219 protein-coding genes, 3 tRNA genes and 2 riboswitches (2 of these 224 running past the window's edge) are annotated in these 224477 nt (G+C 66.9%); of the genes, 150 read left to right on the forward strand and 72 right to left on the reverse strand.

Translation table 11 applies throughout. The features are described 5' to 3' along the window. Window positions 1–365: the 3' portion of a YceI family protein gene (locus EGY25_RS09040; protein ID WP_135194664.1), read on the forward strand. It extends 262 nt beyond the left edge of the window; 365 of the gene's 627 nt are visible here — the last part of the coding sequence; its start codon lies beyond the left edge, outside the window; its stop codon occupies window positions 363–365. A 15-nt stretch (window positions 366–380) separates the two neighbouring features. Here the strand turns inward: EGY25_RS09040 and EGY25_RS09045 are convergent, their stop codons facing one another. Genes EGY25_RS09045 through EGY25_RS09060 form a run of 4 tightly spaced genes read right to left on the reverse strand, consistent with a single transcriptional unit; the run spans window position 381 to window position 5152 of the window. Continuing rightward, the gene (locus EGY25_RS09045; protein ID WP_135194665.1) at window positions 381–662 is read right to left on the reverse strand and encodes an RNA-binding S4 domain-containing protein; all 282 of its coding nucleotides are present in this window, start codon (window positions 660–662) and stop codon (window positions 381–383) included. Next, window positions 659–3148, reverse strand: coding sequence for a helicase-related protein (locus EGY25_RS09050; protein ID WP_135194666.1), 2490 nt, complete (start codon window positions 3146–3148; stop codon window positions 659–661). Before EGY25_RS09050 ends, EGY25_RS09045 begins: the two co-directional genes overlap by 4 nt. Before the next feature lie 34 nt (window positions 3149–3182). Continuing rightward, entirely contained in the window at window positions 3183–3794 is a 612-nt protein-coding gene (gene fixJ, locus EGY25_RS09055) for a response regulator FixJ (protein WP_135194667.1), read from the reverse strand. Beyond that, window positions 3791–5152, reverse strand: a complete 1362-nt coding sequence (locus EGY25_RS09060; protein WP_245159410.1) for a two-component system sensor histidine kinase NtrB — start codon at window positions 5150–5152, stop codon at window positions 3791–3793. Before EGY25_RS09060 ends, fixJ begins: the two co-directional genes overlap by 4 nt. A 362-nt stretch (window positions 5153–5514) precedes the next feature. Here EGY25_RS09060 and EGY25_RS09065 point away from each other — a divergent pair, with 362 nt between their 5' ends. The 25 genes from EGY25_RS09065 (at window position 5515) to EGY25_RS09185 (ending at window position 35766) form a co-directional block, all read left to right on the forward strand. Continuing rightward, entirely contained in the window at window positions 5515–6192 is a 678-nt protein-coding gene (locus tag EGY25_RS09065) for a TorF family putative porin (RefSeq protein ID WP_135194668.1), read from the forward strand. A gap of 69 nt (window positions 6193–6261) precedes the next feature. Beyond that, the gene (locus EGY25_RS09070; RefSeq protein ID WP_167762561.1) at window positions 6262–8160 is read left to right on the forward strand and encodes a methyl-accepting chemotaxis protein; all 1899 of its coding nucleotides are present in this window, start codon (window positions 6262–6264) and stop codon (window positions 8158–8160) included. Then, window positions 8160–8435 (forward strand): STAS domain-containing protein, encoded by a 276-nt coding sequence (locus tag EGY25_RS09075; protein ID WP_135194670.1) that lies wholly within the window; start codon window positions 8160–8162, stop codon window positions 8433–8435. Before EGY25_RS09070 ends, EGY25_RS09075 begins: the two co-directional genes overlap by 1 nt. Further along, a complete protein-coding gene (locus EGY25_RS09080; protein WP_135194671.1) occupies window positions 8432–8797 on the forward strand; it encodes a response regulator in 366 nt (121 codons plus the stop codon). The genes EGY25_RS09075 and EGY25_RS09080 overlap by 4 nt, the downstream gene beginning before the upstream one ends. Before the next feature lie 22 nt (window positions 8798–8819). Continuing rightward, window positions 8820–11024, forward strand: coding sequence for a chemotaxis protein CheA (locus EGY25_RS09085; protein ID WP_135194672.1), 2205 nt, complete (start codon window positions 8820–8822; stop codon window positions 11022–11024). A gap of 3 nt (window positions 11025–11027) precedes the next feature. Beyond that, window positions 11028–11483 (forward strand): chemotaxis protein CheW, encoded by a 456-nt coding sequence (locus EGY25_RS09090; RefSeq protein ID WP_135194673.1) that lies wholly within the window; start codon window positions 11028–11030, stop codon window positions 11481–11483. Beyond that, window positions 11480–12343, forward strand: coding sequence for a CheR family methyltransferase (locus tag EGY25_RS09095; RefSeq protein ID WP_135194674.1), 864 nt, complete (start codon window positions 11480–11482; stop codon window positions 12341–12343). Before EGY25_RS09090 ends, EGY25_RS09095 begins: the two co-directional genes overlap by 4 nt. Window positions 12344–12351: 8 nt before the next feature. Further along, window positions 12352–13389 carry a protein-glutamate methylesterase/protein-glutamine glutaminase gene (locus EGY25_RS09100; protein ID WP_135195584.1) on the forward strand — a complete coding sequence of 346 codons (1038 nt, stop codon included), beginning with the start codon at window positions 12352–12354 and terminating at the stop codon, window positions 13387–13389. 15 nt (window positions 13390–13404) lie between these two features. Next, window positions 13405–13794 carry a response regulator gene (locus EGY25_RS09105; RefSeq protein WP_008262387.1) on the forward strand — a complete coding sequence of 130 codons (390 nt, stop codon included), beginning with the start codon at window positions 13405–13407 and terminating at the stop codon, window positions 13792–13794. After that, window positions 13791–14333, forward strand: coding sequence for a chemotaxis protein CheD (locus EGY25_RS09110; protein WP_135194675.1), 543 nt, complete (start codon window positions 13791–13793; stop codon window positions 14331–14333). The genes EGY25_RS09105 and EGY25_RS09110 overlap by 4 nt, the downstream gene beginning before the upstream one ends. Before the next feature lie 2 nt (window positions 14334–14335). After that, a complete protein-coding gene (locus EGY25_RS09115; RefSeq protein ID WP_135194676.1) occupies window positions 14336–14680 on the forward strand; it encodes a hypothetical protein in 345 nt (114 codons plus the stop codon). A 4-nt stretch (window positions 14681–14684) separates the two neighbouring features. Beyond that, window positions 14685–15275, forward strand: coding sequence for a response regulator (locus EGY25_RS09120; RefSeq protein ID WP_135194677.1), 591 nt, complete (start codon window positions 14685–14687; stop codon window positions 15273–15275). A 10-nt stretch (window positions 15276–15285) separates the two neighbouring features. Further along, window positions 15286–15744 (forward strand): hypothetical protein, encoded by a 459-nt coding sequence (locus EGY25_RS09125; protein WP_135194678.1) that lies wholly within the window; start codon window positions 15286–15288, stop codon window positions 15742–15744. A 219-nt stretch (window positions 15745–15963) separates the two neighbouring features. Further along, window positions 15964–16040, forward strand: a tRNA-Arg gene (locus EGY25_RS09130). Between the two features lie 281 nt (window positions 16041–16321). After that, complete coding sequence (locus EGY25_RS09135) at window positions 16322–16990, forward strand: hypothetical protein (protein WP_135194679.1); 669 nt, start codon at window positions 16322–16324, stop codon at window positions 16988–16990. 410 nt (window positions 16991–17400) lie between these two features. Further along, window positions 17401–21384 (forward strand): DUF4365 domain-containing protein, encoded by a 3984-nt coding sequence (locus EGY25_RS09140; protein WP_135194680.1) that lies wholly within the window; start codon window positions 17401–17403, stop codon window positions 21382–21384. 1264 nt (window positions 21385–22648) lie between these two features. Beyond that, on the forward strand, window positions 22649–22885 hold the full coding sequence (locus EGY25_RS09145) for a DUF2188 domain-containing protein (RefSeq protein WP_135194681.1): 237 nt from the start codon (window positions 22649–22651) through the stop codon (window positions 22883–22885). Window positions 22886–23442: 557 nt separating this feature from the next. Then, a complete protein-coding gene (locus EGY25_RS09150) occupies window positions 23443–24708 on the forward strand; it encodes a metallophosphoesterase family protein (protein ID WP_135194682.1) in 1266 nt (421 codons plus the stop codon). Then, a complete protein-coding gene (locus EGY25_RS09155; protein WP_135194683.1) occupies window positions 24708–26831 on the forward strand; it encodes a hypothetical protein in 2124 nt (707 codons plus the stop codon). Before EGY25_RS09150 ends, EGY25_RS09155 begins: the two co-directional genes overlap by 1 nt. After that, window positions 26824–27846 (forward strand): hypothetical protein, encoded by a 1023-nt coding sequence (locus tag EGY25_RS09160; protein WP_135194684.1) that lies wholly within the window; start codon window positions 26824–26826, stop codon window positions 27844–27846. The genes EGY25_RS09155 and EGY25_RS09160 overlap by 8 nt, the downstream gene beginning before the upstream one ends. 1658 nt (window positions 27847–29504) lie before the next feature. Continuing rightward, window positions 29505–29675, forward strand: a complete 171-nt coding sequence (locus EGY25_RS16950) for a helix-turn-helix domain-containing protein (RefSeq protein ID WP_135195585.1) — start codon at window positions 29505–29507, stop codon at window positions 29673–29675. A 359-nt stretch (window positions 29676–30034) separates the two neighbouring features. Continuing rightward, complete coding sequence (locus EGY25_RS09170; protein ID WP_135194685.1) at window positions 30035–30709, forward strand: hypothetical protein; 675 nt, start codon at window positions 30035–30037, stop codon at window positions 30707–30709. After that, window positions 30706–32922 carry a DDE-type integrase/transposase/recombinase gene (locus EGY25_RS09175; RefSeq protein WP_135194686.1) on the forward strand — a complete coding sequence of 739 codons (2217 nt, stop codon included), beginning with the start codon at window positions 30706–30708 and terminating at the stop codon, window positions 32920–32922. The genes EGY25_RS09170 and EGY25_RS09175 overlap by 4 nt, the downstream gene beginning before the upstream one ends. Continuing rightward, complete coding sequence (locus EGY25_RS09180) at window positions 32897–33868, forward strand: TniB family NTP-binding protein (protein ID WP_245159411.1); 972 nt, start codon at window positions 32897–32899, stop codon at window positions 33866–33868. The genes EGY25_RS09175 and EGY25_RS09180 overlap by 26 nt, the downstream gene beginning before the upstream one ends. 725 nt (window positions 33869–34593) lie before the next feature. Next, window positions 34594–35766 carry a hypothetical protein gene (locus EGY25_RS09185; protein ID WP_135194687.1) on the forward strand — a complete coding sequence of 391 codons (1173 nt, stop codon included), beginning with the start codon at window positions 34594–34596 and terminating at the stop codon, window positions 35764–35766. Between the two features lie 322 nt (window positions 35767–36088). Here the strand turns inward: EGY25_RS09185 and EGY25_RS09190 are convergent, their stop codons facing one another. The 6 genes from EGY25_RS09190 to EGY25_RS09215 all read right to left on the reverse strand — a co-directional run bounded on the left by EGY25_RS09190 (window position 36089) and on the right by EGY25_RS09215 (window position 46158). After that, window positions 36089–39094 carry a TonB-dependent receptor gene (locus EGY25_RS09190; protein WP_245159413.1) on the reverse strand — a complete coding sequence of 1002 codons (3006 nt, stop codon included), beginning with the start codon at window positions 39092–39094 and terminating at the stop codon, window positions 36089–36091. 72 nt (window positions 39095–39166) lie between these two features. After that, window positions 39167–40156, reverse strand: coding sequence for a FecR family protein (locus EGY25_RS09195; RefSeq protein WP_135194688.1), 990 nt, complete (start codon window positions 40154–40156; stop codon window positions 39167–39169). 87 nt (window positions 40157–40243) lie between these two features. After that, the gene (locus EGY25_RS09200; RefSeq protein ID WP_245159414.1) at window positions 40244–40825 is read right to left on the reverse strand and encodes an RNA polymerase sigma factor; all 582 of its coding nucleotides are present in this window, start codon (window positions 40823–40825) and stop codon (window positions 40244–40246) included. Window positions 40826–40870: 45 nt separating this feature from the next. Beyond that, window positions 40871–43636: a TonB-dependent receptor gene (locus tag EGY25_RS09205; RefSeq protein WP_135194689.1), complete on the reverse strand. Its 2766-nt coding sequence runs from the start codon at window positions 43634–43636 to the stop codon at window positions 40871–40873. Between the two features lie 140 nt (window positions 43637–43776). Next, window positions 43777–45612, reverse strand: a complete 1836-nt coding sequence (locus EGY25_RS09210) for a Ca2+-dependent phosphoinositide-specific phospholipase C (protein ID WP_135194690.1) — start codon at window positions 45610–45612, stop codon at window positions 43777–43779. A gap of 171 nt (window positions 45613–45783) precedes the next feature. After that, window positions 45784–46158 (reverse strand): hypothetical protein, encoded by a 375-nt coding sequence (locus EGY25_RS09215; RefSeq protein ID WP_135194691.1) that lies wholly within the window; start codon window positions 46156–46158, stop codon window positions 45784–45786. A 217-nt stretch (window positions 46159–46375) separates the two neighbouring features. Here EGY25_RS09215 and EGY25_RS09220 point away from each other — a divergent pair, with 217 nt between their 5' ends. Genes EGY25_RS09220 through EGY25_RS09230 form a run of 3 tightly spaced genes read left to right on the forward strand, consistent with a single transcriptional unit; the run spans window position 46376 to window position 48827 of the window. Then, window positions 46376–46708, forward strand: coding sequence for a hypothetical protein (locus EGY25_RS09220; RefSeq protein WP_135194692.1), 333 nt, complete (start codon window positions 46376–46378; stop codon window positions 46706–46708). Next, window positions 46708–47388, forward strand: coding sequence for a response regulator transcription factor (locus EGY25_RS09225; protein WP_135194693.1), 681 nt, complete (start codon window positions 46708–46710; stop codon window positions 47386–47388). The genes EGY25_RS09220 and EGY25_RS09225 overlap by 1 nt, the downstream gene beginning before the upstream one ends. Then, complete coding sequence (locus EGY25_RS09230; RefSeq protein WP_135194694.1) at window positions 47385–48827, forward strand: sensor histidine kinase; 1443 nt, start codon at window positions 47385–47387, stop codon at window positions 48825–48827. The genes EGY25_RS09225 and EGY25_RS09230 overlap by 4 nt, the downstream gene beginning before the upstream one ends. Here EGY25_RS09230 and EGY25_RS09235 read toward each other — a convergent pair. Then, on the reverse strand, window positions 48824–49519 hold the full coding sequence (locus EGY25_RS09235) for a Crp/Fnr family transcriptional regulator (protein ID WP_135194695.1): 696 nt from the start codon (window positions 49517–49519) through the stop codon (window positions 48824–48826). The two genes, EGY25_RS09230 and EGY25_RS09235, sit on opposite strands and share 4 nt — an antisense overlap. 107 nt (window positions 49520–49626) lie before the next feature. Then, window positions 49627–49827: a hypothetical protein gene (locus EGY25_RS09240; RefSeq protein ID WP_135194696.1), complete on the reverse strand. Its 201-nt coding sequence runs from the start codon at window positions 49825–49827 to the stop codon at window positions 49627–49629. A gap of 131 nt (window positions 49828–49958) precedes the next feature. Here EGY25_RS09240 and EGY25_RS09245 point away from each other — a divergent pair, with 131 nt between their 5' ends. Together EGY25_RS09245 and EGY25_RS09250 are read left to right on the forward strand one after the other, a co-directional pair. Then, on the forward strand, window positions 49959–50840 hold the full coding sequence (locus EGY25_RS09245) for a DUF1206 domain-containing protein (RefSeq protein WP_135194697.1): 882 nt from the start codon (window positions 49959–49961) through the stop codon (window positions 50838–50840). Between the two features lie 66 nt (window positions 50841–50906). Next, window positions 50907–51578 carry a DsbA family oxidoreductase gene (locus tag EGY25_RS09250; protein WP_135194698.1) on the forward strand — a complete coding sequence of 224 codons (672 nt, stop codon included), beginning with the start codon at window positions 50907–50909 and terminating at the stop codon, window positions 51576–51578. Window positions 51579–51763: 185 nt separating this feature from the next. Here the strand turns inward: EGY25_RS09250 and EGY25_RS09255 are convergent, their stop codons facing one another. After that, window positions 51764–52657 carry a hypothetical protein gene (locus tag EGY25_RS09255; protein ID WP_135194699.1) on the reverse strand — a complete coding sequence of 298 codons (894 nt, stop codon included), beginning with the start codon at window positions 52655–52657 and terminating at the stop codon, window positions 51764–51766. A gap of 177 nt (window positions 52658–52834) precedes the next feature. Then, window positions 52835–53011 carry a hypothetical protein gene (locus EGY25_RS16535; protein WP_167762525.1) on the reverse strand — a complete coding sequence of 59 codons (177 nt, stop codon included), beginning with the start codon at window positions 53009–53011 and terminating at the stop codon, window positions 52835–52837. A 230-nt stretch (window positions 53012–53241) separates the two neighbouring features. Between EGY25_RS16535 and EGY25_RS09260 the strand changes: the two genes are divergently transcribed. Beyond that, window positions 53242–54636, forward strand: coding sequence for an HD domain-containing protein (locus EGY25_RS09260; protein ID WP_135194700.1), 1395 nt, complete (start codon window positions 53242–53244; stop codon window positions 54634–54636). Further along, window positions 54633–55154 carry a hypothetical protein gene (locus EGY25_RS09265; RefSeq protein WP_135194701.1) on the forward strand — a complete coding sequence of 174 codons (522 nt, stop codon included), beginning with the start codon at window positions 54633–54635 and terminating at the stop codon, window positions 55152–55154. The genes EGY25_RS09260 and EGY25_RS09265 overlap by 4 nt, the downstream gene beginning before the upstream one ends. A gap of 31 nt (window positions 55155–55185) precedes the next feature. Here EGY25_RS09265 and thiC read toward each other — a convergent pair whose 3' ends face one another. The 4 genes from thiC to EGY25_RS09285 all read right to left on the reverse strand — a co-directional run bounded on the left by thiC (window position 55186) and on the right by EGY25_RS09285 (window position 59350). Beyond that, the gene (gene thiC / locus EGY25_RS09270) at window positions 55186–57015 is read right to left on the reverse strand and encodes a phosphomethylpyrimidine synthase ThiC (RefSeq protein ID WP_432417377.1); all 1830 of its coding nucleotides are present in this window, start codon (window positions 57013–57015) and stop codon (window positions 55186–55188) included. 136 nt (window positions 57016–57151) lie between these two features. Beyond that, window positions 57152–57260: riboswitch (TPP riboswitch) on the reverse strand. A gap of 47 nt (window positions 57261–57307) precedes the next feature. Beyond that, window positions 57308–58063, reverse strand: a complete 756-nt coding sequence (locus EGY25_RS09275; RefSeq protein ID WP_135194703.1) for a DUF4019 domain-containing protein — start codon at window positions 58061–58063, stop codon at window positions 57308–57310. A 51-nt stretch (window positions 58064–58114) separates the two neighbouring features. Beyond that, complete coding sequence (locus EGY25_RS09280) at window positions 58115–58504, reverse strand: hypothetical protein (RefSeq protein WP_245159416.1); 390 nt, start codon at window positions 58502–58504, stop codon at window positions 58115–58117. A 6-nt stretch (window positions 58505–58510) separates the two neighbouring features. Continuing rightward, window positions 58511–59350, reverse strand: a complete 840-nt coding sequence (locus EGY25_RS09285) for a TIGR02587 family membrane protein (RefSeq protein WP_135194704.1) — start codon at window positions 59348–59350, stop codon at window positions 58511–58513. A gap of 86 nt (window positions 59351–59436) precedes the next feature. On the opposite strand from EGY25_RS09285, the gene EGY25_RS09290 reads away from it, so the two are divergent. From EGY25_RS09290 to EGY25_RS09325, 8 genes are all read left to right on the forward strand, one after another. Next, entirely contained in the window at window positions 59437–60444 is a 1008-nt protein-coding gene (locus EGY25_RS09290) for a D-cysteine desulfhydrase (protein WP_135194705.1), read from the forward strand. Window positions 60445–60467: 23 nt separating this feature from the next. After that, window positions 60468–60689: a DUF3253 domain-containing protein gene (locus EGY25_RS09295; protein WP_167762563.1), complete on the forward strand. Its 222-nt coding sequence runs from the start codon at window positions 60468–60470 to the stop codon at window positions 60687–60689. A gap of 201 nt (window positions 60690–60890) precedes the next feature. After that, window positions 60891–62117, forward strand: a complete 1227-nt coding sequence (locus tag EGY25_RS09300; RefSeq protein WP_135194706.1) for a hypothetical protein — start codon at window positions 60891–60893, stop codon at window positions 62115–62117. A gap of 70 nt (window positions 62118–62187) precedes the next feature. Then, complete coding sequence (locus EGY25_RS09305) at window positions 62188–62865, forward strand: aspartate/glutamate racemase family protein (RefSeq protein ID WP_135194707.1); 678 nt, start codon at window positions 62188–62190, stop codon at window positions 62863–62865. A gap of 225 nt (window positions 62866–63090) precedes the next feature. Then, window positions 63091–64032, forward strand: coding sequence for a nucleoside hydrolase (locus tag EGY25_RS09310; RefSeq protein WP_135194708.1), 942 nt, complete (start codon window positions 63091–63093; stop codon window positions 64030–64032). Then, window positions 64029–64874, forward strand: a complete 846-nt coding sequence (locus tag EGY25_RS09315) for a ribokinase (protein ID WP_135194709.1) — start codon at window positions 64029–64031, stop codon at window positions 64872–64874. The genes EGY25_RS09310 and EGY25_RS09315 overlap by 4 nt, the downstream gene beginning before the upstream one ends. A 141-nt stretch (window positions 64875–65015) precedes the next feature. After that, complete coding sequence (locus tag EGY25_RS09320) at window positions 65016–68372, forward strand: autotransporter domain-containing protein (protein WP_135194710.1); 3357 nt, start codon at window positions 65016–65018, stop codon at window positions 68370–68372. Between the two features lie 166 nt (window positions 68373–68538). Continuing rightward, entirely contained in the window at window positions 68539–71013 is a 2475-nt protein-coding gene (locus EGY25_RS09325) for an alpha/beta hydrolase family protein (protein ID WP_135194711.1), read from the forward strand. 29 nt (window positions 71014–71042) lie between these two features. On the opposite strand, the gene EGY25_RS09330 is transcribed toward EGY25_RS09325, so the two are convergent. Continuing rightward, window positions 71043–72173 carry a zinc-dependent alcohol dehydrogenase family protein gene (locus tag EGY25_RS09330; RefSeq protein ID WP_135194712.1) on the reverse strand — a complete coding sequence of 377 codons (1131 nt, stop codon included), beginning with the start codon at window positions 72171–72173 and terminating at the stop codon, window positions 71043–71045. Window positions 72174–72306: 133 nt separating this feature from the next. Here EGY25_RS09330 and EGY25_RS09335 point away from each other — a divergent pair, with 133 nt between their 5' ends. Further along, window positions 72307–72741, forward strand: coding sequence for an acyl-CoA thioesterase (locus tag EGY25_RS09335; protein WP_135194713.1), 435 nt, complete (start codon window positions 72307–72309; stop codon window positions 72739–72741). Between the two features lie 459 nt (window positions 72742–73200). Here the strand turns inward: EGY25_RS09335 and arsH are convergent, their stop codons facing one another. From arsH to EGY25_RS09350, 3 genes are read right to left on the reverse strand one after another with little or no spacing between them, the layout of a single operon-like run. After that, complete coding sequence (arsH, locus tag EGY25_RS09340) at window positions 73201–73944, reverse strand: arsenical resistance protein ArsH (protein WP_135194714.1); 744 nt, start codon at window positions 73942–73944, stop codon at window positions 73201–73203. Then, complete coding sequence (gene arsC, locus EGY25_RS09345) at window positions 73941–74366, reverse strand: arsenate reductase (glutaredoxin) (protein WP_135194715.1); 426 nt, start codon at window positions 74364–74366, stop codon at window positions 73941–73943. Before arsC ends, arsH begins: the two co-directional genes overlap by 4 nt. A 7-nt stretch (window positions 74367–74373) precedes the next feature. Beyond that, window positions 74374–74709 (reverse strand): ArsR/SmtB family transcription factor, encoded by a 336-nt coding sequence (locus tag EGY25_RS09350; protein WP_209308025.1) that lies wholly within the window; start codon window positions 74707–74709, stop codon window positions 74374–74376. A gap of 82 nt (window positions 74710–74791) precedes the next feature. Between EGY25_RS09350 and EGY25_RS09355 the strand changes: the two genes are divergently transcribed. Continuing rightward, on the forward strand, window positions 74792–76072 hold the full coding sequence (locus EGY25_RS09355; RefSeq protein ID WP_135194717.1) for an arsenic transporter: 1281 nt from the start codon (window positions 74792–74794) through the stop codon (window positions 76070–76072). A gap of 24 nt (window positions 76073–76096) precedes the next feature. On the opposite strand, the gene EGY25_RS09360 is transcribed toward EGY25_RS09355, so the two are convergent. Next, window positions 76097–76297 carry a hypothetical protein gene (locus EGY25_RS09360; RefSeq protein ID WP_135194718.1) on the reverse strand — a complete coding sequence of 67 codons (201 nt, stop codon included), beginning with the start codon at window positions 76295–76297 and terminating at the stop codon, window positions 76097–76099. Window positions 76298–76433: 136 nt separating this feature from the next. On the opposite strand from EGY25_RS09360, the gene EGY25_RS09365 reads away from it, so the two are divergent. From EGY25_RS09365 to EGY25_RS09530, 33 genes are all read left to right on the forward strand, one after another. Continuing rightward, window positions 76434–77207, forward strand: coding sequence for a YebC/PmpR family DNA-binding transcriptional regulator (locus EGY25_RS09365; RefSeq protein WP_135194719.1), 774 nt, complete (start codon window positions 76434–76436; stop codon window positions 77205–77207). 36 nt (window positions 77208–77243) lie between these two features. Further along, window positions 77244–77525 (forward strand): hypothetical protein, encoded by a 282-nt coding sequence (locus EGY25_RS09370; protein WP_135194720.1) that lies wholly within the window; start codon window positions 77244–77246, stop codon window positions 77523–77525. After that, on the forward strand, window positions 77522–77797 hold the full coding sequence (locus EGY25_RS09375) for a type II toxin-antitoxin system RelE/ParE family toxin (RefSeq protein WP_135194721.1): 276 nt from the start codon (window positions 77522–77524) through the stop codon (window positions 77795–77797). The genes EGY25_RS09370 and EGY25_RS09375 overlap by 4 nt, the downstream gene beginning before the upstream one ends. A gap of 78 nt (window positions 77798–77875) precedes the next feature. After that, window positions 77876–78394 (forward strand): hemerythrin domain-containing protein, encoded by a 519-nt coding sequence (locus EGY25_RS09380; protein WP_135194722.1) that lies wholly within the window; start codon window positions 77876–77878, stop codon window positions 78392–78394. 96 nt (window positions 78395–78490) lie between these two features. Further along, complete coding sequence (locus EGY25_RS09385; RefSeq protein WP_135194723.1) at window positions 78491–78787, forward strand: hypothetical protein; 297 nt, start codon at window positions 78491–78493, stop codon at window positions 78785–78787. 177 nt (window positions 78788–78964) lie between these two features. Beyond that, window positions 78965–79663: an MgtC/SapB family protein gene (locus EGY25_RS09395; RefSeq protein ID WP_135194724.1), complete on the forward strand. Its 699-nt coding sequence runs from the start codon at window positions 78965–78967 to the stop codon at window positions 79661–79663. Between the two features lie 47 nt (window positions 79664–79710). After that, entirely contained in the window at window positions 79711–80229 is a 519-nt protein-coding gene (gene ruvC, locus EGY25_RS09400; protein ID WP_135194725.1) for a crossover junction endodeoxyribonuclease RuvC, read from the forward strand. Window positions 80230–80398: 169 nt separating this feature from the next. After that, complete coding sequence (gene ruvA, locus EGY25_RS09405; protein WP_135194726.1) at window positions 80399–81031, forward strand: Holliday junction branch migration protein RuvA; 633 nt, start codon at window positions 80399–80401, stop codon at window positions 81029–81031. A gap of 157 nt (window positions 81032–81188) precedes the next feature. After that, window positions 81189–82226 (forward strand): Holliday junction branch migration DNA helicase RuvB, encoded by a 1038-nt coding sequence (gene ruvB, locus EGY25_RS09410; protein WP_135194727.1) that lies wholly within the window; start codon window positions 81189–81191, stop codon window positions 82224–82226. Then, window positions 82223–82483 carry a BrnT family toxin gene (locus EGY25_RS09415; RefSeq protein WP_135194728.1) on the forward strand — a complete coding sequence of 87 codons (261 nt, stop codon included), beginning with the start codon at window positions 82223–82225 and terminating at the stop codon, window positions 82481–82483. Before ruvB ends, EGY25_RS09415 begins: the two co-directional genes overlap by 4 nt. Next, a complete protein-coding gene (locus EGY25_RS09420; RefSeq protein WP_135194729.1) occupies window positions 82476–82751 on the forward strand; it encodes a BrnA antitoxin family protein in 276 nt (91 codons plus the stop codon). The genes EGY25_RS09415 and EGY25_RS09420 overlap by 8 nt, the downstream gene beginning before the upstream one ends. Window positions 82752–82827: 76 nt before the next feature. Beyond that, on the forward strand, window positions 82828–84294 hold the full coding sequence (locus EGY25_RS09425) for an alpha/beta fold hydrolase (RefSeq protein WP_135194730.1): 1467 nt from the start codon (window positions 82828–82830) through the stop codon (window positions 84292–84294). Beyond that, window positions 84291–84677 (forward strand): hypothetical protein, encoded by a 387-nt coding sequence (locus EGY25_RS09430; RefSeq protein ID WP_245159418.1) that lies wholly within the window; start codon window positions 84291–84293, stop codon window positions 84675–84677. Before EGY25_RS09425 ends, EGY25_RS09430 begins: the two co-directional genes overlap by 4 nt. Window positions 84678–84686: 9 nt before the next feature. Next, complete coding sequence (gene ybgC, locus EGY25_RS09435) at window positions 84687–85148, forward strand: tol-pal system-associated acyl-CoA thioesterase (RefSeq protein WP_135194731.1); 462 nt, start codon at window positions 84687–84689, stop codon at window positions 85146–85148. Between the two features lie 203 nt (window positions 85149–85351). Next, entirely contained in the window at window positions 85352–85783 is a 432-nt protein-coding gene (locus EGY25_RS09440; RefSeq protein ID WP_135194732.1) for a hypothetical protein, read from the forward strand. A 139-nt stretch (window positions 85784–85922) separates the two neighbouring features. Next, complete coding sequence (gene tolQ, locus EGY25_RS09445; RefSeq protein WP_135194733.1) at window positions 85923–86675, forward strand: protein TolQ; 753 nt, start codon at window positions 85923–85925, stop codon at window positions 86673–86675. A gap of 3 nt (window positions 86676–86678) precedes the next feature. Beyond that, window positions 86679–87146, forward strand: coding sequence for an ExbD/TolR family protein (locus EGY25_RS09450; RefSeq protein WP_135194734.1), 468 nt, complete (start codon window positions 86679–86681; stop codon window positions 87144–87146). A 5-nt stretch (window positions 87147–87151) separates the two neighbouring features. Beyond that, window positions 87152–88003: a hypothetical protein gene (locus EGY25_RS16540; protein ID WP_167762526.1), complete on the forward strand. Its 852-nt coding sequence runs from the start codon at window positions 87152–87154 to the stop codon at window positions 88001–88003. Between the two features lie 124 nt (window positions 88004–88127). Continuing rightward, complete coding sequence (gene tolB, locus EGY25_RS09460) at window positions 88128–89459, forward strand: Tol-Pal system beta propeller repeat protein TolB (protein WP_135195592.1); 1332 nt, start codon at window positions 88128–88130, stop codon at window positions 89457–89459. A 141-nt stretch (window positions 89460–89600) separates the two neighbouring features. Further along, window positions 89601–90161, forward strand: coding sequence for a peptidoglycan-associated lipoprotein Pal (gene pal, locus EGY25_RS09465; RefSeq protein ID WP_135194735.1), 561 nt, complete (start codon window positions 89601–89603; stop codon window positions 90159–90161). A 126-nt stretch (window positions 90162–90287) separates the two neighbouring features. Continuing rightward, complete coding sequence (locus EGY25_RS09470; protein WP_135194736.1) at window positions 90288–91430, forward strand: DUF3667 domain-containing protein; 1143 nt, start codon at window positions 90288–90290, stop codon at window positions 91428–91430. Between the two features lie 41 nt (window positions 91431–91471). After that, window positions 91472–92317 (forward strand): tol-pal system protein, encoded by an 846-nt coding sequence (locus EGY25_RS09475; protein ID WP_135194737.1) that lies wholly within the window; start codon window positions 91472–91474, stop codon window positions 92315–92317. Continuing rightward, window positions 92308–93567, forward strand: coding sequence for a tRNA lysidine(34) synthetase TilS (tilS, locus tag EGY25_RS09480; RefSeq protein WP_209308026.1), 1260 nt, complete (start codon window positions 92308–92310; stop codon window positions 93565–93567). The genes EGY25_RS09475 and tilS overlap by 10 nt, the downstream gene beginning before the upstream one ends. An 86-nt stretch (window positions 93568–93653) precedes the next feature. Further along, the gene (ftsH, locus tag EGY25_RS09485) at window positions 93654–95612 is read left to right on the forward strand and encodes an ATP-dependent zinc metalloprotease FtsH (protein ID WP_135194738.1); all 1959 of its coding nucleotides are present in this window, start codon (window positions 93654–93656) and stop codon (window positions 95610–95612) included. 296 nt (window positions 95613–95908) lie between these two features. Then, complete coding sequence (locus tag EGY25_RS09490; protein WP_135194739.1) at window positions 95909–97126, forward strand: acyltransferase family protein; 1218 nt, start codon at window positions 95909–95911, stop codon at window positions 97124–97126. A gap of 62 nt (window positions 97127–97188) precedes the next feature. Continuing rightward, window positions 97189–97842 (forward strand): hypothetical protein, encoded by a 654-nt coding sequence (locus EGY25_RS09495; RefSeq protein WP_135194740.1) that lies wholly within the window; start codon window positions 97189–97191, stop codon window positions 97840–97842. A gap of 3 nt (window positions 97843–97845) precedes the next feature. Next, a complete protein-coding gene (locus EGY25_RS09500) occupies window positions 97846–98148 on the forward strand; it encodes a winged helix-turn-helix domain-containing protein (protein WP_135194741.1) in 303 nt (100 codons plus the stop codon). Then, window positions 98145–98948, forward strand: a complete 804-nt coding sequence (gene folP / locus EGY25_RS09505) for a dihydropteroate synthase (RefSeq protein ID WP_135194742.1) — start codon at window positions 98145–98147, stop codon at window positions 98946–98948. Before EGY25_RS09500 ends, folP begins: the two co-directional genes overlap by 4 nt. A 65-nt stretch (window positions 98949–99013) precedes the next feature. After that, on the forward strand, window positions 99014–99370 hold the full coding sequence (locus tag EGY25_RS09510) for a DMT family protein (protein WP_135194743.1): 357 nt from the start codon (window positions 99014–99016) through the stop codon (window positions 99368–99370). Window positions 99371–99412: 42 nt separating this feature from the next. Next, window positions 99413–99757 (forward strand): DMT family transporter, encoded by a 345-nt coding sequence (locus tag EGY25_RS09515; RefSeq protein WP_135194744.1) that lies wholly within the window; start codon window positions 99413–99415, stop codon window positions 99755–99757. Beyond that, on the forward strand, window positions 99754–100572 hold the full coding sequence (gene thiD / locus EGY25_RS09520) for a bifunctional hydroxymethylpyrimidine kinase/phosphomethylpyrimidine kinase (RefSeq protein WP_135194745.1): 819 nt from the start codon (window positions 99754–99756) through the stop codon (window positions 100570–100572). The genes EGY25_RS09515 and thiD overlap by 4 nt, the downstream gene beginning before the upstream one ends. A gap of 74 nt (window positions 100573–100646) precedes the next feature. Continuing rightward, on the forward strand, window positions 100647–101414 hold the full coding sequence (locus EGY25_RS09525) for a hypothetical protein (RefSeq protein ID WP_167762527.1): 768 nt from the start codon (window positions 100647–100649) through the stop codon (window positions 101412–101414). Window positions 101415–101541: 127 nt separating this feature from the next. Further along, entirely contained in the window at window positions 101542–102060 is a 519-nt protein-coding gene (locus tag EGY25_RS09530; RefSeq protein WP_245159420.1) for a nucleotidyltransferase family protein, read from the forward strand. Here EGY25_RS09530 and EGY25_RS09535 read toward each other — a convergent pair. Beyond that, a complete protein-coding gene (locus EGY25_RS09535) occupies window positions 102057–102446 on the reverse strand; it encodes a DUF983 domain-containing protein (RefSeq protein WP_135194747.1) in 390 nt (129 codons plus the stop codon). The genes EGY25_RS09530 and EGY25_RS09535 overlap by 4 nt on opposite strands. A 342-nt stretch (window positions 102447–102788) precedes the next feature. Between EGY25_RS09535 and EGY25_RS09540 the strand changes: the two genes are divergently transcribed. Further along, on the forward strand, window positions 102789–105605 hold the full coding sequence (locus EGY25_RS09540) for a tetratricopeptide repeat protein (protein ID WP_245159421.1): 2817 nt from the start codon (window positions 102789–102791) through the stop codon (window positions 105603–105605). Between the two features lie 191 nt (window positions 105606–105796). Here the strand turns inward: EGY25_RS09540 and EGY25_RS09545 are convergent, their stop codons facing one another. From EGY25_RS09545 to EGY25_RS09555, 3 genes are all read right to left on the reverse strand, one after another. Next, window positions 105797–106075 carry an HU family DNA-binding protein gene (locus EGY25_RS09545; RefSeq protein ID WP_087120554.1) on the reverse strand — a complete coding sequence of 93 codons (279 nt, stop codon included), beginning with the start codon at window positions 106073–106075 and terminating at the stop codon, window positions 105797–105799. Between the two features lie 114 nt (window positions 106076–106189). Next, on the reverse strand, window positions 106190–107173 hold the full coding sequence (gene fliP, locus EGY25_RS09550; RefSeq protein ID WP_245159422.1) for a flagellar type III secretion system pore protein FliP: 984 nt from the start codon (window positions 107171–107173) through the stop codon (window positions 106190–106192). Next, window positions 107170–107445, reverse strand: a complete 276-nt coding sequence (locus tag EGY25_RS09555; RefSeq protein WP_135194749.1) for a FliO/MopB family protein — start codon at window positions 107443–107445, stop codon at window positions 107170–107172. The genes fliP and EGY25_RS09555 overlap by 4 nt, the downstream gene beginning before the upstream one ends. 144 nt (window positions 107446–107589) lie before the next feature. Between EGY25_RS09555 and flgB the strand changes: the two genes are divergently transcribed. The 3 genes from flgB to fliE are packed head-to-tail and all read left to right on the forward strand — an operon-like array spanning window position 107590 to window position 108752. Next, window positions 107590–107994 carry a flagellar basal body rod protein FlgB gene (gene flgB / locus EGY25_RS09560; RefSeq protein ID WP_135194750.1) on the forward strand — a complete coding sequence of 135 codons (405 nt, stop codon included), beginning with the start codon at window positions 107590–107592 and terminating at the stop codon, window positions 107992–107994. A 13-nt stretch (window positions 107995–108007) separates the two neighbouring features. Beyond that, entirely contained in the window at window positions 108008–108427 is a 420-nt protein-coding gene (flgC, locus tag EGY25_RS09565) for a flagellar basal body rod protein FlgC (protein ID WP_197458415.1), read from the forward strand. 10 nt (window positions 108428–108437) lie between these two features. Beyond that, a complete protein-coding gene (gene fliE / locus EGY25_RS09570) occupies window positions 108438–108752 on the forward strand; it encodes a flagellar hook-basal body complex protein FliE (RefSeq protein ID WP_135194751.1) in 315 nt (104 codons plus the stop codon). Between the two features lie 177 nt (window positions 108753–108929). Here the strand turns inward: fliE and EGY25_RS09575 are convergent, their stop codons facing one another. The 3 genes from EGY25_RS09575 to EGY25_RS09585 form a co-directional block, all read right to left on the reverse strand. Beyond that, entirely contained in the window at window positions 108930–109466 is a 537-nt protein-coding gene (locus EGY25_RS09575) for a polysaccharide biosynthesis/export family protein (RefSeq protein ID WP_135194752.1), read from the reverse strand. A 56-nt stretch (window positions 109467–109522) separates the two neighbouring features. After that, the gene (locus EGY25_RS09580; protein ID WP_135194753.1) at window positions 109523–110854 is read right to left on the reverse strand and encodes an FAD/NAD(P)-binding protein; all 1332 of its coding nucleotides are present in this window, start codon (window positions 110852–110854) and stop codon (window positions 109523–109525) included. Between the two features lie 99 nt (window positions 110855–110953). Continuing rightward, a complete protein-coding gene (locus EGY25_RS09585; RefSeq protein ID WP_135194754.1) occupies window positions 110954–111823 on the reverse strand; it encodes a WecB/TagA/CpsF family glycosyltransferase in 870 nt (289 codons plus the stop codon). A 224-nt stretch (window positions 111824–112047) separates the two neighbouring features. Between EGY25_RS09585 and EGY25_RS09590 the strand changes: the two genes are divergently transcribed. From EGY25_RS09590 to ptsN, 8 genes are all read left to right on the forward strand, one after another. Further along, a tRNA-Leu gene (locus tag EGY25_RS09590) sits at window positions 112048–112134 on the forward strand. Window positions 112135–112351: 217 nt separating this feature from the next. Continuing rightward, window positions 112352–112966: a ribonuclease D gene (locus EGY25_RS09595; RefSeq protein ID WP_135194755.1), complete on the forward strand. Its 615-nt coding sequence runs from the start codon at window positions 112352–112354 to the stop codon at window positions 112964–112966. A gap of 7 nt (window positions 112967–112973) precedes the next feature. After that, complete coding sequence (gene lptC, locus EGY25_RS09600; RefSeq protein ID WP_135194756.1) at window positions 112974–113633, forward strand: LPS export ABC transporter periplasmic protein LptC; 660 nt, start codon at window positions 112974–112976, stop codon at window positions 113631–113633. 2 nt (window positions 113634–113635) lie between these two features. After that, a complete protein-coding gene (locus EGY25_RS09605) occupies window positions 113636–114124 on the forward strand; it encodes an LptA/OstA family protein (protein WP_245159423.1) in 489 nt (162 codons plus the stop codon). Between the two features lie 27 nt (window positions 114125–114151). Continuing rightward, a complete protein-coding gene (lptB, locus tag EGY25_RS09610) occupies window positions 114152–114946 on the forward strand; it encodes an LPS export ABC transporter ATP-binding protein (protein WP_135194758.1) in 795 nt (264 codons plus the stop codon). A 252-nt stretch (window positions 114947–115198) separates the two neighbouring features. Further along, a complete protein-coding gene (gene rpoN, locus EGY25_RS09615) occupies window positions 115199–116698 on the forward strand; it encodes an RNA polymerase factor sigma-54 (RefSeq protein WP_135194759.1) in 1500 nt (499 codons plus the stop codon). Between the two features lie 62 nt (window positions 116699–116760). Then, complete coding sequence (gene hpf / locus EGY25_RS09620; RefSeq protein ID WP_135195595.1) at window positions 116761–117423, forward strand: ribosome hibernation-promoting factor, HPF/YfiA family; 663 nt, start codon at window positions 116761–116763, stop codon at window positions 117421–117423. A 78-nt stretch (window positions 117424–117501) separates the two neighbouring features. After that, a complete protein-coding gene (ptsN, locus tag EGY25_RS09625) occupies window positions 117502–117966 on the forward strand; it encodes a PTS IIA-like nitrogen regulatory protein PtsN (RefSeq protein ID WP_135194760.1) in 465 nt (154 codons plus the stop codon). A 44-nt stretch (window positions 117967–118010) separates the two neighbouring features. Here ptsN and EGY25_RS09630 read toward each other — a convergent pair whose 3' ends face one another. The 5 genes from EGY25_RS09630 to EGY25_RS09650 all read right to left on the reverse strand — a co-directional run bounded on the left by EGY25_RS09630 (window position 118011) and on the right by EGY25_RS09650 (window position 126160). Further along, entirely contained in the window at window positions 118011–118262 is a 252-nt protein-coding gene (locus EGY25_RS09630; protein WP_135194761.1) for a DUF1150 family protein, read from the reverse strand. Window positions 118263–118326: 64 nt separating this feature from the next. Next, complete coding sequence (locus EGY25_RS09635; RefSeq protein ID WP_135194762.1) at window positions 118327–118749, reverse strand: Hsp20 family protein; 423 nt, start codon at window positions 118747–118749, stop codon at window positions 118327–118329. A 126-nt stretch (window positions 118750–118875) separates the two neighbouring features. After that, window positions 118876–120189, reverse strand: coding sequence for an ammonium transporter (locus EGY25_RS09640; protein ID WP_135194763.1), 1314 nt, complete (start codon window positions 120187–120189; stop codon window positions 118876–118878). Between the two features lie 35 nt (window positions 120190–120224). Beyond that, a complete protein-coding gene (gltB, locus tag EGY25_RS09645) occupies window positions 120225–124736 on the reverse strand; it encodes a glutamate synthase large subunit (protein ID WP_135194764.1) in 4512 nt (1503 codons plus the stop codon). Next, on the reverse strand, window positions 124733–126160 hold the full coding sequence (locus tag EGY25_RS09650; protein ID WP_135195596.1) for an NAD(P)-dependent oxidoreductase: 1428 nt from the start codon (window positions 126158–126160) through the stop codon (window positions 124733–124735). Before EGY25_RS09650 ends, gltB begins: the two co-directional genes overlap by 4 nt. A gap of 228 nt (window positions 126161–126388) precedes the next feature. On the opposite strand from EGY25_RS09650, the gene EGY25_RS09655 reads away from it, so the two are divergent. Then, on the forward strand, window positions 126389–128818 hold the full coding sequence (locus EGY25_RS09655) for a membrane-bound PQQ-dependent dehydrogenase, glucose/quinate/shikimate family (RefSeq protein WP_135194765.1): 2430 nt from the start codon (window positions 126389–126391) through the stop codon (window positions 128816–128818). A gap of 166 nt (window positions 128819–128984) precedes the next feature. Here the strand turns inward: EGY25_RS09655 and EGY25_RS09660 are convergent, their stop codons facing one another. Both EGY25_RS09660 and proB read right to left on the reverse strand, forming a co-directional pair. Further along, window positions 128985–130262, reverse strand: a complete 1278-nt coding sequence (locus tag EGY25_RS09660) for a glutamate-5-semialdehyde dehydrogenase (RefSeq protein ID WP_135194766.1) — start codon at window positions 130260–130262, stop codon at window positions 128985–128987. Beyond that, window positions 130259–131428, reverse strand: a complete 1170-nt coding sequence (proB, locus tag EGY25_RS09665; RefSeq protein WP_135194767.1) for a glutamate 5-kinase — start codon at window positions 131426–131428, stop codon at window positions 130259–130261. Before proB ends, EGY25_RS09660 begins: the two co-directional genes overlap by 4 nt. A gap of 67 nt (window positions 131429–131495) precedes the next feature. Between proB and EGY25_RS09670 the strand changes: the two genes are divergently transcribed. From EGY25_RS09670 to EGY25_RS09685, 4 genes are all read left to right on the forward strand, one after another. After that, window positions 131496–132275 (forward strand): ZIP family metal transporter, encoded by a 780-nt coding sequence (locus EGY25_RS09670; protein ID WP_167762528.1) that lies wholly within the window; start codon window positions 131496–131498, stop codon window positions 132273–132275. 235 nt (window positions 132276–132510) lie between these two features. Beyond that, window positions 132511–134748 carry a glycoside hydrolase family 3 N-terminal domain-containing protein gene (locus EGY25_RS09675; RefSeq protein WP_135194768.1) on the forward strand — a complete coding sequence of 746 codons (2238 nt, stop codon included), beginning with the start codon at window positions 132511–132513 and terminating at the stop codon, window positions 134746–134748. A gap of 82 nt (window positions 134749–134830) precedes the next feature. After that, window positions 134831–135991, forward strand: coding sequence for a glutamine-hydrolyzing carbamoyl-phosphate synthase small subunit (gene carA, locus EGY25_RS09680; protein WP_135194769.1), 1161 nt, complete (start codon window positions 134831–134833; stop codon window positions 135989–135991). 4 nt (window positions 135992–135995) lie between these two features. Then, a complete protein-coding gene (locus tag EGY25_RS09685) occupies window positions 135996–136940 on the forward strand; it encodes a hypothetical protein (protein ID WP_135194770.1) in 945 nt (314 codons plus the stop codon). Window positions 136941–137086: 146 nt separating this feature from the next. Here the strand turns inward: EGY25_RS09685 and EGY25_RS09690 are convergent, their stop codons facing one another. From EGY25_RS09690 to metX, 4 genes are all read right to left on the reverse strand, one after another. Then, a complete protein-coding gene (locus EGY25_RS09690) occupies window positions 137087–137353 on the reverse strand; it encodes a hypothetical protein (protein WP_135194771.1) in 267 nt (88 codons plus the stop codon). A 204-nt stretch (window positions 137354–137557) separates the two neighbouring features. Further along, window positions 137558–137632 (reverse strand) — tRNA-Glu (locus EGY25_RS09695). Between the two features lie 52 nt (window positions 137633–137684). Next, entirely contained in the window at window positions 137685–138881 is a 1197-nt protein-coding gene (gene metB / locus EGY25_RS09700) for a cystathionine gamma-synthase (RefSeq protein ID WP_135194772.1), read from the reverse strand. Further along, window positions 138878–139918 (reverse strand): homoserine O-succinyltransferase MetX, encoded by a 1041-nt coding sequence (gene metX, locus EGY25_RS09705; protein WP_135194773.1) that lies wholly within the window; start codon window positions 139916–139918, stop codon window positions 138878–138880. The genes metB and metX overlap by 4 nt, the downstream gene beginning before the upstream one ends. Window positions 139919–139993: 75 nt before the next feature. Next, window positions 139994–140110, reverse strand: a riboswitch (SAM riboswitch). Between the two features lie 418 nt (window positions 140111–140528). On the opposite strand from metX, the gene EGY25_RS09710 reads away from it, so the two are divergent. From EGY25_RS09710 to EGY25_RS09720, 3 genes are all read left to right on the forward strand, one after another. After that, window positions 140529–142265, forward strand: coding sequence for a Gfo/Idh/MocA family oxidoreductase (locus tag EGY25_RS09710; protein WP_135194774.1), 1737 nt, complete (start codon window positions 140529–140531; stop codon window positions 142263–142265). Between the two features lie 4 nt (window positions 142266–142269). Next, the gene (thrB, locus tag EGY25_RS09715; protein ID WP_135194775.1) at window positions 142270–143223 is read left to right on the forward strand and encodes a homoserine kinase; all 954 of its coding nucleotides are present in this window, start codon (window positions 142270–142272) and stop codon (window positions 143221–143223) included. 498 nt (window positions 143224–143721) lie between these two features. Continuing rightward, a complete protein-coding gene (locus EGY25_RS09720; RefSeq protein ID WP_135194776.1) occupies window positions 143722–144036 on the forward strand; it encodes a CsbD family protein in 315 nt (104 codons plus the stop codon). 6 nt (window positions 144037–144042) lie between these two features. Here the strand turns inward: EGY25_RS09720 and thrC are convergent, their stop codons facing one another. Beyond that, complete coding sequence (thrC, locus tag EGY25_RS09725) at window positions 144043–145437, reverse strand: threonine synthase (RefSeq protein WP_135194777.1); 1395 nt, start codon at window positions 145435–145437, stop codon at window positions 144043–144045. A 267-nt stretch (window positions 145438–145704) separates the two neighbouring features. Here thrC and EGY25_RS09730 point away from each other — a divergent pair, with 267 nt between their 5' ends. Together EGY25_RS09730 and EGY25_RS09735 are read left to right on the forward strand one after the other, a co-directional pair. Further along, window positions 145705–146730, forward strand: a complete 1026-nt coding sequence (locus EGY25_RS09730; protein ID WP_245159424.1) for a retropepsin-like aspartic protease — start codon at window positions 145705–145707, stop codon at window positions 146728–146730. A gap of 47 nt (window positions 146731–146777) precedes the next feature. Continuing rightward, window positions 146778–147566, forward strand: coding sequence for a TSUP family transporter (locus EGY25_RS09735; RefSeq protein WP_135194778.1), 789 nt, complete (start codon window positions 146778–146780; stop codon window positions 147564–147566). Window positions 147567–147569: 3 nt separating this feature from the next. On the opposite strand, the gene EGY25_RS09740 is transcribed toward EGY25_RS09735, so the two are convergent. The 4 genes from EGY25_RS09740 to EGY25_RS09755 form a co-directional block, all read right to left on the reverse strand. Further along, window positions 147570–148028, reverse strand: coding sequence for a hypothetical protein (locus tag EGY25_RS09740; RefSeq protein WP_135194779.1), 459 nt, complete (start codon window positions 148026–148028; stop codon window positions 147570–147572). A 4-nt stretch (window positions 148029–148032) separates the two neighbouring features. Beyond that, the gene (pgm, locus tag EGY25_RS09745; protein WP_135194780.1) at window positions 148033–149670 is read right to left on the reverse strand and encodes a phosphoglucomutase (alpha-D-glucose-1,6-bisphosphate-dependent); all 1638 of its coding nucleotides are present in this window, start codon (window positions 149668–149670) and stop codon (window positions 148033–148035) included. A gap of 36 nt (window positions 149671–149706) precedes the next feature. Further along, window positions 149707–150558, reverse strand: a complete 852-nt coding sequence (gene ypfJ / locus EGY25_RS09750) for a KPN_02809 family neutral zinc metallopeptidase (protein ID WP_135194781.1) — start codon at window positions 150556–150558, stop codon at window positions 149707–149709. Window positions 150559–150646: 88 nt separating this feature from the next. Next, a complete protein-coding gene (locus EGY25_RS09755; RefSeq protein ID WP_135194782.1) occupies window positions 150647–151036 on the reverse strand; it encodes a hypothetical protein in 390 nt (129 codons plus the stop codon). A 106-nt stretch (window positions 151037–151142) separates the two neighbouring features. Between EGY25_RS09755 and EGY25_RS09760 the strand changes: the two genes are divergently transcribed. Next, window positions 151143–151697: a type 1 glutamine amidotransferase domain-containing protein gene (locus tag EGY25_RS09760; protein ID WP_135194783.1), complete on the forward strand. Its 555-nt coding sequence runs from the start codon at window positions 151143–151145 to the stop codon at window positions 151695–151697. Here EGY25_RS09760 and EGY25_RS09765 read toward each other — a convergent pair. Together EGY25_RS09765 and EGY25_RS09770 are read right to left on the reverse strand one after the other, a co-directional pair. Beyond that, window positions 151694–152344, reverse strand: coding sequence for a class I SAM-dependent methyltransferase (locus EGY25_RS09765; RefSeq protein WP_135194784.1), 651 nt, complete (start codon window positions 152342–152344; stop codon window positions 151694–151696). The genes EGY25_RS09760 and EGY25_RS09765 overlap by 4 nt on opposite strands. Beyond that, window positions 152341–153288, reverse strand: a complete 948-nt coding sequence (locus EGY25_RS09770; protein ID WP_135194785.1) for a fatty acid desaturase family protein — start codon at window positions 153286–153288, stop codon at window positions 152341–152343. The genes EGY25_RS09765 and EGY25_RS09770 overlap by 4 nt, the downstream gene beginning before the upstream one ends. A 127-nt stretch (window positions 153289–153415) precedes the next feature. Here EGY25_RS09770 and EGY25_RS09775 point away from each other — a divergent pair, with 127 nt between their 5' ends. Genes EGY25_RS09775 through EGY25_RS09785 form a run of 3 tightly spaced genes read left to right on the forward strand, consistent with a single transcriptional unit; the run spans window position 153416 to window position 154986 of the window. After that, window positions 153416–153823: a hypothetical protein gene (locus tag EGY25_RS09775; protein WP_135194786.1), complete on the forward strand. Its 408-nt coding sequence runs from the start codon at window positions 153416–153418 to the stop codon at window positions 153821–153823. Continuing rightward, window positions 153820–154020: a helix-turn-helix transcriptional regulator gene (locus EGY25_RS09780; RefSeq protein ID WP_039244155.1), complete on the forward strand. Its 201-nt coding sequence runs from the start codon at window positions 153820–153822 to the stop codon at window positions 154018–154020. Before EGY25_RS09775 ends, EGY25_RS09780 begins: the two co-directional genes overlap by 4 nt. A 39-nt stretch (window positions 154021–154059) precedes the next feature. Continuing rightward, complete coding sequence (locus EGY25_RS09785) at window positions 154060–154986, forward strand: alpha/beta fold hydrolase (protein WP_245159425.1); 927 nt, start codon at window positions 154060–154062, stop codon at window positions 154984–154986. Window positions 154987–155191: 205 nt separating this feature from the next. Here the strand turns inward: EGY25_RS09785 and EGY25_RS09790 are convergent, their stop codons facing one another. The 5 genes from EGY25_RS09790 to EGY25_RS09810 form a co-directional block, all read right to left on the reverse strand. After that, window positions 155192–156016 carry a DUF3298 and DUF4163 domain-containing protein gene (locus EGY25_RS09790; RefSeq protein WP_135194787.1) on the reverse strand — a complete coding sequence of 275 codons (825 nt, stop codon included), beginning with the start codon at window positions 156014–156016 and terminating at the stop codon, window positions 155192–155194. A gap of 14 nt (window positions 156017–156030) precedes the next feature. After that, on the reverse strand, window positions 156031–157059 hold the full coding sequence (locus EGY25_RS09795) for a UbiA family prenyltransferase (protein ID WP_135194788.1): 1029 nt from the start codon (window positions 157057–157059) through the stop codon (window positions 156031–156033). Between the two features lie 269 nt (window positions 157060–157328). Further along, on the reverse strand, window positions 157329–158111 hold the full coding sequence (locus EGY25_RS09800) for a GIN domain-containing protein (protein ID WP_135194789.1): 783 nt from the start codon (window positions 158109–158111) through the stop codon (window positions 157329–157331). Continuing rightward, on the reverse strand, window positions 158108–158707 hold the full coding sequence (locus EGY25_RS09805) for a DUF1700 domain-containing protein (RefSeq protein WP_135194790.1): 600 nt from the start codon (window positions 158705–158707) through the stop codon (window positions 158108–158110). The genes EGY25_RS09800 and EGY25_RS09805 overlap by 4 nt, the downstream gene beginning before the upstream one ends. Then, window positions 158704–159048 carry a PadR family transcriptional regulator gene (locus tag EGY25_RS09810; protein WP_135194791.1) on the reverse strand — a complete coding sequence of 115 codons (345 nt, stop codon included), beginning with the start codon at window positions 159046–159048 and terminating at the stop codon, window positions 158704–158706. The genes EGY25_RS09805 and EGY25_RS09810 overlap by 4 nt, the downstream gene beginning before the upstream one ends. 254 nt (window positions 159049–159302) lie before the next feature. On the opposite strand from EGY25_RS09810, the gene coxB reads away from it, so the two are divergent. The 18 genes from coxB to EGY25_RS09895 all read left to right on the forward strand — a co-directional run bounded on the left by coxB (window position 159303) and on the right by EGY25_RS09895 (window position 176423). Further along, window positions 159303–160310 (forward strand): cytochrome c oxidase subunit II, encoded by a 1008-nt coding sequence (gene coxB / locus EGY25_RS09815; protein ID WP_209308072.1) that lies wholly within the window; start codon window positions 159303–159305, stop codon window positions 160308–160310. Between the two features lie 15 nt (window positions 160311–160325). Continuing rightward, window positions 160326–162011 (forward strand): cytochrome c oxidase subunit I, encoded by a 1686-nt coding sequence (gene ctaD / locus EGY25_RS09820; protein WP_135194793.1) that lies wholly within the window; start codon window positions 160326–160328, stop codon window positions 162009–162011. A 91-nt stretch (window positions 162012–162102) separates the two neighbouring features. Beyond that, a complete protein-coding gene (cyoE, locus tag EGY25_RS09825; protein ID WP_135194794.1) occupies window positions 162103–163068 on the forward strand; it encodes a heme o synthase in 966 nt (321 codons plus the stop codon). A gap of 3 nt (window positions 163069–163071) precedes the next feature. Continuing rightward, a complete protein-coding gene (locus EGY25_RS16545; RefSeq protein WP_167762529.1) occupies window positions 163072–163245 on the forward strand; it encodes a hypothetical protein in 174 nt (57 codons plus the stop codon). Further along, window positions 163242–163778, forward strand: coding sequence for a cytochrome c oxidase assembly protein (locus EGY25_RS09830; protein ID WP_135194795.1), 537 nt, complete (start codon window positions 163242–163244; stop codon window positions 163776–163778). Before EGY25_RS16545 ends, EGY25_RS09830 begins: the two co-directional genes overlap by 4 nt. After that, a complete protein-coding gene (locus tag EGY25_RS09835) occupies window positions 163775–164191 on the forward strand; it encodes an NUDIX domain-containing protein (protein WP_135194796.1) in 417 nt (138 codons plus the stop codon). Before EGY25_RS09830 ends, EGY25_RS09835 begins: the two co-directional genes overlap by 4 nt. Before the next feature lie 222 nt (window positions 164192–164413). After that, the gene (locus tag EGY25_RS09840; RefSeq protein ID WP_135194797.1) at window positions 164414–165106 is read left to right on the forward strand and encodes a hypothetical protein; all 693 of its coding nucleotides are present in this window, start codon (window positions 164414–164416) and stop codon (window positions 165104–165106) included. Between the two features lie 114 nt (window positions 165107–165220). After that, window positions 165221–166129 (forward strand): cytochrome c oxidase subunit 3, encoded by a 909-nt coding sequence (locus EGY25_RS09845; protein ID WP_135194798.1) that lies wholly within the window; start codon window positions 165221–165223, stop codon window positions 166127–166129. Beyond that, window positions 166129–166527 (forward strand): DUF983 domain-containing protein, encoded by a 399-nt coding sequence (locus tag EGY25_RS09850; protein ID WP_432417378.1) that lies wholly within the window; start codon window positions 166129–166131, stop codon window positions 166525–166527. Before EGY25_RS09845 ends, EGY25_RS09850 begins: the two co-directional genes overlap by 1 nt. Continuing rightward, window positions 166524–167225 (forward strand): SURF1 family protein, encoded by a 702-nt coding sequence (locus EGY25_RS09855; protein WP_135194800.1) that lies wholly within the window; start codon window positions 166524–166526, stop codon window positions 167223–167225. The genes EGY25_RS09850 and EGY25_RS09855 overlap by 4 nt, the downstream gene beginning before the upstream one ends. A 50-nt stretch (window positions 167226–167275) precedes the next feature. Further along, window positions 167276–168490, forward strand: a complete 1215-nt coding sequence (locus tag EGY25_RS09860; RefSeq protein ID WP_135194801.1) for a M16 family metallopeptidase — start codon at window positions 167276–167278, stop codon at window positions 168488–168490. 251 nt (window positions 168491–168741) lie between these two features. Then, window positions 168742–169719: a LacI family DNA-binding transcriptional regulator gene (locus tag EGY25_RS09865; protein ID WP_135194802.1), complete on the forward strand. Its 978-nt coding sequence runs from the start codon at window positions 168742–168744 to the stop codon at window positions 169717–169719. A gap of 63 nt (window positions 169720–169782) precedes the next feature. Beyond that, complete coding sequence (locus EGY25_RS09870) at window positions 169783–170925, forward strand: fumarylacetoacetate hydrolase family protein (protein ID WP_167762530.1); 1143 nt, start codon at window positions 169783–169785, stop codon at window positions 170923–170925. After that, complete coding sequence (locus EGY25_RS09875) at window positions 170922–171680, forward strand: SDR family NAD(P)-dependent oxidoreductase (RefSeq protein ID WP_135194803.1); 759 nt, start codon at window positions 170922–170924, stop codon at window positions 171678–171680. The genes EGY25_RS09870 and EGY25_RS09875 overlap by 4 nt, the downstream gene beginning before the upstream one ends. Before the next feature lie 52 nt (window positions 171681–171732). Next, the gene (locus tag EGY25_RS09880; protein ID WP_135194804.1) at window positions 171733–173166 is read left to right on the forward strand and encodes a sugar porter family MFS transporter; all 1434 of its coding nucleotides are present in this window, start codon (window positions 171733–171735) and stop codon (window positions 173164–173166) included. Between the two features lie 81 nt (window positions 173167–173247). Continuing rightward, the gene (locus tag EGY25_RS09885; RefSeq protein ID WP_135194805.1) at window positions 173248–174690 is read left to right on the forward strand and encodes an aldehyde dehydrogenase family protein; all 1443 of its coding nucleotides are present in this window, start codon (window positions 173248–173250) and stop codon (window positions 174688–174690) included. Between the two features lie 3 nt (window positions 174691–174693). Beyond that, window positions 174694–175563 carry an SMP-30/gluconolactonase/LRE family protein gene (locus EGY25_RS09890; RefSeq protein ID WP_135194806.1) on the forward strand — a complete coding sequence of 290 codons (870 nt, stop codon included), beginning with the start codon at window positions 174694–174696 and terminating at the stop codon, window positions 175561–175563. Continuing rightward, window positions 175560–176423, forward strand: coding sequence for an aldose 1-epimerase (locus EGY25_RS09895; protein WP_135194807.1), 864 nt, complete (start codon window positions 175560–175562; stop codon window positions 176421–176423). The genes EGY25_RS09890 and EGY25_RS09895 overlap by 4 nt, the downstream gene beginning before the upstream one ends. A 110-nt stretch (window positions 176424–176533) precedes the next feature. Here the strand turns inward: EGY25_RS09895 and EGY25_RS09900 are convergent, their stop codons facing one another. From EGY25_RS09900 to EGY25_RS09915, 4 genes are all read right to left on the reverse strand, one after another. After that, window positions 176534–177415 carry a hypothetical protein gene (locus EGY25_RS09900; protein ID WP_135194808.1) on the reverse strand — a complete coding sequence of 294 codons (882 nt, stop codon included), beginning with the start codon at window positions 177413–177415 and terminating at the stop codon, window positions 176534–176536. A gap of 80 nt (window positions 177416–177495) precedes the next feature. Then, on the reverse strand, window positions 177496–178662 hold the full coding sequence (locus EGY25_RS09905; protein WP_135194809.1) for a glutathionylspermidine synthase family protein: 1167 nt from the start codon (window positions 178660–178662) through the stop codon (window positions 177496–177498). Window positions 178663–178665: 3 nt separating this feature from the next. Beyond that, entirely contained in the window at window positions 178666–179406 is a 741-nt protein-coding gene (locus tag EGY25_RS09910; RefSeq protein ID WP_135194810.1) for a PspA/IM30 family protein, read from the reverse strand. Window positions 179407–179421: 15 nt separating this feature from the next. Continuing rightward, window positions 179422–180102, reverse strand: coding sequence for a YjfI family protein (locus tag EGY25_RS09915; RefSeq protein WP_135194811.1), 681 nt, complete (start codon window positions 180100–180102; stop codon window positions 179422–179424). Window positions 180103–180178: 76 nt separating this feature from the next. Between EGY25_RS09915 and EGY25_RS09920 the strand changes: the two genes are divergently transcribed. The 15 genes from EGY25_RS09920 (at window position 180179) to EGY25_RS09985 (ending at window position 196835) form a co-directional block, all read left to right on the forward strand. Continuing rightward, on the forward strand, window positions 180179–181222 hold the full coding sequence (locus tag EGY25_RS09920) for a potassium channel protein (protein WP_135194812.1): 1044 nt from the start codon (window positions 180179–180181) through the stop codon (window positions 181220–181222). A 7-nt stretch (window positions 181223–181229) separates the two neighbouring features. Then, the gene (locus EGY25_RS09925; RefSeq protein ID WP_135194813.1) at window positions 181230–181877 is read left to right on the forward strand and encodes a DUF2491 family protein; all 648 of its coding nucleotides are present in this window, start codon (window positions 181230–181232) and stop codon (window positions 181875–181877) included. A 25-nt stretch (window positions 181878–181902) separates the two neighbouring features. Then, a complete protein-coding gene (locus tag EGY25_RS09930) occupies window positions 181903–182316 on the forward strand; it encodes a DUF350 domain-containing protein (protein WP_135194814.1) in 414 nt (137 codons plus the stop codon). 5 nt (window positions 182317–182321) lie between these two features. Then, window positions 182322–182942, forward strand: coding sequence for a DUF1190 domain-containing protein (locus EGY25_RS09935; RefSeq protein WP_209308028.1), 621 nt, complete (start codon window positions 182322–182324; stop codon window positions 182940–182942). Between the two features lie 262 nt (window positions 182943–183204). After that, window positions 183205–183294 (forward strand): potassium-transporting ATPase subunit F, encoded by a 90-nt coding sequence (locus tag EGY25_RS09940; RefSeq protein ID WP_135194816.1) that lies wholly within the window; start codon window positions 183205–183207, stop codon window positions 183292–183294. Window positions 183295–183312: 18 nt separating this feature from the next. After that, on the forward strand, window positions 183313–185022 hold the full coding sequence (gene kdpA / locus EGY25_RS09945) for a potassium-transporting ATPase subunit KdpA (RefSeq protein ID WP_135194817.1): 1710 nt from the start codon (window positions 183313–183315) through the stop codon (window positions 185020–185022). An 18-nt stretch (window positions 185023–185040) separates the two neighbouring features. Beyond that, on the forward strand, window positions 185041–187122 hold the full coding sequence (gene kdpB / locus EGY25_RS09950) for a potassium-transporting ATPase subunit KdpB (RefSeq protein WP_135194818.1): 2082 nt from the start codon (window positions 185041–185043) through the stop codon (window positions 187120–187122). Next, complete coding sequence (locus EGY25_RS16550; protein ID WP_167762531.1) at window positions 187122–187277, forward strand: hypothetical protein; 156 nt, start codon at window positions 187122–187124, stop codon at window positions 187275–187277. The genes kdpB and EGY25_RS16550 overlap by 1 nt, the downstream gene beginning before the upstream one ends. Beyond that, complete coding sequence (locus EGY25_RS09955) at window positions 187270–187986, forward strand: TorF family putative porin (protein WP_135194819.1); 717 nt, start codon at window positions 187270–187272, stop codon at window positions 187984–187986. The genes EGY25_RS16550 and EGY25_RS09955 overlap by 8 nt, the downstream gene beginning before the upstream one ends. A gap of 10 nt (window positions 187987–187996) precedes the next feature. Then, window positions 187997–188575 (forward strand): K(+)-transporting ATPase subunit C, encoded by a 579-nt coding sequence (gene kdpC / locus EGY25_RS09960; RefSeq protein WP_135194820.1) that lies wholly within the window; start codon window positions 187997–187999, stop codon window positions 188573–188575. Further along, window positions 188576–191263, forward strand: a complete 2688-nt coding sequence (locus EGY25_RS09965; protein ID WP_135194821.1) for a sensor histidine kinase — start codon at window positions 188576–188578, stop codon at window positions 191261–191263. Continuing rightward, window positions 191263–191952 (forward strand): response regulator, encoded by a 690-nt coding sequence (locus EGY25_RS09970; protein ID WP_135194822.1) that lies wholly within the window; start codon window positions 191263–191265, stop codon window positions 191950–191952. Before EGY25_RS09965 ends, EGY25_RS09970 begins: the two co-directional genes overlap by 1 nt. Window positions 191953–192034: 82 nt before the next feature. Continuing rightward, on the forward strand, window positions 192035–193000 hold the full coding sequence (locus EGY25_RS16665) for a flavin reductase family protein (protein WP_135194823.1): 966 nt from the start codon (window positions 192035–192037) through the stop codon (window positions 192998–193000). 58 nt (window positions 193001–193058) lie between these two features. Then, the gene (locus EGY25_RS09980) at window positions 193059–194240 is read left to right on the forward strand and encodes an acetyl-CoA C-acyltransferase (protein ID WP_135194824.1); all 1182 of its coding nucleotides are present in this window, start codon (window positions 193059–193061) and stop codon (window positions 194238–194240) included. A 426-nt stretch (window positions 194241–194666) separates the two neighbouring features. Beyond that, window positions 194667–196835 (forward strand): phage infection protein, encoded by a 2169-nt coding sequence (locus EGY25_RS09985; RefSeq protein WP_135194825.1) that lies wholly within the window; start codon window positions 194667–194669, stop codon window positions 196833–196835. Between the two features lie 85 nt (window positions 196836–196920). Here the strand turns inward: EGY25_RS09985 and EGY25_RS09990 are convergent, their stop codons facing one another. From EGY25_RS09990 to EGY25_RS10010, 5 genes are all read right to left on the reverse strand, one after another. Then, window positions 196921–199305 (reverse strand): sensor histidine kinase, encoded by a 2385-nt coding sequence (locus EGY25_RS09990; RefSeq protein WP_135194826.1) that lies wholly within the window; start codon window positions 199303–199305, stop codon window positions 196921–196923. Window positions 199306–199395: 90 nt separating this feature from the next. Next, on the reverse strand, window positions 199396–199965 hold the full coding sequence (locus tag EGY25_RS09995) for a hypothetical protein (RefSeq protein WP_135194827.1): 570 nt from the start codon (window positions 199963–199965) through the stop codon (window positions 199396–199398). A gap of 76 nt (window positions 199966–200041) precedes the next feature. Then, on the reverse strand, window positions 200042–200449 hold the full coding sequence (locus EGY25_RS10000; RefSeq protein WP_135194828.1) for a CBS domain-containing protein: 408 nt from the start codon (window positions 200447–200449) through the stop codon (window positions 200042–200044). 90 nt (window positions 200450–200539) lie between these two features. After that, entirely contained in the window at window positions 200540–202354 is a 1815-nt protein-coding gene (locus tag EGY25_RS10005) for a vWA domain-containing protein (RefSeq protein ID WP_135194829.1), read from the reverse strand. Between the two features lie 110 nt (window positions 202355–202464). After that, entirely contained in the window at window positions 202465–204039 is a 1575-nt protein-coding gene (locus EGY25_RS10010) for a carboxylesterase/lipase family protein (protein ID WP_135194830.1), read from the reverse strand. Window positions 204040–204134: 95 nt separating this feature from the next. Between EGY25_RS10010 and EGY25_RS10015 the strand changes: the two genes are divergently transcribed. Next, window positions 204135–205997, forward strand: a complete 1863-nt coding sequence (locus EGY25_RS10015) for a monovalent cation:proton antiporter-2 (CPA2) family protein (RefSeq protein WP_135194831.1) — start codon at window positions 204135–204137, stop codon at window positions 205995–205997. A 3-nt stretch (window positions 205998–206000) separates the two neighbouring features. Here the strand turns inward: EGY25_RS10015 and EGY25_RS10020 are convergent, their stop codons facing one another. Continuing rightward, the gene (locus EGY25_RS10020) at window positions 206001–206627 is read right to left on the reverse strand and encodes a DUF4168 domain-containing protein (protein ID WP_135194832.1); all 627 of its coding nucleotides are present in this window, start codon (window positions 206625–206627) and stop codon (window positions 206001–206003) included. A 215-nt stretch (window positions 206628–206842) separates the two neighbouring features. On the opposite strand from EGY25_RS10020, the gene EGY25_RS10025 reads away from it, so the two are divergent. Genes EGY25_RS10025 through EGY25_RS10035 form a run of 3 tightly spaced genes read left to right on the forward strand, consistent with a single transcriptional unit; the run spans window position 206843 to window position 209007 of the window. Continuing rightward, window positions 206843–207862 carry a S1/P1 Nuclease gene (locus EGY25_RS10025; RefSeq protein ID WP_135194833.1) on the forward strand — a complete coding sequence of 340 codons (1020 nt, stop codon included), beginning with the start codon at window positions 206843–206845 and terminating at the stop codon, window positions 207860–207862. A 5-nt stretch (window positions 207863–207867) separates the two neighbouring features. Beyond that, window positions 207868–208674 carry an RNA methyltransferase gene (locus tag EGY25_RS10030; RefSeq protein ID WP_135194834.1) on the forward strand — a complete coding sequence of 269 codons (807 nt, stop codon included), beginning with the start codon at window positions 207868–207870 and terminating at the stop codon, window positions 208672–208674. A 9-nt stretch (window positions 208675–208683) separates the two neighbouring features. Beyond that, window positions 208684–209007 carry a YnfA family protein gene (locus tag EGY25_RS10035; protein ID WP_135194835.1) on the forward strand — a complete coding sequence of 108 codons (324 nt, stop codon included), beginning with the start codon at window positions 208684–208686 and terminating at the stop codon, window positions 209005–209007. Window positions 209008–209412: 405 nt separating this feature from the next. On the opposite strand, the gene EGY25_RS10040 is transcribed toward EGY25_RS10035, so the two are convergent. Further along, window positions 209413–210249, reverse strand: coding sequence for a hypothetical protein (locus EGY25_RS10040; protein ID WP_135194836.1), 837 nt, complete (start codon window positions 210247–210249; stop codon window positions 209413–209415). 375 nt (window positions 210250–210624) lie between these two features. On the opposite strand from EGY25_RS10040, the gene EGY25_RS10045 reads away from it, so the two are divergent. Then, a complete protein-coding gene (locus EGY25_RS10045) occupies window positions 210625–211176 on the forward strand; it encodes an OmpA family protein (protein ID WP_135194837.1) in 552 nt (183 codons plus the stop codon). A gap of 62 nt (window positions 211177–211238) precedes the next feature. Here the strand turns inward: EGY25_RS10045 and cobB are convergent, their stop codons facing one another. Then, complete coding sequence (gene cobB / locus EGY25_RS10050) at window positions 211239–211949, reverse strand: Sir2 family NAD+-dependent deacetylase (RefSeq protein ID WP_135194838.1); 711 nt, start codon at window positions 211947–211949, stop codon at window positions 211239–211241. 216 nt (window positions 211950–212165) lie between these two features. On the opposite strand from cobB, the gene EGY25_RS10055 reads away from it, so the two are divergent. Continuing rightward, entirely contained in the window at window positions 212166–213272 is a 1107-nt protein-coding gene (locus EGY25_RS10055; protein ID WP_135194839.1) for an S-(hydroxymethyl)glutathione dehydrogenase/class III alcohol dehydrogenase, read from the forward strand. 63 nt (window positions 213273–213335) lie between these two features. Further along, a complete protein-coding gene (locus EGY25_RS10060; protein WP_135194840.1) occupies window positions 213336–213719 on the forward strand; it encodes a VOC family protein in 384 nt (127 codons plus the stop codon). A gap of 1 nt (window position 213720) precedes the next feature. On the opposite strand, the gene EGY25_RS10065 is transcribed toward EGY25_RS10060, so the two are convergent. Both EGY25_RS10065 and EGY25_RS10070 read right to left on the reverse strand, forming a co-directional pair. After that, window positions 213721–214011 (reverse strand): hypothetical protein, encoded by a 291-nt coding sequence (locus EGY25_RS10065; protein WP_135194841.1) that lies wholly within the window; start codon window positions 214009–214011, stop codon window positions 213721–213723. A 53-nt stretch (window positions 214012–214064) separates the two neighbouring features. Continuing rightward, window positions 214065–214751 carry a glutathione S-transferase family protein gene (locus EGY25_RS10070; RefSeq protein ID WP_135194842.1) on the reverse strand — a complete coding sequence of 229 codons (687 nt, stop codon included), beginning with the start codon at window positions 214749–214751 and terminating at the stop codon, window positions 214065–214067. 84 nt (window positions 214752–214835) lie between these two features. On the opposite strand from EGY25_RS10070, the gene fghA reads away from it, so the two are divergent. Together fghA and EGY25_RS10080 are read left to right on the forward strand one after the other, a co-directional pair. Then, window positions 214836–215675, forward strand: a complete 840-nt coding sequence (gene fghA, locus EGY25_RS10075; RefSeq protein WP_135194843.1) for an S-formylglutathione hydrolase — start codon at window positions 214836–214838, stop codon at window positions 215673–215675. Window positions 215676–215715: 40 nt separating this feature from the next. Next, on the forward strand, window positions 215716–215943 hold the full coding sequence (locus EGY25_RS10080; protein ID WP_135194844.1) for a hypothetical protein: 228 nt from the start codon (window positions 215716–215718) through the stop codon (window positions 215941–215943). 10 nt (window positions 215944–215953) lie between these two features. Here EGY25_RS10080 and EGY25_RS10085 read toward each other — a convergent pair whose 3' ends face one another. Next, window positions 215954–216244, reverse strand: coding sequence for a hypothetical protein (locus EGY25_RS10085; RefSeq protein ID WP_135194845.1), 291 nt, complete (start codon window positions 216242–216244; stop codon window positions 215954–215956). 148 nt (window positions 216245–216392) lie between these two features. On the opposite strand from EGY25_RS10085, the gene EGY25_RS10090 reads away from it, so the two are divergent. Then, a complete protein-coding gene (locus EGY25_RS10090) occupies window positions 216393–217004 on the forward strand; it encodes a superoxide dismutase (protein WP_135194846.1) in 612 nt (203 codons plus the stop codon). A gap of 100 nt (window positions 217005–217104) precedes the next feature. After that, entirely contained in the window at window positions 217105–218043 is a 939-nt protein-coding gene (locus tag EGY25_RS10095) for an MBL fold metallo-hydrolase (RefSeq protein ID WP_135194847.1), read from the forward strand. On the opposite strand, the gene EGY25_RS10100 is transcribed toward EGY25_RS10095, so the two are convergent. Continuing rightward, window positions 218040–218261 carry a hypothetical protein gene (locus tag EGY25_RS10100; protein WP_135194848.1) on the reverse strand — a complete coding sequence of 74 codons (222 nt, stop codon included), beginning with the start codon at window positions 218259–218261 and terminating at the stop codon, window positions 218040–218042. The genes EGY25_RS10095 and EGY25_RS10100 overlap by 4 nt on opposite strands. Before the next feature lie 260 nt (window positions 218262–218521). On the opposite strand from EGY25_RS10100, the gene rpsD reads away from it, so the two are divergent. The 3 genes from rpsD to EGY25_RS10115 all read left to right on the forward strand — a co-directional run bounded on the left by rpsD (window position 218522) and on the right by EGY25_RS10115 (window position 222111). Beyond that, window positions 218522–219139: a 30S ribosomal protein S4 gene (rpsD, locus tag EGY25_RS10105; protein WP_135194849.1), complete on the forward strand. Its 618-nt coding sequence runs from the start codon at window positions 218522–218524 to the stop codon at window positions 219137–219139. Window positions 219140–219273: 134 nt separating this feature from the next. After that, window positions 219274–219654, forward strand: coding sequence for a hypothetical protein (locus tag EGY25_RS10110; protein WP_135194850.1), 381 nt, complete (start codon window positions 219274–219276; stop codon window positions 219652–219654). A 96-nt stretch (window positions 219655–219750) separates the two neighbouring features. After that, window positions 219751–222111 (forward strand): bifunctional diguanylate cyclase/phosphodiesterase, encoded by a 2361-nt coding sequence (locus EGY25_RS10115; protein ID WP_135194851.1) that lies wholly within the window; start codon window positions 219751–219753, stop codon window positions 222109–222111. Window positions 222112–222124: 13 nt separating this feature from the next. Here the strand turns inward: EGY25_RS10115 and EGY25_RS10120 are convergent, their stop codons facing one another. Next, complete coding sequence (locus EGY25_RS10120) at window positions 222125–223228, reverse strand: NADH:flavin oxidoreductase/NADH oxidase (RefSeq protein ID WP_135194852.1); 1104 nt, start codon at window positions 223226–223228, stop codon at window positions 222125–222127. Between the two features lie 277 nt (window positions 223229–223505). On the opposite strand from EGY25_RS10120, the gene EGY25_RS10125 reads away from it, so the two are divergent. Further along, on the forward strand, window positions 223506–223886 hold the full coding sequence (locus tag EGY25_RS10125; protein ID WP_167762532.1) for a hypothetical protein: 381 nt from the start codon (window positions 223506–223508) through the stop codon (window positions 223884–223886). On the opposite strand, the gene EGY25_RS10130 is transcribed toward EGY25_RS10125, so the two are convergent. Together EGY25_RS10130 and grxD are read right to left on the reverse strand one after the other, a co-directional pair. Continuing rightward, on the reverse strand, window positions 223870–224310 hold the full coding sequence (locus EGY25_RS10130; protein WP_135194854.1) for an acyl-CoA thioesterase: 441 nt from the start codon (window positions 224308–224310) through the stop codon (window positions 223870–223872). The genes EGY25_RS10125 and EGY25_RS10130 overlap by 17 nt on opposite strands. Continuing rightward, window positions 224310–224477: the end of a Grx4 family monothiol glutaredoxin gene (gene grxD, locus EGY25_RS10135; protein ID WP_135194855.1), read on the reverse strand. The gene runs 186 nt beyond the window's last position; the window shows 168 of its 354 coding nt (coding positions 187–354); its start codon lies off the right edge, out of view; its stop codon occupies window positions 224310–224312. The genes EGY25_RS10130 and grxD overlap by 1 nt, the downstream gene beginning before the upstream one ends.

Here is a 224477-nt window from a genome sequence, read left to right on the forward strand (position 1 = left end):
CCACCATTCCGCTGACCGACGTGGCGCCGAACGACGACCGGCTGAAGGCGCATCTGCAGACCGCCGACTTCTTCGACACCGCCAACCATCCGACGGCGACCTTCGTCTCGCGCTCGGTGACGGTGGATTCGGATGACGCCAACGAGGCGACCGTGGTCGGCGACCTGACCCTGCGCGGCGTGACCAAGCCGGTCACCATCGAGGTCGAGTTCAACGGCGCCGGAACCGTCATGGGCGCCTACAAGTCCGGCTTCGACGGCGAGGCCACGATCAAGCGCTCGGACTTCGGCATCAACTACGCCCTGCCGGCCGTCTCCGACGAAGTGAAGCTGCACATCGAAGGCGAGTTCGTGCTGAAGCAATAGGACTATCGCGCCGCCTTATGGCGTGATGATCAGAGAATAGAGGGCGCGGGCTTCTTCAGGCGGCCCGCGTCTTTCGCCTATGGCGTCCACCGTCAGGGTGGTGACCCGTCCCGCCTGGACGAAGGTCAGCAAGTCGCCGGGGCGGACGCAGCGGCTGGGCTTGTCCAGCCGCGTCTCCCGCCCCTGATGCGTCAGCCGCACCGCCCCTCGCTCGACCAGATCGGCGGCCAGCCCCCGCGTCTTCACGAACCGCGCGCGCCACAGCCACAGATCGATGCGACAGGCGTCCTCGCTCAAGTCGTCGCCTTCCGACGCGGACGCCGCCGCTTGGGCCGCGCAGGCGGGGCTTCCGTCAGAACCGCAAGCGCAGCGAACGGCGAATCCTTCACCGGTTTGGGCGCGGCGCCCGGCTTGTCGGGCAGGCGGGCGCGTTCGGTCTTCAGCGCGGCGATGACCTGTTTCGCCTGATCGGCGATCCAGCCCAGGTCGGTCAGGGCTTCGTCCGACAGCCTGCCGTGGTTGGCAGCGCGCAGATCGGCCATCTTCTCCAGCGTCTCGACCGGGACCAGCCAGCGGCCGGCGACGCGCAGGCCGTGGGCCGAGAGCAGGCGGGGCGAGGGTGGTTCGGGCGGCGCGGGGATCAGGTCGGGCGTCGCGGGGATCAGCGGCGTGTCCAGGAAGGCCTGGGCGAAATGGCGGGCGCGGGGTTTTTGCAGGCCCGGCAGCCAGACCGAATGAGCTCCGACGCGAATGGCGAAGCTTTTCAGGGTGCGGCGCTCGACCTGGCTGAGCGCCGCCAGATCGCGCTCCACGTCGCGACGGTCGATCAGGCCGCCGGCCTCGATCAGGCGGAAGGCGATGCCGCGCGGCAGGCCCTTCAGCGCCCCCGATTCCACGGCCTGGCGCAGGCGGCGCAGATCGCGAAGCGCCCGACCCGCCTCGAACGCCAGCCAGGCCTCGATCCGGCGTTTGGCGCGCTCGCGGGCGGGCGTCGGACCCAGTTCGCCCAACAGGCGGACGACGGGCGAGAACGGATCGGCCCCTTGCGGCGTCGCGATGATCTGCGCCGTCAGCACGCCGCGCCACAGGACGGCGCCGTCCGGCGTGACCGAAAAAGCCTCGTCGGTCTCGGCAGCCAGTCGGCCCAGCCGGCGGTTGATCTCCGGCGTCACGGCGCGCACGGCCGCCTGGCGCAGGGTTCGGTCCTCCAGGGCCGAGGCGCCCTTTTCCATCTGGAAGCGGACGCCTTCCAACTGGCCCACCACCTGACCCTCGACCGTGACCTCGCCGTCGTCGGCGACGCCCGCGAACGTATCCTCGCGAACGTTCAGAGCGCGCATCAGGGCGGTGGTCCGGCGATCCACGAACCGGGCGGTCAGCCGCTCGTGCAGCACGTCCGACAACCGGTCCTCCAGCGCCCGGGTCTTGTCGCGCCAGCCTTGCGCGTCGTGAACCCAGTCGGGGCGGTTGGCGATGTAGGACAGGGTGCGGACGGCCGAGAGCCGGGCCGACAGCTGGTCGATCTGGCCGTCGTCGCGATCCACGAAGGCGAAGCGCGGTCCCATCCAGTCGTCGTTCAGCCGTCCGCGCTTGCCGGTCAGGGCATGGAAGACGTCCTTGGCCAGCCGCGCGTGTTCGTCCAGCGTCGTCTTCTGGAAGTCGGGCAACTGGCACGCCTCCCACAGCCGCATGATGGCCCCGCGCGACCGGCCGATGCGGGCCACCTCCTCGTCCTTGATCAGGCGCCGCAGCAGGGTCTCGTCCAGGGCTTCGGCGGTCAGGCTGACACCGCTCCGCTGGGGCGTGACGGTCAGGGACCGTAGCAGGTCGGGTAGGGTGTCGAAATCCAGCTTGGCGTTGCGCCATTCGGCCGCCTCGACCGGATCGAACCGATGCTCGACCACCTGTTCGACCAGGTCGGCGTCCAGATCCTCCGCCTCCGCGGTGACGCCGAACGTCCCGTCGCGAAGGTGACGCCCGGCGCGTCCGGCGATCTGGCCGATCTCGTGCGCGTGCAGCCAGCGGGTCCGCCGGCCGTCGAACTTTCTAAGACCCGCAAAGGCGACATGGTCCACATCCATGTTCAGCCCCATGCCGATGGCGTCGGTGGCGACCAGGAAATCGACCTCGCCGGACTGATAAAGCGCGACCTGGGCGTTGCGGGTGCGGGGCGAGAGACTGCCCATGACCACGGCCGCGCCGCCCCTCTGGCGCCGGATCAGTTCGGCGATGGCGTAGACGCGCTCCGTGCTGAACGCGACGATGGCGCTGCGGCGGGGCAGGCGGGTCAGCTTCTTGGAGCCGGCGTAGGACAGGGTGGACAGCCGGTCCCGCGTCACGATCTCAACGTCCGGGACCAGGCGGCGGATCAGCGGCTCCATGGTTCCGGCGCCCAGGAACATGGTCTCGAACCGGCCGCGCGCATGCAGCAGCCGCTGGGTGAAGACGTGGCCGCGCTCGGGGTCCGCGACCAGCTGGATCTCGTCGATGGCCAGGAACTCGACTGACCGCTCCAGCGGCATGGCCTCGACGGTGCAGACGAAATAGTGGGGGCGCGGGGGGACGATCTTTTCCTCGCCCGTGATCAGGGCGACGGCGGCGGCGCCCCGCTGTCGCACGATCCGCTCGTAGATCTCGCGGGCCAGCAGGCGCAGCGGCAGGCCGATCATGCCCGAGGCATGGCCCAGCATCCGCTCGACCGCCAGGTGGGTCTTGCCGGTGTTGGTGGGCCCCAGGACCGCAGTGACGCGGGATGGGGCGAGGCCTGCGGACCGGTCGCTCATTGCCGCCCTAAGGTGGAGACGATTCTCTCCCGGCTCAAGCGTCGCCGGCGCGCATTCCCATGCGAACCAGGGTGGACAGGTTCGACGCCTGCATCTTGGTCATCACCTTGGCGCGGAAAATCTCCACAGTGCGCGGGCTGATCTCCAGCCGCAGCGCGATCTCCTTGTTCGAACAGCCGTCGATCAGGGCGTCGAATACCTGGCGCTCGCGAGTGGTCAGGGTGGCCAGATGGCTTCTGGCCTCGTCCCGCGCCGACCGGTCCGCCTCCAGGCTGGTCAGCGAAGCGATGCAGCGGCTGACGCAGTCCAGGATCTGTTCGGGATCGAAGGGTTTTTCAATGAAATCGACCACCCCGGCCTTCATCAGCTGAACCGCCAGCGATACGTCGGCATGGCCGGTGATGACGATCACGGGCCAGGTGTCGCCCCTCAGCACCTTCAGCTTGCGAACCAGTTCCGGCCCTTCGACGCCGGGCATGCGCACGTCGCTGACGACGCAGGCGCTCTTGTCTGTGGGCAGGTTCGCCAGAAATTCGTCGGCGCTGGCGAAGGCGCGCGCCCTGAGGCCGGCCCCTCGCAACATGAGGACAAGCGCGTCCCGCATGGCTGGGTCGTCATCGACGATGAAGACGGAATGCGGGTTCATGCGGCGTCGAGCTCCGATCTGTGGGGCAGGCGAAAGGTGAAGGCGGCGCCGCCAAGTCTGCTGCTGCCGACGGTCAGGGCGCCGCCGTGGCTTTCGACGATGGATCGGGTCACCGAAAGGCCCAGGCCCATGCCGCCGGCCTTGGTCGAAGTCATGGGGTGAAAGATGCTTTCGCGCTGATCCATGGGGATGCCGCGCCCGTTGTCTTCGACCGCGATTTCGTACCCTTCGGGGCCCAGTGAGCGACCCGTGATCAGCACCCGGCCGTCTTCCCGCCCCATGGCCGCGTCCACGGCGTTCTTGACCAGGTTGGCCAGGGCCTGCTGCAGCTGAATTCGATCCGCCATCACGTGGTCGTCCTCGGTATCGGCGTCTATGTCGATGACGACGTCGGTGTCGCGCCCGATCAGGGTGAAGACCGGGGCGAGATCCTGGATCATCTGGGATGCACGCTCCTCGGTGAAGGTGCGCGATCCGGTCGAGAGGAGTTCGCGCATGCGCCGGATGATGTCGCCCGCGCGCAGCAACTGAATCCTGGCCAGGTCCAGTGCGCGAGCCGCCTCTTCGGCGGCGGGCCCAATCTTGGCCAGATCGGCCTGACCGGCATGCAGATAGACGGCGGCGGCCGTCAGGGGCTGGTTCATCTCGTGCGCCAGGGTCGCCGCCATCTCGCCCATGGAGTTCAGGCGCCAGACGTTGTTGAGCCTTTCGGTCAGGTCGCGCTCGCGCTGACGGATCGCTTCGGCCTGGCTCTGATCGGCGAGCGCCAGGACCACATGTTCCGGCCAGATGTCGTCCGGCAGTACATTGGCGTGGATGGTCAGCGGCACAGGAGAGGCGTCAGCGCGGCTGACCGTCCAGGAGCCCGGAGACGGCGTCAGAACCTCGCCGCCCTGCCGGGCCGACTCCAGGGCCAGGTCATCGAAACCGGGCACCAGCGTGTGAAAGGGCAGGGCCATCGCTTCGTCGCGTCTCACGCCCAGAACCGCAGCTGCGGCCGGCGTCACGCGCTGCGTTCGGCCTTCGCGATCCAAGGTGACGACCGGAACGGACGTCAGGATGGTGTCGAGCAGCATCTCCCGCATGGCCAGATCCCGCGATAGCGCCCGAGCGGTCCTCAGCGCGCCGCCCAGGCGTCGGCAGACTTCGGCGATGGTCCAGGAAACGGCGGCGAAGAGGGCCGCGTTGACCGCCGAGTCCAGTGCGTCTTCGCGCTGCACCATCAGTTCGTTGGCCGTGATGGACAGACCGATCGCCAACAGCACGGAGAGCCGCCGCCCTAACAAGGCCGTGACCATCACGGCGACAATCATCGGCAGATAATAGAAATGACCGAAGGGTTCGAGCGCCAGACGCACGGATACAGCAACCAATACTGATACAAAGGCGACAAAAACGCCGCCCCACCAAGTCTTTGTGCGCCGCAGCATATAGACTGGGTGTTCAGAGCTTTTCAGAACGGCGCACTCTAATTGCGCCATAGAGCATATTGCCTGCGCAAAACCACCCGAACGCGTCCCTGACGTTTTTCCGCCTTATTTTGTATAGGCGATTTTTTTATGCGTGAAAATACGTAATTCACAGCGCCGACGGACTGGTCCAGGCACCCAAGGCAAGCTCTGCCGTTCCTACGCATTCCTACCTAGGGCGTGGTTCAGAAATAATATTAATCATCGCCTCATCCTTGGTCATGCAGAATGCAGATGCCTCAAGGATCACCATGTTTCGTTCGTCTCTCTTCTTAGTTGTCGCGGCAGTAGGCCTCGCAGCGCCCATCGTCACCCAGGCTCAATCGTTCAGCCTCGATCTGGGGCTCGCCAGCCAGTACGTCGGCAAGGGATTGGGCAAGAGCAACGAGAATATCGCGCCCTCCGCTAAGGCTGAGGTCGGCTTCGGCGACGGTTACGCTAGCGTCTTCGTCGCCGACGCCGCCGGGTCGCAGGGCTACGACATGGAGATCGTCAGCATGGCCGGCTGGCGGCCCAAGGCGGCGGGATTCGCCTTCGACCTGGGCGTCATGAACCGCGACCTGCCAGGCTCGCGCGCCGGCGTCGACGACAACTATTGGGAATATCAGGCCGACGCCTCGCGCAAGCTGGGGCCGGTCGCCACGCGCTTGCGCGTCAACTATTCGCCTGACGGTTTCGCCGCCACCAAGGAAGCCTGGTGGCTTGAGCTTCAAGGCACAGTCGCCGTCGCCGGCAACACCAAGGTTTCGGCCGCTGTCGCCAACCGCATGGCGGACGGCGGGGTCGACTACAATGCCTGGAACATTGGGGCCAAGCACAAGCTGACCGACGCCTTCGCCGTCGATCTGCGCTGGTACGACACCGACCGCCACAGCGTGGGAGAGCCCTATGAGGGCCGTCTCGTCGCCGCCGCCACCTATTCGTTTTGAGTAACCGATCCATCGGGGGATGCTGAGTTGAAGATCATCGAGAATATACCGGTCGGCCGTAAGCTGCTCATGGCCTTCGGTCTGGTGCTGGCGGCGATCGCCGTCATGGGCGCAGTCGTGGTGACAAGCTTGCTGAAGCTGGAAACTGCGGGCGAGGCGCGCAGCGTCGAGAACAAGGCGAACCGTACGACCGCCACCGCCGAGTTCTACATGACCCGTCAGGAGAACGCGTTCCGTGGCTATCTGCTGTCGCAGGATTCCTACTACATCGAACGCGTCGATGCCCACCGCGCCAAGTTCCTGGCGGCGATGGAAGAGTTGCGGACGGACCTGCCTGCGGAACGCGCCGCGCCGATCGAAAAGGCGCTTGCTGCAAACGCCACCTGGTACAAGAACGTCGTAGAAGCCGGCGCCGCCATGGTGCGGGAAGGCCGCGGCGCCGAGGCCGTCCAGATGGTTGGACGCACCGGCGTGGCCGACACCTACGTCGCTCCGCTGGAGGAGGCGATCGACGAGATCAAGGCGTCGAACGACGTCGCACTGAACGCCGCGCGTGAGGCTCAGTCCGCCGCCAGCCGCAGCGCGATGATCGCGGTCGTGGTCGGCCTCATCGCGGCCCTGTTGATCGCCTTGGCTGCCGGCTTCGTCGCGACCCGCGCCATCACGCGGCCGATCTTCTCTATGATCGGCTATATGCAGAAGCTGATGGCGGGCGACACCGCCATCCAGATCGTCGGCGCCGACCGTAAGGACGAGTTCGGCAAGATGGGCCAGGCTATCGTCGCCTTCCGCGACGCCGCCGTCGACAAGGTCCGCGTCGAGCAGGAAGCCGCGTCGCATCGCTCGATGAGTGAACAGGAACGCGTCGCCAACGAAGCCGAAAAAGCCCGCGTCGCCGCCGAGGACCAAGTTGCTCTGGACGCCTTGGCCGACGGTCTGTCCGCCATGGCCAATGGCGACCTGACACACCGGTTCACGGTGGAAGTCGCGCCGCGTTCGGAATCGCTGAAAGCCGACTTCAACGCCGCCATCGCCCAACTTCAGCAGGCGATCTCGGTCGTGGTCGGCAATGTGTCCGGGATCCGTTCCGGCGCCAGCGAGATCAGCCAGGCCGCCGACGACCTGTCGCGCCGCACCGAGCAGCAGGCCGCCTCGCTTGAGGAAACCGCCGCCGCCCTGGACGAGATCACCGCCACGGTGAACAAGACCGCCTCGGGCGCGCGTCAGGCCTCCGACGTGGTTCAGGCTGCGCGCGGCGACGCCGAAAAGAGCGGCATGGTCGTTCGCGACGCCGTCTCCGCCATGCAGGCAATCGAGGGCTCGTCCAACCAGATCAACCAGATCATCGGCGTCATCGACGAGATCGCTTTCCAGACCAACCTGCTGGCCCTGAACGCGGGCGTCGAAGCCGCCCGTGCGGGTGATGCGGGTCGTGGCTTCGCGGTCGTGGCCTCGGAAGTCCGGGCCCTGGCGCAACGTTCGGCCGAAGCGGCGAAAGAGATCAAGACCCTGATCTCGGCCTCGACGGGCCAGGTCGGCGCCGGCGTCAAACTGGTCGGCGAGACCGGCGAGGCCCTGCAACGGATCGTGGACCGGGTCGCCGAGATCGACAGCCTGGTCACGGAAATCGCCGCCTCGGCCCAGGAGCAGGCCGTCGGCCTGGCCCAAGTCAACACGGCCGTGAACCAGATGGACCAGGTCACTCAGCAAAATGCGGCGATGGTCGAGCAATCGACGGCCGCCAGCCACTCGCTGGCCCAGGAGGCCGAAAGCCTGCAGGCCTCGGTCGCCCAGTTCCGCGTCGGGTCGCACCAGCAGGCCTCTCACGCGCCCGCTGCGGTTCGCAAGCCTGCCCCTGCTGCCAGGCCCGCCAACCGCATGGTCGCCGCGCTGAAGACCATCGGTCGCGGCGGCGCGGCCCTGAAACCGCAAGCCGCCGCCGTCGAAGACGGCTGGGAGGAGTTCTGATGAGCGAGACCCTGATCCTGGCCGAGGTGCTGGACCTGAATGCAGCCCAGCCTTTGAAGGCTGAACTGCTGGCCCTGCGAGGTCACGCCCTGACGCTGGACGCCTCGGCCGTCGAGCGGCTGGGCGGGCTGTGCCTGCAAATCCTCATGTCGGCCCGCAAGACCTGGGCCGCCGACGGCGTCAACCTAAGTTTAGGGTCTGTGTCCCAATATTGGACAGAACAGTGGGCAGCTCTAGGCGCGCCTGACTTCAACAACGAGGGGGCGTTGGCATGACCAAGACCGTTCTGACGATCGACGATTCACGCACCATGCGCGACATGCTGCTGATGGCGCTGGAAGACGCGGGCTATACCGTGATCCAGGCCGTCGATGGCGTGGACGGGCTGGAGACGCTGGCCGCCAGGGGCGCCGATGTCATCATCACCGACATCAACATGCCCCGCATGGATGGTTTCGGCGTCATTGAGGGCGTGCGCGCCGATCCGAACCACCGCACCACGCCGGTGCTGGTGCTGACGACCGAGAGCGACGTCGAGAAGAAGGCGCGCGCCCGCGCCGCCGGCGCCACCGGCTGGATTGTCAAACCCTTCGACCCCGCAAAACTGGTGGACGCCGTTCGCCGCGTCGCCGCCTGATCGCCCGCCGGACCCGCACCTAATGGACGCCTTCGAAGCCATCAAAGTCACCTTCTTCCAGGAATGCGACGAACTGCTCGCCGACCTGGAAGCGAAGCTGATGCTGCTGGAGCAGGGTCAGACCGACCTGGAGACGATCAACGCCGTCTTCCGCGCCGTGCATTCGGTCAAGGGCGGGGCAGGGGCGTTCGGGCTGGAGGCGTTGGTCCGGTTCGCCCACGTTTTCGAGACCCTGATGGACGAGCTGCGCTCGGGCCGTAAGCCGTGCGACACGATCACCATCAAGACCCTGTTGCGCGCCTCCGACGTGCTGGCCGACCATATCCAGGCGGCCCAGGGTCTGATCCCGCAGGTGGACGAGGGCCGTTCCGCCGCCCTGGTTGCCGAGCTTGAAATGCTGACCCACGGCGGCGAGGCGCCGCCCGCCGTCGAGGACGAAGACGACGATTTCGGCTTCATGCCCATGGCCTTCGACATGGCGCTGGACGAACCCGTCGCCGCACCCGAGCCTGAACTTGAAGCCGTCGGCTGGCGCATCGTGTTCAAGCCGATGGGGCGGATGTACGCCAACGCCAACGAGACCGGCCTGCTGCTGCGCGAACTGGGCCGCCTCGGCCCGACCACGGTCGTTCTGGACGACAGCGAGACGCCGACGCTGGACGCCCTGTCGGTCGAGGACGGTTGCCTGACCTGGACGGTCGATCTGGACGCCGCCGTCGACGAAGCCGCCTTGCTCGAAGTCTTCGACTTCGTCGAAAGCGACTGCGAACTGGCTATCACCCCCCTTGGAGGTGCATCGAACATGAACGCACCGTTCGAAGACGAGCCGGCGGCGGTGTTGCCGGCCAGCGACGATCTGGACATCGCCGCCCTGTTGGCCAAGGCCAGCGGAGCGGTCGCGGACCCTGTGCCGGAGACGATCCCGTTCGCGGCCATTGAGCCCGAGCCCGCGCCTGCCGTCGCAACGCCTGCCCCTACGCCCGTCGCCGCCGCTCCTGTCGCCGCCTCTGCGTCTGTCGCGCCGGCGCCGGTGACGATCCGCGTCGATCTGGATCGGGTCGATCGCCTGATCAACGTTGTCGGCGAGCTGGTCATCCAGCAGGCCATGCTGTCGCAACGCGTTCTGGAAAGCGGCCTCGCCCGTTCGTCGGGCATCGCCCTGGGTCTTGAAGATCTTGAGCTGCTGACCCGCGAGATCCAGGACAGCGTTATGGCCATCCGCGCCCAGCCGGTGAAGTCGGTGTTCCAGCGCATGCCGCGCCTGGTCCGCGAAGTCGCCGACATGGTCTCCAAACAGGTGCGCCTGGTCACCGTCGGCGAGGACACCGAGGTCGACAAGACCGTGGTCGAACGCCTGGCCGAGCCGATCACCCACATGCTGCGCAACGCCATCGACCACGGGCTGGAAACGCCCGACGAGCGTATCGCCGCCGGAAAGTCGGCCGAAGGCACGGTGCGCCTGGCCGCCCTGCACCGCTCGGGCCGGATCGTCATCGAGATTTCCGACGACGGGCGCGGCATCAACCGCGAACGCGTCAAGAAGATCGCCATCGACAAGGGACTGATCGCCGCCGACGCCCCCCTGACCGACGAGCAGATCGACAATCTGATCTTCGCGCCCGGCTTCTCGACCGCCGCCGTGGTGTCCGACATCTCGGGCCGGGGCGTGGGGATGGATGTGGTCAAGCGCTCGATCCAGGCCCTGGGCGGCCGGATCTCCATCAGCTCGGTTCCGGGCAAGGGATCGACCTTCACCCTCAGCCTGCCGCTGACGCTGGCGGTGCTGGACGGCATGGTCGTCGCCGCCGCCGAACAGACGCTGATCGCGCCCCTGCCGACCATCGTGGAAAGCCTGACGCCCCAGGCCGCCGACCTGCATTTCGTCGGTGGCGTAGACCCCGTCATCCGCTTCCGCGACCGCTTCCTGCCGCTGATCGACGTGGCCCTGATCATGGGCTTCCGCGAGCAGCCGATGAACCCGACCGACGGCGTCGCCGTGGTCGTCGAGACTGAGGGCGGCCAGCAGGCGGCCCTTCTGTTCGACGCCATCCAGGGCCAGCGCCAGGTCGTCATCAAGAGCCTTGAGACCAACTACCAGCAGGTCGAGGGCGTCGCCGCCGCCACCATCCTTGGCGACGGCCGCGTGGCTCTGATCCTCGACGTGGACGTCATCGTCACCGACATGCGCCGCAAATCCATCCGTCCCGATTTCAAGCTCGCGAGCTGAACCATGACCGAAGCCAAAGACCCCCAGCGCGAACTCATCGCCTTCCGCATCGGCAGTCAGGAATTCTGCGTCGACATCATGTCGGTGCGTGAAATCCGCGGCTGGACGCCGGCGACGCCCCTGCCGCGCTCGCCCGGCTACATGAAGGGCGTCATCAACCTGCGCGGCACCGTCCTGCCGATCATCGATCTAGGCGCGCGCTTCGGCCTGACGACCTCGGAACCGACGGCGCGTCACGTCATCATGGTCGCCCATATCGGCGGCCGGATGGTTGGCCTTCTGGTCGACGCCGTGTCCGACATCCTGCAAATGAGCGAGGCCTCGGTCCAGCCGACGCCCGACGTCGCCAGCGATCAGGTCAAGACCTTCGTCAAGGGCATCTTCTCGATCGATGGCCGCATGATCAGCCTGATCGAACTGGATTACATCCTGCCCCAGATCGAGGCCGAAGCCGCATGAACGCCGCCGCCGGTCGGGGATCCATCGTCGAGGGCGAGTTCGTCTTCACCGCCGATGATTTCCGCCACATCGCCGAAATGCTGCATGCCCACGCCGGCATCGCCCTGAACGAGGGCAAGGCCGCGCTGGTCTATTCGCGGCTGGCCAAGCGCCTGCGCATTCTGGGCCTGACCAGCTTCCGCGACTACTGCGCCCTAGTCGACGGCGTGGACGGCGTGGACGAGCGTCAGAAGATGACGGCGGCCCTGACGACCAACGTGACGCGCTTTTATCGTGAGCCGCACCATTTCGACGACCTGCGCGACCGGGTCATGCCGGAACTGGCCGCCCGTGCGCGGGCCGGCGGCCGGGTGCGCCTGTGGTCGGCCGCCTGTTCGAACGGACAGGAGCCCTATTCGATGGCGCTGACGATCCTTCAGGCCCTGCCCGAGGCGGCGGACCTGGACGTGCGGATCTTGGCCACCGACATCGATCCCAATATGGTCGCCCAAGGCCATGACGGCACCTATTCCGAAGAGGCGCTGGAGCCGGCGCCCGTCACCCTGTGGCGCAAATATTTCGACCGCGCCGACCGCGGCCAATGGACGGCTGGCCAGCAGCTGAAGCGTCTGGTCAGCTTCAAGGAGTTGAACCTGATCGGCGACTGGCCGATGAAGGGCAAGTTCGACGTCATCTTCTGCCGCAACGTCGTCATCTATTTCGACGACGCGACGCAGGAGCGGGTGTGGAAGCGGTTCACGCCCCTGATGAACCCCGGCGCGACCCTGTATATCGGCCATTCTGAGCGCGTTTCCGGTCCCGCGACCAGCCAGCTTCAGACCGCCGGCCTGACCACCTATCGTCTGGGTGGACCGGCATGAGCCCCCCGCTGAATCCAGTCCGCGTCCTCGTCGTCGACGACAGCCTGACCATGCGGGGCCTGATCTCGGCCGCGCTGAAGTCGGACCCCGAGATCGAGGTCGTCGGCACCGCCGCCGATCCCATCGAGGCGCGCGCCGCGATCAAGGCCCTGAACCCCGACGTCATCACCCTGGACGTCGAGATGCCCAACATGAACGGGCTGGAGTTCCTGGAAAAGATCATGCGGCTGCGGCCCATGCCGGTGGTCATGGTCTCGACCCTGACGGCGGCCGGCACCGACGTGACCCTGGCTGCGCTGGAAATCGGCGCCGTGGACGCCGTGGCCAAGCCGGCGGTGGCCAGCGTGGACGCCTTCCATGATCTGATCGGCAAGGTGAAGACCGCCGCCCGCTCGCGCGTCCGCGCCCGTGGCGACACTCCCGCCGCCGCCGTGGCGCCGAGCACCTATCGCCCCGATCCCAATCATATCCTGGCCATCGGATCGTCCACCGGCGGCGTCGAGGCCCTGCTGACCGTGCTCAGCGGTTTCCCCGCCAACTGTCCCGCCACGATCATCACCCAGCACATGCCGGCGACCTTCACCGCCAGCTTCGCCGCCCGTCTGGACCGCGTCTGCGCCCCGACGGTGACTGAAGCTGTGGACGGCGCTCCGCTGAAAACCGGCCACATCTATCTTGCCCCCGGCGGCGCGACCCATTTTGAGATCGCGTCCGGCATGTCGCCCCGCTGCCGACTGGTCGCCAGCGATCCCGTCAACGGCCACCGTCCCTCCGTCGATGTGATGTTCGAGTCCGTCGTGCGCCTGAAGCGTCCGATGACGGGCGTCATCCTGACGGGCATGGGCAAGGACGGCGCCAAGGGCCTGCTGGCCATGCGCGAAGCCGGCGGCCGCACCCTGGGCCAGGACGAGGCCACCTGCGTCGTCTACGGCATGCCGAAAGCCGCCTTCGAACTTGGCGCCGTGGAGCGGCAGTTGCCGCTGCACCGCCTGTCCCCCGCCATCCTCGAACTGTGCGCCGATCCGGCCGCGCGGTCAGTCGCCTAACCGGGAGCGTACCCTATGCCCGCCGCCGCCTCTCTCCACTGTCTGGTCGTCGACGATCAGATGACCATGCGCTCGCTGGTCCGCACCAGTCTGCAACAGCTCGGCGTCCGCGAGATCCGCGAGGCCGCCGACGGCGAGATCGCCCTGCGCGACATCATCTCCAAGCCCGCGCACCTGATCATCTCGGACTACAACATGCCGAACCTGGACGGACTGGGCCTGCTGCGCGCCGTGCGCGCCCACCCGCCCACGTCCAAGACCGCCTTCATCATGCTGACCGGCCGGGCCGACCGCGAACTGGTCCAGCGCGCCGTGCAGTTCGGGGTCAACAACTACTTGGTCAAGCCTTTCACCGTCGCCCAGTTGAAGGGCAAGCTGGAAGCCGTCTTCGGTCCCCTGACATGAGCTTCGTCGCCCTGAAGGATAGCGTGGAAAAGCGCGTACACGTCGGTCAGGGCGAGCACCACATCACGTCCGATCCCAACGTCGTGCTCAGCACCATCCTGGGCTCGTGCGTCGCCATGTGCCTGCGCGATCCGCTGGCCGGCGTCGGCGGCATGAACCACTTCCTGCTGCCGGAAGGTTCGGGGGCGGGGACCGACGCGGGGCGTCGCTACGGCGCCTATGCGATGGAGCTGCTGATCAACGACATGCTCAAGGCCGGCGGTCGTCGCGAGCGGATGGAGGCCAAGCTGTTCGGCGGCGGCCGCATGTTCGACAGCTTGCGCGACGTGGGCCGCGCCAACGCCGACTTCGCCGAGAAGTTTCTGCGCGACGAAGGCATTCCGGTCGTGGGCGGCAGCCTGCGCGGCGACGGCGGACGACGCCTGCACTACTGGCCCGTCTCCGGCCGCGCCATGCAACGCGCCGTGACCGACGTCGTCGCGCCCAAGCCCGTTCCCGTCATGGCTCCGGTCGATACCGGCGCGCTGGAACTGTTCTGACCATGAGCGCCCCTCCCGAACATGCCGATCTTCTGGCCGCCGTCGCCGACGAGCTGATGCTGGTCCGCGAAGGCATCGACGGGATCGAGGCCCTGGTCAGCGACCTGGTCCGGCGCGCCCCGCCCGAGGAACGCCCCAACGCCCTCACCCAGGCCCAGGCCCTGGACGCCCTGACCCAGCGGCTGGAGGCCCTGTCCGGCGTCCTGCGCATGCTGGGCGGCGGCGCCAGCCCGTCCGAGGCCGTCAGCCGACTGTCGCTGGCCGACATGGCCGGCCGCCTGCGGCCCGCCGCCGGCGAACATCGCCCGGCCTCCACCGCCGACGCCGGCGACCTGATGCTGTTTTGATGTCATGGCCAAGGGCGATCGGGTCAATCTGGCGCACACCACGGTCCTTCTGATCGATGATCAACCCACGTCGCTCGACATGCTGGGCTCCATCGTCCAGGGCTTCGGCTGCAAGGAGCAGATCAAATGCGCCTCGGCCCAGGCGGCGGTCGAACTGTTGGCCCGCCGCGCCGTCGATCTGATCCTGATCGACTGCATCATGCCCGACATGGACGGCTATGAGTTCGTGCGCTGGCTGCGACGCGACGCCCCGACGCCGACCCGCTACGTGCCCGTCATCATGATCCTGGGTCACGCGTCCCAGGCGAAGGTCCAGCAGGGACGCGACTGCGGCGCCAGCTTCGTGGTCGCCAAACCCCTGTCGCCCTCGCTGCTGCTCAAGCGCATCATCTGGCTGGGCGCCGAGGATCGCGATTTCGTCGAGGCCGAACACTACGTCGGCCCCGACCGCCGGGTGCGCAACTATGGCCCGCCGGCCGGAACCGACGGTCGTCGCGAGAGCGACCTGTCCGGCGAACTGGGCGCTGCCGTCGAGGAGAATATGGATCAGGACGACATCGACATGCTGCTGAAACCGATGAAGGTCAGCCTGTGAGCCGCGCCCGATGACCAAGCCGACCATTCGCAAGGTCCACACCTCGCTCCAGCGCCAGATGGCCCGCCCCGGCGGACGGCTGATCGTCGAGGCCGAATCCCGCGCCAATCAGGCGCTGGAGGGCCAGCGCGATCATGTGTTCGATCTGCTGGCGACCAATATCGACGCCATCGACGCCCTGTGCGTCAGCCGTCCCGACGACGCCCCGACCCAGATCTACGCCTTCGCCTCCGCCATGGTCGACATGGCCGGCTATCTGGACGTCCCCGCCTTCTTCGAGGCCGCCTTCAGCCTGTGCGAGATCGCCGACCGGATGCGCGCCGCTGACGCCTGGTCCTGGCCCTCGATCGAGGTCCACGTCCGTGTGCTCAGACTGACCCTGGCCGACGGCGGCAAGGCCACGCCCGGTTCCGAACGCCTGCTGGAGGGCCTGCGCGCCCTGACCGCCCACGTCCCGCCAGCGGGTTAACGGCCAAGCCCCATGCCGCGGAACAAGCGTGAAACGAATCAGGACCGAATCGCCGACACAGCCCCATTCGTCCTTTGTTCACCGCGACATCTGGTAGGTTAAGGGGCCTTAACCACAAGCTGGTTTGAACCGGCAGGAACCGCCGACATCGGACTTTTTCGCCTCCGACGACCACACCCCCTTTTTCAAATCCCCCCAAGACGCTAGGTCACCCCCCGTGGCCCCGTAGCTCAGCTGCATAGAGCAAGGCTTTCCTAAAGCCGAGGTCGGGGGTTGGAGTCCCTCCGGGGTCGCCAACTACTGTCGTGCCCACTTAAGAGTGGGTACGAAACCATCTAAAGTTGGCCGATACCCAGTTTGGATGCGACACAGAGCACGCTCTTCCGGTCGAAGCAGCCGCTTATCTACGACTGTAGCCGCGCGGATGACTACCAAGCGCCAAGAGGAGACTGTGGGTCCTGGGCGGAAAGCGGATATTCGCGAGCCAGCGTTGGTCGAACCTGCAGCTATCGCGGCCGTCGAAGCATTGAACGCCGCAAGTACACGTGCCACCGTTGTGCGAATGCGGGGCGAACGGATGTCTGAGAGCTTCGAACTGGAACCCCGTGATCTACGCCACATGGTTCAAGACCACTGGCGCAGCCTCATTCGGCTCGCAGGCGTCAGTCCGCAGATGGCAGGCGAGGAAGTGTTTCGGTTTGAAGCCCTCATCGAGCAGATGGCGGCACGGTATCCGCCTTCAGCGGCGATGAATTTTCGCGACACACTAAAAGCTTTCCGCGCCGAGTACGCAGAGCGCGAACTGACCGATCCAGACGGGTTACGTCAGAGCTTGCAGATCACGGGCGGTGCCAGCGGCGCGGCCACGGCGTGGCTGGCCAACCTCGAGACGCCGGCCAGCGTGGACCTTAGAGATCAGCAGGACGCCTTTTTCCGGGATTTGCTCACGAAAGGAATTCCGGACCCGAAGCGGTTTCAGCTCCGTTGGGAACAATTTATCGCGCACCTGCAATCTCAGATCAATCACCTCCCGAAGGCTGAGCAGGACGGGATCATGACGCGTGTTGTGCTGCGTAACGCCGAATATATGGCGCTCGCGAAGAGCAATCGAGAAGCTTTGAAGGCCCGGTTGGGTGTTGACTCGTTCTCGTCGGGCTCTGCGCCGATCGCAGATATGGTTGTCGAGACTACCGTGAGAGCGACGATCTGGCAGGGGATCGGCGCTCTCTTACGGGGGGTCCGGTAGACAAAGCAGCAGTAAGCGGAGGGTTCTGGCCGCCTCGCGCCACGAGCGGACCTGAGCACTCGACCGATAACCGGACGTCCATCGAGCTAACAAATTCCTTGTAGGCCGCGTCCGTCGAATTACCGTAGAACGACACGCGTTGACCGCTAAAGCGTCGCTGCGACAGCCCGAAGGGGTTTTGGGCCAAAGTTGTTTAGCCGGAGGACAGGCAAAGAGGAGCAATCGTTCGACCCCGGCCACACGGATCATCTACGTGATGGAAACTTTTCTCGCACCGCCGTGCAATCCCAACGATTATTGGCCCGCGCAGAATCAGCGGTATCTAGTGGTCTGGAGCACGATGACCGTTTCCCATTCCAAGATTAAAAATCAAAAGCTCACTCTCCCGATGAGCTACGTCGCCGTGCTCTATGGGTAGCGGCAAGGGCCGCAAGTTCGATCCCACCGAAGAGCTGGGGATCAACGCGGTCCAGAAGGCCGTTCTCACCTACGGCTGGATTTTTCGCGACAAGCGACAAGCGGATTTCGGAATCGACGGTGAGATCGAAATCGTCTCGGACGACCAAACCGTCACCGGGAAGCTTCTCGGCGTCCAGATCAAAAGCGGCCGCTCCTTCTTCAAAGATGCCCCCGGCCGCGACCTCCGTTTCTACGCCACGCCCGAGCATCGCGATTACTGGCTGGGTTACGCCGTGCCCGTCGTCATCGCCTTCCACAACCCGGACGATGACGAGACGATCTGGCAGTTTACCCATAGCGCCACGTCGAGCGGCAAGAACTGGCGGATAGACGTTCCTCGTACGAACAAATTCAACGCCGACGCAAAGACTTCGCTCGCCCAGGCCGCGGCGGCCGGGAAAACACTCAATCAGGTCAGCGCGTCGCGCATGGCCGACTCCATCGTCGGCGACGTCTCCAAAGGGCAGCAGGCAGCCAGACCGAAAGAGGTGACGCTCGCGACGGAGCAGGTCGAAGGCGTCGCGCCACTCCTTCAGGCAGAGTTCGGCGAGGCGGGCCTGTCCGCCGCCGCGCTCTCCCAAATCTCCAAGCTGCTCGACGAGAAGCTGGCACCATCCCGACAAACGCCCACGCCAGCCTCGGTCGATGCAGGCGTCGATCCCCGGCGCGCATCCGAAGACCCCACCCTGCACGCGAAAATCGACCAACTTCGAGACATCAAGAACGAGGGCGACCCTGCCGTCGCTTACAGGAAACTCGAAGCGCTTCTCCCCCAGATCGACCGAGAGACGAATCCGTTCGCCTACTTCCGAGCACTGTCCACACGCGCCGCCGCCGCCCTGGATCTCGGCAGGACTGAAGAGAGCTGTGAAGGGTTCGAAGAGGCCTTCGCTCTTGAACCCCACAACACGAACGCGCTGGCGAATATGGGGCTGGCCGCACTGATCCGACGCGAGCACGTGAAAGCCCGCGAATATGCACAGGCGTCCATCGATCTCCCCGATCACCCAGGTCATGTGCTGACGATCTTGCTCGCGGCCGTCGCACGTCTCGATTACGAGGGCGATCCGCGCGAACTCATCCCGGAAGCGGATCGCGACAAGCCGGAAGCCACCCATGCCGTGCTGGAGTTTCTGCGCGTCCGCGACGACCCGAGTTGGCCCCGTGAAGCCATAGCCGCTCACGAAGCCAAGCCGGACGATCGGGGCGTCAAACGGCTCTGGGCTTTAGGCGTTCTAGAGCTCGCCACCACCGACGGACGTTTCGTAACCGGCGGTCAGTCCGACGTGCCCGTGGAGGAGGTGAGGCGCGTCGCCGAGTTCCTTCGCGATGAAGTCGAACACAAGATCATCAACGGCTATGCCGACATCGACGATGTGGCGAACGAGGCGACAAACGCGGCCATAGCGTTCCGAATTATCGACGACTATCCCTCCGCAGTCGCCTTCCTGAAACGTGTTCAGGTCCACGTTGGCCACAACCCCAACATCATGCGCATGCTCGGTTTGAGCCAAGCGATGAGCGGCGACAAAGCCGACGCGCTGGAGACGCTTGCCACCATTCCAGAGGATGGAGAAGCACAGCTTCTTAGAGGGGAAATTCTAGGGCGCGACGACGCGAAAGCCGGACTCGAACTCGTGCGTGGCCTAGCCGCCGAGATCATACCCGAACACCACACGAAGAGCCGGCTGATCCTAACCGCCAGCCTCGCGCAACGCGCATCCGACCCTGGGCTGGCAGACGCGCTGAACGCGTTGAGAGCCGATGAAGAGGTCGCGCCCTACGCAACGATCATCGAAGTCAGGCATCGTTCGGCCTCCGGCGAAGACGACGAGGTTCTGGCCGCCGAACTGTCGTCGCTCGCCGACCAGATCAAACCCGACGCTCCGTTTTCTCTTCGCCTGACCCTCGCGGAAAGCCTCAAGCGCCACGGTGCGTTCATCAAAGCCTCGCGACTTCTCGACGGTCACATCGACACCGAACGCGATAGTGATGCCGCGCGCCTCTATTTGACGCTTCTAGCGTCCGCCGGTCGCGACACCGATTTCTTCAAGACGCTCAAGGCGCTGCCCGAGGCTGTGCGCCAAGACCAAGAAACCATCTGGCTGACGACCATCCACGCCTTCAACCGAGGAGATCTGGACAAAGCCGAACGCCAGTCGAAAAAACTGGCCGAGCGCGACCCGAAAAACCTCAAACCCTTGCTGCTTCATCTCGAAGCCTTGGTTCGCCGCAGGCGCGACAATGCCATCCGCGAAATCCTTGCCGGGGATGTCGAGAGTCTGGAGGCCGAAAGCATCGGCGACCAGACGCGACTCGCGCGGCTTCTCGTAGGGTTCGGCTATCCCGAACGGGGCCTGGCGCTTTTATATCGATTGATGCTGGAGAACCGGGATAATCCCCGCCTTTGGACGAACTTCGGCGGGCTCGTTCTGAGTGCAGAAAGAGCACCGGATTTCACGCTCGACGTCACCGGCGTTGCGGTGGACACATCCGTTACGCTCTCATTCGAAGGTGGCGGATCGAGCGAGATCGTCGTCGAGCCGAACGCATATCTGCGAAAACTGGACCCCGACTCTCGCGAGCCGGAGCACCAAGACGTTGCTGCACTCATGGGTCTCAACACCGGAGATACGTTCACCTTGCCGGATGGAAGAGGCGGCCGCATCGCAAATGTCCGGCACAAATTCGTCGCGCGGATGCAGACGGTCCTCCAAGATTTTGAGTCTCGCTTCCCATCCGCAAACGGCTTCAGGAGCATCAGGGTCGATGTCGAAGCCGAAGGTGGTCTGGATGCGATTAAAGCAATCCTGAAAGACCGACGGGATTTCATGGTGTCCGAAGCGGATGCCTACGAAAAAAACCAACTGCCGCTCGCGATCTTCGCCCATCGCGTCGGCATCAGCCCCATCGACGCCGCCGGCGGCTTGGCCGAGAGCGGGCGATCTTTCCAAGTCGCCTTCGGCAACGAAGCCGAGCGTATCGCCGCAAAAAAGAGCATCGACTCGAACGCTCAGGCAGGCGCTGTGGTCGACGCGCAGACGTTTTGGACCATCTGGGATCTGGGCGTTACCGAAGTCGTCCAGGCGACAGTCGGCAAGCTCCACTACACCGCTGCCTGTCTCTACGAATTGCACGAACGATTGGAGCGGCTGACCGACCAAAAGCAGGACGAAGGTCAGTCAGCGATGTCGATCGACAACGGCCAGATCGTGATGAGGGAATTCGGTCCCGACGAGGTCCAGGCCGCAGCCGATATCCTCCGAAGCGCCATCCAATGGCTTGAGGAGAACGCCACGCTCGCGGCCGTCGAGATGCCAGACGCTCTGCCGGATGAAATCCGTCAGAACCTAGCCGATCTCCCGAAACCGATCTTCGACGAGGTGTTCGTCGCGAAAAAGCTGAACATTCTCCTCCTTGTCGACGACCTTCGCATGCGTCTCTTCGGCAGAGCGCTGGGCGTCGAGAAATCAAGCTGGCTGCATTGGATTCTCGGTCACGCTGTGGACAAGGGCATGGCCGATATGTCGTCCTACGCGACGTGGAGCGCCAAGCTCATCGCTAGACGTCAAAACTATATTGGCCTGGGGCCCCAGGTGATGGTGGACGCGCTTCGGGCAGATGCGGCGTTCGGCTTAAGACAGCCGGGAGAGATCTTCCTGATGCTGGCCCGCTGCTTCGGCGGCAAAGCGGCTGACGTCGAATCCCACATCCGGGTTGTCGCCCAAGCAATCTATCTGATCTGGGGCGACATGAATCTCCGCCACGTACGAGAGGCAGCGACGGGCGTACTTCTCGACCAACTCACTACCGGGCGTCGCGACGACTACCAGTGGATTCTGACCGCTCTCATTCGGGTGTTTCGCAAGCTGAATCGCTCAGTGTCGAACTACATTGTCGGTTGGATCAAAGGCCATTTCATATCTCTGAATTGATCTCAAGCTGGCTCGACTTACGCGCAGAATGCGGACATTTCTCAATGGCGGGTAAGTCGACGCGCCGTCCGTCGCAGGTCCCGGGACATCCAATCTTCGCGTAAGGGATCCGTCTTTCACCCCGCAAGCTTCAGCGACTTTCTATGGCTTTTCGCGTTCTCTAGCTTGCGCCCAGTACGTCCGTCACAACGCTCGAAGAGATGATTGAACCAATCGACCCTCCCATGGTCTGCCGAAGCTGGGACCTCCATTCCGGCGACGTAAGACTTCCCGTGCCAGCAGAACCCAAACCGCCGCGCGGGGCCCTTACGCCAGAGGCCGACCAATTGGGGTGGTCCTCCGGACAGAGGATCGGCTCCGGAATGCAGAGCCTGACAAAACGCATGCATGGCCGCCCGGCTGGTGCCACCAGCCGCCGTTTTAGACACCTCTACGATATGAGCCTCGACTTCGGTCTTACCGGAGCCGTCAGCAAGAGCGACGTACGAGGTGCCGAAAGCTAGAGGGAGCTCCCGATCGGTCCAGACTTCTGACCGGACGTCATACTGGCTGCGCCAAAGCCGGAACCGCGAGCCCATAAACTCACCGTCCCGTGCGCCATGAAAGAAAGTCAGGCTCGCAATGTTCGCTGTCTGAACTTTTGCGACGGCCGCCCTCAGAAGCCCGATAACCGCAATATGGCGCTCGTCTGCCGACGCGTGTTCAAGGTTCAAGGCACCCCGAGATAACAACTCCAGCGCTTGGCTCAAAGCGATCGGAACAAAATAGGCATCCCCGCAGAAGCCGAAAATGTCCGCTGTGTTGGGAGACGCAAATGTCTTCAACCCCGCGTCCCATCGTTCGGCTGCCGTTCCCCAAGTGATTCGGCTGTCGGTTACTAGATACAGCGAACATGGGCCGCGGGCATCGCTGGCAACGGCTACGGCGAGTGATGTCATTGCGCTTTCTGAAGTCCCCGACTAGATGTCGAGATAGGCGAATGAATCGCCACTCTGCAACTCCTGGCCGCCCCTCAATATTCACTATGGGGTGCTCGAGGTGGGGGCCCGTCCGTTTCGGCGGACGGGCTGTCAGGTCACGATAACAGCGGGAGCCGGCCTCCTTGCGAGAACTAGGCGTGCCAAATGACCTTGCAGGCACGCATCGCGGTCGGTACGCATCATACGGCCTTTTCACCTAACTTCGTTCGTCGGAGGCCTTGAAGCCAAGCTGTTAAACCTTACCTGTGGTTGGCAGGTAAGCCGAGCAACAGGAGGGTTTCGCGGTGGCTATCGACAAATACACTCTGCACAAGGATGCCGAGACTGAAAAGTGGCGCTTGGAAAGGGAAGGTTCTGATCGCGCGAAGCGTGTGTTCGAGAACAAGGGAGACGCCTTGAAAGGGCTCCGCGCCGCAGTCGGGCCGGCAGGCGGTTCGGTGCGAATTCGCAAGGTTGATAACACTATCCAGGAAGAGCGAACTTACCCGCGATCGAAGGATCCCAATAGCACGCCGGGATAAGGCAGATGGCGATCTTCGCAGTCAGCTTCCGCCTCGCGCATGGCGCGGACCACGCCAGACGTTGGCAGTCGGTTGACGATGCAGTTCGACGCTTGTCTATTGGTCCTCCCTTCGATGAGACGACATCGTTCTATATTCTCCTGGCAAACACCTCCGCAGACGCGCTCTGGAACGCTCTCGTTTCTGGATCGGAGTTAGACATGCGTCGGGACGCGCTGGTCGTGGTCAACCTTTCGGCCGACGACTCGCAGTTCGGCGGGACCTCAGCGCCCGCTCGACTCAACGCCCTACTAGCTGCGCGATGAACAAACCGATGTAGCGTCGGAGTGGTTCTCCTCCCTGCCAGAAGCAGTAACTGCTTGCCGCCCGCGAACTTACCGCCGGCTAGCGTTTTCTTCTGAGCTGGTCGGCGCGCGGCTAAGTTTTGTGATTCAGCCGGAAGCGGCTTCCCTGGTGCGGGATCGCGGTTATACCCTTCTAACCTGCGAGGCGGGTTGGTAGAGTGAAGTTTCAACTTCGGGTGGCCAGTCGCCTCCGTTTCAATCGGCGGCGAGACCATGCTTCCACGTTTGCGCATTCTGCAGGTCGGGGATGTCCACTATCCCACGGCCTCGAAGGCCAATCGGGCGATCGACGATAAGGACGTGAAGTTTCCGGCTAATCTGAAGGGCAGTCTGTCGTCTCTTCCCATTAAGGCAGTCATCCAGCGTATCCATTCCGAGCTGTCGGCGGGCCGGGTCGACGCCTTGATCTTCATGGGGGACCTGACGGATCAGGGGGATCTGGCAGGCTTCAAGACCTGCGCGGACTGGCTGATGACCGCTCTCGAACTGGGCCCGGGCGCACGGTTCGCCAGTCTACCGGTTGGCTTCGTTCCGGGAAACCACGATGTCGATCGGACCCTTGCGACGACGGCCGGTCTGGACGCCAAGTTCAAGCCACTCGAGGCGGCCATGGCGGCGGCGGGTGCGACTCATTTCCCCACGGCCGTTCCTCTGTCCTTCGCCATCGGCGAGACTGGTGCATCGGCCACTGTCCATCTGCTTAACAGCTGCTGGGGGTGTGGGGAGCCGGAGAATATTCCGCTCGAGTTCCGTGACGCTATCAAGACGGCGATCGACGGCGTCATCGTCGCCGATCCCCGGGCGGCATCGGTCTATTACGACAGGCAGTTGGACACGCCCGCATTTGATGCGGCAACCATCACGACGGTGGCCTCGGCAGTGAGCGACTGTCCGCCGACCTCTCTCTCGATCCTTGTCGCCCACCACAATCTGCTGCCGCAGCGAACGCCGCGCCTTGCCCCTTATACGGAGCTGGTCAACTCCGGGTCGTTGCGCGGCGCCTTGGTGAACAGCGGCCGCCCCTGCCTGTACCTGCATGGCCATATACATGAGGATCCGGTCGAGATCGTGCATATCGGCCGCGGCCCCCCTCTGGTCGTCATCTCCTCCCCGGAAGCTTCTGCCGGGTTCAACATTGTGGAGGTCACCTTCATGAGAAGCGGCCTCCCCCTGACGTGCGAGGTCATTCCCTTCCGCTACGAGGCAGGCTCGATCCGGCGCGGTGCCAGCCAGTCCATCCCCTTGATGGGCGAGCGTCGGCGGTCCACAGACCGCAATATGGCCAAGGTCTACGCTCATGTGCTGGAAGCTGGCGAGGTCTATTGGGGCGAGCTAAAAACCTTCGCCGAGACCCTGTCGACTACCCCTGACGATGATATCCTTGCCGAAATGGTCGAACTCTTGGCCGCCGACGGCCGTTTCCAGGTCGAAAACCGCGATCTGGCGACCGACGCGTGGATTGTGAAGGCAGTCGTCTGATGGCCAGCCAGATCAACCCGTTCCGTCCCACGCGCTGGGAGCATCATAGCGAGGGCCGCCCACTTATTTGGTTCACGCCGACCGCAGAAAACTTGGCTCAGGAGAAGTCGACCTTCGTGCGCGGCAGCCGAGGCAGCGGCAAGACGACCCTGCTCAAAAGCATCTGCTGGGATGATTTAGCGCACAACGAATCGCTTCAGTTGCAGCACGTCATCGGCGACTTCCAGCACATTGGCGTCTATCTTCGCTTCCCCGACCACATCTCCTCCTCCATGGGGCTAGTTGACTGGGCGGCGCTGTTTCCGGAGGCACCAGAGCCCGAGCTGGAGTTCTACCGCTTCTTCTCGCTCGCGGTGGAGCTGTCCTGCCTTGAGCGTGCGCTGACGGCCTGTCACGAGTTGCGGCTCTCTGGCCATGTCGCCCTCGCCGCCGGACAGGAGCTGGCTTTAGTCGCTGAGCTCTTCGAGGAATTCCCAAAACTGGCGGCATTCGCCGAAGTGCCGCCGAAAACCTTCGTGGCGACGGCGCGGCTATTCCGCGAGGTGGTGCGGAGAATGAACGAGGCCAGCGGCCGGGGCGCGCTGAAGCTCTTTATTGAAGCGCTGCCGGCCCGCGAACCAAACGAACTCCTGAGCTTCGTCACGAGCCGGCTCTCGAAGTGCGCCCGTCTTCGCACTGTCCGGTTCGGTGAAAAGCCGCCGGGGTTCAAATTCTGTCTTGACGATTGCGAGGTGCTTAGCCCCGCGCAGCAGCGTTCCGTCAACTCCTTGGTTCGCAAGGCGCGGTTCCCGATCTCTTGGGTGGTCAGCTCAGTTGGCTCCTTCCTGGAGAGTCGGAGCACCTATATCCCACAGCAGCAGCTAACGGACGCCGATAGACGGGTCGTGTCCCTTGACGACAGGGAGCCAAAAGATTTCCGCCAGCTCTGCCAAGCGGTCGTGGGGCTGCGCCTGCTCTACGCTTTGCCGGCAGACGCACGAGGCGAAAAGGGACGGGACATCCAGCGCGTCTTCCCCATGGACATTCGTCTCGGCCAACAGGATGTCAACGAGACCATCCGCGTGATCGTCAATCGTTCAACGAGCCCGGAGGCTGAAATCTTGCGGGTCGCCGCTCGGTTGGTCCGCGACGGCATGGAGCGCTTCGCCCCCAAGCTGATTGAGCCGGCACCGCCGGGTGTGCCGGAATGGTTGCCCTGGTACCAGGCCTGGATACTCCTGCACTGGCGGGGACGGCACGACAACTTCATCGCCCGGCTCGGACCCGACGCGCTGGAGCAGCTGGAAATTCACGTCCAAGATCTGCGGTTCAAGCGCACCCAAGCCTGGATTCGCCGCAAACAGGTGGGAGCCTTGCTCCATCTCAGCGCCACTTTAGGCTTCCGCAAGCTTCCGCTCGCCGGCCGCAGCATCATCGTCACCCTCGCCGACGGATCGATCCGTGACTTCTTGGAGATAATGGGCGAAATTTATGCGGCCCAGGTGCGTGGCGGCGGCGATCCGGCCGATCCGCGCCAGCTCGCCCGATTCATCTCGTCTGGATCGCGGATCTCCGCAGCGAACCAGACGGATGGGATCTACCGGGCCAGCGAGGCCTATTTCGAGGGGATCGCCAACCGGATCGACATTGAGCCCAACGCTGTGACACGGCTGGTGGAGGGTCTGGGCATCTATACCTCGATCCTCCAGAGCAATCCCAATGACGCCAGTGTGCTCGGCCGGTCCGAACGCGGTGTGTTCGTGATGCGCGGGGGGCGACAGGACGGGGTGGCAAGCAAGGCACTAGAGTATCTGCGCGAAACCATCAGACAAGCGGAGTTGGCTGGCTATCTCCGTCAAGTGCCTGTCCGTCAGCGGGACGAGGAGGACCTCGATCTGCCAGCCCACGCCTCGAGCGCCGCTCGCACCATTGCTTTCCGGCTACACAGACGCCTGGCACCGCATTTTATGTTCTCCTATCGCGGTGCATACGAGGCGATCGGCATCGACGCGATCGACTTGGCGGCACTGTGCATGCCCGGCTCCCGGATCGCTCCGCGTCAGTGGGCGACCGAGCTGGCCGAGGTTGCGCCAGTCCAGGAGTTCCAGCTGTCGCTTCCGTTCGATGGAGTCGAGGATGACTGACGCCCGCGCTTCGTTCGGTCCCTTGACAGTCCGCCAAGGCGAGCTGGCCTCGACCCCGCTTCGCGATGCCTATGATCTGTGTATCGCTGTCTGCAGCTGGGAGACACGGGCCAGCGCCGCCTTCGAGCAAGTCGGGGACGTTCAGGGCGTCTGGGAGGTCTGGTCATTTGCATCCGGCGATGCTGACAAGGCCGAGGCCAAAGCAGCTTGCTTTGATCGGCTCACGTCGGTTCGAAACGGTCCGCTCGCCAAGATAGAGCTGGATGGGTCTCTCAAGTACGAGCGGAACTTCGAGCTGATCGAGGATTATTTCCGGAGCCGCAGCCAAGCCAAGGGCGGCCCGCTCGACGTACTGCTTGATATGACCTGCCTGCCGAAGAAATACATGCTCTTCGTGCTGGGCATGGCATTACGGAACGAGTTCGTTCGGGCGATCGACTTCGTCTATTCCGAGGGCCGATATCGCGCCCCGGTGACCGAGGAAGTTCACGGCCCCATGACTTGGAGCCGCAGCGACGGGGACTGGGCCTCGGTGCAGGTGCCCTATCTGGAGGCCGACAACTTCATTCCGGACGCGCGCGGTCTAATCGTTTCCTTGGGAGCCGAGATCAGCGCATCCGTTCCCTTCATCGAACGTTATGAGCCTCTTCAAATCGCCCTGGTCTCTGTGAAGGACGAGGCGTCGCGGATCGATCCGGTAGCGATAGAGGCGGAACGCCGGCTGCTGCGGGAACTGGAAACACTTCCCATCACCACGTCAGTCGATGCGGCGCTTGAGGATGTACTCGGCGTGGCTCGCCTGTGCCGGTCGTTCTGTGAGGACCAGCCCGACATGGCCGTGACCGGTTTGGCAATCGGCTCGAAACCCCACGCCTTGGGACTTGGGCTGGCCGCGCTCGCCGCGCCGAATTTAGAGATCGTGTGCCGTCTGCCCTCTCGGTACCTGTCTGGCGATGTGGTCGCGACGGGCCGCACCTTCGTTTATGCGGTCGAGGATCGTTTCGAGCCACGCTGATCGATGGACCGTGAATGGTGGGCACCAGCAGGACAATGCCCTCTCGGAGATCACTCTAAAGCAAGGTCTTGCAGGACAGGATCTTGCTCTCAACAAAGCACGTGCGGCCATGGCTGGCACGGCCACGCCCGCCTGGCCGTGCAAAGAGGTTTTTCACAGGGACAGGCGTTCGCCTGATTGATTTGATCGGGTTCCCGCTTCTTTGTGTCGAGTGTGAACGCTGTCGTTTGAGCTATCAGATGCGATTAAGAAAAGACTTGCACCCGCAACAGTAGACGTTCCCAACCCGCCATGAGTAAAATCCTTTCTCGTCGCCGACGCTGACGCTGACCATTCAACGGGTCCATTCCCTATGCGCGCGCGAGCGCATAATGTGGCTTATTCCGGGAGCGCTACAGGTAGATTGTAGCGACGCCCAGCGCTGATACTCCTGTTTGAAATCGTGAAACTCCGACAGCGCTTGATTATCCAGCTCGTTGAGCTCGCGCACCGCATCTGAGCGGGCCGTCAAGAGCGCGGACACCGTGCTAGGCCGGCCGAGCCGCGACTGAATGATGTGCGACCAGATTGTGCGTTTGGAAAATCCGGCACTTCCAAGGATGGACTGCAGGGACTTGTCACGGTGAGAGATGGAGGTTGTGTCTCGCAGCAGGCGAACCGCTTCAATCTCTCGCGAGGGCCAATTCGGTATGGCGTCGCACGCCGAGACGAATCTCGCAGCTTGTGGGCTGAGCTCTGCGATCTCTTCCAAAGTCGTGCTGGCCGCTAGGCGACTCTCAAGCCCAAACCATGGTTCAAACTCCTCAGAGCAGCGCTCAATGAGTGACTGATCTGTACACGCTGGTAGTTTTTCGGGGGGTGAAGTCGGCGAGAAGCCGGGTTGTAGTTTCTCCCAGAGCGCTGAGCCCGCACCCAACATTGCGGAGGAGGGTAGGACCTCAAATCCGCACGATTTCACCATCCCGTAGATCGACGAAGCCGTGCCAATTCTTCGGAAGGCCTGATCCACGTTGACCTGGTACATGCTCCAACGTTCAGGATCGATTAGGCGTTCGCTGACCTCAAATCCGTGCCGATAGAGTATTGCATATCCGATCTTTTGATTGCCTCGTCGGGCCTCCACTTCGATGCGGTCTTTGCGAATCTTCGTCGCGGGAGCTGCGTGGCTGGAGCACTCTCTCCCGCCACGCAGAGAAATCTGGATTGGCCCGGTCGATGTTTTGAAACGCCCGAACGCAAACTGCTTCCCGCTCCGCTCCCTCATAAGTGCGGTGCGCGACTCGGGTTTCGGAGCGTTTGGCAGTGCTTCTCGATCGTGGGGCACGCAGATCCAGCCGTTCATTGTCAGCGCAAGTTTATCGCGATTTTGACGTGTGGGCAGAGGCACATCTGCGATGCGCCACACAATAGAAATTGGCGAGATTCCCGAAGGTCGGTTTTTCCAGGTTAAACAATCAAATGGAGAGTAGATTATCAGTTAAAACTGATAATCTATGTAATCGACCTGTGTTAAAATTCGCTTTGTTTGGTGGACAGTTGTGAATTGTTGGATTTAGACTTGCTGCAGAACTTCCGGGAGGAGATCTGTGCGCACGTTTGAACGGCAACATCACCGGCTGAAGGCGCGGCTAGCGGCGCGCAATCTAACCCTTTAGGATATCGCCAGAAGCTTGGATGTGGCGCCCAGCACCGTGACCATCGTGAGCAAAGGTTTCCGCCGCTCGCGCAGGATCGAGATGGCGCTTGCCGAGGCTGTAGGGACGACGCCGGACAGACTCTGGCCGGCACGATACCGGTTGCAAAAGGAGGGCGATTTGATCGTGACCTAAACCCCTCTTCCTCCACGACCGGAAAAGGCAAAGCCCCAGGCGTTGGCGCGCCCAGGGCTTAGTCCGAGAGATCACTCGGTGTCTGGTATGACCCCGCAACTCTCTCCCCACGCAGCACGCATGTCAACCGTTCAAGCAGCTTGGGCGGCCGCGAGCGCGCGTCGGTTTTCCGTCTCAACGGCAAACCTACCGAGAGATTTGAAACCATGAATAATTCAGTTGCGGTGTCGGCAACGCCGACATCCGCCCACCAACAGCGCGGGCTAATGCCCAGCCTAGATGCCGCTATTCACGGCGCGCTTGTGAAGCCGAAGCCAGGACCGAACGGAACTGCTCTACTGGCTGCTGGTCGATTGGTGATGACCGAAGACGGCCGACCCATTCGCTCGATCGTGACCGGGCGCCGGCGCATCGTCACGGGGAGTTACGCCAGCCGAAAGGCGGGCCGAGCGCAAGTGTTCGAAAGCATGAATGAACACGCTCATTTCATGCATTGCGAGGTCGATCCTTGGATCGTGGACTACCGAGCCCAGCCGTTTCGATTTGAAATGGTCCTGGACGGCCGCAAACGGATCTACATCGCCGACTGCGTGAGGCTTACGGCGGCCGGGATCATTGAGGTGGTCGAAGTTAAGGGCGATCCCCGTTCGCTGCGTGATCCGGACTACGGGGCAAAGCTGGGGCGTGTGCGGCAGCTCTGCGAGCTGGTTGGTTGGTCTTTCGTCACGCTTACGCGCCAGCAGATCATGAAGCCCCAGGTTCGCCACCGCAATGTCGAGCTCGTTCAGCAGCAGAGAATGACGCGCTTCGATGAGGGTCATGTCTACGCCGTCCAAAACCATCTGGCGCGGCGCGGCGGATGCGCGGAGCTGGACGACCTAGCGGGTCGGCTAGGCGTCCTGGCGATTGGTCGATCCATCATCAGTGCGATGATGGTCGGGAGGATCGTCGCGATCGATCTTTCGGCAAAGCTCGGGCCGGCGAGCGTGGTCGAGGAATTCGATGCTGAAGGCGCATCGGGTATGCGCTCATGACCGCGTCCATTAAGATGCGTTCTGGCGAACTTTGGGAGTTCCATGGCTTAGGCATAAGATTCGAGCGGGAGATTGCAGGCGGCCTCCTGCACTTCCAGATCGAGCGCACCCTTACGCCGTTCCACATTGATGACGGGGATGGGCCCCGCGTCCCGGATTGGACGTGGGTGCTGAAGATGTTCGCTGAAGGCTACCTCGTTCGCCCGAGGGAAGCTAAGGGGCCAAGAGCCAGGCAGGTCGCCGAACGTCAGGACTTAGATCCAGAAACCATCGACCAGATGGACAAGCGCGCGAGGCTGCGCCTGTTTGTCCTCCGTGGGTTCGACGCCGCCTGCGTGTCGCCCACGACCAGGGCTGGAATAACTAAGGCGCTTCGCGAGCTTTGGCTGAACAGTCCGGACGACGCTGCGCGATTCGGTCGAAAGCCGTCGCCAAGCTCTGTTGCACGGTGGATGTCTGAGCGGGGTGAGCCTGGCGACCGTCGCCTGAAGCACATGGTATCGATGACCGGAAGGGTGCCGCGTCGGCGACGTCTGAGGCCGGAGATCCATCGCCTCATGGATCGCTTTGCGCTTCGTTATTGGGCGCGTCGGGGTTGGTCCCAGTCTGACGCCTACGCGATGATGGCCTGTCTCATAGAATACCTCAATGAGCGGGCCCGCCGATATACTTCTGCGGGGGCTGAGTTGAAGCTGCCAGCCAAGGAGCTCTTTCGCCGGCGGCTGAAGACGTTGGAATGTTACGACACCTACGCCGCCAAGTTCGGAGAGAAGAAGGCGGCCGCTCGGTTCAAGCCCACGGGGCGAGGCTTGGAAGCGGCTCGTATTCTTCGGTTGGGGTGCATGGACCACACGCTGCTGGATGGCGTGGCCGTTATAGACGCTGATGAGATGCTTCCGCTTGGCCGCCCATGGCTCACCGCGCTTCTAGACGTAAAGAGCCGCTGCGTGGTGGGCTTTGTCCTAGGGTATGAGCCGCCCTCGATCTATTCGGCAATGGAGTGCGTCAAGCGGGCAAACCAGCCCAAAGTCAGGCTCCTGGGGCACTCTCGCTACGAACAGTTTGTCGGCATACACGGTCGTTTCGATGAGATCGTCGTCGACAATGGATGGGAGTTTTCGGGCGTCTCCTTTGAAGACGCTATGGCGGATTTGGGGACGTCGGTCCGATGGGCGCCGGTTGCGTCTCCCACCTACAAGGCCGTCGTCGAGCGCTTCTTCGGTACGCTGAACACCCGCCTAAACCGGAAGCTCCCTGGGGCGACCCTTAAGCCTGAGCTGCTGAGAGAGCTGGGCTATGATCCCTACAAAGAAGCCGTGCTTACGATTGAGGAGCTCGACGAGCTCATCTGGGAAGCGGTCGGGCTGTATCATCTCGACCTTCATCGCGGTCTCGAACAGCCGCCGGGGCTAGTCTGGCAGCGCGACGCGCGGGCGCACGGCGTCGCGGTCATCGGCGACGTGACGGAGCTCGACAAGATGCTCGGCGCGGTTCGCAAGGGGTGTGAACTCAGTCGCTCCGGAGTCCGAATGCTGGGGCTGCAGTTCCACGATCAAGCGAAGGTCGGGGCGCTGTTGCATGACCTAATCGCTGGAGAACCCGTCAAAGCGCAACGAAGGACGGGCTCGGCGACGGCCAAGGTGAAGGTGAAGTTCAATCCCGCGAATCTTGCGGAGATCCATGTCTGGAACAGTCGCCGAAATCGGTACGTCACGCTGCCGTGTACGGACGAACGGTACGCTTGCGGCATCTCCCTCTGGCACCATGAGCGCCTTAGAGATTGGACCAAGCTGCGGGGCCTGGCGTTCAGCTCTGAGATGGAGCGCCTTCAGGCGAAGGCCGATCTAACGCGCAAAATCGAAACCATGGCGCCGGAGCTCAAGCAAAGGCAGCGCCGCTCGATCGCGCGACTGATTACCAAGCCTGTGATTCAAGATAAGCTCCAAGGTGTGATTGAACTTCACCATGCGCCTGCCCGGCACGACGGCTTGGCGCCAACGATAGAGTCCGTGCCGCTGGCATTTGAGCGGACCGATAAGGGGGCGGCGTCCTCTCGGCCCGCTCGGAAATCCAAGCCGCAGCAGCAGCCGAAAGACTCGCCGCCTCACAAAGCCAAAAACGCGGCGAGCATGAAAACGCAGCTTTCGTGGTGCCCGCCGGCGTGTCCAAGGGCTGGAAGGACTTCGAATGACCTCTGCTCCCTTAGAGGCTGATGTTCGGTCGCCCGTAACGGGTGGTGTGGAGGAGCGATATAGTCGCGAGGCCAATGCCGTCGTCGCCAAGATGATCGGCAAGTTCGAAACCATCTTCATCCGCTATCCGCCTCATATCGAGTTCCATGGTCGATGTGACTACCTCCAGCAACTCGGCCGAGAGACGAAGGGGCTCCCTCAAAAGGGAATGCGTGTGCTGGCCCCCTCGGGCTCAGGCAAAACGACCGCAGCGGACGCCTACATTCGCATGGCGTTGACCACTCGATCCCCCGGGGGAAGCGCCAAGCCGATCGTAAAGGTCTCGCTCGCGAGCGCGACGACCGTGAAGAAGCTGTTCCAATCGATACTCGATCAGTTCCAGGACGGCTTTAGCGACCGGGGAACCGAGCACGGCCTTAGGAAGCGAGCGATGGCGTGTTTTGAACGGTTTGAGAGCGAGCTGCTAATCATCGATGAGGTTCAGCATCTCAACTTCCGTAGCACCGCAAGTAACGATGTAACGGACGCACTAAAGGCTCTGCTGGATATGGGCGTCGTGCCCATCGTGTTCCTCGGGACCGAGGACGCCCAGCCGATGTTCGAGCGGAACCTACAGCTCAACGGAAGACTCCTTCCGCCGTGTGACTTCAAGCCTCTATTTGCGGCCAATAAGGGCGACATGACGCTGCTCGGCGGATACGTCGAAGAGCTCGATGCGGAGATTTGTAGATTGGGGCTAATGCCTGAGGTCGGGCGGCTGAACACCCCATGGGTTTTGGCTGCGCTTCAGCAGGTCTCAGGAGGCATGGTTGGGCGTGTGTCGCGACTTGCGCAAGCGGCGTTGGAAATCGCCATCCGTCGCGGTGCTACCCGCCTTGAGCCGTACGATCTCGCCGAGGCGGTTGATCGTTGGGCCATCCCGCAGGCCTTCGTCGAATTCAATCCCTTTCGCGTCGGCCTTCGATGAAGAGCATTCCGAGGGGGCGCTCGCGAACCGTCGCTATGACGCTAGCGCCAGAGAATGGTGAGAGCTTCCCCGGCTATCTTTGGCGGTTGGCGGACTGGAATCTCATAGATAAGCCGCGTGACTTGATCTTGGCGGCCGACCTTCGGGCAGACAACGGCCGAGATTTCTCGGCGCTTTCGGATATGCGCCTGCGCCGATTTTCCGAGGTTGCGCGACTAGATTTCGAGACCGCTCGAACCTTGTTCCTGGGGACCTATAACCAAGGGGTCCCACCACAATGGCTAAGGCACCAGCGGCCAAGCGTCGGGCGAACGCTGCTGAATGATTTCAGCCACCACAGGGCTCTTTGGATGCTCTCGCCGATCAACTTCTGCCAAGAGACGTGGTCGCATTTGCTCGACAGGTGTCCCTCGTGCTCGACGCCTTTTGACTGGATGGTGGTGACGAGAAAATGTTGTCTCAGCTGCGATAGGGCGCTCTCAGTCGAAGATTTTCCAGCCGTTGCCTTAGAGCTTAGGCCGCCATTACGGCGAGCTATTTCCTGGTTGCGAGCGCAGGATCTACCAATCGACAAAGATGATGTTCCAGGAAGCTCAACGCTTGCCGGTCTGACCAAGGGCGACCTGTTTCAGCTCGCAGTCTTAGTAGGGCGCGCTCTAGCTAAGCAGAATGCTGCTGCGGATTTGCGAATAGGGCAGGGCGCGGCAGGAGTGTCAGAGCTGTCTATGGGCGTAGAGGCCGTTATGACGCTAGATGAATTCCTGGCAGACATGTCGCCGACGCAGAAGAACCAAAAAGTCCCTCCTTTCTTTCGGCAACTTGCACTTTCAAAGCGGCTGGTTGAGGGCCCTCTGTCTGTGTTTCTAGATAATATCGTCGCCCCGTACGACGACGCATCGCGTGGAGTGCAGCGCCTTAAGGCTGAGCGCGAGAAAGCTGGCGCTATGACCGCCCGACAGCTCGCGCAAAAGCTCAAGGTGGAACGGTCAACGCTTAAGCTCATCGTTGACCGAGATAAGATAAAAGTTTCCAAGAAGCGCGGTGTATCCCGGCGGCATGTCTGGTTCACCCAAGAGAATTTCCAGCAAGCGAACGAGTTTCTTGGTAAAAGAGTCTCCGCTCGCGTGTGGATGCGTTCCCACCACGTAACAACAATAGAGATGTTGCAGCTCGCGGATGAGGGGCTTCTAGAAATTCTCCCGCCGGAGGAGGCGTTAGAGCCGACGAAGGTGGACCTAGATCGAGATGTTGCCATCGCGACCATTCAAGCGATCATGTCACAGGTGGTCGTTGGCAAACCCGACCGGCAATGGGTGCGAATCGAGAGGCTTTTCACATGCCTAGGAGACAATCATAAGCCCTGGGGATCGCTTCTAGTTGCCGCAAAACAGGGAAAGCTAAAAGGAGAACTCCTTTCGCGCGAGGACCATTTCAGTATGAGCGGGCTCTACATACATAGGGAGCTTGCGGACGATTTTCGTTTGGCGATTCTGAATGAAACGGAGCCGATGTTTGTCGCAGCCGGAAACCGATCTGTAGACTGGTACCCTGAGATGTTACGGGGGGAGGCCGAGTGCTATCTGAACGTATCCTGCCCTGAGATCACTTGGCTGGCTCGCCAAGGATATTTCGGTGATGATGCCAGAGAAGGTGGGCCCTTACGTCGCTCGGATGTCGAGTCCCTCGGTCAGGAGTTCATAGGCACCCGTGAGATTGCAACTCTCGCAGGCTGCACGACTGCATCTGTTTTGGGCGCGTTGAGAAAGTTCGGCGTCAGTCCTGTCATTGCTGACGTCCCATTTTGGCGTAGGCGAGCGGTAGTGGGGGATGGCGGCGCTATCCATCAGATTGCATTGGCGAGGGGGAGGTGGGGGCTATGGGCAAGCAGCCAGCGGTGAAGCATTGGATGTCCTCTGGCGATCCCCGGGCGCGAGCTTGGCGTCGAGAGCAGATGGAAATTAGTAATGATATTTCGGGTCTTCCTCGCGATCCCGAAGTCGACGCCCTAGTGGCAAACTTGGATCTGATGAAGCTATCTGATGAGGAACGTATTCTGGCACTGACGCAATACTTCACTCAGCTGGCGTCAGGGGGAAGGTAGCTGTTAAGTGGGGTGCGGATTTAACCGGCCATTTTTAAGTGTTCATCACCAGTGGTGACCATCAAGCATATCGATGCAATTCAAGCTGTTGCGAAAATGCCTTTGAATGGTCGCGACAACTACCAACTCACCTCCAATCCCACCGAAAGTTGTCGGCCGGCGGAGCCGATCTGGAGCAGGCGGGCGGGCGTGCGTTCGTAGGCCAGGTCACGGGTGTCGGTCAGGTTGGTGGCGGCGATGGACAGTCGGGTGCGGGCGTCGATCCGGTAGGTGGCCTGCGCGTCCAGATAGCCGGCGGGGCCGACGATGAAGGCCGATACGCCGCCGCCCTGCAGGTCGGCCTCGGAGCGGAAGGCGGATCGCCACGACCAGGACAGGTTGAGCGCGAAGGGGCCGCGTTCCAGGTAGGGATTGATCGACCAGGCGAGGTCGGAGACGCCGGTCAGGCGCTCGCCGCCCGCCAGGCGGCTGTTGGTCCAGGTGGCGCTGGCCCAGACGCCTAGTCCGCCGCCCAATCGGTGGTGCAAGCCCGCTTCCAGTCCGTCGATCCGGGCCCGGCCGACATTGCGCGGGCGCGACATCAGGACCGGCGCCTGGACCGCCGCGCCGGTTCGGGTCTCGAACGTCAGGGTCTCGACGGCCCAGGTCGCCTGGATGAAGTCGCGGATCGTCTTGTGGAACAGGGCCAGGCTGAAACTGGTCCGGCGGCCGGTGACCTCGTATGAGAGATCCAGATTGGTCGAGACATAGGGCGTCAGTTCGGGGTTGCCGCCGATCCCGCTGAAGATGACGCCCGGTTCGGGGCTGTCGACGGCCGCCTGCCCGTATTGATAGATGGCCGAGACCAGGACGCTGGCGGGCACCGTCGAGGCGCGCAGGTCGGCCAGGGATGGGCGGGTTATGGTGCGCGACGCCGCCAGGCGCACGACGGCGTCGTCCGCGATGTCGAAGGCGAGGTTCAGGCTGGGCAACAGGATCGCATCCTCGCCATCGTGGGTCAGGGGCGTGGCCTGCGCCACGCCGCCGACCCCGGCCATGCGCGCGCCCTCGACATGGGTGCGTGTCCCGACCAACCGGAGACCCGCGTTGCCGAAATAGGACAGGCCGCCCCCGCGCCCGTCGAAGTCCGCCCGCACATAGGCCGCCGCGACCCGCTCCTCGACGCCGTAGGAGTTCTGCAGGTCCGAGCCGGTCGGCGTCAGGTCGCCCGGCCGAAACACCACGTCGTCGCGTTCGCCGGGCAGGACGAAGGCGGCGCGCAGCCGGTCGAACGCCGGCGTGATCCAGGGGCCGGGACGCGCCGCGATCAGGTCGGAAAAGACGTCTCCCGGCGTGGCGCCGTCATAGATGCCGGCGATGTCGCCCTGGCCTTGGCGCAGGGCCGCGCGTCGGTCGCGGCGCTGATAGTCGCGGCTGCGCGCGCTGAACTGGCCCCCCATCTGAACGGCCGAAAGCCGAAGGCCGCCCCAGGTTTGATCCAGGGTGCGGCGGGCGTTCAGGACGGCGGTCACGTCCTCGTCGCGAGACTGGACCGCCCTGATGTTCAACTGGGCCAAGACGAGCCGGGAGGGATCGCGCAGGTCGAAGTCGGTCGTCAGTCGGTCCGTTCGACGGGCGTCGGCGGCGCCCTCCAGATCGAAGGCGTAGGCGACGCCTTCCGGCGACTGGGCCGACAGTCGCTCCAGCGGCGTGTCGAGCACGGAACGGGCGCTGGAGACGCTGAGGCGTGGGGTCAGCCGCCAGTGCCCGCGCCGCAGTTCGGCGCCCAGCGAGGCAGCGACGTTCAGGTGCGACTGGTCCGAGAACTCGGTGTTGTTGTCGATCCGGCCGGCGGCGATCCGGCCCGCCGTGACGACCCCGTCCTGAACCCGCTGAATCGCCTCCGGCGCCGCCAGCCGCTCGCCCAGGCCGAAGACCAGCCGGTCCTCACGTATGGCGTTGTCGAAGGTCGAGACCAGGGCGTCGAGGTCGAGGCGGAGGTCGGGCGAAACCTGCCAGTCCGCGCCGACGAAGCCGCTGCGGCGGCGTCGATCCTCGCTTTCGACCGTGGTGCGCAGATCGTTGGGAACCGCCAGGGTGCGGCCGTCCAAGACGATCTCTCCATAGCGCATGACCTGAAACCGGTCGTAGCGGACCGATCTCTGCTCCTGCGAAAGACCGGCGACCAGACCGGCGGAACCGCCGGGCGACACCCATCGTCCTCCCACGGACAGATCAGGGCTGATGCGTCCATCGCGCGTCGTGGTCTCGCCGCCCAGCCGCAGCGTCAGGAACCGATCGCCGTCCAGCCCGCCGGCCGTCTCGATGTCGATGTTGGAGCCGATGCCGCCCTCGGTCAGGTCCGCCGTCGCGGACTTGGTCAGGCGCGCGCCCGCCAGCAGATCGACGGACAGGGCGCGAAACCGGAACTGCCGCCCGCTCTGGGTCGAGTTGCGGATGTTCTCGTTGAAGGCCACGGGCGCGCCGTTCAGGGTCACGGACTGGAACAGCGGCCCCAGACCCCGCACGCTGACGAACTGACCCTCGCCGACCTCGCGTTCGATGGCTACGCCCGGCACGCGCTGCAGGGCCTCGGCCAGATTGGCGGACGGCAGGTCGCCGATCCGTTCGGACGACAGGCCGTCGGAGATGACGTCGGCGTCGCGCTTTCGCCGTAAGGCTTCGTCGATCCGGTCCGACAGGCGGCCGACGACCTCGACCGCTTCCAGTTCGGTCGTTTCGGGCGGGGGCGGCGCGGCCGGGCGTACTGTCGGGGCGACGGCCCAGATGCGCACGCCCCGCGACCCGATGAAGCGATAACGCAGGTCGGTCCCCTCCAGCATCCGCACCAGGGCGGCGCGCCAGCTCATCCGTCCGTTGACGGCGCGCGTGCGCACGTCCCGGCCGGGACGTTGGACGAAGGCCAGTTCGCACCCCGCCTCCAGGCACAGGCGCAACAGGGTGGAGGAGGCGTCCTGGCCGGCGATGTCGAAGGCCTGAACGCGCGACCCGGATTGGGCCCAAGCCTGGTGTGCAAAGGCCGGCTGGGCGAGCGCCGAGATCACGGCGACGGTCGCAAATCCGCAGACGACGCGCCATGGCTTGCGTTGCACGCCGGCGGGCAGCGATGCAGCGAGCGGTTTCAAACAGCGAGCCTCGGGGAGATGGTCCGTGAAGCCCTTAGCGCAGTCCCATGACAGGTCTGCGATACGGCCGCCTCACTCCGCGCGGATCAGCCGTCGGCCGTCTTCGTCCTGCACGATGCGGATCGGCAGCAGGGCCGCCATCCGGTCCTCCAGCGCATCCTCGCCCTCAAGCGGCAGGATCACCGTCACGCGCGTCCGGCCAAGCGCAGGATCGGCCAGGACCAGGGGATGGTCCGAGTAACGGGCGACGGCGACGACCACGGCCGACAGGGGCGCATCCTGGAACACCAGGCGACGCTTGCGCCAGGCCGTCGCCATCTCGACGTCGGCGGCGGTCTTGCGGATGCCCGGCTTGCCCGGCTGGAAGTCCGCGCGTTCGCCTGGCGACAGCGTCAGGGCGCCGTCCAGCGCACCTTTGGCCGTCGCGTCGCGCGTCCCGACCGCGACGCGACCCTGCAACAACGAAATCTGCGCGCCGTCGCCGGTCAGGGCTGTGACGAAGCGCGTGCCGGTCACGATCACCCGACGATCCCCGACCGCCACCTGGAAGGGACGGGCGGCGTTGTGGGCCACCTCGAAATAGGCTGCGCCCCGCTCCAGCGTCGCACGGCGCGCGTCGTCGCCCAGGTTCACGCGAATGGCGGACCCGGCGTCCAGCGTCACGCGCGATCCGTCGTCCAGGGCGATGTCGGTGATCCGGCCGGGCGCCGCCTCGTAAAGCCGACCCTGTTCGGCGCCCTTCAACATCGGGACCAGGACGACGGCGGCGGCGACGGCCGCCACGGCGAGACCCGACGCCAGCAGGGGGCGGCGCGTCACCGACTTGCGCTCGGGGCGACGCAGGGCCGCCAGATCGCCGGCGAAGGCGCTGCGCAGGGGCTCCAGCGCGGCGTGGTCGGCCTTGGCCTGTTCATACTGACGCAGATGGTCGGGGTCGGCCTCCAGCCATGCCATCAGGCCCGCCTGTTCGCGCGCGCCCGAGCCCGGCCGCGCCATGCGGGCCAGCCACGCCTCGGCCGTCCTTGGACGAGCGGCGATCAGGATGTTCAGGCGCTCCAGCATCAGCGTGGCGATTTCCTTTTACACGCGCGGCGCAGGTCGCCTTTGCGGCCTGCCTCAAAAAGCACAACGATCCAGCGGCGAGACACCTCAGTCGCCCCGCGATTTCTTCAGTTGACGGAGGGCTTCGGCGATATGTTTTTCGACCATGCTGACCGACACGCCCAGTCGTCCGGCGATTTGGCGATAGGTCAAAGCCTCGAACCGATGCAGCAGGAAGGCGTCGCGGGTCTTGGGCGGCAGGGCCCGGATCACGGCGGCGGCGGCGGCCAAATCCTGTCGGCGGATCAGGCCCGTCTCGGCGTCGGGCGTCTCGCTGGCGATCGCGCGCGGGCCCTTGTCCAGGTCGTGGATGTCATGGGCGCTGCGTCGCGCGCTCTCGCGTCCGTGGGCCTTCCAGCGGTCGAGCTGGATGTTGCGGGCGATGACGAACAGCAGGGGGCGGGCGTCGGCGCTGTTCAGGTCGTGGCCGGCGCGGTGGAAGCGCACGAAGGCCTCCTGAACCACGTCCTCGGCGTCGCCGCCGCCGCGGGTCTTGCGCAGCAGATAGGCGACCAGATCGGCCCGCAGACGGTTCACCTCGGCCTCGATGTCGGTGTCCGGCGCACGCGCAAAGACGCCCCCTCCTGAGAAGGAGGAGGCGTCACGGCGAGGCGAACGCGCGGGGATCACGCGCTCGCCTGACAGTCAGGGCAGGGGTTCAGGTCCACGAACGGATCAGAACTCCATCCGCAGGCCCAGATTGATCCGGCGTCCCGACATTTCGTACATCGTGGGGAAGGACGGATCCATCGTGTAGCCCTTCGTCGCCTCGTCGGTGACGTTGATGCCTTCCAGGTTGATCTGGATGGCGTCGGTCACGCGATAGCTGGCCGACAGATCGACCTGGCCGTAACCCTCGCGCCAGATCGGATACATTTCGTAGCCGATGGCTTCGACGTATTTGTCCTTGAAGTTGTAGGACGCCCGCGCCTGGAACCTGGCGTTCTCGTAGAAGAGGGTGACGTTGTAGGTGTTGTCGGCCAGGCCGACCGGCGGGGTGGGAATGCCCAGCTTCGACGTGCCGGTCAGCGAGCTGTCCAGAACGGTGTAGTTGGCGTTGATCCCGAACCCTTCCAGCGGCGCGTAGAACTGTCCGAACGGCACCACGGCGACCAACTCGACCCCGCTGACCTCATAGGAGCCCGCCTCGTTGATCGGCTGATAGACGTCGAAGGTATAGACGCCGTCGATCGTGCCGTTGGCGTTGTATTTGGTCACGTTCGGCACGGCGCCCGTCAGGGCCTGACGCACCACGCCCTCGATCTCCTTCCAGAAGTACGAGACTGCCAGCAGGCCGCCGTCGCCCAGATATTGCTCCAGCCCGACTTCCCACTGTTTGGCGTAGGTCGGCTTCAGGTTGGGGTTGCCGTCGGTGAAGCGGAACGAGTTGAAGCTGGCCGTGCGCTTGTAGGCCAGGTCGGTTAGGGCCGGGCGGATCAGGGTCTCCGACGCCGCTGCGCGCAACACCAGGCTGTCGGTCAGTTCGGCCGTGACGTTCAGGCTGGGCAGGACCTTGTCATAGCCGCCGTCGCTGGAAATCGGGGCGGGGGTGAAGCCGGTCGTGCCGTTCGGGTTCTGGATCTGGTGATAGCCCGACGAGGTGATCGCGGTGTCGACATAGCGCGCCCCGCCGTTGACCGAGACCGGTACCGGGCCGATGTCAAAGTTCAGGTCCGCCATGGCGTAGAGCGACAGGACCTTTTCCGACACCTCGTAGTAGTCGCCGGGCGTGAACGGCGTGGAGAAGCCGTCGTAGCGGAAGGTGCGACGGGCATAGTCGTTCGACACCTGGCTCCAGTTCAGATCTCGAATGCTGAAGGCGCCGCCGGGAACCAGTTCGCCGATCGGCGTCAGTTCGCTTTGCGACATCGGACGGTTCAGATAGTCGACGCGGCCCGGTCCGGTCCCCTGGATGTTCAGGGCGCCGTACTGCCGCTCCTTGGACTTGTCGGTATAGCGCGCGCCGAACTGGACGCTGGTCAGGGCCGGGAAGACGTCCAGGCCCAGGTATTTGGTGAAGTCGATCTGAGCGGCGTATTTGTCGTCGGTGATCTGTTCAAGCGACGTCTCATAGGCCTCGAACAGATAGCTCTGAGGCGAGTTGTACATGTCGATCGAGGCGGAGTTGGCGCTCTGGATCGTCTCGCCGCCGTCGGCGGTCCAGCGCGTCCGCGACGGCGCATAGGCGACGTGCTTCAGGTTTGAGTAGTCCAGCGTCTTCTCGGCGCCGGAATAGCCGGCCAGGGCGTGCAGCTTCCAGCTGTCGCCGCTCCAGTTCAGCTCGGTCCCGAACTGGCGATAGTCCGTCTCGTTGATCTGCTCCTTGCTGAGCATCTCGTGCTGGGTGGCGGTGTATGAAACGTCGCGCAGCACCACCATGCCGTAGTCGGCCAGGGTGGTCTTGTCGTACTCGTGGATCGTCTCCAGCGTGGAGCGGCTGGAGGCCGAATAGGCGGCCGCATCATACTGGTCTTCGGTGGTCTCGTAGCGGCCGATCAGGGCGTCGAACGCCAGGCTGAACTCAGCCGACGGCCGATACTGCAGCGAAAGAGAGCCGCCCCACTGGTCCTGGGTGTTCAGATAGGCGCGATCGCCGACCTTGTCCTGGAAGATGATCCGGTCGGTCTCGGCGGCGTTGGCGCGGTTCTGGACGATGACGCCGGCGTCGCGCGCCAGGACGGCCTGCGCCTGGGTTCCTCGCGTGCCGCTGGCGCTGAGGAAACGCGTCAGGGGACGGAAGTTGATGCCCGATTCCGAGTCCGTGCGGTTGGTCCGGCGTGCGGTCGAGAAGGACACCAGCGCGCCCCAGTCGCCCCAGGTGTCGCTGGCCAGGAAGGACAGTTTCGGATCGGTCTTTTCCGAGATGGAGTTGTAGGCGCCCTCGGCCGCGGCCACGACGCGACGCCCCTCGTAGTCGAACGGACGCGCGGTCGAGATATTGACCGAACCGGCGATGCCGCCTTCCTCGTCCGCTGCCCGAGGGGACTTCTGGACCGTGACCTGCTGGATGATTTCCGAGGCGAAGATGTCGAACTCGACATCGCGGCCGCCGCTGCCCGAGGCGGTCGCCAGGCCGTTGATGGAGACAAAGGTGAACTCGCTGGGCAGGCCGCGCACCGACACGCGCTGGCCCAGGCCCCTGTTGCGTTCGATGGTCACGCCGGGGATGCGCTGCAGCGCCTCCGCCAGGTTCTGCTCGGGGAAGTTGGCCACGTCGGTCGCCACGATCGAGTCGGAGAAGCCGACCGTCTTGCGCTTGATGTCGACGGCCTCTTCCAGGCTGCGGCGATAGCTGCCGGTGACGATGATCTCGTCGACCTGAGACACATCTGCCTGAGCCGGGGCCTGGGTCGAGACTTGATCGGCCGTTTGCGCAAACGCGGCGAATGGCGAGACGGCCGCGACGACCAGCGCCGTCGTGCCGAGAATTCGGTTCTTCATTTGGACTACCCCCAGAGAGCTTGACGCGTTTCACCCGCGAAACACATCGACCGGCCATGGCGTCACGCCGGCCGATCTACCGCCCTCAACGACGGCGTCACCCCGCCCCTCAGCGTGTGACAGCCGATTTCATCCAATGTTCACGGCGCTGTCGCGTTCGACCCCGGAACCGGCTCTGGACGGGCTTGGGCGAGCGCCGCCTGCACCTCGGCGCGCGCTGCCTCCATGTCGCGACGGAAGGTCTCCGAGCGCTGTTCGGCGCCATAGATGACCGCGCCCGACAGGATGCCGGCCTCGGCGGCGCTGTAGCTGTGCGAACCGCAAACGAAGCGGCTCTCGGCGAACTCGCGACCGCGCGCATAGAGGGCGTCGGCGCGCTGGGGCGCCAGTTCGGCCAGGATCATGGCGATGTGCATGCCGTGCGCCGAATGGCCCGACGGATAGTCGGGATTGCCCGCCAAGTGATCGCTCTTGGCCTCGCAGATCGGCAGGTCCGTGCCGATGTAGGGACGCTTGGTGCCCCAGTGTTCCTTGGCCACGCCGATCACCGACCGATCGTTGCCCGACCGGTCCAGCAGGGCCGTCAGCACCGGCGCCTGCTCCGGCGTCAGGCGCACGCCCAGCGCCTGGGCGAAATGGTCGTATTTGTCGCCCGTGACGTCGCCGGTCGCCACGTCCCAGCGGGCCGTGCCTTGAAGCGCGCGGGTCTCGCGGAACACCCCGGCGTTGGCGATGTCGCGGGGCGAGCCCGGCTCGGGGGGCGGGGCCAGCACGGTGGTCAGGTCCGGTCGATCCGCCGGCGCCAGATAGCCGCGCACGGGCGCGCCCGAAACCATCTCGACCGCCAGCCCGTCGCACCGCGCCGCCGTCCGCACCGGATTGCACGCCGCCGCCTGGGCGCCCGGCAGACGCACCTCATAGGTCGCAAAGCGCGGATCGGCCCAATAGTAGTCGGTCGAGACATATTGCGCCCCGCTGGCGAAGGCGGCGGTGCGGCGGCCCACATCTGCGGTCCTCGCCTCGACCGTGTCGGCGTCGGCGCGGGTGCGCACGATGAAGCCCTGGCGCACGGCCGCCCGGATGCGATCCTGCTGGGCCACCGGATCGTTCAGCGTCAGATAGGCGGCGGCGGGGCTGGCCTCATCGGTGTTGACGAACATCGCCCGGTCCTGAAGCGACGGCCGTCCCGCCGCATAGGCCGCGACCTTCTCCGAGCCTTCGTCCAAAGCAAAGAAGACCTTGCCGCGCGCCTCGCCGACCGTCGGCCAGCCGCCGGCCAGCACGCCCTCGCGAAGAGTGGCGTGGTCGCCGCGCACCTGGTCCGGGGTGATCAGGCGACCGGCGTCGAAGACCGAGCGGATCTCGGCGTCCAGCGCGTCCCAGGCCGGCGCGTCGAAGTCCATCGGCGCTGCGCCGCCCGGCATCGAGGCCGCGCCCGTCTTGGCGTTCAGCATGATCAGGATCGGCGCGTGATCGGGATGGGCGGCCGACCAGTCGCGGATCTGGGTCAGACAGGCGACGAAGGTCAGGCAGGAACTGCGGAAATCCACGTCGGGCATATGCAACACCTTCATCCCCGGCCGCGCCATGGCGTCCTGGAAGCCCGCGCTTGTCGGTGCGCCCTGGCCTGCTCGACCCAGGGCCGAGGCCGGACGCGCATAACGCCCGCCCCGGGGGTCGTTCAGCACGTCGATCTCCAGCTGGCGCGCGCCGGCGTCCAGCTGTTCGACCAGGGGCCGATGGGCGTAATCCAGCCCCGCCGCGCCGGGATTGACCGCCGTCATCGCCGCCAGTTCCGCCTCGGGAATGGCCAGCTTGTAGCTGTTGTGGGTGCCGACCACGGCGATGTCGTTCATCCGCAACGACCGATCCATCCACGCCCGCGCACAGGCGTCGCCGCCCGCTGCGCCCACATCGGCGGCGGTCGGATCGCAGGACGACGCACCCAGAAGCAGGGCGATGACAAGAGCGCTCATGATCGATCTCCGTTGGACGCGCGCGTGCTGTCGGCGTCTCTTCGACAACGACGGAGAAGCACGCTTCCTCAACAGCGGCGTGACACGCCCAGGCCAAATGACGCGGTCGGCCAAACGAAAAGAGCGCGGCCTTTCGACCGCGCTCTTCAGCGTCAGGATTGAACCAGGAGGTTAGCCGCGACGGTTGTCGCGGTCGTTGCGCTCGCTCCTGACCTGGGCCGACAGGCGGTCGAAGCGGCGGTCCAGATCGGTGCGCTCCCAGGCGGTCAGGCCGCCACGGCGATAGTTGGCCTCCAGGCGCAGGATGCTGCTGAACTCGCCCCGCAAACGGGTGGCTTCACGGCGGCTGAGCTGACCGTTGCGGACGCCTTGGTCGATGCGGCGGTCCAGGTTGGCCTGGCGGGCGTTGATCGACTGCCACGATCCGTAGCCGGCGTGCTGGGCGCCGTGATGCGGCGGGGGCGGGCGGTGATAAGATTGGGCGAAGGACGGCGCGGCGACCGAGGCGGCGGCCAGGACGATGGCGGGAACGATGAGCTTGCGCATGGCGATCTCCTCAAATGTTCTGCCGGTCGGGGTGACCAGCGATGAGGAGAGTTGACCATCCGGCGGCTGAGCCGGTTCTGAACAGCGCCGATCAGATTCGGTTCATGTCGGTGACAACTTCGACAGGATCGGCGTTCGCCCGTTTGGCGCGAGGGTCGCTTTAAACTATACGACGTATTCAGCGCCCGTTCAGATGATCGGGCCTAGATCGGTCGCCATGTCCCGCAAACCCGTCAGCCTCATCTTCGCCCCCCCGGCCCTGGCCTTGGCCCTGGCCCTCGCGCCCGTCCTGTCGACGCAGGCGGTCGCCCAGTCGCGCGATCAACGCCAACAGTCTCAGGAACGACCTGCGCCGCGCGTCAGTCCGGACGAGGCGCGTCGCCGTGGAGGCGCGGCCGGCGGCGGCCGCCCCATCGACACCCAGCCGCGCCGCGACGGCAACTACTCCGTCCTGGTCGAACGTGACGGCCGCGTGCGCGAGGTCGTGGTCGACGGCCGCACCGGCCAGGCGCGCCCTGACAACAACAACCAACGTCGCAGGCCTGACTGATGCGCGTGCTTCTGGTCGAAGACGATGCGGACCTGTCGCGTCAACTGAAGGCGGCGCTGGGCGACGCGGGCTATGCCGTGGATCACGCCCCTGACGGCGAGGAAGCCCATTATCTGGGCGAGAACGAACCCTATGACGTCGTCGTGCTGGACCTGGGCCTGCCCAAGATCGACGGCGTGTCGGTGCTGGAGCGCTGGCGGCGCGACGGCAAGACCACGCCGGTCCTGATCCTGACGGCGCGCGGCGCCTGGTCGGACAAGGTGGCGGGCTTCGACGCCGGGGCCGACGACTATCTGACCAAGCCCTTCCATACCGAGGAGCTGCTGGCGCGCCTGCGGGCCCTGCTGCGCCGCTCGGCCGGCATCGCCTCGGCGACCCTGGCCTGTGGCGGCTTGCGGCTGGATCCGCGTGCGGCGCGGGCCAGCGTCAACGGCGAGCCCCTGCGCCTGACCTCCCTGGAATACCGGCTGCTGCATTACATGATGATGCATCAGGGCCGGGTCATCAGCCGCACGGAGCTGGTCGAGCATCTGTACGACCAGGACTTCAATCGCGATTCCAACACCATCGAAGTCTTCATCGGCCGGGTGCGCAAGAAGGTCGGGTCCGACCGGATCGAGACCGTGCGCGGCCTTGGCTATCGGCTGACGCCTTTGGCGGGCGAATCCGAAGCGGCGTGACCGAGGCGTCGGCTTCCAGGCGTCAGGATTGGGGCCGCTGGTTCGGGCGGCCCGGTCGTTCGCTGACGCGGCGGTTGATCTGGCTGGCCTCGGCCTGGATCCTGGTGGCCCTGGTGGTCGCCGCCCTGGTCCTGACCCAGGCCTTCCAGGAATCGGCGCTGCGGCGTCTGGGGGCCATGCTGAACGAGACCATCGACGAGATCGTGGTCGGCGCCAGCCGCACGCCCCAGGGCGACGTGGTGGCCCAGATCCAGGACGCCCGTACCCTGCGCCTGCTGTCGGGAAAATACTGGCAGATCATGGAGGTGCGGCCAGACGGGCGGCTGGTCAGCCTGGCCCGGTCCACCTCGCTGTGGAGCTATGACCTGACGCTGCCGCCCGACCTGCCCGACCGGCTGGATGCGGCCTTCGGCGACGTCATCACCTTCAACACCACCGGCCCCAAGGACGACGACGAGACGCGCGAGCCCTTGCGCGTGGCGGCCAGCATGAAGTCCATTCCCCGGCACGAACATCCGGTCATCTTTATCGCCGCCATCGACCGGTCCGAGGTGGACGCCGACACGCGTCAGTTCGCCCGCGTCACCTGGACGGCCCTGTTGATCCTGGGCCTGGGCCTGGTGTCGGCGGTCTTCATCCAGGTGCGGATAGGCCTGCGTCCCCTGTTCGACCTGCGCGACGAGATCGCCGATGTGCGCAAGGGCAAGTCGGCCCGGATCGGGCGGTCCTATCCGCTGGAGATCCAGCCCCTGGCCGAACAGGTCAACCGCCTGCTGGATCATAACCAGGAGGTGGTGGAGCGCCAGCGCACCCACGTCGGCAACCTGGCCCATGCGCTGAAGACGCCGATCTCGGTCATGCTGGCCGAGGCGGGGACGACGCAAGGGTCGCTGCCCGAACTGGTGCGGCGCCAGACCAAGGTCATGCAGGGCCAGGTCGATCACCATCTGCGCCGCGCCCGCGCCGCTGCCCGCGCCGCCCACGGCCTGGGCGAGACCACGCCCGTCGCCGAAGTGCTGGACGAGCTGGCGGTCATGATCGAACAGGTGTTCCGCGCCAAGGACGTCGAGATCGACTGGCGCGCACCCGACAGCCTGTCCTTCCTGGGCGAGCGTCAGGACCTGCAGGAGATACTGGGGAATCTGATCGAGAACGCGGCCAAATTCTCCAAACGCCGGGTCCGCGTTTCGGCCGGCGGCAGCGGCCTGGGACAGATGATCCTGGTGGTCGAGGACGACGGGCCGGGCCTGCCCGCCGACCAACGCGACACGGTCATGCAGCGCGGCGCCCGGCTGGACGAAAGCGCGCCGGGCTCGGGCCTGGGCCTGTCGATCGTGGACGACCTGACCCGCGCCTATGGCGGGCGGCTGAACCTGGCGGACAGCGACATGGGCGGGCTGAAGGCTGTGCTGGAACTGCCGGCCGCCCAGGCGGACTAAAGCGGGGCGCCGCCCCGGCGGTGGCATTCGCAGGCGGCCCGCTCCAGCGCCGCCCGATCCAGCACCGTGATCCGGCCGCGCGAATAGGCGATGGCGCCGGCCTTCTGAAGCCCCTGCGCCGCCTCGTTCACCGTGGTCCGCTGCGACCCCAGCATCGAGGCCAGATACTCCTGCGTCAGGTTCAGCGTGTCGCCCTCGACCCGGTCGTGACAGCGCAGCAGCCATTTGGCGAACCGCTGACCGGCGTGGTGCAGGGCATTGCAGGCGGTGGACTGCTCCAGCTCGCCCTGAAGCCGGGCCATATAGTCGCCGACGGCGTCGCGCACGCCCGGACGCTGGGCCGACAGGGCGCGAAAGCGGGCGGCGTCCACCCGCCGCGCCGTGCCGGCGACCTGGGCCACGCTGCGGGTATGGGCGTGGTGCGGCACGACCGAGGCGACGACGCCCAGCACCCCCTCGCGACCGATCATGACCGTCTCCACCGTTCGTCCGTCCTCCAGCACCGCCACCGAGGAGCAGAAGCCGCTGTCGATGAAGTGCAGGTGTTCGACGGCGTCGTCCGGCTCGTTGAACACATGCCCCAGGGCGAATTCGACGGGGACGGCGATCGCCAGCAGGGCGTCGCGGTCTTCGGGATTCAGGTCGTGGATCAACCGGTTGCCCGGCGGGAAGCTGCGCATGAGTTCGCGCATAAGGCGATCTGCTTCGCGCGTCTGTCGAAACTCGACACAGCGTAGCTGTATCCGGCTCCGGTTTCTGGGGAAAAGCCCTGATTTTACCGCGATATGTACGAAACCGATCAGCCGGTGTCGGTCGCGGGACGTTCCAGTCGGGCCACGAGACGTTCCGCCTGGTGAACCTCGACCCCAATGCAGGAGGCGTGATCGGCCAGGCGCTTGCGGGCGGCGGCGACGGCCATGGCGTCGTCGGCCCCATCGAAGAAGTCGAGCAGGGGGCGGCGGTCGGCCTCGTCGAAGAAATGAAACTCGTAGATACGCAAGCGAACGGCTCCCAGACCGCGAACCTTAGCCTTGAGGCTGCGGGCCTGTCTGTCGGATGTCGACACAGCGCAGGTTCGGGAGCCTTTGCCGTGGCGGAGGCGTTAGGCAGCTTCTCGCCGCCGGGGATGCGATGACCGCCGCCAAGACCCTTCTTAGACGCGCCCCTGTCCTGCGGCGCCTGCCGCCGCTGGCGACGCTGGTCGAGTGGGCCGCGCGGGTCGGATACGGCGCGCGGGGCTTCGTCTATCTGTCGGCCGGGGCGCTGACCCTGCTGGCGGCGACCGACCGGATCGGCGAGGCGGTGGGGACCAGCGGGGCGGCGGGCTGGCTGGCGGCCCAGCCGTTCGGCAAGGTCTGGCTGGTGCTGCTGGGCCTGGGTCTGTGGGCCTTCGTCGGCTGGCGGGTGCTGCAGGCGGTGTTCGACGCGGACCATGAGGGGACCGACCTGAAGGGCTGGGCGACGCGGGCGGGGCAGGCGGCCAGCGGCCTGTTCTACGGCGTGCTGGCGTCGGGGGTGTTCGAGTATCTGGACGAGTTCGGCGAGGCGACCAGCGCATCCTCCGCCCAGGCCGAGAGCGTCGCCGAGAACCAGGAGAAGGCGGCCGCGCTGCTGGGCCTGCCGTTCGGCGAGGCCCTGCTGATCGGGGCGGGGCTGGTGGTGCTGGGCGTCGGGATCGGCAATATCGTGCGGGCGTTCAGGGACGACTTCGACGACGCCCTGGCCTGTCCCAAGGCCTTCTGCGGGACGGCGACGGCCCTGGCGCGGGCGGGCTATGGGGCGCGGGGCTTTGCTTATCTCCCGCTGGGGGTGTTCGTGGTTCTGGCGGGGCTGCATGCGCGCTCGGGCGAGGTGACGACGACGGCGGCAGCGCTGGACGCGCTGGAGGCCCAGCCGGGCGGGTCGTGGATCCTGGGGCTGACGGCGGCGGGGCTGATGGCCTTCGGCGCCTTCGCCTTCGTGGAGGCGCGCTGGCGGCGGATCCGGCCGCCCAGGGATCTGAAGCTGGGCTAGGGCTTGTCGCGCGGCGCGGCGTCGCCATATCCTTAAGCAACACTCTCTGTTCCAGAAGGCCGCGCCATGACCCAAGCCGTTCCGACCAAGACCCTGAAGATCGACTTCGTTTCCGACGTGGTCTGCCCCTGGTGCGTCGTGGGCCTGGGCGGGCTGGAGACGGCGCTGGACGCCCTCAAGGGCGAGGGGATCGCCGCCGACATCGCCTTTCAGCCGTTCGAGCTGAACCCCCAGATCGCGGCTGAGGGCGAAAACATCGTCGAGCACATCGGCCGCAAATACGGCGCGAGCCCCGAGCAGTCCGCCGCCAACCGTGCCATGATCCGCGAGCGGGCCGGCGAGGTCGGCTTCGACATGCGGATGACCGACGACAGCCGCATCTGGAACACCTTCGACGCCCACCGCCTGCTGCACTGGGCGCACGAGATGGCGCCCGACAAGCAGAAGGCCCTGAAACAGGCGCTGTTCACGGCCCACTTCACCGAGAACCGCAACCTGACCGACGCCGGCGTCCTGACCGCCGCCGCCGAGGCCGCCGGGCTGGACCGGGCCGAGGCGGGCGAGGTGTTGGCCTCGGGCCGCTACGCCCAGGCGGTGCGGGCGTCCGAAGATCTGTGGCGCTCGCGCGGCATCACCTCGGTCCCCGCCGTGGTGGTGGAGGGCAAATACCTGATCAGCGGCGGCCAGCCGGCCCAGACGTTCGAGGACGCCCTGAGAAAGATCGCGTCGGAGGTGTGAGCCTCCCTTTCGTCATCCTCCGGCAAGCCGCGCAGCGGCGCAGACCGGGGGACCCAGCGGCGCGCGGGAGCGCGAACCTGTCGCGGAACAGGTGTTCCGAGGTCGGTTAGGCGGATGGATTTCGCCTGACGGCGCCGCTGGGTCCCCCGGTTCCGCTGCGCGGCCCGGAGGATGACGAAAGAAAATCACGGCGGGTCGGGTTCCGACTCCCCCTCCGCAAAAACACCGTCTGAATGGTGCAATTCGTCTGAAATCGGGGGCGGTTTCAGGTCGTCGAGCGCGTCCACACGGGCCATCAGGGCGTCGCGGCCGGCATAGTCTCCGGGGGTCAGGGCGGCGGCCTCCAGGGCGATGACGCCGATCTCCCGCGCGACGGCGGTGGCGCGTTCGGCCATGTCGGGTTCTTTCGGTTTGGGCTCGGGCTTTGGAGCAGGCGGCTCCGCCTCGCGCGCCAGGCGGGTCAGGTGGGCGTGCAGCCGCACCCACCGCGCCGCTTCCATCGCGCGCCCGGCCTGGACCGCCCGACCCATCCGCACCAGGGCGTGGGCCGCCATCTCGGCGAAGTCGGGCAGGCCCTGCGCCGTCTCGAACGGCAGGTCGATCGGCCCATCCATCGACACGGGATCGGGATCGTCCTGGTCCTGCCGCCGCCAACCCTCGTCGCTGGCGCGGGCGCGGAAGGTGCTGAGCCCCATGCCGTAACGGGCGCAGACTGTCTCGGCCGTGTCGCCGGCGAGGTATTCTTTGCGGGCGTTCTCCCAGACCGTGTCGGACGCCAGGCGATAGCCGCCGCGCGCGCCCGGCGTCGGTTCGCCCCTCGCCGGTTCGCCCCTTGCGGCAGCCTCCTTCTCGGCGCGCATCGAGGCCAGGGCCTCGGTGATGCGCGGATCGGTCGGGTCGCCAGGGATATATTCGTCGACCGGCAGGTCGTCGGGATCGCGCCCCTCTTGCCGAGGGCCGATATTGCCGCGCGCATCGCCCATCGGCGGCGCCTTGTGGCGGGGGATGTAGAGCAGGTCGCCGTACTCGTTCTGCTCCCACTCGCCGCGCGCGATGATGCGGGCTTGATACTGTTCCATGCTCTCCCAGGCCCCGGCCGCCGCCCCCGACATGGGACGCGCCCCAGTCTAACCCCGCCCCAGGGGGCGTTAGGGTAGAAGGTATAGATTCAGGGAAAGGCGAGGGATTTCAACGGTCCCGGAGGGGACATGTTGTATAGGAAGCCTTCATTCCTCCCCCGTCGGGGGAGGATCACGTCAGGCCCGCTTCTTCTTCGGCGCAGCCGGGGCGTCAGCGGCGGTGACCAGATGCCCCTTCCAGCCGGGCGGCGGCAGGAACTTGCCGGACTGCTCCTCGCGCGTGCCTTCGCGCGCGATCCGGGCGGCGTCGCGCCCGGCCTTCAGGACGGTTTCGGTGTCGAAGATATTGCTCATCGCGGTTCCCAATCTAGCAGAAGTCGCCACGACCTGTCCCTCTCCCAACGGGAGAAGCAGGCCGTTTCCGGGTTCACGAACCGAAGCGCCTTCGCCCTCGTCTGTGTATGCAGGAAGCGGTTGATGCCCTTCAGCGCCTCAGAGCGCGTGAGAAAATGAGACATACCATTGCATGCGTGGGTTGAAAGGCTAGGCTAGATTGAATCCATGATTTGTTCACGGTATGTTCTATGGTCAGCGAAATAAGAACCCAGCGAGTCAGGGACCCTGTGCACGGGCTAATCACGTTCAACAAAACCGAACCGGTTGACCAAGTGGCGTGGGCTTTGCTCGACAGTAGGGAGTTCCAACGACTTCGCCGGATCAAGCAACTCGGCGTGTCAGAGTTTGTTTACCCAAGCGCCACGCACACGAGGTTTGCCCATTGCATAGGTGTGTTCCACACCGCGCGAAAACTCATCGAGATCATCAGGAAGGAGATCGAGCCTGTCGGTGAAGAATTTGATCAACGTCGAGCGGAAACTGCGTTGATAGCCGCGCTTTTGCACGACCTAGGGCATGGTCCGTTCAGCCACACATTCGAGGGTGTTCAAAAGGCTAGAGGAGCAAAAAAGCGCCACGAGCAATGGACTGCAGAAATTATTAGAAACCCCAAAGGCGAGATACGCCCTCTTCTGGAGGCGTTTTGGCCAGACGGGACCTTCTGCGAAGCTGTCGCTCACCTCCTAGAAGTCGAAGACCCTGATGATATTTATCACGCTGTGGTTTCAAGTTCGTTTGACGCGGATCGGCTTGATTACCTGCGCCGCGACCGACTCATGACCGGGACTGGAGCAGGTGCAATCGACTTCGATCTCCTGATGGAACACTTGCGAGTGAGATCGATCGACTTAGAGGCTGCAGAGTCGGATGACGATCCAGACGAGCAGGTACACGTCGCGACTTTTTGCCTGGACGCCAAGGCATTGCCGGCCGCTGAGCAGTTTCTACTCGCGAGATACACGCTCCATGAGCAAGTCTATTTTCATAAAACAACGCGGTGCATCGAACATTTGATCGCAAAAGTCCTAGGCAAAGTCGCCGATTGCTCAACGAAACCAGGCTGCACCAAAGCGACAGGCCTTCAAAAGGATCATCCTCTCCTTCGTTTCTTTGGTAAAGATGGAGAAACGGTCGATAATTATTTGGAGCTCGATGATGTTCTGGTTCTCTCAGCGTTTGAAAGCATGCAAACGGCCGACAATAAAGAAATTGCAGAGCTAGCTCGGCGGTTGAGAGAGCGTGATCTTTATAAAACCCTTGATCTTCGCTCATTTGGTTTCGACGAAGGGCGCCAACAGCGGGCTGCACGGAAAATCGATGCGGATTTCAAGACTCACACTGTGGCAGGGACTGTCTCCAAGGACGAAGGAGCGGCTATCGGTATTTACACGCAGATTGGGGGCGACGACGAGCGCGCCCACAAAAAATTGCACATCCTCGATGAGGCAACCGGGCCGACCGAAATAAGCAAAGTTTCAAAGGTTGTCGGTGCGCTCGCCCCGAAGGCGCAATTTACGCGTTACTATTTCGAAAGCGAATCAGACCGCGATCAGGCGAAGCGTCGCAAGAAGGAAACCACATGACCGAACGGGAGGACATCGTAGCAGCTGTAGTTACAGCTGCCGGAGGATCACTTATCGGCCGTGTGAGGCTGCAAAAAACTCTGTATTTGCTAGACAAATTGGGTTTTGAGAGTGCTTTCCAATACGAATATCACCACTATGGCCCATATTCCCGTGATCTAGACTTAGCTGTAGCTGACGCGAAGGCATTCGATAAAATCGACGAGGAATTTGGATTCCGTTCGAGCGACGGAGCTCGGTTCAGTATTTTTAAATCGAAAAATGGCGATGTACCTGCCGACGCTTTCGGCACGTTAGGCGACGCTCGAACATCTCAGTTTGTCGCAAAATTTGCGGGCACAAACGTCACAATCCTCGAATTAGCTGCGACAGTAGATTGGCTTTGGCGGGTTGAGGCTATTTCGAATTGGCGAGCTGAAATCACCAAACGTAAGGGGGCAAAAGTTCAGAATGGCCGTTTAGATAAAGCCGTTGCTCTTCTGAATGAATTGGGCCTCGCGCCCCCTGCGTCCGCCTAAAATATTGTGTGAGCGGTAACCCGCCTTCCGCTCACACCTTCACCTCCACCACCCCGCCGCCAGCCCGGAACTTCGCGCTCATCTCCGCCATGCCGGCTTCCGCCTCCGCCAGCGAGCCGCCCGCATCATTCTGGGCCTGGGCGTCGCGGCGGATGTCCTGGCTGATCTTCATGCTGCAGAACTTGGGGCCGCACATGGAGCAGAAGTGGGCGGTCTTGTGGGCCTCCTTGGGCAGGGTGGCGTCGTGGTATTTGCGGGCGGTTTCGGGGTCGAGGCCCAGGTTGAACTGGTCCTCCCAGCGGAACTCGAACCGGGCGCGGCTCAGGGCGTCGTCGTGCAGGCGGGCGGCGGGGTGGCCCTTGGCCAGGTCGGCGGCATGGGCGGCGATCTTGTAGGTGATGACGCCGTCCTTGACGTCCTGACGGTCGGGCAGGCCCAGATGCTCCTTGGGCGTGACGTAGCAGAGCATGGCCGTGCCGAACCAGCCGATCATGGCCGCGCCGATGGCGCTGGTGATGTGGTCATAGCCGGGGGCGATGTCGGTGGTGAGCGGGCCAAGCGTATAGAAGGGCGCCTCGTGGCAGTGTTTCAGCTGCTCATCCATATTGGCCTTGATCTTGTGCATCGGCACATGGCCGGGGCCTTCGATCATGACCTGGCAGCCCTTGGCCCAGGCGATCTTGGTCAGTTCGCCCAGGGTGCGAAGCTCGGCGAACTGGGCCTCGTCATTGGCGTCGGCGATGGAGCCGGGGCGCAGACCGTCGCCCAGGCTGAAGCTGACATCATAGGCGCGCATGATGTCGCAGATGTCCTCGAAATGCTCGTAGAGGAAGCTCTCCTTGTGGTGCGACAGGCACCATTTGGCCATGATGGAGCCGCCGCGCGAGACGATGCCGGTGACGCGTTTGGCGGTCATCGGCACGAAGGGCAGGCGCACCCCGGCGTGGATGGTGAAATAGTCCACGCCCTGTTCCGCCTGTTCGATCAGGGTGTCGCGGAACACCTCCCACGTCAGGTCCTCGGCGACGCCGTTCACCTTCTCCAGCGCCTGATAGATGGGCACGGTGCCGATGGGGACGCTGGAGTTGCGGATGATCCAGTCGCGGATGTTGTGGATGTTGCGGCCCGTCGACAGGTCCATGACATTGTCCGCGCCCCAGCGGGTGGCCCAGACCAGCTTGTCGACCTCGTCGTCCACGCTGGACAGGACCGCACTGTTGCCGATGTTGGCGTTGATCTTCACCAGGAAGTTGCGGCCGATGATCATCGGCTCGACCTCGGGGTGGTTGATGTTGTGCGGGATGATGGCGCGGCCGCGGGCGATCTCCTGACGGACGAACTCGGGCGTCACGAAGTCGGGGATGGCGGCGCCGAAGTCTTCGCCGTCGCGGATGCAGGGGGCGGACTGCTCGCGGCGCAGGTTCTCGCGGATGGCGACATATTCCATCTCGGGCGTGATGATGCCGGCGTTGGCGTATTCGTACTGGGTGACGGGGCGGCCCTCGACGCCCTTGAACACCTTGTGGTTCGAGACGTCGAAGCGGGGGGCGAGGTTCTTGCCGGAGGCGTGGCCGTTGTCCTCGGGCTTGACCTCGCGGGGGTTCAGCACCGGGGCGATGTCGCCGCGATCCAGTTGCCAGCTGGACTTGACCAGGGGCAGGCCGCGCTTGATGTCAATGGTCACGGTCGGGTCGGTGTAGGGGCCGGAGCTGTCGTAGATGGTCACCGGCGGCTCGTTCGCCGACGGGTGGACGGCGACCTCGCGGAAGGGGACGCGGATGTCGGGGTAGAGCTCGCCGGCGACATAGACCTTGCGGCTGCCGGCCCGTTCGCCGGTCGGGATGGTTCCTGTCTCGCGCATGACCTCATCGCGCGCGTCCTTCAGCGCCAGATCCACATTGGGTTCTTCGGGCAGGGCGGGGGGCGTGACTTGGATGTTCATGGCGGCCTCAAACGGTTGAGGTCTGCCGACGTCGGGCGGAACGGTCCTGTAGCGTGGACCAAGGCGTTTCCCATCCCTTCGCCGGCATGACCCGGATCAGGTTCGACGGGTCAGGCGGCTACGCCAATCTCAGCCGCTCGATCGCGACCCCCCGGAGAACGAAGGGACCATACTCGCATCACTGCTGAGGCTCAACGGCCGTTAGCGCGCGTCAAAGAAGGATGCAGTGCGCCTTCCGAATCGCGTCTCGGCTTTCGGGCGATAGGTTGGGAGACAACAGAGTCGTTTCCTGCCGTGTCAGCTTGAAGGGCGCGCCGACCTTGGGGCGATACCAGATCAGATAGCCGCACTCCTGCTGAAGAGTGCGAGAGGCGACGTAATCGACTGCGCCATAGTGGCCGAACGGGACGCCGGCTGGATTTGAGTACCACGTAAGGCGGCCGATCTGTCGTTCGGTCACAGCGCCGGCGGAGGCGGCGAACTGCTTCTCACGCTCAGTCCACTGTTCGAGAGTGGCGCCGCCGGTCATCGCTGCATCGGCCATGGCGAAAGAGTCGGCGTAGCGGCCTTGGTCCAAGGCGGCAAAGTAGGCGGCGGTCAGCGCCTCCAGTTGCGGGTTCAAGGCCTCCGCATCGGCATCGCTGAGAACGGGCGCTGGCGCGGGTTCAGGAGGCGCGGCGGCCGACGCACCACAAACGACATCCTGAACCACTGTCAGCTTGTCGCTCGGCTTGCCGGCGCCGGGCTGGTCGGGAAGGCGTTGTTCCAGAGAAAAAGTGTAGTGATCGAAATAGTAGCCCTGCGCGCTGCAAATGTCGGCTGCACGCGGGCGCAGTCGGTCAGCGAGGCGCAGAGGATCGGTTTCGTCGGCAGCGGTGATCGTCATTCGCCAACGACCCGGACCATCAGGCTCGACCTTGATGACATCCTGCGTCACAAACAGCATCAGAGCGATAAGAGCCAGCACCAGACGTTCCCCCGATTGTCTGCGAACAGGAGGCGGGTGCGGCTGAGAGAGTCAAGGCGCGGACCAGCCCTTGACCGAGACGGTCGCCGTGCGCGGGTCGGCGTCGAAGCGAAGGTAGGCCTCGGCGTGGCCATGGCGCGGGACGTAGTCGAGGCTGGCGGTCGCGGTCTGGTCGCCCAGCACGCCCTCGACCTCGACCGCGGCGGCGGTGTCGTCGCCGTCGTTCTGGACGCGGATGGTGGCGACGTGGCCGGCGGCGGTGGCCTCGACCGCGACGATGCGGGCGCTGAGGGCCGGGGGCGCGGCGGGTTGCAGGGCCTCCCACACCACGATGCCGATGGCCGACAGGGTGACGACGGCACCGACCACGGCCATGACCCATTGCAGGACGGGGCGGCCGGGGTCTGAGGACTTGGCTTTGGCGGTCGATTTGGCGGGCATGGATCCTCAGACCAGAAGGCGGGCGGCGGCGGCGCCGATGGCGGCGGGAAAGCCCAGCACGATGGCGATCTGGGCCACGCCCTGCACCGACAACCCGTCCGTGCGACCGAAGATATAGAGGGCGAACAGGCTGATCCCCAGGGCGATGGCGTAGCCGGGCAGGGTGAAGTGAAAGAAGGCGTGCAAAGGCCGATCCGCCTCTTCCTGACCGGCGAACCCGGCGTTGAAGACGATCAGGTGCAGCAGCAGCAGCGACAGGGCGATCAGGGCCAGGACATGCAGGGCCGTGGCCTTGTAGGCGATCAGGATGATCTCCTCGGTCGGGGCGATGTTCAGGGCGAAGAAAAGCGCGCCCGCCGCCATCAGGAACAGTTCGCCGAAATAGGAGGCCGCGTCCTCGTCGGTGTCGCCGCCGCTAGACTCCGAACTGGCCCCGCTGAGTTGACGCCGGGCCAGAAGCGCGCCCATGGCGCCGGGCACGGCCTGAAGCGCGACCATGCCGATGGCCTCGTGCGGCGGGGCGTTCCACTGGACCACGCCGAACAGGATCAGCAGCACCGAGGCGGTCACGAAGCCGACGGCCAGGGCCACGGCGGTGTCGAGAATGTCGTTTCGAAACCCGCGCCGCTTCGAGAAGCCCGCATAATAGGCCAGGCCGTACAGCAGGGGCAGGCCGGCCAGGATGAAGGTCAGCAGCCGCCAGCGCTCCATGGCCACGCCCTGCTCCCACATCTCCATCGTCATCAGCAGCGGGATGTTGAACACCAGGGCGCCGGCGAAGGCGCGGGCCAGATCGCGGACGTAGGCGCGCTCCTTGCGCAGGTCGAAGGGGACGGCGGCGGTCATGGGGCGGCAACGCTTGGCGCTCCGTTTTGGCTCCTTGGGCCTGTCATGCAGGCGCGCTATCAAGGCCGGGAACAGGAGCCGTCCCCATGCATCTCGCCCGTTTCGCCCGCGTCCGCTTGGCCCATCTGCCGACGCCGCTGGAGCCGTTGCCCCGGTTGTCGGAAGAGCTGGGCGTGGATCTGTGGATCAAGCGCGACGACTGCACGGGCCTGGCGGGCGGCGGCAACAAGACGCGCAAGCTGGAGTTCCTGCTGGGCGCCGCGTTCGAGCAGGACGCCGATACGCTGGTGACGCAAGGGGCGGTGCAGTCGAACCATGTGCGCCAGACAGCCGCCGCCGCGGCCGCGCACGGCCTGGCCTGCGACATCATTCTGGAGGAGCGCACAGGGTCGAAGGCCAGCGACTATGTCGGCAAGGGCAATGTGCTGCTGGACCGGCTGTTCGGGGCCAGCATCCGCACCGTGCCGGGCGGGACGGACATGGTCGCCGAGCTGGAAAAGACGGCGGAAGACGTGCGGGCGCGCGGCGGCAAACCCTATGTCATCCCCGGCGGCGGTTCGAATCCTACGGGTGCTTTGGGCTATGTCGATTGCGCGCGCGAGATCGTGGTCCAGGCCGACGAGATGGACCTGGAGGTCCACCGGATCGTCACGGCGACGGGCAGTGCGGGCACCCATGCCGGCCTGGTCGCCGGGCTGGCGGTCATGGGGGCGGACATTCCGGTGCTGGGCATCGGGGTGCGGGCGCCGAAGGAAAAGCAGGAGGCGAACGTCTTCAAGCTGGCCGAGGAGACGGCCGCCCTGCTGGGCCAGCCGGGGCGGGTGAAGCGCGAGAGGGTGGTCGCGGACTGCGACTATGTGGGCGAGGGCTACGGCCTGATCGATCAGGGGGTGATCGACGCCCTGACCCTGGCGGCGCGCACGGACGGGATCGTGCTGGACCCGGTCTATTCCGGCAAGGCGATGAAGGGTCTGATCGCCCTGGCGCGCGCCGGACAGTTCCGGGGCGAGACGGTGGTCTTCCTGCACACCGGCGGGGCGCAGGGGTTGTTCGGCTATCAGAGCGAAATCGAAGGGGCGCTGTCGGGTCGGTGAGCCAGGTGAATGCGCGCGAGGCGATGCTGGCGTTGCTGGCCGCCCGTGCGGAGGACGCGACCGTCTGTCCCAGCGAGGTGGCGCGGACGGTGGCTGGTCCGGCCGGGGAATGGCGGGAGGCGATGCCCGAGGTTCACGCGGCGGTCGATCAGATGGTGAGCGACGGACTGGTGCGGCTGAGTTGGAAGGGCGGCAGGCTGTCAGTCAGGGCTGGGCCGTATCGGATCGGGCGCGGTGGGGGTTGATCGATCGGCGCCGTCTCCACGGTCTCTATGATCATGGGTTCAACGCTATTCTTAGGGAAACCCTATCAAGCAACGAAGGCGTTGTGACCACGATTTAACTTGTGATTTTCGGCGATCACCGCGAGACGCACTCATATAGCGGGGGTGTTTGATATGAAGCTGAAATCGATTGCGGCGGCGTTGTCGCTCACAAGCCTATGTGTGGCTTCCGCTCACGCCCAGACCGTTGCGCCACCCACCTTCGCTGAGCGTCTGGCGCAGGCAGGATCGTCGTTGACCGTGCGGCCAGAGGGCTTCGCGGGTCCGGCAGCCGCGATACTATCGGACGCTATAGACGCCAGCCGCTACGTCCTCATCGGCGAGAGCCATTTTTCGCGCGAGATTCCAGCCTTCACGACGAACGTCTGCCGATTGATGGCGGCGGAGACGGGCGGCCTGACGGCCATGGCCGTCGAGATCGGGCCGGAGGCCGCCGTAGCGGTCAATGAACGGCTGAGGGCGACGGACAGGGAACAGCAAATTTCTGACTTCGTGCGCGCCCATCCCGACGTCATGGCCTTCCTCAACAGCCGCGACGAGGGTCAGACGGCGGCCGATTGCGCGGCCGTCGCAGGGACGGCCTTCGAGCTGTGGGGGCTGGACCAGGAATTCTTCGGCGCGAGCGGTTATCTGTTCGAACAGATGCTGGCTGCCGGGCCGGGACCGCTCGCGCGCGCCCAGATCGAAGCCCTGGCCGAACAAGAGCGGACGGCGACGCAGGCCGCGCTGGCTTCCGGCTCACCGTTCGACCTGTTCCTGTTCAAGGTCACCGATGCGGCGCTGGATCAGGCGGGGACAGCCATCGATCAGGACGGCGGCGATCGGGCCAAGGCGCTGTTCGCCGCCTTGCGCGAAACCCGCGCCATCTATCAGGCTTCGCAGGCTCGCCGTGGCGATCCAAACGGGCGAAGGGCGCGGTTGATGAAGCGAACGCTGGCGGCCCGTTTCGCCGAGACGCCGCAGGCGCGCGTGCTGATGAAGTTCGGCGCCTACCATCTCTACAAGGGCTTCAATCCATTGGGTCAGCGCGACGTGGGCAACTTCGTCGCTGAACATGCCGACGGAGAGGGCGTTTCGTCGCTCAACCTGATCGTGGTCGGCGCGAGAGGCACGCAGGCCGGCTACAGCGGGGTCGGCCGTCAGAAGACGGTGCACGACTTCGACGTGATGACGGACGAAGAGGCGGACTGGCGCAAGGATGTGACGCTGGCCCGCCCTATGGACATGCCGCAGGGCGACTGGCTCCTGGTGGATCTGCGCCGTTTGCGCGACGCCGATCTGGAAGCCCTGACGCCTGAATGGCGCGAGATCATCCGCGGCTACGACCTCGCCGTTGTGGCGCCGGAACTGTCGGCATCCACCTTGCTGGGGGTTCATGACGCCCCTTAGCGAATGGGGTGGCGCGACGACGAAATTTCGTTCGCCGATACCCTGATCAGCCTCGGTTTGGAGTGATGGAATGACCAAGATTCTGGGCGTCATCGGGGGCATGGGGCCGGCGGCGACGGTGGCGTTTCTGGAGCGGGTGCAGGCGCTGACGCCGGCGCAGGGGGATGCGGATCACATCAGGGTTTTGATGGATATGAACCCGCAGGTTCCCGATCGGAACACGCGGCCGGGCGAGGCGGAGGTGGTGCTGGGCCAGATGGCGGCGCGGCTGGCGGCGGCGGGAGCGCACGTAATCGCCATGCCGTGCAACACCGCCCATGCCCAGGCGGGCGCGATCCGCGCCGTGTGCGAGGCGCAGGGGTTGAGCTTCATCGACATGATCGCGGCGACGGCGGATGTAGCGGTCGTGGCGGGTGCGAAGCGGATCGGGGTGTTGGCGACGCCGGGCGGGGAACGGCTGTACGGGCACGCGCTGGTGACGCGCGGGGTCGAGGCGGTGCTGCTGGACGGCGCGGATCGCGAGGCCTTCATGGGGCTGGTCTATGGGGTCAAGCGCGGCGACATCGGCGAGGCGGCGCGGGCGGGGATGTTGCGCCTGGCGGGCGTGTTGGCGGCTGCGGGGGCGCAGGCCTTGATCGCGGGGTGTACGGAGGTTCCGTTGCTGCTGCGGGCGGAGGATGCGCCGGTCGCGCTGACGGACTCGGCCGAGGTGCTGGCGCGGGCGTGCGTGGGGGCGTGTCTGGGTTAGATGTCGTTTTCTTTCGTCATTCCGGGCGCAGCGTAGCGGAGACCCGGAACCCAGCGGCGCGCGAGAGCGCGAACCTGTCGCGGATTAGATGTCCCAGCATCCTGCGGCGAAAGCATCGCCTTCGGCGCCGCTGGGTTCCCCGGTCTCGCTACGCTCGCCGGAGAATGACGAAAGAGGATATGAACGGGGCTTGCTACCCAGCCCTTGGGGCGGCAAACGAAGCGGGTGTCTATTCAGTCCCTTATCATCGATTGCGACCCCGGCGTGGATGACGCCGTGGCGCTGTTCCTGGCCTTTGCGGCGCCCGAGTTGAACCTGCTGGCGGTCACCACCGTGGGAGGCAATGTTCCCGGCGCCCTGACCCAGCGCAATGCGCGCATTGTGCGCCAGATCGCCGGGCGCGAGGATGTGCCGGTGCATGGCGGGGCCGAACGGCCGCTGAAGCGTCCGCCGGCGGGGGCGGGCGCGTTCCATGGGCCGGAGGGTCTGGGCGATCTGGAGCCGTTCCAGCCGACGGGCATCGTCGGCGACGGCCCGGCCGCCAACGCCATCGTCGACCTGGTCATGAGCCGGCCGCAGGGGTCGGTCGCCGTCGCCGTCATGGGGCCGATGACCAATCTGGCCCTGGCGATGCGGCGCGAGCGGCGGCTGGCCGACTGGCTGGGGCCGGTGGTGATCATGGGCGGCGCGCGGTCGGAGGGCGGCAACATCACGCCGTCGGCCGAGTTCAACATCTGGGCCGACCCGGATGCGGCGGCGGTGGTGTTCGGATCGGGGTGCGAGGTGATCGCCCTGGGGCTGGATGCGACCCATCAGGTGCGCGCGACCGAGGACCGGATCGCCGCCATAGAGGCCATCGACAGCGAGGCGGCGCGGACGACGGCGTCGATGCTGCGGTTCTCGCAGCGGGTCGAGCGCGAGGTCGTGGGCTGGGATTCCGCCCCGCTGCACGATCCCTGCACCATCGCCTGGCTGATCAGGCCGGACCTGTTCGAGACGCGGCCGTGCCGGATCGAGGTCGAGACGACGTCGGAGCTGACGCGCGGCCATACGGCGGTGGAGTTCCGGGTCGATCCGGCGACGGCGCGGCATCGCTGGGCGACAGCGGCGGACGGGCAGGGGGTGTTCGACCTGATCGTCGGCAAGTTGAGGGCGGCTGCGACATGAGGATCACCGTCGTCGGCTCGATCAACCTGGACCTGGTGGCCACGGCGCCCAGCCTGCCGGCGCCGGGCGAGACGGTGACGGGGGCGACGCTGGCGCGCCACCCCGGCGGCAAGGGCGCCAACCAGGCGCTGGCGGCCGAGAAGCTGGGGGCCGAGGTGTGCCTGATCGGGCGGGTCGGCGACGACGCCATGTCGGGCGAGGCCCTGGCCCTGATGGCGGACATGGGCGTCGATCTGTCGGGTGTGGAGACGGACGTGGCGGCGCCGACGGGCGTGGCCCTGATCGCCGTCGATCCGTCGGGCGAGAACCAGATCGTGGTCGCGGCCGGCGCCAATCATTTCGTGACGCCCGAACAGCTGCCGCAGCGGATCGAGGGGGCGTTGATCGTTCAGCTGGAGCTGCCGCTCGCGACCGTGGAGGCGGCGGTCGGCCGGTCGACCGGCTTCGTCTGCGCCAATCTGGCGCCCGCCGGGCCGGTGTCGGAGGCCCTGCTGCGTCGCGCCGACCTGATCGTCGTCAACGAGATCGAGGCCGCCTACTATGGCGACAGCCTGCACCGGGGCGGCGGCCGGGTGGTGGTGACCAAGGGCGCCAAGGGCGCGTCCATGTATCAGCGCGGCGTCGAAATGGCCTGGGCGACGCCGCCCGCAGTCGAGGCGGTCGATGCGACCGGCGCCGGCGACGCCTTCGTGGCGGCGATCGTCGTGGCCTTGCTGGAAGGGATGGACCCCGCCGAAGCGTTGAAGTTCGCCTGTGCGGCCGGCGCAGTCGCCGCGACGCGCGCGGGAGCCCAGCCGTCTGCGCCGGAGCGCGAAGAGGTCGAGGCGCTGCTGGCGGGTTAAGGCGAGCCACAAATCGCGTTCAAGCTGTGCCGTTATGGTGTATCTGCACTGACACAAATGTGCCTTGATCGGCCAATCTTCTATTGCGGATCGGAAATAATCGGGCACGTTGACCCTCAGTTTTTGTGGGGAGTGCACGGTATGATTGAGCGTAACGGGATGGCGCGGCGGCGCTGGTTGGCGACGGCTTCGGTGATCGGGCTGATCGCGGCGGCGGGCCCGGCGGCGGCCGAGGTGCCGAACGACAACTTCAGTCCCAACGCTCCGCCGGTCCTGGCCGATCCCAATGCGATCAACGGCATCGGCAACATCATCACCGACACCGGCGGCGGATCGGTGGGCGTCTGCACCGGCAGTCTGATCAATCCGCGCACGGTGCTGTTCGCGGCCCACTGCGTCAACGACATCCCCGACTTCGCCTATGGCTCGCTGGGCCTGGGCGTGCCCATCAGCATCGGGTTCAAGGGCGACGCCTTCGACGGCATCCTGAACTGGATCACCAGCGGCGAATACGCCACCAGCTATATCGATCAGCACTACAATATGAGCCGGGTCTTCTATGATCCGCGCTCGCTGGAAGACGCCCGGGGCGGCGGCTTCTATGAAGCGGACGTGGCCATCGGCGTGCTGGATTCGCCGGCCAAGGGCGTGCCGACCTGGGCCATGCTGTTCTCGCCCCTGACCGGGGACGAGGACCGGCATGTGATCACCGGCGGGTACGGGGCCAGCGGGACCGGATCGCTGGGCGCGGTCCAGGGGATCGATTTCCGTCGTCGCGCCGCCGAGAACATGATCGGCGCCCTGACGTCGCTGGACGACATCGACCTGTTCCTGTTCGGGGACGGCGCCCAGGGCGGGCTGAGCCAGAACCTCTATATGGTCGATTTCGACGACCCGGCGGGCACGGCGACCTTCGACTTCAACATCTTCGGCGACGACGTCGCGCTGGAGAACGAGGGGATGACGGCGGGCGGCGATTCGGGCGGTCCGCTGATTCTGGACCGAGCCTTCGACACGCCGGTGATCGCAGGGGTGTTGTCGCTGGGCTCGCGTTATTTCAACGGCCAGGGATCGGCCAGCTACGGCACGACGGCGGGCTATCAGCCGCTGTATCTGTTCACCGACTGGATCGTCGCCAACAACCCCTACAAATACGTCACCACGACCGGCGGGAACGGCGACTGGTTCGATGCGACTCACTGGGTCCAGATGATGGATCCCAACTACAAGGTCATCGACGCGAACGGGAACCTGATCACGGGCCTGCCCGACACGCCAGCGGAGGGCGTGGACTCGCGCGGCGGCGAATGGGGCGGCATCTGCTTCTTCGGCGATTGCGTCGACGCCAGCGAATTGGCGCAATACAACAACGAGCGCGAGGACGCCCTGGCCGGCGGCGCCCAGCCGGTGAGCGCCGAGGTGACGGGCGGGCGAACCATCGTCGACATGAGCGGCATTGTCGCGGGTGGAGCGGCCGGCAGCTCGCGGGACGGTACGGGCTCGGGCCTGACCGTGCGGCACGAAGCCTCGGCCGTCGGCACGGCGCCAGGAGCCACCCAGCCGTTCGAGATCGTGCCCGGCGGACCGGGCTCGACCAATTTCGTGCCGTTCAACGTCCAGGGCGATGTCTTGGCGGGTGAGAACCCGCTGTTCTACGACGTGAACCTGATGTCGGCCGGGAGGACGACGCTGAACGACGCCGCCATCATCGACCGGCTGACCATCGGAGCCAGCGGGGCGGTGCTGGACATCGGCGCAGACGGCCTGCTGTTCGCCGAGAACGACGTCAGCGTCTGGGCCGGGCAGTTGAATGTCGACGGCGCCCTGCTGACCTATGAGATGCTGCTGGCCGGCGGGGTTCTGAGCGGTTCGGGCGTGATCGATTCCACGGTCCTGACCTCGGTCATGGGCTCCATCGCGCCGGGCGGTCAGGGTGAGATCGGCGAACTGACGCTGCTGAGCGACCTGGTGCTGGCGTCGGGCTCGCGCCTGTTCATCGACATCGGCGGGGATGAATCCGACCGTCTGACGGTGCTGGCCGACAGCTTCGAAGGCACGACCGGCATCGCGTCGCTGGGCGGGCTGCTGGGCCTGAACTTCATCAGCGCGCCGCGCTTCGGCGAGGCCTATACGGTGCTGACGGCCCAGGGCGGCATCGACGGCGAATTCGACGCCGTGACCGACATCTCGGGCGTGCTCTATCCGGTGCTGGACTATACTGCGACCAGCGTGGAGGTGGCGATCGAGGCGGCGTCCTACATGGACTTCATCAACCCGGACTCGCCGGCGCAGCGGACCGTGGGCGGCATTCTGGATGCGGCGCGCGCCACGAATTATGGCGCTCTGGGCGACATCTACGCCCAGACGGACCTGCTGGAAGGCGAGGCGCTGGAGGTCGGGCTGGAAAGCCTGTCGCCCTTCGCCGCCCACTCGGGCGTGACCCTGCTCAGCGCCCAGACCGAGGCGCTGCGCGCCGTGGTGGACGGACGGATCGCGCGGGATCGTTCGGCCGGACCTGCCGAGGGTCTGACGCTGATCGGATCGGGTATCGAGGTCGCTTCTCTGAATCCGGCGGCGACCGCATCGGCGGCCGGCATGGCGACGCGCCAGGCCCAGGCCGAGGCTCAGGAACGGGCGCGTTGGGGCGGCTGGAAACAGGGCGTTTCGGCCTATTTCGGCGCCGGCGCCATCGAGGGCGAAGCGGGCCAACTGCGCGGAACCCTGGCGGACAGCCGCAGCGACGACCAGAGCGCCTGGTATGTCGTCGGCGGCGTAGAGCGGACGATCGACGCCGTGACGTTCGGCGCCAGCCTGGCCTATGCCGAAGGCGAGTCCGACTTCGCCGAGGGGATCAGCACGGCCGACACCCGTCAGGTTCAGGCGAGCCTGTACGGCGCGGTGGACCTGGCCTACGGCGCCTATCTGGGCGCCAAGGTCGGCTATGGCGCGGCGGATCTGGACACCGAACGGGCCTTCGCCATCGGCGGCGCCAGCTTCCGTGCTGACGGCGAGACGGACGGCAGGGTGATCAGCGGCGGGGCCGAGCTGGGCTTCAACCTGAAGAGCGGCGGGCTGACGCTGCAGCCGAACATCGGGCTGAACGCCTATTCGGTCGATCTGGACGCCTATGAGGAAACGGGCGGGGTCGCGGCCCTGAGCATCGCCGACCAGTCGTTCGATTCGCTGCAACACCACATCGGACTGCGGGTCGGCGGCGAGACCCGCAGCGGACGCTGGACCATCAAGCCGGCGCTGGACGTGCGCTGGGTGCATGAGCTGGCGGGCGACGACCGCAATGTCGAGGCCGCATTCGTCGCGGCCGACGCCTTCGGCGGGGTCTTCGCCGGCGCCAGCAACGACAGCGAATGGGCCGAGATCGGCGGTTCGGTGGCGATTGAAGGCGACCGGTTCGGCGTGACGCTGAAGGCCGCCTCCATGGTTGATCGCGAGGACCTCGACTACCAGACCTATAGCGCCACGGTGACGATGAAGTTCTGACCCTGAAGGGTTGGAAGCGGGAACGGCGGCTCCGAAAGGGCCGCCGTTTTTCGTGGCCGGCGGCGCAAGGATTGAGCGCCGTGTGACACGGTAACCCCGAAACGGGTTGGCGCCGGGCGCCGTGTATCGTTAGGTCTGAGGCTCCAGGTTTTGTGGGGTTCGGACAATGATGATGCGTGTGCGTGGAGCCGGTCTGGCGCTGGCGACTGTGTTAATGGCTTCGGCGGCGGGCGGGGCTTTTGCCCAGACGGCGGCCCCGGCGGTTTCGGTCTATCAGCAGCCGCCGTCGCCCATCGCCGACATCCTGGACGCCAAGCCGACGCCGGCGCCGATGTTGAGCCCGGATCGCAAGACCCTGGTGCTGCTGGACCGGTCGAACCTGCCCAGCATCAAGGCCTTGGCCGAACCGATGCTGCGGCTGGCGGGGGCGCGGATCAATCCGAGGAACAATGGCCTGGCGGAGAGCCGGGTGTCCTGGCTGACGGGGCTGAGCTTGCAGGCGGTGGACGGGGGACCAGATCAGCTAGGACGGGCGCGGGTCGTGGCCCTGCCGGCCGAGGCGCGGTTCACGGCGGCGCGGTTCTCGCCGGATGCGAAATCGCTGGCCCTGGTGCTGGATCGGCCGACGGGGCTGGAGCTGTGGGTCGTGGACGTGGCCTCGGCGCGGGCGCGCAAGCTGACCGATCCGGTGGTCAATATGACGGGCGGGTCGGGTTATGAGTGGCTGCCCGACAGTTCAGGCCTGCTGGTCGAGGCGGTGCCGGCGGGACGGGGGCCGGCGCCCGACGTGACAGCGGCGCCGACGGGGCCGAACATCGAAGAGACCGCCGGGCGTCTGGCGCCGGTGCGGACCTATCAGGACCTGCTGTCGAACCCCGGCGACGAGGCCCTGTTCGACCATTATTTCACGTCCCAGCTGACCCTGGTTCCGCTGAACGGCCGTGTACGGACGATCGGCGCGCCCGCCGTCTATCTGGACAGCGCCGTGTCGCCGGATGGCCAATACATCCTGCATGAGATCGCCAAGCGGCCGTATAGCTATGTCGTGCCGGACGACCTGTTCCCGACCGAGATCGTGGTGACGGATATGGCTGGGCGGGTGGTGCGGACCATCGCCGACCTGCCGTTGCGCGACGACGTTCCGACCGCCTTCGACGCCGTGGCGCCGGGGCCGCGTTCGGTGAGCTGGCGGGCCGATGCCCCGGCGACCCTGACCTGGGTCGAGGCGCTGGACGGCGGCGACCTCAAGCGCGAGGTCGAGTTCCGGGACCGGGTCTTCATGCAGGCGGCGCCGTTCACGGACGAGCCGGTCAAGCTGATCGACCTGAAGGAACGGTTCGGCGGGATCGTGTGGGGTCGCGACGCCCTGGCCATCGTCAACAGCCGCTGGTTCAACACCCGGCACGAGACGCGGTTCGTGGTCGATCCGTCGAACCCCGGCGAGGGTCGGGTGCTGCTGCAGCGAAACTATCAGGCGCGCTACGACAATCCGGGCCAGCCGGTGACCCAGCCGAATGCGCAGGGACGGCCGGTGATCCGATTCGATCCGCAGGGGCGGATCCTGATGTCGGGCGCGGGCGCGACGCCGCAGGGCGAGTTCCCCTTCCTGGCCGCCATGGACCCGGCGACGGGCGAGAGCCAGCGCCTGTGGACCTCGGCCGATACGGATTACGAGGCGGTGGTCGGCTTCCTGGATGCGGACGGCAAGCGGGTGGTGACGCAGCGCGAGACGCGGCTGGACCCGCCGAACCTGCAGATCCGCGATCTGACGACGGGGCAGACCACGGCCCTGACCCAGTTCCCCGATCCGGCGCCGCAGCTGGCCGGGGCGACGCGCCAGTTGGTGACCTATGAACGGGCGGACGGGGTGAAGCTGTCGGGGACGCTGTATCTGCCGGCCGGTTACGACAAGGATCGTGACGGGCCGCTGCCCATGCTGATGTGGGCCTATCCGGCCGAGTTCACCGATGCGGCGGTGGCGGGCCAGACGGTGGATGTGCAGAACCGGTTCGTGCGACCGGGCGGGTCCAGCCACCTGTTCCTGCTGACGCAAGGGTACGCGATCTTCGACAACCCCTCCATGCCCATCATCGGCAAGGACGGGGCCGAGCCGAACGACACCTATGTCGAACAACTGGTCGCCGACGCGAAAGCCGCGGTCGATGCGGTGGTGGCGATGGGGGTGGCGGATCGCGACCGGATCGCGGTCGGGGGCCACAGCTACGGCGCCTTCATGACCGCCAACCTGCTGGCGCACAGCGACCTGTTCAAGACCGGCATCGCGCGGTCGGGGGCCTATAACCGCACCCTGACGCCGTTCGGATTCCAGGCCGAACAGAGGAACTACTGGGAGGCGACCGAGGTCTATACCGAGATGTCGCCCTTCACCTATGCGAACAAGCTGAACGAGCCGATCCTGCTGATCCACGGCGAGGCGGACGATAATTCCGGCACCTTCCCGGTCCAGTCCGAGCGCTTCTATGCGGCGTTGAAGGGGCTGGGGGCGACGGCGCGTTACGTCACCTTGCCGCTGGAGGCGCACGGCTATCGCGCGCGGGAATCGGTGGGCCATACCCTGTGGGAGATGACCCGCTGGATGGACCAGTATGTGAAGAACGCCCCGCCGAAACCGGCGGAGTGATCCAGGGGCTGGTGGTCAGGGCCTAACGTTCAGGGCCTGACCACCAGCCGCACCACCTCGCCGGCGTGCAGACGGTCGAAGCCGGCGTTGATGTCGTCCAGAGGGATGACGCCGCTCATCAGCCGGTCCACCGGCAGGCGGCCCTGGCGGTAGAGGGCGACGTAGCGGGGGATGTCGCGGCTGGGGACGCAGGTGCCGATGTAGGAGCCTTTCAGGGTGCGCTCCTCCCCGACCAGGGAGACGATGTTGACGGCGAGCGCCGCGTCGGGCGGGGGCAGGCCGGCGGTGACGGTGGTTCCGCCGCGCCGGGTCATCCGCCAAGCGGTGTCGAGGGCGCGGGCCGACCCGGCCATTTCGAAGGCGAAGTCGGCGCCGCCGTTCGTCAGGGCGCGGACCTGATCGACCGCATCGGGGTCGGCGCCGTTGACCGTCTGAACCGGTCCCAGGGTGCGGGCCAGGGCCAGCTTGTCCTCGGACAGATCGACGGCGATGACGGGCGACGCGCCGCTGGCCAGGGCGCCCAGGACGCTGGCCAGACCGACGCCGCCCAGGCCGATGACGACGACGCTCTGGCCCGCCTTCACCCCCGCCGTGTTCACCACGGCGCCGACGCCGGTCAGGACGGCGCAGCCGAACAGGGCCGCCTCCTCGAACGACAGGGCTGGGTCGATCTTCACCAGGGAGCGGCGTGAAACGACGGCGCGTTCGGCGAAGACGGAACAGCCGAGGTGGTGGTTGACCGGTTCGCCCTCGCGGAAGATGCGGCGGGCGCCGGACAGCAGCTCGCCCTTGCCGTTGGCGGCGGCGCCCGGCTCGCACAGGGCGGGACGGCCGCCGGCGCAGGGATCGCAGTGTCCGCACGAGGGCATGAAGACCATGACGACGTGATCGCCGATGCTGAGGTCCGTGACGCCGTCCCCCAGCGCCTCGACTACGCCGGCAGCCTCGTGGCCCAGGGCCATGGGCAGGGGGCGGGGGCGGTCGCCGTTGATGACGCTGAGGTCCGAGTGGCACAGGCCGGCGGCCTTGATGGCGACCAAGACCTCGCCGGGGCCGGGCGGGTCCAGCGTCACGGTCTCGACCGACAGGGGGCGGCTGTCGGCATAGGGGGGAGCGGCGCCCATGCGGGACAGGACGGCGGCGCGGGTCGGGATGCTCATGCTGTTGTCCTCATGTCCGAAAAGACCAGCGCGTTCGTGATCAGGCATCTACCGATAGGCGCTTGACGCAGCGTCGTCCAAGCTAGAGCGTCGGTATCGAGAGCGACGGTTCGCGTCGCCGAGGGAGACGACGATGCCGAAACGAGACGAGGGCGCCCTGGCCCAACGCGCGACCTACAAGGCCTTTCACATGGTCTCGACGCGCTGGGCCGACAACGACCAGTACGGGCACATCAACAACGCCAAATTCTACGAGTTCGTCGACTCGGCGGTGAACGCCCACCTGCTGATCGCCAATGCTCTGGACGAGTCCATCGGCCTGGTGGTGGATTCCGGCTGCCGCTACACCTCGTCGCTGAAGTTCCCCGACGTGATCGAGGTCGGGATCAAGGTCGACAAGATCGGCACCTCCAGCGTCAGTTATGGGTTCGCCGTGTTCAAGCGCAGCGCCGACGTCCCCGCCGCCATCGGCCATTTCGTCCACGTCTATGTCGACGCCGAAACCCGCCGGCCCAAGCCGCTGCCGGCCAAGCTGAAGGCGGTGGTGGAGAACTTGCGGGCGGGGTGAGGGTGGTGTCGCTCGACAAGCATCCAAGGGTGATATGGGCTACGGCCCTGGGTCTTGTCGCGCTAGCAGTAGCGCTGTCCGCTCTGGGCGGGCGGATGTCCGGCCAAGCTCACACCCTCTTCGGTGCGGGGATCGGGTTCTGCTTCATGATGCTGATCCTACCGGCAATATTCCTAGCGCCCTCGCCAATATCTTTCTGGAGGGAATGCTTGAACGTGGCGGTGCTGGGGGCGATCGGAGGGCTCTGCCTTAGCCTGTTCCTCGTCTCGGGTGCGGGACCAGTGGCGATTGCAAAAAACATGGTCTTGGCTGGGGCGGCCTCAGCGTTCGTCTGGGGTATGAGAGATATTCGTCACAGGGCTGTTTTCGCCTGGGGCCGATAGCGAAGCGCAGTAGCTCGCCTCCCCCCAAGTTGAAGGCCGTGGTGGAGAAACTGCGGGTGGGTAAGGGGCGCGGTGTCTACGAACCGCCGGCGATTGAGGACAAGTCCTTTGAGCGGTCTATCGGCGTCTGCTCCGCCTTTCGCTCGGAGTAGCGGTCCACAAGCTGCGTGGCGTGAGGCCGGGTCAGGACCGTGAACCGCACCAGTTCCTCCATCACATCGACGATCCGGTCGTAATAGGCGGACGGCTTCATGCGGCCGGCGTCGTCGAACTCCATGAAGGCCTTGGAGACGCTGGACTGGTTTGGGATGGTGATCATCCGCATCCATCGACCGAGCAGGCGCAGGGTGTTGACGGCGTTGAAGCTCTGCGAGCCGCCCGATACCTGCATCACCGCCAGGGTGCGGCCCTGGGTCGGGCGCATGCCGCCCATGTTGAGCGGCAGGTGGTCGATCTGGAGCTTCATGATCGCCGAGATCTGGCCGTGCCGTTCCGGGCTGCACCAGACCATGCCTTCGGACCACATGGCGTGTTCACGCAGTTCGTGCACGGCCGGATGGTCGTCGCCGGCGACCTGATCGGTCAGCGGCAGGTCGCACGGATCGAAGATGCGGGTCTCGCACCCCATGACCTGGAGCAGCCGCGCCGCCTCCTCGACGCACAGGCGAGAGAAGGACCGCTCACGCAGGGAGCCGTAGAGCAGGAGGATGCGCGGCGCGGGATCGGTCGGCCCCAGGCCCTGCGCGGGCGTGGTCGAGAGATAGGCCGGATCGAGGGCCGGCAGATGATCGGGATCGGGCAGGTCGCGAAGGCGGCTCATCCGATCACGCGGCGCCCGTCGGCGTCGACGACGACCTCGCCGTCCTCCTTGGCGAAGGGCTTCAGCCCCTCCTGGGGCAGCAGGTCCAGCACCGCCTCGGACGGGCGGCACAGTTTCACACCCAAAGGCGTGACGACGATGGGGCGGTTCATCAGGATCGGGTGAGCCTCGATCGCATCCAGCAGCTGGTCGTCCGACAGGGCGGCGTCGTCCAGGCCCAGTTCGGCATAAGGCGTGCCCTTCTCGCGCAGGATGTCGCGCACCGATCCGCCCATCCGTTCGACCAGTTGCGCCACCAGCGTCCGGCTGGGCGGGGTCTTCAGGTATTCGACGACGTGCGGTTCGATCCCGACGTGGCGGATCAGGGCCAGGGTGTTGCGCGACGTCCCGCAGGCGGGGTTGTGATAGATGACGACGTCCATTGAAGCCTCAGTCGCAGCACGGGGCCAGTTCGGCCAGCAGGGGTTGGCAAAGCTCGGCGCGGCCCTGGCAGCAGTCCTTGAGCAGGAAGAGGACGACCTCGCGCAGCCGATCCAGATCGGCGCGATAGATGATCGAGCGGCTTCGTCTTTGCGACGTGATCAGTCCCGCGCGGGACAGCACGGCTAGATGCGCCGACATCGTATTGGTCGGGACGGCGAGCCGGTCGGCGATCTCTCCGGCAGGCAGGCCGTCCGGCTCGTGGCGGACCAGCAGCCGAAAGGCGTCCAGTCGCGTGGACTGTGCCAGGGCGGCGAGCGCGAGGATGGCGGGTTCGGATTCCATTATTCCGAGATACTGGAAATATGGTCGAGTGCAAGCTAGAGGGCTCGCTGAGGTCGCAGGTCGGCCTCTGCGGAGCCGCCCCATGATCGTCGCCCTTCTGATCTTCGCGGTCACCATCACCCTGGTGATCTGGCAGCCAAAGGGCTTGCAGATCGGCTGGAGCGCGATGGGCGGCGCGGCGGTCGCGCTGTTGCTGGGCGTCGTCACCCTGAACGACATCCCCGTGGTCTGGGGCATCGTCTGGAATGCGACGGCGACCTTCATCGCCATCATCGTCATCAGCCTGTTGCTGGATGAGGCCGGCTTCTTCGAATGGGCCGCCCTGCACGTCGGTCGCTGGGGCGGCGGCCATGGGCGCAGGCTGTTCGTGCTGTTCGTCCTGCTGGGGGCGGCGGTGTCGGCCCTGTTCGCCAATGACGGGGCGGCGCTGATCCTGACGCCCATCGTCATCGCCATGCTGCTGGCGCTCGGCTACGGCCCAAAGGCGACCCTGGCCTTCGTCATGGCGGCGGGCTTCATCGCCGACGCCGCCAGCCTGCCGCTGGTGGTGTCCAATCTGGTCAATATCGTCTCGGCCGACTTCTTCGACATCGGCTTCGACCGCTATGCGGCGGTCATGATCCCCGTGGACCTGGCGGCCATCGACGCAACGCTCGTGGTCCTGTTCGCGGTCTTCGGGCGCGACATCCCCAGGGCCTATGACATCGACCGTCTCGCCCTTCCGGCGACGGCGATCAAGGACCGGGCGACCTTCCTCGCGGGGTGGATCGTGCTGGCCCTGCTGCTGGTCGGCTTCTTCGTGCTGGAGCCCAGGGGCGTCCCCGTCTCGGCCGTCGCGGCTGCGGGCGCGGCCATGCTTCTGGTGGTCGCGGGTCGGGGCGCGGTGATCAGCACGACCGTATTGCGCGAGGCGCCCTGGCAGATCGTGATCTTCTCCTTGGGCATGTATCTGGTGGTCTATGGGCTGGGCAACGCCGGCCTCACTCGCCATGTCGCAGGGCTGCTGGACGAGTTCGCGCAAGGCGGCGTGTGGGGCGCGGCCTTCGGGACCGGCTTCCTGACCGCCTTCCTGTCGTCCATCGCCAACAACATGCCGACTGTCCTGATCGGCGCCCTGTCCATCGACGCCTCGTCGGCGACGGGCGCGGTCAAGGAGGCGATGATCTACGCCAATGTCATCGGCAGCGACCTGGGCCCCAAGATGACGCCGATCGGCTCGCTCGCCACCTTGCTGTGGCTGCACGTCCTGGCGAAGAAGGGCGTGAAGATCGGCTGGGGCTATTACTTCAAGGTCGGGGTCGTCATGACCTTACCTGTGCTCGCCGTGACCTTGGCGGCCTTGGCCTTGAGACTGACCGTGTGACGGCGGCGACCGGTCTCCCGGCCTTCAGTCGTCCAGGCGGCCGATCAGGAACAGGGCGCCGACGGCGGTCAGGGCGCCCAGGGTGAAGGCGGTGACGATGGCGCCGGTGGCGACGGCGGTCGAGACGGTGACCGGGCGGGTCTCGTACCATTCGACGATGTCGGCCTCGTGCAGGTCTTCGTCCGTGTAGCCTTGGGCTTCGTAGATGGTGTCGTCTGCGGTCATGGCTGCGCTCCGTCTGTCTGCGGGGGATCAATACGCGCAAAAGGTCGAGGTTCCACCCCTGTCGTCCATCGTGACAGGATGACGCTGGTGGTTTAGGACCGCCCGCTCAGGTTCCAGAACGCACGAAGACGATCCCATGGCCGGCCACTCGAAATTCAAGAACATCATGCACCGCAAGGGGCGCGCCGATGCGCAGCGCTCCAAGCTGTTCTCCAAACTGTCGCGCGACATCACCGTGGCGGCCAAGAACGGCATGCCCGATCCGGCGCTGAACCCGCGCCTGCGTCTGGCGGTCAACAACGCCAAGGCCGAGAGCCTGCCCAAGGACGTGATCACCCGCGCCATCAACAAGGCCTCGGGCGGCGACGTCGATACGATGGAAGAGGTCCGCTACGAGGGCCGGGGACCGGGCGGGGTCGGCATCATCGTCGAGGCCCTGACCGACAACCGCAACCGCGCGGCGTCGAACATCGGCGCAGCCTTCAAGAAGAACGGCGGCGCCCTGAGCGAGATGAACTCGGTCGCCTTCATGTGGGACAAAGTAGGGCAGATTAGATATGCCGCCGAAGCCGGTTCGGAAGACGCCGTGATGGAGGCCGCCATCGAGGCCGGCGCCCAGGACGTCGAGAGCGACCTGGTCAAGCCCGACATCTACGAAGACGCCCCGGGCCACACGATCTGGACCGCCTTCGAGGACCTGAACGAGGTCGCCGAGGCCATGTCCAAGGTGCTGGGCGACCCCAAGTCGACGGCCATCGTCTGGAAGCCGCAGTCGGAAGTGCCGGTCACCGGCGACGCTGTCGGGACGCTGTTCAAACTGCTGGACGCCCTGGACGCCGAGGACGACGTGTCGGCGGTCTATTCCAACGAGGATGTCTCGGACGAGGACGCGGCGAAATACGCGGGCTGATTTCCGCTGAGCGGGGGCTGTGATACGGTCCCCCGCATGACCGTGCACGTGACCATCGCCCTGGACGAGGCCGTCAAGGCCAAGCTGGATGCCCTGGCGGACGCCAGGCAGGCGCCGATCGACGACATCGTCGCGATGGCGGTGCTGGATATGGCGGTCGAGGACGAGGCGGTTCCCTTCCTGTCCGCTGAAGAAGAAGCGGCCTTCCAGGCGGCCATAGACGAGGCGCTGAGGTCGCTGGACGCCGGAGAAGGCATCCCGCACGAGGTGGTCGTCGCCGAGTTGCGCGCGCGTCAGGCGGCGCGGACCCAGCGTTGAAAATTATCTGGTCGCCTGCCGCCCGTACGGATCTTGAAGAGGTCTGGCGGTATATCGCGACCGATAGCGTCAATGCCGCGACCCTGGTCGAAAACCGCATCATCGACGCCGTCGACGGCCTGAGCGTTTTTCCCGAAACAGGGCGACGTCTCAGGGGCGGCTTGAGACAGTTCGTCGTGGCCAAGACCGGTTACCTGATCATCTATCGGGTCAAGGCGGCTCACATCGAGATCGCTCGGGTGTGGCACGGCGCACGCGAACCGTTCGCCTGACGACCAGCGAGTCGTTCGCACGGAACCGGGGGGCGGCGAAGGCGTAACGAGGCTTCACCGTTACGCCTGGAGCGCCCCATGGACATCACCCAGCTGATCCTCGACGACCATGCCGAACAGCGTCGGCTGTTCGCGATCATCGAACAGATCGATCCCAAGGACGTGGATGCGCTGAGCGCCGTGTGGCTGAGGCTGTCGGCGTTTCTGGACGTGCACGCCGAGGCCGAGGAACGGTTCTTCTATCCCGAGCTGCTGAAACAGGGCGAGGGCGCCAACGACGCCGAGGACGGCACGGTCGAGGGCGAGACCGAGGACGCCATCGAGGATCACAACAAGCTGCGAAACGCGGTCAAGGCGGTGGAGCAGCACGAGGTCGGGACCAAGGCCTGGTTAGACGCCGTGGGCGAGGCGAACGTGGTCAACTCCAAGCATATGGGCGAGGAGGAGCGGCAGGGGCTGACCGACTTCCGAATGAATGCGGACATCGAGACGCGCCATGCGCTGGCGGTGAAGTTCGCCGCCTTCGAGGCCGAGCACATCACCGGGGTCAAGCCGGTCAACAAGGACCCTGAGGCCTATATAGAGAAGCACGGCTGAGGCGGGGAGCGACGGACGATGCCGCAGGATGGCGATCCGAGATCCGATCTGCCAGGCGCCGCCAGTCCGCCTATCGAGGGACGACGGTGGGCGTGGGTGAAGGTTTGCGCCTGGGCAGGGGCGGTCGTCGTGCTGTTGTGCGCCGCCGCCGTGGCGACCTGGCTGGTCTCGCGGGTTCAGACGGCGCTGGTGGATCGACCGGAGGAGGCAGCGCCTGAACGGGTTGTCGTCGAGGCCCCGCCGGTCGTGGTGACGCCGCAGCCGGAGCCAGCGTCTGTGAGTGTCCCTGCAGATGTCGAGACGGTCGTCGTCGAGCAGGCCCCGGCAGAGCCGCCATCTCCGCCAGCGGCGCCGGAAACCGAGCGTCGGCGGCCTTTGTTGATGCAGCACTGAGGCGACCTGGCGGTCAAGTTCGCCGCCTTTGAGGCCGAGCACATCACGGCAGGCAAGCCGGTGAACAAGGACCCGGTAGCCTATATCGAAAACACGGCTGATAGCCGGCCTGCGAACAGGGTGTCGCAGGACTTTCCGTCCAAGGAACATCCTGCTGCGCCCCGTCGTTGAGGGGGGATGAATCTGGGCAGTCTCGAAGGCGCGGTGTTGCCGATTCTGGGCGCGGTGATCGCGGGCGGGGTGATCGGCTTCGAGCGGGAATGGCGCGGGCGAGCGGCGGGCCTGAGGACGCATATCCTGGTCAGTCTGGCTTCGGCCCTGCTGATGCTGGCGGCCATGTCGCAGGCGGATTGGGCGTTCCGCGCTCTGCCCGACGAGAATATCGTCACCGATCCGACGCGGATGGCGCACGGCGTGCTGACGGGCATCGGCTTCCTGTGTGCCGGCGTGATCTTTCGCACCGGGTTTTCGATCCACGGCCTGACCACGGCAGCGTCGCTGTGGATCACCTCGGCGATCGGCATTCTGTTCGGAGCGGGCCTGTATGCGCTGGGCTCGGCGGCGACGGTGGTGACGGCCGTGATCCTGATCGGGCTGAAATTGATCAACGGCCGGCTGCCGGCGCGAACGGTGGTGGACGCCGAGGTGTGCTGGGAGCGGCGCGAGGCGTCGCCTGAGCCGGCCATCGAGGCGGCCTTGAGGGCGATCGATGCGGAGGTGCGGCACGATACGTTCGAACTGATCGACGAGGGGCGCACCGTGCGGCGGACGTGGCGGTTGAGGGCGGCGGAGGAAAGCCAGCTGAAGCGACTGGCGGAGCAGCTGTGCGCGATACCCGGCGTGGTCGCCTACAGCCTGGACCCGCGCGACGACTGAAAACCGTTCATTGCCCGATAACCCTCTTTGCGGCATGAGGGGAACGGATGGCGAACGAACCTGTCAGAATCATCGGCCTGGACCCCGGTCTGCGACGCACCGGCTGGGGGGTGATCGTGTCCGACGGTGCGCGGCTGAGGTGGGTGGCGCACGGGGTGGTCAGCCCGCCGGAGACCGCGCCGTTCAGCGAGCGGCTGCTGCATCTGTTTGAGTCGCTGGGCGTGATCTGCGCCGACCACGGCTGCGAGGAGGCGGCGGTGGAAGAGGTGTTCGTCAACGTGAACCCGTCCTCGACCCTGAAGCTGGGCCATGCGCGGGCGGCGGTGATGCTGGCGCCGGCCAAGCTGGGGCTGACGGTGGCGGAATATTCGCCCAATCTGATCAAGAAGGCCGTGGTCGGGGCGGGCCATGCGGACAAGAGCCAGATCGCCTTCATGGTGAAGCGGCTGCTGCCGACTGCCGGCGACGTGAAGGCGGATGCGGCGGACGCCCTGGCCGTGGCGGTCACCCATGCGCAACTGAGGAAACGGGCCTTGCTGGAAGCGATGCATCGGGGGGCAGCGTGAGGGGGGTGTATCCGGTCTCCTCCCCATTGCTCGCAATGGGGAGGTGGCGCGGCGCGGCTTCGCGCCGTGACGGAGGGGTTCTTTCCGCGCGGCAGGCGCGGGTGGGGCGTCAAGAGCCCCTCCACCGCTTCGCGGTCCCCCTCCCCATCAAGATGGGGAGGAGACAGTCATGATCGGACGTTTGCGGGGCGTGCTGGCCGAGGTCGGGGAGGCGGAATGCCTGATCGACTGTGCGGGCGTGGGCTATGTCGTGTCGTGCGGGGCGCGGACGCTGGGACGGTTGCCGGCGCCGGGCGATGAGGCCACGGTGCATGTGCATTCGCAGTGGAGCGAGGACGCGGGGCCGCGCCTGTACGGATTTTTGACGCGCGACGAGCGGCGGGCCTTCACCACCCTGCTGGCCATCCAGGGGGTGGGACCGAAGGCGGCGCTGGCGGTGCTGGACGTGTTGCCGCCCGGCGAACTGGCGGGGGCGGTGGCGCGCGAGGACAAGGCGGCGGTGGCGCGGGCCAACGGCGTGGGACCGAAACTGGCGCTGAGGATCGTGACCGAGCTGAAGGGCAAGCCGCTGGGCGACGTCAGTTTCGCGCCGACCGCGCCGGGCATGCATGTCGAGATCGCGCCGCCGCCGCCGTCCATCACCGGCGAGGCGGTGTCGGCCCTGCTGGGGCTGGGCGTCGCCGAGGTCAATGCGCGCCGGGCCGTGGATCAGGCGCTGATCCGGCTTGAGTCGAAAAACGGGGGCGACGAGGCGGAACTGCCCGCCGTGATCCGGGCGGCCTTGCAGGAGTTGGGGCGGTGAGAGAGTGGCGAGTGGCGAGTGGCGAGTGGCGAGGCGTGAGAAGTGCTAGTGAGCAAGAGGTGAGCTGCGACCGGTCTAGGTTCACACAGACTCGCTCACCCCTGCGCTCACTATTCACTCGCCACTCGTCACTCGTCACTCGCCACTCGGGCGCCCGATGACCGACGACCGCATCATCTCCCCCGACGCCGCCCCCGGCGAAGCCTACGACCGCGCGCTGCGGCCGCAGACGCTGGCGGAGTTCGTCGGACAGTCGCAGGCCAAGGGCAATCTGAAGGTCTTCATCGATGCGGCGCGGGGGCGGGCCGAGGCGCTGGACCACGTGCTGCTGTTCGGGCCGCCGGGGCTGGGCAAGACGACGCTGGCGCAGATCGTGGCGCGCGAACTGGGCGTGGGGTTTCGGGCCACGTCCGGTCCGATCCTGGCCAAGGCCGGCGATCTGGCGGCGATCCTGACCAATCTGGAACCGCGCGACGTCCTGTTCATTGACGAGATCCACCGGATGAGCCCGCTGGTGGAGGAGATCCTGTATCCGGCCATGGAGGACCATGTGCTGGATCTGATCATTGGCGAGGGACCGTCGGCGCGCTCGGTGCGGATCGATCTGGCGCCCTTCACCCTGGTCGGGGCGACGACGCGGGCGGGCCTGCTGGCGACGCCGCTGAGGGACCGGTTCGGGATTCCGCTGCGGCTGGAATTCTACAGTCCCGAAGAACTGACGGCGGTGGTGCGCGGCACGGCGCGCAAGATGGGGGCGGCCATCGACGAGGAGGGTGCGCGCGAGATCGCGTCTCGGGCGCGGGGCACGCCGCGCATCGCCGGGCGGCTGCTGCGTCGGGTGCGGGACTTCGCTTCCGCCGAGGGGGCCGAGACCATCTCCAAACTGGTGGCGGCGCGGGCGCTGGCGCGGCTGGAGGTGGACGAGGCCGGGCTGGACAGTCTGGACCGACGGTTCCTGAAGGCGCTGATCGAGAACTACGGCGGCGGGCCGGTGGGGATGGACACGCTGGCGGCCGCCATCGCCGAGGCGCGCGACGCGGTCGAGGACGTGATCGAACCCTATCTGATGCAACAGGGCTTCATCATGCGCACCCCGCGCGGACGCGTCGCCTGCGCCAAGGCCTATGCCCACCTGGGGCTGGGCGAGCCGCCCAAGGTTCCCGGCAATCCGACGCCGGGCGACCTGTTCGAGTGAAGGTCGCCGTCGATCCGGGCAAGGATGCGAGCAATCGCGAGAAGCCTGGATTGTCGTTGGCCCGTGCCGACGAAATCGATCTCCGCGCCGCCTTCGTGCTTGCGGACGACCGTCAGGATTACGGCGAGCCACGCTGGCGGGCCTATGGTATGATGGACGGGCGGCTGCACATGCTGGCCTTCACCTTCCGGGACGGGACGTTGAGGGCCATCAGTCTGCGGCGAGCGAACGCCAAGGAGAACAAACGCTATGGCTGATCCGAAACTCAGCCTTGATCAGAGCGATTACGAAGACGTCGAGATTGACGATCAAGACAATCCGGAATGGACGGACGAGGACTTCGCCAAGGCGCAGCCTTTGCGGGACGTGCTGCCCGACCTCTATACTCAACTCGACGCCGAACGGGAGGTGGCGCTGAAGCTGTCACCGGACACCATTTGCGCCTTCGCCGAGGAGGGCGAGGATTGGCGCGAGCGGATGGCGGATGCTCTGACGGAAGCGGCGCGGAAAAAGCACGCGGCCTGACGGGGGCCTAAGCTCGAATAGGCGGTTGCCAAGCGGGGCGGGCGAGGGTTTGGTGGCGTCGAACCGGAGCCGTCCCATGATCCTGCGCACCCTGGCCGTTCTGGCGTTCGCGTCCGGCCTGACCGTTCTGGCGCCGCCCGCCCGCGCGGCGGCGCCGGTGTTCACCGACAAGGCCTGCCCCAGCGACTGGCCCTCGGGCCTGCGCGAGGTTCGCTGCGGGACCCTGACGGTGGATGAGGCGCGCGACGGGTCGATCAGCGACCGGCGCATCGACGTCGCCGTGGTGATCATCAAGGCCAGCGCGCCGTTCAAGGACGCTTCGGGACAGGCGCTGCCACCGATGGTGATGTTCCACGGCGGGCCGGGCGGGGCGTTGACGCCGGGGGCGGGGCGGATGCTGGGGGCGTTGCGCCGCAATCCCGAGGCCTTCGCGGTGAATCAGGACGTGATCCTGTTCGATCAGCGCGGCGGCGGGGCGAGCACGCCGTCGATGGACTGTCCGGGCGTGCAGCTGACCGACGCGGGGCCGCCGTCCGATGCGGATCGCGACGGGCTGATCGCCTGTCTGAAGGGGTATCAGGTGCAAGGCGTCGATCTGAACCAGTACAACGCCGCCGCCATCGCCGACGACGTGAAGGACATGGTCCAGGCGCTGGGCCTGACGACGATCGACCTGTGGGGCGGATCGTACGGGCCGCGCATCGAGGCCGCCGTCATCACCCATCAGCCCCAGATCGTGCGCGCCGCCGTGATGGACAGCCCCTGGCCGCCCGAGAGCAACTGGGCCGTCGGCACGCCGGAACAGGTGTCGGCGGCGGTGAAGATCATCCTGGCCAAATGCGCGGCCCAGACGGCTTGCGCGGCGCAACATCCGGACCTGCAGGCGCGGTTCGAGGCCGAGGCGCGCAAATGGCTGGCGGGGCCGGTGACGGGCAAGGACGGGCGGACCTTCACCGTCGACGACCTCTCGGCCTTTCTGATGGACAAGACCTATAGCGCCACGGGGGTGCGGGGGCTGCCGGTCGATCTGGACAAGATCATCGCCGGCGACCTGAGCCCCGTCGCCGAGATCGCTGAGGACCGGACCTATTATTTCGAGGGCCAGCATATGGCGCACCTTTGCAAGGAGGAGCTGCCGTTCGAATCCAGGGCGCGGCTGGTCGCGGGCGCGGCGGGCGATCCGGTGGCCGAGGTGCTGGTCCCGTCGCTGTCGCGTCTGTTCGACGTCTGTGCGGCCGTGGGCGAGCGGCCGGCCAAGCCGATCGAGAACCTGCCGGTCCTGACCGACATCCCGACCTTGTTCGTCGCCGCCGAGATCGATCCCGGCTGCCCGCCGCCCCTGACTGAGGCGGCGGCCAAAGGCTATTCCCACAGCCAGGTGGTGATCGTTACCAACGCCACCCACGGAGTGATCAACGCCAGCGCCTGCACCCGCAAGATGGCGCGCGACTTCCTGCGCGATCCGTCCAGGCCGGTGGATCGCAGCTGCCTGCCGGCCGCCGACACGCCGCTGGACTTCACCCTGGATGCGCCCGCCGCATGAGGATGACGCCGCATCGCAGCCCGCGACAGCGGTGGACGATGATCGCGGCGGCGGTCGTTCTGGCCCTGTGCGCCGTCGCCGCCTGGGTCGCGATGCGGCCGGCGAACACGCCCTCGCCCGAGCCGGCCTCGACGCGGGTCACGCGCCAGATCCGCATCCAGGCGGGCCCCGGCGCCGAGTTGCGCTATGCCGAGGCCGGCCAGAGGCGGGCGGTGTGCGGCTATATGGGGCGGGTCGCGGGCGGGCCGGCGGTCGGGTTCGTGTCCATCCCCAACCGCATCCTGTTCAGCGACGATCCGTTGCCGACCGAGTTTCGCGAGATGCGTCAGCGCTATTGCCCCGGTTTCATGCAGGGGCCTACGCAGCCGTCTCCGGTGCGCTAGACTGCACGGATGAGCATCGACCTTCCCACCGCCGGCCGTTTCGAGGGGCGCGATCACCTGTTGCCGGTGCGCGTCTATTACGAGGACACCGATTTCACCGGCCTGGTCTATCATGCCAACTATGTGCGCTATTTCGAGCGGGGACGATCCGACTTCCTGCGCGCCATCGGGGTGGGGCACGCCGACCTGCTGGCAGAGGCCGAGCCCCTGGCCTTCGTTGTGGCCGAGATGACCATCAAATACCTGAAGCCCGCGCGGATCGACGACGCCCTGGTGGTGCGCACGCTGTATGAAGAGGTGAAGGGGGTGCGGCTGATCATCCGCCAGAGCGTCGAGCGGGCGGGCGAGGTGCTGTGCCGCGCCGAGGTGACGGCGGTCTGCATCCACCTGGACGGACGACCACGCCGGCCCTCGAAGGGGCTGATCGAGAAGGTGACGCCGTGGCTGGCGGCGAGTGCGGGCAAGGCTTAGACCTTCCCCTCCCGCTCATCCCGGCGAAAGCCGGGACCCAGTTCTGTCGCATCTTCAGTGCGCCGGATGACCATCGACTTTTGATCTCAGACAACTTTCGCCCAAAACACTGGGTCCCGGCTTTCGCCGGGATGAGCGGAAGAGAGGGGGCTGTGGGGCGTCGCAGATTCCGCTAAAATCGTTCCGAAACGAGGGGAAACGTCATGGCTGCCGAAACCTACAAGATGTCCACCAGCGCGGTGATCGTCACGGTCCTGCTGTTCCTGCTGCTGATCGGCGGCGGGCTGGTGGGCTGTCCCTATTACAAGGTCTGGGAACGCAAGATGGCGGGCCAGGCCGAGCTGCAATACCAGCAGGGGGCGCGTCAGGCCCTGATCGCGCAAGCCGCCGCAGAAGACGAGGCGGCGATCAAACGGGCCGAGGCGGCGACGCGCCGGGTGCTGGGCTGGACCGATGCGGCCAAGCGCGGCTGCGCCGAACTGGGCCGAGCCGGCGACCGTCTGTGCGAGGAACAGCTGCTGCGCGACGCCGCCACCTATTCCATCGCCAAGGAAGGCCACGAAGGCGTGATCATCAGCGTCGGCGCGCCCGTCTCGGTGGCGGTCGATCCGAGCCGCAGATCGGGCGCGGAATAACCCTCTGTTAACCCTTATGACGTGCCTGTCAGATGACGGGCGGTCGGGTCGGAGCTAAACGGGCCGGACGCCACACAATGGTCACGTCCGCTGGGTCGAAGAGGGCGTGAACGAACTCGATTCCGCCCGGAGCGCCTGAATGACTATGCCCGTCGACGCCTCGATGATGAACCCCGTCGAGCTGTTCATGACCGCCGACTGGGTGGTGAAGACGGTGATGATCGGTCTGGCGGCGGCCTCGATCTGGTCGTGGACCATCATCATCGACAAGGCGGTGCGGTTCACGGCGCTGAACAAACAGGCCGACGACTTCGAAAAGGCGGTCCAGTCGGGCCGGTCGCTGGAGGACGTCGCGGCCCAGGCCGGGCCCGCGCCGGACCACGCCCTGCCGCGCATGCTGGTGATCGCCCTGTCGGACTGGCGTGAGGCGCGTCAGCGCGGGGCGCTGAACGAACACCAGGGCGACCTGCTGATGACGCGGATCGACCGGGCGATGAACAGTCTGATCACGCGCGAGAGCCAGCGGATCGAGAACGGTCTGGGCGTGCTGTCGGTCGTGGCGACGGCCTCGCCCTTCATCGGCCTGTTCGGCACGGTGTGGGGGATCATGAATGCGTTCGGCCGTATCGCGGCGGCGGGCAACACCAATCTGACGACCGTGGCGCCGGCCATTGCGGAAGCTTTGTTCGCCACCGCCATCGGCCTGGCGGCGGCCATTCCGGCCTATATCGCCTACAACAAGTTCTCGATCGATGCGGGCAAGTTCTCGAACCGGCTGGAGGCGTTCGCGGACGACCTGCAGGCCGCCGTGGCGCGCCGCCTGGGCAGCCCGTCTGCCCCGCCGCCTCCGCCCGTGGCGTCCAGCGACCTCAGCCTGAAGCGGGGCAGCTGAGCCATGGCGCTTGGTGGCGGTGGGGGCGGTGGTTCGAGCGGCGGCGGCGGTCGTCGCGGACGGCGGGGGCGCAAGGGCCCGCTGACCGAGATCAACGTCACGCCCCTGGTGGACGTGATGCTGGTGCTGCTGATCATCTTCATGATCTCGGCGCCGTTGCTGACGGTCGGGGTGCCGGTCGAGCTGCCCAAGACCGAGGCCAGCGCGGTCGAGATCAAGAGCGAACCCCTGTCGGTCAGCATCGACCAGCAGGGCGCCATCTTCGTCGGCGACAGCGAGACGGCCTTCGACGCCCTGTCGGCGCGGTTGCTGACCGAGGCGGGCGGCGCGGAACAGGCGGCCGAGCGGCCGGTGTTCGTACGGGCCGACGGGCGCGCGCCCTATCAGGCGGTGGCGCGGGGTATGGCGCGGCTGAGCGCCTCGGGCTTCACCAAGCTGAACCTGATCACCGACACGGCGCCGGAGGCCTGAGCCCCTTGCGTCGTCCGAGCCCCGCGATCCTCGGATCCCTCGCCCTGCACGCCGGGGCAGTCGCGCTCGCCTTCGTGACGTTCTCGCACAAGGTCGACGAGGACGAGACGCCGCTGGTGGCCTCGGTGCCGGTGACCATCGTCTCGGAAGAGGTGATCCAGGCCGCGCCGGCCGACAATCCGCAGCCTGAACCCTCGCCCGACGACGCCGCGACCGCGCCGGTGCAGCAGCCCGATCCGGTTCCGCCCACGCCCCAGCCGACGCCGCCCCAGCCCGCGCCGCGTCCCACGCCGACGCCCCCTCGACCCACGCCGGCGCGGCCGACGCCTGCGCCGACGCCGACCCCCACGCCGCGTCCGACACCGCCTCGCCCGACGCCGCCCCGGCCCCAGCCGCCGACGCCTGCGCCGCCGACCAAGGCCCCGACCAATCCACGTCCGGCGACGCCCGCGCCCGCCCGCCCGGCGCCGCAACGCCCCGAGCCGAGCCTGGACCTGGACGCCCTGGCCGGACCCACGCGCCCGACCAACAATCGCGGAAGGCCGGCGACGGGTCAGCAGGGGGCGGGAACGGCGTCTCAGGCTGTTGGCAGAGCCGACCTTCAAGCTTTGGGGGCTCAAGTTCGTCCGCCGCAACTGAACTGCGATTTGCCGGGAGCAGACTCAACATTGGTTAGAGTTCTGGTTCGACTAAACAGCAGGGGGCGGATTGTCGGTTCGCCTCGCATCCAGGGGGCGCGCAATCCAATTTCTGAACGCGTTGTTCAAGCGATTTTGGCGTCTCAGCCCTTCAACATGCCGAACGGCTATGAAGAGCAAGATTTGCCGTTCGTATTCAATACCTCAACGTGGTGCTGATTTGCTGTTACGGCTCGAAAACGCCTTATTGGCCGTCAAGCTGTCTGCGGATGTTCCGCGCTTGCCGTTCGTCTGATTGAAGAGGGAGATTCTGGTGAAGCTAAGAACCTGCATCGGTATCGCAATGATGGCGATAGTTGCGCCTGTGAGTGCGGTCGCCCAAACAAATCCACCATCTCAGACTGCTGACATCGTTATCAACCAAGCAGATTTGCGCGCCCTTCAGATCGCGGTCGTGCCGTTTGCGGGGACGCATGGGGCGGACATCTCAAACGTGGTCAGCGGCAATCTGAAACGGTCGGGCTTCTTCGAGCCGTTGAGCCCGTCCAGCTTCATCGAGACCGGCCTGACGCTGGCCAATGCGCCCAACTTTCCGCAATGGACCCAGATCGGGGCGCAGGCGGTGCTGTATGGCGGTGTGACGACCCGAGGCGACGGGCGGCTGGACGTGGGCTTCCGCCTGTATGATCCGTATCGCCAGTGCCAGCTGGTCAGCTATCAGTTCACGGCGACGCAGGAACAGTGGCGCCGGATCGCGCACAAGATTTCGGACGTCATCTATCAGCGCATGACGGGCGAGAGCGGCTTCTTCGATTCTCGCGTGATCTTCGTGTCCGAAGAGGGCACGCAGCTGAACCGGATCAACCGCCTGACCATCGCCGATCAGGACGGGTTCAACCCGACCTATCTGACCCAGGGCGACGAGGTGATCATGTCGCCGCGCTTCTCGCTGTCGCAGCCGGACGAGATCACCTATGTGGCGCTGGGCAAGGATTACAGCCGCATCTACCTGTACAATCTGACGACCGGCCGGCGCGAAAGCCTGGGCGAGTTCGACGGGCAGGTGCTGGCGCCGCGCTTCTCCAACGACGGCAACAAGATCGCCTTCTCGATCATCCGGGGCGGCAACACCGACGTCTATGTGATGGATCTGAGAAGCCGCCAGATCACGCGCCTGACCAATGATCCGGGCATCGACACCTCGCCCTCGTTCAGCCCGGACGGCAGCCAGATCGTCTTCACCTCGGACCGTTCGGGGTCGGCGCGGCTGTATGTCATGCGCTCGGACGGATCGGGCCAGCGGCCGATCTCGCGCGGGGGCGGCCTGTATACGGCGCCGTCGTGGAGCCCGACCGGCAATCTGATCGCCTTCACCAAACAGGGCGGCGGCCAGTTCTCGACCGGGGTGATGAACGCGGACGGATCGGGCGAGCGCATCCTGTCGTCCAGCTATTTCGAGGAAGGCCCGAACTGGGCGCCCAACGGCCGTTACGTCATGTTCGCGCGCCAGACGCGCGGCGGCGACACGCGTCTGTGGACCGTGGACCTGTCGGGCCGGGTGGTGTCGCAGGCCGGCTATAACGGGCGCGGTACCGACCCCGCCTGGTCGCCGCTGCTGGACCGCCCGCCGACCAATCTGGGCATGAACCAGGGCGCGGACGCCTGTCCGTCGTAAACACTGCGCCGATCACTTCGGAGCCTTAAAGCTGAACTGTGCGTTATCGCCTCTGGCGCCGAAAAATCGCCCAAGGCAGACAGTAACGCCAAGCTTGAGGGCTGCGGCCTCGCATAAGAAACACCGTCAGGAGACGACCTCATGAAGACTTCCCGCATTCTCAAGCTGGCGATGGTGGGCTGCGCCGTCGCCGCCATGGCCGCCTGCACCCGCAAGCCGCCCGTGGACACCGGCGTGCCCGGCCCGGACGCCGGCACGATCCCGAGCGGCCCCGCCTATCCGACCGCGCCGACGGGCCCCGTCACCGGTGGGAACATGGGCTCGGCCGCGCCGGGAACCGAGCAGGACTTCGTCGTCAACGTCGGCGACCGCATCTATTTCGACCTGGACAGCTATGAGGTTCGTCCCGAGGCCATGCCGCGCCTGGACGCCCAGGCGCAGTGGCTGCAGCGCTATCCGTCGGTGACGATCCGCATCGAAGGTAACGCCGACGAACGCGGGACGCGCGAATACAACCTGGCTCTGGGCGCCCGCCGCGCCGAGTCGGTACGGACCTATCTGATCAACCGCGGCATTCCGGCGGGTCGGATCGACACCATCAGCTTCGGCAAGGAGCGTCCGATCGCGGAAGGGTCGAGCGAGGATTCGTTCGCGCGCAACCGCAACGCCCACACCGCCATCGTGTCGGGCGCGCCGCGCTAAACACCGAAAGACGACTGATTATCGAGAGAGGCGTCGACCCCGGTCGGCGCCTCTTTTCGTTTCCGCGCTTGTCCTGACGCCGGGCGGGCGGCAAGAACGTCGCCGTAAGGATCGGGGGATCAGGACATGGACATCGAAGGGGCCGGCGGCGCCGTCACGGGCGGCCTGATCGCAGGCGCGATCGAGAAGCCCGCGGGCAAGGCGGGCGAGGCGCATGCCCACGGCGTCTGTTCGGACTGCGGCGCGCAGACCAGCGGCAACTTCTGCGCTGAGTGCGGCCAGCCGACCCACGTCCACCGCACCCTGCTGCACCTGGGCGAAGAGCTGCTGCACGGGGTCATGCATTTCGACGCCCGGATCTGGCGCACGCTGCCGCTGCTGTGGCTGAACCCCGGCCGGCTGACGCGCGAATGGGTCGAGGGCAAGCGGTCGCGCTATGTGTCGCCACTGGCGATCTTCCTGTTCACCCTGTTCGTGATGTTCTTCGCCCTCAGCTTCATGCCGCACCCCGAATCGAAGACCGGCGAGGCGGCGGAGATGAGCGAGCGGATCGCCGCCCAGCGCGTCGGCCTGGCCGAGGCCGAAAAGGCGCTGGTCCAGCTGCGCGCCGAGAGCGCAGCCCAGCCTGCCCCGACGATGCAGATGGCGATCGACGCCGGACAGAAGCTGGTCGACGACCGACGCGCAGCCTTGGCCCGGCTGGAGGTCGAACAGCGCGACGGCCGCGCTGATGGGCTGAAGCCTGGAAGCTGGCAGGCCAGCATCAAGGACATGGCGACCGGCGAGAGCGGCGAGACCAAGCTGAAGGTCGTCGGCCAGGACGCGAACAAGGAAGGTCACGGCGTCGGCGCCACGGTGTTGAAGAAGCTGCAGAACCCGGACCTGGCGTTCTATAAATTGCAGCAGACGATGTACAAGTTCGCCTTCCTGCTGGTGCCGTTGTCGATCCCGTTTGTAGCCCTGCTGTTCTTGTGGAAGCGCGGGTTCACCCTGTACGATCACGGGGTGTTCGTCCTTTATTCGCTGACCTTCATGGCCATGCTGCTGATGCTGATGGTGTTGTCGGCGACGCTGGCGGGGTGGCTGGGTCAGATCGTCATCACCCTGGGGGTGCTGGCCGTGCCGGTGCATATGTTCGCCCAGATGAAGGGCGCCTATTCGCTGTCCTGGTTCTCGGCCGTGTGGCGGACGACGGCGCTGTTGGTGTTCTGCAACATCGTGGTGGGCCTGTTCGTCACGGCCATCGTCTATCTGGGGCTGGGGCATTAGCTCGGCCTTGCGGCGGCCCCAAATCGGTGAAAGCTAGAGGTATGACCAAGCTCTCGATCTCTCGTGTTCACCTTCTCGCCGCCGCCGCCCTCGGCGTGGTCCTGATCGGCGGCGCCGCCGTCGCGCAACAGGCCCAGCCCAACATCATGGAGCGGACCCAGTGGGACAATCGCCGCCTGGACCAGCTGGACCGCAATGTGCGCCGGCTGGAGCGCGCCCTGACCCAGAGGAACGCCGCCGGCCAGCCTGTGCTGGTCGAGCCGGACCCCGAGGTGGTGACCCTGCAGGGGCAGTTCGCCCTGATGGATCGGCGGCTGGGCGACCTGGAGGCCACGGTGCGCCGCATCAATGGCGACAACGAGCGGCTGACGTTCCAGCTGGACGAGGCCACGCGCGACAACCAAGCCCTGACCGCACGGCTGACCGAGACCGAGGCGCGTCTTCAGAAGCTGGAGACGGCGGCCGAGCTGAATGCGCCGATCGAGGCGACCTCGCCGACCGGCGATGCGACGCGCGACCTGGCGGCGGCTGTGGCCCTGTTGTCCAGCGACCGGCCGCGCGGCGAGCGGGCGCTGGAGACGGTGATCGCGGCCTGGCCCGATACGCCGCAATCGCGCGAGGCCAACTCTCGCCTGGGCGACCTGCGGGTCGCGGCCAACGACAAGGCGGGGGCGGTGCCCTATTACGCCGCCGCGCTGAAGGACTGGCCGCGCATCGGCTGGGCGGCGGACACGACGCTGAAACTGGCCGACGCCCTGTTTTCGACCCAGCGCAAGCCGCAGGGCTGTGCGGCCCTGGGCGAGTTCACCCGTCGCTATGCGCCCGCCGCCTCTGACCCGCAGAAGGCGCGGGCGGCCCAGTTGAAGACCACGGGCGGGTGCGCCTGAAGCCCGACAATGATCTGACGGCGCGAGCGTTCGCGCGGCTGGATGCACGACTGACGCCAGAGACGGAGCGACCGCTGGCGCTGGCCCTGTCGGGGGGCGGGGATTCCGTGGCCCTGTTGCGGCTGGCGACCGATTGGGCGCGCGGGTGGGGTCGGCGCGTGCTGGCCCTGACCGTGGATCATCGGCTGAATGCGGAGAGCGGCGGCTGGACGAAGTTTGCTGGAGAGGCCGCGCGTGCGGCGGGGGCGGACTGGCGCGGGCTGAGCTGGGACGGGGACAAGCCGAAGACCGGGCTGACGGCGGCGGCGCGGGCGGCGCGACATGAATTGATCGCCGATGCGGCGCGCGAGGCCGGGGCGCGGGTCGTGCTGTTCGCCCATACCGCCGACGACATCGCCGAGGCCGATCTGATGCGGGCGCAAGGCTCGACCCTGGGGCGGGTGCGCGAATGGTCGCCGTCGCCGGCCTGGCCGCAGGGGCGGGGGCTGATGCTGCTGCGGCCCCTGCTGGGCGAGCGGCGCGGGGTGTTGCGGGACTGGCTGGCCGGGCAGGGGGCGGACTGGATCGAGGACCCCGCCAACGCCGATCCGAGATTTGGGCGCAGCCGGGCGCGGCATATCCTAAAGGAACGGGCGCTGGCGGGGGCGGTCCCGGAAACGCCGGATGTGGTGCGGGGCGGCGCGGGCGGACGTCCGACGATGGACGAGCAGGCGATGGCAAGGGTGGACCGCGACATCGGGGCGCGGGCGCTGGCGGCGGCCCTGGTCTGCGTCGGCGGCGGAGGGACGCCGCCGCGTGGGGCGCGGCTTCAGGCTTTGACGGCGCGGCTGAAGACGGGCGCGGATTTCGCTGCGACCCTGTGCGGCGCGCGGATCGAGGCGGCGGGTGATGGGGTGCGGGTGATGCGCGAGGCGGGCGAGCTGGGGCGGCGCGGGGCGGCGCCGCTGGTGCTGGCGCCCGGCGTCGAGGCGGTGTGGGACGGGCGGTTCGCGTTTCGCGCCGAACGCCCCGGCTGGTCGGTCGTGGCGGCGCGGGGGCGGTTGTCTAGCCTGTCGGACGCGGACCGGGCCGAGATCGGGCGACTGCCGGCCGCCACGCGTGGGGCCTGGCCTGTGTTGATCAGGGACGCAGGCTTGGCGCCGGTTCTTGCAGGCGAAGGGGTCGAACGGCGCGCGCTTGTCGCGGAACGGCTCAGGCTGGCGCTGGACGAAACGACGCACGAAGACGACCTGATTTCCGCCACCCGATAGCGTAACGCTGATTAAGCTCCTATTTTCCCAGACAGACACATCCAGACCGTCGACCCATCCGGGTTCGCGGACGACCGAGGACCTCAATGAACCTGCGTAATCTGGCGATCACCGGCGTGATCATCCTGGCGCTTCTGGCGGGCTATGCGGCCCTGTCCCAGGGCGGGGCCATGAACGGCGTGGCGGGCCAGCCGCCCGGCGGCAAACCCGAAGTGATGAGCTATTCCGAACTGGTGCAGCGGGTGAACGCCGGCGACGTCAAGCAAGTCACCATCCGTCTGGACAAGGTGAACGGCGAGCTGAAGAACGGCGACCGCTTCACCTCCACGACCGTCTATCCCAACGAACAGCTGGTGGCCCAGATGCTGGCGGCCAACGTCGAGATCGACGCCAAGTCGGGCGGCCAGTCGATCTGGATGAGCCTGCTGCTGGGCATCCTGCCTATCGCGCTGCTGATCGGGGTGTGGATCTTCTTCATGCGCCAGATGCAGGGTGGGGCGAAGGGCGCCATGGGCTTCGGCAAGTCCAAGGCCAAGCTGTTGACCGAGCACAAGGGTCGCAAGACATTCGACGACGTCGCCGGCGTGGACGAGGCCAAGGACGAACTGCAGGAGGTCGTCGATTTCCTGAAGGATCCGGGCAAGTTCCAGCGTCTGGGCGGCAAGATCCCCAAGGGCGCGCTTCTGGTGGGCCCTCCCGGCACCGGCAAGACGCTGCTGGCCCGCGCGGTCGCGGGCGAGGCGGGCGTGCCCTTCTTCTCGATCTCGGGTTCGGACTTCGTCGAGATGTTCGTCGGCGTCGGCGCGTCGCGGGTTCGCGACATGTTCGAACAGGCCAAGAAGAATGCGCCCTGCATCATCTTCATCGATGAGATCGACGCCGTCGGTCGCCATCGCGGCGCCGGCCTGGGCGGCGGCAACGACGAGCGCGAACAGACGCTGAACCAGCTGCTGGTCGAGATGGACGGCTTTGAAGCCTCCGAGAACATCATCCTGATCGCCGCCACCAACCGTCCCGACGTGCTGGACCCGGCCCTGCTGCGTCCCGGCCGTTTCGACCGTCAGGTGGTGGTGCCGAACCCGGATGTCTCGGGCCGCGAACGCATCCTGCGCGTCCACATGAAGGACGTGCCCCTGGCCGCCGACGTGAACACAAAGACCATCGCGCGCGGCACGCCCGGCTTCTCGGGCGCCGACCTGGCCAACCTGGTCAACGAGGCGGCCCTGACGGCGGCCCGCAAGGACCGTCGCATGGTCACCCAGCGCGACTTCGAGGACGCCAAGGACAAGGTGCTGATGGGCGCCGAGCGTCGCTCCATGGCGATGAACGAGGAAGAAAAGCGCCTGACCGCCTATCACGAGGCCGGTCACGCCATCGTCGCCATGAATGTGAAAATGGCCGACCCTGTCCACAAGGCGACCATCGTTCCGCGCGGCCGCGCCCTGGGCATGGTCATGCAGTTGCCGGAAGGCGACCGCTATTCGATGAAATACCAGCAGATGATCGACCGGATCGCCATCATGGCCGGCGGCCGGGTCGCGGAGGAACTGATCTTCGGCAAGGAGAACATCACCTCGGGCGCCTCGTCGGACATCGAACAGGCGACCAAGCTGGCGCGCGCCATGGTCACGCGCTGGGGCTTCTCCGAGAAGCTGGGCACGGTGGCTTACGGCGAGAACCAGGAAGAAGTGTTCCTGGGCCACTCGGTCGCGCGCAGCCAGAACGTCTCGGAAGAGACGGCGCGCACCATCGACGAGGAAGTGCGTCGCCTGGTGTCCGCCGGCTGGGACGATGCGCGCCACATCCTGACGACCAAGGCCGAGGACCACGAGAAACTGTCCCAGGCCCTGCTGGAATACGAGACCCTGTCGGGCGAGGAGATCAAGGACCTGCTGGAGAAGGGCGTCGCGCCGAACCGCGACGAGAACAACTTCCCCAACGCCGGACCCTCGGTTTCGGTGCCGGTGACGCCGGTGTCGGACGGCACCGACATCGAGGTGCCGGTCGCTGCGCCCGCTGCAACCAGCGTGCCGACGGTTCACTGAACCCAGGTTCAGGTTTGAAGACGATGAACCCGCCGGGAGAGCGATCTCCCGGCGGGTTTTTCTTTGGGACGATGCCCTCTCTCTCTACGCCGTCATCCTAGGTCTTGTGCCTAGGATCCAGAGACTCAGGCGGTGGGGACGGCCGCACATCGCCGCCCATGCCTCATTCGACGCAACGGGAGTCTGGATCCTAGGCACAAGGCCTAGGATGACGGCTGTATAATGATTTGGCGAACAAGTTTGCATTACAGACTAGCCTGTGAGATACGGCGACTTCAATCTGAGGAGGGGTCGTCATGTCGGTGTCTGGAATGGATCAATCCGAGCGCCTGCACGGGCTCGATGCGCTGCGGGCGGGTGCGCTGTTGCTGGGGGTGGTGCTGCACGCCAGCCTGTCGTTCTTTCCGCAGCAGATCTGGATCGTGGCGGACGACAGTCGATCAATCGGCGCGGCGTGGCTGTTCTTCACCATCCACCTGTTTCGGATGACGGCCTTCTTCCTGATCGCCGGCCTGTTCGCCCATATGATGCTGGCGCGACGCGGATGGGTCGGGTTCGCCAAGGACCGCGCGATGCGGATCGCCGGGCCGCTGGCGGCCTTCTGGTTTCCGGTCATGGCGGGGATCGTCACGGCCCTGGTCTGGAACGCCCATGCCAACGGTCTGGTCACGCCGGGCGCGCCGCCGCCCCCGCCGCCGACCTATGACTGGACCAACTTTCCGCTGACCCATCTATGGTTCCTGTGGGTGCTGACGCTGTTCTACGCCGCCGTGATGATCCTTCGCGCGGTCCTCGTTTGGGTGGATCGCGAGGGTCGGTTGGGCTCGGTCGCAGACAGGATCACCGGCGCCCTGATCGGACCCTGGACGCCCGTCGTCCTGGCCGCCCCGCTGGCTCTGGCCCTGTGGCTGGATCCGAAATGGATCGCCTTCTTCGCCGTGCCGACGCCGGATGCGGGCGTGATCCCCCACACATCGGCCCTGGTCGGGTTCGGCCTCGCCTTCGGTCTGGGCTTCATGCTGGATCGACGCCGCGACCTGTTGGGGCGGATCGCCAGATGGTCGCCGCTGTTCCTGATCGTGGCGGCGATCTCGGGCGTCGCCGCCTATGTCCTGGCGGGCGGACCGAACATCGCGCCGATGACCGCGCAGACCGGCGCCAAGGCGCTGGCCGCCGCCGTGACGGCCCTGGCGGTCTATGCCTCGGCCCTGGCCGCCATGGGGCTGTGCCTGCGGTTCCTGTCGGGCCATAGCCCGGTCCGGCGCTACCTCTCGGACGCCTCCTACTGGGTCTATATCGTGCACCTGCCGCTGGTCATGCTGGCCCAGGTCTGGGTGCAGGACTGGGCTGGCCCGTGGGGGCTGAAACTGGCCGGCGTTTCGCTGGGGGTCTTCGCCGTCTGCCTGGTCTCGTACGAACTGCTGATCCGCCACGGTTTCATGGGCCGCTGGCTGAACGGGCGGCGCGTGCCGTGGCGCAACAAGCCGACGCCCGCCCTGGTCCCCGCCGAATAGCTTGCCAACCCCGACGGCGGCGTTCATCCGAGAACGTGCGCCGGTCGCACAGGAATCACCCGATGTCCGACAAGTCTCGCAGCACGCCCGAAGCCGACCTGGCCTTCCTGAAGGCCATCGTCCAGGGCGGAAACAATCCCAAGGCGACCCTGACGCTGGGCGTGGCCTATCTGGCCGGCGGCCTGCTGTACGGGCTGCAGTGCCTGTTCCACGTCGGCCAGGCCGTGGGCTGGGTGCGCTGGCCGGGCCTGGCCAATCTGGCCTTCGTGACCGGGATCACCGTCGCCTTCCTGATCGTGTTGACCTGGGCCATCCGAGAGGATCGCAAGATCGGGACGGCGGGGCCCATCGTGACGCGGACCCTGAATGCGGCCTTCAGCGGCGCGGGCATGGCGAACCTGGCGATCATCATCGTGTTCGGCGTCGGCGCGGCGCGGGACAAGGATTTCGCCGTCTGGCTCTATTATCCGGCGATGATCTTCGCGCTTCAGGCGGCAGCCTGGTTCGTGGCCTGGAACCTGAAGAAGAAGGGCTGGATGCTGGCGACGTCGATCGGCGGCTGGGTCACGGCGGTGGCGCTGGGGCTGCTGGTGCGCGAGCCGGTGATCTACCTCTATGTCTGCACCGCCGCCCTGTTCGCCCTCTTCGCCGGGCCGGGCTGGATCATGACGCGCGCGGCCTTGCACACGCGCGTCGTCGATGCGGACGCCGGCTGATCCATGGGGCTGAACGATCTCGGCAAGATCGACGAGGTCATCCACGGCCGCATGCGGCTGGGGATCATGGTCTATTTGGCCGACGCCGAGGCCGCCGACTTCACCGAGCTGAAGACGGTGCTGGAGGCGACGCAGGGCAATCTGTCGGTCCACATCAAGAAGCTGGAGGAGGCGGGCTATGTCGCCGTGGCCAAGAGCTTCGTGAATAACAAGCCCCTGACGCGCGTGTCGATCACGCCCGCCGGCCGCAAGGCCTTCGCCGCCTATCTGGAGGCGCTGGGCGGACTGATCGGGAGGACGCCATGACGGTTCAGGTGATGGGGATCGTCAACGTGACGCCCGACAGTTTCTCGGACGGGGGGCGGTGGGCCTCGACGCAAGGCGCGGTGGATCAGGCCATGCGGCTGGTCGCGGACGGCGCCGACGTGCTGGACATCGGCGGGGAGAGCACGCGGCCGGGCGCCGAGCCGGTCAGCGAAGCCGAGGAGATCGACCGGGTCGCGCCGGTGATCGCTGCGGTTCGCGCGCGGTGGGATGGGGCGATCAGCATCGATACGATGAAGCCCGGCGTGGCCCGCGCCGCGGTCGCGGCCGGGGCGACGATGTGGAACGATGTGACGGCCCTGAGCCAGGCGGCCGACAGCCTGGCGGTCGCCGCCGAGCTGGGCTGCGACGTGGTGCTGATGCACATGAAGGGCGAACCGCGCACGATGCAGGCGGACCCGCGCTATGACGACGTGGTGGCCGAGGTGCGGGACTATCTGCGCGGCCGGGCCGAGGCGGCGATGGCGGCGGGGGTGGCGCGCGAGCGGATCTGGCTGGATCCCGGCATCGGCTTCGGCAAGACGCTGGCGCACAATCTGGCGCTGACGGCGGGGTTGGGGGCGCTGGTCGATCTGGGCTTTCCGGTGCTGTACGCGGCCAGCCGCAAGCGGACGATCCAGGCCATTGATCCGACGGCAATCGAGGCGACGGACCGGCTGGGCGGGTCGCTGGCGCTCGCGCTGGAAGGGGCGCGGCGCGGCGCGCGGATGGTGCGGGTCCACGACGTGCGCGAGACGGTGCAGGCGTTGAAGGTTCAGGCGGCTGTGATGGCGGCGGATTGAACCCCCGCGACGGACGGTCGCAGCCGGTGTAGAGGCGACGACAGCAACAACCTCGGTCTGCCGCCATGAACCTCGGTTCCTATATCGCCCCCATCGTCATGCTGGCCCTATCGAACGTCTTCATGACCTTCGCCTGGTACGGGCATCTGAAGTTCGATCACAAGCCGCTGTGGCTGCTGGTGACGGCCAGCTGGGGCATCGCCTTCTTCGAATACTGGCTGGCGGTGCCGGCCAACCGGATCGGCATCCAGGTCTATTCGCCGGCCGAGCTGAAGACGATGCAGGAGGTGATCACCCTGCTGGTCTTCGCCGGCTTCTCGGTGCTGTATCTGGGCGAGAAGCTGACGGTGAACCATCTGGTCGGGTTCGCCTTCATCGGCCTGGGCGCCTTCTTCATCTTCAAGGGGCCGCTGGGCGGTTGATCGCGGCTTGCTCATGACGGCGGCCTGTTCCATCTGGTCGTTATGTCCTGGGTGATGTCGATCAATCCGTGGGCGACGCTGGTCGTCGCCGGTCTGCTGGAGGTCCTGTGGGCCTCGGGCCTCAAGAACGTGGGCGTGAGCCGGCCGTGGACCTCGCTGGGGGTGCTGGTCGCGCTGGCGGGCAGCATGGTCCTGTTGTGGGTCGCCACGCAGAAGCTGCCGATCGGCACGGCTTATGCGGTCTGGACCGGCATCGGGGCCGTGGGCGCGGCCGTGGTGGGCATCCTGGTCTATGGCGAGCCGGCGACGGCGGTGCGGGCGGTTTGCATCCTGCTGATCGTGGCGGGCATCGTTGGGCTGAAACTGTTTTCGGGAGCCCACGCATGAGCGCGCTTCATCAGGGGCGGGTGCTGATCCTGGCCGGGTCCGACTCGGGCGGCGGCGCGGGCATCCAGGCCGACATCAAGGCTGTGACGATGATGGGTGGTTTCGCCGCCACCGCCATCACGGCCATCACGGTGCAGAACACCCTGGGGGTCCACGGGGTCTATCCGTTGCCGCTGGATCTGATCGCGGCCCAGGCGCGTGCGGTGCTGGAGGATATCGGGACCGACGCCTTCAAGACCGGCATGCTGGGCTCGGTCGAGGTGGTCGAGACAGTCGCCGCCCTGCTGGACGAGGCGGATGCGCCGGCCGTGGTCGATCCGGTGATGGTGGCCAAGGGCGGCCATCCGCTGTTGCCCGATGCGGCGGTGTCGGCGGTGAAATCGCTGATGATCCCGCGCGCGGCCCTGCTGACGCCCAATGCGCCCGAGGCCGAGGCCCTGACCGGGTTTTCCGTTCATGATCTGGACGGCCAAAGGCGGGCGGGCGAGGCGCTGCTGGCGATGGGCGCGCGCGCGGTGCTGATGAAGGGCGGCCATGTGTCAGGGCCGACGGTGATCGACCTGTTGATGACCGGCGACGGCGAGACGGTGCTGGAGGCCGAACGGATCGACACCCGCCACACCCACGGCACCGGCTGCACCCTGGCCAGCGCCTGCGCGGCCGGGCTGGCGCTGGGCCGGCCGCTGGAAGTCGCGGTCGCCGAGGCCTGGGCCTATGTCGGCGAGGCGATCCGCCGCGCGCCGGGCCTGGGCGGCGGCCACGGGCCGCTGGACCATGGCTGGCCGGTGCGGGGTGAAGCAAGGATTGTGACCTAGTCTATTCCATGGCTCGGCCTGTCGTATGCGGCCGAGGATGACGCGATGTCATAAGCGATGCTATTCGACCAAGTATGGCTTACCTCGACCCGGAAACGTCCAAACGTCTTGTCCCGATCGGCCGCTTCATGGGCGAGAAATTTACCGGGGCGCACTGGAATGAACTCGGTTTTCTGACCGGGAGTGACGGCCTTGTGCAAGGCCACGGACGCCTTCTTCGATCCTTGAGCTTCGGCGATGATGACTACCCGGAAGCTTGTCTTGCCGTGCTGGGAAGCATCGTCCGCAACGATCCTGCGAACCTTAAGATTGTGGAAGATTATATTGCTGACACCTTCGAAGAAGTGGGTCGCAACGTTTCCACAAAGCCAGGGATCGGCGCCACTATCCGTTTCACCCCTTCCGTTTTCGAAGTCCCTGTGGAGCCGTTGGATTCAAAAATGATCGCGGTCATGATGCCGTTCGGTCCCGGCTTCACCCCCATATATGAAACTATCAAACGCGCTTGTTCAGACACCAACTGGTTCTACGCCCGTAGGGCTGATGATATTTGGGAACATACTACCGTCATCCAAGACGTGTTCAGTCTGATTTTTCGAAGCCACGCAGTGATCTGTGACTACACAGGTAGAAATCCCAACGTTTTCTATGAGGCCGGGATTGCACACACGCTTGGCAAGACAGTTATCCCAATCACCCAAAGCGCTGCTGACGTACCGTTCGATGTTAGCCATCATCGCTACCTCAGCTATCATCCCAACGGTGAAGGGTTAGCCGCCCTTGGTCAGAAGCTGACCGACCGGTTGATTGCGCTCGACCCGGTAAACGCGGCCTATTTCTAGTCTGCTGGAGACCTAGACTTTGGTTGCGCACCGGAGGGGCGGCTACATTTTCGAACGCGCCTGATATACGCCGAGTATGATCCACGAATCGCGCCTAGCGAAAATCGTCCGCAACGATTCCGATCTCATGACCGTCCTGACGACCGTCCGGGGGTTAGGCCTGAACGATTGGCTGGTGTTCTCCGGGGCTGTTTATCAGGCTGCCTGGAATGACATTACGGGCCAGGCACCCGGCTACGGCGTGAAAGACTTTGACGTCGGTTATTTCGATGAAGACGTGTCTTGGGACGCAGAAGACGCGGTGATCAAATGCGTGGCCGCCGCCTTTGAAGAGCCCCTTCGGAGCCGGGTCGAAGTTCGTAACCAGGGCCGGGTTTCGGAATGGTTCGAAGCCAAGTTTGGCGAACCCTATCCGCCCATCAAGGATACCCCCGAGGCGTTGACCCGGTTTGTCGCGCCAGCCTTCGCTGTGGGGGTCAGGTTGGAGGACGATGATCAGATCACTGTGGTCGCCCCCTTTGGCTTGGACGACGTGTTCGACATGCGGATCAGGCCAAACCCTCACCGCCCGGTGGCCAAGGACTGGGAGCGGATAACCGCCAAAGCCTTGGAACGCTGGCCCGAGCTGACGGTGATCGAACCCTAGAAGGGGCCGTGCTTGCCGTTCGAGGAGAACTCGGGCGGGGCGGCCTTGTGGACATATTGTTCGGCGACCAGCCAGGCCTTGAAGGGGCGCAGGCAGCCCAGGCACATGGCGATCAGGATCGGGAGGGTGACGACCAGATGGACCCAGATCGGGGGGTGAACGGTGAAGTCGAACACCATCAGCAGGATCATGCCCACGATCCCCACCGCCGACATGACGAAGAAGGCCGGGCCGTCGGCCGGGTCGGCGAAGGCGTAGCTGAGGCCGCATTCGGGGCAGTCGGTCTGAAGCGTCAGATAGCCCTTGAACAGCGGACCCTTGCCACAGCGAGGGCAACGACAGGCCAGGCCGGTCTTGAGGGTGCTGAGGCGAGGATAGTCGGTCATGGGACCACTATATGCGCCCTGAAGGCGGTCCTGTCGCGTGGACCGGTTGTCCTATTTTCCTTTCGTCATCCTCCGGCGAGCGCAGTGAGACCGGGGGACCCAGCGGCGCGCGAAAGCGCGAACCTGTCGCAGACGCAGTCGTTCAAACATTGTGCAGTGGACGTATCGCCTTCGGCGCCGCTGGATCCCCCGGTCTGCGCCGCGAAGACGCGGCTTGCCGGAGGATAACGAAAGAAATGGGCAGTGAATCCGTAGAACTACGGTCAACGTCGGTTAACCGCGATTAAAGGCCTTGTGGGGCATGGGTCGGGAGATATGTCCGGGGCCTCGCCGACCAAGCGCATGCTGAAGACGACTGTGGCCGCGGCCACGGCGGGCGCCGTCGTGTTTGCGCCCATGGCGCCGCTGGCCCAGGAAGTCGGCCGGTCGCGCGATCCGCTGTCGATCAGCATCGGCCAGAACGACACCTTTACCCGCGTCGAATTCGGCGGCGTCATCGGGGTGCGTTCGCGTGTCAGCCGCGAGGGCGACAAGGTGGTGGTGCGGATGGGCACGACGGCCGCGCCCGATGTCTCGCGCCTGAGGGTCGATCCGCCGGCGGGGGTGAAGTCGGTCGAAACCCGCATGGCGCGGGCGGGCGGCACGGACCTGATCTTGACGCTGGAAGAGGGGGCGGACGCTCGTTCCGGCGTCGCGGATGGGGCGGTGTGGCTGAACCTGTATGCGCCCGGCAAGGCGCCGGAAGGCGCCGACGCGGCTGCGCCGCAGACGACCAAGGCCGTCGTGCCGGTGCGGGCCGAATCCAGCGAACAGAAGACCGTCCTGACCTTCGACTGGGGCGCGCCCGTGGGGGCCGCCGTCTTCCGTCGGGGCGATGCGGTGTGGATCGTGTTCGACACGGCCGCGCGCATGGACATGACCGGGGCGAAGGCTCTGGGGCCGGCCAAGGACGCGCACTGGGCGGCGGGGCCGGGCTATACCGCCATGCGGATCGCGGCGCCCGAGGGGTTGGGCGTCTCGGCGCAGGGTCAGGGCGGTACCTGGACCGTGACCATCGGCGGAGTTCAGGCCGGCGCCTCTGGCGTCGAGGTGGATCGTTCGGAAGACGGCGCGCCGGTGCTGGTGGCGCAGATGGCCGGGGCGACCAAGGCGATCTGGCTGACCGATCCGCTGGTCGGTGACCGATTCGCCGCCGTGACGGCGCTGGCGCCCGGCAAGGGGTATGCGGGCGGACGCCGCACGGTCGATCTGACGCTGATCCCGACGGCGCAAGGCCTGGCGGTCGAGACCGGGGCCGACGATCTGAAGATCGAGGCGGCGGGCGATCTGGTGACTCTGAGCCGGCCCAAGGGGCTGACGCTGTCGGCGCCGACAGCGGGGCTGGAGACCGGCGACCATGCGGCCGACGCGCCCAAGCGGGCGGCCCATCCGGCCCTGATCGACGAGACCTGGGCGACGACGGGCGAGGCCGGGTTCTCGGATCGCTATCGCCGGCTGCAGGATGCGGCGGGGCTGGAGACGATCGCGGCGAGCGACAATCCGCGCGCGCCGATCGAGGCGCGGATGGCGCTGGCGCGGTTCCTGGTCGGGTCGGGCCTGAACTATGAGGCCATCGGGGTTCTGAACGCCCTGATCGCCAAGGCGCCCAATCTGCAGGGCGAGCCCGAGGTGCGGGGCCTGCGCGGCGTGGCGCGCGTCGGCATCGGGCGGCTGGAAGAGGCCCAGGTCGATTTCTCGGGCGCCGCCCTGACCAACGACCCGGCGACCAAGGTCTGGCTGGGCTATATCGCCTCGGAGATGGGCGATTGGGAGGGGGCGCGTCGCAACTTCGCCGCCGGGGCCTCGGTCATCGACGACTTCCCCAAGGAATGGCGTGCGCGGTTCGGCGCGGCCCATGCGATGGCGGCCATCCAGTTGAACGACCTGCCCGCCGCCCAGCAGTTGCTGGCCTATGTGTTCAGCCAGGATGCGCCGGCCGTCGATCAGCTGACGGCGCGGCTGGTGCAGGCGCGGATGTTCGATCTGAACGGGGACAAGGACCGGGCGCTGGCGGTCTACAAGGCCGTGGCGCGTGCGCCGCTGGACGGGATCGCCACGCCGGCGAAGCTGGGCGCCATCAGTCTGGAGCTGGACAAGGGCGCGATCACGCCGGATCAGGCGACGGCGCAGCTGGAACAGCTGAAGTGGCGCTGGCGCGGGGATGCGACCGAGATGGCGGTCGTGCGCAAGCTGTCGGGCATCTATCTGCAACAGGGGCGATACCGCGAGGCGCTGGACGCCCTGCGCGGGGCCGGCAAGCGGATGGCGGGCGTGCCGGGCGCGGCCGAGGTCCAGGCCGATCAGTCCAACGCCTTCCGCGCCCTGTTCCTAGAAGGGGCGGCGGACGGGTTGCAGCCGGTGCAGGCGCTGGCCCTGTTCTATGATTTTCGCGAGCTGACGCCCATCGGGGCGGACGGCGACGAGATGGTGCGCCGCCTGTCGCGCCGCCTGATCGACGTCGACCTGCTGGACCAGGCCGCCGAACTGTTGAAACACCAGGTGGACGAGCGGCTGGACGGGGTGGCCAAGGCCCAGGTCGCCACCAACCTGGCCACCGTCTATCTGATGGATCGCCAGCCCGAGAAGGCGTTGCAGGCCATCTGGGGCTCACGCACCACCCTGTTGCCCGCCGCGATGAACAGCGAGCGCCGGGCGTTGGAGGCCCGCGCCCTGATGGACCTGGGCCGGTTCGATCATGCGCAGGAGGTGCTGGACCGAGACCAGTCGAACCCTGCTCGGGAAGTGCGGGCCGACATCTTCTGGAAACAGCAGAAATGGGCCGACGCGGCGCCGGTCTATGAGGCGCGGCTGGGCGAGCGATACAAGGCGGCGGGCGCGCTGACGCCGGCCGAGGAAAGCTGGCTGATCCGGGCGGGCGTGGGTTATTCGCTGAGCGGCGACCGGGCGGCGCTGCAAAGGTTGAACGCCCGCTATGCGCCCTTCGTCGCCGGGGCGCGATCGGGTCCAGCGATGCGTGTGGCGCTGGACGACAGTCTGTCAGGCGTGGCGGGGGCGGGGGACTTCGCCAACCTGTCCAGCCAGGCGGACACCTTCGTCGGCTGGGTCAACAGCGCCAAACAGGCGTTCAGAAAAGAAGCGGACGCCAAGCCCGCCGCCTGAAATTGAAACGGGCGAAGATCGCGTCGCGACCTCCGCCCGTCGAAGCATCTATTGATCCTCCCCCGTGCTTTACGGGGGAGGGGGACCACGAAGTGGTGGAGGGGGCGGACCCAGGCACCGGTGGTGCGGCAGCCCCCTCCACCGCCTGATGGCGGTCCCCCTCCCCCGCGATGCGGGGGAGGATCTAAGGCTTAGCCGTTGACGGCGTCCTTCAGAGGCTTGGAGACGCGGAAGCGCACGGCCTTGGAGGCGGCGATCTTGATGGTCGCGCCGGTGGCCGGGTTGCGGCCTTCGCGCTCGGCGCGGGCGGCGGTGTCGAAGACGCCCAGGTTCGAGATGCGGATGTCGCCGCCCGACTTCAGGGTCGAGTGGATGTTTTCGACGATGGCGGTCAGCACCTTGCCGGCGTCGGCCTGCGAGACACCGGCGTCTTTGGCGACGGCGGCGATCAGTTCGGCTTGAGTGGTCATAAGAAGCGTTTCCAGTGTTAGTCGCCCGATTCCGAGCGAGGACCGGGGGATCAACACGGATTTTGACGGGCTTTGCAAGCGTCTATGACGCTGAAAGCCATATGGGGCGGGGGATTATCCGGTACCGGACGCTCGCTGGAAGCTCTCGACCAGGCTTCCGGCGACCAGTCGCCAGCCGTCCACCAGCACGAAGAAGATCAACTTGAACGGCAGGGACACCACCACCGGGGGCAGCATCATCATACCCATGGACATCAGCACGCTGGCCACCACCAGATCGATCACAAGGAACGGAACGAAAAGGAGAAATCCGATTTCGAACGCCTTCTTCAACTCGCTGATCATGAAGGCCGGGGTGACCACGCGCAGGGGCAGTTCCTGGACGTTCTGAGGCGGCTCGATGTTGCTGAGGCGGGTGAACAGGGCGAGGTCGCCGCGGTCCACCTGGGCCAGCATGAAGGTTTTCACGGGCTCCGACGCCAGATCGAAGGCCTGGGGCAGTTCGATCTGCTGATCCATCAGCGGTCGGATGCCCGAATCATAGGCGTCCTGCCAGGTCGGGGCCATGACGATGGCGGAAAGGAACAGCGCCAGGGACACCAGAACCGCGTTCGGGGGGGACTGCTGCATGCCCAGCGCCGTGCGCAGCAGCGACAGGACGACGATGATCCGCACGAAGCTGGTGGTCATGATGACGATGGACGGCGCCAGGGACAGCACGGTCATCAGGCCGACCAACTGGACCACGCGCTGGGTCAGGCCGGCGCCGGTGCCCAGATCGATGTTGAGGGCCGAACCGCTTTGGGCCGCCTGCTGGGCCAGGGCCGCGACTGGCCAGGCCAGGCAGACCAGGGTGGTGAACAGCGACAGCAGGGCCGCGCGTTTGATCTCTGCGCCCGTGGGGGTGTTGAAGATGCTCTCCCTCCCCCGACGGGGGAGGGTGGCCGAGCGGAGCGAGGTCGGGTGGGGGCGGCAGGGCGACGCCCCACCGACCTTTCCGGCATCCGGCAGTGCGGCCTTGCCAGGCCGCCCCCACCCCGTCGCTGCGCGACGACCCTCCCCGGAGCGGGGAGGGAGAGGGTTGATGCGGCGGCTCATTTTTCTGACCCCTGCTGGCGCGGTTCGATCAACTCGCGGCCTTCGCCCAGCAGGATCAGCCGTTCCTCGTCGTCGACGCGGACCAGGACCAGGCGGCGGGCGGGATCCAGGACCAGGGTCTCGACCACCTGAAGCCGGCGGGCCCCGCGTTCGGCGCTGAGCTTGGCCAGCAGCTGGGGCGCATAGCGGCGCGCGGCCCAGGCCACGATCCCGATCAGGCCGAGGGTGAAGGCCAGGCCGAAGACCGCCCGGACGAGATCGAGGAAATTCATGACGCTTTGAGGCCCCGCGCAGTCGGCGCTTAGAAGGCGAATGTTAACCACCACGGTTAACGAGGCGTTGAGATAAGAGGTTATTAACCATGCAGGCGGCATTTTCTGCCCATTGCGCGCATCCGCGTCGCACGGGAGATCGCCATGGGCGTCGCCGACATACCGCTGCTGGGGCAGATCAAGGGCCGGCTGGGCTGGCTGGACGAGCGTCAGCGCGTGATCGCCGAGAACGTCGCCAACGCCGATACGCCGGGCTTCGTCGGCCGCGACCTGAAGCAGCCGACCGACTTCGCCGCCGCCATGCGGTCGGGCGGGGGGCTGCAGATGGTGCGCACCAACGCCGCCCATATCGCGCCCGCCGGTTCGCCTGTGCGGTTCGATCCGACCAAGTCGCCCGATTCAGAGACCACGCTGGACGGCAACTCGGTCGTGGTTGAGGAGCAGATGCTGAAGATGGCCGAGAGCCGCATGGCCTATGACGCCGCCATCGGCTTCTACCAGAAATCCATGTCCATGATCCGCATGGCCGCCAAGCGGCCCGGCGGCTGAGGAGGACTGAAAAATGCCTGATCCCATCGCGCCCTCGAACAGCACCATGGCCGTAGCGGCCTCGGCCCTGAAGGCCCAGCAGTCGCGCATGCGCGTCATCGCCGAGAACATCGCCAACGCCCAGTCGACGGCCCGCACCCCGGGCGGCGAGCCCTATCGCCGCCAGATTCCCGTCTTCCAGGCGCGCGAGGTCGATGGGGCGACCGGGGTGACTTTAGCCGAGGTCCGGCCCGATCAGGGCGACTTCAAGATGGACTACGATCCGTCGCACCCGGCCGCGAACGCCCAGGGCTATGTGATGCGGCCGAACGTGGACACCCTGGTCGAGGCGATGGACATGCGCGAGGCGCAGCGCGCCTATGAGGCCAATCTGAACGTCATCGAGACGGCGCGGTCGATGGACAGCCGCACCCTCGACATCATCAAACGCTGAGGACTAGGCCATGAACCCGATGATGGCCGCCAAGGCCTATGCCGCCGTCCAGGGCGGCGCCATGCCGACCGCGCTTTCCGGGGCAGCGCAAGCGCCCGGCGCCGGCGACGGCGGCTTCGCCGACCTGGTCAAGAACGCCATGACCGACATGACGCAGCAGTCGCGCTCGGCCGAGACCCAGATGACGAAGTCGGTCCAGGGCCAGGGCAATCTGATCGACGTGGTGACCGCGCTGAGCTCGGCCGAGGCGTCGCTGGAGACGGTGATCTCGGTGCGCGACCAGGTGATTTCCGCCTACAAGGAAATCATGGCGATGCCGATCTGAGGCAGGGTTCCCGAGGGGGTTTTCGCCGCCCTTCTTAAGCCCGTCATCCTAGGCCTTGTGCCTAGGATCCATTCGCTCGATGTCGAAGGCTGCGCTCCCTCCGTCCACCACCGGGATTCTGGATCCTAGGCCTTGTGCCTAGGATGACGATTGGGTGAGGGGCGGACGGACTGAACGTCAGAAATACCGCTCGCCGATCCGCAAAGTATCGCCGGGCGAGACGCGCGTGTCGGCGGTCAGCGGCTGGGGCTCTTCGGTCTGCGAGCCTGCGCGGCGCACGAAGATGCGGCGGGTGTTGGCGCGGTAGGTGAACCCTTGCGCCGTCGCCACGGCGTTCAGCGCCGTCAGGTCCGGGACATAGGGGTATTCGCCCGGCCGATTGACCTCGCCCAGGATGTAGATGGGGCGGTAGGTCATCACATGGGCCGTGACGCGGGGCTGGTTCAGATAGCCCTGGCGCAGGGTCTGGGCGACGGCGTCCTGAAGCTGGGCGACGGTCAGGCCGGCGGCCGGGATCTCGCCGATCAGGGGCAGGGCGACCTTGCCCTCGGCATTGACGACGAACTCGCCGCTGAGCGCCTCCTCGCCGAAGACGTCGATCCGCACCTTGTCGGCCGAGGCCAGGCGATAATCCGAGACGGTTTGCGGCGCGAAGCCGGCGAGCGCGAACGCCAGGGTCAGGCCCATCATGCCGGTGTACAGTCCTTGCCGCATGTCAGCCCTCCCCCGATTGTCTGGGTGTGGAGGCTAAACGCGTCGGTTGTTCGGGTCTAGGACCGATCCGACAGAATACGGTGGGCCAGATCGCGGGCCTGGCCGCGCAGGTCGGGGACGGCGGTCATCTCCCAGAAGGCGCCGCGCGTCAGAGGACCGATGGCGTGCAGGCCTTGGGCCGGATCGCCCGCACCGTTCAGCAGGCCGCCGTCGTCATCGACCTGAAGACCCAGGCCCAGGGGATCGGGGCGGCCGTAACCCTTGTCCAGGATGTCGCGGATCATCGGCTCGGTGCTTTTGGAGATCACGCCCAGCGGTCCGGTGCAGTTCACCACCAGATCGAAGCGGTCGCGGATGGCGCGCTTTTTCCCGCGCGGACGCCAGGAGACCTCGATCACGTCGGTGGTCTTCAACTCGGTAAGCTTGCCGGCCAGGATCGTCAGTTCGCCGCCGGCCAGCATGGAGTGGATGTCGCGGGCCGAGCCGGGCGACAGGCGGTGGCGATGCACGTCCCACAGGGGGCGAAGGTGTCGCAGGAAGCGGCTGCGCTCCCCCTGCGACCAACTGCGCCAGATGTCGCGGGCCGAGTGGCGCAGCGTATCGAAGACGGCGCGCCAGTCGGCCTGCGCCGTCGCGGCGCGGACCTGTTTCAGAATCTGGGCGGGGCCGCCGGAAAAGGTCCCGGCATAGGCGCCGGGCGGGACGGTGGCGTGGGCGCGGGGCAACAGGCCGTGGCGCGACAGGGCGGTCAGGCGGCGGCCTGGTCGGCGCAGCGTCAGGGCCGCATCCACCATCGTCAGGCCCGAACCGATCAGCAGGACGTTGCGAGCTTCGCCTACCGTCTGGGGATCGAACCGCCAGGGGTTCTCGACATAGGCGGGCGAGTTCCGAACCTCGGCCTCGACGCCGGGGGGCGAGGCGGGTTCCAGATTGCCCAAAGCCAGCACCACCTGATCGGCGGTGACCTCCCCGTCGGTGGTGCCGATATGCCAGCCGTCGTCCTGACGGTCGGTGGAGCGGGCCTCGGCGCCGATCAGGTTCAGCCGGTCGGGCGAGTCGTCCAGCGCTTCGTCCAACAGGAAGCGCAGATATTCGCCATAGACGCCGCGGGTGATGAAGCCGTCCTGGGCGCGCCACGACGGCTGTTCCGCCAGCCAGTCGGCGAGGTGGCCCGGCCGGTCTGGAAAGGCGCTCATATTGTCCAGACGGACGTTCAGCAGATGGCCGGGATTGCCGGTGTCATAGGCGGTGCCGGGACCAAAGACGCCGCGCCGTTCGATCAGGGTGACCCGCACCTGAGGCGAGGCTTTCAGCAGATTGACGGCGGTCAGCAGGCCGCTGAAACCCGCGCCGACGATCGCGACATGCGGTCCATTCTGCTGTGGCATTCGCGCCCCCGTTCCGGTTTCCGTCCGCGTCGATAGCACACGGCCGGCGAGGTCCGATCATGGCGATAAATATCTATCTGACCAGTAGGAATAAAGTGATCAGGCGGGGGGAGACCGGCGGCGTCGGGCGTCGCGGATGTCGCGCAGGGCCAGGGGCAGCAGGGTCCAGGGCTCGACGCAATAGCGGACGAACAGGCGTTTCGGATCGTGGATCAGGCGATAGGCCCATTCGATTCCGGCCCGCCCCATCCAGCGCGGCGCGGCGCTCTGGACGCCCGCCTCATAGTCGAAGGCGGCGCCGACCGACAGGATGACGCAATCGGGCAGGCGTTCGAAATTGTCGTCGATCCACAGCTCCTGACGCGGCATGCCCATACCGACGAACAGGATGTGAGGCTGGAAGGCTTTGATCTGGGCGAGGACTGTAGCGTTCTCGGGCGAATCGGAACGGGCGTCGAAGAAGCCGTGATGGATGGCGATGTCGGCGTCGGGATAGCGGGCCTTCAGCCTTCGGGCCGCCTCGTCGCCGACGCCCGGCGCGCCGCCGATGGACATGACGCGCCAGCCGTTGCGGTTCGCCACGCTCCAGAAATGGTCGCGCCAGTCCAGATAGGTGCAGCGGTGAAAGCCCCGGCTGTGCAGGCCCAGCGTGCGCGAGAACCACAGCAGGGGGGTGGAATCGACCTCGATCAAATCGGCCCGGTCGTAGAAGCCGGCCAGTTCCGGGCGTTTCTGGATCAGATACAGGCTGTGCAGATTGTGGTTGGCGATCAGGCTCTTTCGGCCCTCAAGCACCGCCTGCCGTACATGATGCAGAACCTCTTCCGGCTTCACCAAATCGACCGGCTGGCCGAGCATGGACACGCGTTCGTGGGCGCGGCGGCGCTGACGAAACGGCGCGCGGGGCGCGGCGCGGCGTTCGGGCGCGCGGTGTTCGGCGACAGGAGGGTTGAGGGACGGGTCCGCCATGGGGCGCTTGTAGGCGGCCCGCCCTCAAGACGGGGTTAGAAAACAGGCTTAGCAGGCGTTAAGTCGCCGCCAAACGCGGGTCCGAAAGGTCATGCGGCAAGGCTTGAAGCGCCGCCTGCGGAATAAAACGACACGCGGCGAAAAACCTCTGTTGACCCCGTCGTTTCGCTGCCTTAGAGGTCCGCGCCTTCCCGATGGAAACGCCGCAAGGCGCTGCCGACGGGGCCCAGATGGCGGAATTGGTAGACGCGCTGGCTTCAGGTGCCAGTGGCTTAACGGCCGTGGAGGTTCGAGTCCTCTTCTGGGCACCATATTATTGAAAGCGTCGCACCGAACGGTGCGGCGCTTTCATTCTTTTTGGTCTATCGCATCGCGCACGGCGCTCTGCTGCTTGAGGCCGTGTTTTTGCCCTACCGGAATGCGCGCGGCGCATTACCTGCTTGAGGCCGTTTCTTGAATGCGGCACGCGGCGTTCAGCATTGCTGTAGCCCGTTTCGCCCGTCGCGTTCGCCGTGTAAGAGCCAGAGCATGACCGTTTACCTGCACGAGGGCGACCTGCCCGACGATCTGGACCTTGGGTCCGAGGTCGCCATCGATTCCGAGACCATGGGCCTGCGTTTTCGCCGCGATCCGCTGTGCGTGGTTCAGCTGTCGTCCGGCGACGGCGACGCCCATGTCGTGCGGATGAGACGGCCGGATTACGACTGTCCGAACCTGAAGCGGGTTCTGACCGATCCGGCGGTGACGAAGATCTTCCACTTCGGCCGGTTCGACATCGGCATGTTCCTGCTGCACCTCGGCGTCGAGACGCGGCCGGTCTATTGCACCAAGATCGCCTCCAAGCTGGCGCGGACCTACACTGATCGCCACGGATTGAAGGACGTGGTGCGCGAGACGGTGGGCGTGGACCTGTCCAAGGCCCAGCAGTCGTCGGACTGGGGCGCCGAGACCCTGACCCAGGCGCAGCTGGACTATGCCGCCTCGGACGTTCTCTATCTGCACGCGGCCAAGGCCAAGCTGGACCTGATGCTGGCGCGCGAGGGGCGCGCCGAGTTGGCCGCCAAATGTTTCGACTTCCTGCCGACCCGTTCGGCGCTCGATCTCGCCGGCTGGGACGAGACCGACATCTTCGCCCATAGCTGAGGCGCGCTTGACCGAACCCGGCGAACAGTCCCGCATCGAGGCCGACGAGGCCAGGGTCGCCCTGGCCGGCGCCCGCTGGCGTGCGCGCTCGCGGCGGGTGAAGCTGTATCGCCGGGTGCTGCCCATCATCATTCTGGTGCTGGCGGGCGGCGCCCTGACCTGGACCGTGTTCCGCACCGTCATGTCGGGGGTGGAGCGCAAGGCCAGCCAGAGCCAGGAGGTCCGTCTGGACGCCCCCCTGTTCCACGGCCAGGACGCGCAGGGCCGCGCCTTCACCGTCGGCGCCCAGGGCGCGGTGCGCGATCCGGCGACCGGCCATTTCCGCCTGATCGGCCCGGCGCTGAAGCTGAACCTGGGCGGGCGCAAGGTGACCGAACTGACCGCCGACGGCGGCACCTATAACGAGCAGGCCAAGACCGTGACCATCGGCCCGAACGTGCGGATTTCGGACGGCGGGACGGGCTTCGTCCTGACCACGCCCGAGGCGTTGGTGGACACCTCGACCGGAAACGTCACCGGTTCAAAGGGCGTTCAGGGTTCCGGCCCTATTGGAACCATCAACGCATCGTCCTATGCGATCTATGATCAGGGACAGCGCGTCGTGTTCGACGGCGCGGGCGACAACAAGGTGATGGGCGTGCTGACGCCCAAGGGGTCTGGCGGATGATCATGACGAAGATTTCAAAGACTCTGGCGGCGGTCGCGGCCGTGGCGGTCGTGGCCCTGCCGGCCGTCGGCGACGCGCAATCACAAACGGGCAACCAGCCCGTGGCCTATGGCGCGGACTCGGTCGAATACGGCCCCAACCGCATCATCCTGAGAGGCCGGGCCGAAGCGACGCAGGGCGGCAACCGCTTCCGCGCCGACACCCTGACCCTGGTCAGCGGCGCGGGCGGCGATCTGGAGCGCGCGGAGGCCGCCGGCACCGTCTATTTCGTCACCCCGGATCAGTCGATGCGCGGCGACCGCGCCGTCTATAATCTGGGCAATGGCGAGATCGTGGTGACGGGCAATGTGGTCCTGACCCAGGGCAAGAACGTCCTGACCGGCTCGCGCCTGGTCTACAACATCAACACCGAGGCCGCCCGCATGGACGGCGCGCCGCGCGGCGCAGCCGGAAGCCGCGTGCAGGGCGTCTTCTACCCCAACGCAAACTGAGGCCGTCGGCCGTCTGGACTTGAGCATTTGGCGCGCAAGGAACTGTCAGCCCTGAACCTGGACGACCGGCCGGCGACGACGCCGCAGCCGGTGGTCTCGCCTGCGGAAAAGGGTCTGCGGGTGCTGAACCTCGCCCGGTCGTTCGGGGCGCGTCAGGTGGTGCGCGACGTGTCTCTGACGGTGCAGCGGGGTGAGGTCGCGGGCCTGCTGGGCCCGAACGGCGCGGGCAAGACGACCTGTTTCTACATGATCACCGGCCTGATCCCGCCGGACTCGGGCACGATCTGGCTGGACGGCGAGGACATCACCGGCCAGCCGATGTATCAGCGCAGCCGCATGGGCCTGGGCTATCTGGCGCAGGAAGCCTCGATCTTCCGCGGCATGACGGTGGAGCAGAACGTCAAGGCGGTGGTCGAGCTGAACTATCCGCGCGACCAGATCCGCGCCGAGACCGACCGGCTGCTGGACGAACTGCATATCGACCACCTGCGCCATGCCGGGGCGACCGCCCTGTCGGGCGGCGAGCGTCGGCGGGTGGAGATCGCGCGGGCGCTGGCCGGGCGGCCGTCCTTCATGCTGCTGGACGAACCCTTCGCCGGCATCGACCCCCTGGCCATCGCCGACATCCGCACGGTGATCCGCTACCTGGCCAGCCAGGGCATCGGCGTGCTGATCACCGACCACAATGTGCGCGAGACCCTGGACATCACCGACCGGGTGTCGATCATCTCGAACGGCGCCGTGCTGTTCGAAGGCACCTCGGACGAGGCGGTCCACGACGCCGAAGTGCGCCGGGTGTATCTGGGCGAAAACTACGTTTGATCCGCCTAGTCTCCTCCCCACTTGTGGGGAGGGGGACCGCGCAGCGGTGGAGGGGCTGTTTGAAGTCCCCCAGACGCCTGCGATGCGTTGAAGAGCCCCTCCGTCACGGCGCGAAGATGCGCCGCGCCACCTCCCCATCGCTGCGCGACAGGGAGGAGACGATTCGGCGTTCGTCTCGCGTTAACCGTTTAGGCGACATTCTGCCCCAGCAAGTTCCGGGCCACTTGGCGGACGGGCGGGAAGATTTCGAACGTGATCGGGCAAAGGTTAGAGGTCAGGCAGGGGCAGGGGCTGGTCATCACGCCCCAGCTGCAGCAGGCGATCAAGCTGCTGCAACTGTCGAACCTTGAGCTGGACGACTTCGTCGAGGCCGAGCTGGAACGCAATCCGCTGCTGCAACGCGAGGAGCCGGAGGGCGAGACGCCCGAGCCGGTCGAGCGGGTCGAGGCGACGTCCGACAGCGAAATGTCTTTCGGCGACGGGGTGGGGCATGAGTCCGTGTCCGGCATGGATGCCGGATCCGACGATGTCTATGGCGACGCGGCGCCGGGCGAGCGCACCAGCGACCGGATGACCGACGAGGCCCAGCCGGGGCTGTCGGACTGGTCCAGCGCCGGCAAGGGCGGCCAGATGTTCGAGGGCAACGGCGAACGGCCCGACACGCACGAACTGACCCTGTGGGAGCATCTTCAGGCCCAGGCGTCCTCAGCCGGGTTTTCGGTCGCCGATCACGGCGTCGCCATGACCCTGATCGATGCGACGGACGAGGGCGGCTATCTGCGCGGCGAGTTGAGCGAGTTCGCCGACCGGCTGGGCGTGTCGCTGGAACGGATCGAGGCGGTTCTGGCCGTCTGTCATGGATTCGAGCCGACCGGGATCATGGCGCGGTCCGTGCCGGAATGCCTGAAGCTGCAGCTGATCGAGCGCAATCGGTTCGATCCGGCGATGGCGGCCTTGCTGGACAATCTGGACCTTCTGGCCCGGCGCGACCTGGCGGGACTGAAGAGGGTCTGCGACGTCGACGGCGAAGACCTGACCGACATGATCGCCGAGCTGAAGGCGCTGACGCCGCGCCCCGGCGCCGGCTTCGGCGGCGAACCGGCCCAGACGGTGGCGCCCGACGTCCATGTGCGGCCCGACCCGGCCGGCGGCTGGCGGGTCGAGCTGAACGCCGACACCCTGCCGCGGCTGCTGGTGGACAAGCGTTATCACGGGCTGGTTCAGGCGGGCGCGCGGTCCGATACGGAAAAGACCTTCGTCGCCGACTGCGCCGCCCAGGCCAACTGGCTGGTCAAATCGCTGGACCAGCGGGCCAAGACCATCCTGAAGGTGTCGTCCGAGATCGTGCGCCAGCAGGACGCCTTCCTGGCCTTTGGCGTCGAGTTCCTGAGACCGCTCAATCTGAAGACCGTCGCCGACGCCATCGGCATGCACGAATCGACGGTCAGCCGCGTCACCTCGAACAAATATATCGCCACACCGCGCGGGGTGTTCGAGCTGAAATTCTTCTTCACCGCCGCCATCCAGTCGGTGGACGGGGCGTCGACCCATTCGGCCGAGGCCGTCCGTCACCGGATCAAGTCGATGATCGACGGCGAGGGCCTGGAGGGCGACGTCCTGTCCGACGACAAGATTGTGGAAATCCTGAAGGAAACGGGCATCGACATCGCCCGCCGAACCGTCGCCAAATATCGGGAAGCCTTGAGAATTCCATCGTCCGTCGAGCGCCGCCGGATGATGAAGACCGCCTGAAGCGTAACCACAAAACGGTGATCCCGATTGACACCAAATCCGGTCGGGAGCGTTCTATGCGTATGCAAGTCCAAGTGAGCGGCAAGCAAGTGGATGTCGGCGAAGCGTTAGGCTCGCGCATCTCCCAGGAACTCGAAGACGGGGTCGGAAAATACTTCGCCCGAGGCGGTGAAGACGCCGAGGTCGTGGTGTCCAAGGACGGCCACAACTTCAAGGTGGACTGTTGGGTCCGCCTCGCGTCGGGCCAGACTCTGGTGACGACCGGCATGGGCGGCGACGCCCATTCCGCCTTCACCGAGGCGCTGGATCGGCTCGAAAAAAGGGTCCGTCGCTACAAGCGTCGGCTCAAGGATCACCACATCGGACCCAAGGGTCTGTCGCCCGAGAAGACCGAGAACGCCGCCCGCGAAGTCGCACGCAGCATCGTGCTGCGTGATCCCGACAGCGTGGAGGATGATGTCTTCGGCGACACGGGCGAGAACGACGGCCCGCCGCCGGTGGGCATGGTCATCGCCGAGACCGAGCACGAAATCCGCACCATCACGGTCGGACGTGCGGTTCTGGAGCTGGATATGACGGGCTATCCCGTCGTCCTTTTCCGCAATGCGGCCCATGGCGGGCTGGCGGTGGTCTATCGTCGCCCGGACGGCAATGTGGGCTGGATCGACCCTGAAATCGCCAGTGCGACCAATGGCAAGTCTAAGACCAACGGCTCAGTGAACTGAACAGCCAAGTTTGACTTCGGCGCGGGAGCCTCTAAACGGGCGCCCACGCCGTGTCTCTGCGTGTATCGAGGTTGTCTGATGGACATCGGTGATCTGCTCGCGCCCAAGGGCGTGGTGCTGCGCGGCGGCGCGTCGTCCAAGCGACAGGCGCTGCATGCGCTGGCCGAGGCGACGTCTCACGCCCTGGGCATCGACGAATCGCGGATTTTCGACGCCCTGATGGAGCGCGAGGCGCTGGGATCGACCGGGCTGGGATCCGGCGTGGCCGTGCCGCATGCGCGTCTGGACGAAGTCAGCCAGGTAACGGCGGTCTTCGTGCGGCTGGATACGCCTGTGGCCTATGACGCCGTGGACGATCGTCCGGTGGACCTGATCTTTGGGCTGTACGCCCCGTCCAAGGCGGGTGCTGAGCATCTGCGGGCGCTGGCGGCGGTGTCGCGCGCGCTTCGGTCGCCGGAACTGCGCGAACAGTTGCGTCAGGCGCGCACGACGGATGCGATCCGGGCCCTGTTCGTCAAGGATACGGCCGCTACCGCCGCCTGAGCATAATGAAGGCGGCGTTCGTCACGCCCCGCCCATCCTTGCAATCAGTGAACCGAAACCGGCTCCAACTCGTGCGCCACGGCGGCGGCGAAGGCGGTGTCGCGGTCGATCATGACCGCGAGACGTTCACCGTCGGCGCTGTGAACGGCATAGAGGGACTGGCCGGGATTGAGGTCCACGTCCTTGATCTCGACCGCTTCTTCAAGCAGGTCGGCCGCCTTGATCTCTCGCACATAGACGAGGTCGGGGGCGCCCAGTCCTGCAAAATCTTCCTTGGTCATCGTCATCGGCGTCATTAGGACCGCCTCCTTTGAGTTTTACAACGCCCGGATCGCCGGGCGGTTCGAACGGCTGTGCTTTTCAGCCGACCGTGATCGGAATGCGCCGCACCTGGCGTTCGGCCTCGGGGCGGATCAGGTCGACGTGCAGCAGGCCATGCTCCAGCCGGGCGCCCTCGACTTCCAAACCGTCGGCCAGCACGAAGTTGCGCACGAAGCCCCGCGCCGCGATGCCGCGATGCAGGAAGGCCTGTTCCCCCTTGCCGGCGTCGTCGCGCTTGCCCGCGATGGTCAGTTGGCGGCCGTCCAGGGTGATGGCCAGTTCGTCGGGCGCGAACCCGGCGACAGCCAGACTGATGCGCACGCCCGCCTCGCCGATCTGTTCGACATTGTAGGGCGGATAGCTTTCGGCCGTCGCCTTGGCGGCGCGGTCGATCAGGGCGCGGGTGTGATCGAACCCCAGCAGGAAGGGGCTGTCGAACAGGATGGTGCGCGTCGTCGTCATCTGGGTCCTCGAATAAAGCGACCGAGCGGCCGGTCTCCCGCAATCGGCAAGACCTTCCGTCACAGATGAAGATGGGGGCGGACGGGGGCGGGATCAACCGCCCGCGCCCCGCGCCCTGTGGGCCGGTTAGTGGATGGCCTCGCCGTGCTGGGTATAGTCCAGCCCCTCGACCTCTTCGTCCTTGGTCACGCGCAGGCCGGTGGTGAACTTGCAGATCATCAGGACGACGAAGGTGCCGGCCGCGCTCCAAACAATGACGCCGCCCAGGCCGATGGCCTGTTTCCACACCGTGGCGCCGTCGGACAGGGCGTTGACGGTGGTGGTGGCGAAGACGCCGGTCAACAGGGCGCCGACGATGCCGCCCACGCCGTGCACGCCGAAGGCGTCCAGGGTGTCGTCGTACTTCAACGCGCGCTTCAGCCAGACCGCGCCCGCATAGCAGGCCGGGCCGGCGATCAGGCCGATGAAGAAGGCGCCCTTGGGATCGACGAAGCCGGCGGCGGGGGTGATGGCCACCAGGCCGCCGACGACGCCGGACAACAGGCCCAGCAGGGTCGGGCGCTTGCGGTCGAACCATTCGATGGTCATCCAGCCCAGCGCCGCAGCGCCGGCGGCCAGGATGGTGTTGAAGGCGGCCGTGGCGGCCAAGGCGTCTGCCGCGCCGGCGGATCCGGCGTTGAAGCCGAGCCATCCGACCAGCAGCAGGCCGGTGCCGATGGCGCTGTAGACCAGGTTGGCGGGGGCCATGTTGTCGCGCCCGAAGCCGTGACGCGGCCCCAGCACCAGGGCGCAGACCAGGCCGGCGATCCCCGCATTGACGTGGACCACCGCCCCGCCCGCGAAGTCGAGCACGCCCAGTCCCCCCAGATAGCCGCCGCCCCAGACCTGGTGACAGATCGGCGCATAGACGATCAGGTGCCACAGGGCGAAGAACAGCAGGCTGGCCGAAAACTTCATCCGCTCGGCGAAGGCGCCGGCGATCAGGGCCGGGGTGATGATGGCGAAGGTCATCTGGAAGCTGACGAACAGCAGTTCGGGCAGGCCGGGCAGCAGGCTGTGGGCCGTCTGGGCCGTCACTCCGTTCAGGAAGGCCGCCTGGACCCCGCCGATGAAGCCGTTGATCGCGTCCGGCCCCTTGCCGAACGACAGGCTGTAGCCGACCAGGAACCACAGCACCGAGACGATGGCGAAGGCGGCCGCCGACTGGGCGATGACGCTGATGATGTTCTTCTTGCGCACCATGCCGCCGTAGAACAGCGCCAGGCCCGGCAGGGTCATCAGCAGCACCAGCGCCGTCGAGGTCAGGATCCAGGCCGTCGCCGCAGTGTCGATGACCAGCGGCGCCTGGTGCGCCAGCAGGGCGGGGGCCGCCAGGACGGGAGACGCCAGCGACGCCGCCCCCGCGACGAGTGTGGCGGCGAGGGCGGCGTGTCGGGTCATGGATTCGTCTCGGGGAGGAGAGGAAGAAAACGAGGTCAGGCGGAAGTCTTAAGCCGTTCCGACCGGGGGACAATGTCCGTCAGCGGAACGATCCGCACGAACCTTTGCAGCGTGTTGCCCCAGTCGCCCAGCAGGCGTCGAGCCAGCGGGGATGCGGTGGCCGCCAGGTGCGCCTCGACCAGGCCGCGCAGCCGTTCGGCCGCCGCCGCGTCGATGTCGGACACGCCCGCCAGGTCGCCGTTCAGAGCCCGCTCGGCAAAGCCCGGCTGGTCCAGCACGAACAGCTCGCCGCCGCTCATGCCCGCCGCCAGGTTCCAGCCCACCGAGCCCAGCACCACCACCCGGCCGCCGGTCATATATTCGCAGCCGTGCGCCCCAAGGCCCTCGACCACCGCCTCGGCGCCCGAGTTGCGGACCGCGAACCGCTCGCCCGCCGCGCCGGCCACGAACAGTCGGCCGGAGGTGGCGCCATACAGGGTGGTGTTGCCGCAGATCAGCTGGTCCTCGCGCCATTCGGGCGTGCGGACCGAGATCTCGGCGCCCGACAGGCCCTTGCCGACATAGTCGTTGGCCTCGCCCGTCAGATGCAGTTCCAGACCCTTGGCCGCAAAGGCGCCGAAGCTCTGGCCGGCGATGCCTTCCAGACGCAGCTTCAGACGACCGGCCGGACCCTGAGGGCCGAAGCGCCGCACGATGGCGGACGACACGGCGGCGCCGACCGTGCGCTGGGTGTTGTTCAGCGGATAGCTGAGTTCCAGCGTCTGGCCGCGATCCAGGAAGCGGACCGCGTCCTGCAGCACCCGGGCGTCCAGGCTGTCGGCGATGGGCTTGCGGGTCGTCTTGTCGGCCCATTTGCCGGCCGCGCCCTCGTCCACCTGAACCAGCAGCGGGTTCAGGTCCAGGTCGTCCAGGTGCGACCCGCCGCGCCGGACCTGACGCAACAGGTCGGTGCGGCCGATGATCTCGTCCATCGTGCGGGCGCCGATGGAGGCCAGGATCTCGCGCGTCTCCTCGGCGATAAAGGTGAACAGGTTCACGACCTTGTCGGGTGTGCCGGTGAACTTCTCGCGCAGGCGGTCGTCCTGGGAACAGACGCCGACGGGGCAGGTGTTCGAATGGCACTGGCGCACCATCAGACAGCCCATGGCGATCAGGGCGGCGGTGCCGACGCCGTATTCCTCGGCCCCCAGCATGGCGGCGATGACCACGTCGCGGCCGGTGCGGACCCCGCCGTCGGTGCGCAGCGTCACCGTACCGCGCAGATTGTTCAGCGTCAGCACCTGGTGGGCCTCGGCCAGGCCGATCTCCCACGGCAGGCCGGCGTGTTTGATCGAGGTCTGGGGCGAGGCGCCGGTGCCGCCGTTGTGACCGGCGATCAGGATGGCGTCGGCGTTGGCCTTGGCCACCCCCGAGGCGATGGCGCCGATGCCCGAGGCCGACACCAGTTTCACCGTCACCCGCGCATCGGGGTTGATGGCCTTTAGATCATAGATCAGCTGGGCCAGGTCCTCGATCGAATAGATGTCGTGGTGCGGCGGCGGAGAGATCAGGGTGGTGCCGGGCACGGCGTGGCGCATCCGGGCGATGAACTCGGTCACCTTGAAGCCGGGCAGCTGACCGCCCTCGCCGGGCTTGGCGCCCTGGGCCACCTTGATCTCGATCTCGCGGCACTGGTTCAGATATTCGGCGGTGACGCCGAACCGGCCCGAGGCCACCTGTTTTACCGCCGAGTTGGCGTCGTCGCCGTTGGCGCGCGGGTGATAGCGTTCGGGATCCTCGCCGCCCTCGCCCGAGACCGAGCGGGCGCCGATGCGGTTCATGGCGATGTTCAGCGTCTCGTGCGCCTCGGGGCCGAGCGCGCCCAGGGACATGGCCTGGGTCAGGAAACGGCGGCGGATGTCCGACACGCTCTCGACCTGATCGACTGGAATGGCGACGCCTTCGCGGAAGTCCAGCAGGTCGCGCAGGGACAGATCGGCCTGGGCGCGGACGGCGTCAGAGAACTGCTTGAAGCGGCGATAGTCGCCCCGGTTGCAGGCGTCCTGCAACAGGTGGATGGTCTTGGCCTCGTGGGCGTGGGCCTCTCCGCCCGAACGGATCTTGAAGAAGCCGCCGATGGCGGGGGAGGGCAGGGCCTCGCCCCAGGCCACCTTGTGCCGCTTCATCGCCGCCTGCTCCAGACCGGCCAGGCCGATGCCGGAAATGCGTGACGGGGCGCCGGGGAAGAACTCGGCGGTCAGGGCGCGCGACAGGCCCAGCACCTCGAACTCGCAGCCGCCGCGATAGGCGGAGATGACGCTGATCCCCTTGCGGGCCAGGGTCTTCAGCAGGCCCGCCTCGATGCCGGCCTTGTAGTTCAGGCAGGCGTCGCGCAGCGTCAGGCCGGGATACAGACCCCGGTCCAGACGCTCCTGGAACAGGTCCTGGGCCAGCCAGGCGTTGACGGTTGTGGCGCCGACCCCGACCAGGACGGCGAACCCGTGCGGGTCCAGCGTCTCGGCGGTGCGCACCACGATGGAGCAGTAGGAACGCAGACCCGCCTTGGTCAGGCGTCCGTGGACCCCGGCTGTGGCCAGGATCATCGGCGCGGCCAGACGCTCGGCCGATCCGGCCTGGTCCGTCAGCACGATCAGGGCCGCGCCGTCGCGGGCGGCGGCCTCGGCCTCGTCCATGATCCGGTCCAGCGCCGCGCGCAGGCCGGCGCCCGAGCGGGCGTCTTCGCCCGGCACGTCATAGCTGCAGTCGATGACCACGGTCGAACCGGCGCCGACCGTCTCGACCATCCGCTCGTACATGCCGTTGGTCAGGACCGGGCTGTCCAGCACGAAGACGTCGGTCTGGGCCTCTTCCTCGGCCAGGATGTTGCCCAGGTTCTTGAACCGGGTCTTCAGGCTCATCGCGCCCGCTTCGCGCAGCGGGTCGATGGGCGGGTTGGTGACCTGGCTGAAGTTCTGGCGGAAATAGTGCGACAGCGGACGCGGCAGGGCCGACAGCACCGCCGGCGGGGCGTCGTCGCCCATGGAGCCGACAGCCTCCTTGCCGTCGCGCACCAGGGCGTCCAGCAGCAGGTCCAGGTCCTCGCGGCTGTATCCGGCGGCGATCTGACGGCGGGTCAGGGCCTCGCCCGAGGCCGAGCGCGGTTCGGGTCCGGGGCCGATGATCGGCTCCAGGTCCACCATATTGTCCAGCCACTCGGTATAGGGGTGGGCGGCGGACAGGGCGTCGATGGCCTCGTGCTCGTCGTACAGACGGCCGTGCTTCATATCGACGGCGATCAGCTTGCCGGGGCCGATGTGCAGGCGACGCTTCACCCGGCTTTCGGGAATGGGCACCAGACCGGCTTCCGACCCGGCCATCAGCAAACCATCGACGGTCTCGACGGCGCGCAGGGGGCGCAGGCCGTTGCGGTCCTTGCCCGCCACGATCCAGCGGCCGTCGGCGGCGCAGATGGCGGCAGGGCCGTCCCACGGCTCCATGACGGCGTTGCAATAGGCGTAGAAGGCCCGGTGCTCGGGCGGCATGACCACGTCGTCCTTGGCCCAGGCCTCGGGGATCAGCAGGGCCTTGGCCATAGGCGCGGGGCGACCGGCGTGGACCAGCACCTCCATGACATTGTCCAGGGCGGCCGAGTCCGATCCGCCCGGCTGAACCACCGGCTTCACCTCGCGGTCACGGTCGCCGAAGGCCTGGGCGGCCATGCGGATCTCGTGCGACTTCATCCAGTTCAGATTGCCCTTCAGCGTGTTGATTTCGCCGTTGTGGGCCATCATGCGGAAGGGCTGGGCCAGCTTCCATTCCGGGAAGGTGTTGGTCGAATAGCGCTGGTGGAAGACGGCGTAGGCCGAGACGAAGCGTGGATCCTCCAGATCGGGATACAGGTCGCCCAGCAGCTCGGCCCGCACCATCCCCTTGTAGGCGATGGAGCGCGCGGACAGGGTGCAGATATAGACGGCGGCCAGGTTCTCGGTCTTGACCGTCTTCTCGATGCGGCGGCGGCACAGGTACAGCTCGCGCTCCAGCGCCTCGCCGTCCAGCGGCTGGCCGGCGTCGTCCAGCGGCGGGGCCAGCATGATCTGTTCGATCTCGGGCCGGGTCGCCCCGGCCTTGGTCCCCACGACCGACAGGTCTATGGGCGTCTGGCGCCAGCCATAGATCCAGAAGCCGGCGCGCAGGGCCTCGGTCTCGACGATGGCGCGGGCGCGGTCCTGGGCGCCCAGGTCGGTGCGCGGCAGGAAGACCTGGCCGACGCAGATCGGGCCGGGACGCAAGGACTGGCCGATGGAGGCCACCTGTTCTGCGAAGAAGCCCTGGGGCAGTTCGCACATGATGCCGGCGCCGTCGCCCGACAGGCCGTCAGGATCGACGGCGCCCCGGTGGGCCACGGCCTTCAGGCTGCGGATCGCATATTCGACCACGTCGCGGCGCGGCGTGCCGTCGATGGAGCAGACCAGGCCCACGCCGCAGGCGTCGCGCTCGGAGGCGCGGTCATAGGCGTTGCCGGCTTCCAGTCGGTCGCGGGTCTCGTTGTACTTGGTCAGCCAGGTCATGCCGCGACCTCCTCGGTGCGGGTCTTGAAGTAGCGGTCGATCTCGGCCGCGGCGTCCTGGCCTTCGCGGACGGCCCAGACGACCAGGGAGGCGCCGCGCACGGCGTCGCCGGCAGCGAACACGCCGGGCAGGCTGGTGGCGAAGCTGACGGAGCCGACCTTGATCGTGCCGTCGTCGCGCAGGCGAAGATCGGGCTCGTGCGCCGCGAACGGCTCGGGCGAGAAGCCCAGGGCCTCGATGACGATGTCGGCCGGGATGTCGAAGTCGGCGCCGGGGACGGGCACGATGTCGCGACGTTGGCCGGGGGCGGCTTCGGTCAGCTGCATGCGCGCGGCGCGGACGCCGGTGACGGTGTCGCCCTGGGACAGCAGGGCCTTGGGCGCGCCCAGCCATTCGAAGACGACGCCTTCCTCCTCTGCGTTGACGACCTCGCGGGCCGAGCCGGGCATGTTCTCGCGGTCACGACGATATAGGCAGGTGACCGAGGCCGCGCCCTGACGCACAGCGGTGCGGACGCAGTCCATGGCGGTGTCGCCGCCGCCGATCACGACCACCCGCTTGCCGCGCGCCTCGTGCCAGCCGTCTTCCTCGGCGTCGCCCAGGTCGCGACGGTTCTGGTGCGTCAGATAGGACAGGGCCGCGACGGTCGAATCCGGACCCCGTCCCGGCGCCGACAGGATGCGCGGCTGATAGACGCCCATGGCCAGCAGGACCACGTCGTGGCGCTGACGCAGTTCGCTCAGGGTCACGTCCTTGCCGATCTCGCAGCCCAGCACGAACTGGACCCCGCCGTCGATCAGCCGGTCCACGCGGCGCTGGACGACGTGCTTCTCCAGCTTGAAGCCGGGGATGCCGTAGATCAGCAGGCCGCCGGCGCGGTCGTGCCGGTCATAGACGGTGACCTGATAGCCTTCGGAGCGCAGCCGGTCGGCGGCGGCCATGCCGGCCGGGCCGGCGCCGACGATCCCGACCGTTTCGCCGCGTTCGGCCGCCGGACGGATCGGTTCGACCCAGCCGTTGGCGAAGGCCTGGTCGCCCAGCCAGGCCTCGACCGAGCCGATGGTCACGGCGTCCCAGCCGGACTGGTTTAATGTGCACGCCCCCTCGCACAGCCGGTCCTGCGGACAGATGCGGCCGCAGATCTCAGGCATAGTCGAGGTCAGGGACGCGACGCGCCAGGCCTCGCGCGGTTCGTTCTCGGCCGACAGGCGCAGCCAGTCGGGGATGTTGTTTTGAAGCGGACAGGCGTTCTGGCAGAACGGCACGCCGCAGTCGGTGCAGCGCGACGCCTGTTTCTCGGCCGTCTCGGTGGACGGCGGAATCGTGATCTCGCCGAAGCCGCGCGCGCGCAGTTCGGCTGTGGCCTTCGAGAGGCGGCGTGGTTCGACGACGAAAGTCCCGCCTTGCTTCAGGGTCTTATGCATACCGCGCATATGCCGCAAACGCTCGGTTCAAGGCAAATATTATTGCCGCGGGCGGTTCTCGGGCGCTGAAAAAGAAAAAATCATCCAATTGCGGATGTTTCGTCGTCAAAAGTTGCTCTGATGAGCGGTGTGCAGCGCAACGGCTTTTGGTTCCTGGGTGCGACAATTAGGAACCTGAGCGGAGCCCGAGCGTTGCCGAGGCTCAATATGCAGCCAGAGAGTGCGATCATGCCGCGATGGACAACCCCGACCGGACCGGGAGGGTGGCTGACGCTGCTTCTCGGTCTTTTGCTGGCCGTGATCGGTCTGGTGCTGACCGTCGGCGGCGTCCAGCTCGTGATGTTGGGCGGCTCCTGGTACTATCTGCTCGCGGGTCTGGCGCTGATCGCAGCAGGCCTTTTGCTTGTCTATCGCGACGTTCGCGGGGCGTGGGTCTATGGGGCGGTCTTCGTCGCCACGGTGATCTGGGGGCTGTGGGAAAAGGGCCTGAACGGCTGGGCCCTGGTGCCGCGCCTGGTCGGCCCTCTGGTGCTGATGTTCCTGGTTCTGGCGACCCTGCCGGTGCTGCGGTCGCGGGGCGGGGGCAAGACGGCGGGCTTCGGGGCGCTGGGGCTTGCGGTTCTCACCGTGGTGTTCGGTTTCGCGGTCGCCCAGGCCAATCAGGCCCAGGTGATGAGCCCGGTTCCGGGCGTGCGCGGCGGCTACAACGACCCGGCCCTGCTGAAGACCGGCGCCGACTGGCCGGCCTATGGCGGCACCGACAGCGCCCAGCGCTATTCGCCGCTGACCCAGATCAACAAGGACAATGTCGGCCAGCTGGAACGGGCCTGGACCTTCCGCACTGGCGATCTGCCCGGCGAGCGATGGGGTGCGGAGACCACGCCGCTGAAGGTCGGGAACACCGTCTATCTCTGCTCGGCGCGCAACAAGCTGTTCGCTCTCGATGCGTCCACCGGCAAGCAGATCTGGACCTACGACCCCCAGGTCGCCGACGACCAGATCCCCTATACCGCCGCCTGCCGCGGCGTGACCTATCATGCGCGGCCCAACGCCAATCCGGCCGAGCCCTGCGCGACCAAGATCGTCGAGGGCACGCTGGACGGCCGCATCGTCGCGGTCGACGCGCGGACGGGCCGTCCGTGCCCGGCCTTCGGTCAGAACGGCGCCGTCAGCATCAAGACCGGCATGGGCGATCCTTATCCGGGCATGGTGTCGATCACCTCGGCCCCCGTCATCGTGCGCGGGATCATCGTCACCGGGCATCAGGTTCTGGACGGCCAGAAGCGCTGGAATGCGTCCGGCGTGATCCAGGGCTTCGACGTCGAGACCGGCGCGTTGCGCTTCGCCTGGGACATGATGCGCCCCGACCGCAGCGGCCTGCCGCCCGAGGGTGAAACCTATACGCCGGGCACGCCGAACATGTGGACGACGGCGACGGGCGACCAGGCCCTGGGCCTGGTCTATCTGCCGATGGGCAACTCGGCCGCCGACTACTGGTCCAGCTCGCGCCGTCCGCTGGAAAAACAGTATTCGACCTCGCTGGTCGCTCTGGACGTGACCACCGGCAAGCCGCGCTGGCATTATCAGACGGTGCATAACGACGTCTGGGACTTCGATCTCGGCTCGCAGGCGACGCTGATCGACTATCCGACCGCGAACGGCGTGGTGCCCGCCGTGCTGCTGCCCTCCAAACAGGGCGATATGTATGTGTTCAATCGCGCCACGGGCCAACTGCTGCACGGTGTCGAGGAGCGTCGCGTTCCGACCACCGGCGGCACGGAACAGGGTCAGCGTTCGCCGACCCAGCCGTTCTCGCTGTTCGCCACCCTTCGCAAGCCGAACCTGGTCGAGGCGGATATGTGGGGCATGTCGCCGATCGATCAGATGATGTGCCGCATCAACTTCAAGAAGGCGAACTATCAGGGCTACTACACCCCGCCCTCGACCAACCACTACATCAACTATCCGGGCTACAACGGCGGCTCGGACTGGGGCGGCGTGGCGGTCGATCCGGCGCGCGGCGTGATCGTCGCCAACTATAACGACATGCCCAACTATAACCGGCTGGTGCCCCGCGCCGAGGCGAACGAAAAGGGCTGGTTCCCGCGCGACGACCCCCGTTACATCCAGCAACAGAAGGAAGCGGCCGAACGCGGCGGCAGCCTGTCCAAGGGCGAAGGCGCAGGCGATCCGCAGATCGGCGTGCCCTACGCCATCGACGTCAACGCCGGCTGGCGCGTGAAGTGGACCGGCCTGCTGTGCAAGGAGCCTCCGTACGGCGGCATCACCGCCATCGACATGCGCTCTGGCAAGACCCTGTGGGACCGCCCGTTCGGGACGGCGCGCAAGAACGGCCCGTGGGGCATCGCCTCGCATCTGCCGCTTGAGATCGGCACGCCGAACAACGGCGGCTCGGTGGTCACGGCGGGCGGCCTGATCTTCATCGCCGCGGCGACCGACGACCTGATCCGCGCCATCGACATCGAGACCGGCAAGACGGTCTGGTCCGACGTCCTGCCTGCGGGCGGCCAGGCCAACCCGATGATCTATGAACAGAACGGCCGCCAGTATCTGGTCATCATGGCCGGCGGCCACCACTTCATGGAGACGCCGGAGGGCGATTACGTCATCGCCTATGCTCTGCCGCAACGCGGCTGAGGCGTTTTATCCCTCCCCCGGCGGGGGAGGGTGGTCGCGCCTGCGACCGGGTGGGGGCGGCTCGGAAACGAGCCGCTTTTTTTCGTTCGGGGATGCTTTACCGGGCCGTCCCCACCCGGCTTCGCCTGCGGCTCAGCCACCCTCCCCGGAGCGGGGAGGGAGAAGGTCAGGGTCTGATCTGGCCGCGGCCGCGCACGACGTATTTGTAGGTCGTCAGCTGTTCGGCGCCGACCGGGCCGCGGGCGTGCAGGCGGTTGGTGGAGATGCCGATTTCGCCGCCGAAGCCGAACTCGCCGCCGTCGGCGAACTGGGTCGAGGCGTTGATCAGGACGATGGCGCTGTCCACCCGCGCCGCGAACCGTTCGGCGGCGGCCGTGTCGGTGGTGACGATGGCCTCGGTGTGGCCCGAGCCGTAGCGGGCGATGTGGTCGGTGGCGGCGTCCAGATCGTCCACGATCCGCACCGCCAGGATGGGCGCCAGATATTCGGTGATCCAGTCGGCCTCGGTCGCCGGGATCATGGCGGGGACCAGGGCGCAAGCCTCGGCGTCGCCGCGCAGTTCGCAGCCGGCGGCGATCAGGTCGGCTGCGACGGCGGGCAACAACCGTTGGGCCCCGGCCCGGTCCACCAGCAGGGTCTCGGTCGCGCCGCACACCGAGACGCGCCGCATCTTGGCGTTCAGGACGATGGCGCGGGCGGCGTCGAGGTCTGCAGCTTCGTGCAGATAGGTGTGGTTCAGGCCTTCCAGGTGGCTGAGCACCGCCGTTCGCGCCTCGGCCTGGACGCGGGCGACCAGGCTCTTGCCGCCGCGCGGGATGATCACGTCGATGGCGCCGTTCAGGCCGGTCAGCATCAGGCCCACGGCCTCGCGATCGGGCGTGTCCACCAGCTGCACCGCGTCAGCGGGCAAGTCCGCCTCGGCCAGGGCTTCGGCGATCAGGGCGGCGATGGCGAGCGACGACTGGAGGCAGTCGGACCCGCAGCGCAGGATGGCCGCATTGCCCGAGCGGATGCACAGGGCGGCGGCGTCTGCCGTGACGTTGGGTCGGCTCTCGTAGATCACGCCCAGCACGCCGATGGGGGTGCGGACGCGGGCGATGTCCAGGCCGTTGGCGGGGGTCCAGCGTTCGGTCTCGACGCCCAGAGGGTCGGGCACGGCGGCGATGGTCGCGACAGCCTGAGCCATGCCGGCGACGCGGGCGGGCGTCAGCGACAGCCGGTCGATCAGGGCCTCGGTCATGCCGTTGGCGCGAGCGGCGTCCACGTCACGGGCGTTGGCGGCCAGGAGGGCGGGCTCGGCCGCCGCCAGCTTTGCGGACAGGAGTTCGAGCGCGCGGGTGCGGGCGGCGGCGGGAGCTTCGCGCAACGCGGCTGCGGCGGCGCGGGCGCGCTGGCCCATCTCCAGCATTTGGGGGTCCAGCAGTCGGGTCTTCAGATCGGTCATCGGTCGTCCAGCACCATGTCGTCGCGGTGGATCAGCACCGAGGCCCCGCGATAGCCCAGCAGGGTCTCGATCTCGTCGGAACGGCGGCCGCGAAGGCGCGCGGCCTCGTCGGCGGCGTAGGCGGCGAGACCCACCCCGACCGAGCGTCCGTCCGGGTCGGTCAGGCGCACGCAGTCGCCCTTCTCGAAATCGCCGGACACGCCCGTGACCCCGGCGGGCAGAAGGCTCTTGCCCGCCTTCAGCGCCGTGACCGCGCCGGCGTCCAGCGTCAGGGTTCCGGCCGGCGACAGGCTGCCGGCGATCCATTGCTTGTAGGCGGCCATCGGTCCGTCGGGCGCGGCGATCAGGGTAGCGCGCGCGCCGTCGCGAATAGCGCTCAGCGGCGACAGGAGCTGCCCGGAGGCGATGAGGGTGGCGCAGCCGGCCGAGCGCGCGATCTGGGCCGCCGCCAGCTTGGTCGCCATGCCGCCGGTGCCCACGCCCGCATCGGCGTTGGCGCCCCCGCCCATGGCCAGGATGTCGGTGCTAAGGGTCTCGATCAGGGGCAGGTGGGCGGCGTTCGGGTCGCGGCGCGGATCGGCCGTGTAGAGACCGTCTACATCCGACAGCAGGATCAGTAGATCGGCCCGCGCCAGCTGGGCCGTGCGCGCCGCCAGCCGGTCGTTGTCGCCGTAGCGGATTTCCTCGGTGGCGACCGTGTCGTTCTCGTTGACGATGGGGATGACGCCGTGGGTCAGCAGGGCCTGGATCGTGGCGCGGGCGTTCAGCCAGCGACGGCGGCGTTCGGTGTCGTCGCGCGTCAGCAGCACCTGGCCTGCGATCAGGCCGTGGGGCGCCAGCGCCTCCGACCAGGCGGCCATCAGCAGGGACTGACCGACGGACGCCGCCGCCTGCTTGTCCTCCAGCCGCGCGCCCAGGTTGGGCAGACGGCCTCGGCCCAGGGCGATGGAGCCGGACGAGACGACGATTACTTCGCGACCTTCGGTCTTCAGCGCCGCCAGATCCGAGGCGACGGCCGCCAGCCAGTCGCGCGTCGGCCGACGCGTTGCGGCGTCGATCAGCAGGGACGAACCGATCTTGACCACGACGCGCCGCGCGGCCGCCAGGGCCGACGCAGCGTCAGCTCCACGGCTTGGGCTCGGGGGGAGGGCGACGGCCTGGGACATGACGGTTTCTCTAACGCGAGTATTCGGGCTTGTCTCTTGCCGCATCGCGCCGCAATGCAGGCGAATGATGGAATCTCTTTCCCCCATTGCGGCCGGCGGTCTCGGTAGTCTGGCGGCGGGCATGATGACGGCGGTCGGCGCCGTGCCGTTGCTGTTCTTCCGCAAGGCGGGTGTCCAGACCCAGAGCGCCCTGCTGGGCTTCGCCGCCGGGGTCATGCTGGCGGCGTCCTTCTTCTCGCTGATCATTCCCGGCGTGGACGTGCTGCAGGCCGGCGGGGCCAGCCAGGCGGCGGCGGCTGGCGTGATGGCTGCGGCGGTGCTGATCGGGGCGACGGTGATCGGCCTTATGAACCGGTTCGCGCCGGTGGACATGCTGGCCATCGGCCCGGCGGGGTCGCGCGACCTGTCGCGGCGCATCTGGCTGTTCATCATCGCCATCACCCTGCACAACTTCCCAGAGGGCGCGGCCGTGGGCGTCAGCTTCGGCGGCGGCGACATGCATCAGGGCCTGTCCACCGCCATCGGCATCGGCATCCAGAACATGCCCGAGGGGCTGGCGGTGTCGGCGGCGATGGCGACCCTGGGCTATGGGCGTTGGCCCGCCTTCCTGGCCGCCGTGGCCTCGGGCCTGGTCGAGCCGATCGGGGGCCTGATCGGGGCCAGCGTGGTCGATGTGCTGCCGGGCGCCCTGCCGTGGGGCCTGGGTCTTGCGGCCGGGGCCATGATCTATGTCGTCACCGCCGAGATCATTCCCGAGACCCGCGAGAAGTCCAAGGGCGAGGGGTCGATGATCGGCCTGATGATCGGCCTGGTGGGGATGATGTTCCTTGATATCGCCCTGGGATGAAGCCCTTGCATGAAACGCGGCGTGACCGCGCACCGGGGCGTTACATCGATTTACATGGCCGGCGGGGGTTGAAGCCGTCGGGCGCGAAGGGCTAGGCCTGCGCTCTCGCTGCTCGATTAGTCCCCCGCAAGGAGCGCCAGCTTAAATGACGCGACCTCTCAAGCCTGCGGCTTCCCGTAGAAATTTCTTGTCTGGCCTGGGGCTTTTGGCCCTGATGGGCGCCGGAGTGTTCCCAATGCCTGTATCCGCCCAAGCGTCCCGCACCGTCGCGCGTCACCGCCAGAAGATCGAGGATCTGATCGCGGCCATGACGGTCGAGGAGAAGGCGGGACAGCTGAATCTGCTGGCCGACCCGTTCCGCTGGATGCCTACGGCGGTGAACCCGCTGGACGGCACGGGGGATCCCGCGCGCGTCACCGCCCTGATCCGCGAAGGCAAGGTCGGCAGCCTGTTCAATGGCATCGGCGCCGAGACGGGCCGCCGCATCCAGCAGGTGGCGATGGAAGAAAGCCGGCTGAAGATCCCGCTGCTGTTCGCGGCGGACGTGATCCACGGCCTGTCCACCATCTTCCCCGTGCCGCTGGCCGAGGCTGCGGCCTTCGACACCGAACTGGCGCGGCGCACCGCGCGGGCGGCGGCCATCGAGACGGCGGCCTCGGCCGTACACCAGACCTACGCCCCCATGGTGGACGTGGCGCGCGACCAGCGCTGGGGCCGCAACGTCGAGGGCGCCGGCGAGGACGTGCTGCTGAACAACCTGCTGGCCGCCGCCCGCGTGCGCGGCTTCCAGGGCGACAAGGGGCTGGACGACCGCGACGCCGTTCTGGCCACCGCCAAACACATGGCCGCCTATTCCGCCGCCGTCGGCGGGATGGAATACAACACCACCGACATGAGCGAGCAGACGCTGCGCGGGGTCTTCCTGCCGCCGTTCAAGGCGTCGGTGGACGCCGGCGCCCTGTCGATCATGAGCGCCTTCAACGACGTGAACGGCGTGCCGGCGTCGGGCAGCCGCAAGCTGCTGACCGACATCCTGCGCGGCGAATGGGGCTTCGAAGGCTTCGTGGTCTCCGACTACACCTCCGAGCAGGAACTGGTGGCCCACGGCTTCGCCGAGGACGGCCGCGACGCCGCGCGTCTGGCGTTCAACGCCGGGGTGGACGTGTCGATGGTGTCGGGCCTGTATCTGGAGCATCTGCCCGGCCTCGTGGCCTCGGGCGAAGTGTCGATGGCGCGTCTGGACGAGGCGGTGCGCCGCGTCCTGAACACCAAGGCGGCGCTGGGCCTGTTCGACGATCCCTATCGCGGCACCGATCCGGTGCGCGAGAAGGCCGTGGTGGGCGCGCGCGAACATATCGAACTGTCGCGCGAGGCGGGCCGCAAGTCGGTCGTGCTGCTGAAGAACGACAATGGGCTGTTGCCGCTGAACAAGAGCCAGAAGATCGCCCTGATCGGTCCGTTCGCCGACGACGTGGACAATGTCTGGGGGCCGTGGACCATCTGGGGCGCGCCCGAGCGTCGCGTCTCGCTGGAGGCCGGCTTCCGTGCGGCCATGAGCGATCCCCAGCGTCTGACCATCGCGCGTGGTTCGGGCGTCGAGACGCCGCTGGACGGCGGGATCGACCAGGCCGTCGCGGCCGCCCACGACGCCGATGTCATCGTCCTGGCCATCGGCGAGGCGACGAACATGTCGGGCGAGGCCCAGTCGCGCACCGAGATCGTGGTGCCTGCGCCGCAGGTCGCGCTGGTCGACGCCATGACGGCCCTGGGCAAGCCGATCGTCATCCTGCTGCGCAACGGCCGGGCCCTGGCGCTGGAAGGCAATGTCAAGAACGCCCAGGCCATCGTCGTCACCTGGTTCCTGGGCGAACAGATGGGTCATGCCGTCGCCGACGTCCTGTTCGGCGATCACGGTCCGTCGGCGCGTCTACCGATCAGCTTCCCGCACAAGTCGGGCCAGCAACCCTATTCCTACGACCGCAAGACGACCGGCCGCCCGGCCAATCCCGATCTGGCGACCGAGGAATACAAGTCCCGCTATCGCGAGACGCCCAATACGGCCCTGTATCCGTTCGGCTATGGTCTGACCTATGGCGCGATCAGCTATGGGCCGATCGAGATGCAGAGCGACAAGCTCCAGTGGGCCGGTACGCTGAACGTCGCGGTGACCGTGACCAACACCGGATCGCGCGCGGCCGAGGAACTGGTTCAGCTCTATATCCACGACCGGGTCGCCAGCCTGACCCAGCCGGGGCGGCTGCTGAAGGACTTCAAGCGGGTGTCGCTGCGTCCGGGCCAAAGCGAGAAGGTGACCTTCACCCTGAACCCCCGCCAGCTGGGCTTCATCGGGGCGGACGAGACCTGGCGCATCGAGCCGGGCCTGTTCGATGTGTGGCTGGCGCCGCACGCCCAAGGCGGGGCGACGGCGACTTTCCAGCTGATCGGACCGGCTTCCATCACCGATGGTCGTTGACCCCGGCGACGGCAGGGCTTAACGACGCCGCCGTTTGCCTCCGGCCTTCGTATCGGCCGGATTCGGTTTTAGGAGCGCGCCCATGACGACCAAGCTACTTCCGGGCGCCACCGGCGTCCTCGCGCTCGCTGACGGCACGGTCCTGCAGGGGATCGGCGTCGGCGCGGTCGGTTCGGCCCTGGGCGAGGTGGTCTTCAACACCGCCATGACCGGCTATCAGGAAATCCTGACCGACCCGTCCTATATGAGCCAGATCCTGGCCTTCACCTTCCCCCACGTCGGCAACACCGGCACGAACGTGGAAGACATCGAACAGATCGGCGGCGGTTCGGACACCTCGGCGCGGGGCGCCATCTTCCGCGACGTGCCGACCGATCCGGCCAACTATCGCTCGGACGCCAGTTTCGACGACTGGATGAAGCGGCGCGGCGTGGTGGGTCTGGCCGGCGTGGACACCCGCGCCCTGACCAAGATCATCCGCGACAAGGGCGCCCCGCACGCGGTCATCGCCCATGATCCGAACGGCGAATTCGACCTGGACGCTTTGATCGCCCAGGCCCGCGCCTGGACCGGCCTGGTCGGTCTGGACCTGGCCAAGCCCGCCTCGACGCTTCAGGCGTTCGAATGGGACGAGGGTCTGTGGGAATGGCCGGAAGGTCATCCGAAGACTGAAGGCCGCAAGTCCGTGGTCGTCATCGACTATGGGGTGAAGCGCAACATCCTTCGCGCCCTGGCCTCGACCGGCGCCAAGATCACCGTGGTCCCGGCGACCACGACGGCGGAAGAGGTTCTGGCCCGCAATCCTGACGGCGTCGTCCTGTCCAACGGTCCGGGCGATCCGGCCGCGACCGGCGAATACGCCGTGCCGGAAATCCAGAAACTGGTCGCCAGCGGCAAGCCCCTGATGGGCATCTGCCTGGGCCACCAGATGCTGGCCCTGGCCCTGGGCGCCAAGACGGTGAAGATGGAACAGGGCCACCACGGCGCCAACCATCCGGTCAAGGACCTGACCACCGGCAAGGTCGAGATCGTGTCGATGAACCACGGCTTCACCGTCGATCGCGACAGCCTGCCCGACGCCGTGACCGAAACCCACGTCAGCCTGTTCGACGGCACCAACTGCGGCATCGCGGTCAAGGACAAGCCGATCTTCAGCGTCCAGCACCACCCTGAGGCCTCGCCCGGCCCGGCGGACAGCCTGTATCTGTTCGACCGGTTCGCCGACCTGATGGGCCCGCGCTGACGCGATGAAACAGGGGGCCGTCCGGTCGGACTATCTGGACTGGCTGGCCCAGGCGCTGGAGGTCGGACGCGGCATCGCGCCCCTGCCCGACGGCGACGTGGTGGTCGGCTACGCCACCGGATACGACGCCGCCGACATCGCGCCCTTCGTCCTGTCGTTACGGGCCGTGTTCGGCGGTCCGGTCGCCTTGGTCGTGGATGCCGAGCCGGCCCTGCGCGCCTTCCTGGCCCAGCACGACGTGATCGCCGTCGATGCGCCCGTCTGGCGCGGATGGGCGCCCCATCCGGTGATGCAGCGGTTCGTCGCCTTCGCCGGTCTGCTGGGGGATCGTCCGGGCGCGTCCCTGGCCTGCGACGTGCGCGACGTGATCTTTCAGGCCGCGCCCTTCTCGCCGGCGCCCGAGGGTCTGGAGGCCTTCGTCGAGGCCGAGGCGCCGCTGGCCGATCACGCCTTCAACATGAAATACCTGCGCGCCCTGTTCGGCGAGGGGATCGCGGCGTCTTTGGCCGAAAAGGCCTGTCTGTGCGTCGGCACGATCCTGGGGCCGCGCGCCGAGGTGTCGCGCCTTTCGCGACTGATCCTGTCGCTGGCGGGCGCGCCCCGTTCGGATATAGGCGGGGCGTTCGGCGCGGACCAGGCCGCCTTCAATATGGCGATCCATCAAGGGCTGGTCGGCGCGTCGATCCGACCCAACTACGGCCGCGTGGCGACCCTGGGCCTGACGGCGGGCGACACTCTGACTTTTGCAGACGGAAAGGTGATCAATCCCGACGGCGGGTTCAGCCCCATCGTCCATCAGCACGACCGCCATCCGCATCTGGATGCGCCGGTCCATGCCCTGTGGGGCGGCGGGCTGGAGCATCGTAAGCGCGTGCGGCCCAAGTCGGCGGGCCAGAAGCTGGAGAAGCTGAAGGCCTCTCTGAGGCGCCGGACGCCCGAACTGCGATAGGTTTTCCCCTGCAATTCCGTCATCCTAGGCCTAATGCCTAGGATCCATACGCCCGGCATCGACGATGGCGCACCCTGCGGACGCACCGGGAGTCTGGATCCTCGCCACAAGGGCGCGGATGACGGGCTGTGGTGTTGGCCGGCGTCTTACGGCAGGGGCGCGAAGCTGCGCTCTTCGCGCAGGGCGCTGGCTTTGCGAACCGCCATGGGCGCGGCGTGCAGCCAGTAGTCGGCGTCTTCGAGCCGCTGTTCGCGGCGGCGTTCCAGCCCCCGCATCCGGCGCAGGGCGGCGTTTTCCAGCAGGCGCGCGTGCAGGGCGCGGGGCGATATCTCGACGATGGCGGGGGAGCCGGGGACGGCGACGGCGTCGGGGCCTTGAGGCTCCACCGCCGGACGGGCGATGGCGATGAACATTCAGTGTCTCGGTTCAGGAGGGGAGAGGCGCTTCTGCGCCGAGCTAACGACGGGTTAACCACAGGCTCTGTGGATAGTTCCTGAGTGCGTCCGAAAAAAGTCCATGAATCGAAAGGCTTACTGCCCGGTTCCGAACAAAATAGTTACTGAAATCTTAATCCGGGTCCGGAGCGATCGCTCGACGGTCCGTGATCTAAAGTCCGGTGGCAGTCCCTAGGGGAGTCGAACCCCTCTTTTCAGGTTGAAAACCTGACGTCCTAACCGATAGACGAAGGGACCGCGGCCGGGGCGGCGCATTTGCCCCGGTTCGGCCCCTCCTGCAAGCAAAAAGTTACGCCGCCTCCGCCGTCGCCGGGATGACGGCGTCCAGGGCCGGGAAGAGGTCGGCGATCAGATCCTCGACATGCTCCAGCCCGACCGACAGCCGCACCAGGCCGTCGCCGATGCCGGCGGTGGCGCGCTGTTCCGGGGTCATGGCGGCGTGGGTCATGGTGGCGGGGTGGGCGATCAGGCTTTCGACCCCGCCCAGGGATTCAGCCAGGGTGAAGATCTCCAGCGCCTCGACCAGGTCGCGCACCGCGTCCGTGCCGCCTTCCAGTTCGAAGCTGAGCATCGCGCCGGGGCCGGCCTGCTGGGCGGCGACCAGGGCGTGGTTGGGGTGGGACTTCAGGCCGGGATAGTGGACGACCTTCACAGCCGGGTGGGCGTCCAGCAGCTCGGCGATCTTGCCCGCCGTGGCCTGTTGCCGCTCGATCCGGGCGAACAGGGTTCGCACCCCGCGCAGGGTCAGATAGGCGTCGAAGGGCGAGCCGGTCACGCCGGTGCAGTTGGCCCACCAGGCCAGGGTCTGGTGATCCTCGGCGTCGGCCGAGATGACGGCGCCGCCGACCACGTCGGAATGGCCGTTGATGAACTTGGTGGTCGAGTGGACGACGAAGTCGGCGCCCAGCTTGATCGGGTTCTGAAGCGCGGGCGACAGGAAGGTGTTGTCGCACACCACCTTGGCGCCGGCCGCATGGGCGCGGGCGCAGATGTCGGCGACATCGACCAGGCGCAGCAGGGGATTGGACGGGGTCTCGACCAGAACCAGTTTGGGCTTCAGCGCAAGGGCGGCCTCGAAGGCGACGGGATCGCCCTGATCGACCAGCAGCAGGTCGAAATGACCCTTCCTGGCGCGGGCGTTCAGCAGGCGGCAGGTGCCGCCGTAGCAGTCGTGCGGGGCGATCAGCAGGTCGCCCGGCTCCAGCAGGGTAAGGGGCAGATCGACCGCGGCCATGCCCGTGGCGGTGATGACGCAGCCCGCGCCGCTTTCCAGCTCGGCCAGGGTCTCGGCCAGGACGTCGCGGGTCGGATTGCCCGAGCGGCTGTAGTCGTATTTCCGCTTCTGCTCGAAACCGGCGAAGGAATAGTTGGACGACAGATACAGGGGCGGCATGACCGCGCCATGGGCCGTGTCCGTATCCACGCCCGTGCGGGCAGCGATGGTGTGCGGGTCGGCCTTACGCGAGGGGGGGCGGCGGGCAGTCATGCTTTGATGTCCTTGAAAGCGGCGCGGAGGATGTCGCCGACGAAGGCGTCCTCCTTCAGGAAGGCGTCGTGGCCATACAGGGAGGGCGCCTCGACAAAGCGCCACAGGGTCGGCAACCGCGCGGCCAGCTCGCGGATGTCGTCGATCGGCACCAGCCGGTCGGAGGTGAAGCCGATCAGGGTGACGGGGGTCTTGATGGCCTCGGGCGTCACGCTGTGGCGGTCCAGCGAGTCGGACATCGACAGCCAGCGGGCCGGGGTGGTGTGGGTGCGATACGCCTGGCCCCGCGCCGTCAGATAGTCGCAGACGGGATAGGCGCCGCCGACGGCCTGGGGCGCGGTGGTCTCGAACCGGTCGTGGAATTCCTCGGCCGTGCGGTAGGTGGTCATGGCCAGTTCGCGGGCCAGGGCGACGCCTTCCTCGGGGCGGCCGGCGGCGACGGCGAACTGAAGGATGCGGCGCTGGATGCCGCGCCAGGCGGTGGCCTGGGGGTGGGCGCGGTGGGCGGCCGAGACCACGATCAGCTGCTCGGCCCAGTCGGGGAACAGTTCGGCGAAGGCCAGGCCGACCATGCCGCCGTAGGAACAGCCGACGAAGGCGGAGACGCGCTCGATCTTCAGATGGGTCAGCACCAGGGCCAGCAGGCGGGCCTGGTCGTGGGTGGTGATGGTGACGGGGGTTTCCAGGAACTCGGCGCCGGGCGCGAAGTCGACCGCCAGGACCTGGAAACGGCTCAGGTCGATGGGCCCGCGCACCGACACGGCGCCCGACCACCAGCCCAGGCCGTTGGTCTCGGTGCGGTGGACGAAACGGCCGGCCGAGATGCCGCCGGCGACGACGACGACGGGCGCGCCGATCCGGCCGTGCAGGCGGCCGACGATATTGGGCTGGTTCAGCCGTTCGCCCCAGGCCAGGCGGAAGTCGGCGGGAATGGGCACGATGACGTCGCGGGCGCCGCCGCGTTCACGGGAAGGCGTCTTGGCTGTCGCGATGCGACAATCGGGGTCTTCGAACAGGGAGGTTTCAGCCAGGGTCATCGTCGTTCCGCATCGTTCTCGCTCAGCAAGGCTCGATGCGGTGACAGATCGTGGAGCGTCGTCTCGCCGATGCTCCACTCATCTCTCGCGATCCCGAAGGATCTCGCAGGAGTTGGCACCGTTTCGAGCTGTGAGACCCGATGGTTGCCCCAGCGTCAAAGGGCCTAATCCCTCGGCTGGTCTTGATGAGTGACTTTACGTTGATCAAACAGGCGGCGCCGGTCAAGCGGAAAATTCATGCCATTAGCGGCTGTTGGCTGGCGCAGCCGGGTGTGAAATGAGCAGAAATTGGCCTGTCGCGAAAAAATCATCCATCGTCGCTTGACAGGATGGGGGTGGTCTGATCACCCTAGGCTCAGATTTCAACCGGACCTGCCCTGTGCAACAGCGCTCGCTCATCGCCGAACTTTCCACCGTCGCCGGCCTCGCCGCGACGCGTTTCGGCATGATTATTGGCACGACCGGCACCACCACCATCACCATGCCCTCACGGGCGGGACGAGTTTAGCGCGCCGAACCCCGGCAACCGCAGAACCCGAACCCCGCCCGGTCCGCCTGGCGGGGTTTTTCTATTTCACCCCACCCCATCCCGACTTTTCCGAGAACCCTGATGTCCGCCACCCTCGCCGTCGTAGAGAAATCCGAGAGCCTCGATCCCAGCAGTCAGCTCGCTCCTGAAGTGGTCGTGCTGAAGTTCGGTTCTTCCATCCTGCGCAGCCCGGCGGAGGCGCCGCTGGTCGCCTCGGCCGTCTATGGCCATGTGCGGGCCGGTCGAAAGGTGGTGGCGGTGGTTTCGGCCTTCGGCGGGGCGACGGACCGGCTGCTGGGCGAGGCGCGGGCTCTGGGCCTGGCCCATTCCAACGACCTGCTGCCCGGCTATGTGGCCCTGGGCGAAGAGAAGTCGGCGGCCCTGGTGGCGATCGCCTGCGACCGGATCGGTCTGGACGCCTGCGCCCTGTCGGTGCGCGAGCTGGGCATCGTGGCGGAGGGCGAGCCCGAGCATTCGCGCCCCTGCGGCCTGCGGCCCGACCATCTGAAACAGGCGCTGGACCGGCACGAGGTGGTGGTGGTGCCCGGCTTCGGCGCGGTGCGGCCCGACGGCAAGGTGGCCCTGCTGGGGCGGGGCGGATCCGACCTGACGGCGGTCTTCCTGGCGGCCGAACTGGGGCTGAAGCGGGTGCGGTTGGTCAAGGATGTGGACGGCCTGTACGACCACGATCCCAACGACAATACGGCCCCGGCTCTGCGCTATCGCCGCGCGTCGTGGGACGTGGCGCGCAAGCTGGGCGGGGCGCTGGTGCAGCACGACGCCATCGACCTGGGCGAAAGCCGGGGGGTCGAGATCGAGGTGGCGGCCCTGGACCGGGCCGACGGCACGGTCATCGGCGACAGGTCGGCGCCTCCGGGCCCGGCGCCCGCCCTGCCGCCGCTGAAGGTGGCGGTCGCGGGATGTGGCGTGGTCGGCGGCGGGGTGCTGGGGCGGCTGCTGGCTGATCCGCGCTATGACGTGGTCGGGGTGCTGGTGAGAGATCCCAAGAAGGCGCGCGACGTGGCCTGTCCGGCCTCGCTGTTCACCGCCGACCCTGCCGATCTGTGGGCGAAGAAGCCCGACATCGTGCTGGAGGCTCTGTCGGAAGGCGAGGCGGGTCATGCGGTGATCCGCGCCGCGCTGGAGGCCGGTTGCGACGTGGCCAGCGCCAACAAACAGGCGGTCGCCCGCGATCCGGGCGGGCTGCAGGCCCTGGCCCAAGCGCACGGCCGACGCATCTTCTGGTCGGCCTCGGTCGGGGGCGGATCGCCCATGATCGAGACGGTTCGCGCCGCCCGCGCGGCCGGCGAGGTGGTCGGGTTCGAGGCGGTGCTGAACGGCACGGTCAACTTCATGCTGGAGCGGCTGGGCGACGGCGCGGCCTTCAACGAGGCCCTGGCCGACGCGCGGGCGGCGGGCTTTGCGGAAGAGGATCCGTCGTCGGACCTTGAAGGTCTGGATGCGGCCGCCAAGGTGCGGCTGCTGTGCCACGAGGCGTTCGGCCGCTCGCCCGACGGCGAGGCGCCGCGCGACCACCTGACCGAGGCGACCTCGGCCGAGGGCGGGGTGCGCCAGATCGGCGCCGCCCATCTGAGGGATGGGGCGATCCAGGCCTCGGTCACGCTGGGTGCCGACCACGGCGATCCGCTGTTCTCCAATCTGCGCGGCGAGGGCAATGCGCTGAAGGTCTACGGGGCCGACGGCCGGGTGTGGCGTTGCCGGGGCCGGGGCGCCGGGCGCTGGGCCACCACCGAGAGCATCATGGCGGACCTGGCCGAGATCGTGCGTGCGCGCCGCGCCGATGCGGGCCTAAACTAGACCCATGGCCGTCTTCACCCCCGTTTCCCTGGCCCAGGCCAGTGGGTTCCTGTCCGCATACGACATCGGCGAAGTGGTCGAACTGACGGCCATCGCCGAGGGGGTGGAGAACACCAACTATCGGCTGGACACCACGAGCGGCCGGTTCGTCCTGACCCTGTTCGAGGGGCGGACGGACGAGGCGTCCTTGCCGTTCTGCCTGGGGCTGACGGCGCATCTGGCGGGGCGGGGCTTTGCGTGCCCCACGCCCATCGAGAACCGGGCGGGCGGTTGGCTGGGGCGGCTGAACGGCCGGGCGGCGGCGGTGATCGAATGGAAGACCGGCGCCTGGCTGCGCTCGCCGTCTGCGGCCGATCAGGCGGCGGCCGGGGCGGTGCTGGCGCGGCTGCATCTGACGGCGGCCGATTTCGAACTGGGGCGCGACAACCCGGTCGGACCGGCCATGTGGCGCAGGCTGGCGGATCGTTGTGCGGGGGGCGCGGCGAGGGCGTCAGTCGAGGATGGGGGGCTGCTGGACCGGGTCGAGGCGGCGCTGGCGCGGCTGGGCGATCCGTTTACGGACGATTTGCCGGGCGGAGCGATCCATGCCGACTATTTCCCTGACAACATCCTGTTCGAAAACGGGACTGTGTCGGCGGTCATCGACTTCTATTTCGGCTGCACCGGCGCCTTCGCCTACGACTTGGCCATCGCCCTGTCGGCCTGGGGGTTCGACGCCGAGGGGCGGGCCATCCCCGAGGCCTTGGCGGCGTTCCAGCGGGGTTACGAGATGGTGCGGCCGTTGACTGCGGCGGAACGTGAGGCCCTGCCGCGGCTGGGCGAGGCGGCGGCGCTGAGGTTCACGGTGACGCGGCTGCACGACCGAATCTTCCACGACCCGGCCAACCTGGTGACGCCCAAGGATCCGGCGGTCTTCCTGCGTCGCATGGACCACTGGCGGGCGGTGGAGCCGGCCTGAGACAGGCGAAAAACACAGTGCAATGTGTGCACTTCGTCTCAATCTGGAAATTGTACTGCACCCGGAAAACGCGTGCAAAGTGCAAGACGGTGCAATTGGGTGGGTGGCGATGTCAAAGACCGGAGGGGCAGTGTCTCACGGTTTTGGGGTTGGATGGTCGATTGCCGCCGGAGGCCGACAAGCCATTGAAATCGTGACGCCTCGATTGCGAAAATAGGAGGGATGCGGCGTCCCTTTCCCTCCCCGTTCGGGGAGGGTGGCCGAGCCGCAGGCGAGGTCGGGTGGGGGCGGCCGAGTGACCTTCCACAGATCCGTCGCCGATCCAGCATCTGCGTCCCTGCCGAGCCGCCCCCACCCGGTCGCTGTGCGACCACCCTCCCCGAACGGGGAGGGAAAGGATCGCGCTGCCTGCGTCGGCAGGTCGCTGGAACCGAAAGCGTCACCGGGCTTTTGATGCAGCAACGGCGAGAACGCCGCTCTCTCCCCAAGGATGACACCATGACCGACGAACAAATCAACGGCGCCGCCTCGCAAGCTCAAGGCAAGGCGCAGAAGGCTTTCGGCAATCTGGTCGGCGACCAGAAGATGCAGGTCGAAGGCGCCTATAACGACGCCAAGGGCCGTTCGCTGGAAACCTTCGGCAAGGCGATGGATTCGGTCGATCGCCTGGTCGACAAGGTGCCTGCCGATTATCGCGACAAGGCCCGCACCGTCGCCGCCGAAGCCCGCAAGCGCCCGCTGGTCACGACCCTGTCGGTCGCCGGCGTCGGCCTGATGCTGCTGGGCATGCTGACCCGCGGCGGTCGTCGCTAGAAGCGTTTAGTGGCGGCCTGAAAAGGCCGCCACGGCGTTCACCGCCGCCTCCATCGTTCCATCGATCACCGTCAACCGCTCGGGCTTGTCGCCCAGGGCGGCGATGACGTTTGCGGGTTCGGGTTCGAAGCCCAGGACGTCGGAGACGAAGGCGCCGAACTTGGACGGGTGGGCGGTAGACAGGGCGACGACGGGGCCTTTGGAGCGGTCCTGGCGACGGGCGGCGGCGAGGGCCACGGCCGTGTGCGGGCAGACGACGCGGCCCCAGGTCTCGTAGGCGTGGGCGATTTCGGCGCGGGTTTCGGTCTCGTCTATGGAGACGGCCGAAACCTGGGCGCGCAAGCGCTCCAGCAGGGCGGGATCGAAGGCGACGGCGCCGTCTCGGGCGAAGGTCTCGAACACGGGGCGGGTGGCCTCTGCGTCGCGGCCGGTCGCCTCGAACACCAGGCGTTCGAAGTTGGACGGCGCCTGCACATCCATCGACACGCTGCCGCTTTCGACCGCCGCGCGGCGCGAATAGACGCCGTCATTGATGGCGCGGGCCAGGGCGTCGTTCTGGTTCACGGCGGCGACGAAGCCGTTGGACGGCAGGCCCATTTTGGTGGCGGCGATGCCGGCGAAGGCGTCGCCGAAGTTGCCGGTCGGCACGACAAAGGTCGCCGCCTCACCCAGCTGGGCGGTGGCGGAGACATAGTAGGGGATCTGGCCCGCCAGCCGCGCCCAGTTGATCGAATTGACCGAGGACAGGCGGCCGCGTTGGCGCAGGTTTTCGTCCGCCAGCAGGCTCTTCACCAGGCGCTGGCAATCGTCGAAGTCGCCGCGCACGGCCAGGTTCAGGACGTTGTCGGCCTCGACCGTGGTCATCTGTTTGCGCTGGATCGGCGAGACGCGGTCCAGCGGGTGGAGCACGACCAGATCGACGGATTTGGCGCCGGCGAAGGCGCGCACGGCGGCGGCGCCGGTGTCGCCGGATGTGGCGGTCAGGATGGTCAGGCGCTCGCCCGAGGCGGCCAGGGCCTCGTCCGTCAGGCTGGCGACCAACTGCATCGCCAGGTCCTTGAAGGCGGCGGTCGGGCCGTGGAACAGCTCCAGCACGAACAGGCCGGGCTCCAGCTCGACCAGGGGCGTGACCAGCGGGTGGTCGAAGCCGGCGGTCAGTCGATCCAGGGCGCGGTCCAGGGCGCCGACGGGCAGGGCGTCGCCGATGAAGGGGGCGATGGCCTGGAGCGCGATGGACTTGTAGTCGGCGTTTCCGGTCCAGGTTTCGGGCGACAGGGTCGGCCAGGCGGTCGGCATATAGAGGCCGCCGTCGGGGGCGATGCCGCGCAGCAGGGCGTCGGCGAAGTTGGAGTCGGGCGATTGGCCTCTGGTCGAGATGTAGCGGGCGCTGGAGGTGTTCATGATGGTTTGGTGGTAGCCAGCGGAAGAAGCTGCGTCACCCGGTTTCTGGTTGTTCTGGGGAGTAAATTGTCGGGTTTTGCAGGGTTGTGGCAGGGTTGGCGCGGGAAGGGAGGCAAATGGATGGGTGGCCGACAATTTCATGCCTCGGCTTCTACTGCTCAAGTCCGTCATCCCAGGGCTTGTCCCTGGGATCCAGACTCCCGGTGCACGAAGGTGGAGCGCGCTGCGGAAACACCGTGAGTCTGGATCCTCGCCACAAGGGCGAGGATGACGGATTGGGGGGGCGACGTCGTTGCGACCATTCCCCCGCTGGCGCCGGTCGTCGCGACGGTCCATGTCTGGGGCATGAGACGACGCGATCTTCTGATCCGGCTGGGGCTGGTCGCCGGTGGTGTGGGCGGGGCCTGGTGGCTGCGCGACCATGTGGTGTGGAAGGGGCCGTCCGTCGTCTTTGCGGCGGGCGGATCGACCGGCTGGCTGCCCTATGCCGAGCCGCGCGCACCGACGCCGACAGTCGAGGTCATGGTCAACGGAAAGCCGGTGCGGGCGCTGATCGATTCCGGGGCTCAGTATTCGGTTATCGACCGGTCGCTGGTCGAGACGTTGGGGCTGACGAACGTCTTCAATATTCCGATGGTGGCCTATGGCGTCGGCGGCGATGCGCAGGTCGGGCGCGGGACGACGCTGGACATCGTCATCGGTGAGATGCGGCTGGACGGGTTGCGGGCGGCGATCCTGGGGCTGGGACCGTTGGCCAGCGAGCAGGGGCTGGGGGCGGCGCTGATCCTGGGCCAGGACGTGCTGCGCGAACTGGTGCTGGAGCTGGATACGGCCGAGCATCGGATCAGGTTCCTGGCGCGAGAAGGCTGGACGCCGCCGTCGTCGCTGGCGCCCATCTCGGTGACCCGCGCGGGCAAGGCGCTGCAGGCGGCGATCACGGTCGAGGGGGCGACGGTCAATGCGGTGATCGACACCGGCGCCTCGGCGGTGCTGGCCGTGACGCGCGAGACGGCGCAGGCGGCGGGGCTGCTGGACGGGCGCGAACGGACGCCGGGCCAGAGCATCGTCCTGGGCGGCGTCGTGGGGGCGGAGACGGTCATCGTCCGCACCCTGACGATCGGCGACGAACTGTATCGCCAAGCGGCGGTGGCCATATATGACGACGTCGCCGTGCCGGGCTTTCCCAAGGCGCTGGTGGGGATGGCGGCGTTCGAGGATCGGCGTCTGGCGCTGGACCTGGGCGGGCCGGGCCTGTTCGTGGAACGGCCGATGGAGATCACGGTCGGGGGCTGAAGACATCAGGGCTGGATCGGCGGCGGCGAACGGCCTAGGTCCGCGCCATGATCGAGTTCGCCCCGGAAATCATCGCCCTGTTGTTCGCCGCAGCCGTGGCGGCGGGGTTCGTGGACGCCATCGCCGGGGGAGGCGGCCTGATCACCGTGCCCGTGCTGCTGGCGGTCGGGATCAATCCGGTGGCGGCCATCGCCACCAACAAGATCCAGGGCAGTTTCGGCACGGCGTCTGCGACCTGGACCTTCTGGCGCAAGGGGCGGATCGATTTCGCCCTGCTGAAATGGCCGCTGATCGCCACGGTGATCGGCGCCGCCCTGGGCGCGGTGGTGGTCAGTTTCGTCGATGCGACCTGGCTGATGGTGCTGTTGCCGCTGCTGCTGGCGGGGATCGCGGTCTATTTTCTGGTCGGACCCAAGGCCAGCGATGAGGATGTCCATGCGCGGCTGACGCCCTTCGCCTTTGGCACCGTGGCGGGCGGGATCGGCTTCTATGACGGCTTCTTCGGTCCCGGCGCGGGGTCGTTCTTCGCCCTGGCCCTGGTGACGCTGATGGGGATGGGGCTGACCCGCGCCACGGCCCATACCAAGGCGCTGAACTTCTCCAGCAATCTGGTGTCCGTGGTGGTGTTCGCCATCGGCGGCCATGTGCTGTGGGCCATCGGCCTGATCATGGCGGTGGGTCAGGTGCTGGGCGGGTGGCTGGGATCGCACGCGGCCATGCGGTTCGGACCCAAGCTGATCCGGCCGCTGCTGGTGGTGATCTGCATCGGCATGGTGATCAAGCTGCTGTCCCATCCCGCCAACCCGCTGAGGGCGTGGGTCGAGGGCCTGATCTGAAGCCTAGGCGGGGCCTTTGACCACCGTCACCGGACGCACCGCGCCGGGCCAGAGCTGGATGCGATAGCGGTCGTCGCCGTCCAGGCCGTCTTCGGAGATGGTGTCCAGTCCGCCGTGCGAAACGCGGGCGGCATAGTCGCCGGCGGGCACGACGATCCGTTCGGCTTGATCGGGATCGTCGGTGCAGCCGAACACGATCAGCGTGCCGCTGGATAGGCGGAGGCCGCAGTCGCGGACCTGATCACAGGCGTCCAGGTCGGGCGTCGGCGCGGCGGGCAGGATTTCAAGTTCGACCGGGACCAGCATGTTGCGCGCCGTGCCTATGGCGATCAGGTCGGGACCGACGGCCAGCATGGGGTCGCTGGCCGGGGCCCACAGAGCGGCGGTGTCGGTGACGTAGGTTTCGTCGCAGACGTAGAACTGGAAATAGTCCGCGAAAATCTCGAAGCGGCGGACGATCAAGACGTCAGCCCGCCAGGGCCGTCGCCACCACGGCCTTGGCCTCGGCCTGGACGGTGGCCAGATGGTCGGGGCCGAGGAAGGATTCGGCGTAGATCTTGTAGACATCCTCGGTGCCCGAGGGGCGGGCGGCGAACCAGGCGTCGGCGGTGACGACCTTGAGGCCGCCGATGGCCTCGCCGTTGCCGGGGGCCTGGGTCAGGATGTCGGTGATCGGTTGCCCGGCCAGGGTGGTGGCGGTGATGTCCGAAGGGCTCAGGGCGGCGAGGCGGGCCTTCTGCGTGCGGTTCGCCGGAGCGTCGACGCGGGCATAGACGGGCGCGCCGTATTGGTCGGTCAGGCCGGCGTAGAGCTGGCTGGCGCTGCTCCCCGTGCGGGCCTGGATCTCGGCGGCCAGCAGGCACAGGAGGAGACCGTCCTTGTCGGTGGTCCAGACCGTGCCGTCGTGGCGCAGGAAGGCGGCGCCGGCCGATTCCTCGCCGCCGAAGCCGACGGATCCGTCCAGCAGGCCGGGCACGAAATGCTTGAAGCCGACCGGGACTTCCAGCAGGCGGCGGCCCATGCCGGCGACGACGCGGTCGATCATGGACGACGAGACCAGCGTCTTGCCCACCGCCACGTCCGCGCCCCAGCCCGGCCGATTGGCGAACAGATAGGCGATGGCGGCGGCCAGGAAGTGGTTCGGGTTCATCAGGCCGGCGTCGGGGGTGACGATGCCGTGGCGGTCGGCGTCGGCGTCGTTGCCGAAGGCGACGTCGTATGACGCGCCGCCCTTCATCATGCCGATGAGACCGGCCATGGCGCAGGGCGACGAGCAGTCCATGCGAATCTTGCCGTCGGCATCCAGCGGCATGAAGGCCCAGCGTGGATCGACGGCGTCATTGACCACGGTCAGGTTCAGCCGGTGGCGCGTGGCGATCTCGCCCCAGTAGGCCACGGCCGCGCCGCCCAGCGGGTCGGCGCCGATGCGGACCCCGACGTTTTGAATGGCGTCAAGGTCCAGAACGCTGGGCAGGTCGTCGATATAGGCGGACAGATAGTCGAACCGGCCCGCCGTCGCATGGGCCTGGGCGAAGGGGACGCGACGGACCTCGGTCAGGCCGCCCTCGATCAACTGGTTGGCGCGGGCGGCGATGGCGGAAGTGGCCTCGCCCCCGGCCGGGCCGCCGGAGGGTGGATTGTATTTGATGCCGCCGTCGCGGGGCGGGTTGTGCGACGGGGTGATCAGGATGCCGTCGGCTTTCCGCGCGTTCGTGCGGTTGTAGGTCAGGATGGCGTGGGAGACGGCGGGGGTGGGGGTGAAGCCGTCGCGGGCGTCGATCAGCACCTCGACCCCATTGGCGATCAGGACTTCCAGCGTGGTGCGGAAGGCGGGCTCGGACAGGCCGTGGGTGTCGCGACCGAGGAACAGCGGGCCGTCGACGCCCTGGGTGGCGCGGTATTCGGCGACGGCCTGGGCGATGGCCAGGATGTGCGGTTCGTTGAAGGCGCCGTCCAGGCTGGACCCCCGGTGGCCCGAGGTGCCGAATGCGACCCGCTGCATCGGGTCGGTCATGTCCGGCCGCACGCCCTCATAGGCGCCGAGCAGGGCGTCGAGGTCGATCAGGTCTTCGGGGCGAGCCGTCTGGCCGGCGCGGTCATGCATCGTCAGTCAATCAATCGTTGTCGGAAAAAGGGGCGATCAGGCGCCGGCGAAGGTGTCGCACGACGCAGGGTCGCCCGATTGATAGCCGCGTTGCAGCCATTCGACCCGCTGGGCCGACGAGCCATGGGTGAAGCTTTCGGGCGAGACCCGTCCGCCGCCGCGCCGTTGCAGGGTGTCGTCGCCGATGGCCTGGGCGGTCTTCATGCCCTCTTCGATATCGCCCGGCTCCAGCGCCACCTGACCGTTGGAGACGGCCGAGGCGTTCCTGGCCCAGACGCCGGCGTAGCAGTCGGCCTGAAGCTCCAGGGCTACGGAATACTGATTGGCCTCGGCCTCGCCCTGGGCGCGCTGCTGGGCCTGGCGGACCTGATCGGAGGTGCCCGTCAGGGTCTGGACGTGGTGGCCGAACTCGTGGGCGATGACATAGGCGCGGGCGAAATCGGCGCCGGAGGCCCCAAGCTGTGTCTCCATCTCCTCCCAGAAGCCGAGGTCCAGATAGACGGTCTTGTCGGTCGGGCAATAGAAGGGGCCCATGGCCGACTGGCCGTAGCCGCAGCCGGTTCCGGTGCCCTGTTCGTAGATGACGACATTGGGTGACTGGTAGCCGTCGAGCTTCTGAGACCAGACGTCATCGATATTGCTGCCGATGACATCGACGAAGCGTCCAGCTTGGTCTTTCGGCGTGCCGACCTCGCCCTGTTGCTGCTCCGCGCCGACGCCGCCGAACTGGCTGGCCAGTTGGGTGGTGGTCGAGGGATCGATGCCGAAGACGAGATAGCCGATGATGGCCAGAACCCCGACGCCCAGGCCGCCGCCCGCGATGGCGCCGCCGCCCATTCCACGCCGATCCTCGACGCCGCCGCCTGTCCGTCCGCCCTGCCAGCGCATGTATCGTTCTCCGCCCGATGCTCGATAAGCTAGGCCGGAACGCAGGGGCAAGGGAAGGGATGCGTCAGGTCGCGCGCTTCATTGGCCTTTACTGGGGACGGGCCAGCCAGTCGTCGATCTGGCTCATGCCCTGGGCCGTCTGCTGGCGGCGTTCGGCGGCGGACTGGCGCAAGGCCCGCTCCTGCTCGGGGCTGTAGAGGGGGCGGGGCGGCAGGGCGTAGGCGGCCGCCGGTTCGCGCGCGGCCTCGATGCCGCGCAGGCGAAGCTGGGTCTCGATCTGTTGCTGGCGGGCCTGGTCGGCGTTCGACTGGGATTGGGCGCGCAGGCGGTCGTTTTCGTAGCGATGCTGGTCGGCGATGGCCGCAGGGACGCCGCCCGGATAGGCGCCGTAGGGCCGTCCGGGCTGGGGATAGGTCTGGGCCAGGGCGGGGGTCGCGGTCGTCGCCAGTAGGGCCGTCAGGGTCAGGATGCGTCGCATGAAAGGGATGTGGGGGCGCAGGCCGTTCGCGCCAAGCGGAGCCGCAACCCTTTGAGTTTCTGTGGGTTCATCGCGTCGAACCCCTCTCTCGAATGGAGACATTCTCATGGCCCAATCCCTTTCCGGCAAGACCGTCGCCATCCTGGCGACCGACGGCGTCGAGCTGATCGAACTGAATGAACCGATGAAGGCGCTGAAGGATGCAGGCGCGGTGGTCGAGATCGTGTCATTGCAGGCCGGCGATTTCCAGGGCTTCGACCATCTGACGCCGGGCGACACGGTGACGGCGGACAAGGCCGTGGCGGCGGTGGATGCGGCGTCTTACTCCGCTCTGCTGCTGCCGGGCGGGGTGGCGAACCCGGACCTGCTTCGGGCCGATGCGGATGCGGTGAAGTTCGTGCGGGCCTTCTTCGATGCAGGCAAGCCGGTCGCCGCCATCTGTCACGCGCCCTGGCTGCTGATCGAGGCGGGGGTGGTCGAGGGGCGCACGATGACGTCCTTCGAAAGCCTCCGCACCGACCTGAAGAATGCGGGCGCGATCGTTGTGGACGAAGAGGTGGTGGTGGATCGGGGCCTAGTCACGAGCCGCAAGCCCGACGACATCCCGGCCTTCAACGCCAAGATGATCGAGGAATTCGGCGAGGGGCGGCACAACGCCTAAGGCATGGCCCAGACGGAGGACCGCTTGATCTCCTGGTCCTCCAGCTCGCGCGAGGTCGGGACGCGGTATTCCGCCAGGAAATCCAGGCCCGTGCGCGGGAAATAGGTGCGCCCCGGATCGCCGATCAGGACGCGCGTTCCCCTGGCGCGGGCCTGGGCCAGCCAGGCCAGGACCGCGTCGGTCATCGGGCGTTCGTAGCAGATGTCGCCGGCGCAGATGACCTCGACATCCGGCGGGGCGGTGTCCAGCAAGTTGGTCTGGGTGAAGTCCAGCGTCACCCCATTGGCCCTTGCATTGGCGGCGACGGCGGCCTGGCAAAAGGGATCGATGTCGGCGCACAGGACCGAAGTCGCACCGGCCTGCATCGCCGCCACGCCGACCAGGCCCGAGCCGGCGGCGAAATCCAGCACCCGCTTTCCGGCCACCGCGTGCGGATGATCCAGGATATAGCGGCTGAGCGCCTGTCCCCCCGCCCAGGCGAAGGCCCAGAACGGCGGCGGCACGCCCATCTCGCCCAACTCCTCCTCCGTCAGCCGCCAGATCGGCGTGATCTCGTCCGCCAGCCACAACGAGATCTCCGGCGCATGCGGCACGGGCTGGAGCCGCGTGTTGGCGCGGATGAAGGCGGCGGGATCGAGGACGGTCATTCAGGCTGGCGCGTAACTGCCTTGAGCACGCTGACGTAGCCCGGCGCGACCTCCATGGCCGCAGCCTGGGGCCGGGCGTGGATGGCGCGGTGCAGGCGCGGCAGCTTCCAGCAGGGCACATGCATGAACAGGTGGTGCTCGGCGTGGAAGTTGACCCAGTAGGGGGCGATGAAGGCGCGCTCCCACCAGGAGGCGCGGGTGGTGCGGGCGGCGCGGAAGGGATCGTCGGCCGAGCCCTGGACGCAGGCGTGTTCGGCGATGTTCCTCAGCCGCGTCACCATCGGAAACCAGGTCGCCATCGGCAGCAGCCACAGGGCGAAGAAGGCCCACCACGCGCCGGCGACGATGAAGCCGGCCAGCAGGACGGCGTTGAAGGCGAGGAAGGGCAGGACGGATCGGCCGGTGACGATGGACCCATAATCATGGGCGCTATCGCCTTTGGGGCTGCTTGAGCGCGCTTGCGCCATCGGCAGCAGCACACGCTGCTTGAAGAAGGTCTGGCCCGTCAGGTCGCGGATCAGCTTGCGGCGCAGCGAGCCGGGCGTGACGGGGAAGGGCGCCGACAGCATCAGGTCGGGATCCTCGGCCTGCTGGGCGAAACGGTGGTGGGTCAGGTGATAGGGGCGATAGGCCTTCAGGCTGGCGCCGATCGGCACGGCGCACAGCCAGTGGCCCAGGACATCGTTCAGGCGGGGCGACTTGGACAGGCCGCCGTGCGCGGCCTCGTGCATCAATATGGCCAGTCCCAGCTGGCGCGTGCCGACGATCATGACGCACAGCGGGATCAGCCAGGGGATCAGCACGCCCGCGATCACCGCCAGCGCGATCACCGCCCAGCAATGCACGACCAGCAGCGGCCCGGCCCAGGCCGACCGGGTCTGGAACGGCGCCCATCCCTCGGGCGTGAACAGGGCCGATGGGGCGATGCGCGGGGCGGCGGACATGCGCTGAGTTTAGCCCCTGAAGCGCGTCTGGAAAAGCAACGGATCAATGTGGGGCAGGCCTGACAAAAAGTCAGGTTGACATGACATTGGGATGATGTCAGGTTGTCCTTACAAAAGGAGAGCCAAGATGTTTGCTGCCTGGAAAGACGGAACGCCCGCGCACCGACGCTATATCCTCCGCACGATGGCGTTTTCCGTGCCCTATGTCGCGATCTGCGTATCGATGATGACGACGGACGCGTTCGATCAGGTCGTGGGCACGCCGGCGGCGTGGGGGCTGGCGGCGGTGCTGTCGGCGCCGGTGATCGGCCAGATCTGGGCGACCCTGGCGCTGATGCGCGAGAGCGACGAGTTCGTGCGCGGCGTGACCGCCAAACAGTTCATCGTGGCGGCGGGCCTGGCGATGGCCGTGGCGACGTTCTGGGGCTTTGGCGAGAGTTTCGCCGGGGCGCCGCATATGCAGACCTGGCTGATCGTGCCTTTGTTCTGGGCGATGTACGGCGTGGTTTCGTCCTTCATAAAGACCAGCCGATGAAGAACCGTCTGAAGCTTCTGCGGGTCGAGCGTGGCTGGACTCAGGAACAGATGGGACAGGCGCTGGGGGTGTCGCGCCAGGCGGTGATCGCCCTGGAGACCGAGCGGCACGATCCGTCGCTGGACCTGGCCTACCGCATCGCCGCCGTGTTCGAACGGCCGGTCGAAGAGATATTCGAGAACCCGCACGCGGGCTGACCTGAAAGTCAGAATAACCTTACATTTGGAGAGTTGACGATGATGTACGTCCGTTCGGGCGCGCGCCCGATGCTGCGCGCCCTTTTCCTGGCCTCGGCCGTCGCCCTGACGTCCGGCGCGACGGTCGCTGCAGCGCGAGCGGAGACAGTTGCGGTTGCGCCCTTCGTCTCGGACCGGCTGTCGGTCGAGGTGGTCGGGACGGGGCCTGACGTGATCCTGATCCCTGGTCTGGCGTCCTCGCGCGAGGTGTGGCGGGCGACGGCGGATCGGCTGAAGGCGACACACCGGGTGCATCTGGTGCAACTGGCTGGGTTCGCCGGCGAGCCCTGGACCCATGGCGACGGCGCCTTCGTCCAGCCCGAGGTCGAAGAACTGGCGCGCTACATCCGCGAGGCCGGACTGAACCGGCCGGCGGTGATCGGCCATTCGATGGGCGGTCTGAGCGGCCTGTTGCTGGCGCAGCAGCAGCCGGGTCTGGTGGGGCAGGTGATGACGGTCGATTCCCTGCCCTTCTACAGCGCCATGTTCGGGCCGACCGCGACAGCCGAAAGCGCACGACCGTTCGCGGACCAGGCGGCGGGTATGATCCTGGGGGCGGACGAGGCGAGCTTCCGCACCCAGCAGGAGGCGACGGCGCGGACCTTGTCGCGGACGCCGTCGGAACAGGCGCGGATCGTGGCCTGGTCGATGGCGACCGACCGGCACGCGATGGCCTCGGCGATAAAGGATGTGATGACCACCGACGCGCGGCCGGGGCTGGCGGCCATGACGACGCCTGTGACGGCGCTGTACGCCGCCGATGCGGACGGCGGCCCGCCGGCGGCGCTGGCCGACGGGATGTGGGGGCGGGAGTATGCGGCTTTGCCGGGCGTGACGCTGATCCGGGTCGATGGATCGCGGCACTTCATCATGGCGGACCAGCCCGAGCGGTTCGCCGAACTGGTGGATGCGTTCTTGGCGGAGTGATGCAGATCCTCCCCCGAGCAGCGCAGCGAAACGGGGAGGGGGACCGCGCCCCCGGGTCTCGCCTCCGGCGAGCCCGAAGACAGGCTCCGCGGGGTGGAGGGGGCGAGAACCGCACGAATCTGAAATGGGGAGGTCGGCGATGCGTCCGCCCCCTCCACCCCTTCGGGGTCCCCCTCCCCCGCAGGCGGGGGAGGATTTCCAAGCCTCAGCCGTTCTTCGGCGTCACGTCGCCCGCCTGAGCGGGGGCGCCGTCGAACTGGTCGGCGTAGGCGGGGTTGAGCAACGCGCGGAAGGTGGATTGCGGCAGGGCGATCCAGTAGGGACCGTCCGAATAGGGGCCGATCTGATACGGTCCCATCAGGAAGGTGACGCCTCCCGCCTTGCCCGGCATCGTGCCCGGCGTCAGGACGAACGGGGTCGAGACGGCCTTGGGGCAGGTCCACATCTTGCCGTCCAGGGTCGCGGTCTCCGATCCCGGCGAGCGGGCCTGTTTGGCGGCGTTGGCGGCGGCGCACAGGGCCTTGTCCAGCACCGACAGGTCCGCGCCCGGCCGGAACAGGTCGGCGAAGCCCAGCCGCTTTTTGGTCGTCTTGTCCCAGATCACCGAGGCGAAGCTGGTGTTGGGGTGGGCGCCGCCGGTGAACTCGAAATCGGTGCGGGCCAGGCTGACCAGTTTGGGGGTCTCCGCTCCTGGAGCAAAGGCGATGGTCTTTTCGTAGGGGTTGGGGCCGCCGCCCGCCTCGCTGAGATCGGCCTGGGCGCCTTCCTCGAACTGCTTCAGATCGCGCACCATGTCGGCATAGAGGGCGGCGTGCAGGGCTGGCGTGGTCTTGACCGTCTGGGGCAGGGTCAGTTTGACGGTGGCGTAGGGGGTCTTGCTGTCATAGCCGACCGGGGTGTTGGACACAGGCGCGGCGGCGGCGGGCGGCGCCTTGGCCTGGGCCGGGGCCTTGTCCTCGCTGCGCTGGCAGGCGGCCAAGGTCGCGGCGACGGCGACGGACAGCAACAGGAGGCGGGCGGGGTGGGGCATGAAAGGCTCCTTCATCAAACCAGGGATCCGAGCGCGATGGCGGCCAGCAGGACGAAGCCGGCCTCGCGATTGGACTTGAACAGTTTCAGCGCCAGGGCGCCGTCGTTGCGGTCGAGCCGCGCGACCTGACGCGCCAGATGGGCGGCGTAGGCGATCAGGCCCAGCCAGAACAGCGGACCCAGGCCGGCGGCGAGGCCGGTCAGGGCGGCCATGACTGCCGTCAGGACATAGAAGATCGCCACGCCGGGCCGCACGGCCGAGGCCAGGCGGCGGGCCGAGGACTTCACGCCGATCATGGCGTCGTCCTCGATGTCCTGAAGCGCGTAGATGGTGTCGTAGCCCAGGGTCCAGAAGACGCCGCCGATCCATAACAGGACGGCAGGGATATAGGCCTGCCAGGCCAGGGCGACGGCATGGCCGCTGTCGCTGCTCGGGGACCAGAGGAAAGGGCGGAACTCGCCGGCGATGTGGGGGGGCAGCAGAAGGGCTGCGGCCGCCAGCGGCAGGGCGGCGGCGAACCCCATCAGGGCGCCCCAGTTGAAGGTCAGGCCCAGCCAGGCCTGGGGCCACCAGGTGATCCGCTTCATGAAGGGATAGGCGGCCACCAGCGCCAGCGAGCCGACGCCCAGCAGGATGGCCACGGTCGGCAGGGTCAGCAGGATCGTCAGGCTGATCAGGCTGCACGCCACCACGAAGGCCCAGGCCTGTTTCACGGTGATGCGGCCAGACGGAATGGGGCGCTGGGCGGTTCGGGCGACCTGGGCGTCGAAGTCGCGATCGACGATGTCGTTGAAGGCGCAGCCCGCCGCCCGCATCAGACAGGCGCCGACAGCGAAGCCGACGAACAGCCACAGGTCATAGAGGCCGGGCGGTTGCCGATACTGCGCCAGCGCCAGGGCGATCCCCTGCCAGCCGGGCAGCAGCAGCAGCCAGATGCCGATGGGCCGGTCGAACCGCCCCAGCTTCAGCCAGGGCTTCAGCCCCTCCGGCGCATGGCGGTCCACCCAGTTGGCGCCGGCGTCGGGAAGGGGGGCGAAAGTCATGCGGGTGACTTAGCGGGAATGGGGCGGGGGGTGAAGGCGTGGCCCCTTCTTTCGTCATCCTCCGGCGCGAAGCGACCGGGGGACCCAGCGGCGCGCGAGAGCGCGAACCTGTCGAGAGTTCGCCGTTTGACGGCGGTGCGATGGACGCATCGCCTTCGGCGCCGCTGGGTCCCCCGGTCTGCGCCGCAAGCGGCTTGCCGGAGGATGACGAAAAGAAAAAGGGGGCTGGATGGGTCCAGCCCCCTTTCCGTTCGACGGCTTTACGTCGATCAGTCCTGATAGACCTCGCCGGAGCCGGTGACGGTGCTGTTCACATTGGCGGCGCGGGTGGCCAGGGCGACGTCGCCGGAGCCGGCGATGACGACCTTGACCTGGCCCGTCGGGGCGATGCGGGCGTCGCCGGAGCCGGCGATATCCACCGAGGCGTCGCGGGTGGTCAGGTCGCCCAGGGAGGCGTCGCCCGAGCCTGCGATCTCCACCTTCAGGTCGTCGGTGCGACCCGAGGCCGTGACCTCGGCCGAGCCGGCGATGTCTACCGTCAGCGACGGCTGGTCATAGGCGTTGATCAGCAGGTCTCCCGAACCGTTGGCGTTGAAGCGGTTCACCTTGGGGGCGGTGATCACGACCCTCAGCTCGTCGCGCTCGGAGCGGGCGGTGAAGTTGCCGCTGTCCCAGCCGAACACGACCCGCTCGTCGCCGTCGCCCAGGTCCAGCCGGCCATCGACCAGGCGGACCCGGTCGGTCAGCCCCTTGGGCCCGGTGATGACGACGGTGTTCGCGTCGCCCTGGATGTATTCGACGTCGATGCTGGAATCGATGGTCAGGCTCTCGCCGCCGGTCCAGGGGAGGGTGCGAGTGGTGAGGGGGCCGAGGTCGTCGGTCCCGCCGCCTTTGACCCGCTCGAAGCGGACGCTCTCGCCGTTGTCGTCCTTGAAGGTCCAGGCCCAGCCGTGGCGCTGGAGGTCGTGGCCGCCGATGGCGACGGCGCCGCCGACGGTGACCAGGCACAGCACCAGGGCGGCGCCGGCGATGATGAACAGGGTGCGGATCATGCCGAAACTCCCGAGGTCGAGGTGGATTGGACGGGCGAGGACTCCAGCGCCGGCTTCAGCAGGCGATAGTGCAGGCGGGCGAACCAGACGATCCCGTTGACCAGCCAGATGGTGAAGATGGCCAGCAGGGCGCCGATGAAGACGGAGCCGGCCATCAGGCCCAGACCCATCAGGATCGCCGCGAACGGGCCGCCGGGGAAGCCGGCGAAGGGTCCGGCGACCATGATCACGCCGCCGCAGATGAACAGGGCGATGGCGGCGATGAAGAAGCCGAACACGGTCCCGACCACGCCCATCAGCAGGGGCAGCAGGATCAGGATGTCGAGCGCCCCCAGACCCAGGACCGCGAAGACGGCGGCGGCGGCGGCGGAGGGGTTCTTCTCCTGATGCCAGCGCTGGATGCCGGCTTCGGCCTTCAGCTCGCGGGCCAGGCGGATCGGATCGCCCAGAGCGGTCGCGACCTCGGCCTCGGTTCGGCCGGCGGCGATGCCGTCGTCGAAATGGGTCTGATAGTCGGCGATGATGTCGTTGGCGGTCGCGGTCGGCAGGCCGACGAGGCCTTCCTTCAGACGATCGATGAACTCGGCGCGCGTCATTTGGCGGCTCCCTGATCGGCGTCGTTCGCCACGACGGCGTCGACGGCCTTGGTGAAGGCGGACCATTCGGCGGTTTGGGCGGCGAGGGCCCCCCGGCCCGCTTCGGTCAGTCGATAGTATTTGCGTGAAGGTCCGGCCGAGGATTCGACCAGATAGGTCTCCACCTGTCCGTCGGACTGCATGCGGCGCATCAGGGGGTAGATGGTTCCTTCCCCCATATCGATCGCGTCCGACAGGCGGCTGGCGATCTCGTAGGCGTAGCTGTCCGCCCGGTTCAGAAGCGCCAGGACGCACAGTCCAAGCACTCCTTTCTTCAGCTGTATCTCGATGGTTTCAGGCACCTCGGCTCTCCTGTTGATGTCCATTGACTACGGCAAGGTATCTGTTGATGCAAGGTAGCTGGCGAAACATGACAGCGATTTAATCGAGGCCTGTTGACGGCGGCTTTGCGGCCTCTGTGGCGTTGATCGCTTGGCAAGCGGAAAGCGATCCGATAGGTGACCGACATCGCCGGGCGTGGGAATCGCGCCAGCGTGATCTCTTGCGAGCCATTCGCAAGTATCTGCTGCAAAACGGTTTTATGGGGAAGTCTCGTATGGGGATGGGCAAGCGAGCCCTAGGGACGCTCAAAGGGGCTTCGGCTTCTGCGTCTTCGATCGTTCTGGGCGCCGGACTGGCGATGTTCGCCGCGTCGCCGACGTGGGCGCAGGACCTGATGGGCCAGCCGACGCCGGGCGGCATCGGCTTGCAGCCGGCCGCGTCGCCGCTGAAGCACGATGCGCACTTCTTCCACGACGTGATCCTGATGCCGATCATCACGGCCATCACCCTGCTGGTGCTGGGCCTGCTGGCCTGGATCGTGTTCCGCTACAACAAGAAGTCCAATCCGACGCCCGCGCGCTGGAGCCACAACACCACGGTCGAGATCATCTGGACCGTGCTGCCGGTGGTGATCCTGGTCTTCATCTCCCTGTTCTCGTTCCGCCTGCTGTTCGCCTATCACGACATGCCCACGCCGGACGTGACGGTGAAGGTGACCGGCAACCAGTGGAACTGGGCCTATGAGTACCCTGACCAGGGCGTCGCCGAATACATCTCCAACATGCTCCCGGAAGAGGAAGCCAAGGCCAAGGGCGTGCCCTATCGCCTGGCCGCGACCGAGCCGATGGTCGTGCCGGTCGGCAAGACCGTGCAACTGGTCATCACCGCCTCCGACGTCATCCACGCCGTGGCCCTGCCGGCGTTCGGCCTGAAGACCGACGCCGTCCCAGGCCGCATCAACACCACCTGGTTCAAGGCCGAGCGCACCGGCGTCTTCTATGGCCAGTGCTCGGAACTGTGCGGCGTCGACCACGCCTTCATGCCGCTGGAGATCCGGGTCGTGACCCAGGCCCAGTTCGAACAGTGGATCGCCTCCAAGGGCGGTTCGATGACCCCCAAGGTCGCCGAGCCCGCACCGGCCGCCGCTCCGGCAGTCACTCCGGCCGTCGGGGCGCCCGCCGCCGGTGAAGCCGCCGAGGCCGCTCCGGCCGCCGCACCCGTCGGCGCTGCCGCCGACCAACCCGTTCCCGCCGCGGCGCCCGCCGCGCCGGCCGCCCAGTAAGAGGCGAACAGACATATGGCTGACGCTACCGTAACCCGCGACGCGACCGACCTCGGTCACGCTCACGACCACCATCACCACGACGACCACAAGGTGGGCTTCTTCACCCGCTGGTTCCTGTCCACCAATCACAAGGACATCGGCACTCTGTACCTGATGTTCGCCATCATGGCGGGCATCGTGGGCGGCGCCCTATCGGGCCTGATCCGCTGGGAACTGGCCGAGCCGGGCATCCAGATCTTCCGCGAAGGCTCGTCGATCCAGCTGCTGGGTCTCGTCGAGCAGTCCAAGCACGGCTACAACGCCGTGGTCACGGCCCACGCCCTGATCATGATCTTCTTCATGGTCATGCCCGCCATGATCGGCGGCTTCGGCAACTGGTTCGTGCCGATCATGATCGGCGCGCCGGACATGGCCTTCCCGCGCATGAACAACATCTCGTTCTGGCTGCTGGTCGCGGCCTGGTGTCTGTTGATCCTGTCGATGTTCGTCGACGGGGGGCCGGGCAAGGGCTTCGGCGGGGGCTGGACGGCCTATCCGCCGCTGTCGACCACGGGCCACGTGGGGCCGGCCTTCGACCTGGCGATCTTCGCCCTGCACGTCGCGGGCGCCAGCTCGATCCTGGGCGCGATCAACTTCATCACCACCATCCTGAACATGCGCGCGCCGGGCATGACGATCCACCGGATGCCGCTGTTCGCCTGGTCGGTGCTGATCACCGCCTTCCTGCTGCTGCTGAGCCTGCCCGTCCTGGCCGGCGCCATCACCATGCTGCTGACGGACCGCAACTTCGGCACCCACTTCTTCGATCCCGCCGGAGGCGGCGATCCGGTCATGTACCAGCACCTGTTCTGGTTCTTCGGCCACCCGGAAGTGTACATCCTGATCCTGCCGGGCTTCGGCATCATCAGCCACATCGTCTCGACCTTCAGCCGCAAGCCCGTGTTCGGCTATCTGGCCATGGCCTACGCCATGGTGGCCATCGGCTTCGTCGGCTTCATCGTGTGGGCGCACCACATGTACACGGTCGGCATGAGCATCAATCTGCGCGCCTATTTCATCGCCGCCACCATGATCATCGCGGTGCCGACGGGCGTGAAGATCTTCAGCTGGATCGCCACCATGTGGGGCGGTTCCATCAGCTTCAAGACGCCCATGCTGTGGGCCATCGGCTTCATCTTCCTGTTCACCGTCGGCGGCGTGACCGGCGTGGTCCTGTCCAACGCGGGCATCGATTACAGCCTGCACGACACCTATTACGTGGTGGCCCACTTCCACTACGTCCTGTCGCTGGGCGCCGTCTTCGCCATCTTCGCGGGCTTCTACTACTGGTTCGAGAAGATGTTCGGCGTGAAGTACAACGAGTTCCTGGGCGCGACACACTTCTGGATCATGTTCGTGGGCGTGAACCTGGTGTTCTTCCCGCAGCACTTCCTGGGTCTGCAGGGCATGCCGCGTCGCTATATCGACTATCCCGAGGCCTTCACCCTGTGGAACCACGTGTCGTCGATCGGCTATGTGATCACGGCCTTCGGCGTGCTGGTCTTCCTGATCATGCTGGCCGAGGCGGCGATCCGTCGTCGTCCGGGCGTCGCCAACCCGTGGGGCGAAGGCGCCACGACCCTGGAGTGGACCCTGTCCTCGCCGCCGCCGACGCACCAGTTCAACGAACTGCCGGTGATCAAGGCGGAAGAGCACTGATCCCTTTCCTGCCTATCTGAAACAGCGGGCCGCTCTTTCCATCGGGAAGGGGCGGCCTTCTGCTTTTGGGTGTGCTATGCGGCGCGCACAGATGACTGACGTTCAAACCCAACCCGCCATCTCGACCGCCCAGCCGGAGGATTTCTTCCAGCTGTTGAAGCCACGCGTGATGTCGCTGGTGGTGTTCACCGCCGCGACCGGCCTGGTGGTGGCGCCGGGGTCGATCAATCCGCTGGTGGCGGCCATCGCCGTGCTGTGCATCGCCGTGGGCGCGGGCGCGGCCGGCGCGCTGAACATGGCGCTGGAAGGCGAGACCGACGCCTTGATGCGGCGCACGCGCGGCCGGCCGGTGGCGGCGGGACGGGTCAAGAAGAATGACGCCATGGCGTTCGGCGTCATCCTGAGCCTGTTCTCGGTCATGCTGCTGGGCATGAATGCGAACTGGCTGGCGGCCGGTCTGCTGGCCATGACCATCGTCTACTACGCCGGCTTCTACACCCTGCTGTTGAAGCGTCGGACGCCCCAGAACATCGTCATCGGCGGGGCGGCGGGCGCCTTTCCGCCGGTGATCGGCTGGGCGGCGGCGACGGGCCAGGCGCCGTGGCAGGCCTGGCTGCTGTTCGCCATCATCTTCCTGTGGACCCCGCCGCACAGCTGGGCGCTGGCGCTGTATTCGGCCGGCGACTACGCCAAGGCCGGCATCCCGATGATGCCGGTGGCGAAGGGCGCGAAGTCCACGCGGTTGCAGATCCTGCTCTACACCCTGGTCTTCGTGCCGGTCGCCATCGCTCCGGCCTTCGTGGGTCTGGGCGGGCTGATCTATCTGGTCGTGTCGGTCGCCGGCGGCCTGGGCTTCCTGGGTCTGGCGCTTCGTCTTTATCGGTCCCGCGCGGGCGATGAACCCGACAAGGCCGAGGCCGTGGGACGCGAGGCCGCATTGTATGATGTGCGCGCCCAGGCCAAACCGGCGCGAGACCTGTTCGCCTTTTCCATCCTCTATCTGATGGCCCTGTTCTCGGCCCTTCTGGTCGAGGCCTTGTCCGGTCTGGGAGCGTAAACCATGCGTCTGACGCCTGAGGAACTTCGCGCGCGCAAGCGTCGCAACGTCTGGATCGCGGCGGCCCTGGTCGCCTTCATCGTGCTGGTGTTCGGCACCACCGTCCTGCGGCTGCAGCAGAATCAGGCGAGCGAGCGGGCGCTGCTGGAGGCGGCGACGGGGACCACGGCGCAATGAACGCGAACCGCAAGAACCTGATCGCCATCGTCTGCGTCTTCGGCGTGATGGGGATGACCGGGGCGGCGTTCGCGGCGGTGCCGCTGTACCGGATGTTCTGCCAGGTCACCGGCTTCGGCGGCACGACTATGAAGGCGGACAAGGCCTCGGACATCGTGCTGGACGAGACGGTGCTGGTGCGGTTCGACACCAATGTCCGCGGCCTGCCGATGACGTTCAAGGCCGAACAATCGACGCAGCGCGTGCGGATCGGCGAGACGGGCCTGGCCTATTTCGACGTGACCAATACCTCGGACAAGCCGATCCAGGTGCGGGCCAGCTACAACGTCTCGCCCGAACAGACGGGGCCGTATTTCCAGAAGCTGCAATGCTTCTGCTTCACCGACCAGACGCTGGCGGCCGGCGAGACGCGCCAGTTCCCGATGCAGTATTTCATCGCCCCCGAACTGGCCACCGACCGCGAGGCCAAGGGCGCGCGCGACATCACCCTGAGCTACACCTTCTATCCGTCCGTGGACGCGCCTAAAGCGTGAGCAAGCCCGGCGTGGACTTTCCCGGCGTCGGCTGCGGGCTGGTGATCCAGCGCGCCGACGGGCGGGTGCTGCTGTGCAAGCGGCTCAAGGCGCCCGAGGCCGGGTTCTGGAACATCGTCGGCGGCAAGGTCGACCTGATGGAGCCGTCCGCTAAGGCCGCCCGCCGCGAGGCCGAGGAGGAGAGCGGGCTCAAGATCGGCGCCGTCGACTTCCTGTGCGTAGCCGAAGAGGTCATTCCCGCCGACGGCCAGCACTGGGTGTCGCTGATCTATATCACGCGCGACTTCACCGGCGAGGCGACGCTGACCGAACCGGACAAGCTGTCGGAGATCGGCTGGTTCGACCTCGACGACCTGCCCCAGCCACTGTCGGCGTTTTCGGCCAAGGCGTTCGCGGCGTTGAAGGCGCAATAATCACCGCCGTCACCCTCGGGCTTGTCCCGAAGGACCACCGTTGATCTGTCTCGGCGTCGCCGCTGGATCGCCGCTCGTGACCCATCTGTTCGCTTAAGATCGCATCCGGCGTGGGCCCTCGGGACAAGCCCGAGGGTGACGGAGGAGGGGAGGGTCCGTTTGCGTCGGCGCGCGTTCCGTTCCAGCGTGCGGTCTTGCACGGCGAACTGACGGAGACGGGATTTGCGCGGTCTGGACTTCACCAACTGGCACAGTCTGCTGCTCACCCTGCTGGGGCTGGCGCTGGTCACCCTGATCGGCATGGGCATCCGGCTGGTGATGATGTTCACCATCCAGCAGCGGCGCGAGCGGATGAACCGCCAGATCAACGAGCGGCTGAAGACGCTGATCGCGGCCTACAAGGTGCTGGGCGGGTCTTTCACCGGCGATCTGACCGTCGATCCGACGCACAAGCGCGACCTGAGCCGTCGAAATGCGTCGGACGGGGAAGCGGGGCTGGATCTGAGCGCCGAGACGGCGGCGGGATCCGACCGCACGCGGCGCATCCGCGATGCGGTGGAGGCCTGTCTGGCCGATATCATCCTGCTGGGGACTGAGGATCAGGTGCGACTGGCGCAGCAGGCGGCGCGCGAACTGGTCGCCGGGCGGCCGGTGCGCACGCATGAGCTGGTGGTCTCGCTGCGGGACTTCATCCGCCAGGCGTTGGACCTGGCGCCGGTTCCGACCGGGGCGGACATCCCCCTGCAGGGCCCGACGCGACCGTCTTCGAGCGGGGGCCGGGGCGGCGGGACTGGCGGAGGGGGAGGCGGCGGCGGTGGCGGCATGGGGGGCGGCATGGGCGGAGGAATGGGCATGGGCGGCGGCACGGGTTCGGGCGTCGACGATCCCGCCGATCCGCCGTCGCGCAAGGCCTGAACCCCGTTCGCGACCCTGAACAAGGCCGAAACACGGCGTGGCTCTGGCGTCGGACAAATGGGGACGCTATAGCCGCTATAACAACCGACTCTGGCCGACGAAGAGACGCGATACATGGCTGACGCCCACGCCACTCCGCAGCACGACTACCACCTGGTGCCGCCCAGCCCCTGGCCGCTGCTGTCGTCCGTTGCGGCGACCATCATGTTCATCGGCGCGGTGATCTGGATGAAGGGTCTGGCCCCGGCCGAGAACGGTCCGATCGCCGCCAACTTCCTGGCCGAGGGCAAGTCTGGCGTCTTCTTCGCCGGTCTGGCCGGCGTGCTGATCTCGGCCTTCGGCTGGTGGGCCGACGTGATCAAGGAATCCAAGGCGGGCGATCATACGCCGGTCGTGTCCATCGGCCTGCGTTACGGCATGATCCTGTTCATCGCGTCGGAGGTGATGTTCTTCGTCGCCTTCTTCTGGATGTTCTTCGACATGGCCCTGTTCCATGAATCACGGGCGCTGACGCCGGAAGTCGGCACCTGGGCCGACACCGCCAAGGCCTGGTCCACCTGGCCGCCCAAGGGCGTCGAGGTCCTGAGCCCCTGGCAGCTGCCGCTGCTGAACACCGTGACCCTGCTGCTGAGCGGCTGCACCGTCACCTGGGCGCACCACGCGATCCAGGTCGGCGACCGCAAGGGCGCCAAGATCGCCCTGGGCATCACCGTGGCGCTGGGCGTGATCTTCACCTGCGTTCAGGCCTATGAGTATCACCACATCCTGCACGAGCACCTGTTCTTCAACGAAGAGGCCGTGAACTCGGGCCTGTATGGTTCGATCTTCTTCATGGCGACGGGCTTCCACGGCTTCCACGTCCTGATCGGCACCATCTTCCTGGCGGTCTGCCTGATCCGTTTGCTGGCCGGCGACTTCACCCCGCAGAAGCATTTCGGCTTCGAGGCGGCGGCCTGGTACTGGCACTTCGTGGACGTGGTCTGGCTGTTCCTGTTCGCCTTCGTCTATGTCGTCTTCGGTTGATCCAAGACGGTCCTGAAGACCTTGAGGCGGCGCGGGACGAGGGATCGTCCCGCGCCGTCGTCGTTTCCGACACGCCGGTTCGCGCGGCCCTGCGCGGGCGCTGTCCGCGGTGCGGGCAGGGCGCGCTGTTTGCGGGCTTTCTGAAGGTGGCGCCGGCCTGCGAGGCGTGCGGCCTGGATTACACGACCATCCAGACGGGCGACGGCCCGGCCAGCTTCATCATGCAGATCGCGGGCTTTATCGTCGGGTTCTCGGCCCTGTTCGTCGAGATCAAATACCATCCGCCCATGTGGCTGCATCTGATCGTCTGGCTGCCTTTGGTCGTCGCCCTGTCGCTGGCCTTGATGCGGCCGGGACGGGGGCTGATGATCGGGCTGCAATACCGGAACCAGCGATGAAGCGTTTTCCCTGGATACTGACCGTGCTGACGGTCCTGGCCCTGATCCTGCTGATCGGCCTGGGCGTGTGGCAGGTCGAGCGGCTGAAATGGAAGGAAGGCCTGATCGCGGCGGCCGATGCGGCGGCGTCCAAACCGCCCGCGCCGCTGGATCAGGTCTTGAGTGAAGGCGATCTGGAGTTCCGCAAGGCGCTGATGGTCTGTCCGGGCCTGGCCAGCGCGCCCTTCATCGAGCTTCAGTCCATTCATGACGGGGAGGCCGGCGTGAGGCTGATCTCGGCATGCAAACCGGCGGGGGCGGATTTCAGCCTGCTGATCGACCGGGGCTTCGTCGGCGACGGGGTGACCGAGCGGCCGCGCGTGGTCGAGACCACCCTGCCGCTGGTGATGGTCGGGGAGTTCCGCACCTTCGATAAGCCGGGCGCCATGAGCCCCGCCCCGAGGGACGGCCGCTTCTACGCCCGCGACACCGCAGCCATGGCCAAGGCGCTGAACGTCACGGGGCCGGTGCGGCCGGAAGCCGTGTTCGCCGTGACCGCCGTCAATCCCGAGTTCCCGGCCCTGAGGCCGTCCGCGCCGCCTGCGGCCTTTTCGAACAACCATCTGGGCTATGCGATGACATGGTTCGGACTGGCGATCGCGCTGGTGGGCTTCTATGTGGCCCTGCTTCGGCGCCGAACCAAGAAAGACATCTCCTGACCGCTTCCCTGCACACCCTGTCCAACGGCGTTCGCGTCATCTGCGACCCCATGCCGGGGCTCAAGACTTTAGCCGTCGTCGTCACCGTCAAGGGCGGGGCGCGGTGGGAGGCGGAGGATCGCTCCGGCTGGTCGCACCTGCTGGAACATCTGGTGTTCAAAGGCGCCGGCGATATGGCCGCGCGCGAGATCGTCGAACGGATCGAGGCCGAGGGCGGCACGATCAACGCCTCCACCGGATACGAGCGGACCAGTTTCGAGGTGCGTGGGCTGGACGGCTCGCTGCCGCTGGCGATGCAGGTTCTGTCGGATCTGGTGTTCCGGCCGACGCTGGACCCCGCCGAGATCGAGCGTGAAAAGGACGTGGTGGCCCAGGAGATCGCCGAGGCCTTCGACACGCCCGACGACCATGTGTTCGAGATGGTCCAGACGCGCGCCTTCACCGGCCAGCCGCTGGGTCGGCCGATCCTGGGCTCCATCGCCAGCCTGAAGCCGGCGGACAAGGCGACGGTCGAAGCCTGGCGCGCACGGCTGTATTCGCCCGACCGGATGGTGGTGTCGGTGTCGGGGGCGGTGGACGAAACCGAACTGCTGGCCTTGGCCGAGCGCTGGTTCGGCGATGCGGTCGCGACCCCTGTCGAGACGCCCGCGCCGGCGGCCTTCGTCGGCGGTCATGCCAAGCTGACGCGCAAGATCGAACAGGCCAATCTGGTGTTCCAACTGCCGGCCCTGTCGGCGACCGACCCGGCCCTGTCGTCGATGCGGCTGTTCGGCGAGATCCTGGGCGGGGGCATGGCCTCGCGCCTGTTCCAGAGCGCGCGCGAGGAACGGGGTCTGGCCTACGCCATCGACGCCTATCAGGAGCCGTATGAGGATACGGGGGTGCTGGGCATCTACGCCGGGGCGGCGGCGGATCGGGCGAAGGAACTGGCCGAGGTCGCGGCGGCCGAGGTGCGGGCCATGGCCGAGACCGGCCCGACCGAAAAGGAACTGTCGCGAGCCAAGGCGGTGATGAAGGCGGGCCTGTGGATGTCGGACGAAAACCCGATGAGCCGGGCGGGCCGCAACGCCGCCCAGACCCTGATCTTCGGCGCGCCGCGTTCCAGCCTGTCGATGACCGAACAGCTGGAAGTCCAGACGGTCGCGGACGTGCGGGCGGTCGGCGGACGGCTGCTGGTGTCCGGCCAGGCGGCCAGCGCCGTGCTGGGGCCGAAGTCGGCGGGACCGGCGGGCGAGGCGTTCGCGACGGCCTTGTTCAAGGGGTAGGCTGCGCCGATCGCTTGATACAGGCTCCACCACCGCGACACGTCGCGTTAGGCGGATGCCTTGATGGCGGAACTCGCTGAGGTTCCCGCTCTTCTTTAAAAGGTCTAGGTCAGACCTGACCGACTGCACCTGTTTGCGGCCTGATCGGGGCGCCCTGTCTACGTCTTTCCGCGCAGAGGTGGACGCGCCGGGTCTGGCGTGCTGCTCTTGCGCTCGTGACTTCCCAGACGAATCCGCACCGCAACCACACCATGAGCGACATCGCGCGCCTCGCCGGCGTTTCGCCGATGACGGTGTCGCGCGTTGTGAACGGCGATGCGCGGGTGCGTGAGGCGACGCGAGAGAAGGTCGAGAAGGTCATTCGCGAGACGGGCTATGTGCCGGATCCCGCCGCGCGGATCCTGGCGCGGGCAGGGGGCGGGCGGATAGGGCTGCTCTACGCCAACCCGTCGAACGCCTATCTGGCCGAGGTGCTGTCGGGCGCGCTGGAGGGGGCGCGGTCGGTGGGGCTGCTGCTGCTGATCGAGCCGTCGCGGGCCGGGGCGCCGGACGAGGAGCGCGAGGCGGTTCGGCGGCTGGCGGCCGGCGGGGCGCAGGGCGTGATCGTGCCGCCGCCGCTGGGCGAATCCGACGCAACGTTGGACGCCATCGCCAAAACCGGCATGAAGGCTGTGGTTCTGGCTGCGCCCGCGCTGCGCGACGGCCTGATCTCCCTGCGGGTGGACGACTACGGGGCGGCGCATGAGATGATGCGCCACCTTCTGGATCTGGGCCATCGCGGCGTCGGCTTCGTCGAGGGCCGTCGCGACCAGAGCGCCACCCCGGATCGCCGCCACGGCGCCCAGGTCGCCGTCGACGCGGTGACGGGCGCGACGATGTGGGCCGAAGCGGGGGACTTCACCTATCGCTCCGGATTCGAGGCAGGCCAGAGGCTCCTGGCGCGCACGCCCCGGCCGACCGCCATCTTCGCCAGCAATGACGACATGGCGGCGGGTGTCCTGGCCGCCGTTCACGCCGCGGGCCTGTCGACGCCGGGCGACATCTCCGTGGCGGGTTTCGACGATACCTATCTGGCCGCCAGCGTCTGGCCGACCCTGACCACAATCCGCCAGCCCGTCGCCGAAATGGCCCGCGCCGCCGCCGTCATCCTGGGACGGGGCGGGGAGGAAGACGGCCCGGTTCCTCACGAATTCATCGCCCGCGAAAGCACCGCCTCGCCCAGCGATTGACATCCGCCTCCCGCTAAAAGATGTTAGCGCTAACACGTCCGAGAACGTGAGGAGGATGATATCTTGTTGCTTGCTGAGTGCCTGCCGGCGGACTGGCGCGACGCGCGCCTGCTTGGACGCGTAATGACCTCGGCCGGGCCGTCGCCTGTGCTGGCGCGCGGCGGGCGGCTGTATGATCTTTCCAGCCATGTCGCCACGACGGCCCAGGCGGTCGCGCTGGACGATCTGGAGACGGCCGGTGTGGACCTGGGGCCGCTGGACGAACTGACCGTCGCCTCGGCCTGGTCGACGCAAGGGCTGCAGTTGCTGTCGCCGCTGGACCTGCAATGTATCAAGGCCTCGGGCGTCACCTTTGCGGTGTCGGCCTTGGAACGGGTGATCGAGGAGCGCGCACGCGGCGACGCCGACGCGGCCAATGCGGTGCGTCAGTCCATCCTCGACCGTATCGGCGGCGACCTGAAGGATTTGCGTCCCGGCTCGGAACAGGCGGAGGCCGTCAAGGCGCAGCTGATCGCCGAGGGCCTGTGGTCGCAATATCTCGAAGTCGCCATCGGCCCCTATGCCGAGATCTTCACCAAGGCGCCGGTGCTGGCCTCGGTCGGCTGGGGCGCTGAGGTCGGGGTGCGGGCGGACTCGGCCTGGAACAACCCCGAGCCGGAGGTCGTCGTTATCTGCGATCCCGCCGGCCGCCCGGTCGGCGCCAGCCTGGGCAACGACGTCAATCTGCGCGACATTGAGGGGCGTTCGGCCCTGCTGTTGGGCAAGGCCAAGGACAACAACGCCTCTGCCTCGGTCGGCCCCTTCATCCGCCTGTTCGACGACGGCTTCGGCATGGACGACGTGCGCTCAGCGACCGTTCGATTGGAAGTCGAGGGGACGGACGGCTTCGTCATGACGGGCGAAAGCTCGATGAGCCTGATCAGCCGCGATCCCGAGGAACTGGTGCGCCAGACCCTGAGCGCGCACCAGTATCCCGACGGCTTCGCCCTGTATCTCGGCACCATGTTTGCGCCCATCGACGACCGCGATGCGCCGGGCAAGGGCTTCACCCACAAGATCGGCGACCGGGTCCGCGTCTCGTCCGAGAAGCTGGGCGTGCTGGAAAACATCGTCGCTGCGTGCGACCAGGCCCCGCCCTGGCGGTTCGGGGTGCTGGAGCTGATGCGCAATCTGGCCGGTCGCGGTTTGCTGGGAGCCGCCGCATGAGCGGCGCAATCTATCCGTCGCTGAAAGGCCGTCTGGTCGTCGTCACCGGCGGAGGTTCGGGCATCGGCGCGGGCTTCACCGAGGCCTTTGCGCGCCAGGGCGCCCGCGTCGTCTTCTTCGACATCGCTGAGGCGGATTCCAAGGCGCTGGAGGCGTCGCTGGCCGAGCTGTCACCGGCCCCGACCTTCCGTCCCTGCGACCTGACCGACATCGTCGCCCTGCAAGGGCGTCTGGCCGATATCGTGGCCGAGCATGGCCCCATCGACGTCCTGATCAACAACGCCGCCAACGACGATCGCCATACCTTAGCCGAGGTCACGCCCGACTATTGGGACGACCGGATCAACGTGAACCTGCGCCACCTCTATTTCGCGGCCCAGTCGGTCGCGCCGGGCATGCGCGAGCAGGGGCGGGGGGTGATCATCAACCTCGGCTCGATCAGCTGGCACCTGGGCCTGCCCGACTTGTCGCTGTACGAGACCGCTAAGGCGGGAATCGAGGGCATGACGCGGGCTCTGGCGCGCGAACTGGGCGGCGACGGCGTGCGCGTCGTCTGCATCGTGCCCGGCAACGTCCAGACGCCGCGTCAGATGAAATGGTACACGCCCGAGGGCGAGGCCGAGATCGTGGCGGCTCAATGTCTGCCCGGCCGGCTCCAGCCCAACGATGTCGCCGCCCTGGGCCTGTTCCTCGCGTCCGACGACGCGCGCCTGATCACGGGTCACGAGTATTTCGTGGACGCCGGCTGGCGATAGGGTTTTCTGAGTTTCACGCCCGCGTCAGACGGGTTTCGGAGGGAATATCGAGATGGCAGGACCGACGGGGGGCACAGGCCCCGATATTGCGGGCGACGACCGCGTCAACATGGCGTTCATCGCCCTGATCGTGGCGGTCGCCACCATCGGCGGCTTCATGTTCGGCTATGATTCCGGCGTCATCAACGGCACCCAGGACGGGCTGGAGGCGGCCTTCAACCTGTCGGCGCTGGGCACCGGTTTCAATGTCGGCGCCATCCTGCTGGGCTGCGCCGTCGGCGCCTTCATCGCAGGTCGTCTGGCGGACGCCATCGGCCGCCGCACGGTGATGCAGATCGCCGCCATCCTGTTCATCATCTCCGCCTTCTGGGCCGGTGCGGCCGATACCTCGGCCCACTTCATCATCGCTCGCTTCATCGGCGGCCTGGGCGTCGGCGCGGCCTCGGTGCTGTCGCCGGCCTATATCTCCGAAGTGACCCCAGCGGCGATCCGCGGCCGACTGTCGTCGGTGCAGCAGATCATGATCATCACCGGCCTGACCGGCGCCTTCGTGGCCAACTACGTCCTGGCGCGCACCGCCGGCGGATCGACCGCCGACTTCTGGCTGGGCTTCCCCGCCTGGCGCTGGATGTTCTGGCTGCAGGTCGTGCCGGCCGCCATCTATCTGCTGGCCCTGCTGGTCATCCCGGAAAGCCCGCGCTTCCTGGTCGCCAAGAACAAGGACGCCCAGGCGCAGGCCGTGCTGTCCAAACTGTTCGGACCCGCCGCCGGCGCACGCAAGGTGAAGGAAATCCGCGCGTCGCTGAGCGCCGATCACAAGCCCAAGTTCGCCGACCTGCTGGACCCGGCGACGAAGAAGGTGCGCCCCATCGTCTGGGCCGGTCTGATCCTGGCCGTGTTCCAGCAACTGGTCGGCATCAACATCGTCTTCTACTACGGCGCCGTGCTGTGGCAGTCGGTCGGCTTTTCCGAGAACGACGCGCTTCAGATCAACATCCTGTCCGGCGTCCTGTCGATCGCGGCCTGTCTGGCGGCCATTTCGGTCATCGACAAGATCGGCCGCAAGCCCCTGCTGCTGATCGGTTCGGCAGGCATGTTCGTGACCCTGGGCACGGTCGCCTGGTGCTTCTCGCGCGCCGCCCTGATCGACGGATCGCTGCATCTGGACGACAACACCGGCCTGATCGCCCTGATCGCGGCCAACGCCTATGTGGTCTTCTTCAACTTCAGCTGGGGCCCGGTCATGTGGGTCATGCTGGGCGAGATGTTCCCCAACCAGATGCGCGGTTCGGCCCTGGCCGTCGCCGGTTTCGCCCAGTGGATCGCCAACTTCGCCATCTCGGTCAGCTTCCCCTGGATGGCGGCGACCTTGGGTCTTGTGATCACCTACGGCTTCTATGCGGTCAGCGCCCTGATCTCCTTCTTCCTGGTCCAGGCCTGGGTGAAGGAGACGCGCGGTCGCGAACTGGAAGACATGACGGGCTGATTTTTCGCCCGTCCATCCCCATCTCCCCGAAACGGGCGGCGCTCCCCCGCCGCCCGTCAGCCTTATGAAAAGGACTTCCCCATGACCGACACGCTTGAACTTTCGCACTGGATTGGCGGCGAGAAGGTCGCGGGTGCGTTCGCCGGCGAGAGCCTGAACCCGTCGGACACGCGCGATGTCGTGGCGCGCACGCCCAAGGGCGGGGCCGCCGAGGTGGATCAGGCCGTCGCTGCGGCCCGCGCCGCCTTCCCCGGCTGGTCCGGCGCCTCGCCGGAAGTGCGCTTCGACGTGCTGGACAAGGCCGGCAGCCTGATCATGGAGCGCGCGGCCCAGATCGGTCGCCTGCTGGCCCGCGAAGAGGGCAAGACCCTGCCCGAGGGCATCGGCGAAACCATGCGCGCCGCCCGCATCCTGAAGTATTTCGCCGGCGAGGCCCTGCGGGTCCACGGCCAGAACCTGCCCTCGACCCGGCCGGGCGTCGAGATCCAGACCTATCGCCAGGCGGTGGGCGTGTTCGGCCTGATCACCCCGTGGAACTTCCCCATCGCCATCCCGGCCTGGAAAATCGCCCCTGCCATCGCCTTCGGCAACACCGTCGTCATCAAGCCCGCAGGCCCGACCCCGGCCACAGCCGAGGCCCTGATCGCGGTCCTGCATGAGGCCGGCCTGCCCAAGGGCGTGGTCAATATGGTGATCGGCGACGGCGACGTGGGCCGCGCCATCGTCGCCCATCCGGGCATCGATGGCATCAGCTTCACCGGCTCGCAAGCCGTGGGCGCCGGCGTGGCCGAGGGCGCGGTCAAGCGCCAGGCGCGGGTCCAGCTGGAGATGGGCGGCAAGAACCCGCTGATCGTGCTGGACGACGCCGACCTGGACCGCGCCGTGGCCATCGCCCTGGACGGCAGCTTCTTCGCCACCGGCCAGCGCTGCACCGCCTCCAGCCGCCTGATCGTTCAGGACGGCATCCACGACCGCTTCGTCGCCGCCTTGGCCGAGAAGGTCGCCGCCCTGCGCGTCGGCGACGCCCTGGATCCCAACACCCAGATGGGCCCGGCCGTCACCGAGGCTCAGCGCGAGACCAGCTACAAATACATCGACATCGCCCGCGAGGCCGGCGGCCGCATCGCTGCCGGCGGCGAGCGCCTGACCTTCGATGCGCCCGGTTGGTACGTCCAGCCGACCCTGATCGCCGACACCGCCGCCGACTCTCGGATCAACAACGAAGAGGTCTTCGGCCCCGTTGCCTCGACCATCCGCGTCGCCAGCTATGAAGAGGCGCTCGCCGTCGCCAATGGCGTCGAGTTCGGCCTGTCGGCCGGCATCGTCACCCAGTCGCTGAAATACGCGCGCGATTTCCAGAAGAACGCCCGCGCAGGCATGACCATGGTCAATCTGGCCACCGCCGGCGTCGACTATCACGTGCCGTTCGGCGGATCGAAGAAGTCCTCCTACGGTTCGCGCGAGCAGGGCTTCGCGGCGGTGGAGTTCTATACACAGATCAAGACCAGCTATTCGGCAGGGTAAGCGATGAGCGAAGTCGAACTAGTCCAGCCAGAATTGGTTTGGGACATCCAGGCGGAGCTGGGCGAAGGCCCCGTCTGGGACGCCGCGCGTGGCGCGGTATGGTTCGTCGACATCAAGGGTCGAAAGCTGCATCGCTACACCCCCGCGACCGGCGAAAAACGGTCGTGGGACACGCCGGACCAGACCGGATTTGCTCTGCCCGCCGAGGACGGTTCGCTGGTCTGCGGCGTGCGCGGCGGGCTGTATCGCTTCGACCCTGATCAGGGCGACTTCTCGCGCTTTCAGCCGGTCGAGGAAGATCGGCCGCAGAACCGGCTGAACGACGGCTTCGTCGCCCCTGACGGGTCGCTGTGGTTCGGGTCGATGGATGACAGCGAACAGGTCGAGACCGGGGCCCTCTATCGGTGGTTCCAAGGCGAGCTGACGCGGCACGACGACGGATACGGCGTTACCAACGGCCCCTGCCTCAGCCCCGACGGCCGCACCCTCTATCACCACGACACGCTGAAGAAGACTGTTCTGGCCTTCGACCATGCGGACGGTGTGATCTCCAACCGGCGCGTCTTCGCCGTGACCGAGGACGGCTATGCCGACGGCCCCAGCATGGATGCGGCGGGCGTGCTTCACGTCGGCCTGTTCAACGGCTGGGGCGTGGCCCGTTACGCCCCGGACGGCACGCGGATCGGCAAGATCGACATGCCGGTCCAGACGGTGACCAAGGCGGCCTTCGGCGGCCCGGATCTGCGCGACCTCTATATGACCACGGCCTGGCTGGGGAACGCCGACAAGCGGGCGGACCAGCCGACCTTGGGCGGGCTCTATTGCACGCGCGTCGAGACGCCCGGCCTGCCGCAGAACCGGATCCGCCTGTGATCCGGCTTGAAGCGGGCGGCTGGCGGGCCACAGTGGCGCCGGAACAGGGCGGGGCGGTGCTCAGCCTGGATTGGCAGGGCCAGCCGGTGTTCCGCCCCACGCCGGACGGCGCGACCGACATTCTGGAGACGGCCTGTTTTCCCTTGGTTCCCTACGCCAACCGCATCGCCGATGGACGCTTCGTCTTCGAGGGGCGTTCGGTCCAGTTGCCGACGCTGGAACGGTTCGCCCCCCACGCCTTGCATGGCGACGGCTGGCTGTTGCCCTGGACGGTCGAGAGCGAGACGGCGAACCGGGTCGAGATGAGCCTGGATTGGCCCGGCGACGCGGACGGATGGCCTTGGCCGTGGCGCGCGCGCCAGATCGTCGAACTGACCGACCAGGGCCTGTCGATCAGCCTTTCGATGACCAACACCGGCGATGCGGTCATGCCCGCCGGTCTCGGCCTGCATCCCTATTTCCACCGATACAGCGACAGCCGACTAACCCTGGTCGCCGACCAAGTCTGGATCACCGACGCGCGCGAGATTCCCGAACGCCTGGCGCCGTCCGCCGATATCTCGGACTGGTCGAACGGTCTGGCCCTGGCCGACACGCCTTTCGTCGATCACGCCTATGCCGGCTGGTCCGGCGAGGCGGTGCTGGACGGCGGCGGTCGCCAGGTGACGCTGACGGCGGATGCGCCCGCCCGCTGGACCCAGATCTACGCCCCGGTCGGCGTCGACTTCTTCTGCGTCGAGCCGGTCACCCACCGCCCGGACGCCCACAACGCCCCGGCCGGAGAATGCAGCGGTCTTCTGCGGCTCCGTCCTGACGACCGGTTGTCGATCGCCATGACTGTGTCGGGCCAGATGACCTAGTGACGCAGGCCAGGCATGAGCAGTTCCGGTTTTCCCGAAGTCTTGTCCTAGAACCCTCCGTCGCCAGTGCATTTGGCCCCGCTCAAGACTGAGCGGGGCCAATCTCACTCTTAGCGTCGTGCGCGGGCTTCCAGTTCGCCGATGCGGCGGCTGAGGTAGGCGGTGTCGTCGGCCGACGGGCTGGTGCGGGTGTAGGCGGCGTCCAGGCGGGCCAGGTCGCCGGCCTCGACACGCACATCGGCGGCCTCGGAGCGGGTGACGGCGCCCGAGCGTTCGGACGCGGTCAGGGTGGTTTCCAGGTTCGTCAGCCGAGCTCGCGCCGTCAGGTTGGCGGCAGGCGGCGTCGTGCCGGTCGGGCCGTCGCCGACACGCAGGTCCAGAGCATCCAGGCGCGCGTCCAGATCGGCGCGTTCGGTGGCGTTGATCGTCCCATCCGCGTTGTAGCGGGTCTCGATCTGGATCAGGGCCTGGTAGTCGGTTTTCAGGCGGGTGGCCTCGGTGCGCGTCAGGCGACGGGCGGTCACGGCGGCGTCAACGCGCGCATTGAAGGCGACGCGCCCCTGGGCGACCGTGTCGGTCTCTTCATAACCCGAAGCACCGGATTGCAGCGTCTGGGTCAGGGCCGTGTAGCGGGCGTTCAGGTCGGCACGCTCTTGGGTATTGATGCCGTCGGCGGCGTAGCGGGTCTCCAGTTCGACCAGGGCCGTATAGTCCGACCGCAACCGCGTCGCGGCCGAGCTGGATACCGAACCCGCCCTCAGGCTGGCGTCCACCTGGGTCGAGAACTGGCTCTGGCCGTCACGCAGCGGGCGTCCACCGCGCAACCAGGCCTGATCCATCACAGACAGGCCGAGCCGATCCCCGAACAACGCGCCGACGACGGCGCCGAGGCGGTCCTGCGTCGTCGAGGGATACTGCGTCTGAGCCCCGGCGGCCCCGGCGGCGAGGGTCAGGGCGGTCGTGGCGACCAGGGCGAGGCGGATATGGGACATGGATGCGGCTTTCGGGCGTCTGTGTAAGGCCACGGTAACGGCGAGCGTCACCGTTAGTTGCCGCCTACGACTCCGATCGCCTAGCCCCGAATGAAGTGCGGCACGAAGCGCGAGGTGTTGCGGGTGATCCGGCCCGTGTCTTCGCGCAGGCTGATCCCCGCCGGCTCCGTCCCGACCACCCACGACCCGACGATGACGTGGTTGCCGTCGAACAGCGGCGGATCGCACAGCGCCTGGCGGATGTAGCGCCCCTCGCCATAGCCGCCGTCCACGACCTCGGCCGCGCTGAGGCCCTGGTCGATCAGTTCGACATTGTCGCCCTCGCGCGAAAACAGCGGCTTGCGGACATAGGAGGATCCCAGCGCGCTCTCGGCCGCATCGCCCTCGAAATAGGATTCCAGCAGGTTGGGGTGGCCCGCATGCCGCTCCCACAACAGGGGCAGGATGGCCTTGTTGGACAGGATGCTTTTCCACGCCGGCTCCAGCACCGTCACGTCTGCGGTGGGCAGGGGAGCGGCGTATTCGTCGCGCAGCATCTGCTCCCACGGATACAGTTTGAACATCGCCTGGATGATCCAGTTCTCGTGGTCCACGAACCGACCGTCGGCGTTCAGGCCGATCTGGTCGATGGCGACGAATTGCGGGTCCAACCCAGCCTGGCGCGCCAGGTCTTCGAGGAAGCGCACCGTCTGGCGGTCCTCGACGAACTCGGCGTCCGAGGCGAAATGGACGAAGCCGCCATTCGGGAAGATGGCCCGGAACCGATCCACCAGCTTTTCGTGCAGGCTGTTGAACTGATCGGCGTTGGCGGGCAGCGCGCCGGCCGCGATCTGATCCTCCAGCCACAGCCACTGGAACACCGCCGTCTCATAGATGCTGGTCGGGGTGTCGGCGTTGTATTCGTAGAGCTTTGCCGGGCCCGTGCCATCATAGGCGAAGTCGAACCGGCCATAGAGGGACGGATCGCCCCGTTTCCAGCTGGCGGCCACATAGTCCCGCATGGTCTCGGGAATATCGAGCTGCTCCATCAGCCGCTCGGACTGAACGGCCTCATTGACCAGCTCCAGGCACAGGCCGTGCAGTTCCTCGGTCGGCGCCTCGATCCCGTCCTCGATCTCGGCCAGCGAGAAGGCGTAGGCCGCCGTCTCGTCCCAATAGGGTTTGCCGTCGGTGTGGCGCCAGGTGAAGCCGAGTTCCTCGGCCTTGGCGTCCCAGTCGGTGCGGGGATCGAAGCGCAGACGCTCCATGGATCAGGCCGGGTCTTTGTCTGGAGCCGACTGCCCGATGCGCGGCGTGACCACGGTCACCTCCGGCTGGCTCAGGCGGGCCAGGACGTCGTCGGCCGACGAATGGCCGGGCAGTATGCCGGCTTCGCGCAGCTTGGCGTCCAGGTCGGCGCCGGTGCGGCGATCCTCCAGCGCCTGGTTGGCGTTCAGCTTCTCTTCCTGGATCGCCTGGCGTTGCTTGATGCGTTGCAGGCTGTCGGCGGCCGAGCCGATGCGCGACTGGGCCCCGGCCGAGTTCAGGGCGACCGAGGTCTGGGCGCGCTGGACGGAATCGTTGACCTTGACGATGTCGATCTCGCGACGAAGCGTCTCGATCTTCTGGTCGGTCGCCGAGATGGCGGTGCGCAGGCGCGTTTCGGCCGTCTTCATGTCCTCGATCAGCGGGCCGCGGCTGGTGATCTCGACCTCCAGCTCGGCGATGCGGCCGGCGACTTCGCGGGCCAGGTCGGTCTTGCCCTGGCTCATGGCCGAGCGGGCCGAGCTTTCGTATTTGGCGATCTGGTCGCGGAAGCTGACCATCTCGTTTTCGGCCATGCGGCGGCGCGCCACCAGGCCGGCCAGGTCGTCGCGCGCCTTGCCTTGAGCATTGTCGGCGTCGCGGATTTCCTGGTCGAGGATCTTCAGCGCATTGGCGTCGACGACGCCCTGGGCCGCGTCATGGGCCGAACCCCGAAACAGGGCGGACAGTTTTCTGAGCATGGACATGGTCGGTCTTCCGGATCAGGCGGCGTCGGCGCCGAAGGTTTCACGCAGTTCGGTGGCGTCGATCGCATTCTCGGCCAGGGTGCGCAGTTCGATGAGGATGGTCTGCAGCGTCGTCTTGCAAGAGAGTTCGCCCATCAGCTCATACACGTCTTCGCCGCCGACGTTGGTGATGGCGAAGTTGGACAGGGGCACCACGCGCTGGGCCTTCAGCAGAAACTCGTTGAAGGCGTGGCGGTCGGCCTGTTCGGCGACGGGCCACAGCAGGACCGAACAGACGATCTGGGCGCCGCCGACGCTCAGATAGACCGGCAGGTCGCCGTATTCATGCATGGTCGCCAGCAGAACGGGCTCGGCGCCCTCGACCACGCGCACGGTCATTTCGCCCTCGCGCAACAGGGCGGAACCGTCCAGCGCCGACTTGATGGCGGGCACGGTCCAGGGGGTCTCGATCACGGCGTCCATGTGGTGGTCGTCTCCAGGGGTGATGGAATGAGAAGTGGGGCGGCGCGCGCGGCCGGCAAGATGGGGGCCGCGGGTGGAATCGGTGACGATGGCGCGAACGGCGGCCTTCACGTCGTCGCGGGCGGCTTCGGGCACCCAGAGCTCCAACTTGACCAGCCCCGCCTCGCGACGCGCCTGTCGCCACGCACGGATGCGATCGTTGGCGGCGGAGGAGGGCGAGGGTGAGGAATTCATGTTTCATGCAACGCGTAACATGAACGCTTGACTTCGCCTAGGGGTCTGGGATCATCGTGATCTGGAAGGGGAACGCATGCTGCTGCCGCGAATGAAGCTGGCCGTGATTTTCGACCGGGCGTTCCACGCCATGGCCGACATGCACTGGCGGATGCTGGCCGGCCTGATCCTCTTTCACGCGATCTCGTCGTGGCTGTTTCTCGCCATCGCACGAGAGACGGAGCTGCACGACCCGCTGACTTTCTTCTACTGGTACGCGACGACGGCCTACACCGTAGGTTATGGCGACATCAGTCCGCAAGGCGTCGGCGGGCGGCTGGTTACGGCCTTGTGGATCTTTCCAGGGGCCATCGCAGCTTTCACCACCGTCGTGGCCAAGGTTCTGGCCGGGATCGGAGACATCTGGCGCATCCGGCGATCCGGCAAGGGAGACTATTCGAAGATGACCGATACGATTCTGCTGGTCGGCTATCACCCCGTCCGGACGCCCAAGATGGTCGAGGAACTGTGTGCGGAGCTGAATCGGTCCCAGACCCTGGTGCTGCTCACGCGGCAGGCGGTGGCGGACGTCGATCCGCGCATTCGCTACGTCCAGACGGAAAGCCTGACCTCGACAACGGGTCTGGCGCGCGCGGGCGCGGCGAACGCCAGCCGCATATTGATCTACGCCAGCACCGACGCGGACACCCTGACCGCGACGTTGGCCGTCTCGGCGATGGCGCCGGACGCCGCGCACATCGTGTGTTTCTTCGATGACGCCGACAGCGCGCGTTTGCTGGCGCAGCATTGTCCTCGGGTCGAGATCGTTCTGTCGTCGGCGCCGGAAATGCTGGCGCGAGCCGCGCGCGATCCAGGCTCCAGCCAGGTCATCAGCGCCCTGACCAGCCATCTGGATGACGGCGCGACCCTGTTCAGCCTGAGATGGGCGGGAGCGGGCCGGTCGGTCGGCGACCTGACGCAACGGCTTTTGCATCACCGCGCCACCCTCTTGGCGCTTCAACCCCACGGCGCCGAAACGCCGCGCTTCAATCCGTCGCCCGAAACAGGCGTGGAAGACGGCGACCGCCTGTTCTATGTCTCGGCGGCCCGGCTGAGCCAGCCGAGCCTGGCCGGATACTGATCGTCCCATGTTCAAGAAGCTTTTCGGATCGTCGGAGAAGGCCGCCCCCGCCAATCGGCTGGCGACGGTGCGCAACATCACCGTGGGCCGCACCGTGTCGCTGGACCCATTGGCGTGGCGCCGGCTGGGCGACGAGACCCATTTCGTCCTGGATCGCGACGTGCTGGACATCTCGGCGCAGGGGTTGGTCAGCCTGGACAGCGGTCAGTTCGTCCATCGCTTCTACACCGACGACCACGTCATGCTTCAGGCCATGAGCGACGACGAAGCGGGGCTGGAAAGCTACGACTTCAGCCTGTTCGTGCCCTGGACATCGGCCTATCCGCCGGGCGAGCGGGAACGGCGCATCTGGCGCGACCGCCTGTCGGCGCCGGTCTTCCATGGCGCGGCCGAGGAACTGCCCGACTATCCGCGCTTCTGGTTCGCCGAGAGCGACGCCATCCAGCCGCCGGTCACTCTTTGGGAGACGATCTGGGACGACCGCGCCGCGACCACGCCCTATGCCAAGATCTTCCAGACCTGCATGCTGTATGCTCGCGACCTGGGCGGCGGGCGCGAACTGATGATCGCCTTGGAGCAGCAGCCCGAGGGCGGCGAGACGACGCACGAAATCATGATCGGCATTCCACTGGAAATGGCCGAGTTCCGCGCCTGAGCGCGCAATCCGAGGGGCAAGACAGATGTTCGACTGGTTCGTATTTCAGCAGGGGGCGATCGCCTTCCTGATCGCCTTCGCCATGGCGGGCGCCTTCACCCTGGCCTTCAAGCTGGTCTACCAGTGGGTCACGCCGTATCACGAGCATACGCTGATCCGTCAGGGCAACACCGCCGCCGCCATCGCCCTGGGCGGCGCGCTGATCGGTTACGTCCTGCCGCTCGCCTCGGCCCTGTCGCACACCGTCAGCCTGATGGAGTTCGCCGCCTGGGCTCTGCTCGCCGGGATCATCCAGATCGTCGTCTTCGTCGCCATCAGCCGCATGGCCTTCCGCAACCTGGTCGTCCGTATCGAGGCGGGCGAGATCGCCGCGGCCGTCTATCTGGCCTCCATCTCCATCTGCGTCGGCCTGCTCAACGCCGCCTGCATGACGTCGTGACCGCCATGACCGATCCCAAGGACCTGCCCAAGACCGAGACGATGCGCCGGCTGAAGCGCTCGCGCGTCCTGCACGTCAGCAGCCTGATGGCGACCGCCAGCTTCTCCCTGGCCGCCTGCGGTTCGCCCCAACGCGTCCCGCCGCCCGAGCCCGAGCCGACCCTGGCCTATCAGTCGCTGGACGAGTGCCGCGCCGCCAACGACATCCCTGACGACCAGTGCGACGCCGCCCTAGCCAAGGCCCAGGAAGAGGCCGCCAAGACCGCGCCCCGCTATGCCACGCGCGAGGAGTGCGAAGGCCAGTGGGGGCCGTCCCAGTGCCAGCCCAACAATCAGGGCGGCAACGGCTCCTTCTTCACCCCGCTGCTGACCGGATTCATCATCGGGCAGATGCTGAACGGCGGCGGCTACCGCGGCGGCGGGCCGCTGTATCGTGACCGGGAGGGGCGGCTGTCGAACGGCTACGGCGGCGGCTACACCTATCGTGACTACCGCACCGGCAAGACCCTAACCAATGGGCGCGAGCACGGCGACGTCGCCCGCCAAGCCCCGACACGGGTACAGAGCCGCACCACCGTCGTCTCGCGCGGCGGCTTCGGCGGCGGCGGCCGGAGCTACGGCGGCTAATCCGTCCAGACGTTTGCGGTGACCCTCTCACAGCCTCCGATCCTACCGGGTCGGAGGCTTTCTGCATTCCGGACCCGCCGCTTCGCATTATGGTTCCTTTATGCCCTGAGCCGGGATTCACATCGCGCCGTTACGGCCCCGCGTGATCTCCTCCTGCTTCACTTGAGCTTGAGGAGGCCGGATTGGCCGACGTGATCTTTCTGGCGGTGGGGGCAGGGGCGTTCGCCGCCTTCGCCCTGCTCGCCACAGCATTGAAACGGGTATGACGATGATCGCCATACTCTGGGGGGCGGGGGCGGTCGCCGTCGCCGTTTACATGGTCGCGGCGCTGCTGCGGCCCGAGCGGTTCTAAGGGACCGGGACGGAATTCATGAACATTCAAGGATGGGGCGAGATCGCCCTGACCCTTGGGCTGGCCGTAATGCTCGGCTGGCCCATCGGCATTTATATGTCGCGCGTCTGGAACGGCGAGCGGACCTGGCTGGACCCGGTGCTGAAGCCGGTGGAGGCCGTCTTCTACGGCGCGGCCGGCGTCGATCCGAAGCGCAGCCAGGGCTGGCTGGGATACGCCGGCGCCCTGCTGGCCTTCAACCTGGCGGGCTTTGTGCTGCTATATGCGATCCTGCGTCTGCAGGGCGTGTTGCCGCTGAACCCGCAAGGCTTTGCGGGTGTGTCGCCGCACCTGGCCTTCAACACCGCCGTCAGCTTCGTCACCAACACCAACTGGCAGAGCTATGGCGGGGAGGCGACGATGTCGACCTTCAGCCAGATGGTCGGTCTGACGGTGCAGAACTTCGTTTCGGCCGCAACCGGCGCGACCATTGCGGCCGCCCTGGCGCGGGCCTTCGTCGCCAATCGCGGCGAGGGCGTCGGCAACTTCTGGGCCGACCTGACGCGCACCACCCTCTATGTCCTTTTGCCCGCCGCCCTGATCCTGGCCGTGGCCCTGTCCGGTCTCGGCATCGTCCAGAGCCTGGCAGCCAATGTCCATGCGACCGGCGTCGAGGGCGGGTCGCAGACCCTGCCGCTGTTCCCGGCGGCCAGCCAGGTCGCGATCAAGCAGTTGGGGATCAACGGCGGCGGCGTCTTCAACGTCAACGGCGCCCACCCGTTCGAGAACCCGAACGCCATCACCAACCTGCTGAGCGCCGTCGCGATCAACGTCATGGGCTGGGCCGCCTTCTTCGCCTTCGGCCGCACGGCCCTGGCGGGACGCGACATCAAGGCCTTGGCTGCGGCGGCCCTGATCATCCTGACCGTCTCAAGCGCGGCCATGTATGTGATCGAGACCCAGCCGGCCCCGTCCCTTGTCGCAGCCCAGGTGGACGCCTCGGTGAACATGGAGGGCAAGGAGGTCCGCTTCGGCGCGCCGGCCTCGACCGTCTGGTCCGTCGTCACGACGGGCGCCTCCAACGGCTCGGTCAATTCGATGCACGCCAGCTTCATGCCCTTGGGTGGGGCCTTGCAGATGTTTTTGATGCAACTGGGCGAGATCCTGCCCGGCGGCGTCGGTTCGGGCATCGCCATCATGGTGGTCATGGCCCTGTTGTCGGTCTTCGTCGCCGGTCTGATGGTCGGTCGCACGCCGGAATATCTGGGCAAGAAGATCGAGGCGCGCGAGATCCAGTTCGCCATGATCGCGGTGCTGATCCTGCCGCTGGCGGTGCTGGGGTTCTCGGCGATCTCCGCCGTCTTCCCGACGGCGCTGGCGGGCCTGCTGAACAAGGGGCCGCATGGGCTGTCCGAGATCCTGTACGCCTACACCTCGGCGGCGGCGAACAACGGTTCGGCCTTTGCGGGCCTGACCGCCAATGCGCCCTGGTGGAACACGACCCTGGGACTGGCCATGTTGTTCGGGCGGTTCATTCCGGCCGTCGCCGTCCTGGCCATCGCCGGCAGCCTGGTCGTCAAGCCCAAGTTAGCGCCCAGCCCCGGCACCCTGCCCACCGACAACGGCCTGTTCATCGGCCTGCTGATCGGCGTGATCCTCATCCTCGGCGGTTTGCAGTTCCTGCCCGCCCTCGCCCTGGGACCGATCGTCGAGCACTTCCAGGTGCTCGCTGCGGTCGCCGGCGCCTGATCCCCCGGACATCCTGACATGACACAAATCACATTGGACACGAGCCGGGGGGACCCACGCGAGGGCGGCCGTGCGTCGCCCCTCGCGGGCGGGCTCTCCGGGGCGATGATCGGACGCGCCGTCGGCGACGCCTTCGTCAAGCTGAACCCCGTCAAACTGATCAAGAACCCGGTCATCTTCACCACCTGGATCGTGGCGCTTCTGTCCACGATCTCGGCGGCGGCGGCCATCGCCGGCGGTCAGTCGGCGGGCTTTGCGGTGCAACTGGCCCTGTGGCTGTGGGCCACGGTCCTGTTCGCCAACGTCGCCGAAAGCATCGCCGAGGGACGCGGCAAGGCGGCGGCCGACAGCCTGCGCGCCACCCGCGTCACGACCAAGGCCAAGCTGATCGTCGATCCCAAGACCGGCACGGTGGTCCCGACCAACGCCTCCGAGCTTGAGGTCGGGTCGATCATCCTGGTCGAAGCCGGCGACGTGATCGCCTCGGACGGCGAGATCATCGAGGGCGTGGCCTCGGTCAACGAGGCCGCCATTACCGGCGAAAGCGCCCCGGTGATCCGCGAAAGCGGCGGCGACCGTTCGGCCGTGACCGGCGGCACCACCGTCGTCTCCGACTGGATCAAGGTCCGCATCACCGCCAAGCCGGGCTCGACCTTCCTCGACCGCATGATCGCCATGGTCGAGGGCGCGGACCGCAGGAAGACGCCGAACGAACTGGCCCTGGCCGTGCTGCTGGCCGGTCTGACCCTGATCTTCCTGATCGCGGTCGTGACCCTGGTGGGCCTCGGCGCCTATTCGGGCGTCGATCTGGATCCCATCGTCCTGGGCGCCCTGTTCATCACCCTGATCCCGACGACGATCGGGGGCCTGATGTCTGCGGTCGGCATCGCCGGCATGGATCGGCTGCTGAAGGTCAATGTGCTGGCGACCTCGGGCCGTGCGGTGGAGGCGGCAGGCGACGTCGACACCCTGCTGCTCGACAAGACCGGCACCATCACCTTCGGCAACCGCATGGCGACCGAGGTCATCCCGGTTCCGGGCGTTCGTCCCGAAGCCGCCCTGGCTGCCGCCGTCATGGCGTCCTTGGCCGACGAGACGCCGGAAGGCCGCTCCATCGTCGAACTGGGCCGCAATGCAGGCGTCTCGGTCGATCAACCGGCCGGCGCCGTCGCCATTCCCTTCACCGCCGTGACCCGCCAGTCGGGCCTGGACGTCGGCAAGGACAGCTGGCGCAAGGGCGCGGTGGATGCCGTACTCAAGGACCTGAACCTGACCGACGGTTCGGCCCCGGCCGAGTTTCGTCAGGCCGTGGACCGGATCGCCCGTTCGGGCGGCACGCCCCTGGCCGTCACCCAGAACGGCGCCCTGGTCGGGGTCATCCACCTGAAGGACGTGGTCAAGCCGGGCGTGAAGGCGCGCTTCGCCGACCTGCGCCGCATGGGGCTGCGCACCGTCATGATCACCGGCGACAATCCGGTCACAGCGGCGGCCATCGCATCGGAAGCCGGGGTCGATGACTACCTTGCCGAGGCCACGCCAGAGGACAAGATGCGCCTCATCAAGGCCGAACAGGCCAAGGGCCGGCTGGTCGCCATGTGCGGCGACGGCGCCAACGACGCACCCGCGCTGGCTCAAGCCGACGTCGGCGTAGCCATGCAGACCGGCGCCCAGGCCGCCCGCGAGGCCGGCAATATGGTCGATCTCGACAGCGACCCGACCAAGGTCATCGAGATCGTCGAGGTCGGCAAGCAACTGCTGATCACGCGCGGCGCCCTGACGACCTTCTCGGTCGCCAACGACGTGGCCAAGTATTTCGCCATCATCCCGGCGATGTTCGTGGTCGCCCTGCCGTCGCTGGGTGCGCTGAACGTGATGCGGCTGCACAGCCCCGAGAGCGCCATCCTGTCGGCGGTCATCTTCAACGCCCTGGTCATCGTCGCCCTGATCCCGCTGGCGCTGAAGGGCGTCAAATACCGGGCCATCGGCGCGGGCGCCCTCCTGGGTCGCAACCTGCTGATCTACGGCCTGGGCGGCCTGATCGCCCCGTTCGTCGGCATCAAGCTGATCGACCTCGTCATCTCCGGCCTGGGCCTGGCCTGATGCGCCAGGAGGTTTCCCGCATCCTTCAACTCGTCCTCGCAGTGCTGGTCATTGCGGCCCTGTGGGGCGTGGCGACGATGCGGGAAACCGACCAGCGCAACGGTTCGAACCCCAGAGCCATCCATCCTGTTCAAAATGAGAATTCCAATGCGTAAACCCCTCTCCAAAGCCTCGGGCCGTAACGACGCCTGGTTCGCCGCCGCCTGTATCGCTGGCATCGCCGGCCTGGGCCTGTGCAGCGAAGCCAAGGCCCAGGACGTCTCGGCAAACGTCGCCGTGACTTCCGACTACGTCTTCCGCGGCGTCAGCCAGACCCAGGAAAACCCGGCGATCTCGGCTGGCGTCGACCTGACCAGCAACGGCTTCTACGCCGGCGGCTGGGCCTCCAACGTCGATTTCGGCGACGACACCGACGCCGAGGTCGACCTCTACGCCGGCTATCGGCCCGAGGTCGCCGGCTATGCCCTGGACTTCGGCGTGATCGGCTACCTCTACGCCGGTCAGCCGGACGGCGCGGACTATGATTATGTCGAGCTGAAAGCCGCCGCCTCGCGCGCCGTCGGCCCGGCCACCCTCGGGGCCGCAGTCTATTATTCGCCCGACTTCTTCGGCGCGTCGGAAGACGAGGCGACCTATGCCGAGATCAACGGCGCCGTCAGCCCGGCCGACAAATGGACCCTCTCGGGCGCCGTCGGGCGTCAGTGGGTCTCGTCGGACCTGGACTACACCACCTGGAACCTGGGCGCGGCCTATCAGCTGACCAGCAATCTGGCTTTGGACGTCCGCTATCACGACACCGATCAACACGACTTCGGCGACATCTACGGCGCGCGCGCCGTGGCGACGCTGAAGGCCAGTTTCTGAGGCGACGACCATGGTCAATCAACTTCGCCCGGCCCTCGTCATGACGGCCCTGTTCACCCTGCTGCTGGGCCTGGCCTATCCGCTGGCCGTCACGGGCGTGGCCCAGGTCGCCTTCCCGGATCAGGCCAACGGCAGCCTGGTGCGCGACGCCGGCGGTCAGGTGGTAGGCTCCTCGTTGATCGGTCAGCCGTTCGTCGGCGCGACCTATCTGCATCCGCGCCCCTCGGCGGCGGGCGACGGCTATGACGCCGCCGCCTCGTCCGGCTCGAACCTGGGGCCGCTGAATCCGGACCTGGCGGCGCGGGTCGCCGAAACCGCCCAGGCCATTCGCGCCGAGGACGGCCCCGGCGTCATCCCCGCCGATGCGGTGACGACCTCGGGTTCGGGCCTCGACCCGGACGTGTCTCCGGCCTACGCTCGGCTTCAGGCCGCGCGGATCGCCCGCGCCAGAGGCGTTCCCGTGCAGCAGGTCCAGAGCATCATCGACGAGCGGACCGAGGGAGCCTTCCTCGGCTTCATCGGCCAGCCGCACGTCAATGTCCTGATGACCAATCGCGCGCTGGACGCCCGCTTCGGCGCGGAGGGCTGATTGCCCGAACCGGCGCCCGAAACGCCCGCGACTTCAGCCGTTCCGCGCCGCAAGCGCGGGCGGCTGAAGGTGTTTCTGGGCATGTCGCCCGGCGTGGGCAAGACCTACGAAATGCTGCGCGCCGCGCGCCGCCGAAAGGCCGAGGGGCTGGATGTCGTCGTCGGCGTGGTCGAGACCCACGGCCGCAAGGAGACGATGAGCCTGCTGCGCGGACTGGACGTCATGCCGCGCGCGCCGATCGATCACCGCGACCGCGCGCTGATGGAGTTCGACCTCGACGGCGCCCTGGCGCGGCGTCCCGAACTGCTGCTGGTCGACGAATACGCCCACTCCAATGCGCCGGGGTCGCGCCACCCGAAACGGTGGCAGGACGTGGAGGAGATGCGCGACGCCGGGATCGACATCTGGACGACGTTGAACATCCAGCATCTGGAGAGCCTGTCCGACGTCGTCCTGCGCATCACTGGCGTGCGCCAGAGGGAGGCCGTGCCCGACAGCGCCTTGACCGGCGCCGACGACATCGAGGTCATCGACATCACGCCCGAAGACCTGCGGGCGCGTCTGGCCGAGGGCAAGGTCTATGTGCCCGAGACGGCGCGGGTGGCGTCCGAGAACTTCTTCAAGATCGAGAACCTGACGGCGCTGCGCGAACTGGCCCTGCGCCGCGCGGCCCAGACGGTGGACGATCAGTTGCTGTCGCATCTGCGCGAGCGCGGCGTGGCGGGGCCGTGGGCGGCGAACGAGCGGATTCTGGTGCTGGTCGGCGGCGACGCCATGACCGCATCGCTGGTTCGCACCGGGCGACGGATGTCGGACATGATGATGGACGCCCCATGGTCGGTGGCTCACGTCGAACGGCCCAGCGGATCGCGCGCCGACGCCCGCTCGGCGGGCCGGCTGTCCGAGGGCTTCAAGCTGGCCGAACAATTGGGCGGCCGGCCGGTGACGATCAGCGGCGACGACGTGGTGCGCGCCGTGCTGGATCACGCCCACCGCAACAACGTCACCCAAATCGTCATCGGCAAGACGCGCGGCGGGCGGTTCGCCGAGTGGACCGGTCGGGCGCTGGCGACCGAACTGTTGCGCAAGGCCCAGGGCGTGGCCGTCCACGTCGTGACCGAAGGCGATCTGACCGCCCCCGAACCGGCGCTCAAGCCCGGTGCCCGAGCGGCCCTGGAATGGCGCGCCTATACGACCGGCGCGGGCTTCGTCGTGGCCGCGACCGGCGTCGCCCTGTTGCTGGACACGCGGTTCGAGCGGGTCGATCTGGGCGTCATCTATCTGGCGGCGGTTGTGGCGGCGGGGGTTCTGAACGGCTTGCGGCCTGCGCTGGCGGCGGCGACGCTGGCCTTCCTGACCTACAACTTCCTCTTCCTTCAGCCGCGCTACAGCTTCCTGATCGGTTCGCCGACCGATTTCCTGACCCTTATCCTGTTCTGGGGCGTGGCCTTGGGCACGGGCGCCCTGGCGGGGCGGGTGCGCGAACAGGCCAGGGCGGCCCAACGTCGCGCTGCCGCCGTCTCGGCCCTTCTGGCGGCCAGCCAGACCCTGTCGGCGGGTCAGGATCGCGCCACCACGGCCCGAACCCTGGCTGAACAGGCCTCGGCCGCCGCCGGGGCCGGGGCGGTCGTCCTGCTGCCTGAGGACGACGATTTGACCCTGACGGCCGCCAGTCCCGAAAGCCTGACGCTGGCGCCCGACGCCATGGCCGCCGCCCGCTGGGCCTGGACCCACGGCGAGGTCACGGGACACGGCACCGGCACTCTGCCGCAGACCCATTGGCGGTTTCAGCCTTTACAGGGCGTGCGCGGGCGGGCCGGCGTGGCGGGCATCGACGCCTCGGCCGTGGCGGCGGGCTCGGACGAGGAACGCCTGGCCATGGCATTGCTGGATCAGGGCGCGGTGGCGTTGGAGCGGGCGGATCTGGCCGGTCAGGCGCTGGAGACCGAGACCCTGCGCCGCGCCGACCGTTTCCGCGCTGCCCTGATGAACTCGGTCAGCCATGATCTGCGCACGCCCCTGTCCACCGTCCTGGGATCGGCGACGACCCTGATCGACTATGGCGCGACCCTGAAGCCCGAGGTCCGCGACGACCTGCTGCTCAGCATCCGCGAGGAGGCCGAACGCCTGTCGCGCTATGTCGGCGACTTGCTGGACATGACCCGGCTGGAGGGCGGGGGGCTGAACGTCCGCACCGACTGGAGCGATGTGCGCGACATCCTGAACGCCGCCGCCGACCGGGTGTCGCGCCGCCTGGGCCAGCGCCGCATCACGCGCGACTTCCCGGCTCAGCTCAGCATGGTCGAGGCCGATCCGGGCCTGCTGGAACAGGCGGTGGTCAACATTCTGGAAAACGCCATTGCCTACAGCCCCGACGGCACGACCATCGAACTGGCGGCCTATGAGGATCGCGGCGCCGTCGTCATCTCCATCGAGGACGAGGGGCGCGGCATTCCCACTGCCGAGCTGGAGCGCGTGTTCGACAAGTTTCGCCGCATGGAGGAGTCCACCGACCGGGCCAAAGGGGCGGGCCTGGGCCTGGCCATCGCCAAGGGCTTCGTCGAGGCCATGCGAGGCCGCATCGCCGCCGCCAGCCCGATCCAGGATGGACCGGACGGCGGCAAGCTGGGCACCCGCATCCTGATCAGCCTGCCCAAGTCCATCGCCACCCACCCGGATCTGCTGTGATGTCCGCCGTTCGCCCCCAGGTTCTGGTCATCGACGACGAGCCCCAGATCCACCGCTTCCTGGCCCCCGCCCTGGACGCCGCCGGCTATGAACCTCGCCGCGCCGACAGCGGTCAGGAGGGCCTGCGCGCTATCGCCCTGTGGAGCCCCGACGCGGTCGTGCTGGACCTGGGTCTGCCCGACATGGACGGCAAGGACGTGCTGACGCGCGCGCGGGACTTCTATCAGGGACCGATCATCGTCCTGTCCGCCCGCGACCGCGAGGCCGAGAAGATCGTGGCGCTGGATCTGGGCGCCAACGACTATGTGGAAAAGCCGTTCGGCGTCGGCGAACTGCTGGCCCGCATCCGCGCCGGCCTGCGTCAGGGCGCGTTGACGCCGGTCGCGGGCGGCGTGGTCACGGTCGGGGATGTCGCGATCGATCTGGACCGCCGCATCGTCACCCGCGCGGGCGAGCGGGTGAAGCTGAGGCCCAAGGAATACGACGTCCTGGCCTATCTGGCGCGCAACGCCGGCAAGGTGCTGGGCCACGTCGATCTGCTCAAGACTGTCTGGGGCGCCGGCCATGCCGACGACGTGCAATATCTGCGGGTCGTCGTCGGCCAGCTCAGGCACAAGCTGGAGGTCGATCCGGCCGAGCCGACCCTGGTGGTCACCGAACCCAGCGTCGGTTATCGGCTGAACGTCTGATCGTCCTGCTGGCGTCGGCCGCCGGACTTCCCTTATTAGAGACGGCGCTTTCGCCCCACCACAGACCGGACCGACCCGCCTCATGACCGCATCGCCGCCCCGGATCGGAGGCCTGGACGTCGAAAGCTGGGGCGACCCGGAGGATCCCATAGTCCTGCTGATCGGCGCGCCCGAGCGTCTGTCGGGCGACTGGCGGCGCTCGGTGCGGGCGCTGGTCGAGGCCGGGCGTCATGTCGTCCTGGCGGCCGATTTCGATCAGACCGAGGACGGCCCGGCGGCGCTCAGGCGGCTGCTGACCGAAATCCCGTCGCGCCCGGCCATCGTCTGTGCGGACGAGACCTTGCCGGTCGTGGCCCCCGCCCTGGCCGTCACCGGCCCGGCCCTGGCCAGTTGTCTGGTGATCGTCGCCGCAGAAGGGCAGGGCGCGCTGTCGCCCGAGGTCGAGACCCTGCTGGCCGGCGTGCCGATTCAGGTGGTTTTACGCGGCGACGATGCCGAGGCCGAGAACGCCGCCCTGCTGGGCTTCCTCGAACGCCAGGCCCCGCGCGAGGCCATGCTCTATCAGGCCGGGTCCGACCCGCGCACCCTGCGCGACGCCCTGGGCTGTTTCGCGACCGGGGTGACGGTGGTGACCACCCTGGACGAGGCCGGACAGCCCGTCGGCCTGACCGCCAACTCCTTTTCGTCGGTGTCGCTGGACCCGCCGCTGATCCTGTTCTGCCTGGCGCGCTCGTCCACCAACGTCGAGCGTTTCCGTCAGGCCGAGCATTTCGCCATCAACGTCCTGCACATCGGCCAGCAGCCGACCTCCGGCGTCTTCGCCCGGTCCCAGGCCGACCGGTTCCAGGACGTGGCGTGGGAGACCTGGGACACCGGCGCGCCCATCCTGTCCGGCGCCCTGGCCAGTTTTGAATGCGGCACGGAGCAGATCGTCGAGGCCGGCGACCACCTGGTCATCATCGGCCGGGTCAAGCGCGCGCGGTTCGAGCCGCGACGCGATCCCCTGCTCTATTTCCGGGGCAAGTATCGGCGGCTGCACTTCTCCTGACGCTTTGAATTGATCGGTCGGATCGCTATCTGTCGCCGCAAGCAAGAGGAACCGCTTCATGTCCGATCCCGTCGTCATCGTCTCCTACGCCAGAACCCCGATGGGCGGTTTCCAGGGCGCGCTGTCGGACGCCAAGTCCACCGACCTGGGCGCCGTCGCGGTCAAGGCGGCGCTGGAGCGCGCCGGGCTGGACCCAAACAAGGTCGAGCAGATCATCATGGGCTGCGTCCTGCCCGCCGGCCTGGGCCAGGCGCCGGCGCGTCAGGCGGGGATGGGGGCGGGCCTTCCCGTCTCGACCGAGGCGACTACCATCAACAAGATGTGCGGCTCGGGCATGCAGGCGGCCATGATGGCGCATGACGCCCTGGCGGCCGGGTCCGCCGACGTGATCGTGGCGGGCGGCATGGAGTCCATGACCAACGCTCCGTATCTGATGCAAAAGCACCGGGGCGGCGCCCGCATCGGCCACGACGTCATTTCCGACAGCATGTATCTGGACGGGCTGGAGGACGCCTACACCCCCGGCAAGCTGATGGGTCAGTTCGCCGAGGACACGGCCAAGGTCTATCAGTTCACCCGCGAGCAGCAGGACGCCTACGCCATCGAAAGCGCCGGCCGGGCCAAGCGGGCTCAGGACAGCGGCGCCTTCGACGCCGAGATCGCCCCGGTCGAGGTCAAGACCCGCAAGGGCCCCGTCATCATCGACCGCGACGAACAGCCGACCAAGTCCGATCCGTCCAAGATCCCCAACCTGAAGCCCGCCTTCGGCAAGGACGGCACCATCACCGCCGCCTCGGCCGCCTCGATCTCGGACGGCGCCGCCGCCCTGGTCATGATGCGTCAGTCGACGGCCCAGGCCCTGGGCCTGACGCCCATCGCCCGCGTCGTCAGCCAGGCCGCCCACGCCCAGGAGCCCAGCCTGTTCACCACCGCCCCGGTCTTCGCTTTGCAAAAGGCGCTGAAGAAGGCCGGCTGGAGCGCCGACGACGTCGATCTGTGGGAGGTCAACGAGGCCTTCGCCATCGTGCCGATGATCGCGATGCAGGAACTCGGCATCCCCCACGACAAGATCAACGTCAACGGCGGCGCCTGCGCCTTGGGCCACCCGCTCGGCGCATCCGGCGCCCGCGTCCTGACCACCCTGCTCTCCGCCCTGAAAGCCCACGGCAAGACCAAGGGCATGGCCGCCCTCTGCATCGGCGGCGGCGAAGCGACGGCGATGGGCGTGGAGTTGGTTTAGGGGTTTTTGGCTCTGGGGCCCTCTTGGTTGACTTGGGGAGCTTCCTCCAACACTGGGAATAGGACATCCATCGCCTAATCGATCAAGTTTGGGTTGCCACCAGCGGACGTTGAAGCCCGGCCGAGAAGCGTATCTTTACGAGCGGCGGGCGTTTGATCCATGTTTCTACCCTAAGGCTAGCTAGCTCCTGCTTTCGACAAGAAGTGTGGAGCGCTCAGATTGCAACTATCCCCCTTAAGGTGCCCAGTCCGGCACCTTACGTCCGTTTTTGTCGTGTTGACGTGTTTAATCTGCCGATCACCGCGGCGATCGACGGCACGGCATGCCTAAGCCGCTGGAAGCTCATAGGCAGGCGTGCTGGCGCGCTTTAGGTTAAGTCAATCGCGGCGTCTGAAAGCGCCCGCAATCAAGCTGCTCGGGGGAAAGATGCAGAAGCTCAAGATTGATCTCGAAAACTGCTACGGGATCAAAAAGCTTAATGTTGAATTCGATTTCACGAAGTGCCAGGTCGCCGCCGTATACGCGCCGAACGGCGCTATGAAATCTTCACTGGCAAACACCTTTCAAGCGCTCGCGGATGGCAAGCAACCGATCGACCGGTTCTTTCCTGATCGCGTGACGGCCTGCTCCGTCGTCGATGAGAGCGGAGCTGCGATCAAGCCGGAGGAAATTCTCGTCGTCCGCCCCTATGATGAAAGCTTCGGCCATTCAGCCAAAACGTCGGCATTGCTCGTAAACGCGACGCTTCGAGACGAATATGAGAGGCTCCACGCGGACCTTGACGCCACCAAGGCGGAGTTCTTGAAGGCTTTGAAAGCCACCTCAGGCTCCAAGCGCGACCTCGAAGCAGAAATCTCCTCGACCTTCACGCCGACGAACGATCAGTTTTACGCCGCCCTCGCGCGGGTCAAAGATGAGGTCGCCTCGCTAACAGAAACACCTTTCTCAAGCGTCGAATATGACAAGCTTTTCGACGAGAGGGGGCTTTCTGTACTTAATCAAGAATATTCTAAAGACATAATTGCAGATTATATAAAGAAATATAACGAACTAATTGATGCTTCGACTTATTTCAAGCGCGGAACGTTCAACTATTTCAATGCCGGACAAATCGCGAAAAGTTTATCTGACAATGGCTTCTTCAAGGCCGATCACACCATCATGCTCAAGGGCGGTGGTGATGTTCAAATCAAGACCGAGCAGGAGCTGAAGGAGATCATCCAGAAAGAACGCGACGTGATCACGAATGATCCGGCGCTTCGAAAGAAGTACGAACAACTCGCGGCGCTACTGGAAAAGAACGCAGATGCCCGAAAATTCGAGGCATATCTGTCCGATCACGAAGACCTCCTTCCGTACCTCACGAACATCGCGGCCCTTAAGGATTTGGTTTGGAAGTCGTACTTCAAAGCGAACGAAGATGTCTATTTGCGCTTGCTCGATCAACGCCAATCGACTGAGAAGCGACGTCTAGAAATCGAGGCTGCAGCTGCGTCGGAGCGAACGCAATGGCAGGAGGTTATCGACATCTTCAACGACCGGTTCTCGGTGCCGTTCAAGCTGGCACCCAAGAACCTAATCGCCGTTGCGCTGGCGAAAGAGCCGATGCTTGCTCTCGATTTCAGGTTTGAAGACGCGGGTGAATCTGTGAGCGTGAATCGCGCAGATCTCATAGCAGGCTTGAGCACCGGCGAGCGCAAAGCGTTTTATCTTCTGAATGTGTTGTTCGAGATTGAGCTACGTCGAAAGCTAGGTGCGCCCACCCTTGTTATCGTTGACGACGTCGCTGACTCCTTTGATTACAAGAACAAATATGCAATCGTACAGTATCTCGGCGATATTGCCGAGGACGGACTGTTCCGCCAGATCATACTCACGCACAATTTCGACTTCTTCCGTACGGTCAACTCGCGCGGAATCGCTTCTTATAGCTGCTGCTTCATGGCGTCGAAGTCTAGCGCTGGAGTCACGCTCTATCCGGCGCAGGGTATCAACAATATATTTGTCAACGACTGGAAGCTGAACTTCTTCGTCGATGAAAAGAAGCGCGTGGCCTCAATTCCCTTTATGCGGAATCTTATCGAATTCACGAGCGGGGATAACGACCCCAACTTTGCGAAGCTGACGGACCTGCTGCACGTCAAACAGGGGTCTGCCGCAATCACGCATGGCGATCTCGACGCCATTTACAATCAGCTCTTCGGGGGGGACGCGGCGCACTCAAACCCTGCCAAGACGGTCTTTCAGTCAATCGACGAATCTGCGGCAGCTTGCATCGCTGCTGCCGAAGGCGCGAACTTCGAAAACAAAATCGTGCTCGCCATCGCCGTGCGGCTGGCGGCCGAACGGTACATGATCGCCAAGATCGCAGACCCAACGTTTACAAACGCCATTTCCTCGAACCAAACCTCACGGCTAGTGCGCAAGTTCAAAAAGGAATTTCCGACCGAGACGGCTGGGATCAAGGTTCTTGAACGAGTGGCGCTGATGACGCCCGAGAATATTCATCTCAATTCGTTCATGTATGAACCGATCCTAGACATGTCGGATGAGCACCTTCGGCGCTTGTATCAAGACGTGATCGCTCTTCAATGAACACGATGCGTAGTGCTAGTTGAACCCTTGAGCGGGTCGGTAAGAGCCATTATCTCCTGCGATTGCTGGGGGTAAGCGCGCCACCCTAAGCCGCAAACGCCGCCCGGATCGGCTGCACCGTCTGGTCCGGCCGCTTTACCGGCAGGTCGAAGCTGACCACCGTGCCGACGCCCGGTTCGCTTTCCATGGTCAGCTGGCCGCCGTGCATCTCGATCAGGGCCTTGGTCAAAGCCAGGCCCAGGCCGGTCCCTTGCGTGGTCTTGGAATGCTGGCCCTCGACCTGTTCGAACGGGCGGGCCAGGCGCACCAGGTCTTCGGGGGCGATGCCGATACCGGTGTCGGCGCAGGCGACGCGTATGCGGTCCTCGCCCGCCGGGCCTGCGAACCGGTTCAGCGACACGACGATGGACCCGCCGTCGGGCGTGAACTTCACGGCGTTGGAGATCAGGTTCAACAGCACCTGTTTGACCCCGCGATGGTCGGCCTCGATGTCGGGCAGGTCGCCGCCCTCGACGGAAATCTTCAGCCCCGCCTCCTGAACCTTTCCGCGCATCAGGCGCACCGCATCCTCGCACACCTCGCGCAGCGACACCGGCTCATAATGCAGGGTCATCTTGCCGGCCTCGATCTTGGCCATGTCCAGCACGTCGTTGATCAGGCTGAGCAGGTGCTGGCCCGACTTCAGGATGTCGCCGGCATAGCCCTTGTATTTTTCGTTCAGCGGCCCGAACAGCTCGCTGGCCATGATCTCCGAGAAGCCGTTGATGGCGTTCAGCGGCGTGCGCAGCTCGTGGCTCATGTTCGCCAGGAACTCGGACTTGGCCTGGTTGGCGGCCTCGGCGCGGGTCATGGCGACCTCGTATTTTCGGGCCAGCAGCGCCAGCGTCTCACGGCTGGCTTCCAGCTGGTCGACGGTGACGCGCAGGTCGTCGGCGGCGCGGCGGCGCTCGGCCTCCTGGCGTTTGATGGCGGTGATGTCGGCGGCGGTGACGACCGAGCCGCCTTCCGAGGTGAACCGTTCGGACAGCTGCAGCCAGCGCCCGTCGTGCAGTTCGACCTCGCGCAGGCCCGCCCGCCCGCCAGCGGGTTTATGCTCGGCCTTGATGGCCAGGGCGGCGATGCGGTTCAGCTCATCCTTCAAAGCGCCGCGCCGCACGATGCTGTGTTCGAAGCCGAAGGCGTCCTCGAACGCCTGGTTCCACAGGATCAGCCGGCCCTGCCGGTCGAACAGGACGAAGGCGTCGGAGATGCTTTCCACCCCGTCGCGCAGCCGGCTCTCGGCGGCCTGGGCGGCGGCCTTGGCGCGGCGGGCCTCGGTGATGTCCAACGCCACGCCCAGAATGGCGGTGAAGCCGTTCTCCCCGCGCGCCCCCCGCGCCTGGCCCCGCGCGTCGATCCAGCGTGTGCGGCCGTCGGGGCCGGCCACCGGGAAGGTGATCTCGAAGGCGCCATAGGCGGCGGCCTGGCGCAGGGCGTGCAGCACCTCTTCGCGGAACCGCGGATGGACGCGGGCGATCACGTTCTCGGCCGAGGTCACGCCGCCGCGCTCGAACCCCAGCAGGGTGGCCATATAGTCGGACAGGGACACCTCGTCCTTCTTCAGGTCCCATTCCCACACGCCGCAACGCGCGGCCTCGACCGCGATGCGGAACCGCTTCTCGGTGGCGATGCGCTCGCGGTGCTGGCGGGTCTGGCGAAAGCCGTAGAAGACGAACAGGGCGACGACCACCAGGCCCAGCAGCAGCGGCACGCCCACCAGCCAGGCGTCGTCGAAGAAGGAGGTCGCGTCGCCCTGGGACAGGGTGACCACATAGGGACCGTCTGCGGTCGTGCGGGCGGCGGTCGCCATCCGTGTCTCGCCGCCGACCGTCACGGTGCGCGGCGCCCCATCGCCGGCCAGCGCAGCGGCGTCGGCGCCGATCAAGGCCCGGATCGGCTGACCGACTTCGGCGGCGCGCCGCGAGGCCAGCACAACCCCGGCCGCCGACACGATCCGCGCGTCGCTGGACGCGGGCAAGACCGGGTCGATCCGCGCCTCCAGCCGGACCCCGTCGACGCTGGCCGACGACGCGACGACGGCGCCCTCTCCTTGCGTCGCCTGAACCGTTTCGCCGGGACCGATCAGCGAAAACCCGACCTGGGGCGCAACCCGCCGCGCGGCCTCGACCACTTCGATGGGCGGGCGGCCGGCGCGAATGACCGTCTGGCCGGCGGCGAGGCCGGCGTCGGCGGACTGGATCAGGACTCCGGTCTGGCTGGCGACCAGCTGCGTGTTCAGCGTCAGGTTCTCGGCTTCCAGTCGGCTGACATCCCGTGTCGGTCTGGTGATTTCGCGTGACGCCAGAAGCACATAGCCTGTGGCGATCAGGGCCAGGACCAGCACGGAAATGCGCAGCCAGGCAGGCGCGCCGGGGGCGCGGTCGGAGGCGCGACGCCCCGACCGATTTTCCCGCCGCTCCTCGTCGCGCAAGCCCCGTCCCCCCGGCAAATCTGCTGTCAGGGGAATCTAGGCTGCGTCGCGGATTCCTGTCGAGGCTTGGTGCGCGCTTTTAACGGTATTTTAAGCCGGTGTGACCGGCGCCGGAAGGCGGTCCGGCGCAGGTTCCAGAACCCGGGTCACGCCTTGCAGCGTATCGCGCGCCTGGCTGGCCAGGGTCAGCACGGCGGGCGGGGCGTCGTCGGGCGCCTCCGACACCATGTCCACCAAGCCCTGGGCGATCTGCATCAACTGGGGCGCAGCGGCGATCAGCCGGGCCTGAAGCTCGATCTGCTGCGGGTCGCGGTCGTATTCCGCGCCCGGCACGCGCCAGCCGCCCCAGTCCGCCCGGTCGGTCACCACCACGGGATAGGTGCCGGGGTGGGGGTGATGCAGGCAGTCCTCGGGCAATTGCCACTTGTTGCGCGCCCGCAGCAGCCGCCATTCGCCCACGCCCTCTTTCGCCGACGGATCGTCCATCGCCAGCATCAGCTCGCTGGCGGTGAACTCGCGCCCCAGCCCGACGTCATAGGTGACGCGCACGGGCTCGTCGAAGCCCTTGGCCCAGACGGGCTGGACCTGTTCGATGAAGGCCCAGGCGCCGACGCATTCGACCCAGACCTTCTGACCCTTCTGGAACTGCGCGCGCGCCATGCCATCCTCCGATTATCGAAGAACAGCATGAACGACGATCCTTGACGCCCGGTGTCGGGGCGCGGTTACGCAGGTCTTAACGCGAGATGCTCTCCAGCGTCTCGCCGGCGTATTTCTCCTTCACCCGCGTGGACAGATCGCCCAGCGAAACCACGCCGACGACGCGGCCGTGCTTGTCCACCACAGGCGCGCGGCGGATCTGTTTGGCGCCCATAAGGTCCAGCACGACCTTCAGGTCGTCGGTGTCCAGAACCGTCTGCGGATCGCGGGTGATGAACTCCACCACCGCCGCCGTGGAGGCCGCGCCGGTCGCCAAGGCGCGCACCACGATGTCGCGGTCGGTGATCGTGCCGATCAACTGGTCGCCGTCCGCGACGGGCACGAAGCCGAAGCCGCCCTTGGCCATGCGGCTGGCGACATCCTGGATGGTGTCGGCGGGGCGGGCCAGGTGCACGTCCTTGGTCATCACGTCGCGGATCTTCATGGCGGGTTTCCTTGGTTGAAGCGTTGCGCTTGGAAACCCGCCGCGAGCGTAGCGGTTCCGATCAGGGCGTTCCCATCACGGCGTGCCCCATTACGGCGTCCGTTGCGCAGGCAGGCTCTCGGCGGCGCGGACCAGCTGCACGAACTCGGCCCTGTCGCCGTACGGATCCTCGCCCCTGGCCCCTTGCGCCTGATCGACGATCCGATCCCAGCCGTAGTCGGCCGCCATCCACGGATCGCCCCGCAGCTTCTGTCCGAAGCCGGCGACGGCGATGGCCCAGCGGGTGGCCTCCGGCGGCTGGGCGCCGACCGGGCTTGAGGCGCGATTGGTCAGAGGCTGCTGGATCAACTCCGACCGGCTCTGGCCCGGCTGTTTGTAGCGCACCTGGACGAAGCCGATCTCGCCGTTCGGATCGCCGCCGCCCACGCCGATGCGGTTGTCGGGGTAGCGGCGCTCGGGAACCTGGGTCGGGTCGCCGACGGGGGTGATCTCATACAGGGCCGTGACACTTGCTCCCGATCCGACCTCGCCCGCGTCGATGCGGTCGTTGTTGAAGTCTTCCTCGTTCAACAGCCGGGTCTCGTATCCGATCAGCCGCCATTCGGCGACGCGGGCGGGGTTGAACTCGACCTGAATCTTGACGTCGTCGGCGATGGGGAAGGCGCCCTTGTCGAAGGCCGGGCCGAACAGCCGGCGCGCATCGCGCAGGTTCCCGACATAGGCCGCCACGCCGTTGCCGGCCTGGGCGATGGTCTGCATCCGCGCGTCCTGATAGTTGCCGCGCCCGAAGCCATAGACCGACAGATAGATGCCGGTCCCACGCTTGTCGGCGACATAGTCTTCCAGCCGCCTGTCGTCGGTGACGCCGACGTTGAAGTCCCCGTCGGTGAACATCAGGATGCGGTTGACCTTGTAACGGGCGAAACTGGCCTGGGCCTGGTCATAGGCGTTGGTCATGCCGGTGGCCCCGGCCGTGCCGCCCGACGCCCGCAGGCTGGCGACGGCGCAGCGCATCTTCAGCTTTTCGTCGCCCGGAGTCGGCTGCAAGGTCGTGCCGGCGCCTTCCGCGTAATAGGTCACGGCGAGGGTGTCCTGTGGCCTCAGCCGGTCGATGGCGAGGTTCATCGCCTTCTTGGCCAGCTCCAGCTTGTCCGCCGAAGCCATCGACCCCGAGACATCGACCAGGAAGGTCAGGTTCAGTGGCCGTTGCTCGCCAGCCGGCAATTCATAACCTTGCAGGCCGATGTGAACGATCTGCCGTCCCTCAGCCCAAGGCGAAGCAGCCACCGCCGTGGTGATGGCGAACGGCTGGCTCTGCGCGGTTGGCCGGGCGTAGCCATAGTCGAAGGCGTTGATCATCTCCTCCACCCGCACCGCGTCCCTGGGGGGGCTGCGCCCCTCGTCGATGAAGCGGCGGACGTTGGAATAGGCGGCCGTGTCCACGTCGATGGAGAAGGTCGAGACCGGCTGATCGCTGGTCCGCTTCACCGGATTGGGCGTCGCATCGGGATAGCGTTCGGTATCGGCGCGCGCGGGCGCTGGCGTGATGGCTGAAACCCGAGAGCCCGTGACGACCACGCTCCCCGCCATCGCGGCGGGCGGCGGGGCCGGCGGAGGAGGTGGCGGCGGAGGCGGCGGTGGCGGAGGGGGGGCGTATGCGACGCGATCCTCCTTGCGGGTGGGCGCGACCATGACGGGAGGCCCCGCCGGCGCCACCCTGCGCACGAGAGCCGGCACCGGCGGTGACGGCTGCAGGTCGAAACCCAGCGGTCCGCAGGCCGCCGGCGTCGCCTCGCCGTCCATCGATCCGGGCCCGCCCATCGTCTGGGCCAGCGGCGCCGTCGGCGGCGCGACGAACGAAAGACCGATCAGGGCCGCGAGAGCGGCCCGTGAAATATGAGACATGGCGTCCTCCCGCTTCAACCCCAAGGGGTATTCGCCGTCTCGTGTTCGTCGAAACTATGGCGAAGCGAATGCTCGCACGCCTTCGGGGCGCCGCAGCGCCGACGACAGCCTCAGTCTTCGCCGCGATCCATGATCCAGGGCATCGACCGCCAGAACGCGCAGCGATGGTCGTCGCTCAGCGCCGACGTCGGCACGACGACGTCGCCCTGCGGACGGAAGACGATGGCGGCGTTCGTCTCCCCGACGCCCGGCCAGGGCGCCAGGCCCTCGGCGTTGGGCGACAGGGTGCGCACGAAGGCGCTCCAGCGTTGGCGCATCCTCTGCGCCAGTTCGGCCTGGGCGGGGTCGAACCGGGTCGAATGGCTCTGGAACACGCCGTCCGGCCACAGATAGGCCAGTTCCGCAGCATGGGCGGCGCCGAACCGCCAGCCGTCCGGGCCGTCCCACATCGGCGGGTTCAGATCGGCGAACTCGTAGAACCAGACCGGCCCCTGTCGGGCGGCGTTGCCGGCCAGGACCAGGCTGGCGCAGCCGCCGTAACCGCGCATGCTGCTGTCGGTCAGGATGCGCGTGATCGCCTCGGCCGCCGCATGGTCGCCGTGCGCCGGGTCCAGCGGATAGAGCGCCTCGATCCGTCGCGCGCTCTCCTCGTCCACCAGGCGACGCAGCCAGGCGCGGTAGTCGGCGGCGTCGAAGCCGACGAAGGCGGGGCCGGCGATGCGTCCCTCCTCGGCGTTGGCGCCGATCATCAGCGGAATGGGTGCGCGGTCCTCTTGGGCGATCCGGTCGAAGGCGGTGCGGCCAGGCTCGGTCCGTCCGCCGTAATGCGGCGCCGCAAAACCTCCCGCAGCCAGGATCTCGACCGCCGAACGGCCGCGCAGGCAGGCCAACGGATCGGCGGCCTCCTCGCATCCCAGTTTGCGCGCCGTCTCCAGCCCGCGCGCGATGGACACGGTCAGGTCGTCAACGTCGTGCAGGCAATCGTCGCTGGAGATTATGGCGGCGCGAAACAGCGCGCCGGCGTCCGCGCCTGCGACCAGGTTGCAGATCACCGTGCCCCCGGCGGACTCGCCCGCCAGCGTCACCTTTTCCGGGTCGCCGCCGAAGGCCCGAATGTTGTCGCGCACCCAGATCAGCGCGGCGCGCGTGTCCAGAACCCCATAGTTGCCCGCCTGGCCTTCCACAGCCGCCACCGCCGGATGGGTCAGAAAGCCCAGCGCTCCCAAGCGGTAGTTGATGGTCACGACGACGATGTCGCCTTCGCGCGCCAGCACGGCGCCGCCGTTGTCCGTCGCTGATCCGCTGGTGGCGCCCCCGCCGTGGACATAGACCATCACGGCGCGCGGCGCGGCGGCCGGTGCAGAGGGACGGATGACGTTCAGCACCAGACAGTCCTCAGACCAGGTGTCGGGGCCGCCGCCTTGCGGACAGCGCGGCCCGGCCTGACTGGCGTCACGCACGTCGTCCCAGGCCGGCGCGGGCGCGGGCGGGGCGAAACGCAGGTCGCGGACAGGGGCGGCGGCGTAAGGCAGGCCCAGGAATTGGTCGGTCCCGTCCAAGGTCACGCCCCGAACACGGCCCTGGGTCACGGTGGCCTCCGGTGCGTCGGTTTGCGCCTGTCCGACGCCGGGCGCGGCCAGGCAGAGGGTCAGGGTGAGCAGGGCGAGCATCAGCGAACGCGACATGGCCGCGTCTTCGCCCGAACCGCCGTTCGCCACAAGGCCGATGGCAATTGGCTGCGCGCATCCCCACAATGGAGCTTGAGCATACGGGGAGCACGATGGCCGAGGCGACGACGGGACTGGATCTGGGCGCAGCGGCCGCCTTGCTGGCGGCGGGCGTGCTCGCCGTGCCGGTGTTCAAGCGCATCGGCCTGGGGTCGGTGCTGGGCTATCTGGCGGCGGGTCTGGCTATCGGTCCCTTCGGCCTGAAGCTGTTTCGCGAGCCCGAGACCATCCTGCACGTCGCCGAGTTCGGCGTGGTCATCTTCCTGTTCATCATCGGGCTGGAGATGCGGCCCAAACGCCTGTGGGGCTTGCGCAAGGAAATCTTCGGCCTGGGCGCAGCGCAGGTGCTGTTCTGCGGCCTGATCCTGACCCTCACCGCCATGCTGGCGGGCTTCTCCGCCCCCGTCGCCTTCGTCGGGGCCATGGGCTTCGTCCTGTCGTCCACCGCCGTCATCATGCAGATGTTGGAAGAACGCGGCGAGATCGCGGGCGGGCCGGGCCAGCGCGCCGTCTCCATCCTGCTGCTCGAAGACCTCGCCATCGTGCCGCTGCTGGCCATCGTCGCCGTCTTGGCCACGGTGCTGGGCGTGGCGAACGAACAGGCGCCGCCCCTTTGGCAGACCATCGGCTTTGCGGTCGCGGCCGTCGGCGGCGTTCTGCTGGCCGGCAAATATCTGGTCGACCCCATCTTCCGTCTTCTGGCCCGTTACGGCGGGCGCGAGGTGATGACGGCGGCGGCCCTGCTGGTCGTGGTCGGCGCGGCCTGGGCCATGTCGCTGGGCGGTCTGTCGATGGCGATGGGCGCCTTCCTGGCCGGCGTCCTGCTGTCGGAATCGACCTTCCGTCACCAGCTGGAATCGGATGTCGAGCCGTTCCGCGCCATCCTGCTGGGCCTGTTCTTCCTCAGCGTCGGCATGTCGCTGGACCTGTCGGTGGTCGTCACCGACTGGCGTATCGTCGTCGGCGGCGTGGTCGCCTTCATGGCTGTCAAGGCGCTGGGCATCTATGGCGTCGCCCGCCTGTTCAAGGCCTCCCACCACGAAGCGGTCGAGCGCGCGGCCCTGTTCGCCCAGGGCGGCGAGTTCGCCTTCGTTCTTTATGGGGCGGCGGTGACGGCGGGTCTGTTCGACGCCCAGGTCGGCGCCATGCTGTCGGCCATCGTCATCCTGTCCATGGCCCTGACCCCGCTGACCAGCCTGCTGACCCAGCGCCTGCTGCCCAAGCCGGTGGTGTCGGCCGAAGACGCGGACGGCGTCGATTTCGCCAAGGACTTGCGCGGCCAGGTGCTGATCATCGGCTTCGGCCGTTTCGCCCAGGTCGTGTCCCAGCCTCTGCTGGCCAAGGACGTGGACGTGTCGATCATCGAGAACGACGTGGAGATGATCCAGGCCGCCTCCCAGTTCGGGTTCAAGGTCTACTACGGCGACGGCGCCCAGCTCGCCACCCTCAGGGCCTCCGGCGCCGAGCAGGCCGAGATCGTCCTGGTCTGCGTGGACAAGCCCGAGGCCGCCGACCGCATCGTCGAACTGGTCAAGTCCGAGTTCCCGACCACCAAGATCATGGTCCGCGCCTTCGACCGGGGGCATTCGATGCGCCTGATCCAGGCCGGGGTCGATTACCAGATCCGCGAGACGTTCGAATCGGCGCTGAAGTTCGGCGAGCGCGCTCTGATCGAACTGGGTATGGACGAAAGCCAGGCGGCCGAGGCCATCGGCGACGTGCGTCGTCGCGACGACGCGCGCCTGGATCTGCAACTGACCGGCGGGATCAGCGCGGGCCGCCAACTGATGCGGGGCAACATGCCCACGCCGCAGCCGGCCCCCTACATCAAACCGCGCCGCGAAGGCCGCCTGCTGAACGAGGACGAGGCGGGCCCGGCCGCGCCGGACACGCAGCGCGAGCCTGCCGACGTCTGATCCCTACTGGCTGACGCCCGTCTCCAGACGCGCGCCGGCCAGTTCGGCCTTGGCCTGCAGATAGGTTGTCTCCGACACCAGTCGGGAGATCGTGTTGAAACGCTCCGTCGTCAGGCCCGACCCTTCGACCGCCGCCGTCAGCTGAGCGCTCTGCTCCGGCGTGGCCTGGTTGTTCTGGACCTGGGCCGTAATGGTGCGGATCTGGGTCATGGCGGCGACGAAGCGGTTCAACTCGTCGTCGGTCACGGCGGCGGCCGGGGTGCCGGGCGCCGGCGGCGTGGCGTTGACCACGCGAATGCGGGCCGCCAGGGCCGGATCGGCGGCGACGGCGTTCGACAAGGTGTTGAAGCGGGTGACTTCCAGACCGGAATCCTGAACGGCGGCGGCCATCTGCGCCTGTTGCTCCGGCGTCGGCTGGGCGCCGTTCAGGGTGTCGCTGACGGCCCTCACCTTGACCATAGCGTCGTCGAACTTCTTCAACTCGTCATCGGTGAAGGTCGCAGAGCCGGTCGTGGCTGAGGGGGCAGGCGTGGCGCCCGAAGTGGGGGCGGGGGCGTCCTGGGCCTGGGCGGTCGCGGCGGTCGCCAAAACGGCGACGGAAGCGAAAAGGGCGAGGCGGGGCGTGCGCATGGGCATGTCCTTTCGGTCTGGCGTCCACTTGAGGAGCCGTCGAACGACGGCGACGACGCAATCACGTCATCGCTCCCCGAGGAATGTGGAGCCTGGATAAGACGAAGGGGGGAGCCTTCATAACCTAGGCGTTTACGCTCGGATCGCCAGTCTTCGACGCTGGAGGCGCGATCAAGGATACGTTAGACGGGCGTGATCCTTGCTGAGGTTTGCTCATGAAACGTCTCGCCATCGCCGCCCTGGCCCTGATCGCGGTCGCCGCGCCGGCCGTCACCGTCACCGCCTGGGGCAATACCGGCCACCGGTTGATCGGGGTGGCGGCGATGCGGGCCCTGCCCGACGATCTGCCCGCCTTCCTGCGCACCCCGGCCGCCATCGCCGACGTGGGCGAGCTGGCGCGCGAACCTGACCGCTGGAAAGGCGCCGGCCAGCCGCACGACCGCGAGCGCGATACCGCCCACTTCATCGACATGGACGACCAGGGTCGCGTGATGGATCAGCGCGGCATGGCTCTGGCCGACCTGCCCCGCCTGAAATCGGAGTATGACGCCGCCCTGACCAAGGCCGGTCTGGACGTCAACGACGCCGGCTATCTGCCCTACGCCATGATCGACGCCTGGCAGAACCTGGGCCGCGACTTCGCCTATTGGCGCGTGCTGAACGCCGCCGAAAAGCGCGAGACGAACATGGAGCGCCAGGCCTGGTACCGTGCCGACCGCATCCGCCGCGAGGCCCTGATCCTGCGCGACATCGGCGTGATGGGCCACTATGTCGGCGACGGCTCACAGCCGCATCACACGACGATCCACTACAACGGCTGGGGCGACTTCCCGAACCCGGAAGGCTTCACCAACTCGCGTCAGACCCACGCCCTGTTCGAGGGCGAGTTCACCAACCGCGTCGCCCGCCTGGACGCGGTCGAGGCCGCCATGCCGGCCGCCAACCTGGACGGTTTCGACGTCAAGGCGCGCACCGTCTCCTATCTGACCACGACCCTGGGCACGGTGATCCCCTTCTATCGGCTGGAGAAGGCCGGCGGTTTCCGCGACGCCGACCCGCGCGGCGCGGCCTTCGTCAACGAGCGGCTGGGCGCCGGCGCCGGCGAACTCCGCGACTTCATAATCACCGCCTGGACCGCCTCGGGCAGCGCCTCCATCGGCTGGCCCGCCGTCAAGGTCGCCGAGGTCGAGGCCGGAACCGCCGACCCCTGGATCGCCATGGTGGGCGAGGACTGATTTCCTTGTCGGAGCTAACGCCCCCCGCCGTCATCCTCGACAAGTCGCAGATGGCCGAGAACATCGGCGCCGTGGCGCGGGTGATGGCCAACTTCGGTCTGACGGATTTGCGTTTGGTCACGCCCCGCGACGGCTGGCCCCAGGACCGGGCCTGGGCCATGGCCTCGGGCGCCGACTGGGTGCTGGAGGGCGTGCGGGTGTTCGACAGCGTCGCTGACGCCGTCGCCGACCTGAACACCGTCTTCGCCACCACCGCGCGCCCGCGCGAGACGCGCCAGCCGGTGCGCACCCCGCGCGAGGCCGGCCGCGTCCTCTACGACGACACGGCCTCGGGCCTGAAGACCGGCCTGTTGTTCGGCGGCGAGCGGGCGGGGTTGGAAACGACCGACATCGCCCTGTGCGCCGGCATCGTCACCATCCCCATCGACCCCCGACACCATTCGCTGAACCTGGCCCAGGCCGTGGCGATCAACGCCTATGAGTGGCGCACCCTGATCCTGGACGCCCCGCCGCCGCGCTTCCGCGACAGCGAGCCGCCAGCGTCGAACGAGCTTCTGGTCGGCATGTACGAGCATCTGGAGGAAGAGCTGGAGAACGGCGGCTTCTTCTATCCGCCCGAGAAGAAGCGTTCGATGAGCCAGAACCTGCGCGTCATGCTGGGCCGCGCCGCCTTCTCGGAGCAGGAGGTCGCCACCATGCGCGGCGCCATCCACGCCCTGTCGCGCGGTCGCGGCCGGGTGCTGGCCAAGCTGGCGGCGGAACGGGCGGCGAAGGCCTCCTCTAGCAGCGAGCCGCCGCGCGGCGAGCGATAGGAGGCGAGGATGAAGCCCTTGCTGATCTATCCGTTGGCGGCGCTGGCGGAGATCGGCGGCTGTTTCGCCTTCTGGGCCTGGCTGAAGCTGGATCGCTCGCCCTTATGGCTGGCGCCGGGCGTCGTCTGCCTGATCGCCTTCGCCTGGCTGCTGACCCTGGTCCCCAGCGACGCGGCAGGCCGGGCCTTCGCGGCCTATGGCGGGGTCTATATCTGCGCGTCGCTGGTCTGGATGGCGCTGGTCGAGAAGACGACGCCCGACCGCTGGGACGTGCTGGGCGGCCTAGTCTGCATCGTCGGCGCGGGGATCATTCTGTTCGGCCCGCGCGCCTAAACTCCTCTTCTTTCGTCATCCTCCGGCGAGCGTAGCGAGACCGGGGGACCCAGCGGCGCGCGTGAGCGCGAACCAGTCGCGGAGTGGGTGTCCCAGCATAGTGCGGCCAACGCATCGCCTTCGGCGCCGCTGGGTCCCCCGGTCTGCGCCGCGAAGGCGCGGCTTGCCGGAGGATGACGAAAGAAAAGAGGGGCAGCCATCCCATTTCCGTCACCTCAACCCAATGATTTCAATCCTCTGCCGCCCACCAGCGTCCTCTTCCTGCCCGCACCCCAGAACCGTGCGATCCTGTCTCCGCTCGTCCGCATCGGACGTGTCGCGCAGCCGGGGAGGGCGGATTTCAGACGAATTGCACTATTCAGACGGTGTTTTTCACGCCGCACAGTCTGAAACCGTGGCGGCGCGCTACCCCGCCCCCAGCAGGTCCGACCACCGCCAGCTGCCCTTGCCCAACGCCAGTTGCGCGCCTCCGGGGCGGTCTTCCAGCTTCAGCACCGCCAAGCCGGTCATCCGCTGGGTCTTGCACTCGGCGGGGGCGAAGGCGACTTCCAGGGCGATGGCCTGGCGCACGCCGGCCAAGCCCTTGCCCGACTGGTTGCGGCTCTGCAGCCAGTCGCCGTTCCAGACCAGGATGGCGCGTCCGTTGGCGTCCATGTCCTGGGACGCGGCGATGACGGCGCGGCGCACCGCCTGGTCGTCGCGCACGGCGTCCTGAACCCAGCGCACCATGTCGCACGATCCACCGCCCGACCCGGGGCCTGAGCCGGTTCCGCCCGATCCGCCGCCGCCGCCCACGCCCGTTCCTCCTCCGCCGCCCGGCCCGGCGCCCACCGTCATGGCGCCGGCGATCTGGGCCGCACCGAGCAAGGGCAGGGGCGGTCCCGGCGGCGCGGGCGCGGCGGGCAGGGGTTCGACGTCGGGCGGGCGTTTGGCGACGACCAGTCTAGGCCGCGCCGCCGCCACGGCCGGCGGGCGACGCTGGGGCGCGGGCCTGGGCGGCGCAGCCGACTGGGCTGCGGCGGCCGGCGCATCCGGCTTGGGCGAGGGATCGGGGGCGATGACCCGTGCGGGCGGCGGCGGGGGAGGGGGCGGCGGCTCGACCAGTTCGACCATCATCAGCGGCGGTTCGGGCGCGGCCGGGTCAGGCGCCGCGCGCGCCGTCATCAGCAGGGCCAACCCGGCATGGGCGACCAGAATCGGCGTCGCCGCCAGCGCCCAGCGTCGTGCCCGGCCGGCGCTCAATCGCCTATCCGTGATGACAGTTGAACACCGCGCCGCATGGTCATCAGAACAGAATGCCTGTAAAAAACGTCAGGCCCTGTTGAAAACATTCGGTCGCGTCAGGAAAGTGGCGCAGCGGGTAATACAACCGGGCGGCGTTTCAGATCAGTGATAGATCAGCCTGCCCGCCCTCCGGCCTCGGCCGTCGGCGGCGCAACGGTTGATCTCGCCCCCGGGTTCCGTGTCGGCGCAAGAATAGCGCGAAATACCCCATCTTTTTATGGTCAAGCTGACATGATCCTGCCCAAAGCACGTCATTACTCCGCCTTGTGCCCTACGCCATTTTCATCTGGCGCAAAAACGGGTGTGGCGCTCCCGGCAAGAAGGAGACAGAACTTGAGCAGATCGAAACTCAGGACGGCGGTCGTCGGCGGCGCCCTCATCGCCCTCGGCTTTGCGGCCAGCGGCTGCGCCAGCCATCGTTTCGTGCGTGATCAGGTGGAAGTCGTCGATACCCGCGTGACTGGCGTCGAAGGCACGGCGGGTCAGGCGCTGCAACGCGCCAACGACGCGCATAAACTGGCGGAGGGCAAGTTCCTCTATCAGGTCGTGCTGTCGGACGATTCCGTGAAATTCCCCACCGACGCGGCGGCCCTGTCGCCCGAAGCCGAGCAACGCCTGGCCCAGTTCGCCCAGCGTCTGCAGGGCGAGAACAAGAACGTCTATCTGGAAATCCAGGGCTATACGGACGCGACCGGCACGCCCGAGCATAACGACCAACTGGGCGAGCAGCGCGCCGAGGCCGTACGCCGCTTCCTGAACCGTCAGGGCGTCGCCCTGAACCGCATGGCGACCATCTCCTATGGTCAGGAACAGCCGGTGGCTTCGAACGACACGCCGGAAGGCCGTTCGCAGAACCGCCGCGTGACCATCGTCGTCCTGGCCTAACCCGCCTCCACTTCAAAAAGACCGGAACGGCGGCCGCTTCACAGCGGTCGCCGTTTTCGTGTTTACAGCCCGTCGAAGAAGCCCGGCACGGCCTGCGTCGCCGGCCCATAGACGCCCTCGTCGAACAGGCGCGCCCCTTGCGTCGGCTCGAGATTGATCTCCACCGTCCGCGCCCCGGCGTACCGCGCCGACTGCACGAACCCCGCCGCCGGATAGACCGCGCCGGACGTGCCGATGGAGACGAACAGGTCGCATGCCTCCAGCGCCGCCTCGATCCGCTCCATCTCCAGCGGCATCTCCCCGAACCAGACGATGTGCGGCCGCATGAGGCCCTGCGGATGATGCGGCGAGGCCTGATCCGCCGCCATGTCGCCCGCCCAGTCCATCACCACGCCCGACCGGGTGCAGCGCGCCTTCAACAGCTCGCCATGCATGTGGATCAGTTCGAACCCGGCGCCGGGCGGCGTCTGCGCATGCGCCCGGTCGTGCAGATCGTCGACGTTCTGCGTCACCAGCAGGAAGTCGCCCTCCCACCGCGCCGCCAGATCCGCCAGCGCCCGATGCGCCGCATTGGGCCGCACCTCGGCCAACTGCCGCCGCCGCTGATTGTAGAAATCCTGAACCAGGGCCGGATCGGCCGCATACCCCTGCGGCGTCGCCACATCCTCGACCCGATGCCCGCACCACAGCCCGTCATCGGCCCGGAACGTCGGCACGCCGCTTTCCGCCGATATGCCGGCGCCGGTCAGGACGACGAGGTTGCGATGGGTCATGACCCTGATTAGCGCGTCTGGATTGCTTGGTCAGCCTACGTCCGCCTGTGACGTAGATGCGGCCTATGGCTGGTGATATCGAAGAATGTCTGCGAACTAATCTCAAAAATCTGCACGAAAGTGCACTCAAAAAAATTCAGTGGCCTTCATCGGCGGACGGGCTGGCCTTCCCGGCGTCGCTCGTGAGAAACAGGCGCAAACCAAGGAGCCCTCGCCATGAAAACCCGCGCCGCCGTCGCCTTCGAGGCCAAACGCCCGCTCGAGATCGTCGAGGTCGATCTGGAAGGGCCGCGCGCCGGCGAGGTGCTGATCGAAATCAAGGCCACCGGCATCTGCCACACCGACGCCTATACGCTGGACGGGCTGGACTCTGAGGGCATCTTCCCGAGCATCCTGGGCCACGAGGGTGCGGGCGTGGTGGTCGAGGTCGGGCCGGGCGTGACCTCGGTCGCGGTCGGCGACCACGTCATCCCGCTGTACACGCCGGAATGCCGCCAGTGTAAGTCGTGCCTGTCGCGCAAGACCAACCTGTGCACCTCGATCCGCTCGACCCAGGGCAAGGGCGTCATGCCCGACGGCACCTCGCGCTTCAGCTACAAGGGTCAGGCCATCGCCCACTATATGGGCTGCTCGACCTTCTCGAACTTCACTGTCCTGCCCGAGATCGCGGTGGCCAAGATCCGCAAGGACGCGCCGTTCGACAAGGCCTGCTACGTCGGCTGCGGCGTGACCACCGGCGTCGGCGCCGTGGTCAACACGGCCAAGGTCGAGCCGGGGGCGAATGCCGTGGTCTTCGGCCTGGGCGGCATCGGCCTGAACGTCATCCAGGGGCTGAAGATGGTCGGCGCCGACATGATCGTCGGCGTGGACATCAACCCCGACAAGGAAGAATGGGGCCGTCGCTTCGGCATGACCCACTTCGTCAATTCGAAGCAGGTGCCGGACGTGGTCGCCCATCTGGTCGAACTGACCGGCGGCGGGGCGGACTACACCTTCGACTGCACCGGCAACACGGTCGTCATGCGCCAGGCGCTTGAGGCCTGCCATCGCGGCTGGGGCGAGAGCGTCGTCATCGGCGTCGCCGAATCCGGCAAGGAGATCGCCACCCGCCCGTTCCAGCTGGTCACCGGACGCGTCTGGCGCGGTTCGGCCTTCGGCGGCGCGCGCGGCCGCACCGACACACCCAAGATCGTCGACTGGTACATGGATGGCAAGATCGAGATCGATCCCATGATCACCCACACCTTCGGCCTGGAAGACATCAACAAGGCCTTCGACCTGATGCACGAAGGCAAGAGCATCCGCAGCGTGGTGGTGTTCTGATCGACTTGCGCGCCGCACGGTTCGTTGTTTAAAGAAACGGACTGAAAATCGGGAGGTTCGACCATGTTCACCCACGTCACCGTCGGCGCCAACGACATTGAGGCGTCGCGCAAATTCTATGACGCGGCGCTCGGCGCCCTGGGCGTCGAGCCGGGGCAGGGGCCGGACCCCAAGGGCCGCTACTGGTGGCGCACCCGCATGGGCGCCTTTGCGGTCGGCGCGCCGATCGACGGCGACCCGGCCTGCCACGCCAACGGCGGCACCATCGGCTTCGCGGCCAAGACGCCCGAGATGGTCCAGGCCTTCCATAACGCCGGGGTCGCCGCCGGCGGTCGCGCCATCGAGGATCCGCCCGGCGAGCGTCAGGGCCCGTTCGGCCCGATGATCCTGGCCTATCTGCGCGATCCGTCGGGCAACAAGATCGTCGCCATGCACCGGGTGGGGTGACCTAGCGGTCTTGCAGGTGTTTCGCTCCGACGATGGCGCGTCGCACGAACCAGAAGGCGAGCAGGCCAGGCAGCAAGGCCAGGCCGATCGCCATCGGCCATGAGGCCTGACCCGTTGCGCCCAAACTGATCAAGGCGGCGGCCAGCAATCCGGCGAAGGCTGCGCGAACGCCATTGAAGATCATGACGTTGGCGGCATCAGGATTGGTCCCCTTGGCTAGGGCGCGAACGCCGAGGGCGATCAGTGCGCCGATGGGCAGGGCGAGCGCTGCAACAAGGATCGTTCGCGTCATGCCTTCAGCCTATCATCCCTGAACCGTTTGGCGAACGACGCCTGGAGCGACGATCAACTGGCCGCTTGGGCCTCGCGATAGCGCATGTCGCGTGGCCCGTGGGCGGCGATGGTGGCGCACTGATCGGCGACGGCCTTTTTGTAAGCCGGGCGATCCAGACAGCGATCATGGTAGGCTTGGAGCGCCGGAAACGCTTCCAGCAGCTTCAGCGACGCGGCGATCTTCAGCACCGAACTCATCATCAGGTCTGCGACGGTGAAGTCCTCGCCGACCAGCCAGTCCCTGCCGCCCAGCGCCGTCTGAAGCTCGCCCAGGCGCTGCTCCGCAAAAGGCACGACCTGCGGCCGCCGCACGGCCTTGGCCGCCTCGTCTGGCATGAAGAACTCGGCCTCGGCGACATTGGCCAACGCCCCTTCGACGCTGTTCAGGGCGGCGAAATACCAGCCCAGAACCTGCGCCCGCATCACCGGATCGGACGGGATCAGCACGCCCGCCCGCTCGGCGATGTCCCAGACGATGGCGCCGCTCTCGAACATCGGCGGGCGACCGTCCTCTTCCAGCGTCGGCACCTGGCCGAACGGCTGACGCGCCCTGTGGTCTGCCGACTTCTGATCGACCGCGTCCAGCAGCCGGATTTCATACGGCCAGCCCGCTTCGTTCAGGATCCATCGCACCCGGTGGTCGCGCACCTGGCCGGCGGCGAAGGGCGGAACCCATTTGAAGGCGGTGACGGTGATCATGGCGATCTTCCTCTCCTGTCCGAAACCGAACGTGTCACGGGCTTGCGCGTTGCGGGCGCCGGTCAGGTGGATTAGCCAGAGGGCATGACCTTCGAGACCACCAAGACCCACATCGTCCACGGCGGAACCCTCCGCTATCTGAAGCACGACAGCACCGCGACCGGCACGCCCATGACCCTGTCGGTCTTCACGCCGGCGGGCGAGGGGCCTTTTCCCGTGCTGATCTGGCTGTCGGGCCTGACCTGCACCGAGGACAATTTCACCACCAAGGCCGGCGCCTACCGGGCCGCCGCCGAACACGGCGTCATCATCGTCGCGCCGGACACCAGCCCGCGTGGGGAAGGCGTCGCCGACGACCCCGCCTATGACCTGGGTCAGGGCGCGGGCTTCTATCTGGATGCGACGCAGGCCCCCTGGGCTCCGCATTTCCGCATGGAAACCTATGTCGCCGAAGAACTGATCGCCCTGATCGACGCCGCGTTCCCGACCACGGGCGCCCGCGCCATCAGCGGCCATTCAATGGGCGGTCACGGCGCCCTGACCTTGGCGCTGAACCACCCTGACCTGTTCCGGTCCGTCTCCGCCTTCGCCCCAATCTGCTCGCCGACCCAGTGCGCCTGGGGCGAAAAGGCCTTCACCGCCTATCTCGGTGACGACCGTGCGACTTGGGACCGCCACGACGCCGCCAAGCTGATCGCGGCCGGTGCCGCACGCGGGATCTATGACGACATCCTGATCGACCAGGGCGACGCCGACAGCTTCCTGACCGACCAGCTGAAGCCCGAACTGCTGCAAGCCGCCGCCGACGCCGCCGGCCAGAAGATCACCCTGCGCATGCAGCCCGGCTACGACCACTCCTACTTCTTCATGACCAGCTTCATCGCCGACCACGTCGCCTTCCATGCTGAGCGGTTGAAGGGCTGACCGACTGTCGCTGATCGCCTAGCGGTGATAGAGGGGCGCCATGAGCGCTCCCGATCCCTACGAACCGATGTTTTCCGCCCTGTGCCGCGAGGTGGGCTATTGCCTGCACGCCAAGGGCCAGAAGCGCGTGATCGAGGCCCTGCCCAAGGGCCTGGACGCCGCCGTGCGCGCCGTCTTCGCCGCCGAGGGCGTGGACGAGCCCAATGCGCCGGGCGACGTGAAGCGCGCCGTGCGCGAGTGCCTGAAGGCGAACTTGCCCGCCGTCTGACCCGATACCCTCAGGGCGTCGGCGCGATCTCGGTCGTGGTTCCCGAAGGCGTCGTGACAGTGCGGGTCGTCACGGGCGCCTTGCCCGTCTCCTCGACGGTGGTCGTCGTCGAAGACCAGACCGTATGACTGACGCGGCAGGTCTTGCCCCCATAGTTATCCGCGCCGATGGCGGGCTCTTGGGTGCAGGTCGGCGTTTGGTTGGCCATGTCCGCCGCAGCCTGGTCCAGCGCCTCGAAACCAGCGCAGCCGCTTGCTGAAACGGCGAGCGCCAGCACAGCGACGAATGCGATACGCGACATTACAGCCTCCGATTGACGGATGGACAATCGCGCGCCTTGTGGGCCAATGCAAATGGCCAAGCTGAACAAAAACGCGATGAAATCGCTTGGGTCAGACGCCACAGCCCCTAAATGGGGTTCAGGAACAAACCGTCTTCAGGAGACTGACATGGCCTTCACCCTGCCCCCGCTGCCCTACGCCTATGACGCGCTGGAGCCGGCCATCGACAAGGAGACGATGACCTTCCACCACGACAAGCACCACCAGACCTATGTCGACAACCTGAACAAGGCCGTCGACGCCGACGCCGGTCTGCAGGGCAAGTCGCTGGAAGAGATCTTCACCAGCATCTCGACCGCGCCCAAGGCCGTCCGCAACAACGGCGGCGGTCACTGGAACCACAGCCTGTTCTGGGAACTGCTGGCCCCGGCCGATCAGGCCGGCGAACCGTCCGCTGAACTCGCCGCCGCCATCGACGCCGACCTGGGCGGCATGGACAAGTTCAAGGAAGACTTCAACGCCGCCGGCGCCGCACAGTTCGGCTCGGGCTGGGCCTGGCTGATCGTCCAGAACGGCAAGCTGAAGATCACCTCGACCCCCAACCAAGACAATCCGCTGATGGATGTCGTGGACGAGCGCGGCGAAGTCATCCTGGGCGCCGACGTCTGGGAACACGCCTACTATCTGAAATACCAGAACCGCCGCGCCGACTATCTGAAGTCGTTCTGGTCGGTGGTGAACTGGAACAAGGTCAACGAACTGTACGAAGCCGCCAAGTAAGGCCCGCCACAGATCGCGATCTAGATCGAGACAAGACGACGCCCGCCGGAACCTCCGGCGGGCGTTTTCGATTCAGGTTCTACAGACGGAGAGTGAAGCGATGCGGATGATGATGACGGGGGCGGCCCTGGCCTGCCTGACCTTGGCGGCGTGCAATCCACAGGCGGGCCAGCAGAAGCCCGGCGATCACGCCCCGCCCACGCCGCAGCAGACGGTCGCCGCCCCGGCGGAAAAGCCGGTCTATCGGTTCAAGGTCGGCGCGCTGGACGCCATCGCCCTGTTCGACGGCGAGAACCCGGTCAAGAACGACAACCAGACGTTCGGCGTCGGCCTGAACCCGCAGGCGGTCGCCGCGTCCCTGACCGCCGCAGGACAGCCGGCCGATCCGATCATGCTGGAAATCCATCCGCTGTTGGTCAGGAACGGCGACCGGACCATGCTGTTCGACACCGGCCTGGGCGAGGGCAAGGGCCAGCTGATGGACAGCCTGCAAAAGGCCGGCGTCGATCCGGCCTCCATCACCGACGTGCTGATCTCGCACGGCCACCCCGACCATGTCGGCGGCCTGATCCGCGCCGGCGGCCTGGCCTTTCCCAGTGCGGCGATCCGCATGTCGCAAGCGGAGTGGGCGTCGGTGCGCGCCAATCCCGAGCTGGCCGATCTGGTGCGCATCATCACGCCCAAGGTTCAGGCCTTCGCGCCGGGCGGAGAGGTCGCGCCGGGCGTCACGGCCCAGGACACGGCGGGCCATACGCCGGGCCACGTCGCCTATCTGATCGCGGACGGACAGAACCAGCTGCTCTTCACCGGCGACCTGATGCACCACTGGATTCTGTCAGTGGAGCATCCCGACTGGCGCGTCGGCTATGACGACGATCAGACGGCGGGCGAGAAGGCGCGGCTGGATCAGGTGACGGCGCTGCGTCACTCCGGCGCCCACATCTACGCCTATCACTTCCCCTTCCCGGGGCTGGGCAAGATCGCCACCCGCGAGAGCCGGGCGATGTTCATCTCAGAGGCGCAATCAGCGACGGACTAGATACGAAGATCCAGACTGTGCCGGGCGCGTTCGTTCATGCGTTCGGCATGGTGCTGGCGCAGCATCCGTCGCTGTCGAAGCATCTCGTGAATTCCGTCTGCCAGTTCGAGCAGCTGACCGTCGCTCAGCGGCTCGACGAGGTCGATCAGCTTGGTTTTCAGCGTCGCGAACGCCGGCTCGGACAGGCCGGTCTGGAAGGTCTTGGCTTCATTCGTCACCCTTCGTCCTCCTCTATCGTCTCAGGCGACTGGAGGCTTCACCCGGTCGGAAAGGGATGGGTGCGGGCCATCGTTCCATTCCATCGTGCTTAACGGCCCGTCCGGCTTGACTCTGCCAGCCCCTCTGGCCATAAGCGCCGCCTTCCATGTCTCTGGTTTGCGCCAGCGACGGGATTGATGACGGAAGATGCGTGGACCGCCGTTGAGATCGCATTCCCAATCGAGGGGACGCCGGGCCGTATCGTTGAAAAGAGAATAGAATGTCCAAGCGCCACAGCGCCAAATACAAGATCGACCGCGCCATGGGTGAGAACCTGTGGGGCCGCGCCAAGTCGCCGGTCAACAAGCGTTCTTACGGTCCCGGTCAGCACGGTCAGCGTCGCAAGTCGAAGGTTTCGGACTTCGGTCTGCAACTGAAGGCCAAGCAGAAGCTGAAGGGCTATTACGGCAACATCACCGAGAAGCAGTTCGCCAAGACCTACGACGAAGCCACGCGTCGCAAGGGCAACACCTCGGAAAACCTGATCGGCCTGCTGGAATCGCGTCTGGACGCCATCGTCTACCGCGCCAAGTTCGTCCCGACCGTCTGGGCCGCCCGTCAGTTCGTCAACCACGGCCACGTCACGGTCAACGGCAAGAAGGTCGACATCGCCTCCTACCGCGTGAAGCCGGACGACGTCGTCACGGTCAAGGAAAAGTCGCGCAGCATGGCTCTGGTGATTGAAGCCCAGACGTCGTCGGAACGCGACGTTCCGGATTACCTGGAACTGTCGGACCGCTCGTTCTCGGTTCGCTACGTCCGCGTCCCGGAACTGTCGGACGTGCCGTACGCCGTGAAGATGGAACCGAACTTGGTCGTCGAATACTACGCTTCGTAAGCGAAGCCTCGACCAGTTGAGTTTGAAGGGCCTCGGACTCGTCCGGGGCCCTTCGTTTTTTACCCTGTTCCCTCCACGGGCGAACAGGCGCATTCTCGGCCCGTTCAGGCTTTGAGAGACAGGGGAGGTCGTCGGTGCGCGACTCCATCATCGGACGACTGGCCTTGATCGCCGCCGCATCGGCGAGCCTTGCCGCATGCGCCACCGGCGGCGAGCCGTCCGTCTCGACCCAGGGCATGCCCGGCGCGCTGGAGCCGATCCACGCCGCCGCCTTCACCAAGGACGAGGCCGTCTTCTGGGTCAGTTCGAACGGCTGCACCGACAAGGAAGACCTGATCCCTATCGTCAGCCTGCAGGGCGGCGCCGCCGTCATCACCCTGCGCCGCATCGACGAGGACAAGTGCCGCCAGGACTTGGTCGAGGGCGTCGAGCTGAAGTGGTCGTTCGAGGAACTGGGCCTGCCGCCCGGCTCGCCCATCAGCGTCAACAATCCCTATCAATTGCCGCGTTCCTGATCCCGGATAGGGATTGGTTAAGCCTGTTCGGGCGCGTCTGATTAAATTCTCTGCTGCTACGGAGCCAGGCTGTCTTCTCCACGGTCTGTAGCTTTCATGCGCTTTCTCACCTGCCTGACCGACGACCATAACCTCTGGCTGGTCGGGCTCGCGGCCGGCCTGTGCCTGGTCGGCTCCATCATCACCTTCCGCCTCTATCGCCGGCTGCGCGCCGCCGAAAAGGGCACGCGTCTGGCCTGGGCCTTCATGGGCGCGGTGGCGACCGGGGCGACGATCTGGTGCACCCATTTCGTGGCGATGATCGCCTATGAGCCGGGCGCCGCCATCCGCTACGAGCCGGTCCTGACGGGCGTCTCCCTGGGCGTCGCCATCGCCGGCAGCGCCCTGGCGCTGTGGGTCGCCTCGCGGACCCTGCGGTTCTCGGCCGAGATCGGCGGCGTGCTGTTCGGCCTGACCGTCGTGGCGATGCACTATACCGGTATGGCGGCCTTTGCGACCGATGCGGTCATTCACTGGTCCGCCGCCTATATCGCCGCCTCGATCCTGGGCGCCGTCGTCTTCGGCGCCCTGGCGTTCAACCGCGCACGCCGTCCCGGACAGATCGCGCCGGTCGCGTTGATGGTCCTGGGGATCGTCGCGCTGCACTTCACCGGCATGGCCGCGATGACGGTCATACCCCTGTCGCCGCTGGTCGACGCCGTCGCCGCCGATTCCGCCAATGTGATCATGGCCTTCGCCGTCTCCGCCGTCGGCCTGATGATGCTGGGCACCGGCGTCGCCAGCCACGCCCTGGACATGCAGTCCCGGCTCCAGGCCAAGGCGCGGCTGGATCACCTGATCGAGGGCAGCGTGGACGGCATGGTGGTCGAGCAGGACGGCCTGATCCTGGCCGCCAACGCCGCCTTCGCCGAACTGTCGGGCATGGACCGCAACGCGCTGGTCGGGGAGCCGCTGTCGCGCTGGATCGTCCAGACCGCCGACCTGACTGTCGGCGGCCTGACGCAGTCACGGCTGGTCGCAGCGGGCGGGACCGAAATCCCGGTCGAGATCGCCGTGCGTCGCGACGGCGGTCACGCGGTCGAAGCCGACCTGATGATCTATGCCGTGCGCGACCTGCGCACGCGCCTGGCCCAGGAACGTCGCATCGCACACCTGGCGCGCAACGACAGCCTGACCGGCCTGCCGAACCGCTCGTCCTTCCTCGAATGGCTGACGCGCCAGACCGCCGACGACAGCGCCGCGACCCGGGTCGCCCTGCTCGCCATCGACCTGGACCGGTTCAAGGAGGTCAACGACGTTCACGGCCACGCCGCGGGCGACCAGCTTCTGATCCGCATCGCCGAACGGATGAAGGCCAGCCTGCGCCCCGGCGAGTTCGTGGCTCGTCTGGGCGGCGACGAGTTCGTAGCCGTGGTTGCGGTCGAACAGCGCGAGGACGCGCTCGGCCTGGTCGACCGTCTGCGCCAGGCCGTCATCGCGCCGGTCATGCTCGAACATGCCGAGGTCGCCTGCGGCCTCAGCGTGGGGGTCGCCGTCTGGCCAGACGACGCACGCGACATCTCGGCCCTGATCAACGACGCGGATCTGGCCATGTACCGCGCCAAGGCCTCGCTGGGGACCGACGTCTGCTTCTACGAGGAAGAGATGGACGAGGCGGTGCGCAACCGCCGGCGCATGGCCCAACAGATGCGCGAGGCCCTGGACCAGGGCCAGTTCAGCCTGAATTGGCAGATCCAGGCCGCTGTCGATACGGGCGAAATCACCGGCTATGAGGTTCTGCTGCGCTGGATCCAGCCTGACGGGACCTTCATCTCACCGGCGGACTTCATCCCCCTGGCCGAAGAGAACGGCCTGATCCTGCCGATCGGGGAATGGGTGCTGCGCACCGCCTGCGCCGAGGCCGCCGCCTGGGCCGAGCCGCACAAGATCGCCGTCAACCTGTCGCCAGTCCAGCTGGGCCACGTCGATCTGCCGCGCCTGGTGCATCAGATCCTGATCGAGACTGGCCTGCCAGCCGCGCGACTGGAGCTGGAGATCACCGAGACGGCCATGATCACCGATATGGAGCGCACCACCCACGTGCTGCGCCAGCTGAAGCTGCTGGGCGTGTCCATCGCCATGGACGATTTCGGCACCGGCTATTCGTCCCTGTCCACCCTGCGCGCCTTCCCGTTCGACAAGATCAAGCTGGACCGCTCCTTCATGTCGGAACTGGACGGCGGACCGCAATCCGCCGCCATCATCCGCGCCGTTCTGGCCCTCGGCGAAAGCCTTGCGATCCCGGTTTTGGCCGAGGGCGTCGAGACGCTGGAACAGCTGACCTTCCTGCGCGACCAGGGTTGCGACGAGGTTCAGGGCTATCTGTTGGGTCGCCCGCAGAAGACGGCCGAAGGCCACATCCAGCAGGCGGCGCGCGTCCTGTGGGACGGCGCACCACCGCTGGAAGACGCCGCCTGATCAGGCCGCCCGCCTAGCCGGCCTTGCCGTAGCCCGGCCAATATTTCTTGCCGGCCCGCTCGTATTGCGGAGGCAGGCCCTCTTCGTCGCCCAGCGCCACGGCCGCATGATGCGCCCAGTTCGGATCGTCCAGCGCCGCACGGGCGATGGCGATCAGATCCGCCTGACCTGAGGCCACGATGTCCTCGGCCTGTTGCGGATCGAAGATCATACCCACGGCCATGACGTTGGCGTCCGGCGTCGCCGCCTTCACCGCCTGCGCGAACTGCAGCTGATAGCCCGGCTCGGCGCCCGGAATGTCGGCGCGCGCGACATTGCCGCCCGACGTCAGGTGCAGATAGTCATAGCCCATGTCGTGCAGCGCCTGACCGAAGGCCGTGACCTCGTCCAGCGCGATGCCGCCCTCGACCCAGTCCGACCCGTTGAACCGCACGCCCAGCGCCTTGGTCCGGGGCCAGGCGTCGCGCAGGGCCTGCGCGACCCGTAGCGGGAAGCGCGCCCGGCTCTCGAACCCGCCGCCGAAATCGTCGGTGCGGTGATTGGACAGGGGCGACAGGAACTGGGTCAGCAGGTAGCCGTGGGCGGCGTGCAACTCGACCAGATCGAACCCGGCCCGGTCGGCGCGGCGCGCGGCGTCCTCGAAGGCGGAGACGACGCGGTCCATGTCGGCCTGGCTCATCGCCGTCGGGGTGTGCCAGTCGTCCTTGAACGGTTCGGCCGAGGCGCTGAACGTCTCCCATGCGCCCTCGTCGGCGCCCAAGGCGCGACCGCCCTTCCACGGCGCGCTGGTCGAGGCCTTGCGCCCCGCGTGGCCCAGCTGAACCCCGATCGGCGTGTCGCTGTAGGTGCGGATGTCAGTGATGATTTGCGCGAAGGCGGCTTCCTGGGCGTCGTTCCACAGGCCGGTGTCGTCCGGCGTGATCCGTCCCGCGGCCTCGACCCCGGTCGCCTCCACGATGACCAGACCCGCGCCCGAGATCGCCAGCTTGCCCAGGTGCTGCACGTGCCAGGGCTGGGGCACGCCGTCGATGGCGGAATACTGGCACATCGGGGCGATGACGACGCGGTTCTTCAGCGTCAGGGGCCCCACGGCGCGGGGCGAGAACAGCAGGCTCATGAGAAACGATCCGATGGGAAGGGGAGGGACCGTAGCTATGGCGGTTGCAGACGCGTTCAAGCCCAGCCTGTCCGATTGTTCATCCAGCTTGCCGATTATTCACGTGTGCGGAACCGACCCGCGCGGCACAAAGGGCCAAGCTTTCAAAGGGGAACAACCAAATGCTTCGTCTCGCTCTCGCCATCGCCATCGCCGCTCCGCTGCTGTCGGGCTGCATCATCGTCTCGACCGAAAAGCCGACCACGCGGGTCATCACCGCCCCGGCCTCGGGTCAGTGATGCGGGGTTTCGCAAAGGGTCTGGCGGTCGCGGCCCTGGTCGCGCCGCTGCTGTCGGCCTGCGTCATCTATGACAGCGATGCGGGCGAGAACGTCTCGGTCAACGTCACGCGCAACGACGCCCCGCCGGCCGAGGCCATTCGCGAGGCCCGCTTTGCCGACGGCGCCCTGGTCGCGCGGGTCGATTCAAATGGCTGCACCCAGGCGTCGGATTTCGAAGTATCGGTGTCTGACGGCTCGCCTGCCGAAATCACCCTGCGCCGCACCAAACCGGACCTGTGCAAGGCTCTGGTCGCCGACGGCGTCGAACTTCGCTGGACCTACGCCGACCTGGGCCTGGAGCCCGGAACCCCGGCGCGGATTCTCAATCCGTTGAAGTAGGCGTCTCGAACACCGCCAGCATCGTGGGCGGAATGCGCTGGGGCCTCAGGGTCGCGGCGTCGACCAGCACCCATTCGGTGACGCCCTGGGCGCAGACGCGGCCCTGGGCGTCCTCGATGCGGACATAGCGAGTGAAGCGCGGACCCTGCGGATCGCCGACCCAGGTGCGGGCGACCACGCCCCGCGCGCCCGGCTCGATGCCGCGCAGATAGTCGATCTCGTGCCGGGTCGCGACCCACGACCATTTCGCCCGCGTCGCTTCGTCGAAGCGCGCGTTCCAGTGGGCCGTGCCAGCGTCCTGCAGCCAGCCGACATAGACGACGTTGTTGACGTGTCCATTGGCGTCGATGTGCTCGGGCCGCACGTCCAGCGGCACGACGAAGACCTCGCGGTCCTCGCGCGGGCTCAGCGTCTTGCGGGCCATCAGGCCTCGCCGAGCGGCACGCCCTTCTCGACCATCAGGGCCTGAAGTTCGCCGGCCTGGAACATTTCGCGGATGATGTCCGATCCGCCGACGAATTCGCCCTTCACATAGAGCTGCGGAATGGTGGGCCAGTCGGTGAAGCTCTTGACGCCTTCGCGCAGGGCTTC

Source organism: Brevundimonas intermedia (assembly GCF_004614235.1).
Classification (GTDB): domain Bacteria; phylum Pseudomonadota; class Alphaproteobacteria; order Caulobacterales; family Caulobacteraceae; genus Brevundimonas; species Brevundimonas intermedia_A.

Excerpts from the sequence above, each read along its gene's own strand:
- EGY25_RS09050 (WP_135194666.1), bottom strand. The coding sequence starts at position 3,148 with ATGAGCGACCGGTCCGCAGGCCTCGCCCCATCCCGCGTCACTGCGGTC.
- fixJ (WP_135194667.1), bottom strand. The coding sequence starts at position 3,794 with ATGAACCCGCATTCCGTCTTCATCGTCGATGACGACCCAGCCATGCGG.
- EGY25_RS09065 (WP_135194668.1), top strand. The coding sequence starts at position 5,515 with ATGTTTCGTTCGTCTCTCTTCTTAGTTGTCGCGGCAGTAGGCCTCGCA.
- EGY25_RS09070 (WP_167762561.1), top strand. The coding sequence starts at position 6,262 with ATGGCCTTCGGTCTGGTGCTGGCGGCGATCGCCGTCATGGGCGCAGTC.
- EGY25_RS09075 (WP_135194670.1), top strand. The coding sequence starts at position 8,160 with ATGAGCGAGACCCTGATCCTGGCCGAGGTGCTGGACCTGAATGCAGCC.
- EGY25_RS09080 (WP_135194671.1), top strand. The coding sequence starts at position 8,432 with ATGACCAAGACCGTTCTGACGATCGACGATTCACGCACCATGCGCGAC.
- EGY25_RS09085 (WP_135194672.1), top strand. The coding sequence starts at position 8,820 with ATGGACGCCTTCGAAGCCATCAAAGTCACCTTCTTCCAGGAATGCGAC.
- EGY25_RS09090 (WP_135194673.1), top strand. The coding sequence starts at position 11,028 with ATGACCGAAGCCAAAGACCCCCAGCGCGAACTCATCGCCTTCCGCATC.
- EGY25_RS09095 (WP_135194674.1), top strand. The coding sequence starts at position 11,480 with ATGAACGCCGCCGCCGGTCGGGGATCCATCGTCGAGGGCGAGTTCGTC.
- EGY25_RS09105 (WP_008262387.1), top strand. The coding sequence starts at position 13,405 with ATGCCCGCCGCCGCCTCTCTCCACTGTCTGGTCGTCGACGATCAGATG.
- EGY25_RS09110 (WP_135194675.1), top strand. The coding sequence starts at position 13,791 with ATGAGCTTCGTCGCCCTGAAGGATAGCGTGGAAAAGCGCGTACACGTC.
- EGY25_RS09115 (WP_135194676.1), top strand. The coding sequence starts at position 14,336 with ATGAGCGCCCCTCCCGAACATGCCGATCTTCTGGCCGCCGTCGCCGAC.
- EGY25_RS09120 (WP_135194677.1), top strand. The coding sequence starts at position 14,685 with ATGGCCAAGGGCGATCGGGTCAATCTGGCGCACACCACGGTCCTTCTG.
- EGY25_RS09125 (WP_135194678.1), top strand. The coding sequence starts at position 15,286 with ATGACCAAGCCGACCATTCGCAAGGTCCACACCTCGCTCCAGCGCCAG.
- EGY25_RS09135 (WP_135194679.1), top strand. The coding sequence starts at position 16,322 with ATGTCTGAGAGCTTCGAACTGGAACCCCGTGATCTACGCCACATGGTT.
- EGY25_RS09140 (WP_135194680.1), top strand. The coding sequence starts at position 17,401 with ATGGGTAGCGGCAAGGGCCGCAAGTTCGATCCCACCGAAGAGCTGGGG.
- EGY25_RS09150 (WP_135194682.1), top strand. The coding sequence starts at position 23,443 with ATGCTTCCACGTTTGCGCATTCTGCAGGTCGGGGATGTCCACTATCCC.
- EGY25_RS09155 (WP_135194683.1), top strand. The coding sequence starts at position 24,708 with ATGGCCAGCCAGATCAACCCGTTCCGTCCCACGCGCTGGGAGCATCAT.
- EGY25_RS09160 (WP_135194684.1), top strand. The coding sequence starts at position 26,824 with ATGACTGACGCCCGCGCTTCGTTCGGTCCCTTGACAGTCCGCCAAGGC.
- EGY25_RS09170 (WP_135194685.1), top strand. The coding sequence starts at position 30,035 with ATGACCGAAGACGGCCGACCCATTCGCTCGATCGTGACCGGGCGCCGG.
- EGY25_RS09175 (WP_135194686.1), top strand. The coding sequence starts at position 30,706 with ATGACCGCGTCCATTAAGATGCGTTCTGGCGAACTTTGGGAGTTCCAT.
- EGY25_RS09180 (WP_245159411.1), top strand. The coding sequence starts at position 32,897 with ATGACCTCTGCTCCCTTAGAGGCTGATGTTCGGTCGCCCGTAACGGGT.
- EGY25_RS09185 (WP_135194687.1), top strand. The coding sequence starts at position 34,594 with ATGGGCGTAGAGGCCGTTATGACGCTAGATGAATTCCTGGCAGACATG.
- EGY25_RS09195 (WP_135194688.1), bottom strand. The coding sequence starts at position 40,156 with ATGCTGGAGCGCCTGAACATCCTGATCGCCGCTCGTCCAAGGACGGCC.
- EGY25_RS09205 (WP_135194689.1), bottom strand. The coding sequence starts at position 43,636 with ATGAAGAACCGAATTCTCGGCACGACGGCGCTGGTCGTCGCGGCCGTC.
- EGY25_RS09210 (WP_135194690.1), bottom strand. The coding sequence starts at position 45,612 with ATGAGCGCTCTTGTCATCGCCCTGCTTCTGGGTGCGTCGTCCTGCGAT.
- EGY25_RS09215 (WP_135194691.1), bottom strand. The coding sequence starts at position 46,158 with ATGCGCAAGCTCATCGTTCCCGCCATCGTCCTGGCCGCCGCCTCGGTC.
- EGY25_RS09220 (WP_135194692.1), top strand. The coding sequence starts at position 46,376 with ATGTCCCGCAAACCCGTCAGCCTCATCTTCGCCCCCCCGGCCCTGGCC.
- EGY25_RS09225 (WP_135194693.1), top strand. The coding sequence starts at position 46,708 with ATGCGCGTGCTTCTGGTCGAAGACGATGCGGACCTGTCGCGTCAACTG.
- EGY25_RS09235 (WP_135194695.1), bottom strand. The coding sequence starts at position 49,519 with ATGCGCGAACTCATGCGCAGCTTCCCGCCGGGCAACCGGTTGATCCAC.
- EGY25_RS09245 (WP_135194697.1), top strand. The coding sequence starts at position 49,959 with ATGACCGCCGCCAAGACCCTTCTTAGACGCGCCCCTGTCCTGCGGCGC.
- EGY25_RS09250 (WP_135194698.1), top strand. The coding sequence starts at position 50,907 with ATGACCCAAGCCGTTCCGACCAAGACCCTGAAGATCGACTTCGTTTCC.
- EGY25_RS09255 (WP_135194699.1), bottom strand. The coding sequence starts at position 52,657 with ATGGAACAGTATCAAGCCCGCATCATCGCGCGCGGCGAGTGGGAGCAG.
- EGY25_RS16535 (WP_167762525.1), bottom strand. The coding sequence starts at position 53,011 with ATGAGCAATATCTTCGACACCGAAACCGTCCTGAAGGCCGGGCGCGAC.
- EGY25_RS09260 (WP_135194700.1), top strand. The coding sequence starts at position 53,242 with ATGGTCAGCGAAATAAGAACCCAGCGAGTCAGGGACCCTGTGCACGGG.
- EGY25_RS09265 (WP_135194701.1), top strand. The coding sequence starts at position 54,633 with ATGACCGAACGGGAGGACATCGTAGCAGCTGTAGTTACAGCTGCCGGA.
- thiC (WP_432417377.1), bottom strand. The coding sequence starts at position 57,015 with ATGCGCGAGACAGGAACCATCCCGACCGGCGAACGGGCCGGCAGCCGC.
- EGY25_RS09280 (WP_245159416.1), bottom strand. The coding sequence starts at position 58,504 with ATGCCCGCCAAATCGACCGCCAAAGCCAAGTCCTCAGACCCCGGCCGC.
- EGY25_RS09285 (WP_135194704.1), bottom strand. The coding sequence starts at position 59,350 with ATGACCGCCGCCGTCCCCTTCGACCTGCGCAAGGAGCGCGCCTACGTC.
- EGY25_RS09290 (WP_135194705.1), top strand. The coding sequence starts at position 59,437 with ATGCATCTCGCCCGTTTCGCCCGCGTCCGCTTGGCCCATCTGCCGACG.
- EGY25_RS09295 (WP_167762563.1), top strand. The coding sequence starts at position 60,468 with ATGCTGGCGTTGCTGGCCGCCCGTGCGGAGGACGCGACCGTCTGTCCC.
- EGY25_RS09305 (WP_135194707.1), top strand. The coding sequence starts at position 62,188 with ATGACCAAGATTCTGGGCGTCATCGGGGGCATGGGGCCGGCGGCGACG.
- EGY25_RS09315 (WP_135194709.1), top strand. The coding sequence starts at position 64,029 with ATGAGGATCACCGTCGTCGGCTCGATCAACCTGGACCTGGTGGCCACG.
- EGY25_RS09320 (WP_135194710.1), top strand. The coding sequence starts at position 65,016 with ATGATTGAGCGTAACGGGATGGCGCGGCGGCGCTGGTTGGCGACGGCT.
- EGY25_RS09325 (WP_135194711.1), top strand. The coding sequence starts at position 68,539 with ATGATGATGCGTGTGCGTGGAGCCGGTCTGGCGCTGGCGACTGTGTTA.
- EGY25_RS09330 (WP_135194712.1), bottom strand. The coding sequence starts at position 72,173 with ATGAGCATCCCGACCCGCGCCGCCGTCCTGTCCCGCATGGGCGCCGCT.
- EGY25_RS09335 (WP_135194713.1), top strand. The coding sequence starts at position 72,307 with ATGCCGAAACGAGACGAGGGCGCCCTGGCCCAACGCGCGACCTACAAG.
- arsH (WP_135194714.1), bottom strand. The coding sequence starts at position 73,944 with ATGAGCCGCCTTCGCGACCTGCCCGATCCCGATCATCTGCCGGCCCTC.
- arsC (WP_135194715.1), bottom strand. The coding sequence starts at position 74,366 with ATGGACGTCGTCATCTATCACAACCCCGCCTGCGGGACGTCGCGCAAC.
- EGY25_RS09350 (WP_209308025.1), bottom strand. The coding sequence starts at position 74,709 with ATGGAATCCGAACCCGCCATCCTCGCGCTCGCCGCCCTGGCACAGTCC.
- EGY25_RS09355 (WP_135194717.1), top strand. The coding sequence starts at position 74,792 with ATGATCGTCGCCCTTCTGATCTTCGCGGTCACCATCACCCTGGTGATC.
- EGY25_RS09360 (WP_135194718.1), bottom strand. The coding sequence starts at position 76,297 with ATGACCGCAGACGACACCATCTACGAAGCCCAAGGCTACACGGACGAA.
- EGY25_RS09365 (WP_135194719.1), top strand. The coding sequence starts at position 76,434 with ATGGCCGGCCACTCGAAATTCAAGAACATCATGCACCGCAAGGGGCGC.
- EGY25_RS09370 (WP_135194720.1), top strand. The coding sequence starts at position 77,244 with ATGACCGTGCACGTGACCATCGCCCTGGACGAGGCCGTCAAGGCCAAG.
- EGY25_RS09380 (WP_135194722.1), top strand. The coding sequence starts at position 77,876 with ATGGACATCACCCAGCTGATCCTCGACGACCATGCCGAACAGCGTCGG.
- EGY25_RS09395 (WP_135194724.1), top strand. The coding sequence starts at position 78,965 with ATGAATCTGGGCAGTCTCGAAGGCGCGGTGTTGCCGATTCTGGGCGCG.
- ruvC (WP_135194725.1), top strand. The coding sequence starts at position 79,711 with ATGGCGAACGAACCTGTCAGAATCATCGGCCTGGACCCCGGTCTGCGA.
- ruvA (WP_135194726.1), top strand. The coding sequence starts at position 80,399 with ATGATCGGACGTTTGCGGGGCGTGCTGGCCGAGGTCGGGGAGGCGGAA.
- ruvB (WP_135194727.1), top strand. The coding sequence starts at position 81,189 with ATGACCGACGACCGCATCATCTCCCCCGACGCCGCCCCCGGCGAAGCC.
- EGY25_RS09420 (WP_135194729.1), top strand. The coding sequence starts at position 82,476 with ATGGCTGATCCGAAACTCAGCCTTGATCAGAGCGATTACGAAGACGTC.
- EGY25_RS09425 (WP_135194730.1), top strand. The coding sequence starts at position 82,828 with ATGATCCTGCGCACCCTGGCCGTTCTGGCGTTCGCGTCCGGCCTGACC.
- EGY25_RS09430 (WP_245159418.1), top strand. The coding sequence starts at position 84,291 with ATGAGGATGACGCCGCATCGCAGCCCGCGACAGCGGTGGACGATGATC.
- ybgC (WP_135194731.1), top strand. The coding sequence starts at position 84,687 with ATGAGCATCGACCTTCCCACCGCCGGCCGTTTCGAGGGGCGCGATCAC.
- EGY25_RS09440 (WP_135194732.1), top strand. The coding sequence starts at position 85,352 with ATGGCTGCCGAAACCTACAAGATGTCCACCAGCGCGGTGATCGTCACG.
- tolQ (WP_135194733.1), top strand. The coding sequence starts at position 85,923 with ATGACTATGCCCGTCGACGCCTCGATGATGAACCCCGTCGAGCTGTTC.
- EGY25_RS09450 (WP_135194734.1), top strand. The coding sequence starts at position 86,679 with ATGGCGCTTGGTGGCGGTGGGGGCGGTGGTTCGAGCGGCGGCGGCGGT.
- tolB (WP_135195592.1), top strand. The coding sequence starts at position 88,128 with ATGATGGCGATAGTTGCGCCTGTGAGTGCGGTCGCCCAAACAAATCCA.
- pal (WP_135194735.1), top strand. The coding sequence starts at position 89,601 with ATGAAGACTTCCCGCATTCTCAAGCTGGCGATGGTGGGCTGCGCCGTC.
- EGY25_RS09470 (WP_135194736.1), top strand. The coding sequence starts at position 90,288 with ATGGACATCGAAGGGGCCGGCGGCGCCGTCACGGGCGGCCTGATCGCA.
- EGY25_RS09475 (WP_135194737.1), top strand. The coding sequence starts at position 91,472 with ATGACCAAGCTCTCGATCTCTCGTGTTCACCTTCTCGCCGCCGCCGCC.
- ftsH (WP_135194738.1), top strand. The coding sequence starts at position 93,654 with ATGAACCTGCGTAATCTGGCGATCACCGGCGTGATCATCCTGGCGCTT.
- EGY25_RS09490 (WP_135194739.1), top strand. The coding sequence starts at position 95,909 with ATGTCGGTGTCTGGAATGGATCAATCCGAGCGCCTGCACGGGCTCGAT.
- EGY25_RS09495 (WP_135194740.1), top strand. The coding sequence starts at position 97,189 with ATGTCCGACAAGTCTCGCAGCACGCCCGAAGCCGACCTGGCCTTCCTG.
- EGY25_RS09500 (WP_135194741.1), top strand. The coding sequence starts at position 97,846 with ATGGGGCTGAACGATCTCGGCAAGATCGACGAGGTCATCCACGGCCGC.
- folP (WP_135194742.1), top strand. The coding sequence starts at position 98,145 with ATGACGGTTCAGGTGATGGGGATCGTCAACGTGACGCCCGACAGTTTC.
- EGY25_RS09510 (WP_135194743.1), top strand. The coding sequence starts at position 99,014 with ATGAACCTCGGTTCCTATATCGCCCCCATCGTCATGCTGGCCCTATCG.
- EGY25_RS09515 (WP_135194744.1), top strand. The coding sequence starts at position 99,413 with ATGTCCTGGGTGATGTCGATCAATCCGTGGGCGACGCTGGTCGTCGCC.
- thiD (WP_135194745.1), top strand. The coding sequence starts at position 99,754 with ATGAGCGCGCTTCATCAGGGGCGGGTGCTGATCCTGGCCGGGTCCGAC.
- EGY25_RS09525 (WP_167762527.1), top strand. The coding sequence starts at position 100,647 with ATGGCTTACCTCGACCCGGAAACGTCCAAACGTCTTGTCCCGATCGGC.
- EGY25_RS09530 (WP_245159420.1), top strand. The coding sequence starts at position 101,542 with ATGACCGTCCTGACGACCGTCCGGGGGTTAGGCCTGAACGATTGGCTG.
- EGY25_RS09535 (WP_135194747.1), bottom strand. The coding sequence starts at position 102,446 with ATGACCGACTATCCTCGCCTCAGCACCCTCAAGACCGGCCTGGCCTGT.
- EGY25_RS09540 (WP_245159421.1), top strand. The coding sequence starts at position 102,789 with ATGCTGAAGACGACTGTGGCCGCGGCCACGGCGGGCGCCGTCGTGTTT.
- EGY25_RS09545 (WP_087120554.1), bottom strand. The coding sequence starts at position 106,075 with ATGACCACTCAAGCCGAACTGATCGCCGCCGTCGCCAAAGACGCCGGT.
- fliP (WP_245159422.1), bottom strand. The coding sequence starts at position 107,173 with ATGAGCCGCCGCATCAACCCTCTCCCTCCCCGCTCCGGGGAGGGTCGT.
- EGY25_RS09555 (WP_135194749.1), bottom strand. The coding sequence starts at position 107,445 with ATGAATTTCCTCGATCTCGTCCGGGCGGTCTTCGGCCTGGCCTTCACC.
- flgB (WP_135194750.1), top strand. The coding sequence starts at position 107,590 with ATGGGCGTCGCCGACATACCGCTGCTGGGGCAGATCAAGGGCCGGCTG.
- flgC (WP_197458415.1), top strand. The coding sequence starts at position 108,008 with ATGCCTGATCCCATCGCGCCCTCGAACAGCACCATGGCCGTAGCGGCC.
- fliE (WP_135194751.1), top strand. The coding sequence starts at position 108,438 with ATGAACCCGATGATGGCCGCCAAGGCCTATGCCGCCGTCCAGGGCGGC.
- EGY25_RS09575 (WP_135194752.1), bottom strand. The coding sequence starts at position 109,466 with ATGCGGCAAGGACTGTACACCGGCATGATGGGCCTGACCCTGGCGTTC.
- EGY25_RS09580 (WP_135194753.1), bottom strand. The coding sequence starts at position 110,854 with ATGCCACAGCAGAATGGACCGCATGTCGCGATCGTCGGCGCGGGTTTC.
- EGY25_RS09585 (WP_135194754.1), bottom strand. The coding sequence starts at position 111,823 with ATGGCGGACCCGTCCCTCAACCCTCCTGTCGCCGAACACCGCGCGCCC.
- EGY25_RS09595 (WP_135194755.1), top strand. The coding sequence starts at position 112,352 with ATGACCGTTTACCTGCACGAGGGCGACCTGCCCGACGATCTGGACCTT.
- EGY25_RS09605 (WP_245159423.1), top strand. The coding sequence starts at position 113,636 with ATGACGAAGATTTCAAAGACTCTGGCGGCGGTCGCGGCCGTGGCGGTC.
- hpf (WP_135195595.1), top strand. The coding sequence starts at position 116,761 with ATGCAAGTCCAAGTGAGCGGCAAGCAAGTGGATGTCGGCGAAGCGTTA.
- ptsN (WP_135194760.1), top strand. The coding sequence starts at position 117,502 with ATGGACATCGGTGATCTGCTCGCGCCCAAGGGCGTGGTGCTGCGCGGC.
- EGY25_RS09630 (WP_135194761.1), bottom strand. The coding sequence starts at position 118,262 with ATGACGCCGATGACGATGACCAAGGAAGATTTTGCAGGACTGGGCGCC.
- EGY25_RS09635 (WP_135194762.1), bottom strand. The coding sequence starts at position 118,749 with ATGACGACGACGCGCACCATCCTGTTCGACAGCCCCTTCCTGCTGGGG.
- EGY25_RS09640 (WP_135194763.1), bottom strand. The coding sequence starts at position 120,189 with ATGACCCGACACGCCGCCCTCGCCGCCACACTCGTCGCGGGGGCGGCG.
- gltB (WP_135194764.1), bottom strand. The coding sequence starts at position 124,736 with ATGACCTGGCTGACCAAGTACAACGAGACCCGCGACCGACTGGAAGCC.
- EGY25_RS09650 (WP_135195596.1), bottom strand. The coding sequence starts at position 126,160 with ATGCATAAGACCCTGAAGCAAGGCGGGACTTTCGTCGTCGAACCACGC.
- EGY25_RS09655 (WP_135194765.1), top strand. The coding sequence starts at position 126,389 with ATGCCGCGATGGACAACCCCGACCGGACCGGGAGGGTGGCTGACGCTG.
- EGY25_RS09660 (WP_135194766.1), bottom strand. The coding sequence starts at position 130,262 with ATGACCGATCTGAAGACCCGACTGCTGGACCCCCAAATGCTGGAGATG.
- proB (WP_135194767.1), bottom strand. The coding sequence starts at position 131,428 with ATGTCCCAGGCCGTCGCCCTCCCCCCGAGCCCAAGCCGTGGAGCTGAC.
- EGY25_RS09670 (WP_167762528.1), top strand. The coding sequence starts at position 131,496 with ATGGAATCTCTTTCCCCCATTGCGGCCGGCGGTCTCGGTAGTCTGGCG.
- EGY25_RS09675 (WP_135194768.1), top strand. The coding sequence starts at position 132,511 with ATGCCTGTATCCGCCCAAGCGTCCCGCACCGTCGCGCGTCACCGCCAG.
- carA (WP_135194769.1), top strand. The coding sequence starts at position 134,831 with ATGACGACCAAGCTACTTCCGGGCGCCACCGGCGTCCTCGCGCTCGCT.
- EGY25_RS09685 (WP_135194770.1), top strand. The coding sequence starts at position 135,996 with ATGAAACAGGGGGCCGTCCGGTCGGACTATCTGGACTGGCTGGCCCAG.
- EGY25_RS09690 (WP_135194771.1), bottom strand. The coding sequence starts at position 137,353 with ATGTTCATCGCCATCGCCCGTCCGGCGGTGGAGCCTCAAGGCCCCGAC.
- metB (WP_135194772.1), bottom strand. The coding sequence starts at position 138,881 with ATGACTGCCCGCCGCCCCCCCTCGCGTAAGGCCGACCCGCACACCATC.
- metX (WP_135194773.1), bottom strand. The coding sequence starts at position 139,918 with ATGACCCTGGCTGAAACCTCCCTGTTCGAAGACCCCGATTGTCGCATC.
- EGY25_RS09710 (WP_135194774.1), top strand. The coding sequence starts at position 140,529 with ATGTCCGCCACCCTCGCCGTCGTAGAGAAATCCGAGAGCCTCGATCCC.
- thrB (WP_135194775.1), top strand. The coding sequence starts at position 142,270 with ATGGCCGTCTTCACCCCCGTTTCCCTGGCCCAGGCCAGTGGGTTCCTG.
- EGY25_RS09720 (WP_135194776.1), top strand. The coding sequence starts at position 143,722 with ATGACCGACGAACAAATCAACGGCGCCGCCTCGCAAGCTCAAGGCAAG.
- thrC (WP_135194777.1), bottom strand. The coding sequence starts at position 145,437 with ATGAACACCTCCAGCGCCCGCTACATCTCGACCAGAGGCCAATCGCCC.
- EGY25_RS09730 (WP_245159424.1), top strand. The coding sequence starts at position 145,705 with ATGACGGATTGGGGGGGCGACGTCGTTGCGACCATTCCCCCGCTGGCG.
- EGY25_RS09735 (WP_135194778.1), top strand. The coding sequence starts at position 146,778 with ATGATCGAGTTCGCCCCGGAAATCATCGCCCTGTTGTTCGCCGCAGCC.
- pgm (WP_135194780.1), bottom strand. The coding sequence starts at position 149,670 with ATGCATGACCGCGCCGGCCAGACGGCTCGCCCCGAAGACCTGATCGAC.
- ypfJ (WP_135194781.1), bottom strand. The coding sequence starts at position 150,558 with ATGCGCTGGCAGGGCGGACGGACAGGCGGCGGCGTCGAGGATCGGCGT.
- EGY25_RS09755 (WP_135194782.1), bottom strand. The coding sequence starts at position 151,036 with ATGCGACGCATCCTGACCCTGACGGCCCTACTGGCGACGACCGCGACC.
- EGY25_RS09760 (WP_135194783.1), top strand. The coding sequence starts at position 151,143 with ATGGCCCAATCCCTTTCCGGCAAGACCGTCGCCATCCTGGCGACCGAC.
- EGY25_RS09765 (WP_135194784.1), bottom strand. The coding sequence starts at position 152,344 with ATGACCGTCCTCGATCCCGCCGCCTTCATCCGCGCCAACACGCGGCTC.
- EGY25_RS09770 (WP_135194785.1), bottom strand. The coding sequence starts at position 153,288 with ATGTCCGCCGCCCCGCGCATCGCCCCATCGGCCCTGTTCACGCCCGAG.
- EGY25_RS09775 (WP_135194786.1), top strand. The coding sequence starts at position 153,416 with ATGTTTGCTGCCTGGAAAGACGGAACGCCCGCGCACCGACGCTATATC.
- EGY25_RS09780 (WP_039244155.1), top strand. The coding sequence starts at position 153,820 with ATGAAGAACCGTCTGAAGCTTCTGCGGGTCGAGCGTGGCTGGACTCAG.
- EGY25_RS09785 (WP_245159425.1), top strand. The coding sequence starts at position 154,060 with ATGATGTACGTCCGTTCGGGCGCGCGCCCGATGCTGCGCGCCCTTTTC.
- EGY25_RS09790 (WP_135194787.1), bottom strand. The coding sequence starts at position 156,016 with ATGCCCCACCCCGCCCGCCTCCTGTTGCTGTCCGTCGCCGTCGCCGCG.
- EGY25_RS09795 (WP_135194788.1), bottom strand. The coding sequence starts at position 157,059 with ATGACTTTCGCCCCCCTTCCCGACGCCGGCGCCAACTGGGTGGACCGC.
- EGY25_RS09800 (WP_135194789.1), bottom strand. The coding sequence starts at position 158,111 with ATGATCCGCACCCTGTTCATCATCGCCGGCGCCGCCCTGGTGCTGTGC.
- EGY25_RS09805 (WP_135194790.1), bottom strand. The coding sequence starts at position 158,707 with ATGACGCGCGCCGAGTTCATCGATCGTCTGAAGGAAGGCCTCGTCGGC.
- coxB (WP_209308072.1), top strand. The coding sequence starts at position 159,303 with ATGGGGATGGGCAAGCGAGCCCTAGGGACGCTCAAAGGGGCTTCGGCT.
- ctaD (WP_135194793.1), top strand. The coding sequence starts at position 160,326 with ATGGCTGACGCTACCGTAACCCGCGACGCGACCGACCTCGGTCACGCT.
- cyoE (WP_135194794.1), top strand. The coding sequence starts at position 162,103 with ATGACTGACGTTCAAACCCAACCCGCCATCTCGACCGCCCAGCCGGAG.
- EGY25_RS16545 (WP_167762529.1), top strand. The coding sequence starts at position 163,072 with ATGCGTCTGACGCCTGAGGAACTTCGCGCGCGCAAGCGTCGCAACGTC.
- EGY25_RS09830 (WP_135194795.1), top strand. The coding sequence starts at position 163,242 with ATGAACGCGAACCGCAAGAACCTGATCGCCATCGTCTGCGTCTTCGGC.
- EGY25_RS09845 (WP_135194798.1), top strand. The coding sequence starts at position 165,221 with ATGGCTGACGCCCACGCCACTCCGCAGCACGACTACCACCTGGTGCCG.
- EGY25_RS09855 (WP_135194800.1), top strand. The coding sequence starts at position 166,524 with ATGAAGCGTTTTCCCTGGATACTGACCGTGCTGACGGTCCTGGCCCTG.
- EGY25_RS09860 (WP_135194801.1), top strand. The coding sequence starts at position 167,276 with ATGCCGGGGCTCAAGACTTTAGCCGTCGTCGTCACCGTCAAGGGCGGG.
- EGY25_RS09865 (WP_135194802.1), top strand. The coding sequence starts at position 168,742 with ATGAGCGACATCGCGCGCCTCGCCGGCGTTTCGCCGATGACGGTGTCG.
- EGY25_RS09875 (WP_135194803.1), top strand. The coding sequence starts at position 170,922 with ATGAGCGGCGCAATCTATCCGTCGCTGAAAGGCCGTCTGGTCGTCGTC.
- EGY25_RS09880 (WP_135194804.1), top strand. The coding sequence starts at position 171,733 with ATGGCAGGACCGACGGGGGGCACAGGCCCCGATATTGCGGGCGACGAC.
- EGY25_RS09885 (WP_135194805.1), top strand. The coding sequence starts at position 173,248 with ATGACCGACACGCTTGAACTTTCGCACTGGATTGGCGGCGAGAAGGTC.
- EGY25_RS09890 (WP_135194806.1), top strand. The coding sequence starts at position 174,694 with ATGAGCGAAGTCGAACTAGTCCAGCCAGAATTGGTTTGGGACATCCAG.
- EGY25_RS09900 (WP_135194808.1), bottom strand. The coding sequence starts at position 177,415 with ATGTCCCATATCCGCCTCGCCCTGGTCGCCACGACCGCCCTGACCCTC.
- EGY25_RS09905 (WP_135194809.1), bottom strand. The coding sequence starts at position 178,662 with ATGGAGCGTCTGCGCTTCGATCCCCGCACCGACTGGGACGCCAAGGCC.
- EGY25_RS09910 (WP_135194810.1), bottom strand. The coding sequence starts at position 179,406 with ATGTCCATGCTCAGAAAACTGTCCGCCCTGTTTCGGGGTTCGGCCCAT.
- EGY25_RS09915 (WP_135194811.1), bottom strand. The coding sequence starts at position 180,102 with ATGAATTCCTCACCCTCGCCCTCCTCCGCCGCCAACGATCGCATCCGT.
- EGY25_RS09920 (WP_135194812.1), top strand. The coding sequence starts at position 180,179 with ATGCTGCTGCCGCGAATGAAGCTGGCCGTGATTTTCGACCGGGCGTTC.
- EGY25_RS09925 (WP_135194813.1), top strand. The coding sequence starts at position 181,230 with ATGTTCAAGAAGCTTTTCGGATCGTCGGAGAAGGCCGCCCCCGCCAAT.
- EGY25_RS09930 (WP_135194814.1), top strand. The coding sequence starts at position 181,903 with ATGTTCGACTGGTTCGTATTTCAGCAGGGGGCGATCGCCTTCCTGATC.
- EGY25_RS09935 (WP_209308028.1), top strand. The coding sequence starts at position 182,322 with ATGACCGATCCCAAGGACCTGCCCAAGACCGAGACGATGCGCCGGCTG.
- EGY25_RS09940 (WP_135194816.1), top strand. The coding sequence starts at position 183,205 with ATGACGATGATCGCCATACTCTGGGGGGCGGGGGCGGTCGCCGTCGCC.
- kdpA (WP_135194817.1), top strand. The coding sequence starts at position 183,313 with ATGAACATTCAAGGATGGGGCGAGATCGCCCTGACCCTTGGGCTGGCC.
- kdpB (WP_135194818.1), top strand. The coding sequence starts at position 185,041 with ATGACACAAATCACATTGGACACGAGCCGGGGGGACCCACGCGAGGGC.
- EGY25_RS16550 (WP_167762531.1), top strand. The coding sequence starts at position 187,122 with ATGCGCCAGGAGGTTTCCCGCATCCTTCAACTCGTCCTCGCAGTGCTG.
- EGY25_RS09955 (WP_135194819.1), top strand. The coding sequence starts at position 187,270 with ATGCGTAAACCCCTCTCCAAAGCCTCGGGCCGTAACGACGCCTGGTTC.
- kdpC (WP_135194820.1), top strand. The coding sequence starts at position 187,997 with ATGGTCAATCAACTTCGCCCGGCCCTCGTCATGACGGCCCTGTTCACC.
- EGY25_RS09970 (WP_135194822.1), top strand. The coding sequence starts at position 191,263 with ATGTCCGCCGTTCGCCCCCAGGTTCTGGTCATCGACGACGAGCCCCAG.
- EGY25_RS16665 (WP_135194823.1), top strand. The coding sequence starts at position 192,035 with ATGACCGCATCGCCGCCCCGGATCGGAGGCCTGGACGTCGAAAGCTGG.
- EGY25_RS09980 (WP_135194824.1), top strand. The coding sequence starts at position 193,059 with ATGTCCGATCCCGTCGTCATCGTCTCCTACGCCAGAACCCCGATGGGC.
- EGY25_RS09985 (WP_135194825.1), top strand. The coding sequence starts at position 194,667 with ATGCAGAAGCTCAAGATTGATCTCGAAAACTGCTACGGGATCAAAAAG.
- EGY25_RS09995 (WP_135194827.1), bottom strand. The coding sequence starts at position 199,965 with ATGGCGCGCGCGCAGTTCCAGAAGGGTCAGAAGGTCTGGGTCGAATGC.
- EGY25_RS10000 (WP_135194828.1), bottom strand. The coding sequence starts at position 200,449 with ATGAAGATCCGCGACGTGATGACCAAGGACGTGCACCTGGCCCGCCCC.
- EGY25_RS10005 (WP_135194829.1), bottom strand. The coding sequence starts at position 202,354 with ATGTCTCATATTTCACGGGCCGCTCTCGCGGCCCTGATCGGTCTTTCG.
- EGY25_RS10010 (WP_135194830.1), bottom strand. The coding sequence starts at position 204,039 with ATGTCGCGTTCGCTGATGCTCGCCCTGCTCACCCTGACCCTCTGCCTG.
- EGY25_RS10015 (WP_135194831.1), top strand. The coding sequence starts at position 204,135 with ATGGCCGAGGCGACGACGGGACTGGATCTGGGCGCAGCGGCCGCCTTG.
- EGY25_RS10020 (WP_135194832.1), bottom strand. The coding sequence starts at position 206,627 with ATGCGCACGCCCCGCCTCGCCCTTTTCGCTTCCGTCGCCGTTTTGGCG.
- EGY25_RS10025 (WP_135194833.1), top strand. The coding sequence starts at position 206,843 with ATGAAACGTCTCGCCATCGCCGCCCTGGCCCTGATCGCGGTCGCCGCG.
- EGY25_RS10035 (WP_135194835.1), top strand. The coding sequence starts at position 208,684 with ATGAAGCCCTTGCTGATCTATCCGTTGGCGGCGCTGGCGGAGATCGGC.
- cobB (WP_135194838.1), bottom strand. The coding sequence starts at position 211,949 with ATGACCCATCGCAACCTCGTCGTCCTGACCGGCGCCGGCATATCGGCG.
- EGY25_RS10055 (WP_135194839.1), top strand. The coding sequence starts at position 212,166 with ATGAAAACCCGCGCCGCCGTCGCCTTCGAGGCCAAACGCCCGCTCGAG.
- EGY25_RS10060 (WP_135194840.1), top strand. The coding sequence starts at position 213,336 with ATGTTCACCCACGTCACCGTCGGCGCCAACGACATTGAGGCGTCGCGC.
- EGY25_RS10065 (WP_135194841.1), bottom strand. The coding sequence starts at position 214,011 with ATGACGCGAACGATCCTTGTTGCAGCGCTCGCCCTGCCCATCGGCGCA.
- EGY25_RS10070 (WP_135194842.1), bottom strand. The coding sequence starts at position 214,751 with ATGATCACCGTCACCGCCTTCAAATGGGTTCCGCCCTTCGCCGCCGGC.
- fghA (WP_135194843.1), top strand. The coding sequence starts at position 214,836 with ATGACCTTCGAGACCACCAAGACCCACATCGTCCACGGCGGAACCCTC.
- EGY25_RS10080 (WP_135194844.1), top strand. The coding sequence starts at position 215,716 with ATGAGCGCTCCCGATCCCTACGAACCGATGTTTTCCGCCCTGTGCCGC.
- EGY25_RS10085 (WP_135194845.1), bottom strand. The coding sequence starts at position 216,244 with ATGTCGCGTATCGCATTCGTCGCTGTGCTGGCGCTCGCCGTTTCAGCA.
- EGY25_RS10090 (WP_135194846.1), top strand. The coding sequence starts at position 216,393 with ATGGCCTTCACCCTGCCCCCGCTGCCCTACGCCTATGACGCGCTGGAG.
- EGY25_RS10095 (WP_135194847.1), top strand. The coding sequence starts at position 217,105 with ATGCGGATGATGATGACGGGGGCGGCCCTGGCCTGCCTGACCTTGGCG.
- rpsD (WP_135194849.1), top strand. The coding sequence starts at position 218,522 with ATGTCCAAGCGCCACAGCGCCAAATACAAGATCGACCGCGCCATGGGT.
- EGY25_RS10115 (WP_135194851.1), top strand. The coding sequence starts at position 219,751 with ATGCGCTTTCTCACCTGCCTGACCGACGACCATAACCTCTGGCTGGTC.
- EGY25_RS10120 (WP_135194852.1), bottom strand. The coding sequence starts at position 223,228 with ATGAGCCTGCTGTTCTCGCCCCGCGCCGTGGGGCCCCTGACGCTGAAG.
- EGY25_RS10125 (WP_167762532.1), top strand. The coding sequence starts at position 223,506 with ATGCGGGGTTTCGCAAAGGGTCTGGCGGTCGCGGCCCTGGTCGCGCCG.
- EGY25_RS10130 (WP_135194854.1), bottom strand. The coding sequence starts at position 224,310 with ATGGCCCGCAAGACGCTGAGCCCGCGCGAGGACCGCGAGGTCTTCGTC.